The sequence below is a fragment of the Serratia sp. CY40230 genome, assembly GCF_052168835.1.
Taxonomy (GTDB): domain Bacteria; phylum Pseudomonadota; class Gammaproteobacteria; order Enterobacterales; family Enterobacteriaceae; genus Serratia; species Serratia nematodiphila.
Window position 1 is genome coordinate 168,702 of the sequence record NZ_JBJNLX010000004.1, and the last position, 226,457, is coordinate 395,158.

At 59.9% G+C, this 226,457-nt stretch carries 205 protein-coding genes, 4 tRNA genes, 3 pseudogenes and 1 other annotated feature (2 of these 213 cut by a window edge); of the genes and pseudogenes, 115 read left to right on the forward strand and 97 right to left on the reverse strand.

Annotation, left to right across the window (positions count from 1 at the left end; translation table 11 throughout):
- Together ACJ8IJ_RS15455 and ACJ8IJ_RS15460 are read left to right on the forward strand one after the other, a co-directional pair.
- Window positions 1-87 carry the 3' portion of a YhbP family protein gene (locus ACJ8IJ_RS15455; RefSeq protein WP_015376428.1) on the forward strand. 354 nt of this gene lie to the left of the window's left edge, so the window shows 87 of its 441 coding nt (coding positions 355-441); its start codon lies off the left edge, out of view; the stop codon is at window positions 85-87.
- A gap of 30 nt (window positions 88-117) precedes the next feature.
- Window positions 118-750 carry an NAD(P)H-binding protein gene (locus ACJ8IJ_RS15460; protein ID WP_286093765.1) on the forward strand — a complete coding sequence of 211 codons (633 nt, stop codon included), beginning with the start codon at window positions 118-120 and terminating at the stop codon, window positions 748-750.
- On the opposite strand, the gene phnP is transcribed toward ACJ8IJ_RS15460, so the two are convergent.
- From phnP to phnF, 11 genes are read right to left on the reverse strand one after another with little or no spacing between them, the layout of a single operon-like run.
- On the reverse strand, window positions 707-1,489 hold the full coding sequence (phnP, locus tag ACJ8IJ_RS15465) for a phosphonate metabolism protein PhnP (RefSeq protein WP_442518767.1): 783 nt from the start codon (window positions 1,487-1,489) through the stop codon (window positions 707-709). The two genes, ACJ8IJ_RS15460 and phnP, sit on opposite strands and share 44 nt — an antisense overlap.
- A 12-nt stretch (window positions 1,490-1,501) precedes the next feature.
- Window positions 1,502-2,104 carry a DapH/DapD/GlmU-related protein gene (locus tag ACJ8IJ_RS15470; RefSeq protein WP_049186953.1) on the reverse strand — a complete coding sequence of 201 codons (603 nt, stop codon included), beginning with the start codon at window positions 2,102-2,104 and terminating at the stop codon, window positions 1,502-1,504.
- Window positions 2,101-2,670 carry a ribose 1,5-bisphosphokinase gene (phnN, locus tag ACJ8IJ_RS15475; protein ID WP_033631639.1) on the reverse strand — a complete coding sequence of 190 codons (570 nt, stop codon included), beginning with the start codon at window positions 2,668-2,670 and terminating at the stop codon, window positions 2,101-2,103. Before phnN ends, ACJ8IJ_RS15470 begins: the two co-directional genes overlap by 4 nt.
- A complete protein-coding gene (gene phnM, locus ACJ8IJ_RS15480; protein ID WP_004933428.1) occupies window positions 2,670-3,806 on the reverse strand; it encodes an alpha-D-ribose 1-methylphosphonate 5-triphosphate diphosphatase in 1,137 nt (378 codons plus the stop codon). Before phnM ends, phnN begins: the two co-directional genes overlap by 1 nt.
- Window positions 3,806-4,510 carry a phosphonate C-P lyase system protein PhnL gene (gene phnL / locus ACJ8IJ_RS15485; RefSeq protein ID WP_004933423.1) on the reverse strand — a complete coding sequence of 235 codons (705 nt, stop codon included), beginning with the start codon at window positions 4,508-4,510 and terminating at the stop codon, window positions 3,806-3,808. Before phnL ends, phnM begins: the two co-directional genes overlap by 1 nt.
- Window positions 4,511-4,526: 16 nt before the next feature.
- Complete coding sequence (gene phnK, locus ACJ8IJ_RS15490; RefSeq protein WP_016929302.1) at window positions 4,527-5,315, reverse strand: phosphonate C-P lyase system protein PhnK; 789 nt, start codon at window positions 5,313-5,315, stop codon at window positions 4,527-4,529.
- Window positions 5,315-6,175 carry an alpha-D-ribose 1-methylphosphonate 5-phosphate C-P-lyase PhnJ gene (locus ACJ8IJ_RS15495; RefSeq protein WP_004933420.1) on the reverse strand — a complete coding sequence of 287 codons (861 nt, stop codon included), beginning with the start codon at window positions 6,173-6,175 and terminating at the stop codon, window positions 5,315-5,317. The genes phnK and ACJ8IJ_RS15495 overlap by 1 nt, the downstream gene beginning before the upstream one ends.
- Window positions 6,168-7,253 carry a carbon-phosphorus lyase complex subunit PhnI gene (locus tag ACJ8IJ_RS15500; RefSeq protein ID WP_442518768.1) on the reverse strand — a complete coding sequence of 362 codons (1,086 nt, stop codon included), beginning with the start codon at window positions 7,251-7,253 and terminating at the stop codon, window positions 6,168-6,170. Before ACJ8IJ_RS15500 ends, ACJ8IJ_RS15495 begins: the two co-directional genes overlap by 8 nt.
- Window positions 7,253-7,834, reverse strand: coding sequence for a phosphonate C-P lyase system protein PhnH (phnH, locus tag ACJ8IJ_RS15505; protein WP_442518769.1), 582 nt, complete (start codon window positions 7,832-7,834; stop codon window positions 7,253-7,255). Before phnH ends, ACJ8IJ_RS15500 begins: the two co-directional genes overlap by 1 nt.
- A gap of 3 nt (window positions 7,835-7,837) precedes the next feature.
- Window positions 7,838-8,281 carry a phosphonate C-P lyase system protein PhnG gene (gene phnG, locus ACJ8IJ_RS15510; RefSeq protein WP_442518770.1) on the reverse strand — a complete coding sequence of 148 codons (444 nt, stop codon included), beginning with the start codon at window positions 8,279-8,281 and terminating at the stop codon, window positions 7,838-7,840.
- Window positions 8,282-9,010, reverse strand: coding sequence for a phosphonate metabolism transcriptional regulator PhnF (gene phnF, locus ACJ8IJ_RS15515; protein WP_015376439.1), 729 nt, complete (start codon window positions 9,008-9,010; stop codon window positions 8,282-8,284).
- Between the two features lie 227 nt (window positions 9,011-9,237).
- On the opposite strand from phnF, the gene ACJ8IJ_RS15520 reads away from it, so the two are divergent.
- Window positions 9,238-10,296, forward strand: coding sequence for a permease (locus ACJ8IJ_RS15520; protein ID WP_442518771.1), 1,059 nt, complete (start codon window positions 9,238-9,240; stop codon window positions 10,294-10,296).
- A gap of 340 nt (window positions 10,297-10,636) precedes the next feature.
- Window positions 10,637-11,644, forward strand: a complete 1,008-nt coding sequence (locus tag ACJ8IJ_RS15525; protein ID WP_413713993.1) for a hypothetical protein — start codon at window positions 10,637-10,639, stop codon at window positions 11,642-11,644.
- A 174-nt stretch (window positions 11,645-11,818) separates the two neighbouring features.
- Here the strand turns inward: ACJ8IJ_RS15525 and nrdG are convergent, their stop codons facing one another.
- From nrdG to ACJ8IJ_RS15540, 3 genes are all read right to left on the reverse strand, one after another.
- The gene (gene nrdG / locus ACJ8IJ_RS15530; RefSeq protein WP_039567952.1) at window positions 11,819-12,283 is read right to left on the reverse strand and encodes an anaerobic ribonucleoside-triphosphate reductase-activating protein; all 465 of its coding nucleotides are present in this window, start codon (window positions 12,281-12,283) and stop codon (window positions 11,819-11,821) included.
- Window positions 12,284-12,451: 168 nt separating this feature from the next.
- A complete protein-coding gene (nrdD, locus tag ACJ8IJ_RS15535) occupies window positions 12,452-14,590 on the reverse strand; it encodes an anaerobic ribonucleoside-triphosphate reductase (RefSeq protein ID WP_442518772.1) in 2,139 nt (712 codons plus the stop codon).
- Between the two features lie 244 nt (window positions 14,591-14,834).
- Window positions 14,835-15,749 (reverse strand): LysR family transcriptional regulator, encoded by a 915-nt coding sequence (locus tag ACJ8IJ_RS15540; protein WP_131164145.1) that lies wholly within the window; start codon window positions 15,747-15,749, stop codon window positions 14,835-14,837.
- A 105-nt stretch (window positions 15,750-15,854) separates the two neighbouring features.
- Here ACJ8IJ_RS15540 and ACJ8IJ_RS15545 point away from each other — a divergent pair, with 105 nt between their 5' ends.
- The gene (locus ACJ8IJ_RS15545) at window positions 15,855-16,379 is read left to right on the forward strand and encodes an NAD(P)H-dependent oxidoreductase (RefSeq protein ID WP_442518773.1); all 525 of its coding nucleotides are present in this window, start codon (window positions 15,855-15,857) and stop codon (window positions 16,377-16,379) included.
- Between the two features lie 28 nt (window positions 16,380-16,407).
- Here the strand turns inward: ACJ8IJ_RS15545 and treC are convergent, their stop codons facing one another.
- From treC to treR, 3 genes are all read right to left on the reverse strand, one after another.
- Window positions 16,408-18,072, reverse strand: coding sequence for an alpha,alpha-phosphotrehalase (treC, locus tag ACJ8IJ_RS15550; RefSeq protein WP_197753491.1), 1,665 nt, complete (start codon window positions 18,070-18,072; stop codon window positions 16,408-16,410).
- 67 nt (window positions 18,073-18,139) lie between these two features.
- A complete protein-coding gene (gene treB / locus ACJ8IJ_RS15555) occupies window positions 18,140-19,555 on the reverse strand; it encodes a PTS trehalose transporter subunit IIBC (RefSeq protein WP_004933394.1) in 1,416 nt (471 codons plus the stop codon).
- A 137-nt stretch (window positions 19,556-19,692) separates the two neighbouring features.
- Window positions 19,693-20,640 (reverse strand): trehalose operon repressor TreR, encoded by a 948-nt coding sequence (gene treR / locus ACJ8IJ_RS15560; protein ID WP_015376450.1) that lies wholly within the window; start codon window positions 20,638-20,640, stop codon window positions 19,693-19,695.
- A gap of 424 nt (window positions 20,641-21,064) precedes the next feature.
- On the opposite strand from treR, the gene mgtA reads away from it, so the two are divergent.
- Both mgtA and ACJ8IJ_RS15570 read left to right on the forward strand, forming a co-directional pair.
- Window positions 21,065-23,773 carry a magnesium-translocating P-type ATPase gene (gene mgtA / locus ACJ8IJ_RS15565; RefSeq protein WP_442518774.1) on the forward strand — a complete coding sequence of 903 codons (2,709 nt, stop codon included), beginning with the start codon at window positions 21,065-21,067 and terminating at the stop codon, window positions 23,771-23,773.
- 266 nt (window positions 23,774-24,039) lie between these two features.
- Entirely contained in the window at window positions 24,040-26,430 is a 2,391-nt protein-coding gene (locus tag ACJ8IJ_RS15570; RefSeq protein ID WP_442518775.1) for a family 20 glycosylhydrolase, read from the forward strand.
- 29 nt (window positions 26,431-26,459) lie between these two features.
- Here ACJ8IJ_RS15570 and ACJ8IJ_RS15575 read toward each other — a convergent pair whose 3' ends face one another.
- The 9 genes from ACJ8IJ_RS15575 to argF form a co-directional block, all read right to left on the reverse strand.
- Window positions 26,460-27,188, reverse strand: a complete 729-nt coding sequence (locus ACJ8IJ_RS15575; RefSeq protein WP_076740857.1) for a proteasome-type protease — start codon at window positions 27,186-27,188, stop codon at window positions 26,460-26,462.
- A gap of 75 nt (window positions 27,189-27,263) precedes the next feature.
- Entirely contained in the window at window positions 27,264-28,058 is a 795-nt protein-coding gene (locus tag ACJ8IJ_RS15580; protein ID WP_004933384.1) for a transglutaminase family protein, read from the reverse strand.
- Window positions 28,055-28,981, reverse strand: coding sequence for an alpha-E domain-containing protein (locus ACJ8IJ_RS15585; protein ID WP_004933382.1), 927 nt, complete (start codon window positions 28,979-28,981; stop codon window positions 28,055-28,057). The genes ACJ8IJ_RS15580 and ACJ8IJ_RS15585 overlap by 4 nt, the downstream gene beginning before the upstream one ends.
- Window positions 28,975-30,411: a circularly permuted type 2 ATP-grasp protein gene (locus tag ACJ8IJ_RS15590; RefSeq protein WP_442518776.1), complete on the reverse strand. Its 1,437-nt coding sequence runs from the start codon at window positions 30,409-30,411 to the stop codon at window positions 28,975-28,977. Before ACJ8IJ_RS15590 ends, ACJ8IJ_RS15585 begins: the two co-directional genes overlap by 7 nt.
- 260 nt (window positions 30,412-30,671) lie before the next feature.
- Window positions 30,672-31,058 carry a 2-iminobutanoate/2-iminopropanoate deaminase gene (ridA, locus tag ACJ8IJ_RS15595; RefSeq protein ID WP_015376455.1) on the reverse strand — a complete coding sequence of 129 codons (387 nt, stop codon included), beginning with the start codon at window positions 31,056-31,058 and terminating at the stop codon, window positions 30,672-30,674.
- A gap of 98 nt (window positions 31,059-31,156) precedes the next feature.
- Window positions 31,157-31,621: an aspartate carbamoyltransferase regulatory subunit gene (pyrI, locus tag ACJ8IJ_RS15600; protein ID WP_004933377.1), complete on the reverse strand. Its 465-nt coding sequence runs from the start codon at window positions 31,619-31,621 to the stop codon at window positions 31,157-31,159.
- Between the two features lie 12 nt (window positions 31,622-31,633).
- Window positions 31,634-32,569, reverse strand: a complete 936-nt coding sequence (gene pyrB, locus ACJ8IJ_RS15605; protein ID WP_004933375.1) for an aspartate carbamoyltransferase — start codon at window positions 32,567-32,569, stop codon at window positions 31,634-31,636.
- 298 nt (window positions 32,570-32,867) lie between these two features.
- Window positions 32,868-34,436 carry an ABC transporter substrate-binding protein gene (locus tag ACJ8IJ_RS15610; protein ID WP_442518777.1) on the reverse strand — a complete coding sequence of 523 codons (1,569 nt, stop codon included), beginning with the start codon at window positions 34,434-34,436 and terminating at the stop codon, window positions 32,868-32,870.
- Between the two features lie 196 nt (window positions 34,437-34,632).
- Complete coding sequence (gene argF / locus ACJ8IJ_RS15615) at window positions 34,633-35,652, reverse strand: ornithine carbamoyltransferase (RefSeq protein WP_004933372.1); 1,020 nt, start codon at window positions 35,650-35,652, stop codon at window positions 34,633-34,635.
- A gap of 162 nt (window positions 35,653-35,814) precedes the next feature.
- Between argF and rraB the strand changes: the two genes are divergently transcribed.
- Together rraB and miaE are read left to right on the forward strand one after the other, a co-directional pair.
- On the forward strand, window positions 35,815-36,240 hold the full coding sequence (gene rraB / locus ACJ8IJ_RS15620; RefSeq protein ID WP_004933365.1) for a ribonuclease E inhibitor RraB: 426 nt from the start codon (window positions 35,815-35,817) through the stop codon (window positions 36,238-36,240).
- Window positions 36,241-36,292: 52 nt separating this feature from the next.
- Window positions 36,293-37,057 carry a tRNA isopentenyl-2-thiomethyl-A-37 hydroxylase MiaE gene (gene miaE, locus ACJ8IJ_RS15625; protein ID WP_442518778.1) on the forward strand — a complete coding sequence of 255 codons (765 nt, stop codon included), beginning with the start codon at window positions 36,293-36,295 and terminating at the stop codon, window positions 37,055-37,057.
- A gap of 15 nt (window positions 37,058-37,072) precedes the next feature.
- Here the strand turns inward: miaE and ACJ8IJ_RS15630 are convergent, their stop codons facing one another.
- The 5 genes from ACJ8IJ_RS15630 to pepA form a co-directional block, all read right to left on the reverse strand.
- Window positions 37,073-38,680, reverse strand: coding sequence for a GMC family oxidoreductase (locus tag ACJ8IJ_RS15630; protein WP_049187796.1), 1,608 nt, complete (start codon window positions 38,678-38,680; stop codon window positions 37,073-37,075).
- Window positions 38,681-38,907: 227 nt separating this feature from the next.
- The gene (locus tag ACJ8IJ_RS15635) at window positions 38,908-39,411 is read right to left on the reverse strand and encodes a GNAT family N-acetyltransferase (RefSeq protein ID WP_004933360.1); all 504 of its coding nucleotides are present in this window, start codon (window positions 39,409-39,411) and stop codon (window positions 38,908-38,910) included.
- A gap of 199 nt (window positions 39,412-39,610) precedes the next feature.
- Window positions 39,611-42,487 (reverse strand): valine--tRNA ligase, encoded by a 2,877-nt coding sequence (locus ACJ8IJ_RS15640; protein ID WP_049187794.1) that lies wholly within the window; start codon window positions 42,485-42,487, stop codon window positions 39,611-39,613.
- 12 nt (window positions 42,488-42,499) lie between these two features.
- On the reverse strand, window positions 42,500-42,949 hold the full coding sequence (locus ACJ8IJ_RS15645; protein WP_033631663.1) for a DNA polymerase III subunit chi: 450 nt from the start codon (window positions 42,947-42,949) through the stop codon (window positions 42,500-42,502).
- A gap of 231 nt (window positions 42,950-43,180) precedes the next feature.
- Window positions 43,181-44,692, reverse strand: coding sequence for a leucyl aminopeptidase (gene pepA, locus ACJ8IJ_RS15650; RefSeq protein ID WP_004933352.1), 1,512 nt, complete (start codon window positions 44,690-44,692; stop codon window positions 43,181-43,183).
- 282 nt (window positions 44,693-44,974) lie between these two features.
- Here pepA and lptF point away from each other — a divergent pair, with 282 nt between their 5' ends.
- A complete protein-coding gene (gene lptF, locus ACJ8IJ_RS15655; RefSeq protein WP_004933351.1) occupies window positions 44,975-46,069 on the forward strand; it encodes an LPS export ABC transporter permease LptF in 1,095 nt (364 codons plus the stop codon).
- Window positions 46,069-47,139 carry an LPS export ABC transporter permease LptG gene (lptG, locus tag ACJ8IJ_RS15660; RefSeq protein WP_004933350.1) on the forward strand — a complete coding sequence of 357 codons (1,071 nt, stop codon included), beginning with the start codon at window positions 46,069-46,071 and terminating at the stop codon, window positions 47,137-47,139. Before lptF ends, lptG begins: the two co-directional genes overlap by 1 nt.
- A gap of 60 nt (window positions 47,140-47,199) precedes the next feature.
- On the opposite strand, the gene ACJ8IJ_RS15665 is transcribed toward lptG, so the two are convergent.
- On the reverse strand, window positions 47,200-47,958 hold the full coding sequence (locus tag ACJ8IJ_RS15665) for a DeoR/GlpR family DNA-binding transcription regulator (RefSeq protein ID WP_049187792.1): 759 nt from the start codon (window positions 47,956-47,958) through the stop codon (window positions 47,200-47,202).
- Between the two features lie 189 nt (window positions 47,959-48,147).
- Between ACJ8IJ_RS15665 and ACJ8IJ_RS15670 the strand changes: the two genes are divergently transcribed.
- Window positions 48,148-48,864 (forward strand): helix-turn-helix transcriptional regulator, encoded by a 717-nt coding sequence (locus ACJ8IJ_RS15670; RefSeq protein ID WP_160125705.1) that lies wholly within the window; start codon window positions 48,148-48,150, stop codon window positions 48,862-48,864.
- On the opposite strand, the gene ACJ8IJ_RS15675 is transcribed toward ACJ8IJ_RS15670, so the two are convergent.
- The 5 genes from ACJ8IJ_RS15675 to deoC (ACJ8IJ_RS15695) all read right to left on the reverse strand — a co-directional run bounded on the left by ACJ8IJ_RS15675 (window position 48,865) and on the right by deoC (ACJ8IJ_RS15695) (window position 54,801).
- A complete protein-coding gene (locus ACJ8IJ_RS15675) occupies window positions 48,865-49,509 on the reverse strand; it encodes an acyl-homoserine-lactone synthase (protein WP_049187813.1) in 645 nt (214 codons plus the stop codon).
- A gap of 1,261 nt (window positions 49,510-50,770) precedes the next feature.
- Complete coding sequence (locus ACJ8IJ_RS15680) at window positions 50,771-51,163, reverse strand: VOC family protein (protein ID WP_176063748.1); 393 nt, start codon at window positions 51,161-51,163, stop codon at window positions 50,771-50,773.
- Window position 51,164: 1 nt separating this feature from the next.
- The gene (gene fucP / locus ACJ8IJ_RS15685) at window positions 51,165-52,496 is read right to left on the reverse strand and encodes an L-fucose:H+ symporter permease (protein ID WP_115435468.1); all 1,332 of its coding nucleotides are present in this window, start codon (window positions 52,494-52,496) and stop codon (window positions 51,165-51,167) included.
- Window positions 52,496-54,022 (reverse strand): xylulokinase, encoded by a 1,527-nt coding sequence (locus tag ACJ8IJ_RS15690; protein WP_442518779.1) that lies wholly within the window; start codon window positions 54,020-54,022, stop codon window positions 52,496-52,498. The genes fucP (ACJ8IJ_RS15685) and ACJ8IJ_RS15690 overlap by 1 nt, the downstream gene beginning before the upstream one ends.
- A gap of 65 nt (window positions 54,023-54,087) precedes the next feature.
- Complete coding sequence (gene deoC, locus ACJ8IJ_RS15695) at window positions 54,088-54,801, reverse strand: deoxyribose-phosphate aldolase (protein WP_337055618.1); 714 nt, start codon at window positions 54,799-54,801, stop codon at window positions 54,088-54,090.
- 279 nt (window positions 54,802-55,080) lie between these two features.
- On the opposite strand from deoC (ACJ8IJ_RS15695), the gene ACJ8IJ_RS15700 reads away from it, so the two are divergent.
- From ACJ8IJ_RS15700 to dbpB, 4 genes are all read left to right on the forward strand, one after another.
- Window positions 55,081-55,165 (forward strand) — tRNA-Leu (locus ACJ8IJ_RS15700).
- A gap of 766 nt (window positions 55,166-55,931) precedes the next feature.
- On the forward strand, window positions 55,932-56,783 hold the full coding sequence (locus tag ACJ8IJ_RS15705; RefSeq protein ID WP_442518854.1) for a hypothetical protein: 852 nt from the start codon (window positions 55,932-55,934) through the stop codon (window positions 56,781-56,783).
- 73 nt (window positions 56,784-56,856) lie between these two features.
- Window positions 56,857-58,107 (forward strand): tRNA-guanine transglycosylase DpdA, encoded by a 1,251-nt coding sequence (dpdA, locus tag ACJ8IJ_RS15710; RefSeq protein ID WP_442518780.1) that lies wholly within the window; start codon window positions 56,857-56,859, stop codon window positions 58,105-58,107.
- A complete protein-coding gene (gene dbpB / locus ACJ8IJ_RS15715) occupies window positions 58,104-59,231 on the forward strand; it encodes a DGQHR domain-containing protein DpdB (RefSeq protein WP_442518781.1) in 1,128 nt (375 codons plus the stop codon). The genes dpdA and dbpB overlap by 4 nt, the downstream gene beginning before the upstream one ends.
- A gap of 29 nt (window positions 59,232-59,260) precedes the next feature.
- On the opposite strand, the gene dpdD is transcribed toward dbpB, so the two are convergent.
- The 9 genes from dpdD to queD form a co-directional block, all read right to left on the reverse strand.
- A complete protein-coding gene (gene dpdD / locus ACJ8IJ_RS15720; RefSeq protein ID WP_442518782.1) occupies window positions 59,261-61,426 on the reverse strand; it encodes a protein DpdD in 2,166 nt (721 codons plus the stop codon).
- Window positions 61,419-61,949 carry a phospholipase D-like domain-containing protein DpdK gene (gene dpdK, locus ACJ8IJ_RS15725; protein ID WP_442518783.1) on the reverse strand — a complete coding sequence of 177 codons (531 nt, stop codon included), beginning with the start codon at window positions 61,947-61,949 and terminating at the stop codon, window positions 61,419-61,421. The genes dpdD and dpdK overlap by 8 nt, the downstream gene beginning before the upstream one ends.
- 11 nt (window positions 61,950-61,960) lie before the next feature.
- Entirely contained in the window at window positions 61,961-66,397 is a 4,437-nt protein-coding gene (gene dpdJ, locus ACJ8IJ_RS15730; RefSeq protein WP_442518784.1) for a protein DpdJ, read from the reverse strand.
- A 3-nt stretch (window positions 66,398-66,400) separates the two neighbouring features.
- Window positions 66,401-67,249: a hypothetical protein gene (locus tag ACJ8IJ_RS15735; RefSeq protein ID WP_442518785.1), complete on the reverse strand. Its 849-nt coding sequence runs from the start codon at window positions 67,247-67,249 to the stop codon at window positions 66,401-66,403.
- Entirely contained in the window at window positions 67,246-70,443 is a 3,198-nt protein-coding gene (gene dpdH, locus ACJ8IJ_RS15740) for a protein DpdH (RefSeq protein ID WP_442518786.1), read from the reverse strand. The genes ACJ8IJ_RS15735 and dpdH overlap by 4 nt, the downstream gene beginning before the upstream one ends.
- Window positions 70,440-71,354: a protein DpdG gene (gene dpdG, locus ACJ8IJ_RS15745; protein ID WP_442524990.1), complete on the reverse strand. Its 915-nt coding sequence runs from the start codon at window positions 71,352-71,354 to the stop codon at window positions 70,440-70,442. Before dpdG ends, dpdH begins: the two co-directional genes overlap by 4 nt.
- A complete protein-coding gene (gene dpdF / locus ACJ8IJ_RS15750; protein ID WP_442518788.1) occupies window positions 71,302-73,782 on the reverse strand; it encodes a protein DpdF in 2,481 nt (826 codons plus the stop codon). The genes dpdG and dpdF overlap by 53 nt, the downstream gene beginning before the upstream one ends.
- On the reverse strand, window positions 73,782-76,889 hold the full coding sequence (gene dpdE, locus ACJ8IJ_RS15755) for a protein DpdE (protein ID WP_442518789.1): 3,108 nt from the start codon (window positions 76,887-76,889) through the stop codon (window positions 73,782-73,784). The genes dpdF and dpdE overlap by 1 nt, the downstream gene beginning before the upstream one ends.
- 451 nt (window positions 76,890-77,340) lie before the next feature.
- Window positions 77,341-77,706: a 6-carboxytetrahydropterin synthase QueD gene (queD, locus tag ACJ8IJ_RS15760; protein ID WP_023210845.1), complete on the reverse strand. Its 366-nt coding sequence runs from the start codon at window positions 77,704-77,706 to the stop codon at window positions 77,341-77,343.
- A gap of 221 nt (window positions 77,707-77,927) precedes the next feature.
- On the opposite strand from queD, the gene ACJ8IJ_RS15765 reads away from it, so the two are divergent.
- From ACJ8IJ_RS15765 to ACJ8IJ_RS15775, 3 genes and pseudogenes are all read left to right on the forward strand, one after another.
- Window positions 77,928-78,122, forward strand: a complete 195-nt coding sequence (locus ACJ8IJ_RS15765) for a DUF987 family protein (RefSeq protein ID WP_442518790.1) — start codon at window positions 77,928-77,930, stop codon at window positions 78,120-78,122.
- 24 nt (window positions 78,123-78,146) lie between these two features.
- Window positions 78,147-78,469 (forward strand): annotated as a pseudogene (locus ACJ8IJ_RS15770) (type IV toxin-antitoxin system YeeU family antitoxin).
- A gap of 80 nt (window positions 78,470-78,549) precedes the next feature.
- Window positions 78,550-78,920: pseudogene (locus tag ACJ8IJ_RS15775) on the forward strand (TA system toxin CbtA family protein).
- A 609-nt stretch (window positions 78,921-79,529) separates the two neighbouring features.
- On the opposite strand, the gene ACJ8IJ_RS15780 reads toward ACJ8IJ_RS15775, so the two are convergent.
- The 3 genes from ACJ8IJ_RS15780 to ACJ8IJ_RS15790 form a co-directional block, all read right to left on the reverse strand.
- On the reverse strand, window positions 79,530-80,648 hold the full coding sequence (locus ACJ8IJ_RS15780) for an HNH endonuclease (protein ID WP_442518791.1): 1,119 nt from the start codon (window positions 80,646-80,648) through the stop codon (window positions 79,530-79,532).
- A 235-nt stretch (window positions 80,649-80,883) separates the two neighbouring features.
- Window positions 80,884-81,192, reverse strand: a complete 309-nt coding sequence (locus ACJ8IJ_RS15785) for a hypothetical protein (RefSeq protein ID WP_240293846.1) — start codon at window positions 81,190-81,192, stop codon at window positions 80,884-80,886.
- On the reverse strand, window positions 81,087-81,329 hold the full coding sequence (locus tag ACJ8IJ_RS15790; protein WP_442518792.1) for an ash family protein: 243 nt from the start codon (window positions 81,327-81,329) through the stop codon (window positions 81,087-81,089). Before ACJ8IJ_RS15790 ends, ACJ8IJ_RS15785 begins: the two co-directional genes overlap by 106 nt.
- Window positions 81,330-81,747: 418 nt before the next feature.
- On the opposite strand from ACJ8IJ_RS15790, the gene ACJ8IJ_RS15795 reads away from it, so the two are divergent.
- Both ACJ8IJ_RS15795 and ACJ8IJ_RS15800 read left to right on the forward strand, forming a co-directional pair.
- Window positions 81,748-82,305 carry a type IV secretion protein Rhs gene (locus ACJ8IJ_RS15795; protein ID WP_442518793.1) on the forward strand — a complete coding sequence of 186 codons (558 nt, stop codon included), beginning with the start codon at window positions 81,748-81,750 and terminating at the stop codon, window positions 82,303-82,305.
- Window positions 82,306-82,307: 2 nt separating this feature from the next.
- Window positions 82,308-82,727: a putative T6SS immunity periplasmic lipoprotein gene (locus tag ACJ8IJ_RS15800; protein ID WP_442518794.1), complete on the forward strand. Its 420-nt coding sequence runs from the start codon at window positions 82,308-82,310 to the stop codon at window positions 82,725-82,727.
- 14 nt (window positions 82,728-82,741) lie between these two features.
- Here the strand turns inward: ACJ8IJ_RS15800 and ACJ8IJ_RS15805 are convergent, their stop codons facing one another.
- Both ACJ8IJ_RS15805 and ascF read right to left on the reverse strand, forming a co-directional pair.
- Window positions 82,742-84,172 carry a 6-phospho-beta-glucosidase gene (locus ACJ8IJ_RS15805; RefSeq protein ID WP_442518795.1) on the reverse strand — a complete coding sequence of 477 codons (1,431 nt, stop codon included), beginning with the start codon at window positions 84,170-84,172 and terminating at the stop codon, window positions 82,742-82,744.
- 144 nt (window positions 84,173-84,316) lie between these two features.
- Window positions 84,317-85,759: a PTS cellobiose/arbutin/salicin transporter subunit IIBC gene (gene ascF, locus ACJ8IJ_RS15810; RefSeq protein ID WP_442518796.1), complete on the reverse strand. Its 1,443-nt coding sequence runs from the start codon at window positions 85,757-85,759 to the stop codon at window positions 84,317-84,319.
- Between the two features lie 284 nt (window positions 85,760-86,043).
- On the opposite strand from ascF, the gene ACJ8IJ_RS15815 reads away from it, so the two are divergent.
- A complete protein-coding gene (locus ACJ8IJ_RS15815) occupies window positions 86,044-87,066 on the forward strand; it encodes a LacI family DNA-binding transcriptional regulator (RefSeq protein ID WP_123867872.1) in 1,023 nt (340 codons plus the stop codon).
- Window positions 87,067-87,090: 24 nt separating this feature from the next.
- Here the strand turns inward: ACJ8IJ_RS15815 and ACJ8IJ_RS15820 are convergent, their stop codons facing one another.
- The 4 genes from ACJ8IJ_RS15820 to ACJ8IJ_RS15835 form a co-directional block, all read right to left on the reverse strand.
- Window positions 87,091-87,513: a hypothetical protein gene (locus tag ACJ8IJ_RS15820; protein ID WP_048795353.1), complete on the reverse strand. Its 423-nt coding sequence runs from the start codon at window positions 87,511-87,513 to the stop codon at window positions 87,091-87,093.
- Window positions 87,514-87,569: 56 nt separating this feature from the next.
- A complete protein-coding gene (gene yjiA, locus ACJ8IJ_RS15825) occupies window positions 87,570-88,532 on the reverse strand; it encodes a GTPase (RefSeq protein ID WP_442518797.1) in 963 nt (320 codons plus the stop codon).
- A 21-nt stretch (window positions 88,533-88,553) separates the two neighbouring features.
- Window positions 88,554-88,757 carry a YbdD/YjiX family protein gene (locus ACJ8IJ_RS15830; protein WP_004953088.1) on the reverse strand — a complete coding sequence of 68 codons (204 nt, stop codon included), beginning with the start codon at window positions 88,755-88,757 and terminating at the stop codon, window positions 88,554-88,556.
- A gap of 218 nt (window positions 88,758-88,975) precedes the next feature.
- Window positions 88,976-91,156 (reverse strand): carbon starvation CstA family protein, encoded by a 2,181-nt coding sequence (locus ACJ8IJ_RS15835; protein WP_033634224.1) that lies wholly within the window; start codon window positions 91,154-91,156, stop codon window positions 88,976-88,978.
- A 436-nt stretch (window positions 91,157-91,592) separates the two neighbouring features.
- Here ACJ8IJ_RS15835 and sfnG point away from each other — a divergent pair, with 436 nt between their 5' ends.
- Complete coding sequence (gene sfnG, locus ACJ8IJ_RS15840; protein ID WP_049239726.1) at window positions 91,593-92,687, forward strand: dimethylsulfone monooxygenase SfnG; 1,095 nt, start codon at window positions 91,593-91,595, stop codon at window positions 92,685-92,687.
- Window positions 92,688-92,689: 2 nt separating this feature from the next.
- Here the strand turns inward: sfnG and ACJ8IJ_RS15845 are convergent, their stop codons facing one another.
- Genes ACJ8IJ_RS15845 through ACJ8IJ_RS15855 form a run of 3 tightly spaced genes read right to left on the reverse strand, consistent with a single transcriptional unit; the run spans window position 92,690 to window position 95,206 of the window.
- Window positions 92,690-93,379 (reverse strand): trehalose-6-phosphate synthase, encoded by a 690-nt coding sequence (locus ACJ8IJ_RS15845; protein WP_442518798.1) that lies wholly within the window; start codon window positions 93,377-93,379, stop codon window positions 92,690-92,692.
- A 13-nt stretch (window positions 93,380-93,392) separates the two neighbouring features.
- The gene (locus tag ACJ8IJ_RS15850) at window positions 93,393-93,797 is read right to left on the reverse strand and encodes a GNAT family N-acetyltransferase (protein WP_240652908.1); all 405 of its coding nucleotides are present in this window, start codon (window positions 93,795-93,797) and stop codon (window positions 93,393-93,395) included.
- Window positions 93,798-93,835: 38 nt separating this feature from the next.
- On the reverse strand, window positions 93,836-95,206 hold the full coding sequence (locus ACJ8IJ_RS15855) for a glutamine synthetase family protein (protein WP_442518799.1): 1,371 nt from the start codon (window positions 95,204-95,206) through the stop codon (window positions 93,836-93,838).
- A gap of 236 nt (window positions 95,207-95,442) precedes the next feature.
- Between ACJ8IJ_RS15855 and ACJ8IJ_RS15860 the strand changes: the two genes are divergently transcribed.
- Window positions 95,443-95,742 carry a hypothetical protein gene (locus ACJ8IJ_RS15860; protein WP_025305145.1) on the forward strand — a complete coding sequence of 100 codons (300 nt, stop codon included), beginning with the start codon at window positions 95,443-95,445 and terminating at the stop codon, window positions 95,740-95,742.
- Between the two features lie 425 nt (window positions 95,743-96,167).
- Here the strand turns inward: ACJ8IJ_RS15860 and ACJ8IJ_RS15865 are convergent, their stop codons facing one another.
- The 3 genes from ACJ8IJ_RS15865 to ACJ8IJ_RS15875 form a co-directional block, all read right to left on the reverse strand.
- Window positions 96,168-96,563: a hypothetical protein gene (locus tag ACJ8IJ_RS15865; protein WP_197753590.1), complete on the reverse strand. Its 396-nt coding sequence runs from the start codon at window positions 96,561-96,563 to the stop codon at window positions 96,168-96,170.
- On the reverse strand, window positions 96,563-97,567 hold the full coding sequence (locus tag ACJ8IJ_RS15870; RefSeq protein ID WP_197753519.1) for a hypothetical protein: 1,005 nt from the start codon (window positions 97,565-97,567) through the stop codon (window positions 96,563-96,565). The genes ACJ8IJ_RS15865 and ACJ8IJ_RS15870 overlap by 1 nt, the downstream gene beginning before the upstream one ends.
- Before the next feature lie 108 nt (window positions 97,568-97,675).
- Window positions 97,676-98,575: a LysR family transcriptional regulator gene (locus ACJ8IJ_RS15875; protein ID WP_265261816.1), complete on the reverse strand. Its 900-nt coding sequence runs from the start codon at window positions 98,573-98,575 to the stop codon at window positions 97,676-97,678.
- A gap of 168 nt (window positions 98,576-98,743) precedes the next feature.
- Between ACJ8IJ_RS15875 and ACJ8IJ_RS15880 the strand changes: the two genes are divergently transcribed.
- From ACJ8IJ_RS15880 to ACJ8IJ_RS15910, 7 genes are all read left to right on the forward strand, one after another.
- A complete protein-coding gene (locus tag ACJ8IJ_RS15880; protein ID WP_004933280.1) occupies window positions 98,744-99,442 on the forward strand; it encodes a CoA transferase subunit A in 699 nt (232 codons plus the stop codon).
- 11 nt (window positions 99,443-99,453) lie between these two features.
- Window positions 99,454-100,107 (forward strand): CoA transferase subunit B, encoded by a 654-nt coding sequence (locus ACJ8IJ_RS15885; RefSeq protein ID WP_060706976.1) that lies wholly within the window; start codon window positions 99,454-99,456, stop codon window positions 100,105-100,107.
- A gap of 14 nt (window positions 100,108-100,121) precedes the next feature.
- The gene (locus ACJ8IJ_RS15890) at window positions 100,122-101,306 is read left to right on the forward strand and encodes an acetyl-CoA C-acetyltransferase (RefSeq protein ID WP_442518800.1); all 1,185 of its coding nucleotides are present in this window, start codon (window positions 100,122-100,124) and stop codon (window positions 101,304-101,306) included.
- Window positions 101,307-101,324: 18 nt separating this feature from the next.
- Window positions 101,325-102,248, forward strand: coding sequence for a 3-hydroxyacyl-CoA dehydrogenase family protein (locus tag ACJ8IJ_RS15895; RefSeq protein WP_442518801.1), 924 nt, complete (start codon window positions 101,325-101,327; stop codon window positions 102,246-102,248).
- A 45-nt stretch (window positions 102,249-102,293) separates the two neighbouring features.
- On the forward strand, window positions 102,294-103,685 hold the full coding sequence (locus ACJ8IJ_RS15900; RefSeq protein ID WP_025159601.1) for a GntP family permease: 1,392 nt from the start codon (window positions 102,294-102,296) through the stop codon (window positions 103,683-103,685).
- A gap of 12 nt (window positions 103,686-103,697) precedes the next feature.
- Window positions 103,698-104,468 (forward strand): 3-hydroxybutyrate dehydrogenase, encoded by a 771-nt coding sequence (locus ACJ8IJ_RS15905; protein WP_442518802.1) that lies wholly within the window; start codon window positions 103,698-103,700, stop codon window positions 104,466-104,468.
- 369 nt (window positions 104,469-104,837) lie between these two features.
- Window positions 104,838-105,974 carry a porin gene (locus ACJ8IJ_RS15910; protein ID WP_031299792.1) on the forward strand — a complete coding sequence of 379 codons (1,137 nt, stop codon included), beginning with the start codon at window positions 104,838-104,840 and terminating at the stop codon, window positions 105,972-105,974.
- A gap of 38 nt (window positions 105,975-106,012) precedes the next feature.
- On the opposite strand, the gene ACJ8IJ_RS15915 is transcribed toward ACJ8IJ_RS15910, so the two are convergent.
- A complete protein-coding gene (locus ACJ8IJ_RS15915) occupies window positions 106,013-106,834 on the reverse strand; it encodes an AraC family transcriptional regulator (protein WP_004933266.1) in 822 nt (273 codons plus the stop codon).
- 120 nt (window positions 106,835-106,954) lie between these two features.
- Between ACJ8IJ_RS15915 and ACJ8IJ_RS15920 the strand changes: the two genes are divergently transcribed.
- The 3 genes and pseudogenes from ACJ8IJ_RS15920 to ACJ8IJ_RS15930 form a co-directional block, all read left to right on the forward strand.
- Window positions 106,955-107,332: a hypothetical protein gene (locus ACJ8IJ_RS15920; protein ID WP_131165168.1), complete on the forward strand. Its 378-nt coding sequence runs from the start codon at window positions 106,955-106,957 to the stop codon at window positions 107,330-107,332.
- Window positions 107,333-107,342: 10 nt separating this feature from the next.
- Entirely contained in the window at window positions 107,343-108,218 is an 876-nt protein-coding gene (locus ACJ8IJ_RS15925; protein WP_015376503.1) for a helix-turn-helix domain-containing protein, read from the forward strand.
- A gap of 232 nt (window positions 108,219-108,450) precedes the next feature.
- Window positions 108,451-109,368, forward strand: a pseudogene (locus ACJ8IJ_RS15930) (L,D-transpeptidase family protein); the annotation flags it as partial.
- A gap of 89 nt (window positions 109,369-109,457) precedes the next feature.
- On the opposite strand, the gene ACJ8IJ_RS15935 reads toward ACJ8IJ_RS15930, so the two are convergent.
- Window positions 109,458-109,874, reverse strand: a complete 417-nt coding sequence (locus ACJ8IJ_RS15935) for a MarR family winged helix-turn-helix transcriptional regulator (RefSeq protein WP_004933256.1) — start codon at window positions 109,872-109,874, stop codon at window positions 109,458-109,460.
- 181 nt (window positions 109,875-110,055) lie between these two features.
- Here ACJ8IJ_RS15935 and ACJ8IJ_RS15940 point away from each other — a divergent pair, with 181 nt between their 5' ends.
- The 4 genes from ACJ8IJ_RS15940 to idi are packed head-to-tail and all read left to right on the forward strand — an operon-like array spanning window position 110,056 to window position 112,964.
- A complete protein-coding gene (locus ACJ8IJ_RS15940; RefSeq protein WP_131165170.1) occupies window positions 110,056-110,655 on the forward strand; it encodes a non-oxidative hydroxyarylic acid decarboxylases subunit B in 600 nt (199 codons plus the stop codon).
- 2 nt (window positions 110,656-110,657) lie between these two features.
- Window positions 110,658-112,085: a non-oxidative hydroxyarylic acid decarboxylases subunit C gene (locus tag ACJ8IJ_RS15945; protein WP_015376505.1), complete on the forward strand. Its 1,428-nt coding sequence runs from the start codon at window positions 110,658-110,660 to the stop codon at window positions 112,083-112,085.
- Between the two features lie 9 nt (window positions 112,086-112,094).
- Window positions 112,095-112,322, forward strand: coding sequence for a non-oxidative hydroxyarylic acid decarboxylases subunit D (locus ACJ8IJ_RS15950; RefSeq protein ID WP_131165171.1), 228 nt, complete (start codon window positions 112,095-112,097; stop codon window positions 112,320-112,322).
- Between the two features lie 42 nt (window positions 112,323-112,364).
- Window positions 112,365-112,964, forward strand: a complete 600-nt coding sequence (gene idi, locus ACJ8IJ_RS15955; protein WP_131165172.1) for an isopentenyl-diphosphate Delta-isomerase — start codon at window positions 112,365-112,367, stop codon at window positions 112,962-112,964.
- Between the two features lie 37 nt (window positions 112,965-113,001).
- On the opposite strand, the gene ACJ8IJ_RS15960 is transcribed toward idi, so the two are convergent.
- Window positions 113,002-113,304 carry a DUF5862 family protein gene (locus tag ACJ8IJ_RS15960; protein WP_004933246.1) on the reverse strand — a complete coding sequence of 101 codons (303 nt, stop codon included), beginning with the start codon at window positions 113,302-113,304 and terminating at the stop codon, window positions 113,002-113,004.
- Window positions 113,305-113,795: 491 nt separating this feature from the next.
- On the opposite strand from ACJ8IJ_RS15960, the gene ACJ8IJ_RS15965 reads away from it, so the two are divergent.
- From ACJ8IJ_RS15965 to ACJ8IJ_RS15985, 5 genes are read left to right on the forward strand one after another with little or no spacing between them, the layout of a single operon-like run.
- Entirely contained in the window at window positions 113,796-114,203 is a 408-nt protein-coding gene (locus tag ACJ8IJ_RS15965) for an ExbD/TolR family protein (protein WP_131165173.1), read from the forward strand.
- 1 nt (window position 114,204) lies between these two features.
- Window positions 114,205-114,945: an energy transducer TonB family protein gene (locus tag ACJ8IJ_RS15970; RefSeq protein ID WP_121976690.1), complete on the forward strand. Its 741-nt coding sequence runs from the start codon at window positions 114,205-114,207 to the stop codon at window positions 114,943-114,945.
- 39 nt (window positions 114,946-114,984) lie between these two features.
- The gene (locus tag ACJ8IJ_RS15975) at window positions 114,985-117,228 is read left to right on the forward strand and encodes a TonB-dependent receptor family protein (RefSeq protein ID WP_131165174.1); all 2,244 of its coding nucleotides are present in this window, start codon (window positions 114,985-114,987) and stop codon (window positions 117,226-117,228) included.
- A gap of 46 nt (window positions 117,229-117,274) precedes the next feature.
- Window positions 117,275-117,925: a MotA/TolQ/ExbB proton channel family protein gene (locus tag ACJ8IJ_RS15980; RefSeq protein ID WP_016929215.1), complete on the forward strand. Its 651-nt coding sequence runs from the start codon at window positions 117,275-117,277 to the stop codon at window positions 117,923-117,925.
- Window positions 117,918-119,168, forward strand: a complete 1,251-nt coding sequence (locus tag ACJ8IJ_RS15985) for a phospholipase D-like domain-containing protein (protein WP_442518803.1) — start codon at window positions 117,918-117,920, stop codon at window positions 119,166-119,168. Before ACJ8IJ_RS15980 ends, ACJ8IJ_RS15985 begins: the two co-directional genes overlap by 8 nt.
- Window positions 119,169-119,204: 36 nt before the next feature.
- Here the strand turns inward: ACJ8IJ_RS15985 and ACJ8IJ_RS15990 are convergent, their stop codons facing one another.
- From ACJ8IJ_RS15990 to ACJ8IJ_RS16005, 4 genes are all read right to left on the reverse strand, one after another.
- Window positions 119,205-120,314 carry a DmpA family aminopeptidase gene (locus ACJ8IJ_RS15990; protein ID WP_442518804.1) on the reverse strand — a complete coding sequence of 370 codons (1,110 nt, stop codon included), beginning with the start codon at window positions 120,312-120,314 and terminating at the stop codon, window positions 119,205-119,207.
- A gap of 2 nt (window positions 120,315-120,316) precedes the next feature.
- A complete protein-coding gene (locus tag ACJ8IJ_RS15995; protein WP_442518805.1) occupies window positions 120,317-121,693 on the reverse strand; it encodes an APC family permease in 1,377 nt (458 codons plus the stop codon).
- A gap of 125 nt (window positions 121,694-121,818) precedes the next feature.
- Entirely contained in the window at window positions 121,819-123,327 is a 1,509-nt protein-coding gene (locus ACJ8IJ_RS16000; RefSeq protein ID WP_442518806.1) for a CoA-acylating methylmalonate-semialdehyde dehydrogenase, read from the reverse strand.
- A 10-nt stretch (window positions 123,328-123,337) separates the two neighbouring features.
- Window positions 123,338-124,678, reverse strand: coding sequence for an aspartate aminotransferase family protein (locus ACJ8IJ_RS16005; protein WP_442518807.1), 1,341 nt, complete (start codon window positions 124,676-124,678; stop codon window positions 123,338-123,340).
- Window positions 124,679-124,813: 135 nt separating this feature from the next.
- Between ACJ8IJ_RS16005 and ACJ8IJ_RS16010 the strand changes: the two genes are divergently transcribed.
- On the forward strand, window positions 124,814-125,743 hold the full coding sequence (locus tag ACJ8IJ_RS16010) for a LysR family transcriptional regulator (RefSeq protein ID WP_033651382.1): 930 nt from the start codon (window positions 124,814-124,816) through the stop codon (window positions 125,741-125,743).
- 134 nt (window positions 125,744-125,877) lie between these two features.
- Here ACJ8IJ_RS16010 and ACJ8IJ_RS16015 read toward each other — a convergent pair whose 3' ends face one another.
- The gene (locus ACJ8IJ_RS16015) at window positions 125,878-127,005 is read right to left on the reverse strand and encodes an iron-containing alcohol dehydrogenase (protein ID WP_442518808.1); all 1,128 of its coding nucleotides are present in this window, start codon (window positions 127,003-127,005) and stop codon (window positions 125,878-125,880) included.
- Window positions 127,006-127,234: 229 nt separating this feature from the next.
- Between ACJ8IJ_RS16015 and ACJ8IJ_RS16020 the strand changes: the two genes are divergently transcribed.
- From ACJ8IJ_RS16020 to ACJ8IJ_RS16030, 3 genes are all read left to right on the forward strand, one after another.
- Window positions 127,235-127,993, forward strand: a complete 759-nt coding sequence (locus tag ACJ8IJ_RS16020) for a helix-turn-helix transcriptional regulator (protein WP_048325996.1) — start codon at window positions 127,235-127,237, stop codon at window positions 127,991-127,993.
- 101 nt (window positions 127,994-128,094) lie between these two features.
- Window positions 128,095-129,396 (forward strand): NAD(P)/FAD-dependent oxidoreductase, encoded by a 1,302-nt coding sequence (locus ACJ8IJ_RS16025; protein WP_015376516.1) that lies wholly within the window; start codon window positions 128,095-128,097, stop codon window positions 129,394-129,396.
- A gap of 18 nt (window positions 129,397-129,414) precedes the next feature.
- Entirely contained in the window at window positions 129,415-129,780 is a 366-nt protein-coding gene (locus ACJ8IJ_RS16030) for a cupin domain-containing protein (protein WP_004933207.1), read from the forward strand.
- 46 nt (window positions 129,781-129,826) lie between these two features.
- Here ACJ8IJ_RS16030 and ACJ8IJ_RS16035 read toward each other — a convergent pair whose 3' ends face one another.
- The 4 genes from ACJ8IJ_RS16035 to ACJ8IJ_RS16050 form a co-directional block, all read right to left on the reverse strand.
- A complete protein-coding gene (locus ACJ8IJ_RS16035; protein ID WP_369324560.1) occupies window positions 129,827-130,633 on the reverse strand; it encodes an alpha/beta hydrolase in 807 nt (268 codons plus the stop codon).
- A 95-nt stretch (window positions 130,634-130,728) separates the two neighbouring features.
- Window positions 130,729-131,841: a class II histone deacetylase gene (locus tag ACJ8IJ_RS16040; RefSeq protein ID WP_088381217.1), complete on the reverse strand. Its 1,113-nt coding sequence runs from the start codon at window positions 131,839-131,841 to the stop codon at window positions 130,729-130,731.
- Window positions 131,838-133,025, reverse strand: coding sequence for an MFS transporter (locus tag ACJ8IJ_RS16045; RefSeq protein ID WP_015376520.1), 1,188 nt, complete (start codon window positions 133,023-133,025; stop codon window positions 131,838-131,840). The genes ACJ8IJ_RS16040 and ACJ8IJ_RS16045 overlap by 4 nt, the downstream gene beginning before the upstream one ends.
- 139 nt (window positions 133,026-133,164) lie before the next feature.
- A complete protein-coding gene (locus ACJ8IJ_RS16050) occupies window positions 133,165-133,812 on the reverse strand; it encodes a helix-turn-helix transcriptional regulator (protein ID WP_004933198.1) in 648 nt (215 codons plus the stop codon).
- 482 nt (window positions 133,813-134,294) lie between these two features.
- On the opposite strand from ACJ8IJ_RS16050, the gene ACJ8IJ_RS16055 reads away from it, so the two are divergent.
- The 9 genes from ACJ8IJ_RS16055 (at window position 134,295) to ACJ8IJ_RS16095 (ending at window position 143,333) form a co-directional block, all read left to right on the forward strand.
- On the forward strand, window positions 134,295-136,007 hold the full coding sequence (locus ACJ8IJ_RS16055; protein ID WP_442518809.1) for an arylsulfatase: 1,713 nt from the start codon (window positions 134,295-134,297) through the stop codon (window positions 136,005-136,007).
- A complete protein-coding gene (locus ACJ8IJ_RS16060) occupies window positions 136,004-137,188 on the forward strand; it encodes an anaerobic sulfatase maturase (protein WP_442518810.1) in 1,185 nt (394 codons plus the stop codon). The genes ACJ8IJ_RS16055 and ACJ8IJ_RS16060 overlap by 4 nt, the downstream gene beginning before the upstream one ends.
- Window positions 137,189-137,317: 129 nt before the next feature.
- A complete protein-coding gene (locus tag ACJ8IJ_RS16065; RefSeq protein WP_280630958.1) occupies window positions 137,318-138,811 on the forward strand; it encodes an APC family permease in 1,494 nt (497 codons plus the stop codon).
- On the forward strand, window positions 138,786-139,376 hold the full coding sequence (locus ACJ8IJ_RS16070) for a DUF3156 family protein (protein ID WP_154870156.1): 591 nt from the start codon (window positions 138,786-138,788) through the stop codon (window positions 139,374-139,376). Before ACJ8IJ_RS16065 ends, ACJ8IJ_RS16070 begins: the two co-directional genes overlap by 26 nt.
- Window positions 139,369-140,151: an SDR family NAD(P)-dependent oxidoreductase gene (locus ACJ8IJ_RS16075; RefSeq protein WP_031300425.1), complete on the forward strand. Its 783-nt coding sequence runs from the start codon at window positions 139,369-139,371 to the stop codon at window positions 140,149-140,151. The genes ACJ8IJ_RS16070 and ACJ8IJ_RS16075 overlap by 8 nt, the downstream gene beginning before the upstream one ends.
- 11 nt (window positions 140,152-140,162) lie before the next feature.
- Complete coding sequence (locus ACJ8IJ_RS16080) at window positions 140,163-140,960, forward strand: molybdenum cofactor biosynthesis F family protein (protein ID WP_442518811.1); 798 nt, start codon at window positions 140,163-140,165, stop codon at window positions 140,958-140,960.
- Between the two features lie 4 nt (window positions 140,961-140,964).
- Complete coding sequence (locus tag ACJ8IJ_RS16085) at window positions 140,965-141,753, forward strand: SDR family oxidoreductase (RefSeq protein ID WP_442518812.1); 789 nt, start codon at window positions 140,965-140,967, stop codon at window positions 141,751-141,753.
- A 130-nt stretch (window positions 141,754-141,883) separates the two neighbouring features.
- Entirely contained in the window at window positions 141,884-142,417 is a 534-nt protein-coding gene (gene abiEi / locus ACJ8IJ_RS16090; protein ID WP_046898063.1) for a type IV toxin-antitoxin system AbiEi family antitoxin, read from the forward strand.
- Window positions 142,410-143,333, forward strand: coding sequence for a nucleotidyl transferase AbiEii/AbiGii toxin family protein (locus ACJ8IJ_RS16095; RefSeq protein ID WP_442518813.1), 924 nt, complete (start codon window positions 142,410-142,412; stop codon window positions 143,331-143,333). The genes abiEi and ACJ8IJ_RS16095 overlap by 8 nt, the downstream gene beginning before the upstream one ends.
- A 98-nt stretch (window positions 143,334-143,431) precedes the next feature.
- Here ACJ8IJ_RS16095 and hpaR read toward each other — a convergent pair whose 3' ends face one another.
- A complete protein-coding gene (gene hpaR / locus ACJ8IJ_RS16100; protein ID WP_004933183.1) occupies window positions 143,432-143,884 on the reverse strand; it encodes a homoprotocatechuate degradation operon regulator HpaR in 453 nt (150 codons plus the stop codon).
- Between the two features lie 326 nt (window positions 143,885-144,210).
- Here hpaR and ACJ8IJ_RS16105 point away from each other — a divergent pair, with 326 nt between their 5' ends.
- From ACJ8IJ_RS16105 to hpaC, 11 genes are all read left to right on the forward strand, one after another.
- Complete coding sequence (locus ACJ8IJ_RS16105; protein WP_154870154.1) at window positions 144,211-144,843, forward strand: fumarylacetoacetate hydrolase family protein; 633 nt, start codon at window positions 144,211-144,213, stop codon at window positions 144,841-144,843.
- Window positions 144,840-145,604 (forward strand): fumarylacetoacetate hydrolase family protein, encoded by a 765-nt coding sequence (locus ACJ8IJ_RS16110; RefSeq protein ID WP_004933177.1) that lies wholly within the window; start codon window positions 144,840-144,842, stop codon window positions 145,602-145,604. Before ACJ8IJ_RS16105 ends, ACJ8IJ_RS16110 begins: the two co-directional genes overlap by 4 nt.
- Entirely contained in the window at window positions 145,601-147,055 is a 1,455-nt protein-coding gene (gene hpaE / locus ACJ8IJ_RS16115) for a 5-carboxymethyl-2-hydroxymuconate semialdehyde dehydrogenase (RefSeq protein WP_033631722.1), read from the forward strand. The genes ACJ8IJ_RS16110 and hpaE overlap by 4 nt, the downstream gene beginning before the upstream one ends.
- Before the next feature lie 37 nt (window positions 147,056-147,092).
- Window positions 147,093-148,166, forward strand: coding sequence for a 3,4-dihydroxyphenylacetate 2,3-dioxygenase (hpaD, locus tag ACJ8IJ_RS16120; protein WP_004933173.1), 1,074 nt, complete (start codon window positions 147,093-147,095; stop codon window positions 148,164-148,166).
- Between the two features lie 50 nt (window positions 148,167-148,216).
- Entirely contained in the window at window positions 148,217-148,603 is a 387-nt protein-coding gene (locus tag ACJ8IJ_RS16125; RefSeq protein WP_004933172.1) for a 5-carboxymethyl-2-hydroxymuconate Delta-isomerase, read from the forward strand.
- Window positions 148,604-148,617: 14 nt separating this feature from the next.
- Window positions 148,618-149,421 carry a 2-oxo-hept-4-ene-1,7-dioate hydratase gene (gene hpaH / locus ACJ8IJ_RS16130; RefSeq protein WP_004933170.1) on the forward strand — a complete coding sequence of 268 codons (804 nt, stop codon included), beginning with the start codon at window positions 148,618-148,620 and terminating at the stop codon, window positions 149,419-149,421.
- A 77-nt stretch (window positions 149,422-149,498) separates the two neighbouring features.
- The gene (gene hpaI, locus ACJ8IJ_RS16135) at window positions 149,499-150,293 is read left to right on the forward strand and encodes a 4-hydroxy-2-oxoheptanedioate aldolase (RefSeq protein WP_442518814.1); all 795 of its coding nucleotides are present in this window, start codon (window positions 149,499-149,501) and stop codon (window positions 150,291-150,293) included.
- 3 nt (window positions 150,294-150,296) lie between these two features.
- Window positions 150,297-151,667, forward strand: a complete 1,371-nt coding sequence (gene hpaX, locus ACJ8IJ_RS16140; protein WP_074055320.1) for a 4-hydroxyphenylacetate permease — start codon at window positions 150,297-150,299, stop codon at window positions 151,665-151,667.
- Between the two features lie 34 nt (window positions 151,668-151,701).
- The gene (hpaA, locus tag ACJ8IJ_RS16145; protein ID WP_004933161.1) at window positions 151,702-152,598 is read left to right on the forward strand and encodes a 4-hydroxyphenylacetate catabolism regulatory protein HpaA; all 897 of its coding nucleotides are present in this window, start codon (window positions 151,702-151,704) and stop codon (window positions 152,596-152,598) included.
- A 178-nt stretch (window positions 152,599-152,776) separates the two neighbouring features.
- Window positions 152,777-154,339 (forward strand): 4-hydroxyphenylacetate 3-monooxygenase, oxygenase component, encoded by a 1,563-nt coding sequence (gene hpaB, locus ACJ8IJ_RS16150; RefSeq protein ID WP_004933158.1) that lies wholly within the window; start codon window positions 152,777-152,779, stop codon window positions 154,337-154,339.
- Window positions 154,340-154,355: 16 nt separating this feature from the next.
- On the forward strand, window positions 154,356-154,871 hold the full coding sequence (gene hpaC, locus ACJ8IJ_RS16155; RefSeq protein ID WP_004933156.1) for a 4-hydroxyphenylacetate 3-monooxygenase, reductase component: 516 nt from the start codon (window positions 154,356-154,358) through the stop codon (window positions 154,869-154,871).
- Window positions 154,872-154,904: 33 nt separating this feature from the next.
- On the opposite strand, the gene ampH is transcribed toward hpaC, so the two are convergent.
- Together ampH and ACJ8IJ_RS16165 are read right to left on the reverse strand one after the other, a co-directional pair.
- Window positions 154,905-156,047 carry a D-alanyl-D-alanine-carboxypeptidase/endopeptidase AmpH gene (ampH, locus tag ACJ8IJ_RS16160; RefSeq protein WP_015376541.1) on the reverse strand — a complete coding sequence of 381 codons (1,143 nt, stop codon included), beginning with the start codon at window positions 156,045-156,047 and terminating at the stop codon, window positions 154,905-154,907.
- Between the two features lie 126 nt (window positions 156,048-156,173).
- Window positions 156,174-156,932: a FadR/GntR family transcriptional regulator gene (locus ACJ8IJ_RS16165; RefSeq protein ID WP_131165188.1), complete on the reverse strand. Its 759-nt coding sequence runs from the start codon at window positions 156,930-156,932 to the stop codon at window positions 156,174-156,176.
- A gap of 235 nt (window positions 156,933-157,167) precedes the next feature.
- Here ACJ8IJ_RS16165 and ACJ8IJ_RS16170 point away from each other — a divergent pair, with 235 nt between their 5' ends.
- The 7 genes from ACJ8IJ_RS16170 to fucP (ACJ8IJ_RS16200) are packed head-to-tail and all read left to right on the forward strand — an operon-like array spanning window position 157,168 to window position 163,329.
- A complete protein-coding gene (locus ACJ8IJ_RS16170) occupies window positions 157,168-157,908 on the forward strand; it encodes an SDR family oxidoreductase (protein WP_004933147.1) in 741 nt (246 codons plus the stop codon).
- A gap of 25 nt (window positions 157,909-157,933) precedes the next feature.
- Window positions 157,934-158,779 carry a fumarylacetoacetate hydrolase family protein gene (locus tag ACJ8IJ_RS16175; protein ID WP_004933145.1) on the forward strand — a complete coding sequence of 282 codons (846 nt, stop codon included), beginning with the start codon at window positions 157,934-157,936 and terminating at the stop codon, window positions 158,777-158,779.
- Between the two features lie 14 nt (window positions 158,780-158,793).
- Window positions 158,794-160,071, forward strand: coding sequence for an L-fuconate dehydratase (locus ACJ8IJ_RS16180; protein ID WP_265261932.1), 1,278 nt, complete (start codon window positions 158,794-158,796; stop codon window positions 160,069-160,071).
- Window positions 160,072-160,085: 14 nt separating this feature from the next.
- The gene (locus tag ACJ8IJ_RS16185) at window positions 160,086-160,949 is read left to right on the forward strand and encodes an amidohydrolase family protein (protein ID WP_004933141.1); all 864 of its coding nucleotides are present in this window, start codon (window positions 160,086-160,088) and stop codon (window positions 160,947-160,949) included.
- On the forward strand, window positions 160,927-161,703 hold the full coding sequence (locus tag ACJ8IJ_RS16190; RefSeq protein ID WP_004933138.1) for an SDR family oxidoreductase: 777 nt from the start codon (window positions 160,927-160,929) through the stop codon (window positions 161,701-161,703). Before ACJ8IJ_RS16185 ends, ACJ8IJ_RS16190 begins: the two co-directional genes overlap by 23 nt.
- Entirely contained in the window at window positions 161,700-162,059 is a 360-nt protein-coding gene (locus ACJ8IJ_RS16195; protein WP_004933135.1) for an L-rhamnose mutarotase, read from the forward strand. The genes ACJ8IJ_RS16190 and ACJ8IJ_RS16195 overlap by 4 nt, the downstream gene beginning before the upstream one ends.
- A 40-nt stretch (window positions 162,060-162,099) precedes the next feature.
- A complete protein-coding gene (fucP, locus tag ACJ8IJ_RS16200; RefSeq protein WP_004933132.1) occupies window positions 162,100-163,329 on the forward strand; it encodes an L-fucose:H+ symporter permease in 1,230 nt (409 codons plus the stop codon).
- Window position 163,330: 1 nt separating this feature from the next.
- On the opposite strand, the gene ACJ8IJ_RS16205 is transcribed toward fucP (ACJ8IJ_RS16200), so the two are convergent.
- Window positions 163,331-164,533: an MFS transporter gene (locus ACJ8IJ_RS16205; RefSeq protein ID WP_442518815.1), complete on the reverse strand. Its 1,203-nt coding sequence runs from the start codon at window positions 164,531-164,533 to the stop codon at window positions 163,331-163,333.
- Window positions 164,534-164,641: 108 nt separating this feature from the next.
- Between ACJ8IJ_RS16205 and ACJ8IJ_RS16210 the strand changes: the two genes are divergently transcribed.
- Window positions 164,642-165,553: a LysR family transcriptional regulator gene (locus tag ACJ8IJ_RS16210; protein WP_004933126.1), complete on the forward strand. Its 912-nt coding sequence runs from the start codon at window positions 164,642-164,644 to the stop codon at window positions 165,551-165,553.
- A gap of 10 nt (window positions 165,554-165,563) precedes the next feature.
- On the opposite strand, the gene ACJ8IJ_RS16215 is transcribed toward ACJ8IJ_RS16210, so the two are convergent.
- Complete coding sequence (locus ACJ8IJ_RS16215) at window positions 165,564-166,760, reverse strand: MFS transporter (protein ID WP_442518816.1); 1,197 nt, start codon at window positions 166,758-166,760, stop codon at window positions 165,564-165,566.
- Between the two features lie 137 nt (window positions 166,761-166,897).
- On the opposite strand from ACJ8IJ_RS16215, the gene ACJ8IJ_RS16220 reads away from it, so the two are divergent.
- Window positions 166,898-167,494 carry a TetR/AcrR family transcriptional regulator gene (locus ACJ8IJ_RS16220; protein ID WP_015376551.1) on the forward strand — a complete coding sequence of 199 codons (597 nt, stop codon included), beginning with the start codon at window positions 166,898-166,900 and terminating at the stop codon, window positions 167,492-167,494.
- A gap of 37 nt (window positions 167,495-167,531) precedes the next feature.
- Here ACJ8IJ_RS16220 and ACJ8IJ_RS16225 read toward each other — a convergent pair whose 3' ends face one another.
- Entirely contained in the window at window positions 167,532-168,611 is a 1,080-nt protein-coding gene (locus ACJ8IJ_RS16225) for a GGDEF domain-containing protein (RefSeq protein WP_033645665.1), read from the reverse strand.
- Between the two features lie 259 nt (window positions 168,612-168,870).
- On the opposite strand from ACJ8IJ_RS16225, the gene ACJ8IJ_RS16230 reads away from it, so the two are divergent.
- The gene (locus ACJ8IJ_RS16230; protein ID WP_004933115.1) at window positions 168,871-169,155 is read left to right on the forward strand and encodes a DUF1435 domain-containing protein; all 285 of its coding nucleotides are present in this window, start codon (window positions 168,871-168,873) and stop codon (window positions 169,153-169,155) included.
- A gap of 89 nt (window positions 169,156-169,244) precedes the next feature.
- Here ACJ8IJ_RS16230 and ACJ8IJ_RS16235 read toward each other — a convergent pair.
- The 4 genes from ACJ8IJ_RS16235 to ACJ8IJ_RS16250 all read right to left on the reverse strand — a co-directional run bounded on the left by ACJ8IJ_RS16235 (window position 169,245) and on the right by ACJ8IJ_RS16250 (window position 170,600).
- Window positions 169,245-169,331: transfer RNA gene (locus ACJ8IJ_RS16235), tRNA-Leu, on the reverse strand.
- Window positions 169,332-169,373: 42 nt separating this feature from the next.
- Window positions 169,374-169,460 (reverse strand) — tRNA-Leu (locus ACJ8IJ_RS16240).
- A 36-nt stretch (window positions 169,461-169,496) separates the two neighbouring features.
- Window positions 169,497-169,583: transfer RNA gene (locus tag ACJ8IJ_RS16245), tRNA-Leu, on the reverse strand.
- A gap of 72 nt (window positions 169,584-169,655) precedes the next feature.
- The gene (locus tag ACJ8IJ_RS16250) at window positions 169,656-170,600 is read right to left on the reverse strand and encodes a LysR family transcriptional regulator (RefSeq protein WP_131165193.1); all 945 of its coding nucleotides are present in this window, start codon (window positions 170,598-170,600) and stop codon (window positions 169,656-169,658) included.
- 118 nt (window positions 170,601-170,718) lie between these two features.
- Between ACJ8IJ_RS16250 and ACJ8IJ_RS16255 the strand changes: the two genes are divergently transcribed.
- Entirely contained in the window at window positions 170,719-171,711 is a 993-nt protein-coding gene (locus tag ACJ8IJ_RS16255) for an aldo/keto reductase (RefSeq protein ID WP_131165194.1), read from the forward strand.
- Between the two features lie 50 nt (window positions 171,712-171,761).
- On the opposite strand, the gene rsmC is transcribed toward ACJ8IJ_RS16255, so the two are convergent.
- Window positions 171,762-172,802 carry a 16S rRNA (guanine(1207)-N(2))-methyltransferase RsmC gene (rsmC, locus tag ACJ8IJ_RS16260; protein WP_048326064.1) on the reverse strand — a complete coding sequence of 347 codons (1,041 nt, stop codon included), beginning with the start codon at window positions 172,800-172,802 and terminating at the stop codon, window positions 171,762-171,764.
- 146 nt (window positions 172,803-172,948) lie between these two features.
- Here rsmC and ACJ8IJ_RS16265 point away from each other — a divergent pair, with 146 nt between their 5' ends.
- The 14 genes from ACJ8IJ_RS16265 to yjjJ all read left to right on the forward strand — a co-directional run bounded on the left by ACJ8IJ_RS16265 (window position 172,949) and on the right by yjjJ (window position 186,732).
- Complete coding sequence (locus ACJ8IJ_RS16265; protein WP_131165196.1) at window positions 172,949-173,386, forward strand: DNA polymerase III subunit psi; 438 nt, start codon at window positions 172,949-172,951, stop codon at window positions 173,384-173,386.
- Window positions 173,331-173,774, forward strand: a complete 444-nt coding sequence (rimI, locus tag ACJ8IJ_RS16270; RefSeq protein ID WP_131165197.1) for a ribosomal protein S18-alanine N-acetyltransferase — start codon at window positions 173,331-173,333, stop codon at window positions 173,772-173,774. Before ACJ8IJ_RS16265 ends, rimI begins: the two co-directional genes overlap by 56 nt.
- A 151-nt stretch (window positions 173,775-173,925) precedes the next feature.
- A complete protein-coding gene (gene prfC / locus ACJ8IJ_RS16275; RefSeq protein ID WP_286093820.1) occupies window positions 173,926-175,515 on the forward strand; it encodes a peptide chain release factor 3 in 1,590 nt (529 codons plus the stop codon).
- A 515-nt stretch (window positions 175,516-176,030) separates the two neighbouring features.
- A complete protein-coding gene (gene osmY / locus ACJ8IJ_RS16280; protein WP_131165198.1) occupies window positions 176,031-176,645 on the forward strand; it encodes a molecular chaperone OsmY in 615 nt (204 codons plus the stop codon).
- Between the two features lie 160 nt (window positions 176,646-176,805).
- Complete coding sequence (locus tag ACJ8IJ_RS16285; RefSeq protein ID WP_004933089.1) at window positions 176,806-176,967, forward strand: DUF1328 domain-containing protein; 162 nt, start codon at window positions 176,806-176,808, stop codon at window positions 176,965-176,967.
- 68 nt (window positions 176,968-177,035) lie between these two features.
- The gene (locus tag ACJ8IJ_RS16290; protein WP_004933086.1) at window positions 177,036-177,221 is read left to right on the forward strand and encodes a CsbD family protein; all 186 of its coding nucleotides are present in this window, start codon (window positions 177,036-177,038) and stop codon (window positions 177,219-177,221) included.
- 10 nt (window positions 177,222-177,231) lie between these two features.
- Entirely contained in the window at window positions 177,232-178,350 is a 1,119-nt protein-coding gene (locus ACJ8IJ_RS16295) for a patatin-like phospholipase family protein (protein WP_033645664.1), read from the forward strand.
- Entirely contained in the window at window positions 178,347-179,129 is a 783-nt protein-coding gene (locus tag ACJ8IJ_RS16300; RefSeq protein WP_004933080.1) for a metal-dependent hydrolase, read from the forward strand. The genes ACJ8IJ_RS16295 and ACJ8IJ_RS16300 overlap by 4 nt, the downstream gene beginning before the upstream one ends.
- A gap of 183 nt (window positions 179,130-179,312) precedes the next feature.
- Complete coding sequence (locus ACJ8IJ_RS16305) at window positions 179,313-180,590, forward strand: NupC/NupG family nucleoside CNT transporter (protein WP_004933076.1); 1,278 nt, start codon at window positions 179,313-179,315, stop codon at window positions 180,588-180,590.
- Window positions 180,591-180,960: 370 nt separating this feature from the next.
- The gene (deoC, locus tag ACJ8IJ_RS16310; RefSeq protein WP_004933072.1) at window positions 180,961-181,740 is read left to right on the forward strand and encodes a deoxyribose-phosphate aldolase; all 780 of its coding nucleotides are present in this window, start codon (window positions 180,961-180,963) and stop codon (window positions 181,738-181,740) included.
- A gap of 66 nt (window positions 181,741-181,806) precedes the next feature.
- Entirely contained in the window at window positions 181,807-183,129 is a 1,323-nt protein-coding gene (deoA, locus tag ACJ8IJ_RS16315) for a thymidine phosphorylase (protein ID WP_004933068.1), read from the forward strand.
- Between the two features lie 70 nt (window positions 183,130-183,199).
- Window positions 183,200-184,423, forward strand: a complete 1,224-nt coding sequence (gene deoB / locus ACJ8IJ_RS16320; protein WP_442518817.1) for a phosphopentomutase — start codon at window positions 183,200-183,202, stop codon at window positions 184,421-184,423.
- Between the two features lie 96 nt (window positions 184,424-184,519).
- Window positions 184,520-185,251: a purine-nucleoside phosphorylase gene (gene deoD, locus ACJ8IJ_RS16325; protein ID WP_442518818.1), complete on the forward strand. Its 732-nt coding sequence runs from the start codon at window positions 184,520-184,522 to the stop codon at window positions 185,249-185,251.
- A gap of 137 nt (window positions 185,252-185,388) precedes the next feature.
- Window positions 185,389-186,732: a type II toxin-antitoxin system HipA family toxin YjjJ gene (gene yjjJ / locus ACJ8IJ_RS16330; protein WP_033645663.1), complete on the forward strand. Its 1,344-nt coding sequence runs from the start codon at window positions 185,389-185,391 to the stop codon at window positions 186,730-186,732.
- Between the two features lies 1 nt (window position 186,733).
- Here yjjJ and ACJ8IJ_RS16335 read toward each other — a convergent pair whose 3' ends face one another.
- Window positions 186,734-187,417 carry a YtjB family periplasmic protein gene (locus ACJ8IJ_RS16335; protein WP_131165200.1) on the reverse strand — a complete coding sequence of 228 codons (684 nt, stop codon included), beginning with the start codon at window positions 187,415-187,417 and terminating at the stop codon, window positions 186,734-186,736.
- A 110-nt stretch (window positions 187,418-187,527) separates the two neighbouring features.
- Here ACJ8IJ_RS16335 and serB point away from each other — a divergent pair, with 110 nt between their 5' ends.
- The 4 genes from serB (at window position 187,528) to ACJ8IJ_RS16355 (ending at window position 192,810) form a co-directional block, all read left to right on the forward strand.
- A complete protein-coding gene (gene serB, locus ACJ8IJ_RS16340; protein WP_004933052.1) occupies window positions 187,528-188,505 on the forward strand; it encodes a phosphoserine phosphatase in 978 nt (325 codons plus the stop codon).
- Between the two features lie 19 nt (window positions 188,506-188,524).
- Entirely contained in the window at window positions 188,525-189,910 is a 1,386-nt protein-coding gene (radA, locus tag ACJ8IJ_RS16345; protein ID WP_025159617.1) for a DNA repair protein RadA, read from the forward strand.
- Window positions 189,911-189,968: 58 nt separating this feature from the next.
- Complete coding sequence (gene nadR / locus ACJ8IJ_RS16350) at window positions 189,969-191,243, forward strand: multifunctional transcriptional regulator/nicotinamide-nucleotide adenylyltransferase/ribosylnicotinamide kinase NadR (RefSeq protein WP_015376596.1); 1,275 nt, start codon at window positions 189,969-189,971, stop codon at window positions 191,241-191,243.
- Window positions 191,244-191,376: 133 nt separating this feature from the next.
- A complete protein-coding gene (locus ACJ8IJ_RS16355) occupies window positions 191,377-192,810 on the forward strand; it encodes a glycosyltransferase family 39 protein (protein ID WP_442518819.1) in 1,434 nt (477 codons plus the stop codon).
- 31 nt (window positions 192,811-192,841) lie between these two features.
- Here ACJ8IJ_RS16355 and ACJ8IJ_RS16360 read toward each other — a convergent pair whose 3' ends face one another.
- Window positions 192,842-193,843 carry a zinc-binding alcohol dehydrogenase family protein gene (locus ACJ8IJ_RS16360; RefSeq protein WP_442518820.1) on the reverse strand — a complete coding sequence of 334 codons (1,002 nt, stop codon included), beginning with the start codon at window positions 193,841-193,843 and terminating at the stop codon, window positions 192,842-192,844.
- A 97-nt stretch (window positions 193,844-193,940) separates the two neighbouring features.
- Between ACJ8IJ_RS16360 and ACJ8IJ_RS16365 the strand changes: the two genes are divergently transcribed.
- Window positions 193,941-194,852, forward strand: a complete 912-nt coding sequence (locus ACJ8IJ_RS16365) for a LysR family transcriptional regulator (protein ID WP_004933035.1) — start codon at window positions 193,941-193,943, stop codon at window positions 194,850-194,852.
- Between the two features lie 29 nt (window positions 194,853-194,881).
- Here the strand turns inward: ACJ8IJ_RS16365 and ettA are convergent, their stop codons facing one another.
- From ettA to ACJ8IJ_RS16385, 4 genes are all read right to left on the reverse strand, one after another.
- A complete protein-coding gene (gene ettA / locus ACJ8IJ_RS16370; RefSeq protein WP_442518821.1) occupies window positions 194,882-196,549 on the reverse strand; it encodes an energy-dependent translational throttle protein EttA in 1,668 nt (555 codons plus the stop codon).
- A gap of 142 nt (window positions 196,550-196,691) precedes the next feature.
- Window positions 196,692-197,189 (reverse strand): OmpA family protein, encoded by a 498-nt coding sequence (locus ACJ8IJ_RS16375; RefSeq protein ID WP_015376601.1) that lies wholly within the window; start codon window positions 197,187-197,189, stop codon window positions 196,692-196,694.
- Window positions 197,190-197,227: 38 nt separating this feature from the next.
- A complete protein-coding gene (locus ACJ8IJ_RS16380) occupies window positions 197,228-198,475 on the reverse strand; it encodes a diguanylate cyclase domain-containing protein (RefSeq protein WP_004933026.1) in 1,248 nt (415 codons plus the stop codon).
- Complete coding sequence (locus tag ACJ8IJ_RS16385) at window positions 198,472-199,077, reverse strand: YfiR family protein (protein WP_015376603.1); 606 nt, start codon at window positions 199,075-199,077, stop codon at window positions 198,472-198,474. The genes ACJ8IJ_RS16380 and ACJ8IJ_RS16385 overlap by 4 nt, the downstream gene beginning before the upstream one ends.
- A gap of 638 nt (window positions 199,078-199,715) precedes the next feature.
- On the opposite strand from ACJ8IJ_RS16385, the gene sltY reads away from it, so the two are divergent.
- Both sltY and trpR read left to right on the forward strand, forming a co-directional pair.
- Entirely contained in the window at window positions 199,716-201,644 is a 1,929-nt protein-coding gene (sltY, locus tag ACJ8IJ_RS16390) for a murein transglycosylase (protein WP_275095418.1), read from the forward strand.
- A gap of 54 nt (window positions 201,645-201,698) precedes the next feature.
- A complete protein-coding gene (gene trpR / locus ACJ8IJ_RS16395; protein ID WP_004933017.1) occupies window positions 201,699-202,028 on the forward strand; it encodes a trp operon repressor in 330 nt (109 codons plus the stop codon).
- An 11-nt stretch (window positions 202,029-202,039) separates the two neighbouring features.
- On the opposite strand, the gene yjjX is transcribed toward trpR, so the two are convergent.
- Window positions 202,040-202,558 carry an inosine/xanthosine triphosphatase gene (gene yjjX / locus ACJ8IJ_RS16400; RefSeq protein WP_004933015.1) on the reverse strand — a complete coding sequence of 173 codons (519 nt, stop codon included), beginning with the start codon at window positions 202,556-202,558 and terminating at the stop codon, window positions 202,040-202,042.
- A gap of 101 nt (window positions 202,559-202,659) precedes the next feature.
- Here yjjX and gpmB point away from each other — a divergent pair, with 101 nt between their 5' ends.
- A complete protein-coding gene (gene gpmB, locus ACJ8IJ_RS16405) occupies window positions 202,660-203,307 on the forward strand; it encodes a 2,3-diphosphoglycerate-dependent phosphoglycerate mutase GpmB (protein WP_004933012.1) in 648 nt (215 codons plus the stop codon).
- Here the strand turns inward: gpmB and robA are convergent.
- The gene (gene robA / locus ACJ8IJ_RS16410) at window positions 203,304-204,173 is read right to left on the reverse strand and encodes an MDR efflux pump AcrAB transcriptional activator RobA (RefSeq protein ID WP_033641224.1); all 870 of its coding nucleotides are present in this window, start codon (window positions 204,171-204,173) and stop codon (window positions 203,304-203,306) included. The two genes, gpmB and robA, sit on opposite strands and share 4 nt — an antisense overlap.
- A gap of 342 nt (window positions 204,174-204,515) precedes the next feature.
- Here robA and creA point away from each other — a divergent pair, with 342 nt between their 5' ends.
- Window positions 204,516-204,995, forward strand: a complete 480-nt coding sequence (gene creA / locus ACJ8IJ_RS16415) for a protein CreA (RefSeq protein ID WP_004933005.1) — start codon at window positions 204,516-204,518, stop codon at window positions 204,993-204,995.
- 51 nt (window positions 204,996-205,046) lie between these two features.
- Here creA and arcA read toward each other — a convergent pair whose 3' ends face one another.
- On the reverse strand, window positions 205,047-205,763 hold the full coding sequence (gene arcA, locus ACJ8IJ_RS16420; RefSeq protein ID WP_004933003.1) for a two-component system response regulator ArcA: 717 nt from the start codon (window positions 205,761-205,763) through the stop codon (window positions 205,047-205,049).
- Between the two features lie 629 nt (window positions 205,764-206,392).
- Between arcA and ACJ8IJ_RS16425 the strand changes: the two genes are divergently transcribed.
- The 5 genes from ACJ8IJ_RS16425 (at window position 206,393) to thrC (ending at window position 212,125) form a co-directional block, all read left to right on the forward strand.
- Window positions 206,393-207,079: a tRNA/rRNA methyltransferase gene (locus ACJ8IJ_RS16425; protein WP_004933000.1), complete on the forward strand. Its 687-nt coding sequence runs from the start codon at window positions 206,393-206,395 to the stop codon at window positions 207,077-207,079.
- 212 nt (window positions 207,080-207,291) lie between these two features.
- Window positions 207,292-207,360: a thr operon leader peptide gene (gene thrL, locus ACJ8IJ_RS16430; RefSeq protein WP_086581142.1), complete on the forward strand. Its 69-nt coding sequence runs from the start codon at window positions 207,292-207,294 to the stop codon at window positions 207,358-207,360.
- Window positions 207,299-207,416, forward strand: a sequence feature (Thr leader region). (Overlaps the previous gene by 62 nt.)
- Before the next feature lie 25 nt (window positions 207,417-207,441).
- On the forward strand, window positions 207,442-209,901 hold the full coding sequence (thrA, locus tag ACJ8IJ_RS16435) for a bifunctional aspartate kinase/homoserine dehydrogenase I (RefSeq protein WP_004932996.1): 2,460 nt from the start codon (window positions 207,442-207,444) through the stop codon (window positions 209,899-209,901).
- A gap of 1 nt (window position 209,902) precedes the next feature.
- On the forward strand, window positions 209,903-210,832 hold the full coding sequence (gene thrB / locus ACJ8IJ_RS16440; RefSeq protein ID WP_004932993.1) for a homoserine kinase: 930 nt from the start codon (window positions 209,903-209,905) through the stop codon (window positions 210,830-210,832).
- A 3-nt stretch (window positions 210,833-210,835) separates the two neighbouring features.
- Window positions 210,836-212,125, forward strand: coding sequence for a threonine synthase (gene thrC / locus ACJ8IJ_RS16445; protein WP_075684807.1), 1,290 nt, complete (start codon window positions 210,836-210,838; stop codon window positions 212,123-212,125).
- Between the two features lie 46 nt (window positions 212,126-212,171).
- Here thrC and yaaA read toward each other — a convergent pair whose 3' ends face one another.
- The gene (yaaA, locus tag ACJ8IJ_RS16450) at window positions 212,172-212,948 is read right to left on the reverse strand and encodes a peroxide stress protein YaaA (RefSeq protein ID WP_004932988.1); all 777 of its coding nucleotides are present in this window, start codon (window positions 212,946-212,948) and stop codon (window positions 212,172-212,174) included.
- Window positions 212,949-213,053: 105 nt separating this feature from the next.
- Window positions 213,054-214,490, reverse strand: coding sequence for an alanine/glycine:cation symporter family protein (locus ACJ8IJ_RS16455; protein WP_004932985.1), 1,437 nt, complete (start codon window positions 214,488-214,490; stop codon window positions 213,054-213,056).
- Between the two features lie 383 nt (window positions 214,491-214,873).
- Here ACJ8IJ_RS16455 and tal point away from each other — a divergent pair, with 383 nt between their 5' ends.
- From tal to ACJ8IJ_RS16470, 3 genes are all read left to right on the forward strand, one after another.
- A complete protein-coding gene (gene tal, locus ACJ8IJ_RS16460) occupies window positions 214,874-215,827 on the forward strand; it encodes a transaldolase (RefSeq protein WP_004932982.1) in 954 nt (317 codons plus the stop codon).
- 151 nt (window positions 215,828-215,978) lie between these two features.
- Window positions 215,979-216,566, forward strand: coding sequence for a molybdopterin adenylyltransferase (gene mog / locus ACJ8IJ_RS16465; RefSeq protein ID WP_004932980.1), 588 nt, complete (start codon window positions 215,979-215,981; stop codon window positions 216,564-216,566).
- Window positions 216,567-216,690: 124 nt separating this feature from the next.
- Window positions 216,691-217,998 (forward strand): MFS transporter, encoded by a 1,308-nt coding sequence (locus ACJ8IJ_RS16470; RefSeq protein WP_044029718.1) that lies wholly within the window; start codon window positions 216,691-216,693, stop codon window positions 217,996-217,998.
- Between the two features lie 44 nt (window positions 217,999-218,042).
- Here the strand turns inward: ACJ8IJ_RS16470 and satP are convergent, their stop codons facing one another.
- Window positions 218,043-218,642 (reverse strand): acetate uptake transporter, encoded by a 600-nt coding sequence (gene satP, locus ACJ8IJ_RS16475; RefSeq protein WP_015376609.1) that lies wholly within the window; start codon window positions 218,640-218,642, stop codon window positions 218,043-218,045.
- Window positions 218,643-218,967: 325 nt separating this feature from the next.
- Here satP and dnaK point away from each other — a divergent pair, with 325 nt between their 5' ends.
- The 4 genes from dnaK to nhaR all read left to right on the forward strand — a co-directional run bounded on the left by dnaK (window position 218,968) and on the right by nhaR (window position 224,607).
- Window positions 218,968-220,881 (forward strand): molecular chaperone DnaK, encoded by a 1,914-nt coding sequence (gene dnaK, locus ACJ8IJ_RS16480; protein ID WP_004932972.1) that lies wholly within the window; start codon window positions 218,968-218,970, stop codon window positions 220,879-220,881.
- Window positions 220,882-220,987: 106 nt separating this feature from the next.
- Entirely contained in the window at window positions 220,988-222,112 is a 1,125-nt protein-coding gene (gene dnaJ, locus ACJ8IJ_RS16485; RefSeq protein ID WP_004932969.1) for a molecular chaperone DnaJ, read from the forward strand.
- A 236-nt stretch (window positions 222,113-222,348) separates the two neighbouring features.
- The gene (gene nhaA, locus ACJ8IJ_RS16490) at window positions 222,349-223,515 is read left to right on the forward strand and encodes a Na+/H+ antiporter NhaA (protein ID WP_049187973.1); all 1,167 of its coding nucleotides are present in this window, start codon (window positions 222,349-222,351) and stop codon (window positions 223,513-223,515) included.
- Window positions 223,516-223,707: 192 nt separating this feature from the next.
- A complete protein-coding gene (gene nhaR / locus ACJ8IJ_RS16495) occupies window positions 223,708-224,607 on the forward strand; it encodes a transcriptional activator NhaR (RefSeq protein ID WP_004932962.1) in 900 nt (299 codons plus the stop codon).
- A gap of 71 nt (window positions 224,608-224,678) precedes the next feature.
- Here the strand turns inward: nhaR and rpsT are convergent, their stop codons facing one another.
- Window positions 224,679-224,942, reverse strand: coding sequence for a 30S ribosomal protein S20 (gene rpsT, locus ACJ8IJ_RS16500; RefSeq protein ID WP_004932960.1), 264 nt, complete (start codon window positions 224,940-224,942; stop codon window positions 224,679-224,681).
- A 390-nt stretch (window positions 224,943-225,332) separates the two neighbouring features.
- Here rpsT and ribF point away from each other — a divergent pair, with 390 nt between their 5' ends.
- Window positions 225,333-226,271 carry a bifunctional riboflavin kinase/FAD synthetase gene (gene ribF / locus ACJ8IJ_RS16505; RefSeq protein WP_044029716.1) on the forward strand — a complete coding sequence of 313 codons (939 nt, stop codon included), beginning with the start codon at window positions 225,333-225,335 and terminating at the stop codon, window positions 226,269-226,271.
- A 32-nt stretch (window positions 226,272-226,303) separates the two neighbouring features.
- On the forward strand, window positions 226,304-226,457 hold the 5' end (the start) of the coding sequence (gene ileS / locus ACJ8IJ_RS16510) for an isoleucine--tRNA ligase (protein ID WP_131165205.1). The gene runs 2,663 nt beyond the window's last position; only the first 154 of its 2,817 coding nucleotides appear in the window; it begins with the start codon at window positions 226,304-226,306; the stop codon falls past the right edge of the window.

The window sequence follows — 226,457 nt, forward strand, 5'->3', positions numbered from 1 at the left end:
TGGCGGCTGGATCTGCACGAGGTGAAGATGACCGACAACACCCTTGGCTTCGGCAAGAAGCTGCACTGGGCGCGGTCTATACTTTAAGTCGACGTATTGATTACAACGGGAGATCGCATGGCGCGAGCACTGTTAGTCGGCGCAACCGGGCTGGTGGGGCGCGAGTTGCTGCAGCGGTTGCAAAGCGATCCGCAGATAACGGCCATCGTGGCGCCGACGCGCACGCCGCTGCCGCCGCACGGCAAGCTGACCAATCCGGTCGGCGATGCGCTGTTCGAGCTGCTGAGCGGCCTGCAGCAGCCGGTCGATCTGGTGTTCTGCTGCCTGGGCACCACCCGCCGGGCGGCGGGCAGCGCCGATGCCTTCCGCTACGTCGATTACCAACTGGTGGTGGAGAGCGCGCTGACCGGCCGCCGGTTGGGGGCGCAGCACTGTCTGGTGGTGAGCGCGTTGGGCGCCAACGCGGATTCCACCTTCCTGTATAACCGCACCAAAGGCGAGATGGAGCAGGCGCTGCGCGAACAGCGCTGGCCGCGCCTGACGCTGGTGCGGCCTTCCATGCTGGTGGGGGATCGCCCTGCGCCGCGCCTGATGGAGCGCCTCACGCTGCCGCTGTTCAGGTTGCTGCCCGGCAAATGGCGCGCGGTCGCCGCCAAAGACGTGGCGCAAACGCTGCTGCAGCAGGCGTTCACGCCGGGCGAAGGGGTCAGGGTGCTGGAGTCGGATCGGCTGCACTGCTACCGAGACTGACGCTGAGGTGGTCGAACGCCAGCTCCAGCCCGGTGGGCAGCTCGTGGTCCAGCAGCCACAGATCGAGATGATGGCTGATGTGCGTCAGCAGCGTGCGTTTGGGCTGCAGCAACCGCTGCGTCTCCTGCGCGCGGGTCAGATCGTTGTGGTTGCGCGGCGCCTGCGGCTGAGGCGGCAGGCTGCAATCGAGCACCAGCAGATCCAGCGCCACGTTCTGCAGATAGTCGGCGGTGGCCGGCGGCAGGCCGACGGTGTCGGTCAGGTAGGCCAGCGCAGCGCCCCCCGCCTGGATCAGATAGCCGTGGGTCAGTTTGGAGTGTTGCAGCGGCAGCGGGGTGATGCGCATGCCGCCCAGCTCGACGGTGGCGAAGGGCGCCAGCGGCGGCTGAAACGCCAGAATGCCGGGGTGTTTGAACAGATCGTCGCAGCCCTGTTCATCCGGCGGGCCATATACCGGAATGGAATTTCCGCACCCCCAACGCAAAGGAAATAACCCCTGAACGTGATCCATGTGGTAATGTGTCAGTAAAAAACGTTGAATTTGCCCCGCCGAAAATCGCCGCTCCAAAGCCGGTAATCCCGCATCCAATAAGGTCGTTTCCCCCTGATAGTTGAGCATGGCGCTGCACGCACGCCGCCGAAATGCCGGCTCGCGCCGCGCCCGTTGGCAGATAGGGCAGTCGCAGCCGAACACCGGCACCTGCTGCGCGCCGCCGGTGCCGAGAAAGGTCAGTTGCATCGCTCCCCTCCGTTAAAGGTACTTCTGCGCAAAGCGGTTGATGTCGCGAAAATCCGCCAGCCGCGCCTGCAGCGTAGCGTGATCCCAGTGCCACCACTGGCTGTGTTCGATGCGTTCTATCAGCGCGTCGTCAAAGCGCATGCCGATCTTCTTGGCCGCCACGCCGGCGACGATGCTGTAAGGCTCCACGTCCTTGGTGACCACCGCCGCGCTGCCGATCACCGCGCCGTTGCCGACGCTGACGCCCGGCATCAGGATGGCGTTATGGCCGATCCACACGTCGTGACCGACGGTGACGTGGTGCTCGCGCCGCCAGTCGAAGAACGCCGCGTCATCTTCCCCCAGCCCGTATTCGGAAGCGCGGTAGGTGAAGTGGTGCTGCGCGATGCGTTGGTAGGTCGGGTGGTTGCCGGGATTGATGCGCGCATAGGAGGCGATGGAGACGAACTTGCCGATAGTGGCGTAAAAGATCTGGTTGTGCCCGGCGGTGTAGGAGTAGTCCCCCATCTCCACCTCTTCCAGGATCGCATCGTCGGCCAGGTGCACATACTGGCCGAGCCGGGTGCGGTTAAGGGTCACGTTGTCGCCGATTTTCGGCTGGGCGAAGTCGTTCATGGCGTCGCGTCCTGAGTTTGTCGGGTAGAGGTCGGCAGCAGCGCCAGCAGCGCCGCCAGGGTGTCGTCGAGTGGGCCGTCGTTGTGCAGCACCCGGCAGCCGGCGGGCAGGCTCTGCTGATATTCCGCCGCCCGCGCCAGCCGCTGCTCGATCTGTTCGGCGCTTTCCCGCCCGCGATCCTGCAGGCGCCGGCGCAGGATCGCGGCGCTGACCTGCAGGCACACCGGCAGCAGCTGCGCACCATAGCGCTGCTGCGCCTGCGGCAGGTGGGCGCGCGAACCGTTGACCGCCACGTCGATCCCCTGCAGCAGCCAAAGATCCACCTCGATCCCGAACGCGTAGCGCTGCTGGTGAGCCTGCCAGTCGAGCGCAAACAGCCCTTTGGCGCGGCGGCGCAGAAATTCGGGTTCGCTCAGCGCGATGTGATTCTCGCAGCCGGCGTCCGCCGGCCGGGTGATATAGCGGTGCGCCACCAGCGGCGCGCGGTCGGCGTCGGCCCGCAGCGCGGCCAGCAGGCTGTCCTTGCCTGCGCCGGAAGGCCCCATCAGATAGATGAGCCGTGCCATCAGAACACCTGCCTGCCCTGACGCCACACGTTCTGCACATAAACGTGCTCGCCGTGCGGCCGTGCCAGCACCAGATCCGCCCGCAATCCTTCGGCGATGGTGCCGCGATCCTGCAGATCCAGCGCCCGCGCCGGGTTGCGGGTGATCATGCGCACCGCCTGGGGCAGATCGTAGGCGTTGCGCTCGTCCGCCGCGAGGCGAAACGCCGCGTCCAGCAGGCTGGCCGGGTAATAATCGGAAGAGAGAATATCCAGCACCCCCAGCGCCGCCAGGTGGTGCGCCGCCACGTTGCCGGAGTGGGAACCGCCGCGCACGATGTTTGGCGCGCCCATCAGCACCTGCAGGCCCTGCTGGTGCGAAGCGCGGGCGGCCGCCTCGGTGGTGGGGAACTCGGCGATGGCGCTGCCCAGCGCGCAGGATTCGGCCACGTGTGCGGCGGTGGCGTCGTCATGGCTGGCCAGCGAGATGCGGCGCGCGCGGCAGTGGGCGGCGATCGCCTCGCGGTTCGGCGCGGCCCAGCGGGCGGACAGGGCGACCTGCTGCTCCTCGTACTCGCTCATCTGCTGGTCGTTGAGGTGGTATTTGCCCTGATAATATTCGCGATACTTTTCGCGCGAGGCGAACTGGCGCTGGCCCGGCGAGTGGTCCATCAGCGACACCAGCGACACGCCCGGCTTGTCCATCAGCTGTTCGAACAGCGGCAGCGTGCTCTCGTGCGGCAGCTCGCAGCGCAGGTGCAGCCGGTGCTCGGCGCGGTTCACTCCGGCGCGCTGGCTGTGGATCACCGCGTCGATCATCTTCTGCAGGTTTTCCAGCCGGTGGCCGCCGTCGCGCACGTCGCCGATCGCCACCGCGTCCAGCACCGTGGTGATGCCGTTGGCCACCATCAGCGCATCGTGGCTGCTCATCGCCGAATGGGCCGGCCAGTCGACGTTCGGGCGTGGGGTAAAGAACTTGTCCAGGTTGTCGGTATGCAGTTCGATCAGCCCCGGCAGCAGCCAGCCGCCGTCGCCGTCCAGCGCCTGCGGCAGCCGGCTCGGGCCGTCGGCGAAGCTGCGGATCACGCCATCCTGCATCTCCAGCGAGCCTTGCACCACCTGGTCATCCAGCACCAGCTTAACGTTATTGACGATCATCAGAGGGCCTCCAGCGCCTGCGGCGCCTGCATGTCATAAAGCCGGTCGGCGACCTGTTGGCGGACGCCTTCATCGTGAAAAATGCCGACGATCGCCGCGCCGCGCGCCTTGGCGCGTTCGATAAGCTGCACCACCGCCGCGCTGTTGCGGCTGTCGAGTGAGGCGGTCGGTTCGTCCAGCAACAGGATCGGGTAATCGACGATAAAGCCGCGCGCGATGTTTACCCGCTGCTGTTCGCCGCCGGAGAAGGTGGACGGCGCCAGCGGCCACAGGCGCGGCGGCACGTTGAGCGCAGCGAGCAGCGCTTCGGCGCGTTCGCGGCACTCGGCGCGCTCGACGCCCTGTTCCAGCAAGGGTTGCATCACCACCTCCAGCGCGCTGATGCGCGGGATCACCCGCAGGAACTGGCTGACCCACCCCAGCGTATGGCGACGCACCGCCAGAATCTGGCGCGCATCGGCGCTGACCATGTCCAGCCAGTCGCCCTGATGGTTGATCCAGATATGGCCGCTGTCTGGCAGGTAGTTGGCGTACAGCGAGCGCAGCAGGGTGGATTTTCCGCTGCCGGAGTGGCCGTGCAGCACCACGCATTCGCCGCCATGGACCGTCAGGTTGGCGTCGTGCAGCACCGGCAGGCGGGTGCCGTACTGCTGATGCAGCACAAAGGTTTTACTGAGATGTTCAACTCGGATTTGCATAGTCATCTGTTATCGCCTTGGGTTACGACAGCACCGAAGAAACCAGCAGCTGGGTGTAAGGATGGTGCGGATCGTCCAGCACCCGGTCGGTCAGGCCGCTCTCCACCACTTCGCCCTGTTTCATCACCAGCAGGCGGTGGGCCAGCAGCCGCGCCACGCCGAGATCGTGGGTGACGATCACCGCCGCCAGCTGCATCTCCACCACCAGATTGCGCAGCAGATCGAGCAGGCGCGCCTGCACCGACACGTCCAGGCCGCCGGTCGGCTCATCCATAAACACCAGCTTGGGGTGGGTGACCAGATTGCGGGCGATCTGCAGCCGCTGCTGCATGCCGCCGGAGAAGGTGGTCGGCAGATCGTCGAGGCGCGACAGCGGGATTTCGACGTCTTCCAGCCACTGGCCGGCCTGGCGGCGAATGTCGCCATAGTGGCGCTGGCCGATGGCCATCAGCCGCTCGCCGATGTTGCCGCCGGCGGAGACCTGCGGCCGCAGCCCGTCGAGCGGGTGCTGGTGCACCACGCCCCAGTCGGTGCGCAGCAGGCGGCGGCGATCGCTCTCCGCCATGGCGTACAGATCGTGTTCCTGGTCCGCCTGCGGGCGGTAAAGGATCTGCCCGCGCTGCGGCGCCAGCCGCGCCGAGATCGACTTCAGCAGCGTGGTTTTGCCGGAGCCGGATTCGCCGACGATGCCCAGTACTTCACCGGGGTAGATGTCGAACGACACGTCGCTGAAGCCCTTGCCGGGGGCGTACAGGTGGGTGAGCCGGTTCACCGACAGCAGCGGGGTGGTGCTCAAAGGGGTGGAAGTCATCAGTGCTGCGCCTCTTGTGAAGATTGCGCCAGCTGCTGCCGGCAGTAGTCGGTGTCCGAACAGACGAACATGCGGTTGCCCCGATCGTCGAGCACCACCTCGTCCAGGTAGCTGTGGCGCGAACCGCACAGCGCGCAGGGTTCGTCCCACTGCTGCACGCTGAACGGATGGTCGTCGAAGTCCAGGCTCTCCACCTTGGTGAACGGCGGCAGGGCATAGATGCGTTTCTCGCGCCCGGCGCCGAACAGCTGCAGCGCCGGCATCATGTGCATTTTCGGGTTGTCGAATTTCGGGATCGGCGACGGATCCATCACGTAGCGATCGTTGACCTTCACCGGGTAGGCGTAGGTGGTGGCGATATGGCCGTAGCGCGCGATGTCTTCATACAGCTTCACCTGCATCACGCCGTACTCCTCCAGCGCGTGCATCTTGCGGGTCTCGGTTTCGCGCGGTTCGATAAAGCGCAGCGGCTCCGGGATCGGCACCTGATAGATCAGGATCTGATCTTCGCGCAGCGCGGTTTCCGGAATGCGGTGACGGGTCTGGATCAGCGTGGCCTCCGGCGTGCGTTCGGTGGTTTCCACTCCGGCGACGCGCTGGAAGAAGCGGCGGATCGACACCGCGTTGGTGGTGTCGTCGGCCCCCTGGTCGATCACCTTCAGCACGTCGGCGCGGCCGATGACGCTGGCGGTGAGCTGAATGCCGCCGGTGCCCCAGCCGTAGGGCATCGGCATCTCGCGGCCGCCGAACGGCACCTGATAGCCGGGGATCGCCACCGCCTTCAGGATGGCGCGGCGGATCATGCGCTTGGTCTGCTCGTCCAGATAACCGAGGTTATAGCCGGTCAATACTTCACTCATCGCGGGCCTCCTGACGCTCGCTGTATTCCTGTTGCAGCCGCTTGAGCAGCGCCAGTTCGGCCTGGAAGTCGACGTAGTGCGGCAGCTTGAGATGGGAGACGAAGCCGGCGGCCTCGACGTTGTCGGCGTGGGCCAGCACGAACTCTTCGTCCTGCGCCGGGCCGGCGACGCCTTCGCCGTAATCCGGGCTCTGCAATGCGCGGTCCACCAGCGCCATCGCCATCGCCTTGCGTTCGGCGCGGCCGAACACCAGCCCGTAACCGCGGGTGAAGTGCGGCGGATGGTCCTTGGGATCGACGAAGCCATTGACCATTTCGCACTCGGTCAGCAGGATTTCGCCGATATCGATGGCGAAACCCAGCTCTTCAGGCACGATCTCCACCGAAACGTGGCCGGTGCGGATCTCGCCGGCGAACGGGTGGTTGCGGCCGTAGCCGCGCTGGGTGGCGTAGCCGAGCGCCAGCAGAAAACCTTCGTCGCCGCGCACCAGCTGCTGCAGGCGCGCCGAGCGCGAGCAGGGGTAAACCGGCGGGTTGCGGGTGATGTCGTCCGGCGCGCTGCCGTCGTCCTGTTCCTTGCGTGCCAGCTGCTGGCGACACAACAGATCGAACACGTGGCTGCAGTTGTCCGGCAGCGGTTCGTCGGCCTGCGGCGCGCGCGGCGCTTCACCTTCCGCCAGCAGCGCGAAGTCCAGCAGCCGGTGGGTGTAGTCGTAGGTCGGCCCCAGTACCTGCCCGCCGGGCAAGTCCTTGTAAACCGCCGAGATGCGCCGCTCCAGCCGCATGTTTTCGCTGGCCAGCGGCTCGCTGACTGCCAGGCGCGGCAGGGTGGTGCGATAGGCGCGCAGCAGGAAAATCGCCTCTACCAGATCGCCGCTGGCCTGTTTGATGGCCAGCGCCGCCAGCTCGCGATCGTAGATGCCGCCTTCGGTCATCACCCGATCTACCGCCAGCCCCAGCTGCTGTTCGATTTGTTCCGCGCCGATCGCCGGCAGCGCCTCGTCGCCGCGCCGCAGCTGTTCCTGCAGCTGATGGGCGGCCTCAATGGCTTTTTCGCCCCCTTTTACCGCTACGTACATCAGCACACCTCCACGCGGGTGGTCCGCGGGATCGCCAGCAGGCGATCGCCGCAGGTCAGCAAAATATCCAGCCCCAGCGGGAAGCGCTGCGGGCGGTTGACCAGGTAATCCAGCAGCGCCGGCGGCAGGCGCGGCGCGATCAGGCGTTGGCTCTCGATGCCGGGGCCGGTCAGGCGCAGCGCGGCGCCGTTCTCCAGCTCGGCGAGCTGCACGATGACCGTGGCGCCGCATTCCGGCGAGATTTCAGTGCCGTGCGGCAACGCCTGCAGATCGGCAGCCTGCACGTGCTCATCGAACAGGGCAAAACAGACCTCCTGCGCCGTGGCGGCCAGCGGCGCGCCGCTGTGAAAACGAATGTTTGTTAGCACTCGCTCACTTTTAAGCGCCGCGCACAGCTGCAGCGGCGTTTCCTGATCGGCCAGCGTCAGCAGCGCGGCGGTGCTGGCGGCGTTCAGCGGCGCCCAGGCCGGGCCGGCCGGCAGCGTCACCCGGTGGCCCGGTTCGCTCAAGGCTTTAAGAATCAAACGGAAAGCGTGCTGCGATTGGTCTATCGGTTGTTCAAAACCGGTCAATAAACTCATGGCTCAATCCCCTCGCACCAGCGTAAAGAAGTCCACCCGGCTGGCGGCGACCGCCCGGGCGCGCAGCTGGCGCTGTTCGTGCTGCAGCGCGGCCAGCGGCGCGATCAGCTGTTGTTGCAGGCGTTCGCCGTGCTCCGGCTGTTGCAGCAGCGCATCGGCCAGCGCGCACAGCTCGGCGTGCGCCTTGTCGCGCCCGGCGATGTAGCTGTAGCCGTAGCCGCCGTTGTCCAGCTGCACCACCGCGCGGGTGACGGTCATGTCCCCCAGCACGAAGCGGCGGCCGGTGGCGCCCATGCGCCCCTGCAGCTGGGCCAGGCCGATCTCCGGCGCGCGGATGCTGCGGTAACCCGGGCTGAGGTTCAGCGCCTGCCAGTGGCTGCGCAGCTGCTCGGGCCGGCTGTGCGCCAGCACCGACATCCAGCGTTGTCTCGACTCTAAGGCGTGCATTCAGTGCTCCATCGTCAGTTCAATCATGTCGGCGCGGGCCAGGCTGACGGAGTATTCCGCCACGTCTTCGCCGCCGCTGCGGACGTTAAGGGTGCGCACGCACAGCAGCGGCGCGTGGGTGGCGATCTCCAGCAGCCGGCTCTCTTTAGCCTGCGCACGGCGCGCGCTGATGCGCGTCTGGCGGCGGGTCAGCGGCTGCTGGAGGTGCTGTTCGATAAACTGGTGCAGCGAACCGCTGTGGAACTGCTGCAGCGCCGGCCACCAGTCCAGATCGGGCAGATAGTGGTCGATCACGCTCATCGGCACGCCGTTGACCCGGCGCAGAGTGCGCAGGTGGATCACCATTTCGCCTTCTTCACGCGAGAGCGCGCTGGCAACATGCCCATTGCACGGGCGCAAGACAGCGAGTAAGCGCTCACTGGTGGGGTGACTGCCCTGCTCGAACAGGTTCTGGCTGAAGCGGGTGTTGGCGTGCAGCGGGTAGTCATAAGGCCGCATCAGCACCAGAATGCCGACGCCGTGGCGGCGCTGCAGCCAGCCACGTTCTACCAGCTGATCCACCGCGCGGCGCAAGGTGTGGCGATTGACCTGATAACGTTCGGCCAGCTGCTGTTCTGAAGGCAGGTAGTCGCCGCAGCGGTACTGCGTACGCAGCTCCTGTTCCAGCTGCGCGGCGATCTGCTGATAGCGGGTGGGGTAAGTGGTCGGATGTCTAGATAACTCCATCATAATAAAAACCTCGTCATAACGATGGCTGTGCGATGAAGGCGGAAGCGGTGCGTTTCATCGGGCGTCTACCCTGTGGTTTTCAAGTTGGCATCATGGTGACGGGCGCAGATGACAATCGCGTTACGCGTCGGTGGCGAACAGATGAACTATTTAGGACAGCCCGGGCGTGCACGGGCGGCGACGGCGCGCTATGCTGGCGCCACTGTTGACTGACTCTGGCCGCTACCATGCCGCAATCTCTGAACGCCTCTGAACACGCCCCACGCGCCTGGCCGCTGTGGAAACCGATCCTGTTTCTGCTGGTGGTGGCCGTCGGCCTCTACTACGTGAAATGGCAGCCTTACTACGGCAAGGCCTTCGTGGCGGCGGACAGCCACTCGATCGGCAAATCGATCCTGGCCGACGGCGCCGCGAGCCCCTGGCTGGCGGCCTGGCAGTACGCGCTGGTCTACTTCACCGCGGTGTGGAAGGCGGCGCTGCTCGGGGTGCTGTTAGGCTCGCTGGTGCAGGTGCTGATCCCGCGCGACTGGCTGGTGCGCATGCTCGGCCACCGGCGTTTTTCCGGCACCGTGCTGGGGGCGCTGATCGCGCTGCCGGGCATGATGTGCACCTGCTGCGCCGCACCGGTCGCCGCCGGCATGCGCCGCCAGTCGGTATCCAGCGGCGCCGCGCTGGCCTTTTGGCTCGCCAACCCGGTATTGAACCCGGCGACGCTGGTGTTCATGGGGTTTGTGCTCGGTTGGCCGTTCGCCGCCATCCGCCTGGTGGCGGGCGTGGTGATGGTGCTGGGCATCGCCTGGCTGGTGCAGCGCGTGACCGCCAACGACCCGCAGCCCGCCGCGCCGCAGCCGCCGGTGGTGATGATGGCGCAGAACGACGAGCAGCCGTTCCTCGTCCGCTGGGGCAAAGCGCTGTGGGCGCTGTTTTGGTCGACCATCCCGATCTACGTGTTGGCGGTGCTGGCGCTGGGGGCGGCGCGGGTCTGGCTGTTCCCGCACGCCGACGGCGCCGTCGACAATAGCCTGCTGTGGATCATCGGCCTGGCGATCGTCGGCTGCCTGTTTGTTATCCCTACCGCGGCGGAGATCCCGATCGTGCAGACCATGATGCTGGCGGGCATGGGCGCCGGCCCCGCGCTGGCGCTGCTGATGACCCTGCCGGCGGTCAGCCTGCCTTCGCTGCTGATGCTCAACAAGGCCTTCTCCGCCCGGGCGCTGTGCCTGACGGCGGCGCTGGTGGCGCTGTGCGGCGCGGTGACCGGCGTGGTGGGGATGGGATTGGTGTAACGGATTCGTGACTTGATGCTATCTCAACGGAGGAGATGGCATCTTTGAACGTTTAAGAAACGGCACAGCGGTTTATCTAAGCCATTCGGAGGCAGGAAAACGAATGGCTATATTTAAAGCGAAAATCATGGCGCGCTATCGGCGGGAGTGTTGAGGGGGGGGGGCGTTCAGGGCTGGGTTGGCAGCGTCTACAGATAGAATTGCCAGGCGGCTTTGAGCAGGGAGAATACGTGAATTTCTCATTGGTGCACAAGTCACACTAGAGGTATCTTCTTAATAAGAAGAGGTGATATTTGACGGTTTATTTAGTGACATTCAGTTAGATTAAAAAGGAGTTTTTGTGGCATTATATAACATTTCCAACAAAATATTGACACCTTTAGAGAGAACCTCGTTTTCTATTGAGGGGTTGCAAGAACGTTATGATTTGCAAGCGGCAATTAAAAATAACATCACCATATTGGCACCCGATTGTCTTGTCATCGCCGAAGAATTTTCTGATTGGGAAGATAGTCGGAGAAGGATTGATATATTAGCTATTGATAAACAGGCAAACCTTGTAGTAATAGAATTAAAACGTGATGAGTTTGGTGCTCATATGGAACTCCAAGCATTAAGATATGCAGCGATGATATCTACTATGAGTTTTTCTAAAGCATGTGAATATTATCAGGACTACCTTTCTAAAAATAATATTGATGTTGATGCTAAAGAAAAAATACTAGATTTTGTTGAGCTTCAAGATACGGAGCTTGTCGACTTTGGTAAAGATATAAGAGTTATATTGGCATCGGCTGGATTTAGTAAGGAACTTACTACTACGGCGATTTGGTTAAGAGATAAAGGTGTTGATATTAGCTGCGTGAAAATTACACCTTATAATTTCAAAGGTGAGGTTCTAATTAATGCTGAACAGATAATACCGGTCCCCGAGCTGAACGAATACCAAGTTAGATTTAGAGAGAAGCGTATAGAGCAGATTGCCAACTCTAAAAAATCAGAAAAGGATTACTCAAGTTATAGATACAAAGGACTTGTCCTAAATAAAAGGAATCTTGCTTTGGAGATTTTTACTGATTGGATAGAGAAGAATAATCCTGCTAACTTCGATGAACTGAGGGAAAAATTATTTGGAGTCATAAAAAATCGTACGATAGCTTTAGCTGAATGTATTAGTGATGAGAGAAAGAATAGATACCATATGAATGACGATGATCTTATTGAGCTCGAATCGGGTGAAATAATAGTCATATCCAATCAATGGGGTATAGGTAACATTGAACGAGTTTTGGATTTTTTCCGTAAAGATGGCTTTGTTGTCGAAAAAGTTGAGGTTGAACAGAAATAACAACGCTTTTATTTTTGTATAAGGCTCTGGGAGCTGTTCTACCCTACATTATTAACGTACCACAGTGTTAATAACGTCTGCTTTTGGCACAGATCCGCTTGTCAGATTGGCTCTGTGCCCTAGCTGCGCGAAGTCAAGCTAGAGCTAACACATGTTGAAATATGTTCTATCAGCTCAACGCAACCTATGCACCACCTGGTTGCTGCTGCCGCGCCAGATCAGCGCCGGGTCTTTCAAATCCTGCACGAACTTGCCGTCGATCAGCACGTTGATCCTGTCCACCACCTGCATTTGCTGTGCGTCCAGCTCCGCCAGCCGGTAGCCGGTCCACAGCCAGATATCCTTGCCGGGGCACTCGGCGCGCACCCGTTTCACCAGCTTTAAGATGCTCGGCACGTTGGCCGGATGCAGCGGATCGCCGCCGGAGAGCGACAGCCCCTGGCGCGGCACGCGCGTATCGTTCAGATCGGCGATGATGCGGTCTTCCAGCGCCGGGGTAAACGGCTGGCCGGAGTTGAGCCGCCAGGTGCTTTTGTTGTAGCAACCGGGGCACTGGTGCACGCAGCCGGCGACAAACAGCGTGCAGCGGGTGCCGGGGCCGTTAACCACGTCGATTGGATAGTACTGGTGATAATTCATGTGAGGCCTGCCCATCAGGCTATTTTACTGGCCATCTTGCCTCCGGGCAGTGCTGCCAATCCTCACGTACTGCATGTACGCTGCGGTTGGTGCGCGCTGGCCGAAGGCAAACCGGCTGCGACAATCACGCCTGATGAACAGGCTTCTGCATAGGCTGCGCGGCGCTTTTCAGCCGAGCTGCCCGTTGCCGAGGTGTTTCACCCGGCGTTTCACCTCTTCCTGCTTGCCGGCGTTGAACGGCCGGGCATCGGGGCTGCCAAGATAGCCGCACACCCGGCGGGTGACCGAGACCTTGGCCGAGTCGTGGTTGCCGCATTTCGGGCAGGTGAAGCCTTTGCTGGTGCAGGAGAATTCACCGGTGAAGCCGCATTCGTAGCACTCGTCGATCGGCGTGTTGGTGCCGTAGTAAGGCACCCGGCTGTAACTGTAGTCCCACACGTCTTCCAGCGCCTTCAGGTTGTGCTGCAGGTTCGGGTATTCGCCGTAGCAGATGAAGCCGCCGCTGGCTAACGGCGGGTAGGGCGCTTCGAAGTCCAGCTTGTCGTACGGATTGACCTTCTTCTCCACGTCGAGGTGGAAGCTGTTGGTGTAATAGCCCTTGTCGGTGACGCCCGGCACCACGCCGAAATCGGCGGTGTCCAGCCGGCAGAAGCGATCGCACAGGTTCTCGCTCGGCGTGCTGTAGAGGCTGAAGCCGTAGCCGGTCTCGTCTTTCCAGGCGTCGACGGCGGCGCGCAGGCGCGCGACGATCGCCACCGCTTTGGCGCGCAGCGCTTCGTCGTCATACACGTGGTTCTCGCCGCCGAACAGCGCATTGATGGTCTCGTGCAGGCCGATATAGCCCAGCGAAATTGAGGCGCGGCCGTTCTTGAAGATATCGGCGATGTTGTCGTCGGCCTGGAGCCGCACGCCGCAGGCGCCTTCCATGTACAAGATTGGCGCCACCCGCGCCTTGATGCCTTCCAGCCGGGCGATGCGCGTCATCAGGGCCTTTTTCGCCAGCTGCAGGCGCTGATCCAGCAGCGCCCAGAAGCGTGACTCGTCGCCCATCGCCTCCAGCGCGATGCGCGGCAGGTTGAGGCTGATGACGCCGATGTTGTTGCGGCCGTCGTGCACCAGTTCGCCGTCCTGCTCGTAGGTGCCAAGGAAGCTGCGGCAGCCCATCGGCGTTTTGAACGAGCCGGTGACCTTCACCACCTGATCGTAGTTGAGGATGTCGGGGTACATGCGCTTGCTGGCGCACTCCAGCGCCAGCTGCTTGATGTCGTAGTTCGGATCGCCGTACTGGTGGTTGAGGCCGTCGCGAATGGCGAACACCAGTTTGGGGAACACGGCGGTCTTGCGGTTTTTGCCCAGCCCGGCGATGCGGTTTTTCAATATCGAGCGCTGGATCAGGCGCGACTCCCAGCTGGTGCCAAGGCCGAAGCCGAAGGTGACGAACGGCGTCTGGCCGTTGGCGGTGTGTAGGGTGTTAACCTCGTACTCCAGCGACTGGAAGGCGTCGTAACACTCTTTCTCGGTGCGCGCCATGGCATAGCCTTTGGCGTCCGGGATCTGCCATTCTTCCGCCACCTGCAGGTGTTTGCGGAAGCTCTCGTCGACGAACGGTGCCAGAATTTCATCGATGCGGTTGATGGTGGTGCCGCCATAGATATGGCTGGCGACCTGGGCGATGATCTGCGCGGTCACGGCGGTGGCGGTGGAGATCGACTTCGGCGGCTCGATTTCGGCGTTGCCCATCTTGAAGCCGTTGGTCAGCATGCCTTTCAGATCGATCAGCATGCAGTTGAACATCGGGAAGAACGGCGAGTAGTCGAGATCGTGGTAGTGAATTTCGCCGCGTTCATGGGCCAGCACCACGTCGCGCGGCAGGATGTGCTGCTTGGCGTAGTGTTTGGCGACGATGCCCGCCAGCAGGTCGCGCTGGGTGGGGATCACCTTGCTGTCCTTGTTGGCGTTTTCGTTCAGCAGCGCGCGGTTGCTCTGCTCGACCAGGCCGCGAATTTCCTGGTTCAGGCGGCCGCGCAGCTCGCGCGCCACGTCGCGATCGTGGCGGTATTCGATATAGGCGCGCGCCAGCTGTTTGTACTCGCCGGCCATCAGCTGGTTTTCCACCGCCTGCTGGATCTCGTGGATATCGACGCGCGGCTGTTGCTCCATGCGCTGAGCGACCACGCGGGCGACGGTGGCGCAGTAGTCGGCGTCGACCACGCCCACTGCCAGCGCGGCGCGCTCGATGGCCTGCGCGATGCGCGCTTCGTCAAAAGGTACCTGGCAACCGTCCCGCTTAATCACTACTGGTTTCACGTTGTACTCCTTGTTCCCCGAGGGAGCGTTGATACCCGCCTGACGCGGCGAGCAACCGTCAAATTTCGCTTATCCACAGGGCAAAGCCGCAGCGCGCAAGGGCTGTGGCGGCGTGTGGATGATTTTGTGGATAACTACTATATATAGGTGTTCGTAATTCTTAATGCACTATATATAGATATTGGCGAGATTCTTTTGATGTAGAACAAGGAAAACGGAAGAGCGTGCGCAAGCTGAACAGTCGTCAATCGCCTGTTGGCCGATCGCGAAAATGTTCCAGCAGAAAGTCGACCCAGACGCGTACCCGCGGCGGCAGATCCGCCGAGGCGTAATAGAGCCACAGCTGCACCGGGCGCGGCCAGCATTGCGCCAGCACCGGCCGCAGTGTGCCCTGTTCGAAGTGCTTTTCAACGTACCAGCGCGCCAGGTTGACGATACCGAGCCCGGCCAGCGCCGCATCCAGCAACATCTCCGGCCGGCTCACCACCAGCCGGCCGTTCAGATCCAGCGCCAGCGTTTCGCCCTGATGGCGCAGCTGCCATTTGACGTGGCGGCCGTTGGCCGGGTTGCGGTGCAGCAGGCAGTCGTGGCGCAGCAGATCGTGCGGCGTTTGCGGTTCACCGCACCGTGCCAGATAGTCCGGCGAGGCCGCCAGCACCATGTGCATCGGGTAGAGCGGGCGGGCCACCAGCCGGCTGTCGGGATCGACCCGGCTGCCGATGCCGACGTCGAAGCCTTCGCCCACCAGATTCACCACCCGGGCGTCCAGCGACAGATCGAGATCGATCTGCGGATAGCGCGCCAAAAATTGCGGGATCAACGGCATCAGCATCTGGCGGCCGAAGCCGGGGATCATGCTGACGCGCACCACGCCGGCCGGCGCCTGCCGTTCGCCGCCGGCGCTTTCCAGCGTCGCCGCCAATGCCTGCCACAGCGGCGCCACCTGCGCCAGCAGCGCTTTGCCCTCGTCGGTCAGCAGCACGTTGTGGGTGTTGCGCTGAAACAGCCGCAGCGCCAGCTTCTCTTCCAGCGCGCGGATGTTTTTGCTGACCGCCGCCGGCGTCACGCCCAGCTGGCGAGCGGCGGCGGAGAAATTTTGCGCCTGCGCGGCGGCGAGGAAGGCCGGCAACAGGCGGTGTACGTCAAAGGGCAGCGACATAGTGGTTGATACTTTTGGTTGAAATTGAAGTGACCTCTAACAGCCTACACCCGCCGCGGCGGAAATGGAAAAATGCCCTCATCTTCTTATGACCGAGGAATCGTTATGTCGCGCATTTTAGTGTTAACCGCCCACCGCACCCCCGACGAGTCGCGCATCAACAAAGCGCTGATCGCGGCGCTGAGCCCGTTGCCCAACGTTACCGTTCACGAACTGATCCGCGCTTACCCGGATTACCGCATCGACGTGGCGCGCGAGCAGGAACTGCTGCAGAGCCATGATGCGGTAGTGATGTTGTTCCCGTTTTACTGGTACAGCTCGCCGGCGATCCTCAGCGAATGGCAGGATGCGGTATTAACCTACGGTTTTGCCTACGGCAGCGAAGGCACCCAACTGCACGGCAAGCCGCTGCAGCTGGTGGTGAGCACCGGCGGCAACGCGCAGGCTTATACGGCGCAAGGGTATAACCGTTATCCGGTGCAGGATCTGCTGCTGCCGTTCCACGCCATGGCCAACCTGACCGGCATGGATTATCTGCCGCCGCATCTGGTGCAGGGCGTGTTCGACATGAGCGATGAACGCCTGGCGCAAGAGGCCGCCGGGGTGGTAGCGCTGCTGGGGAAATGGTAGGGCGCAGCGCTCGCCGCGCCCTTCGGGGTTAGTCTTCGAGCAGCCACCACACCGCTTCGAACGGCCGCAGCGTCAGCGCCTGCGGCTGGTCTGCCGAGTCGCTGTAGTTGCTCATCAGCGGGCGCCACTGGGCGGAAGGCTCCACGCCCGCCGCCGTCCAGGCCTGCGGCTCGCGGCTCAGGTTGGCCACCACCAGCAGGCGCTGGCCGTTCCAGCTGCGCTGATAGCACCACAGTGCCGGGTGTTCCGGTGCCAGATCCTGATAGTCGCCGTGGGTCAGCAGCGGGTACTGCTTGCGCAGGGTGATCAGCTGGCGGTAGGCGTAAAACACCGAGTCGAGGTCGGCCAGCGCCGCTTCGGCGTTGATCTGCGGGTAGTTCTCGGCGCAGCCGATCCACGGCGTGCCGGTGGTGAAACCGGCGTGCGGCGCGGCGCTCCACTGCATCGGCGTACGGCCGTTGTCGCGCGATTTGTCGGCCAGGATCGCCAGCAGTTCGGCGTCGCTGCGGCCCTGAGCGCGCAGTTCAGCGTACATGTTCAGGCTTTCCACGTCGCGATACTGTTCAATGGCGCGGAAGCCGGGGTTGGTCATGCCAATCTCTTCACCCTGGTAGATATAAGGCGTGCCCTGCATGCCGTGCAGCACCATCGCCAGCATTTTGGCGGCCGGCAGCCGCAGTGCGCCTTCATCGCCGAAGCGTGACACGATGCGCGGCTGATCGTGGTTGCACCAGAACAGCGCGTTCCAGGCGCGGTTATGCATTCCTTGCTGCCAGTGGCGGAAGATCTGCTTCAGCTCCACGTAATCCGGCGCCGCCCGCGTCCATTTTTCGCCGCCGGCGTAGTCCACCTTCAGGTGGTGGAAGTTGAAGGTCATCGACAGCTCTTCGCCGCTCTGCGCCGCGTATTGCTGGCAATGCTCGAGCGTGGTGGAGGACATCTCGCCCACCGTCATCAGGCCGCGTGGCTGGAACACGTCGCGGCTCATCTCCTGCAGGAACTCGTGGATGCGCGGGCCGTCGGTGTAGAAGCGGCGGCCGTCGCCCTGGCTGTCGGACGGGAAATCCTGCTGTTTGGACACCAGGTTGATCACGTCGAGGCGCAGGCCGTCGACGCCTTTGTCCGCCCAAAACTGACACACTTTCTTCAGCTCTTCGCGCACCGGCGGGTGTTCCCAGTTGAGATCCGCCTGCTCGGCGGCGAACAGGTGCAGGTAGTACTGGCCGCTGTCGGCGTGCCACTGCCAGGCGTTGCCGCCGAACTTGGAACGCCAGTTGTTCGGCGGCGTATCGCCTTCGCCGTCGCGCCAGACGTAGAACTGACGATACGGGCTGTGGCGATCCTGTGCGGCCTTGAACCACGGGTGCTCGGTCGAAGTGTGGTTGAACACCATGTCCATCACGATGCGAATACCGCGCTGGTGGGCGGCGGCGACCAGCTGCTCGAAGTCCGCCATCGTGCCGTAAGCCGGATCGATGGCGCAGTAGTCCGCCACGTCATAGCCATTGTCCACCTGTGGCGACACGTAGACCGGCGTCAGCCAGATGGCGTCGACGCCCAGCTCCTGCAGATAGTCCAGCCGCCGCGTCACGCCGGCCAAATCGCCGTAGCCGTTGCCGGTGCTGTCCTGAAAACTCTTCGGATAAATTTGGTAGATGACGCCGTTCTGCCACCAGGGGGTTGGGTTGCTCATAGCTGTATACCTTTGAATCGTGACAACGAGCCTGCGCGAGCAGGCTCCTACATTCATATTGCGTCAATTAAACCGGCAGCTCGCCGCGCGCGGCCTTGCGTTTGTAGACCATGATGGTCAGCACCAGCGGGATGACGATCGCCACCAGAATCGCCAGCGAGTAAATCAGCCAGAACTGCGGTTTGATAGACAGGATGCCCGGCAGGCCACCGACGCCGATGCCGTTGGCCATCACGCCGTCCAGGCCGCAGATAAGGCCCGCGATTGCGGAGCCGATCATCGCGCACAGCATTGGGAAGCGGTATTTGAGGTTGATGCCGTACATCGCCGGTTCGGTTACGCCTAGGTAGGCGGAGATCGCCGCCGGCACCGAAATTTCACGCTCGTTGGCCTTGCGGCTGATGATGATGATGCCGAGCACCGCCGAGGCCTGCGCGATGTTGGACAGCGCAATCAGCGGCCACACCGGGGTGCCGCCCATGCTCTGGATCATCTGCATGTCGATGGCTAACGTGGTCTGGTGCACGCCGGTGATCACCAGCGGCGCATACAGGAAGCCGAACAGCGCGGCGCCCACCGGCGCGAAGCTGCCGGTCATCACCGATTTCACCGCCCAGGCGACGCCGTCGCCGATCATGCGGCCGAACGGCCCGATCAGCGCGTGCGCCAGGAACACCGCCAGCAGCAGCGAAACCACCGGCACCACCACCAGATAGAGATAGTCGGGGACGATCTTTTTCAGCCGGGTTTCGATCCAGCCCAGCGCCATGCCCGCCAGGATCGACGGGATCACCTGCGCCTGATAGCCGACTTTCTGGATCACGAACCAGCCGAAGTTCCACACTTCCGGCGTTTGCTGGCCGAGCAGGTAGGAGTTCATCAGCTGCGGCGACACCAGGGTGACGCCCAGCACGATGCCGAGCACCGGCGTGCCGCCCATCTTTTTCACCGTCGACCAACAGATGGCCACCGGCAGGAACATGAAGATCGCTTCACCCAGCAGCCACAGGAAGTCGTAAACGGTTTTCCACGCCGGGTGCATCTGCGCCAGCGTTTGGCCGCCGGACATCGGGATGTCGCCGATCACGTTGCGGAAGCCGAGGATCAGACCGCCGCTGATCAGCGCCGGCAGCAGCGGGAAGAAGATTTCGGCGAAGTGGGAGATGGTGCGCTCGGTCCAGGTCATGTTCTGGCGCGCCGCCACCTTGGCCTGTTCCTTGTCGGCCTCGTTGACGCCGGTGCTGGCGATCAGCGCCTGATAGTAGTCGCCGACGTCGGTGCCGATCACCACCTGGAACTGCCCGGCGTTGGTGAAGCAGCCTTTGACCATCGGCAGCTCTTCGATTTCTTTGGGGCTGGCCTTGCTGGGGTCATTGAGGACGAAACGCAGCCGGGTAATGCAATGGCTGACGGTGGCGATGTTCTCGCGGCCGCCGACCAAAACAATCAGGCGATCAATATCCTGCTGTTTTACTTTGCTCATTATGGGATACCTGCAGAGGTGTTGACTGAGTAATGATCAAAGCTTAGCCACTCGGCTTTTTGAATGAAATGGGAACGTTCCCGGTTTGGGGCGAGGATCACAAAATGACAAAAAATGGTCAACTTCTAAGCAGATCGTCAGGAAAGTTTGCTGGGCACCACCAGGCGGCGGATCCCCTGTTCGCCGCTGAGCTGCGCCAGCAGCTGCTGTGCGGCCAGCAGGCCGGCGCTGCCGTAGCCGAACTCCACCGACAGAGTGTCGGGGAACAAGAAGCTGAGCAGCGGGGTGTTGCCGATGGCGCATACCTGAATGGCGCGCGCCGGCTGCTGCTGCAGGTACTTGATCGCGCCGAGGGCGATGCTGTCGGAGGCGCAGATCAGCGCGCTGGTGTGCGCATCGATCACTTCGGCGGCGTGCTGGAAACCGCTCTGGTAACTCAGCTCGCCCAGCGTGGCGCGCGGCGTGAGCGTGAGGCGTTCACAGGCGTCGAGATAGGCCTGGTAGCGGCGCTGGCCGGTGGTGGCGTCGCTGAGCTGCACCCCCAGATAGCCGATATGCCGATGCCCCTGCCGGTACAGACGATCCATCAGCAGGTTCACCGCGCCGGCGTCGTCGTAGCAGACGGACGAGAAGCCGTCGTATTCGCGCACCATCACCACCATTTTTTCCTGCCACGGTTTGAGCATCGCTGCGGTCAGGCCGGTGAAGCCGAACAGGATCACGCCGTCGACGTTGCGCTGGCGCAGTACGTGCAGGTGCTCCTGCACCAGGCGGGTTTCGAACTGGCTCTCCATCACGATCGGGTCGAAGCCCTGTTGGTACAGCAGCGGCAGCATGGTGCGCACCGCCTGGTTCTCCGACGGCGAATCGAGACGGGAAACGATGATGCCCACCACCTTGTCGCTCTGGCCGCGCATGGCGCGCGCCGACTTGGAGGGGGTAAACCCTTGCTGACGGATCACCGCTTCCACCCGTTCGCGGGTTTGCGGGCTCACGCTGCCTTCATTGTTCAACACGCGTGAGACGGTGGATTTGCCTACGCCGCTCAGGCGCGCGATGTCCTTGATGGTCAGCCGGTTTTGCATGGTTTACTTTTCGTTGAGGTGGACAGGCGTAACATAATGGCCTGTAAAACAATGCCCGTCAGCATAGCTCATTTTCCCACGCGGATCTTGATGCAAAACGGGATTGTTGCACTGCGCTGAACGGCCGCTCCTGCCGCTCTGTTTTTCCCTTTACCGGAGGTTATACCCCATATGGACCCCGACCCGACTGCTTTAGACACTCACTCGGTTCTCCGGTAAAACCTCTCCGCCTGGCGCTGCTGTTTTACCGGTGAAAAACATCACGGTAACCGGTGGCGCGCGCTTCGTCGTTCGCTCCTGCTGCTGAAAAAAAGAATAAGGATCTGCGTTGGCAGAGGCTTTTTGGCGCATCCGCCATTCGCCCGGCCGATGACGATCCCCGTTTACCCGCTGCCGTGAGGCACCGGGCGACGAGGTGCGAACCATGAAACTGAAAAAACTCCCCCGTCAGCTGCTGGGCCTGTTCGCCCGCGGCCTTCCGCGCCGTTTGGTGCGCCGCGACAGCCTGCTGGACAGCGTCAGCGGCGCTGCGCGCGATATGCCTGCCGGCCTGGCGCAGCAGCGGCTGGAATGCGCCGCCGCAGAGACGATGCAGCTGTTTGAGCGTTTTCACAGCCACCCGGAAGGCATCACCGCCCATGAGGCGGAACAGGTGCGCCAGCGCTGCGGCGAGAACGTCATCGACGATCAGCAAAAAGAGGCCTGGTGGCAACACCTCTGGCACTGCTACCGCAACCCGTTCAACCTGCTGCTGACCGCGCTCGGCATGATCTCTTACGCCACCGAAGATCTCACCGGCGCCTTGGTGATCGCGCTGATGGTGCTGATCTCCACGCTGCTGAACTTCATCCAGGAGGCGCGCTCCAACCGGGCGGCCGACGCGCTGAAAGCGATGGTGAGCAACACCGCCACGGTGATCCGCAGCGATGCGCTCACCGGCAGGAGCGAGCATGTGGAGCTGCCGATCGCGCAGCTGGTACCGGGCGATATCATCAAGCTGGCGGCCGGCGACATGATCCCGGCGGATCTGCGCGTGCTGTCGGCCAAGGATCTGTTCATCAGCCAGGCGGCGCTGACCGGCGAATCGCTGCCGGTGGAAAAATCCGCCGCGCCGCAATTGCCGGCGGCCGATCCGCTCGACTGCCGGAACCTATGCTTCATGGGCACCAACGTGGTCAGCGGTACCGCGCTGGCGATGGTGATCGGCACCGGCGGCGGCACCTATTTCGGCCAGCTGGCGCAGCGCGTCACCAGCCAGGATGAGCAGCCGAACGCCTTCCAGAGCGGCATCAGCAAGGTCAGTTGGCTGCTGATCCGCTTTATGCTGGTGATGACGCCGATCGTGCTGCTGTTCAACGGCTACACCAAGGGCGACTGGTGGGAGGCGGCGCTGTTCGCGCTGTCGGTGGCGGTCGGGCTGACGCCGGAAATGCTGCCGATGATCGTCACCTCGACGCTGGCCAAAGGGGCGGTGAAACTGTCGCGCCAGAAGGTGATCGTCAAACGGCTGGACGCCATCCAGAACTTCGGCGCCATGGACATTCTGTGCACCGACAAGACCGGCACCCTGACCCAGGACAAGATCGTGCTGGAGCGCCATACCGACGTGTTCGGCGCCGGCAGCGAGCGGGTGCTGCGCTACGCCTGGCTGAACAGCTTCTACCAGACCGGGCTGAAAAACCTGCTCGACGTGGCGGTGCTGAGCTGCGCGGAGCAGAATCGTCAGCCGGAGGCGCTGCAAAACTACCGCAAGGTGGATGAGATCCCGTTCGATTTCGTGCGCCGCCGCATGTCGGTGGTGGTGGCCAAAGACAACGAGTATCACGAGCTGGTGTGCAAGGGTGCGCTGGAAGAGATGCTGGCGATTTGCAGCCACGTGCGCCACGAAGACGAGGTGATCCCGCTCAGCGAGGCGTTGCTGGCGCGCATTCGTCGCATCACCGACGATCTCAACCAGCAGGGGTTGCGGGTGGTGGCGGTGGCCAACAAGATCCTGCCGGCGCAAACCCATGAATACGGCGTGGCGGACGAGTCGGATCTGATCCTCGAAGGCTACGTCGCCTTCCTCGATCCGCCGAAGGAAAGCACCGCACCGGCGCTGGCGGCGCTGAAACAGAACGGCGTCACGGTGAAGATCCTCACCGGCGACAACGAGCTGGTGGCGGCCAAAGTGTGCCGTGACGTCGGGCTGGAGGCCGATCATCTGCTGCGCGGCAGCGAGATCGAGCAGATGGACGACGAGCAGCTGGCGCAGGCGGCGGCGCGCACCACGGTGTTCGCCAAGCTGACGCCGCTGCACAAGGAGCGCATCGTCAAACTGCTGCGCCGCCAGGGGCACGTGGTGGGCTTTATGGGCGACGGCATCAATGACGCGCCGGCGCTGCGCGCGGCCGATATCGGTATCTCCGTCGATTCGGCGGTGGACATCGCCAAGGAAGCGGCGGACATCATCCTGCTGGAAAAAAGCCTGATGGTGCTGGAGCAGGGGGTGATCGAAGGGCGCCGCACCTTCGCCAACATGCTGAAATACATCAAGATGACCGCCAGCTCCAACTTCGGTAACGTGTTCAGCGTGCTGATTGCCAGCGCCTTCCTGCCGTTCCTGCCGATGTTGCCGCTGCACCTGTTGATTCAGAACCTGATGTACGACATCTCGCAGATCGCCATCCCGTTCGATAACGTCGACGACGATCAGATCACCCAGCCGCAGCGCTGGAACTCCGCCGATCTGGGGCGGTTTATGGTGTTCTTTGGGCCGATCAGTTCAATCTTCGACGTGCTGACCTTCAGCCTGATGTGGTGGGTATTCAAGGCCAATACGCCAGAAATGCAGACGCTGTTCCAGTCCGGCTGGTTCGTGGAAGGGCTGCTGTCGCAAACGCTGATCGTGCACATGATCCGCACGCGCAAAATTCCGTTTATCCAGAGCCGCCCGTCCTGGCCGCTGTGCATCATGACGCTGGCGGTGATCGCCACCGGCATCGGCCTGGTGTTCTCGCCGCTGGCCAGCTTCCTGCAGCTGCAGGCGCTGCCGCTCGCCTACTTCCCGTGGCTGGTGCTGATCCTCGCCGGTTACATGGTGCTGACCCAGTGCGTGAAAGGCTGGTTCGTGCGCCGCTACGGCTGGCAATAACCCGTTCGCCCCCTCCGGCCGGGAGGGGGCAACTGTGATCCCGTCCGCTTTTTCACCGCAACGGTTGGACATCTGTTCTGTGCTGAGTCTTTATCTACAGCGTTGGCTGTTTTCCCCTGCGCCTTTCAAGCCACCGCGTTGTTGGCTGTACGCCCGCCCCCAGTTACTTAGCAGACCTAAGCGCCTGGGGATGCGGGCGCTTGCCGCCTAGCGGTGGTTTGAAATTCATTGGGGATATTTTGTTTTTTTCCTCTGAGGAATTTCCGATGCACAGACCTTTCCGTTATACGCTACTGGCTTCATCGTTATGGTTTTCTTGCGGCGCGCTGGCGCAGCCGGCGGGTGATTTGCCGCTGATGCCCTGGCCGCAGCAGGTGGACGTGACGCAACCGGCGGGCAAACTGATTTTGGATCACCGGCTGGCGTTAAGCCTCCAGGGCGACGATCTGGGCGACGCGCTGTCGCGTTGGCGCCAGCGCATCGAACTGCAGACCGGCTGGACGCTGGCGCCGAGGGAAGAAGCGAACGGCGCGGCGATCAAGGTGGTGATCAAGGATCGGGTGGCGGCGCAGCCACTGCCGGGCAGCGACGAAAGCTACCGGCTGGCGGTCACGCCGCAGGGAGCCACTCTGACCGCCAACACCCGCTTCGGCGCGCTGCGCGGCATGGAGACCCTGCTGCAACTGCTGCAGACCGATGGGCAAAACACTTTCCTGCCGCTGGTGGATATTCGCGACGTGCCGCGTTTTCCGTGGCGCGGCGTGCTGCTGGATTCGGCGCGCCATTTCCTGCCGCTGCCGGACATTCTGCGCCAGCTTGACGGCATGGCGGCGGCCAAGCTCAACGTATTCCACTGGCACCTGACCGACGATCAGGGCTGGCGCTTCGCCTCCGAGCATTACCCCAAATTGCAGCAGCAGGCCAGCGACGGCCTGTTTTACACCCGCGAGCAGATGCAGCAGGTGGTGGCTTACGCCACGGCGCGCGGCATTCGCGTGGTGCCGGAGATAGACATGCCGGGGCACGCCTCCAGCATCGCGGTGGCCTATCCCGATCTGATGAGCGCGCCGGGGCCGTATCGCATGGAGCGCGAATGGGGCGTGCATAAGCCGACGCTCGATCCGACCCGCGACGAGGTTTATCAGTTTGTCGACACGATCGTCGGCGAGCTGGCGGCGATCTTCCCCGATCCTTATCTGCACATCGGCGGCGACGAAGTGGACGCCAGCCAGTGGCGGGCGTCGCCGTCGATACAGGCGTTTATGCAGCAGAACGGGCTGGCGGATACCCATGCGCTGCAGGCCTACTTCAACCAGAAGCTGGAAAAGATCCTCGAGAAGCACCAGCGGCAGATGGTCGGCTGGGATGAGATCTACCACCCGTCGCTGCCGCGTTCGATCGTCATTCAATCCTGGCAGGGGCAAGACTCGCTGGGCGCCAGCGCGCAGGATGGCTATCAGGGCATTCTCTCCACCGGTTTCTATCTCGATCAGCCGCAAAGCACCGCCTATCACTACCGCAATGAAATTCTGCCGCAGCCGCTGGGGGGCGAAACGGCGGTGCAACCCGGCGAGCAGGCGCAAAGCTGGCGTTTCAGCATGCCGCGCCTGAAGGGCAGCGCGGTGGAAGGCAGCTTCACGCTGATCGAGGGCAAGCAGGGCTGGCGCGGCTTTATCGATTTCAACGGCAAATCGCGCCGCGCGGTGCACGATATCGTCTGGCGCACGCCGCAGCAGGTGACGTTCCGCGTCGATACCTGGATGGGCGACACACGGCCGGTGTTCACGCTGCAACAGGACAAGCTCAGCGGCTATACGCTGGTCGGCAACGTGCGTTACCCCACCCGCGGCGACAAGCTGGCGGCGGTGCCGGCGGGCAAGATGCCGGTGGTGCCGGGCGAGAAGGGGCAGGCCAACATTCTCGGCGGCGAAGCGGCGCTGTGGGCGGAAAACGTGCGCGCGCCGCTGCTCGATCTCAAGCTGTGGCCGCGCGCCTTCGCGGTGGCGGAGCGGCTGTGGTCGGCGCAGGACGTCACCGACGAAAGCAACATGTACCGGCGGCTGGCGGCGATCGACGCCTGGTCGGTGGTGTCGGTCGGCCTGCAGCAGCACGCGGAAACGGCGCGCGAATTCACACGCCTGAGCAACAGCGTGCAGATCGCGCCGCTGCAGATCCTGGCCGAGGCGGTGGAACCGGCGCAGTATTACACCCGCCAGCACCTGAAGTTCCAGGCCGGCAACTATCATCAGTTCGAACCGCTGAACCGCTTTGCCGATGCGCTGCCGCCGGAGAGCGAGGCGGTGCGCGACATGCATGCGCAGGTCGCGGCTTTGCTGAAGGATAAGCGCGATAAGGCGGCGGCGCAGGCGCTGCGCGAACGGCTGCAGCGCTGGCAGGCGAACGGCGCGGCGCTGCAGACGGCGATCGCGGGCAACCGCGCGCTGCGGGAGCTGGCGCCGGTGGCGCAGGACGTCGATGCTTTGGCCATGCTGGGCTTAACGCTGCTGGAGCGGTATCAGCAGGACAAACCGCTGAGCCGGGCCGAAGCAGAACAAGCGCAGCGCCGGCTGGATGCGGCGGCGCAGACGCGCGACGAAGTGGTGATTGCGGCGGTATACCCGCTGGAGGCATTGCTGCGGGGGCTCCAGCCGCAATGAAGCGGACGGGCTCGTATGAGCCCGGATCCCTACAGCTGCAGCGGCGGCAACTGGGTAAAAATGCTGACCAGCCCTTCGCCCCAGCCCTTGCGGATGGCGCTGAAGTACGGATGATCTTCGGTAATGCGGTATTGCCGGGTATGGCTGAAGCTGTCGCGCGGGTAGATCATCACGTCGAGCGGCAGCCCGACGGACAGGTTGCTGCGCAGGGTCGAATCCAGTGAAATCAGCGCGCATTGCATCGCTTGTTCCAGCGGCGTGTCGTAGTGCAGCACCCGGTCGATGATCGGTTTGCCGTATTTGCTTTCGCCTATCTGAAAATAGGGCGTGTCGCGGGTGGCTTCGATAAAGTTGCCTTGCGGGTAGATATGGAACAGCCGCATCTCTTCCCCGCTAATTTGGCCGCCGAGCAGTAGGTTGCAGCTGAAATCGGTGGTGCTGCCGCTTTGCTGCGCCTCGCTGTCGCGCTGGATCACCTCGCGCACCGTTTCCCCCACCAGCGTGGCGGCGTCGTAGAGGCTGGGAGCGTTGAGCAGGTTGGGGCGTTCGGCGTCCTTGCTGCGGTGCAACAGCAAACTGATGATGCTCTGGGTGGTCGCCAGGTTGCCGGCGCTTTGCAGCACCAGCGTGCGATCGCCGTCCTGTTGGAACACGTGCAGTTTGCGGAAGGTGGAAATATGATCCACCCCGGCGTTGGTGCGCGAATCGGACGCAAAGACCAGCCCGGACGACAAACGCATGGCCACACAGTAGGTCATACTACAATCCCTCAAAACAAGACCGGCACGCCGCCAACGCGCAGCGTGCCCGAAACATTTGCCATCGGCAAGCGGCTACTGGCCGGTTGGCATCATTTGTACGGCGGCGATGGCGCTCATGTCTTCGCAGCCGCCGCCCAACCGCATGCCGCGCACCGGGCAGGCGTCCAGATAATCGATGCCGACCGCCAGCTTAAGGTGCTGATTTGGCATGCGCGTATTGTTGGTCACGTCGAAGCTGTGCCAGCGTTCCTCCACCCACACTTCCGCCCAGGCATGGGTGGCGACATGGGTCGAGTCTTCGCTGTACAGGTAGCCGCTGACGTAGCGCGCCGGGATGTTCAGGCTGCGGCAGCAGCTCAGGAAGACATGCGTATGATCCTGACACACGCCGCTGCCGGCGGCGAACGCCTCGGCGGCGCTGTCTGTCACGCGCGTGGAGCCTGGGCTGTAAGGCATCTTCAGCAGCAGCTCGCCCATCAGATGTTCCAGGCCGCTCAGCACCGCCTGCGGTTGATGATAACGCAGGGCGAAGGCCTGAATGGCGTCATCGGGCTGGGTCAGCGGGCTATGGCGCAGAAATACCAGCGGCGACAGGTGCCCGAGCGCCCGATCTTCGACGCCGTCTTCAATTTCCACTTCCCCGAGCACCCGAATGGTGATGGCCTGATGCGGTTCATCGAGCGTCAGCACGTGCAGTACGTTGCCGAAGGCGTCGGTGGTGCGCACCGCGTCATCCGGCAACGACAGTTGCCAGGAGAGGATGCGCTGATGCGGCGAATCCTGCGGCGTCAGCCGCAGATATTGGGTGCTGCGCTGCACCGGCTGGGCGTAGCGATAATGGGTGTTGTGCTCAATATTCAGTTTCATTGCGCCTCCAGATAAGTGTGATGGATGCTTTCGGCGATGCCGTTCACCTGGCCGAGAAAGGCGCTCAACCACTCGCCCAGGCCGATCTTGTTCAGATCCTTCATGCTGCTGAAGCGTAGCTCGGCATGCAGGGTGTGCGCCAGACGTCGCGGTTGGTTGGCGCCGCCGCCGATCAGTTCCAATTGCTGCACCATGTCGCCGACGCAGGCCAGCAGTGAACGCGGGATTTCATTGCGCAGAATCATCAGTTCGGCGATGGTCTCGCGGCTCAACGGCTGCTTGTAGATGCTGTGGTAGGCTTCGCGCGCGCTCACCGCCCGCAGCAGTGTGTCCATGCGGTAATATTCGCGCACCGGGTCGCCGTCGATGTCCATCAGCGTGTTCTTCACCTCCAGCAGACGGGCGGTGCCGTCGGCCCGCTCCAGCAGGGTGCCGAGACGGATAAAGCGCATGGCGTCGCTGCGCAGCAGCGTGCCGAACATGGCGCCGCGAAACAGATGGGCGCGCTCCTTCACCCAGTCGAAGAAGGCATCGGCGCCCACCGAGCCGATGCCCTGGCGGCGGATCAGTTTCATCTCTATCCAGGTGGCGTTGATGCACTCCCAGACTTCGGATGACAGGCTGCCGCGCACCGCGTGGGCGTTGTTCCAGCCCATTTGCAGGCAGCTGAAGATGCTGCTGTGGTTACGGTTGTCGAGCGCGAAGAAACTGACCAGATTCGGCATCGTCAATTCCGGGTAGGCGGCGGCATACAGCTGGCCGGTGCCGGTCAGGTTGAGCGGCACCTGCAGATCCTGATCGCCGCCGTCGCGGATCGGCATCATCGATAGCTTGTTGGTGACGTCCAGCACCCGGGCGATGCTTTCCGCCCGCTCCAGATAGCGGGCCATCCAATAGAGTTCACTGGCGGTGCGGCTCAGCATAGGTCGTCCTCCAATACCCAGGTGTCCTTGGTGCCGCCGCCCTGCGACGAGTTCACCACCAGCGAACCTTCCGCCAACGCCACCCGGGTCAGGCCGCCGGGCACCAGGCGGATCTCCGCGCCGCTGAGGGCGAACGGCCGCAGATCGATATGCCGCGGCGCCAGACCGTCGTTGACGAAGGTCGGGCAGGTGGACAGCGCCAGCGTGTTTTGCGCGATATAATTCTGCGGGCGAGACAGCAGCAGAGCGCGGAAGCGGGCGAGCTCGTCCTTGCTCGCCGTGGGGCCGATCAACATGCCGTAGCCGCCGGCGCCGTGCACCTCTTTCACGACCATTTGTTCGAGGTTGGCCAGCACGTACGACAGTTCGTTTTTATGTCGGCACTGCCAGGTCGGCACGTTGTTGAGGATCGGTTCCTCTTGCAGGTAGAAGCGCACCATATCCGGCACGTAGGGGTAGATCGATTTGTCGTCGGCCACGCCGGTGCCGATGGCGTTGGCCAGTACCACATTGCCGGCGCGATACACCGACAGCAGCCCCGGTACGCCGAGCATCGAGTCCGGCCGAAACGCCAGCGGATCGAGGAAGGCGTCGTCCACCCGACGATAGATCACGTCCACTTTGCACGGCCCGGCGGTGGTGCGCATGAACACCGCGCCGTCCTTGACGAACAGATCGGCGCTTTCGACCAGCTCCACCCCCATCTGCTGCGCCAGGAAACTGTGCTCAAAATAGGCGCTGTTGAAGCGGCCCGGCGTCAGCACCACCACGGTGGGATCGTTGATGGGCGAGCTTTCGCGCAGCGTTTGCAGCAGGTGCGACGGGTAGCGCTCCACCGGCGCGATGCGTTGCCGGGCGAACAGTTCCGGATAGAGACGCATCATCATTTTGCGGTTTTCCAGCATGTAAGAGACGCCGGACGGGGTGCGCAAGTTATCTTCCAGCACATAGTATTGGCCGTCGCTGTTGCGGACCATGTCCACGCCGACGATATGCGCATAGATATCGCGATGCAGATCAACGCCTTGCATACAGGGTTGATACTGATCGTTGGCCAGCACCTGCTCCGCCGGAATGAGGCCGGCCTTCAGAATATGCTGCTGGTGGTAAATGTCATGCAGGAAGGCATTGAGCGCCTGTACGCGCTGGCGAATGCCGCGATCGAGCATCGCCCATTCGGCGGCCGGAATAATGCGCGGCACGCTGTCGAACGGGATCAACCGCTCGGCGCCGTCATCGTCGCCGTAGACGTTGAAGGTGATGCCCACCCGGTGAAACAGCAGCGCAGCCTCTTCCCGCTTGCGTTGCACGGCCTGGTGATCGGCCTGCTGCAGCCATTGCCAGTAGGCGTCGTAGTGGCCACGGTGTTTTCCCTCAGCCAGAAGCATCTCATCAAAAAACGGTGAAGTGGAAAGATTGATATTCAGCATCGTCACCTCGTCGACATTGCAGGCTGTCAATCAATCGAGCATAAAACGTGCCAAGGCGATAACGGGCGAAAATGGCGCAGAGCGAGGCTGCCGCGGCGAAAAACGCCCGTTTGCGGTGCAGATCTGGCGTGACGACGCCTTAATATAGGGCGAAATGGCGGTGGCGGTGAGCGCTGAAGGCGCAGGGACGGCAGGCTGTCGGGGCAGAGCAGAAATAAAAACGGCCAGCCGAAGCTGACCGTCATTCGCGTGCGCGTCGATTAACGACGCACGGCGATGGCTTCGATTTCGATCTTCACGTCTTTCGGCAGACGCGCCACTTCCACGCAGGAACGGGCCGGGAACGGCGCGCTGTGCTCGGTGAAGAAGGCTTCGTACGCGGCGTTGACGGTGGCGAAGTCGTTCAGGTCTTTCACGAACACGGTGGTTTTCACGATGTCGGCAACGCTCAGGCCGGCGGCTTCGACGATCGCTTTGACGTTTTCCAGCGACTGGCGCGCCTGAGCGGCGACGTCGTCGGCGACGGCGCCGGTTTTCGGATCGACCGGGATCTGGCCGGAAGTGATGATCATGCTGCCCAGATCAACGCCCTGCACGTAAGGACCAATGGCTGCCGGGGCGAGTTCAGTGCTGATGTTACGTGACATGTTTTCTCCTGATAAACGAGGATTGTTCTATCCAGAAATCCCATTATAGGGCGTCACCGGGAGAATAACAGCGCCATCTCCCGGCACCCATACCGGGCTTAGTCGGCCTGCAGCACCACCTGGTGCTCGAACTCTTTTTCGCAGTAGCGGCACTTCAGGTGCACTTCGCCGCCGCGCGATTTGACGCTGAAGCTCGACGCCACCGGCTCGCTGCGGCTGATGCAGTTGCCGTTCGGGCAGGTCAGCACCCCGTCGATGTGGTCCGGCAGGCTAAGGGTCAGCTTGCGCACCACTTCATAGTTGTCGATGCGGTTCACCGTGGCCTTCGGCGCGTACATCGCCAGCTGGTTGGCCTGCTGCTCGGTCAGGAAGGTGTTCTCGATCTTGATCAGATCCTTGCGGCCCAGCTCGTTGGAAGGCAGGTTCAGGCCGATGGTGATGCGCTGGTCGGTGGCGGTCAGCTTGAACAGCGTCAGCAGTTTGAAACCGATCTGCGCCGGAATGTGGTCGATCACCGTGCCGCATTTGATCGCTTCGACCTGCAGTTTGTTGTCGTGAGTCATGGCGGTTCCCCCTTAAAGAGCCAAATCAGCGTTGAGCACCAGCGCCAGCAGCGCCTGGCGGGCGAAGATGCCGTTGCCCGCCTGCTGGAAGTAGTAAGCGTGCGGCGTTTTATCCACGTCGGTGGCGATCTCGTCGATGCGCGGCAGCGGGTGCAGCACCTTGAGGTTGGCGCGCGCGCCGGCCAGATCCGCGGCGCGCAGCACGAACTGCGCCTTCACGTTGGCGTACTCGGACGGATCGAGGCGCTCTTTCTGCACCCGGGTCATGTAGAGAATATCCAGCTCCGGCACCACTTCTTCAATGCTGCCGTGCAGGCTGTACTCGATGCCTTTCTCTTCCAGCATTTTCAGGATGTAGGCTGGCATCGCCAGCGCGTCTGGGGCGATGAAGTAGAAGCGGTTGCCTTCGAACTTGGCCAGCGCCTGGGTGAGCGAGTGCACGGTGCGGCCGTACTTCAGATCGCCGACCATGGCGATGCTGAGGTTGCTCAGGCGGCCCTGGGTTTCCTGGATGGTGAACAGATCCAGCAGGGTTTGGGTCGGGTGCTGGTTGGCGCCGTCGCCGGCGTTGAGCACCGGCACGTTGCCGGAGAACTCTGAAGCCATGCGCGCCGCGCCTTCCTGCGGGTGGCGCATCACGATGGCGTCCACGTAGGTGCTGATCACCGAGATGGTGTCGGCCAGGGTTTCGCCTTTCTTGCCGAGCGAGGTGTTGCTGCCGTCGGCGAAACCGACCACCGAGGCGCCGAGGCGGTGCATCGAGGTTTCGAACGACAGGCGGGTACGGGTCGAGGCTTCAAAGAAGCAGCTGGCGATCACCTTGTGTTTCAACAGCTCCGGCTGCGGGTTGGCTTTCAGACCGGCGGCGGTGCGCAGCACCAGCTCCAGATCCTCGCGGCTGAGATCGTTAATAGAGATGATGTGTTTGTGATACAGCGGGTTGGCCATTTTTCACTCCTCCTCGACGCGTGCCCGTGGCGCGGGACTTTGGGATATTCTCAAGGCAAAAAAAAGCCCCTCAATGAGGGGCTTGAAACGATCGGTTTAGCAACAGGAGCAACAACGGCAGCTGGCCGCCGATAGGCAGTCGGTTTTGTCGATTGCGGCTAACAAAACAAACGTCGTTTTTCATGCTTTCTCCTGGCAAATTGTGGCGCATTATACTCGCGCTTTTCGCCACTGCAAGCGTTAAAACGCCGTTTTTTGCCGCCCCGCAATCGATTGGCCGGCGATGGCCGCCCGCTGGCTATTTGCTGACGCGATCGTAGTAGACCATGTCGGCGTTCAGCCCTTGTTGATAGCCTTTGACGTTGTCGCGCAGCACCACTTCGGTTTTGGCCTGATCGATAAACACGTACGGCGAACTGCGCTGCAGCTCCTGCTGCATGGCGGTGTACAGCGCGCGGCGCTTGGCCGGATCGGCTTCGGCCAGCGCCGCCAGCGTCTGCTGGTTCAGCTGCGGGATCTGCCAGCCGTTCAGCCCGGCCACCGTGCTGCTCTTGCCGTCGTTGTAGGCGAAGGCGCTGGCGTTGGAGTGGGCGTCGAAGTAATCCGGGATCCACAGGCGGATCGCCGCCTGATGCTGCCTGGCGCGCACGCGGGAGTAAACCTGGCTGCCCGCGGCCGGCAGCAGCTCGATCTTCACGCCGGCGGCGGCGAAGCTGCCCTGCAGCGCCTGCGCGATGGTGATGAACGGCGGTTTGTTCTCCACGTCCAGCGTAAAGGCGGCGTGGGTAATCCCCGCCTTGGCCAGGATGGCTTTCGCCTTGGCCGGATCGTAGCTGAACGGGTTGGTCTCCAGCGCGCCCGGCAGCCCGACCGGCAGGAAGCTCTGGTGCACGAAGTATTGTCCCTTCAGCAGCTCCTTCGTGATGCCTTGATAATCCACCAGGTAGCGCGCCGCTTCCCAGAAGGCCGGGTTGTTCAGCAGCGGATTGGCGCCGTTGCCGGTGTTGAACACCAGATAGTTTTGCTCGGCGGACGGGATCTCCAGCACCTTGACGCCCGGCAGGTTCTTCAGCGTGTCGGTCTGGTCGGCGCCCAGTTCGCGGGCGATATCGGCGTCGCCCTGCTGGACCAGCAGGCGGCGGGTGGCCGGGTCCGGCACGTTTTTAATGATGATGTTTTTCAGCTGCGGCTTGTCGCCCGGCGTGGTGGGATTGGCGTCCAGCACGATCGCCTGATGCGGCTGATAGACGCGCATCTTGAACGGGCCGCTGCCGGCGGAGTGCATCTTCAGCCAGGCGTTGCCGAAGTCGCCGTCTTTGACGTTGGCCAGCGCCGCTTTGCTGTCGACGATCGAGGCGATTGGCGTCGAGAGGATATTCAGCGCCACCGCCGGGCTGACATCCGCCGTCCAGCGCAGCTGCACGGTATGTTCGTCGATCTTCTTGAGCTGCGCGTCGATGTTGTCCGGCTGCCAACCGAGCACGTTGAGGATGAACGCCGGCGATTTGTTCATCTTGACCGCGCGGTTGTAGGAGAAGACCACGTCGTCGGCGGTCAGCGGGTTGCCGGAGGCGAACGCCGCCTGCGGCCGCAGTTTCACCGTCAGCGTTTTGGCCGCCGCATCGCTCTGCCAGCTTTCCGCCAGCACCGGCGCCACCTTGGCCGGATCGTCGCGATCCGCCTGCACCAGCCGCTGATACAGGCTGGGCACCGTCTGGATGCTGGAGAGTTCGTTGGCTTCCGCCGGATCGAGGCTGACGATGTCATCCAGCGATTGCACCACCACCAGCGTATTCGGCGGTGTGGCGGCTAACGCGGCGGCGGGCAGGGCGGCGAGCAGGAACAGCGGCAAGAGTTTGGCTTTCATCGGTGTATATCCCCTGAAGGCGCCGCAGAGCGGCGCTGAGAACGGTTTGTTATCGTTGGTTTTTACGGCGCGGGCGCCGTCGGCCTGTCACGGTAGAACCTTTACCGGTGGTGGGCAAAGGTCAATGCGCTATTTGATATTCCTGGAATATATTAGCCGCCCTGGCCGGGGGCGCCAGGGCGGTGGAGGAGGATTGTCAGAGGGTTTCGCTCAGCGTGGCGACCAGCACCGCCTTGATGGTATGCAGCCGGTTTTCCGCCTGATCGAACACCACGCTGTGCGCCGACTCGAACACCTCGTCGGTCACTTCCATGCCGCCGTGCAGATCGTACTGCTGCGCCATCTGCTTGCCGAGCGTGGTTTGGTCGTCGTGGAACGCCGGCAGGCAGTGCAGGAACTTCACGTTCGGGTTGCCGGTCAGTTTCAGCATCGCCATGTTGACCTGATACGGCCGCAGCAGCGCAATACGCTCCTGCCAGGTCTCTTTCGGTTCGCCCATCGACACCCACACGTCGGTGTAGAGGAAGTCGGCGTCTTGCACCCCTTCGGCGATGTCTTCGGTCAGGGTGAGTTTCGCGCCGGTTTGTTGCGCCAGCGCCTGGCACTCGGCCACCAGCTCCGGCTGCGGCCAGCAGGCCTTCGGCGCCACCAGCCGCAGATCCATGCCCGCCAGCGCGGCGGCTTCCAGCAGCGTGTTGCCCATGTTGTTGCGCGCGTCGCCGACGTACGCCAGTTTCACCTCGCTCAGCGCCTTGCCCGGCAGGTGTTCCTGCACGGTGAGCAGATCCGCCAGCAATTGGGTGGGGTGGAACTCGTCGGTCAGGCCGTTCCACACCGGCACGCCGGCGTGCTGCGCCAGGGTTTCTACCAGCGCCTGGCCGTAGCCGCGGTACTGAATACCGTCGTACAGGCGGCCCAGCACCCGGGCGGTGTCTTTCATCGACTCTTTATGGCCGATCTGGCTGCCGCTTGGGCCGAGATAGGTCACCTGCGCGCCCTGATCGAATGCGGCAACTTCGAAAGAGCATCGCGTGCGGGTCGAGTCTTTTTCGAAGATGAGCGCAATGTTTTTGCCCTGCAGTCGGCGCTGTTCCTGCCCCAGCTTTTTGGCCTGTTTCAGATCGGCCGCCAGCTTCAGCAGCGCCTGCAGTTCGGCGGGGGTGAAATCCATTAACCTCAGAAAGTGACGTTGGTAGAACGCATTGCCGGTGCTCATAGTCCGATTCCCTGATTGTGTAATTGAATTAAAATTCACTTTATATGTATGAATATTCAATTTCAACCCCGGCGAGGAAATCTTTCACGTTTATCGTGGAAGCAATGTCGGCGGTGTGTGAAAATAGAAGGAATGAAGGCCATTTGACTTGAGGATATAGGCATGGCAAACCGCGAATTGCTGGAAGAACAACGTGAAGAGACCCGCCTGATCATCGAAGAGCTGCTGGAAGACGGCAGCGATCCGGACGCGCTCTACACCATCGAGCACCATCTGTCCGCCGAGAAATTTGAGGTTCTGGAGCAGGCCGCCGTTGAAGCCTTCAAGCTGGGCTACGAAGTGACCGACGCCGAAGAGCTGGAAGTGGAAGACGGTTCGCTGGTGATGTGCTGCGACGTGATCAGCGAAGTCGGCCTGAACGCCGAACTGATCGACGCCCAGGTCGAGCAGCTGGTGGCGCTGGCGGAACGCTGCGGCGTCAACTACGACGGCTGGGGCACCTACTTCGAAGATCCGAACGGTGAAGACGGTGAGGATGACGAAGACGGCGATTACATCGACGAAGACGACGACGGCAAACGCCACTAATTAACCCCGCTTATTCACATGGGCCGGTTCTCGCCGGCCCCTGATAAACGCCATGACATACCAATCTCTGCTAGCCCCGATTTTAAGCTTCCTGCACTGTGAAACCCCCGACGCCTGGATCGACGCCGCGCGCCGTCCGGAAAACCTGCAGCTATTGCTGACCGACCACCTGGTATGCGAGCTGAAAGCCGCGCAGACCGGCATGTGGCTGATCCGCCGTTACGTGGCGGACAAAGAGAGCGGCGACGCGCTGTTGGCGCTACTGCGGCCCTACGAGGCGTTTCTGCACGAAGCGCAGGGCGCGCCCGACACGCTGTTCCGCCAGGGCCAGTTCACCCGCAAGATCCTGCCGAAAAACGGCTCGGCCTACGGCCAGGATCTGGCGGATCGCATGGTGCTGTTGATCAAGGAAGAGCTGCATCACTTCTCGCAGGTGCTGGAGATCATGCAGGCGCGCGGGATCCCGTATCGCAAGATCACCGCCAGCCGCTACGCCAAGGGCATGATCCGCGAGATCCGTACCCACGATCCGGCGACGTTGATCGACAAACTGATCTGTGGCGCCTACATCGAAGCGCGATCCTGCGAACGCTTCGCCAAGCTGGCGCCGCACCTAGACGATGAGCTGAACCGCTTTTACGTCTCGCTGCTGCGATCCGAAGCGCGTCATTATCAGGACTACCTGACATTGGCCGAGCAGATCGCCGGCGGCGACATCAGCGAACGGATGGCGCATTTCGGCCGCCTCGAAGCTGAACTGATCCTGTCGCCGGACAGCGAACTGCGCTTCCACAGCGGCGTGCCCGCTGCCGCCTGAGGTTGAGGCGCGCCCTTACTGCGGCGCGCCCAGCAACAGATCCACCGCCTTTTCCGCCAGCATGATGGTCGGCGCATTGGTGTTGCCGCTGGTGAGCTGTGGCATCACCGAGCCGTCGATCACCCGCAACCGTTCAAAACCGTGCACGCGCAGCTGCGGATCGGTCACCGCGTCCTGCGGCGACGGCCCCATGCGGCAACTGCCCACCGGGTGATACACCGTCTTGCAGAAGTTGCGCACGAACTCCTCCAGCTGCGCCTCATCGCGCGTCCACTCCGGCTGCGGCATCAGCAGATCTTTGATCAGCGGCTTCAGCGCCGCGGTTTGCAGAAAATCCAGGCCGAACTTCACCGCGCGCACGCTGCCGGCCAGATCGTCCGGGTGGCCGAGGTAGTTGGCGTGCAGCTTGACCGGATCGCGTGGGTTGCTGCTGCGCAGCAGCACTTCGCCACGCGCCTTCGGCTGCAGGTAGCCGACCTTGAGCGTAAAGCCGTGAATGTTCGGCAGCGGCTCGCCGGGCACGTCGTCCCAGCTGTCCAGCAGCGGCAGGAAGTGGATCTGCACGTCCGGCCGGCCGTCGCCCTGGCTGTCGGTGAAGGCGGCGCCTTCCAGCACGTTGGACGAGAGTACCCCGCTGCGAAACGCCAGCCACTGCGCGCCGTGGCTCAGCGCCTGCAGGCCGCGATCGGCGCCGAACAGGCTGATCGGCTCGCGGGTGCTGACGTTGATCGACATGTGCAGGTGGTCGTGGAAGTTTTTGCCCACCGGTAGATCCGCCCGCACCTCGATGCCCAACTGCTGCAGGTGGTCGCGCGGGCCGATGCCGGACAGCATCAGCAGCTTCGGCGAACCGACCGCGCCGGCGCTGACGATCACCTCTTTGGTGGCGCGGGCGGTCACTTCCGCGCCGCCGTTCTGGCTGTAGACCACGCCGGTGGCGACGTTGCCCTCGAAGGTCAGTCGGTGCGCCAGGGCGTTCAGTTTCACCACCAGCCGCCGTTCGTCGCGCACCGCCTTCAGGTAGGTGCGGGCGGTGCTGGCGCGCTCGCCGTTGTGGGTAGTGGTTTGGTAAAAGCCGACGCCGTGCTGGCTGTCGCCGTTGAAGTCGTTGCGATAGGGCAGGTTCAACTCCTGGCCAGCGCGGATAAACGCCATGCTCAGCGGATGGCGGTAGCGGTTCTCGCTGACCGGCAGCAGCCCGTCGGCGCCGTGGTAGTCGTCCGACAGGCTTTCATTGGCCTCGGCGCGTTTGAAATAGGGCAGCACCTCGCGGTAGCTCCAGCCGGCGCAGCCATAGCGCTCGGCCCAGTCATCGTAGTCCTGCGGCTGGCCGCGCAGGTAGATCATGCCGTTCACCGAACTGCTGCCGCCCAGCACCTTGCCCTGCGCGATCTGCATGCGGCGGTTATTGGCGTGCGGTTCCGGCTCCGTTTCATAGGGCCAGCTTTTTTTGGCGATGATCTTGGCCACCCCGGCCGGCATCTTGATGAACAGGTTATTGTCGTCGCCGCCGGCTTCCAGCAGCAGCACCCGCGCCTGGGTGCGGCGGATCAGCTGCGCCGCCAGTACGCAGCCGGCGGAACCGGCGCCGACGATGATGTAATCAAAGGTATTTTCCGACATGACAGCTCTCCGTGCGCGATTGAGATACTGGCAGAGTAACGCGGGGGAAAAGGCGGTCAATTTGCGATCGTTAATTTATTAACGAACTTCACATTAAATTTACATCGTGGTTTTTAACGTCAGTTTATCTGCTTGAAAAACGGCGTTATAGCGAGTTTTACTGATTGATTGCGATATTAATAAAAAAGGCGCAGCAAGCTGCGCCCTGATGAAGAGGCGGGGGAGGATTACAGCGTTTTCAGCATGGTGACTTCGCAATCGACGTGGCCGGTGGCGCCCATCGCGTGGTCGATGTGTTCGAAGCCCAGATGTTCGTACAGCGCAACGGCCTGCGTCAGGCTGGCGGTGGTCTCGAGGTAACAACAGCGGAAGCCGTGCTGGCGGGCGAAATCCAGCGCCTGCAGCGCCAGGCGTTTCGCCAATCCCTTGCCGCGCAACACCGGCAGGAAATACATCTTCTGCAATTCGCAAATATCGTCTGCGCCACCCTGCAGCGGCGCGATGCCGCCGCCGCCGGCGACCTGGCCGTCCACCTCGATCACCCAGTAAGCGCTGCGCGGCAGGCTGTAGAGTTGATACAGGGCGTCCAGATTGGGATCGGAGACGGTATAGCCTTTATCCGCCGTCAGGCCGTGCTCGGCGGAGACTTCGCGAATGACGTGAGCAATGGCGGGATTGTCTTCCGCCGTGATGGGGCGCACCAGCAGGCGCGCCGGGGTTGCTGTTGTCATGTTTACACTCGCCATTGAAAGAGACCACGTTCGTTTTTCATTTTTATCGCAGCGCGAAACGCGCCGGGGATTATTTCCCGGCGGCGTCCCTGCAGCAGTAATATCTTGTAATAACATCTAACCCGGCCCGGATGCAACGGCGATAAAAAAACAGCGGGGAAGACCCCGCTGTTTTCAGGCGTTGGCGTGAGCCGGTGGATTACAGCGCGGCGATGGTCGCCTGCTGTTCCTGCAGCTTCACTTTGCCTTCTTTGCAGGCCGCCAGACGATCGCGTTCTTTGGCGACCACTGCTTCCGGCGCGCGCGCCACGAAGCCTTCGTTCGCCAGCTTGCCTTCGATCGAAGCGATTTCCGCATCCAGCTTGCCCATCTCTTTGGCCAGACGCGCGATCTCGGCGTCCTTGTCGATGAAACCGGCCATCGGGATCAGCAGCTCGGCGCCGTCCACCAGCTTGGTGACGGAGACCGGGCCTTTCTCACCGGCCGGCAGCAGCGCGATGGATCCCAGGCGCGCCAGGCGGGCGATAAAGCTTTGGTTCTCCTGCACACGGCGCTGGGCGTCGGCGCTGCAGTTGCGCAGCAGCACGTCGAGCGCTTTGCTTGGCGCGATGTTCATCTCGGCGCGGATGTTGCGCACGGCGATGATGGTTTGCTTGATCCACTCCAGATCGTTCAGCGCCTGCTCGTCTTCCAGCGCGGCGTCGTAGGCCGGGAACGGCTGCAGCATGATGGTGTCTGCGGTCGTGCCGGTCAGCGGCTTCACGCGCTGCCAGATGGTTTCGGTGATGAACGGAATGATCGGGTGCGCCAGGCGCAGCAGCGCTTCCAGCACGGTGATCAGCGTGTGGCGGGTGCCGCGCTGTTCCGCTTCGCTGCCGTTGCTCACGACAGGCTTGGTCAGCTCCAGATACCAGTCGCAGAACTGGTTCCAGGTGAATTCGTACAGGATGTTGGCCGCCAGATCGAAGCGGTAGGTATCCAGCGCTTCGCGGTAGGCTTTCACCGTGCGGTTGAATTCGGCCAGGATCCAGCGATCCGCCAGCGACAGCACTTTCTCGCCGCCGTTGAAGCCGCAGTCGTGCGCTTCGGTGTTCATCAGCACGAAGCGGCTGGCGTTCCACAGCTTGTTACAGAAGTTGCGGTAGCCTTCCAGGCGCTTCATGTCCCAGTTGATGTCGCGGCCGGTCGAGGCCAGCGCCGCCAGGGTGAAGCGCAGGGCGTCGGTGCCGTGCGGCTCGATGCCGTTCGGGAACTGCTTCTCGGTGCGCTTGCGGATCTTCTCCGCCAGCTGCGGCTGCATCATGTTGCCGGTGCGTTTTTCCAGCAGATCTTCCAGCGAGATGCCGTCGACCATGTCCAGCGGATCGATCACGTTGCCTTTCGACTTGGACATCTTCTGGCCTTCGTCGTCGCGGATAAGACCGGTCATGTAGACGGTCTTGAACGGCACCTGCGGCTTGCCGTTTTCATCCTTGATGAAGTGCATGGTCAGCATGATCATGCGCGCGATCCAGAAGAAGATGATGTCGAAGCCGCTGACCATCACGCTGGTCGGGTGGAAGGTTTTCAGCGCGTCGGTCTGCTCCGGCCAGCCCAGGGTGGAGAAGGTCCACAGGCCGGACGAGAACCAGGTGTCCAGCACGTCTTCGTCCTGGGTCAGCACCACGTCGGCGCCCAGGTTGTTCTCGCTGCGCACTTCTTCTTCGCTGCGGCCCACGTAGACTTTGCCGTTCACGTCGTACCAGGCCGGGATGCGGTGGCCCCACCACAGCTGACGCGAGATGCACCAGTCCTGAATGTCGCGCATCCAGCTGAAGTACATGTTTTCGTACTGCTTCGGCACGAACTCGATTTGGCCCTGTTCGACCGCTTCCACCGCCACTTTGGCCAGCGGCGCGGTGCGCACGTACCATTGGTCGGTCAGCATCGGCTCGATCACCACGCCGCCGCGGTCGCCGTAAGGCACCGTCAGGTCGTGCGGTTTGATCTCGTCCAGCAGGCCCAGATTTTCGAAGGCGGCAACCACCGCTTTACGCGCCGCGAAGCGCTCCAGGCCACGGAACTCGGCCGGGATCTCGTTGCAGTAGTCGGTGCAGACTTCGCCCAGGGTGTTGAACACTTCCGCTTCCTGACGGATGTCGCCGTCGAAGGTCAGAATGTTGATCATCGGCAGGCCGTGGCGTTTGCCGACTTCGTAGTCGTTGAAATCGTGCGCCGGGGTGATCTTCACGCAGCCGGTGCCTTTTTCCATATCGGCGTGTTCGTCGCCGACGATGCGGATGCGGCGGCCGACCAGCGGCAGAATAATCTCTTTGCCGATCAGGTCTTTATAGCGCGGATCTTCCGGGTTGACCGCCACGCCGGTATCGCCCAGCACGGTTTCCGGACGGGTGGTGGCGACCACCAGGTAGTCTTTGCCCTCGGCGGTTTTCGCGCCGTCGGCCAGCGGGTAGCGCAGGTGCCACATGGAACCTTTGGATTCGCGGTTTTCCACTTCCAGATCGGAGATGGCGGTGCGCAGCTTCGGATCCCAGTTCACCAGGCGCTTGCCGCGGTAGATCAGATCTTCTTTGTGCAGACGGACAAACACTTCGCGCACCGCGTTCGACAGGCCTTCGTCCATGGTGAAGCGCTCGCGCTCCCAGTCCACGGAGTTGCCCAGACGGCGCATCTGGCGGGTGATGGTGCCGCCGGATTCCGCTTTCCACTGCCAGATCTTGTCGATGAACGCGTCACGGCCGTAGTCGTGGCGGGTTTTGCCTTCTTCTGCGGCGATCTTGCGCTCCACCACCATCTGGGTGGCGATGCCGGCGTGGTCGGTGCCCGCCTGCCACAGGGTGTTTTTACCCTGCATGCGCTGATAGCGAATCATGGTGTCCATGATGGTCTGCTGGAACGCGTGGCCCATGTGCAGGCTGCCGGTGACGTTCGGCGGCGGGATCATGATGCAGAAGCTTTCCTGGCTGGTATCGCCGTTCGGCTTGAAGTAACCCTGATTCTCCCAGTGATCGTACAGCTTCTGTTCGATCTGTTTTGGGTCGTATGCGGTATCGAGCTGACTGTTTGTCTTTTCCATTCTTTATCGTATTCAGTGAGTTGGCGGCGTAGCCGTGGTCAAATGGAAGCCGACGCTGCGATAGGCCTTGTAACGGTCGCGCGCCAACTGTTTCAGAGTGTCTTCGTAAGGAACGAAGTCTACCACTTCATGGAAAGCGGTAGCAAAATCGGCAAACTGCGGCAGCAGGGCGATCAGCAGATCGCGCGGGGCGTTGCCGCGCTTGCCTGGCCAGCACAGTTCCACCGGCGCGCCGTAGTGCGGCCCTTCGCCGGCCAGGTTGTGCGGCACGAATTCATGCGGCTCGCGCTGCCACAGCGCTTCGTCCAGCCGCTGGGCCTGCTCCTGGCTCTCGCAGGCGATCAGCACCCGCTTGCCGGAACGGAAGCCGTTGGCGGCAACGGCGCAGGCCACGGCCTCATGGGCGCTGAGCGCGCCTGACGGTTCCGCGTTGTCGAGCAAATAAAACGTCGCCTGTTTCATTAAGGATCCACCGCTGCCGATAAAAAAACAGGGCACAACATGTAGGTTGCGCCCTTTTTGGGAACGGAGCAGATAACTCTACCCCTTCGCTGCTGAGAGGATTATATACCCAATAGATTTCAAGTTGCAGCTAGGCGGCAAGTTCGTTCATCCCCAGGAGCTGACATCAAGTCAGTGACTGGGGTGAACGAATGCGGCCAACAACGCTGCGGCTTGAAAGATGAAGGGTATTTAATCGTCGCCGTTCAGGCCTGCACGGTTCAGTAAGAACTGCGACAGCAGCGCTACCGGGCGGCCGGTCGCGCCCTTGGCTTTACCGGAGCGCCAGGCGGTGCCGGCGATATCCAGGTGCGCCCAGGTGTACTTGCGGGTGAAGCGCGACAGGAAGCAGGCAGCGGTGATGGCACCGCCAGGGCGACCACCGATGTTCGCCATGTCGGCGAAGTTGGAGTCCAGTTGCTCGTAGTACTCGTCGGCCATCGGCAAACGCCAGGCGCGGTCGCCGGCCTGCTCGGAAGCGCCCAGCAGCTCGTGCGCCAGCGGGTTGTGGTTCGACATCAGGCCGGTGATGTGGTGGCCCAGGGCGATCACGCAGGCGCCGGTCAGGGTGGCGATGTCGATCACCAGCTCCGGCTCGAAGCGCTCGACGTAGGTCAGGGTATCGCACAGCACCAGGCGGCCTTCGGCGTCGGTGTTGAGCACCTCGACGGTCTGGCCGGACATGGTGGTCAGCACGTCGCCCGGACGATACGCCCGGCCGCCCGGCATGTTTTCACAGCCGGCCAGCACGCCGATCACGTTCAGCGGCAGGTTCAGCTCCGCCACCACGCGCATCACGCCGTACACGGTCGCCGCGCCGCACATGTCGTATTTCATCTCGTCCATGCCGTCGGCCGGTTTGATCGAGATGCCGCCGGAGTCGAAGGTCAGCCCTTTGCCTACCAGCACGATCGGCTTAGCGTCCGGATTTGGGTTGCCCTTATATTCCATCACCGACATCAATGATTCGTTCTGCGAACCGGCGCCGACCGCCAGATAGGCGTTCATGCCCAGCTCTTTCATCTGCTGTTCGCCGATGACGCGGGTGGTGATGTTGGTGCTGAAGGCGTCCGCCAGCTGACGGGCCTGCGAGGCCAGGTAGCCGGCGTTACAGATGTTCGGCGGCATGTTGCCGAGATCTTTGGCCGCCTTGATGCCGGAAGCCACCGCCAGGCCGTGCTGGATGGCGCGCTCGCCGCTGGTGAGCTCACGGCGGGTCGGCACGTTGAACACCATTTTGCGCAGCGGACGACGCGGCTCCACCTTGTTGCTTTTCAGCTGATCGAAGGTGTAGAGCGTCTCTTTGGCGGTTTCCACCGCCTGACGCACTTTCCAGTAGGTGTTGCGGCCTTTCACGTGCAGCTCGGTCAGGAAGCAGACCGCTTCCATTGAGCCGGTGTCGTTGAGGGTATTGATGGTTTTCTGGATCACCTGCTTGTATTGGCGCTCATCGAGCTCGCGCTCTTTGCCGCAGCCGATCAGCAGGATGCGCTCGGAGAGAATGTTGGGCACATGGTGCAGTAGCAGCGTCTGCCCGACCTTGCCTTCCAGTTCGCCACGGCGCAGTAATGCGCTGATATAACCATCACTGATTTTGTCGAGTTGTTCTGCGATAGGGGACAGGCGGCGCGGTTCGAAAACGCCGACTACAATACAGGCACTGCGCTGTTTTTCCGGGCTACCGCTTTTTACACTGAACTCCATGCACTCTCCTGAATCTTAAAGACAAAGGCGGACGCTACGGCTAGAATAATCGACTCCGTAACGATCTCCCGCCATTTGAGTTAACGGATTATGTTAACCTGAACGGCGTAAATTGCTCTGTTTTGGCGACTATAAGCAAGTTCCTATAGGACACCCAAACGGCTTGATGTTGTAATACTATTTTAGCTGTGAAGGTTGCCATATGATGAGAATAAATGGCGGATTAGCGATGAAATTATCGATTTTCCTGCAAAAAGACAAGTTTTCACAGGCGTAATAAGCGTGATCATCATAAGATATCTGGTACGGGAAACGCTCAAGAGCCAAATCGCCATCCTGTTCATCCTGCTTCTGATCTTCTTTTGTCAGAACCTGGTCAGGGTGTTGGGCGACGCGGTGGACGGCAATATCCCGACAAACTTAGTACTCTCTCTGCTCGCTCTGGGCGTGCCGAAGATGGCGCAGCTCATCCTGCCTTTGAGCCTGTTTCTCGGCTTGCTGATGACGCTTGGGCGGTTGTATACCGAGAGCGAAATCACCGTCATGCACGCCTGCGGGCTGGGCAAACGCACCCTGATTATCGCCGCCATGATCCTGGCGCTGTTCACCTCTGCGGTCGCGGCGGTGAACGTGTTTTGGGCCGGCCCCTGGGCCTCGCGCTATCAGGACGTGGTGGTGAACGAAGCCAAGGCCAACCCGAGCATCGCCGGGCTGGCGGAAGGGCAGTTCAAACCCTCGCAGGACGGCAACGCGGTGTTGTTTATCGGCAACGTGAAGGGCAGCACCTTTAACGACGTGTTCCTGGCGCAACTGCGGCCGAACGGCAACCAACGCCCGTCGGTGGTGGTGGCCGAGCACGGCAACATCGTGCAGCAGAAAGACGGCTCGCAGGTGGTGACGCTCGACAAGGGCACGCGTTTTGAAGGCACCGCGCTGCTGCGCGACTTCCGCATTACCGACTTCACCGACTACAAGGCGGTGATTGGCCACCGCACCGTGGCGGCGGACAACACCGAATCCGAACAGATGTCGATGCAGACGCTGTGGGAATCCGACGATCCGGACGCGCGCGCCGAGTTCCACTGGCGCCTGACGCTGGTGGTGTCGGTGGCGCTGATGGCGCTGCTGGTGGTGCCGCTCAGCGTGGTGAACCCGCGCCAGGGCCGCGTGCTGAGCATGCTGCCGGCCATCCTGCTGTATCTGATCTTCTTCCTGCTGCAGACCTCGCTGCGCTCCAACGCCGGCAAGGGCAAGCTGGATCCGATGCTGTGGCTGTGGCTGGTTAACGGCGTTTACTTCGCGATCGCGCTGGCGCTGAACCTGTGGGATACCGTGCCGATGCGTAAGCTGCGCGCACGCCTGAGAGGAGCGGCCTGATGTTTGGCGTATTAGACCGGTATATCGGTAAAACGATTTTCAACACCATCATCATGACGCTGTTCATGCTGGTGTCGCTGTCCGGCATCATCAAGTTCGTCGATCAGCTGCGCAAGGTCGGCCAGGGCGAATACACCGCGCTGAGCGCCGGCATGTATACCCTGCTGAGCGTGCCGAAAGACATCGAGATCTTCTTCCCGATGGCGGCGCTGCTCGGCGCGCTGCTCGGCCTGGGCCAACTGGCGACGCGCAGCGAACTGGTGGTGATGCAGGCTTCCGGCTTCACCCGCCTGCAGATCGCCGGCTCGGTGATGAAAACCGCCATTCCGCTGGTGCTGCTGACCATGGCGATCGGCGAGTGGGTGGCGCCGCAGGGCGAGCAGATGGCGCGCAACTACCGCGCCCAGCAGATGTACGGCGGCTCGCTGCTCTCCACCAAGAGCGGGCTGTGGGCGAAGGACGGCAACGACTTCATCTACATCGAGCGCGTCTCCGGCGACAAAGAACTCTCCGGCGTGAACATCTACCACTTCAACGATCAGCGTCGCCTGGAAACGGTGCGCTATGCGGCTACCGCCAGCTTCGAGAACGGCCTGTGGCAGCTTTCGCAGGTGGATACTTCGGATCTAACCAACCCGAAACAGGTGACCGGCACCCAGACGCTGACCGGCGAATGGAAAACCAACCTGACCCCGGACAAGCTGGGCGTGGTGGCGCTGGATCCGGATTCGCTCTCCATCAGCGGGCTGCACAACTATGTGAAGTACCTGAAGCAGAGTGGCCAGGAAGCCAGCCGTTACCAGCTCAACATGTGGAGCAAAATCTTCTCGCCGCTGTCGGTGGCGGTGATGATGCTGATGGCGCTGTCGTTCATCTTCGGCCCGCTGCGCAGCGTGCCGATGGGCATCCGCGTGGTGACCGGCATCAGCTTCGGCTTCCTGTTCTACGTGCTGGATCAGATTTTCGGCCCGCTGAGTCTGGTGTACAGCATGCCGCCGGTGCTGGGCGCGCTGCTGCCGAGCATGCTGTTCCTGCTGATCAGCGTGTATATGCTGCTCAAACGCAAGTAGCGGGGCGAACGGTAGTGAAGAAAGGCGTGGCCGCGGGGCCGCGCCTTTTTTGTTGGGGGATCAGCCGACGCTCAGCAGCGCGATGCCGGCATCCTGATAGGCCTGCGCGTCTTCCGGCAGACGATCCAGCACCAGGGTGTCGATCTGTGCAGGGGAGGCGAACTGTGCCAGCGAGGTGTTGCTCAGCTTGGAGTGATCGCACACCACGATCACCTGATTGGCATGCTCCACCATCGCGCGCTTGGTTTCGGCCAGCATGATATCGGCCACGCAGGCGCCCTGTTTCAACGACAGCGCGTTGGTGCCCATAAACGCCTTGTCGATGTTTAGCGTATCCAGCAGTGAACGGCCGTTGATGGCGACTGCGCAGTGATAGCCCTTTTTGACGATGCCGCCCAGCAAGATGATTTGGATAGACTCGACGTCCTCCAGACTCTTGGCGATCATGAAATCGTTGGTAACCACGGTCAGGTTGCGCTTTTGGCGCAAATGGCGAGCGATCTGCAGGGTGGTGGTGCCGGTGTCCAGCACGATGATATCGCCGTCTTCCACCAGGCCGGCGGCCAGTTGACCGATCTGCTCCTTGGCGTTGAGGTTCACCTCTTCACGCTGATCGGAACCGACCTCAAAGCTGGCGCGGGTGCGCAGAATGGCGCCGCCATGGGTGCGCGTCAGCATACCGGCGTCTTCCAGAATGCGCAGATCGGTGCGGATGGTGGCGCCGGAGACGTTAAAGCGCGAGCTCATTTCCCCTACGGAGAGCTTGCGCTTCTCCTTGAGAATGGCGAGAAGTTTTTCCTGGCGCTCTTCTGCGAACATGCTCACTCATTCACTCCTGACCGGCACAATGGATGTGCGGCTAATATACCTTGCACATCGGCCGCAGGCAAAGCAGCTTGCCGGCTGCCGCAGCCGGACTGCCCGTAGAAGAATGTGAAGGTTACGGCGCGTCGATCCTTTTTGGTATAGTCTACCCAGCAGCGTATTGGGTAGCGGGGCAGGCAGTTAATGGAATATGAAGAGAATATCAGTCACATTATCAGCAAGCATCTGGAAGCGGCATTAGGCGATTTCGGCGAGCTTATCTGGGCCTACGTGGTGTTATCCAAGAAAGATATGTCATGTATCTTTGGCGTCACCAATTATCCCGGTGAATGGGTAAAGCAATATAAAGAGCAAGGGCTACAATATACCGATCCGGTAGTCATTACGGCGCTCAATCGTCTGACGCCTTTTGCCTGGGATGAGAATCTGATGGCCGGTACCGGCTTCCGCTTTTCTGAGTTGTTCGAGCAAGCACGCGAATTCGGCGTAGCCGACGGCTATACCTTCGTGTTGCATGATTTTAATAATAATCTAGTGACCCTTTCCTTTACCCTCGCTGCCGAGCGCAAGGCGGAAACCATGCAGATGCTGAATCAGCATAAAGGCGATATTTCGTTGCTGCTGGCATCGACCCATGAGATGTATTTGACGCTGACTTCGCTGTCCGAAAAAAACACCGCGCGCCAGGAAAAAAACGCCCGTTTTACCGAGAGAGAAAACGAGATCCTCTATTGGGCCAGCGTAGGGAAAACCTACCAGGAAATGGGCATGATCCTGGGGATCAAAACCTGCACCATCAAGTTTCATATGGGGAACATTGTCAAAAAGCTGGGGGTGGCGAATGCCCGGCATGCTATCCGTTTAGGGATGGAACTTCAGCTGATTAAACCGGTGGGGTGATTAGAACGCAGGTTCGTCGCTCAACGGCCAGGCGTTTAGCATGTGCTCGTCTTGCGTATTCAACTTTTTGAATATTCTGTTTTTTAATGCCTCCTGGCTCTGACGATCAACGTGGCCCAACAGCAAATGAACGGGCTCGTTCTTTTCCGATATGCCTGTTTTCAGCAGCGTGACGTTCCAGCCGGAGCTTTTGATGATATGCAACATAGGATGGCTGGAGACGGCCAGTATGCCGTCATAGCCGTGTTGCCGCGCATAGTTGATCAGCGACAAGAACAGCGCCAGAGTTACAGGGAACCGGCGACCCAGCAGTGATTGGGTTCTTTCTTTATCGACGAAAAAGCGTGTGGATTCGATGAAATTCCCTTCTGGAATGACGATGTCATGAAAGAAAGAGGAAAATGCGCTGTTTAGCATATTCTTGTGTTTCATATCAATCATCCTGGTACCACAAACTATCATGTTGTCCTTTACGCCAAATATATAGTTTGTCTTATCATTATCAAACTCATCCAGCTCCTTGCCGTCTGAACAGTTCACGGCCCATTGCAGCCTGTCTTTAAAGACATTTTTCCTTAAAACATAAAGATCTGCTGATTTTTCGGTGCTCATTGATGCGTAGTTGGTGCTGTAAATATTAAACATAATGTTACCTTTGAATAAATTAAGATAAATAACTTTATCCAGTAACATCAGAGAAGTTTCACTACGAGCATGCCGGTGCGTGAGAATGATAAGGCTTTTTAAGCGATCGGCGCTAACCTTATTATGCCGTGCGGCGAGGCAGTTTAAGGGCAATGGAACGGTGAACACAGCAGGCCGGCGAAATTGAACGGCTTGGCCGATTAAATACAGGAGAGGATTCCAGAATTGCTATCATGGGCTGCCCGGCCTCGTCTGCCATGGCGAAATATTAACTGGTGATTTTATAATGAATGGAGTCTTAATTATTTTAATAGTGAATGGGTGATATTTTCCTACTGAAGATTTGCCGATAAGGCATGACTTCCTCGTCCCGCAGAGAAATAAGCGTGAAAATGGCGGCCAGTGTGATTTCTACAGTATGCCTCGGGCCTTTATTCCTGCGTGACCAAGTCCGATCTTAAAAAATATCTGATAGAGATCACATTATTGTAATGACAGGAACGGTGCTATTTCGTGATGGTTCTGCGGGTATGTTGGGCTGCTATGTGAAATGAGCAATGTGTGGTGGTTTTGATAGAACGCCGTGGCGGCTGGGATACAGAGTGAAAAATAGTGCTAGCACCCGATTTCCGCTATGTGAAATAATAACCCAACTGAACTGATGAAGGTCTAGTAGGGTACTATACTTTAGTCTAACTAGCTTCTAACTCCCTAAGGCGATACACTTTTCTAGTCAATTTTTGATGAAAAAACATAAAAAAAAACCTGACCTCGTAGGGTCAGGCTGCCAAGATCGGCCAACACCAGGGAAAATTTTCTTACACCATCTTAAAGCTATCAACTCAGCAGAGGCAAGTGTTCTCTGCTGGTTTTTAGCTTTGGGTTGCTGTTTTGTTACGTATGCACGCTATTTTCTGTTGGTTCTAGATAAAATCCCATCTCAAGAAATAACATCTCTCCCCTGACAACCCCGTTCCCATTGACTTATTCCAGTTATGACTGTCGTAGATGAAAAAATAGTGTTGTCGGAATGTTGTGCAAACATATTTTTTATTGGCTGAATTATTGGGCTGAAATTATTTTCAGCGTTGTTATCCCGGTTCGGGATTATTTGGCATCGTTTACATAGATCGGGGGAGTAACAAGCATAACCCGACAAGCGGCGAGCCATGGCTATAAAGACGCGTGAGCTGACAAAAAAGCGAATGTGGCCTGATGGTTTATAACAGCTATCAGGCCTCATGCTATGTGGTAAGAAACATTACAGCGGCTGGCTGAACTCCACTCGTTCGCCGTCCGGCCCGGCGATCATCAGATAGCGCACGCCGTTGGCGCCGCTGGGTTGTAGCGTCGGTCCTTCAATCACCGGATACCCCAGATCCGCCAGCCAACGCTGCGTGGCCGCCAGATCGGTGACCCGCAAAGCGATGTGGTCGATACCATAGGCGTTGACGGGGAGAATCAGCCCTTCGGCGGGCAGCTGGTATAACTCCAGCGTTAGCTCACCTAACTGCAAAAACTGTACGGTGACGGGGCCGCCGAGCGCCAGCGTTTGCCGGGGTTCGAAACCGAGTGAACGATAGAAGCCGGCGGCTCGTTCGATATCGGCGCAGCGCAGGCCGACGTGCATCAACCCATTAATCCGGTGTGCCATATCAAATCCCCTTGCGCGCGCAGTAGAAGCCATAGAAGGCGACGTAGGCGAAGCAGACCAGCGGCACTGCGAAGGCGATCTGCATATCGCCGCCGTTGAGATCGGAGATGATGCCCATGATTAATGGCACTACCGCGCCACCGATGATCGACATCACCACGATCGAGCCGGCCACCTGAGTTTCTTCGCCCAGCCCTTTGATCGTCAGGCCAAAGTTGGTTGGCCAGCACAACGCCATACAGAAGTTGACGCCCATGATCGCCACCACCGCCAGCAGGCTTTGGATGTTGACGGCCAGCAGCAACAGCAGCACGCATACCGAACAGAACACGCCGAGCAACCGCGCCGGGCTGAACTTTTTCATCAGCGCGGTGGTGACCACCTTGCCGGCCGAGTAGCAGACCAGCGTGGCCAACAGCCAGTAGGTGGCCGAATGCTCGCTTGCCCCCTGTTCAATCATCTGCACAAAACGAATGGTGAAGCTCCAAAGCCCTACCTGCGCGCCGACATACAGGAACTGCGACAGCACCCCCAATCGGAAGCGCGGCAGCGCCAGCAGGATCTTCAGCGATTGCATCAGCGGCTTGCCCGCTCCCTGATGCGAGCGTTGGGTTTTGCAGGCGGGGAATTTCACCGCCACGAAGATCAGCGCCAGCACGATCAGCACGCTGCCGATGATCAGATAAGGTGTGACTACCTGCGACACCATCTGGGTGCGTGCCGCTTCGGCCGCCGCCGGTGGCATCTGCAGCAGCTCGGCGTGGCTGGGATCGTTTTTGCCGAACACCAGCTGCTGGCCGATCAATACGCCAAAAATGATCCCCAGCGAGTTGAAGATCTGCGAAAAGTTGATGCGCTGGGTGGAGGTTTCCAGCGGCCCCAGCAGGCTGGAGTAGGTATTGGCGGAGGTTTCCAGGAACGACAGCCCGGTGGCGATCACTCCCAGGCAGGCCAGGAAGGCGCCGTAGGTCATGATCTGCGCTGCCGGGATAAACAGGAAACAGCCGAGAGCGTACAGGCACAGGCCGATCACGATCGCCACCTTGTACGAGTAGCGTTTGATCACCGCCGCGGCGGGCAGAGCCATCACGAAGTAGCCGAGGAAGAAGATCGATTGCACCAGCGCGGTTTGGGTATCCGACAGATCGAACCCCTTCTTGAACTGGGCGATCAGGATGTCGTTCAGGTTGCCGGCCATGCCCCACAGGGCGAACAGGCAGCAGACCAGCATCAGCTGCAGCCAGGGCGTGGCGGGCAGATAGGCGCTGCGGTCGATGTTTTCGGCCGCGGCGTGTTGCGCCACGTCGCCTTTGTTAATCAGAGAGTCGCTCATTACGGTGTTCCTTCATCCGGAGAAAAAGAGAACGAGCTAATAACGTCAAGCTGTTCGTAGAGGGGTTGCGCCTGGAGGTAGAGCTGTTCGAACAGCTCGAAGCAGCGCAGGTAGTGTTCGTGTTGGCGCAGATCGGGGGTAAATTCGCGCTCGATGCTGACGGTGCGGCTCACCCCCTGGGCGAAACTGCTGAACAACCCGACGCCGACCCCGGCGACTATCGCGCAGCCGGTAGTGCCGTTCTCCTGATTGCGCGTTTGCAGTAGCGGCAGGTTGTAGACGGAGGCCTTGATCTGCAGCCACAGCGGGCTACGTGCGCCACCACCCGAAGCGATCATTGCCTCCGGTTCCTGCGCGTGGCGCCTGAGCTGCTGCAGATTACGCAGGGAGGCCAGCGCTACGCCTTCCAGTACCGCGCGGTAGAGGTGCGCCTGTCTATGCTTGCGCTGCAGGCCGAAGAACTGCGCGCGTGAGTTGGTGTGTTTCGCCAGCCGCTCGCCGGTCAGATAGGGCAGAAACAGTAGCCCTTCGGCGCCCGGCGGCACCTCGGCCGCCATATCGAGCATCTGCTGGTGGCTGAGTTGGCCGGCGCTCAGCGCCGAACGCGCCCAGCGCATGGCGTCGCCACCGGCATCGAGCAGGGTAAAACCGCCCCAGGCCGAGTTGGCCAGGTGCAGGTTGTTGACGTTGGCAGAGAGCAGCGGGTGTTCCGAGACCACGGTGAGCAGCGTGGAGGTGCCGGTGCTGTCGGAAGCGATGCCGGCCTGATAGACGCCGGAACCGAGCAGGGTAGCGGCCATATCCGCCGTGCCCGCTACCACCGGCACCCCCGGTGGCAGACCGGTAACGCTTGCCGCTGCGGGCGTAATGTGGCCAATCACCTCGCTGGAAAGATGGATGGCGGGTAGCTGATCGGCGCGCAGCCCGAACTGCCGCAGCGCCTCTGGCGACCACTGCAGCGTGGCGCTGTCCATCAGGTAATAGCAGGAGGCTTCGCTGTAGTCGGTGGCGCGTACGCCGCAGAGCCGGAAATTGACGTAATCCTTCGGCATCAACACCGTGGCGATGCGCTCCCACTGCGATGGATGATGCTCGCGCAGCCAGGCCAGCTTGAACGCCGGCCAGGCGGCGGTAGGGGGATTGTTCAACAGTTTCAACCAGAGCTGCGGCGGCTGTTGGTTGCTAAAGCGCGCCACCTGCGGCTGCGCTCGTTTGTCGTTCCACAGCATGGCGCGATCGACGACCAGCTCGCCATCGGCATCGAGCAAGACCGTGCCGTGCATCTGCCCGCAGGCACCGACGGCGGCGATACGCGGCCAGTATTCGGCGTAGCGCGCGTGCAGCTCCTGCGTACACTGGCAGACGCACTGCCACCACAGTGAAGGCGGTTGTTCCGACCAACCGGCCTGCGGCGTGATCTGCTCGTACTCGCGCTGCGCGAAGCCAAGGATTTCCCCGGTGTTGGTGACCAGCCCGGCGCGGGTGCTGCCGGTGCCAATATCAAGGGTAAGAAGTAAATCTTTCATTGTTATCACTCCCGTGGCGGATGGCGCGGGCCACCCGCAGAAGCGTGCGCTGGGATCGCGCAAGATTAGTTATCGTTCAGTTCCGGGAACAGGCCTGGATCCTGTTCGAGCTGCTCCAGCACGCGCTGGGTGGCCGCCGCGCTCATGCCAAAGCGGCGTACGCCCAGCCGAAACAACGCGCGCACCGTGTCCAGATCGCGAATACCGCCGGCCCCTTTGATCTGGATGCGGCCACGCAACTGATCGGCGATGATCGCCACTTTCTCTACCGTGGCGCCGGTCGGTGCCCAGCCGGTGGAGGTTTTCACCCAGGCCATGCCGACCTCGACCGCGATGTCGCACACCCGACGGATCTGTTGCTCGTTCAGATAGTGCGTCTCCAGAATGACTTTGGTCGGCACCGGTGCGGCGGCCTCGACTACCCGGCGCAGATCTTCACGCACGTAGCCGTAATCCCCCGACAGCACCTTACCGATGTTCACCACCATATCGACCTCGCGCGCGCCCTCGGCGATCAGCTGGCGCACCTCCTGCACCTTGAGATCGGTGGTCTGCCCACCGCCGGGAAAGCCGACCGGCCCGCCAATCATCACATCTGCCTGGCCGCGCTCCGGCAGCAGGGTGCTGAGGAAACGCGTCCAGCACGGCAGCACGTGCACCGAGATGATGCGATAGCGGCTGGCCAGCGCGGCGCAGTGACGCACGTCTTCCTCGGTATTGGTGGCCTGCACCGCGCTCAGATCGATCAACCTGGCCATGCGTCGTGTTGTTTCATTCATTGCGTTTATCCTTCTTTTATTTTCATTTGATTTTATTTATTTACCTTATTCTCTTTCATATGGCTTTAAAATCATCATTTGGTGAAATTGTGATCTGTTCTGCGGTTTTGGGGTGAGGGGCATGAAAGAGCGGGAGGAAGATGCGGTAAACGCCGCAAGAAGAGGGTAAACGGGGATTGTGACGCTTTTTTCGACATTTAACTCATTGAATGCCTGATAACTCTTGCGCACCGATCGCGGGAAGGTATAATGCACCCGTTTTCCGCATACTACTTCAGTGCCGAAGTGGCGAAATCGGTAGACGCAGTTGATTCAAAATCAACCGTAGAGATACGTGCCGGTTCGAGTCCGGCCTTCGGCACCATTAAGTACCGCGCGAACAAGAAGCCACCGAGAGGTGGTTTTTTGTTTTTGGAATCCAGTATCTATCTATCCCGCTATATTAACTTTCTCAAGGTCAACTGACTCCAACGTACATCTCTTCATAAGGTCGAGCATCCAGATTAAGGCAGACGGATGCTGCAGTAGTGGGCTGATTTCTGGATGCTAAACGGGAGGGGGCATAACCCCCTATGACGTTGGTAAGTAGCTTAGTTCGTTATGCTTACTAAGTGCGAATTGGCAAAGTCATCTTGAACTTCAATCAATACTTTTTTATAACTATATTTATCCTGCCGGCATCAGAGATGCACTATGAAAACTTTCGATACCCAACTTGCGATGAGTATTGTATTGCACTCAACTGGAGGTTTTAGTTCCGATACTCTTGCCAGGGCTTTGATTTCTAAATATAAATATGAAGATTCTGAGGATCTTCTGGAGTCATGTCGAAGATTTTGTCTATCCCTTGAGGAAAAAGGCATTTTGAGACGATGCCAAAGATGTTTACACGCTCAGGATGAGTATTTCGAGTACATTCCTCACTAACATCAGTCCCTGAAATTTTTTCAGGGACTGACAACTCCGTTCTTGTCTTCCCCCCTTTTCTGAGGTAGCTTGTGTAACACGGTTTTGGGGGAGCGATTGTGAGCAACATCAACTTAATAACTACATGCACAAATGGCAAACACTGTGGAAGCGGAGATATATTGAGCCTGAGTCAATTTTCATCAGGCCGAACCCCTTCAAATGTGCTTGTGAATTCTTGGTGCAATGCTCTGAATGAAGCTATATCTACATCCGCAACTGTATGTGTAGAGGATCTCTATAAAGGTGGGCACTGGGCGACAGCTAAAGCGATATTAAATAATTATCCTATTGATTTATGGGTTCTTTCTGCTGGCTTAGGACTCCTTCACCACAAAGACAATGTGGTACCCTATAAAGCGACCTTTGCTGTTGGATATGACGAATCAATACCATTGTATTCTCAAGAATATGTAGGTAAGAGTTTTCATAGAACATGGTGGAGAGAAGTAACCAATAGATCTGTGTTTAAATCTAAACATCCTACATCTATTTTAGATTTAATGAGAAAAAACAAAAAAGACTATTATATAATCTGCGGATCTCCAGATTATATTAATGCAATTGAGTTAGATATCATTAATGGTCTTGGGTATCTGGTTGATGCAAAAAAACAATTGCTCATTATAACCTCAAAAAAAGTCAATGACAGGTTGATTGCATATCTTTTTAAAACAAACCAAAATATGGCTCGGTGGTTGAAATGTAATATGCTCATGCTCAATGTTAGTGTGGCAAAATATATTGTGAAGGAGTTTACATCAAAACAACTAAATGATTTGAATGAGCTTTCTAAAAATCTATTTGAAGAACTCAAAGAATTACCTGAGCGAGAAATAAAAAAAGGAATTCGCCGCAGTCCGGAGGAAGTTAAGTCTTTCATTTTAAAACTTATGCAACAAAAACCAGGTTTGAGTGCTACACATGCGTTGCGTGAATTTCGTGACTCAGGAAATTCATTTGAAGAAAAACGTTTCCGGGCTGAGTTTAAGGCCCTGATGGAGGCTAAACCTTAATGCGACTTGCCTGGGTTTCATGATAGAATTCCCCGTTTTTTGAGGCTTTGCAGTGGCGTCACAGGAGAGTAAGTTGTCGAAGCTAAAGTATTTTTTCCCTGATAGTCAGGATTTTATCGATCCCAGTTTCGACTTCCTCCGCGAAACGCGTAACGAACATCGTGTGCGTCAACGTGACGATCATTATCCGCATGAGGTCTTTCCTCATCCTTACGACGGTATGCTGGTTTCTAAAGCCGTTGTGGATGGTCTTGGTGGTGGTGAGAGCAAATATACCCGTGCCCAACGCTTACGTTACTTTCGTAATGGTATGAAGCATTTTTTCCGGTTGCCGGAAAATATGGAAACTATGGGTGATTGCGGAGCCTTCACCTATGTCAACCAGGATGTCCCGCCATACCGGGTGGAAGAGGTCATTGAATTCTACGAAACTTCTCGCTTTAACTACGGAGTATCACTCGACCATATCGTTTTTGGCTACGAAAAACCTGGTGAGCCGTTCTCGGGAGATATACTGGCAGAATGCCGCCGTCGTCAGGATATTACCCTGACGCTGGCGCAGGAGTTTTTGGTGAAGTCGCAGAAAAACTGCTTCACGCCGTTTGGCGTGGCGCACGGTTGGAGTAAGAAATCTTACCGCCAGTCGGTAGAAGCACTGCTGGCTATGGGCTATAAAAATATCACCATGGGGGGTATGGTGCCGCTGAAAACTGCGCAGATCCTCGAGACTCTGGAAGAGATCAAGCCGCTGTTTAAAAGCGATACCCAGGTGCATCTGCTGGGGATTGCTCGACCGGAAAGCTTCGTCGACTTCATCCGTCTGGGTGTCACCAGTATCGACTCCACAACGCCGCTTCAGCAGGCGTTTAAAGATCGTAAAAACAACTATCATACGCCTGATGGCCCGGCCTACACTGCTGTGCGTGTCCCTCAGTTTGATGCGAATCCAAGTTTGAGTCGCAAAATAAAATCTGGCGCGATTGATCAGGATATTGCACGGCATCTGGAAAAGGATGCCATGAATGCCCTGTTCGAATACGATAAAGGGGCTTTGTCCCTTGAGAAGACTCTTGAGGCAATCCTGGCCTATGAACGCTTGCATTCGGGTGAAAAAGAGGCCGATAAAATCCGTGCGGATTATGAGCGTACGCTGGGAGAACGTCCCTGGAAACAATGCCAGTGCAATATTTGCCAGGCCATCGGTATCAACGTCATCATTTTCCGCGGAGCAGAACGTAACCGTCGCCGCGGTTTCCATAATATTCAGGTGTTGTACAACCGTTTACAGCACACATTGTCATTACGCTCAGAGGAACTGTCATGAGTGAATATCGTGTTCCCGCCCTGCGAATCCGACAGGGTGAGGAGAGGCAACTCTATAGCCTTGCGATAGAAGGTAAACAGATCAGCAAAATTGCAGCGATTTCGCGTATTCGTCGTGGCGAAGAGAATTTGGTTGGCTATCAGCGTCCAGAAGTACGTAACCATATTCGCGAAATTCAGCGCTACATTGAGAGCGCAAATCCGATGATACCAAACCCGGTGATTATCGCTTTTGATAAGCGTGTGCGTTTTGAACCGCTTACAGATAATGGCGACATGGGACATCTGGTAATACCTTTCTCCGAAGATAAGAGTTTTGAGAAGCCAGGCTTTATTGTGGATGGTCAACAACGTACCGCTGCTTTACGAGATGCGGAAATTGACTCGTTTATGATGCCGGTCTCCGCTTTTATCGCTAATGATGCGGAAGAACAGCGCGAACAGTTTATGTTGGTTAACTCTACAAAACCGTTGCCAAAAACGTTGTTATACGAGTTGGCACCGCATACCCACGGTCGTTTGCCATCCGATCTGCAAATGCGTAAGTTTCCTTCACTGCTGACTCAGCGACTGAACTTCGGCGAAGGTCCACTAGCGGGGCGCATCAAGACGGCGACCAATCCTGATGGGGTTATTGCCGACAACTCGATGATCAAAATGATCGATGCCAGTCTTCGTGAGGGAGCATTGTATCGATTCCGTGACCCGGCAACAGGGTTAGGGGATGAAGTCAAGATGGTGAAACTGTTGAATAACTTTTGGTCGGCTGTGGAAACTGTGTTTACTGACGACTGGGATAAAAAGCCTCGCTATTCCCGCTTGTTACATGGCGTTGGGATTCTTGCGCTTGGCAGTTTGATGGATGAAATCGATCAGGTTCATCAGGACTATAAAGGTGAACCTGGCTGGACTGAGATCCCTTCCTACACTCGTTTTGTCGAAGAGCTAAACCGAATTAAGCCGCTTTGTGCATGGAGCAGTGGCGTGTGGAACTTCGGCACAGATATTGATGGTCAGCCTATCGTCCGTAAATGGAACGAACTGCAGAATCTGTCGAAAGATATCTCATTAGTGACGGATTATCTGGTCACGAGTTATATCAAAGCAGCGAACGACAATATATAAAAAAGGGGCATTTGCCCCTTTTAACGCCACTACTTCTGAACATGCGTAATAAATGCGTTCAGCATTGACCCCGCACCTTTACCTGTCGGATAGATTAAATCTCTGCGCTGCGCTGAGACCGCGTAGAAGGCCTGATGAGTTGCGCTGCCTGCTGAAAAGATGAAGTAATCAGCCTGTTTCGCTTGATTAACTAGCTTATCGGTTGCCGTGTGCACATGGCAGATCTCCACTCTGATCCCGGCGAACAGCGTTTCTAGCATCTGTTTCGCGCGTCTCGCTGCACCTTCTGTCAGGCTATAAATCGCTACTCTGGCTCCGGATAAGTCTGGCAACTCATCTTCTGCATCTGCCGTACCGCTATCCTTCTCAGCCGGAAATACGCTCTCTGCACCTTCCCCTAGCACTCCTGTCGCCAAGTTGCGCATAACAGTACGAGTAGTCGGATCCAGTCGTGCCCATATTCCGCCTACAAAAGACTGAACTCTGAGCCAAAGCGAGGTGAGTGTCGCCAGATCCTGCACCGGAGCATCAAGGAAGAGTTCGATTAACTCGCACAACGCAGACAGGTTGCGGAAAGAACTGGCTCGTTCTACGATCAATTCCAGCATGGCTCCGGACTGTTGGTACGCTTCTTGGCTAACGGAGCCTTGTAGGAACCGGTCCGTCGCCATCGCGGCCAGCTTAATGTCCGCCTGACTGACGCTTTGCTCCATCGCAAGAACATCCAACCACTTCAGCCACGTCGTGCTACTCAGACTGAGTTGATGACGTTCAAGCCATTCAATAAAGGCAGGCATCATGTTACGCAGGATTGGGAACGCGTCTGGTGGAACCTGACTTGATAGTAACTGGAGCATCGTCGCTTCATGAAACGAATCAGCGGACCAGTTTTCACTTTCTAGCGCGACCAGTTGCACTAGGTTGTTACTATCGACTTCTGACTGACACAGTCGGGAGAAACAAATATCCCAGCCCACGATTTGCGGATTGCTCAGATGGCGGATTTCCTCAATGAGTGTTTTCAGCAGCGGCACCGCCATCGCCTGCTCCATCAACTGCTGATCCAGCGTGTGGAGTGTTTGCGCGTAGCTGGTAATCTCTTCTTGCGTTGCTGTCAGGGAGGCTTGCAGATATGCGGCAAGCTGTTGCAATGTATCCGGGACCGACACCGTCGCTGTCGTATCTGGCGGACTCACAACGTTGAACGGTCGACTGGCCCAAGTGTGTAATCCACTCAGCCAGTCGGTTTTCAGACGTTCTGGCAACGCGTTGAGCAGGTCGACCTCTCCAATAAGCATCACACCGGTGGCCCAACTTTTCCACGCAACTATGTCAGCGTCATCCTGGGATAAGAAAGGCATCTGCGTAAACAGAGGATGTAGTGCCAGACATTGCGGGCGAAGAGCCGCCGGGGAGGCCTGCGGATACCCGTGGCTGTCGGGCGTAAAATAGACTTGCTGGTATGCTTTCAGCAGCATCCTCATTAGAGTTGTGGGAATGCGTCCCCGCACCAAATCCACAAGCGAATCGTGGTTCAGCAGCGTGTCCCACCTGTCCAACTTACCTGCCTGCTGGAGTTCGAGCAGCATAAGGTTGCGCCGCGAAAGCGCGCCATTGTTCTTCAGTTCCTGTAGTAAAGCGTCGCTTGTGGTTTCGTCTTTTTGGCTATTTGCCAGAATAAAATCACTCAAGATCCGCCCAAAGGGGCGCTTGACAGTACGTACTATTGATGGCCTGTCACGAAACAGTGTTATAACGTCTTTGAGCGCAGCGAAGACCCGCTCTTTTGCCGGTTTATCCTTCTGTTTTGTGGGAAGTAATTCGATTCGTATAAATCCGGCCGGGCAGTGTCTCAGCAGAGCCGTTTCAGATAGCGACGTCGCTCCTTGCGCCGGGACTAAAGTCACCTTTCTGTCGGCAATAACATCGGCAGAGCCCAGCCTAGCATTCAGCACATTGCTGAGTTCCAGTGTGGTGCGTTCCGTTTCTGCTGCGGCAAAAAATACCCAGCGATGAGCATCGCACCAGGGCAGAATAATCGGCCACTGAGCGTCAGTTGCGCTCTCGTAGAGCGGCAGTAAGACGGCTTTTAAGTCCGCAGGGTAGGCGTTTTCAACGTTTTCCAGCAGCCTGTCCAGCTTCAGTAAATTTCCGTCGCCAAAGAAGTCACACAGCCATTGAGAAGTATCAGTCATGGGTGTCTCCAAAGGTGTACTGGCCGCTAAATTCAATCAAGGCATCTGAAATAACCGTATTATTGGTTGAAAACAGCAGATGCTCATCGTTCAGATTTGCGCCGCTCCAGGTGTAATTCATGGAGCCTTTCAGAAAGAAGTTTTTGGTCAGCATCCCTTTGGCGTGCAGGTTCTCGTGATATATATATTGCATGTCGTGGTCGGGTGATAAGCGCGCGAGTAGTCGCTCGATAAAGACCACGCTGCGCGTGTCTTCACGTGTCACGATGCGTAGCGGACAGCCATTGTTGACGGCGGTAGCGAGTAATTCCTGAAAGCTAATCATTCGGGTGCCCCAAGAAGGATCAAGAAAACTCCACTGACCGCCTCGATTATCAATTACATCGAAGTCGCTCATCCACGGCGAGATCAGCCAGATCAGTTCCGGATAGAGGATTAGGCCACTAAACTGTGCGCTCAGAATTTCCCGCAAATGTCGCTGGCCCAGTGGGCCATGCAGGAAAATTTGTCGTTGCTCTTCCATTTCTGCGTTCCTTACAGCAGCGCTTCGGCCAGTTCAATACGTAACACCAGATTGCCATCCTGATAGTCCACGGCGGACTCGCGGGGGTAGAGATGCAAACCGAAGTACTCAATCGGGGTCACCTGTATCAGAGAGATCACTTCGACAATACGATGGCGAGCCTCTCGCGGCACATGCAATTCTGCAAAGCCGTGTTGGGTAATGGCGTGATGTAACTGTGCTAACCAGTCGCTCTCACTGATGCTGATGATACACGCCGTTTGTTGAAACAGTGAGCTTAGCAGCAGTCGTTCAGTCAGGTTGTTACCGGACTTAAAGGGGTTGTAATAGCTGAGAACCGACTGACGGATGGCATTACCTCGCTGCCAGAGCATTCCCTGAATTTTGCAAAAACGCTCAAAAACTTTAGTCACACTGGCGCCAGGCAGTTCTTGCGTCGCCTGGGTATGGGCAAAAATATTCAGAGCAATTTCGTATCCGGCTTTGTTTTCCAGGTCCCGCCATGCGATGAGATATGTCAGCATCTGCGCATCATGTGACGCCCGGCTGCCTGGGCGTAGGATCCGCGTGTGCAGCACTGACATAAAACTGTGACTGAGTGCAAATCCTTGTGCCTTCAGCAGAGTTCTGAGGTGGGCGTTGGCCTCACGGCGCTGCGAATGGTTGCTGGCATTACGTATTGAGTTCAAGGCCTTTTGGAGTTCGTTGGAAGAGGGAAGTCGCGAAAGCATCTCGAACAGGTCGTAGTCGATCTGCTCGTAGTCGCTGGCGGCAAAACTACGAATAAACAGATTAAGTACGGAGACTGGATCCTGATGAAAAACGTCTTCCAGACGGGTAATGATTCCACAACCTCCGGGTTCTGACTCGGTCAGCCAGACGTCCAGTACCTCGTCGTTGAGTTCGGTATCCACCAGCAAACCGCGCTCATCGACATCCGGCAGTAACAGGTGGCTGGTTTGTTTGACCGCTCCGGCAAAGGTCGTTGTCAGCAGGCACTGTAACCAGTTCTGGAAATCGAGATCATCACTGAGATCCTGAGTCAGGATCGCGCTGTGCTTGTCCACCATGTTAAGGATGTCGGTCTCTTTAAACAGGCTGCGCAAATGTTGCTGCAGTTCCTGGCTTTCGGCGTCGTCTTCACCATCCTCGCTATTTTCAAAGATATTCTCTGCCTGGAAGAGAGAGTCCGCGATATCAGCCAGTCTACGTTGGCCGTCCGGGGTTTTTAATTCCGCGATAGCGCCTGCCAGAGACGACTGCGTGACCAATTCCCGCGTAACCGCAGCCAGGTAGCACTCGTAGATCCAGTCAGCGGTGAACGTGTCATATTCGAAACGTGGTTCATGTTTGATTCGATGCTGGAAATAGAGAGTTCGTAGTGCGCGCTGAATGGCCGGGTCATGCCGGAGGCGTTGCAGCAGAGTGGGCGGAAGCGTAAATCTGAGCCGGACTCCATCCACCCACTGCCGTACGCCAACACCGACAGTCTCGCCATGGTCGACCCACCTGAAGTTCACATGCGCCTGTTGCTTTGTTTTATTGCGTAACGAGGCTGTTGCGTGGGTGGCGTAACGCGTGATGTCGAGAGGTGTCATATTCTGATGGGTAAAGAATGTCATGGAGCGGAGGATGTCCATCCACGGGCCAGCAGGAATGGGGAGCGGATCGGCCTGATCGTCAGGGTTAAACAGGGTATGCCAGCACAGTTGCGAGTTGCTTTTCTCGGTGAGATTTTGCTCGAATTGTAGCGCGCGCGTAAGCACCTGCATCGGGCGAATGACCCGAATAGGAGGCTGACCTTCACACTCGATGACACACTCTGGCTGCCAAGTATCGCCGAAAGCTTGTTCAATTTCAAAATCAACATTTGAAACGCAGTTCATTACCGGAACAAAGCTGTCCGGAATCAGCCAGTCAACTTCATTGTCGGAATAAACGGCATAGCGTTTAGAAATGCGTCCTGGCGCAAACTCTTTCAAACCCTGAATAAAGGGCAAATGTTCACGCTTCTTGAACTTCCGCTCGAGATGGATCTCCAGTTCTGGCAGATTGAGTTCGCTGAATAGCGCTGAAGGAATAAAGGCCGGAAGCGGGGAACGTCCCGTCGAACGGTCTGTCTCAGGTTGGCCCATCCGCGACCATTGGGTGGTGAGTTGTCGTTTTAATGTCGGCAGCAACTCCATCATGATCGAACGGGGAGGCGACCACAGTACGCGCTGAAGTTGCTCGTCAGTGATGCGCAGCGCATAGAACAGATACTTCTCCAACTCCTGCTGCCATGCATGTTGTTCGCTCACGGCGGTAATCAGGTGGAGCATACGATCAAGATGGTCGAGAGACTCTGGCTTTGTCTGCGGTTTATTCAGCAATGACCAGATATTACTTCCAGGGATCTTCATGCTCAACCAGTCAAGTGTCGCCATTGCTGCCTGCATTTTCTGGATATGAATGTTGCCCATCGGCAACGACTGCCCTTTTATCTCTGGATTAATGAGTTCTTCATAGCGTTGATAAACGACACGGTCTCGGCCAAATTCGGACAGGACTGCGACCATCCACGGACGCATGGTTCTTGAACGACCGGCACGCCCTTTACGCTGCAAATAGGAGGCAACGTTACGTGGCGCTTTATGCTGAATAACCATGCCAACAGAGGGATCGTTAAAGCCCACCTCCAGAGACGCGGTTGCAATCACTATTTCCGCTCTAGGATCGACCCCGACGTCCTGACTGGACGTTCGGGCGACGATGGCCCGGTCATTTTCGTCAAGTGGGTGACCAATATCCTGCGCGATACGCCAGTTCTGTCCTGCCTGAGTCAGCGCATGGCTGTTTTGCAGTGTTTCCAGACGCTGAGCGGCCAGCGGCAGTTTTGCAACGAATAAGTATTGACCGCGCGACCGCCAACCTTCAGCGTCACATAATTGATGATAAAGTCGGTTATTGACATCCAGATCGTCGGTGAAAACGAAGGTTTTTTGCCCCCATGTACCGCGCGATTTTTTCCTTTTCGTATCCAGAATACGCCGGGCGAGCATGCTGGTCTGGATAGTCGTTGAGAGGAGGGCTGTTTGTGAAACCGGATCGCCGCGTAATGCCAGTAGATATTCAGCCCCTTCATCTTCCATTTCGTGGATCTTCGGTTCGATAAGAGCTACATGTTTTTTATGCGCACCTACCAGGTCAGCGAAGAATCGTTCGGCGTCACTCAGCGTTGCCGACAGTCCGACAAAATGGGGGCGACTGCGTGCAAGTTGCATCCAGCGTCGCAGCAGATAAGCCGTCTGAGCACCAGTATTCCCCACATAGGTGTGTACTTCATCCAGCAGGACTACCGGCGGCGGTGTTACGCCGATGCCAATGCCAAATAGTTGATTCGCTTGGTTGTTCCCGAGGTGCTGATTGAGCATTTCGGTGGTGGTAAACAGGATGTCAGGCGGGTTTTTCATTAACGAGACGCGGGTCAGGATCACTTCGTCACTGTCTACGCTATGATCGCAGTGGCTACAACGAAGAATCTCTCTTTTCAATTTGATATCTTCTGCTTTCCAGTGCATTTGTCCCGGACATTTTGGCGTGGTGCAACGGAGTAAATCAAAGGGCATATCCTTGTCTTTATCTTTTGTTGCGTATTGATGGCTGAACGGGGTGTCACCGAAAAAAGAGCCAATACGAATCTTGCGTCCTGCCAGTGTCAGGGCCTGACTGTCGAGCTCACGACATTTGCCCCAGGTTTCCATGAACTGATCTTTAAGCAGTTCCTTACGTGGATACAGTGCCAGCGTCCTGACTCGCTGTGCGTTGTCGCGCTGAATATCATTAAGGAGCGAAGTGAGCGCCGGGAGATAGAACGCCAGCGTTTTACCACTCCCCGTACCTGCACAGACAATAGTCCCGGTGGCTTCTTTCGCGTGAGCATGATTGCTATGAAAGTGCCAAGCACGCAAAATACGTTCGGTTGAGCGTTCCTGAAAACCGGCAATAGAAAAGTCACCGATCAGTCGGGAAAGCGCTTGGCGTTTAATTTCGTTCATCCACAGAACATCAACCCATTTGTTCAGTACTGTTTGCGCCGGAAGTTCCCGCTTCGGATAGTTGCGCGGGCGACGGACGAAACGGTAGTCGGCGACCAACGTCCGGGCTCGCTGAAGCGGTTGATCACGGAACCATTGACGCTGGTGTCGGAACAAGTGGACCGATTCCGCCATACGCGTGCGGTAGTGCGCCCCCCCTTTGCTGGTCGGGACGCTGAAGAGCATGGCAGCATTCTGCAACTCTGCCAGTAACGACTCGGCATCTTCGTACGGCAGGTTCCGGGTAAAGAGTGAGATGATATCGGCATGGGTAAACGCGCCATCCGTATCACCCCAGACCAGCAGTTCCGCTTCCCGCTCTTCGAGCAGGTCCAGCGCCTGGTGCAGGTGGGACAAATCAGCCGTAGACATAAACTATTTCCTTGTGATCACGAACTCATCCAGCATCTCTTCATCCCCTAACCACTCAAGCACCTCGGGCGTCAGGGCACTTAACGTCGGGCGGAGACTCTGCGGGCCATTAATGCTATTGAAAAATACTTGCACCACGTCAGGCCAATCTGTTTTCATCATGCCGCGCAAGGAATTTAGTTTTTCGGCTAGTGCTTTGATTTGGTCAATCTTTTCACCGCTTACTGGTTGGCACTGCGTTAAGTTTTCGAAATCCTGACGTCGACGCTCATAGTCGGAGGCGATATCGTCAAATTTGTTCGCATTTTTTTGGAAATTCAGTGTCTTGTCATCGACATGAACCTGCTGATGTAACTCTTCCAGCCATACATCCCAGGCATCTTTTAGTTCTTTGCTCAGGGCCTTGTGTAGGGTACCGAGTTGGCTGACACAATGGGGCAAGGAATCATTTTGGATAATGTCATAAGCGGTAGGTTCCTCTGACGCGACTGGCGTCTCATCTAGAGAGTTCTGTGGCGACTCTTTCTGATCTGCAAGGTTTTCTTCCTCGCCGGGATTGTTTACCGACTGGTTTTTCAGCCAGCGTCCCCACTGTAACTTGAGACTTTTGACGCTGTTCGCGGCGGCGATCAGCTTGCTCTGCTGCTCGTCATTCCAGGTAACTGCAATGCCCTGCGGGAGTTGTTGCTGGGCGGGATATTGCTGTTTAAGCAATGCAAACTTATCGGCAATGGTGTTAGTTTTGCTGTATACCAGATTACATTTATCGATGATTTGTGATGCCTTACCAGCCTGAACGCTAAGATCGAGTTCTTTTTGCATTTCAGCCAGTTGTTGGCGCAAGGTAGTCATTGATCGACTCCAGAGGCGATGATATCGCTCGCAAGTGTTTTCAAACGGTCATTCACTCTACTCAGAGCAAGAGTCAGTTGCTGTATATCCCCTTTGGCGTTCATCTGTTGGAGTGCGAACGCAATCTTAGGTTGTACCAGTTGCCATTGAGCAAGTACGCTGCTGATTCTTGAAACGTAGTCACCGTCAAGTTGACAGATCTCCAGCCACAATCTCGCGCTATCTTTCTCTTTTTCAATGGAGAGTAATGAAATTAAAGTCGCCAGACTCTCCTCGGTGTCGGTTCTGAGGGCTTCAATTTCACCCAACAGCCACGAAGATGGCTTGTACTGAGAACCACCGGTGGGGTAGTGTTCGGCCCGCACAGTCTCAATAAACGTCTGCCAGTCGTTCAGTTGGCTGAGGAAATCGTCGCTATCTTTAATGTTGGCAAAGAGCTGAACATTATTTAGTGTGCTGGCAAGTTCCTGTTTAACGGAGAGTGCCGCACGTTCAATTTCTGCTCCAAGTGGCTGTTTTAACACTGTTTTAAGTGCGGAAAATATTACATCAGCATCAATCGCTCGACTGGAGCCCAAGCCTGAGCCTTGCTCAGTGATAGCTACCTGCTCAAGCCACGCTTTTCTGGCATCATCCCATCCTAGGAGCGCCTGCACCCTGGCTTCGGCTACTCTGGCGCTGGCGTGCGGATGCAGGGTCGCCTCAATCCCTCTGAAACAGATCTCGGAAGGTGAGGTCGCCAGCGTTCGACCGATATTTTTCTCTTCGGTTCTTCCGACTCCTTTCTGGGTGAGGCAGAGGGTATTGACGATCTCCGCCGGTTCTTCTTTCCCGGTCACCAGACCAAGCAGCAGAGCTTTTTGCAGATGCTTTTTCAGCGCATCCCGTAAGTTACGCGCCCGGAAGTGATTAATAGCGCTTTCCGTAGCCTGAGGTACCCACCACTGAATGAAGTTTTGATAACGAGTGTAGTCTTCCTGCGCCTCGGGATAATTAAAGCCTTGCTTTAAACCGGTGTAATGCTGGATACGTAACAAGGTTACCGCGGCGTTATACACATCAACCCGTCGGGAAGGGTCGGTCAGGTCTTGCTCAGAGTAAAAATTCGTTATAATGCTTGAAGGATCCGACGCCGCTTTTGGCAGTGAAATCAATGTAAAACGCCCCTCTTTCAGCGGTGGCCGCGAAGACATACCGAACAACTCTGGCTGCGCATGAATTTCATAACAGGCGTTCAGTGCCGCACGCAAATCACGGGCAACATCCTGCGGCAGAATGACGTTGTCATTCACCCATGCTCGGACCGCCCTAATAAACGGCAATTCGGATTTGGTATTAGATTTTGCCTCTTCTTTTGATTTTAACTCCGGATCGTCAAGCTTTTTACCCGCCGCCGTGCTGCCAGTTTTGCCCGCCATTTCGCGTGCGGTCTTTGTTACCGGTTCGGTCGTAGGGTTTTTGCCAGTCAGTTGCGCGGCAAGTTCATCGAGGCCAAAGGCACTCGCTACGCTGCCCGGCAGTTTTCCGCATAGCTCATCAAAGGAATCAATGCCATATCCCCAGATGGCGGCAAGCGTCACCGAACTGCCAACCCGATTGACAACCATCTGTGAAATCTTGTCTTCGATCTCGGGAACGGCATTAATTCCAGCGAGATGTGTTGGCGGGAACTGCGTTTTTTCCGCTTCTGTTCTGCAATCACGCAGAATATCTAACAGGATGCGGTTAATGATTGTGCGCGGGTTAAAAATCAACTCGCCGCTGCTGTCGCGGCAATGCTTATTCGCAAGTGCCAGAATGGCACTGCGGTTATACGGGAAGAGCGGGAATTTCTTATTGGCAGAATAACCAAAATCTTCCAGTGCATTGGGTATATCATCACTGTGCCAGACAGGTGGCCACTGGGGTTTACCTTGCTCTGGACGATTTTTTAACTCCTCAGAGCCAAAGCGTGCGGCGTTCAGATATCGACCGCAGAGCGAGACTATACGATCTTTATTATTGTCTTTATCGACGTTCTCGATGATCCACTCGTAGCCAGCACGCGTGATTAACGTTTCCTGGCGACGTTTATAGCCGGGATAATTGTCGGTGACTGCAATCACTGAGTGGACCGGACAAAGGGTTTGCACGCCGCCAGGCGCCGCTTCTTCGATCAGGCTGTCGATCAGGACATCTTCGATGGCGGAGATCGCCGCCATATCTTCCACCAGAATCACCAAGCGACGATTCAGTCGCAGAAACTCCTTGCGGATTTCCTGGAAAAGCTCCTGAAAAGAACCCCCATTGAAGGTGAACAGGCGTTTGAAGAGTGACTTCAGCGAGGCATGCATGGCTTCATTGAGCACGCGCGCCGCACGAGCACGCGCTTCTACCTGGTCTGACTCGTGCAATTGAGAATGATTCAGGTAGCGACGTGCACGCGCGGATAAATCGTCAGGCTCAAAAACAAAATAGAGGTCTTCCGGTAGAAGTTCATATTTATCATGATTTTCTTCTCCTTCCTCCAGACCATTACTCATCCGACTGGCCAGTTTGAAAATGCAGTGCTCAGGCTTCAGCAGATTCTGTTTGAAGTTAGGGTCTGTGATCAGATCGCAGATACCGTTCTCTACCTCTTCAATGATGGTTTCCATATAGGCGAGTCGGTCTGATGGAATGTCTTTACCTTGTGCCTGCAGTGTTTTACCTTCCTCCATCACTGCTTTTTGCATGTCCTGCAACTGATGGGCCATCATGGTCAACAGCAGGTCTGCCAGATCTTTCGCAGGATATTGTTCCGTCACTTCATTAACGCGCGTGCGTGCGTTGTCGAAAAATTCTCCCGTCAGATTTTTCAGGATGCGTAAAAGTACCTGTCGCAGACTGGAGTTTTTGGGAATACGGACAATTTCCCATTGTGCACGCTGGCCGTTTTCCGTCAGGTACATGTTGAACCTGCAGTCTAACCATCGCACCAGATGCGATTTTCCCATACCCGAACGGCCAATTAAAGGGATGGCACGCTCCGTAATGAGTAACTGCTGGAACAGATCTTCGTCACGCAATGTTTCATGATTTTCATTGACGTCGCGTCGGGTCAGTAGCATCGGTTCATGCACGGCCAGAAGCACATGATCCTCTAATTCTTCCGCTTCATTGCGAATGCATTGAACGATATTTTCCCTGGACGGCCAGTACTCCATCATGCTCATTGTGCATCCTCCCTCAGCGTGATTTGGCTAACCCGTCGAATTTTGCCGTCGGGTAACTGGAGTGAGGAGGCGTCTTCATCATCACTGCCGGTGGTGAGAATAATGCGCTTACTGATTTCAAGTCGTAGTAGCGCAATGGATGTGCTGGTGCAGATATTGTCACCTTCCGGAGAGATCCAGTCTTTTTCCTGCTGCATCACATCATGAACGGAGTTTCTGAACTGCCCGCCGTCCATCATCGGCATGACCTCCGCCATGTTTGCCATGAAGATTTTGGCGGGAAGAGTGCGTGTGTTGCCAAAGATTATTGGCAGAAAACATTGAATGGCCCGGGTGGGGTCGGTGACATAATTTCCGTCCGGCATTAGCTCGAGAAAACCTAGAAAACGGCCAAAGTCTCTTACTAACTTCGCGGTGTTTTCGTTTACCTTTTCACCTGGTAGCCATTTGTGTATTTTCTTTGTGATGATTGGCGGGGAGAGCGGTTCTTGACCTCCTGGCGAATGCTGCTGAAGGCTCAACAGACAACTCAGTACCCGCCATAACGGTTCGCATTCATTGCCATTGGCAACGCCTTTTTCGCGACAAGAATCAATCGCACAGGCAAGCAGGCGATGCGCCAGTGGACGTGCGTTTTCTTCAAGCGGTAACATTATTCCGTCGCGCATCGGCCATAGTCCCTGGTTGCACCAGAAACTCAAGTTCTCTGTGAATTTCCCCCACGCGTTATCGTTAGCTGGCAAGTTATCAGGGCGATAACGGGCGAGTAGAGTGTCCTGAGACAACGGTTCCTGTACGCTTTGTAGAATGCGTTCAATTAGAGGAAGGAGTACCAGGACGCTCCCAGCACCTGCGTTATTAATTATTGACATGTTGAAGTTGCCTGATAAACGTGTCCAGCGACAGCGCATTACCTGCGCTTTCGCACCATGTACGATGTGGGAACTGAGGATCGGCGAGATGCTCAGGTGCAATAATAATTCGCTCAAAACGCGTCACGGGTAGATTCGGGAACGCATCGGCGGTGTTAGGGATGATCACGATCTCTGGTCCATCCGATGCAGGCGCTGTCATTTTCTGTGCGCTCCAGAAGTGCGAAAGCGAGTCCAGGTTGTTCTCTAACTGGAGGAACACTTGCCTGTCTGCACGAATAAACACATATTCGCCAGAGGTGATTAGTGACCGCAACGTTACACGAAGTTCCGTTAACAACGAATGCAACTTCATGTTTTCGTTGTAATACACTTTCTTTTCGGTGCCTACGAAGAGTGCTTTTTTCTTTGGCTCGGAACGTATAATTTGTACATCTGTGCCCACTGTGGGGGAAAATGCCCCTTTCCCTTTGTGGCGACACCCCGGACAACCTCCACAGGTTAACTCGGGAGGATGGTTTTGATATTCATAGAATTTCTTCAGAATTTTACACAGCGATTTGCCGGGATCCTCCAACCACATTTCCATTACCGTAAAGGCTGCCCGGCGGTTATTCAACTCGGACTGACGGATCTTCTCCACATGGGTGTTCCAGTGCGCTTCTGAATAATGTGCATCGTCACAGTGACGGATATGAACGTGGTTGTAGTAGCTTTCGAACCATTCACTTAGTTGCGTGTTGTCGTCATCCAGATTATCTCGAAGGGTGTCAGGAATTATCGGATCATCAAAGACCAGTTTGATGAGTTTGGCCCTTTGCATTAACAGCAATGTCCGACGGTTCCAAGCTTCATTTTTATCGCCCTGGTGATCAATATGAACGGGCTTGATGTTTAGTGAAATCATGTAGTCAGCGATCGGACTTTCTTTGCGATCATCAAACATCGCTTTCCAGCGGGCAAAGCCTTTTTCTACGCCAATCAGCGTCTCAACGGCCAGTGATTTTGCCGTTTTCATTTGCGCCTTATGCCATACAAGGTGCACTTGGCAGGATCTACCGTCACGCCCGGCGCGCCCGCAGTCCTGGTAATAACGGTCGATACTTTCCGGAATGGCAGCATGTATGATGCTGCGAATATCCTTTTTATTCATTCCTACCCCAAAGGCTGAGGTGGCGACCATGATATCAAGTTGGTCATTTTTCCATTTAGAAATCAATTTCTTGCGATTGTTTGTGTCAATTTGTCCGTGGAATATGCCGGTTCGCCAGTAGCCTAGTTCGTGCAGACGGACAGACCACATTTCCGCATCTGTGCGTGTGGTGCAATACAAAATCAGCGGGCGGGGTAAGGTCATCAGCAGTTGTTCGACCCGCTGACGATGCGTGTTTTCATTTGCCTCATGATGCACAAAATATTCCGGCTCTGGGCGTAGGAAATTAGCTGACACTTCAATCAGTTCGCTATTTTCATCATGGAACTGCTCGATCAGAATGTTCTGAGTGCTTTTGCTGTACGTCGCCGAAAGTAGCAGTGTACGAAAACGGCATTTTCCCTGGGCTTTCAGTGAGCGAATCATAGGGGCAATCAGCTGAAAGTCAGGGCGGAACTCCGCGCCCCATTGATCGATCAAATGCGCTTCGTCGATGACGATTGCGCCAATCATATTCAGTCTGGAAAGCTCAAACAGCACAGGAACCAGAGAAGAGCGAACGGCTTCCGGGGAACAGAAGAGCACACGCTGTGTTCCCGCTTTGATTCTTTCCTTAATCGCCTGACGTGCGGGCTGATCTTGTCCTCCGACCCAGGCATAACTCCCACCATGATCTTGGTCGGCACCACGAAGCAGCTTTTGCATGTCGTCAGCCTGCTCAATAGCGAGAGCGACGGTAGGGACGATCACCAGCGTGAGGGTGTTTGTCGGTGCGCTGAGCACCTGGAGTTGGGTGAGAAGGCTTTTACCGCAACTGGTGGGCAGGTTCACCAGCAACGTACAGTTATCATCAGACGTCAGTAGCGTCCGAATAGCGGCCTGTTGACCGAATCCCTGATAATGAGTCAGCCAGGGCTCCTCGGGTAGCAGGCGCTTCAGCGCAGGATCGGTCTCCGGGCGCAGTAAGTTCCTGCGGATCTTACGCAGATAGGTGGCTCTGGTCAGCGCTAGGTCTGCCTCTTCAGCTAGTTGAATTTGTTGTGTTGCAGGCGACTTTGTCATGCCCCACTCAGGTGCTGGAACGTCGGTCAGTTCAGGTGGCAGGGGGAGCAACGGCGCGCTAATACCGCTCGCATGAGCCGCTCGTAATGCATCGGCGTAGCCGGCAAATATATCACCATGTCCTGCCGAGGCATCTGTGATGATCTGAATTAGTCTGTTCAGAAACTGATTTTCGATGCCATCCTTAAATGTGACCCCTTGACTAAAGCAGGTGTTTAGTGCCTGCTGCAGGCGTGACCACTCTTCTTCCATCAGGCGATTTCCTCCAGTAGATTTTTGCTACACACCACCACGGCTTTGACGGCCATTAACTGGAGTCCGGCCTGATCACCGAGGGTGGTTTGTTGTTGTTCCCGATCACTGGCATAGACTCGCTCCACCATCTCTTTCCAGTAGGTCGGTGAAATAAGCTCTTCAATTTCTAGCCAGAGGTTAGGGCGCAGATTCATATCCGCATAGAATTTCTGCGATGTTTCGTGCTTGGCGTATTCGCCATTGAGAAGTTCCAGAACCTGTGGATTAGTCACTGGTTTACCTTCAGAGGAAAGCCAATGTTGCACAATACGCGGGGGGGACAGTTCATCTGCTATGCGGCGTTGTGAGTAGGTATCCTCCATCTGGTGATGAGTGACAAGCCAGGTAGATTGGAAGAAGCAATTGGGTTCCTTTAGTTGCCCGGGGATCACCCGCAGTATCGCCATAGAACTGCCCCTGGCGTCTAAATTTAATAGTTGCCAGATCGTATCGACAAATGGCTGTCCGTACCGCAATGGATAAACGGTTGTCCCGTCGATAGATGGAATGCGTTCAGCACTCATCAGATGCGTTGACGGCGGGTTGCCGCCTTCTTTATCGAAGCTAAGCATGCAGGTGGTGAGAAAGGTTTTAAAATCAACTAGTGTCCCTGTACTGCGGTCAGAGAGTTCAAACTGAAACTTGATGCCTTTTTCTGCGGTACCGGTAGCGCGAAAACGCAGTGCACGCGTGATCCAGTTGGTCAGCGTATTACATTGCGCTACCGCAAGATGATCGTCAGCGCTGATCTGTTGCGCAAAAATCGCTGCCTCGGCAATCTCGTCATCCATCGCCAGCAGTTTTTCCTGCATGTTAATTTTGTTCGTTTCATTGGCCAAAATACCCTGTTCGCCAGGGAATTCGCTGGCAATACGTTCAAGGGTCACCGGCCCTTCTTTGTAGACATTTCGCCACGCATTTTCCAGATAATTGTCGAGGACGAACTGGAGGCTGGCGATAGTGTTATTAAATACGCCAATGCTGTCTTTCAGAATGCTGGCCCATATGTTGCGTACTCCACGGTCGGCGTGGTTTTTCAGGATCAGACTCTGAACGGGTTTTACACCTTTCAGGTTTGCACTGTACCTGTTCAGACGACCAAGGCGCTGTTCAATGCGACTGCAAGAGCGCGGTAAACCGTAATGAACGGCCAATCGCAGACCTCCATGGAGATTCAGACCATCTTCGCCGCTTTTATCACAAATTAGGACCCGAATGGGGCTTCCGTTTTTCAGGTACATCAGGGGGTGACCCGACTGATAACGCTCCTGCGGATACTCCAGCAGTAACTCGAGCTTTATTGCCAGATGTTGGGCTAGATCCGGACGATCGCAGAAGACGATGGCTTTTCCTGTTGGATTCTTTTGCAGCCACTCATTCAGGGTGATGGCTAGCTTGTTATCAATTACCTTAAGTTCATTTTTTGATGTAGAAACAATGTGTTCTAATAGGTCTCGTTCTTCCTGAGTGCGTTCCGATTCACCCAAATGCACTTTAGCGCGTTGCATGACGCAGAGTGGGCTTGACAGGAGATCGTCGATCCATAAGAGGTATGAGTCTTCATTCATTGCCCACTGCGTATTCTGTGGCAGTGAAGATAAGGAACGATACTCATCAATCAACTCGTCTAACGCTAACCCATCGCAATGCCAGTGACACTCTGTGGCTCCGTTGAGCCCGGGAAACAGAAGGTTCAGATTGAGGTTTTTCGTTTCATCGAAGCTGAGTGAAACCTGACGGCGGTTTCGCAACATACGATGATGAATGCGATAGTTTTCCCCTAGGTGCCGGCGAATATCCCGGATCCCTTCTTCGCGCTCCGGGGTATTTGGTGAAAACGTCCCAATAAGCGGGATGAGTTGTTGGCAGAGCGTCATCAGAATCGTATCTTCCGGAAACTGCTGCTGCAGTGTTTCCAAATTACGGCGTAAGCTGACGTTCGAGACGGTAGGCACTAACCCCGAGAAGATCCCGCCGAGGTTTTCACGATTTTTTACCAGTTCGGTAAAGTCTCGCAGATGGGCTTCATCCACTTGGTAGGCTTCGGGATTAATACAGTGCAACATTGACAAGAAGTTCCTTTCGTGCCCATGCAGAGGTGTCCCTGTGAGTAACAGAACGTAGTGGGCCTTCCGGCAACCCTGAGCGATCAGGTTGAAGTAATAACGTTCATCTTTGTCTCCTGACCATGGCCAGGAGGCAATCTGGTGAACCTCATCGACCACGATAAGCGAAGGTGGGAGTCCCTGTTCAATCAAGGTGCAAGCATCAAAATAGCTACAAATTACGATGCCTTCTGTGACCTCATCTTGTCGCAAACCCGCGAGGGCTGACGAGGCATCAATAATAAGTTGTTTCAGTTGAAAGCGTTCACCCAGTTCTTCCCGCCACTGGTTAACAAGCGGTGCTGGAACCGCAATGAGCATGCTGACGTGGCCAGTAGTTTCTAACGCGTGTTCACGGACGATCATACCGGCTTCGATGGTTTTCCCCAGCCCAACCTCATCGGCCAAAATATATTTAGGATTTTTATCCTGAAGCACACGGCGTACCACCGCCAACTGGTGGGGTTCGAGTTCAACGGCACTACTGGAAATGGACGCCATCGCTCGGCAGGTTGCACGTTGCTGGATGTAAGTCTCAATAAAGGCCTGGCGGTGAGGGAAAAAGAACGGTGCATCATTAGCCTGGAAGGCAAGAAAATCAGCAGGGTTCACTGGGGTGTCAGGTGCTTTATTCAGAACAAAAATTTCATCGATTGGCAATGTCGTGCTGTCATCTTCTCGAAAGATGACGAGAAAATCCCCTTTGGGGCGCGAACCGCCAAATCTGGCTCTGACCCATCGCTGGCTTTGGGGTTCAAGGCAATAAATCACCGTCTCTTCATACGGGAGCGTGGGGATGAGTTGTTCTAAAGAAACTTCCGTTTGCCGTGCGTAAGGTTGGGCCGGTGACTCAAAAAAAGCAACCGTGGCGTTATTTGTATCACAATCGACAGTGACAACTTTACCTATGCCTTCAAATTGCTCAGAGACAACCAGTGACCCAATGGGTAATACATTCATCCTCACAGTCCTTGACTCGTTTATTATATAATTGTATTGGCTCAAGCATAGGTTGAGAAGTGTGGCTTTGCTATGCCTGCGCGACATGCCTATAATTGCATTAATTCGAGTATTGTGAACAGGATACTGAGATCACTCCCATACTCAAGGGCAAAAGGGAAAAAGATTGATGAGATGTTGGTTTATATTAGATAAATATAAATAATATCAGTTGGTTAGGTTTATACTGGCACTTTTCAATCTACCAAAATTAGCCAGATATATTCCTAACTTAATTGTTAAGTAATAATGAAATAGTTTACCATTGAAAACTAAATTTGAATATCAGCATTAATATAAGAAAGATATAAACCACACTAGAAGTGTGACATAGGTTGGAAAAAAGAATATTGATTGTTGCCATCGAGCAAAAAGCGTGACTGGTTGAGATAACAACCAGTCAACAGGTTGATTATAATTCACCCCGGTAAATGCAACCTGCCGTGCAGGTTTCTTTCACTATCACTGCGCTTAGGAGTGGCAACTGTGGTTTAATCTGTTGCCAGACCCATTCCGCCAGTACTTCACTAGTCGGGTTTTCCAGACCAGGAATATCGTTGAGGTAGTAGTGATCCAGTCGGTCCAGAGTAGGTTTGAAAATCGCTTTTAACTCGGCAAAGTCGATAATCCAACCGGTGTTAGGATCAACCTCGCCGGTGATTTCAAGACGAACTACAAAAGAGTGACCATGTAAGCGACCACATTTATGACCTTCCGGAACGTTTGGAAGACGGTGTGCGGCTTCGAAGGTGAAATCTTTGTACAATGTTGTTTTCATAGTGACCTCATTTTTTGTTATACAGTAACAACAAGAAGCAAAAATTCCTAGGGGTTCTGAGTCGGTGATTAACACTTATTGTATTGGCTAGATTGTTCCAGTCAGGCCTAAATAGGCCGTTGTAACTGCGACCCCTATGCTACTTAATTGCATGTTATCGCTGGCCTGACTACCTTTGATCAGTCCATTGTCGGTGTGCTCAAACCACGGGGAGCAGGTCAATGACTCTGTACCGGCAACATCCTGGCTCCCGACTGTTTCGCTTTAGTACGGGCAAATATAAATGGTCAGGCAGTATCTGCCATTATGCTGGTCGCGAGGTGGAAGGCATACGCGGCGTTCTGGCCGTCTTCGCTGAGCGCCGTCAGGATCGCAATGGTCCCTATGTCATTCTTCGCAGTGTCACTCTCAATTAACCCTTCCTTTTATCAGGAACAATAATGAACAATTACTCCGAATCCGGTACTAAGCCGGAGAATCCCGCCTGTCAACGGTGGGGACTACAGTGCATGATCACCCCCTGTTTTGGAGCACGTCTGGTGCAGGAAGGCTACCGCCGCATTTTCTCGCTGACCGGGCCGGATTCAACGGTGCTTTCAGCGACGATGACGCGCTGCACCTGGATCAGACCTTTCTGTTGATACTCAAACAACTGGAGTTGATGCTCTCCAGCGGAGAACTCTCTTCCCGTCATCAGCACTGCGTCACGCTATATCACAATGGACTCACTTGCGAAGCAGACACACTCGGCTCCTGCGGCTAGGTCTACATTGCTATCTATCCTGGTCAGATTGAGCCCCGGTAACTCAACGCTTATCCCCTGAGCATAACGGAGTAAACATCATGCAAACCTTATTATCACACCCGACACGGGCGGCTAAGATCTGTCTGTCACCCGTTGAAATCTGGCAACGGTGACTGACTCATCTGTTGTCGCAGCACTATGGTCTGACGCTGAATGACACACCGTTCAGTAATGAAACCACCATACTGGAACACATTGATGCTGGAGTATCGCTCTGCGATGCGGTGAACTTTCTTGTCGAAAAATACGAACTGGTAAGAATTGACCGTAATTATTGCTCTGTCATGGAGAAGTCACCGCTCATCACCAGTATCGATATTCTAAGTGCTCGGAAAGCCTCCGTCTGATGAAACGCAGCGGTCACAAAACTGTTACCAGGGTAACGGCAGACCATCATCAGGAGCTATAAGCAATGGGAAGTCAATTAATGTTGATATATCGATAGCATTAATACAATGCTGTCCAATGTAGGGAAGCTACCAGTAACAAGATGATGGGGAGTTCGCTAAGGCTAAAGCCTGCTCCTCATCTTTATCTGTATCATCTACTCTTAGGGGGATTTTTTTTCACTTGGCTTTGCCTCGATTCGAGTCCCAAATCCAATGAGTTTATGTGTTGGTACACAAACAATGAGTTTGTTTTTATTGATTTTAAATCAATGGGTTAATTTTAATGTGCGAGTCCGGCCTTCGTACCATTAAGTATCGTGCGAACAAAAAGCCACCGAGTGATGGTTTTTCGTGTCTGGAATATGCCCGCCGCCGCTACCTGCCCATTTTACTTTGTATTGACGCATTCCCCATTTCAGCAAAAACCGGATCTTCTTGATGGTTTTCAATGGCTATCTTGTTGATATTAATTAATAAAATTGCTTTCATTGAATTATTTCGAATCAAGGAAATCCAGGACGGAACAACAATGAGGAGGATGCTAGCAGGCGTAAAACTGGGCGAAGTTATTTTAAAAAACTCGCCCACCTTAAAGTAATTAAGATAGGCGAGTTTTTTATTAGACTGAACTATATAAAGTCAGCCTCTTTCAACTCCAACTTCACCATCAACTTCTTATTCACCTCTTTCCCATCCACTCCGCTATGAATCCGCCGGTGGCAAGTAGGGCAGATGGCGCCCACCCACTGCGGGTGATCGGGGCCTTCATCAGCTAAGCGTTTGGTGTGGTGGGGTTCGAGGTAGGGATCGCCGTTCCTTTTCTTGAACGGTGCCGGCTGGTCGCAGGCTTCGCAGATGCCATTGGCGCGCTTGAGCACGTATTTTTTTACGTCTTCGCTACGTTTGAACCAGGATTTTTTGCTGTCGCTCTGTTGGCGCTGGCCTGATTGCTTTGAGGATTGCAGTGCCTTCTTACGCAACTGTTCGAGCGTCTCTGTCTGCGTATCGGCTTCATCGGTTTCTGCTTCTTCTTCAACGGCGTGCAGTGATGAGACTTTAAACAAGTTAAAGGTAATGCCTTGCCGCATGTTATTTTCGAAATCTAAGCACTGAATATGATCCCAAGAGTCGCACTCAAACATGCCAAGATAGCGAACGCCTTTTTCTTTCTTGTTGTCTTCGAACAGGAAGATATCTTTGCCGTCTTTCTTATGATCGCGGATGGATTTATTACCCCGAATAAATTCCATATCGCCTTTTTGGCCTTCCCCCGTATAAGAGAAGCTGCCTTCAGCTGTCCATCCATCTTTATAGCCGTAGGTTTCGCCGCTTTCTCCGGTGAAGATAAAGATTACCGGGAATTCCCGCGGGGTCCAGATACCGCCTTGTAGCTGTCCGCCGTAGAGCTCGATAAGCGCTTTGCGTGTGTACAGCTTGCCTTCGGTTAAATAGTCAAAAGGATGTGGTGTTTCGACGATCTCAAAACCGAGATCTTTGAGAAATTGGATGGCTTTTTCCGTGCCGCTATCGGCATTGATTCCTTTAAACGGATAGCCATGTTGCTCACTGTATGCTCTAGCGGAAATGCCTCGGATATCGTACTTCTCGCCATTATAAATAAGGGTGAATTTTTTAAATCGTTTTATTTTATGTTGTTTTAAGAATTCATCTCGGCCAAGTTTTTTATATTCTTCGATGGCTTTTAAAACGAATTCTTTTGAAGATAACGCCTCTATTGCAGTTGCCAAAACCACTCCCTCACATTGCCGAGCAGACTCTGAGCAATGTGCTTGCTGACGAGAGCAGTATGCATCAATACCCAGCAGTTAACTCATCGATTTACCGAATGCGTTAACTATGCCAGGTAGGGGAGGAAATGCCTACCTTGATGAATGTTTTTGTTGTGATATGTCAGTCAGATCTATTGGAAATCCTGAGTGGGAAGGGCGACGAGTGCAGGCATCGCCCTGATTGCCATTTATGTTAGCCGCAGGCTTCCATCTCCCGCAGTGCCCGCCCATAAAGATTACACAACGCAGGAACCAGATGCGCCGTGGCGTTGAGATAGTGATTCAGCTGTTCCCTGCCTTCAGTGTCCAGCTGTGGGTGCTTTTGCAGTAAATGGCCGAATAGCATCAGGCCGTGGCACAAACCTTCCGCCTGTTCGGCGGAGAGGGCGGCCAGGTCTAAAAGTTCTGAAGGGTTAAAAGCGCTGAGATCGAGGCGGTTAAACAGTTGGCGATAAAGGGTGAGGGTACTTGTGGTATTTTCGGTGATGGCGACATTTTCCATGTGTTTTTATCCTTAGTGTGTAGTATGCGTACTACCACATGAGACGCTAAACCCATGGTGGTAGCCCAAGCGGAGTTAGCGTTACCGGACACGAAGGAAACCGGCGCTTCTTGCGAAGCCCCCACTTGGGCCACCATAATTCTGGATGTTTAAAGCCCCAACATTATATACATAATGCTGCCTTGTGTAAGTGTTCGGAACGCTAACTCCGGCTGCGGATTTTGCCGCAGCGGAAAAACTATAGCGTTATCAGTAAAAGGAACAAATAACCTGTATGGAATTACAGGCTATTTCATCTCTAATATGGAATAAGTATCGCAGTTAATGAGTTGTACAATTTAACTATTGATTCTATGAATGCTCATCTTCTTTATATTCTCTTATTTTGAATATCTTTATTTGAATTATTATTTCAAGGGGGTGAATCAATAAATTCACAAGGTGAATTTGTCATGAGGTTTTTTCATTATTTTATAAATAAGTAAATATAATCTAGACTGGCTGAGAAGTAGTCGCTAAGATTTCGATTTAAAATGGTCATAGGGAATTTGACTCATGCTTACGAAAGAACAGAAAGGCCAACAAGTGAAAGAGGGAGCATTACGGCTTATGACGTTGGGTGAAATAGCCATGGCTCGACGTGTTTTCGGTAAGTCGATCGTCTACAACCGTGTATGGATTCATTGCGATAGTTACTTACCCCTTGGTTTACAAGGTAAGCATGTTGGTATGTCGCCCAACGGCGAGATATATTTCCGAGAGGAGGAATACCTGGCTGATTTCTCTAAGGTAAATAATTACGCAAAACAACATTTCTTTATTCATGAGCTTGCCCATGTTTGGCAGCATCAGCATGGGCAGTGGGTCCGCCTCAGAGGTGCCTTTAGTTGGGCAGCTAATTACACTTATAGGTTGGACGCTAATAAGACGCTCACAAAGTACTCTTTGGAACAACAAGCTTGTATCGTTGCCGATTATTGGTTGTTAATACAATATGGCTATGATGCTTGGGCATATGGTATTGGGCGTTTTGTGAATTACACGGGTCCCCAAAACAATAGAATTCGTCTACAGTACGAGCAGGCTTTAGCCGAGTTTTTACGTCAGAGGTAGTCATGAAACGGATCTTCCCCCTCGCATTCCCTTTCCTGCTCGCCGGCTGTCCGTCGATAGGCGATCGTATCCCCGTAGACTACTCCGCCACCGCCAACCTGCGTGAGGGCAAAGTATGCATCACAGTTCAGCCGCAGGGAGACGAAAAGCTCGCGGGCATCTCGATCTACCGATTGGATGAGGCGCAGAGCCGCACGTTCAAATTCTTCGATCCGCTGCGGGATGTCGCCCCCAATCAGTGCGTCCCTGATGAGGGCTACGTATTTACGCCGGGGCAGCAATACCATTTCTCCGCGAAGCTGGTCTCCCAGAAGAAACAGCAGGCGGGCGAGTTTCCCTCTGCGCGTGAATTCGTCGCCGAATTCGTTGTGCAGCAGGAAGGCAATCAACTTAGGTTGGAAGCCCTCCGTACCCCACGTTAACCCCACCGCCAAACCTACCCCAAATCCCCCCCATTGCTCGCAATCACCTTCTTATACCACCAGAACGATTTCTTGCGGGTGCGGGCGAGGGTGCCGTTGCCCTGGTCGTCGCGGTCGACGTAGACAAAGCCGTAGCGCTTGCTCATTTCGCCGGTCGAGGCGGCTACCAGGTCGATGCAGCCCCAGGTGGTGTAACCCAGCACCGGCACGCCGTCGGCGATGGCGTCGGCCATGGCGCGGATGTGTTCGCGCAGGTAGCTGATGCGGTAGTCGTCCTCAATCTCGCCTGCTGCATTGAACTCGTCGTGCGCGCCCAGGCCGTTTTCCACCAGGAACAGCGGCTTTTGGTAGCGGTCGTACATCATGTTCATGGTGATGCGCAGCCCCAGCGGATCGATGCCCCAGCCCCAGTCGCTGCGCGGCAGGTGCGGGTTCGCCAGCGATTTCACCACGTTGGCGGCGCTGCTGTTGTTGTCGTTCATGTCGGTGGAGGCGCAGCGCGAGGCGTAGTAGCTAAAGGAGACGAAGTCGACGGTGTGCTTCAGGATGTCGGCGTCTTCCGGTTCCATGACGATGCTGACGTCTTTCTCACGGAATACGCGGGCGGCGTAGGAGGGGTAAGCGCCGCGCGCCTGCACGTCGATAAAGAACAGGTTCTCGCGGTCTTTCTCCAGCGCGGCCCACATGTCTTCCGGCTTGCTGGACCACGGGTAGAAGTTGCCGCCGGCCAGCATGCAGCCTACCTGGTTGGCGGGGTTCACTTCATGGGCGATGCGCGTCGCCAGCGCGCTGGCCACCAGTTCGTGGTGCGCGGCCTGGTATTTCACCTGTTCGGGGTTTTCGTCCGCTTCAAACACCAGCCCCGCGCCGGAGAACGGGCTGTGCAGCAGGATGTTGATCTCGTTGAAAGTCAGCCAGTATTTCACCAGCCCGTCGAAGGCTTCGAAGCAGGTGCGGGCGTAGCGGGCGAAGAACTCCACCATCCTGCGGCTGCGCCAGGAGCCGTATTCGGTCACCAGGTGCATCGGCACGTCGAAGTGGCACAGGGTCACCAGCGGCTCGATGCCGTATTGGCGGCACTCTTCGAACAGGCTGCGGTAGAAGGCGATGCCCTCGGTGTTGGGCGTAAGCTCGTCACCGTTGGGGTAAATCCGGCTCCAGGCGATGGAAGTGCGGAACACGGTAAAGCCCATCTCCGCCATCAGCGCGATGTCGTCGCGGTAGCGGTGGTAGAAATCGATGGCGTCGTGGCTGGGATAGAACTCGTCGTCGCACAGGCTAAAGCGCTTCTCCAGCCCGAGTTTGACCGCCATGCGGTTGGCGCCGTGCGGGATCATATCGACGGTGGTCAGCCCTTTGCCGCCCTCGCGATAGCCGCCTTCCGCCTGGTTGGCGGCTAAAGCGCCGCCCCATAAAAATCCTTTAGGGAATGTTGAATCGGACATGCAATCCTCAATACCCGTCATACTTGAAGCTGCATCCGTGTTGGCTGTGTTCACTCACCCGAATCACTTACTTGTGTAAGCTCATCGGGATTCGCTCTCTTGCCGCCTTGATGCCGCTCCAACTATTTAGGGTATAAATATACGTTAATGCGTTGCGCCGGCGGCGTTCGCCGCCGGTGCGGTTTGGCCGGGCGCGGCGGCGTTTTCCGGCAGATCCTCGAAGCCCAGCATCAGCGTGAGCGCGAACGACAGCACCACCGAGAGCGCCATCACCGCCACCACCCACACGATGCTCATCGGGTTGGCCGGATCGAAGAACTGCACGCTGGTGAACAGCCCGGGCGAGGCCATCGAATGGCTGGCCAACCCGCCGATGCCGGCGACCGCGCCACAGACGAAGCCGCTGATCAGGCTGGCGATCAGCGGCCGCTTCAGGCGTACCGCCACGCCGTACAGCGCCGGTTCGGAAATCCCCGCCACGATGGCGGAAGCGGCGGCGGCCAGCGCGGTCTGGCGCAGCTCGCGGTTCTTGGTTTTCAGCGCCACCGCCAGCGAAGCGCCGCCCAGCGACAGGTTGGCGCCGATCTCCGAAGGCATCACCATGCCCTCTTTGCCGGTCTCGGCGATGGTCTGGATGATGGTCGGGGTAAACACCCGGTGCATGCCGGTGATCACCAGCAGCGGCCAAATAGCCCCCATAATGGCCACGGAAAGCCAGCCCAGGTAGCCGTGTACGGTGTAGACCAGCGCAGAGATGCCGCTGCCGATCCAGATGCCGAGCGGCCCGATAAGCAGAATGGCGATCGGCGCGGCGATCAGCACGATCAGCATCGGCTTGAGGAAGTTCTTGGTCACCGCCGGGGTGATGCGATCCACCCCGCGTTCGATGTGCGACAGGATCCAGGTCATCACCAGCGCCGGGATCACCGTGTAGGTGTATTTCACCGCCGTCACCGGGATGAAGGCGAATTCCACCGCCTGGCCCTGCGCCGCCTTGGCCATCAGATCGATAAAGTTGGGATGCACCAGCACCCCGGCGATGGCGATCGCCAATGACATGTTGGTTTTGAACTTCAGCGCCGCCGAGGCGGCGACCATCACCGGCAGGAAGAAGAACGCGCCGTCGCCGATCACGTTGAGGATGACGAGGGTCGAGGAGCCTTTCTCGAATACGCCGGCCATGTCCAGGATCATCGCCAGCAGCTTCACCATCGAGCCGCCGATGATGGCGGGGATCAGGGGCGACATGGTGCCCACCAGCGCGTCTAGAATGCCGGCGCCGATGCCCTTCAGGGTGAGCTGGCGTTTCACCGGGGCGGCGGGGGATGCTGCGCCCGGCATGCCGAGCGCCAGCACCGCCTGATAGGCCTTGGCCACCTCGTTGCCGATGATCACCTGGCACTGTTCGCCGCTGTGCACCACGCCCAGCACGCCGTCGATGGCCTTCAGCGCCGGCGTGTCGATCCGCACTTTGTCTTTCACCACGAATCTCAGGCGGGTCATGCAGTGGGTCACGGCCTCGATATTGCCCGCGCCGCCCAGGGCGGCCACGATAGCGTGCGAGATCTCTGCGTAGTTCTTCGGCATGGCGTGTCGTCTCTCAGATAGCAATTCGGATAGCCCAAAGGCGAATATTTACTGCCTGGGCGATCCGTCGTTCCATCCGTATGAAACGCCCATAAGAAACCGGTTTCACAAAATCATGTATTGGTGTTTTGCTGTTGGCAAGAACTATGGTTTTTGGCGTTGCGTTTTCGGGATCTGGATCGTCAGGGGTAAGCGCATACCGCTGTGCGGGGGCGTGAAAACGTTCCAAACATCGGGCGTCTTGGGTAGACTGCGCTGAACCCATGGATTTTGGCGGCGCACAGATGGCAACGATACTCGAGGTGGCGAAAAAGGCCGGCGTTTCAAAGGCGACGGTGTCGCGCGTTTTGTCCGGCAGCGGCTATGTCAGCGAGGAGAAACGCGCATTGGTGGATAAAGCCATCGCGGAAACCGGCTATCGGCCCAACCTGCTGGCGCGCAGCCTGGCGACCAACACCACCCAAACCCTCGGCCTGGTGGTCACCAACACCCTCTACAGCGGCAACTATTTCAGCGAACTGATGGCGCAGTCGGCGCGTATCATGGAGGCGAACGGCCGCCAACTGATCCTGGCGGACGGCAAGCACACCGCGGAAGAGGAGCGGGCCGCCATTCAGTTTTTGCTGGATCTGCGCTGCGACGGGGTGATCATCTATCCGCGTTTTCTGTCGATCGCGGAAATGGACGAGATCGTCTCCCAACACCGCCAGCCGATTCTGGTGATCAACCGGCGGCTGCGGCTGAACGACAGCTACTGCATCTTCAGCGATCAGCACGCCGCCGGCGCGGCGGCGGTGGCGCACCTGATCGCGCGCGGCCATCGCGACATCGCCTTTATCACTGGCTCGCTCGATTCCCCCACCGGGCTGGAGCGGCTTTCCGGCTACAAATCCGCGCTGGCGCAGCAGGGCATCGCGGTTAACGAGGCGTTGATCGTCGAGGGGAAATGGCACGCGCAAAGCGGCGTGGCGGCGGTCGATGCGCTGCTGGCCGGCGGGCAACCGTTCAGCGCCATCGTCGCGGGCAACGACGAAATGGCCATCGGCGCGATGAAGCGGCTGACGGAGCGCGGCGTGGCGGTGCCGGAGGCGGTATCGGTCATCGGCTTCGACGACATCCCGCTGGCGCCCTATACCGTGCCGTCGCTGTCGAGCATGAAGATGCCGGTCACCGAGATGATCCAGGAGACCATCAACCGCCTGCTGTCGATGCTGGACGGCGGCGAGCTGAGCAAGCGCCCCAGCTTCCCGGCCAGCCTGATCGAGCGCGAATCGGTGGCGGCGGGGCCGTATTGGGGAAAGGCATAAGCGCGTACCCGCCTTTTTCAGGCGCTACAACGCTTGAATCCGCCTCTTCGACAAAGCAAAAATCCCCAGCGCGCTGCCCAATGCCAGGGCGCTGGCAAGTGCCGTGGATAGCGCGAACTCGCGCGTGTAGGGCAGCAGCAGGCCAACCGCAGAGATGCTGCCCAACAGCAGGCTAAAGAACAGCGCTTTTTTACGATAGGGCGCCTTTAGGTTGAGATAGGCGGCGACGGCGCAGACGATAAGCGTGCCACCGACGACGACCAACAGCGGCAGGATGATGAGCGCCCCGGCGAGGAGATTGGACAGCCCAACGTCCTCCACGCCGGCGTAAGAGACAATAAGAAACATGATGCCGATGGCTAACACCGTGCTCAGTTTGATGACGATATAGGCGCTCGCGCACAGGTTAAGCGCCTTTAATCCTACTATCATCACGTTGTTTGCCATCGTTAATCCTTGAGTTTGCTGGATATGGGGCGTGTTGGCCTGGGGAATGATTTATCTTATCCCAACCCCCCAATCCTTCCCCGAATCTCCTCCTCCGGCAGATCCACACCAATAAATACCAAGGCGCTCTTGCGCTCTTCCTCCGGCAGCCATTCCCGATCCCAGTCGGCGTTATACAGCCGCTGCACGCCCTGGAACAGCAGGCGGCGCGGCTCGTCTTCGATAGACAGAATGCCTTTGTAGCGCAGCAGGTTGTCGGCGTATTCCAGCAGCAGGCCTTCCATCACCTCGGAGATTTGCATCAGCGGCAGCGGCCGTTCCAGCGTTACCACGATCGAGCGGATGTCGCTCTGCGGCTGCGGGATGCGGCGGAACAGCGGGGCGGGCGGTGTCAGGTTGAGCTTGTCGTTCAGCGTAAAGCCTTCGATGTCGAACAGCACGCTCAGATCGATATCGCCGTGCGTCACCTGGTAGAGCGGCGCGCGGGCGTTCATCCGCTGCAGCCGCTGGATCAGCGCCTCGCAGTCCGGCGCTACGTCGGTTTTGGTCAGCAGGATGCGGTCGGCGTAGCCCACCTGCGCCTGGGCGATGCTGAACTGGCTCAGCTGCTGCTCGGCATGCGCCGCGTCCACCAGGGTGATGATGCCGTCCAGCAGGAAGCGCTCGCACAGGATCTCGTGCGAGAAAAAGGTCTGGGTAATCGGGCCAGGATCGGCCATGCCAGTGCATTCGATGATCAGCCGGTCGAACGCCAGCTGGCCGCTGTCGACGCCATCCAGCAGATCCAGCAGCGCGTCTGCCAGTTCGTTGGACTTGCTACAGCAGATGCAGCCGTTGCTCAACGTGGTGATGCGGCTGGCGCGATCGCCGATCAGTGCGTCGTCGATCGGCACTTCGCCGAACTCGTTCTCGATGACCGCGATTTTATAGCCGTGTTCGGCGTTCAGGATGTGGCGCAGCAGGGTGGTTTTGCCTGCGCCCAAAAAGCCGGTCAGGATGGTGACTGCAATGGGTTTCATACGGATCCTTGTGACTGCGGGTTAACAGCATCGCATGCCGCCTTTGCCGTCGCCGCCGTAGCGCGCTTGCTGGCGCTCGCGGAAAAATTCTTTATAGGTCATCACCGGCTTGTCCGGGTGGTTGTCTTTCATGTGCTGGACGTAGGTATCGTAGTCAGGCACGCCCACCAACATGCGCGCCGCCTGCCCGAGGTACTTCCCCGCCTGGCCGAGATTTCCGAACATAAGCCTTCTCCAACTCTACCCTGCATCACTACAGCGCTTGCTTTAGCCTGATATTAGGGGAAGCCGGGGGATGGGGTTCCCGCAGGGATACTCCACCTCCGGGTCGCCCCGGGTATCTCGATTGCATCGCGCCGCACGCCTGGCATCTTGCGATACGCAGGCCGTGCGGCTTTGGGTACTACTTAACGTTTATTATGCAGGGTATCCGTTAAATCACATCAATGCTGGGTCGAAACTTTGACCTCCCCCTCAGTTACGCCGTCGGCGGGCGCGGCCTGCGGCACCGGCACGTAAGGCGTTTCCTGGTCGGTGCGTTTCGGGTTCTTGTGCGCCGCCATTGCGGTTTTCACCCCATAGAAGATGATGCTGTACACCACCAGCAGGAACAGAATACTCAGCCCGGCGTTGGTGTAGTTGTTCACCACGATGTGGTTCATGTTGGCGATCTGCTGGGCGCTCAGCTCGGCGCCGCCTTCGGCGATCTTGCGTTTGTACTCGCCGGCCAGGAAGAAGAAACCTTCCAGCTGCGGGTTGTCGCTGAACAGCTTCAGGCCCAGCGCGTAGGTGGTGCAGATCAGCAGCCATACCGCCGGCAGCACGGTCACCCAGATGTATTGCGCGCGCTTCATCTTAATCAGCACCACGGTGCCCAGCACCAGCGCCACGGCGGCCAGCATCTGGTTGGAGATGCCGAACAGCGGCCACAGGCTCTTCACGCCGCCGAGCGGATCCACCACGCCCTGATACAGCAGGTAGCCCCACAGCCCGACGCAGCCGGCGGTGCCGACGATGCCGGCCACCAGCGAGTCGGTTTTCTTCAGGAACGGCACGAAGTTGCCCAGCAGATCCTGCAGCATAAAGCGGCCGGAGCGGGTGCCGGCGTCCAGCGCGGTCAGGATGAACAGCGCCTCGAACAGAATGCCGAAGTGGTACCAGAAGCCCATGTTGGCGCCCGGAATGATCTGGTGGAACACGTGGGCGATGCCCACCGCCAGCGTTGGCGCGCCGCCGGCGCGGTTCAGCACCGAAGGTTCGCCGATGTCGGTGGCGGTCTGCAGGATCTGTTCTGGGCTGATGACGAAGCCCCAGGAGCTGACCGCCGCCGCCGCGTGCACGGTCACGTCCTTCAGCGAAGCCATGATCATCGGCGCGTCTTCGGTGCCCAGGCGGTGCAGATCCGGCATGGTGATGCCCAGCGCCGCCGGCGGGGTGTTCATGGCGAAGTACAGGCCCGGCTCGATGATGGACGCCGCCACCAGCGCCATGATGGCGACGAAGGACTCCATCAGCATCGCGCCGTAGCCGATAAAGCGCGCGTCGGTCTCATTGGCCAGCAGCTTCGGCGTGGTGCCAGAGGCGATCAACGCATGGAAGCCGGAGACCGCGCCGCAGGCGATGGTGATGAACAGGAACGGGAACAGGGTGCCTTTCCACACCGGGCCGGTGCCGTCGACGAACTGGGTGACCGCCGGCATTTTCAGCTCAGGGTTGAGGATCACGATGCCGATCGCCAGCCCGACGATCACGCCGATTTTCAGGAAGGTGGCCAGGTAGTCGCGCGGCGCCAGGATCAGCCACACCGGCAGCAGGGCGGAGACAAAGGCGTAGCCGATCAGCGTGAAGGTGATGGTGGTATCTTTAAAGGTCAGCGCCGGGCCCCAGTACGGGTCGTGCGCCACTACGCCGCCGAACCAGATGGCGGCCACCAGCAGCACGATGCCGATGACTGACACTTCACCCACGCGGCCGGGGCGCAGATAGCGCATGTAGATGCCCATAAACAGCGCGATCGGCACGGTGGAGCAGACGGTGAACACGCCCCACGGGCTTTCCGCCAGCGCTTTCACCACGATCAGCGCCAGCACCGCCAGGATGATGATCATGATCAGGAAGCAGCCGAACAGCGCGATGGTGCCCGGTATCGGCCCCATCTCTTTTTTGATGATCTCACCGAGCGAGGCGCCGTTGCGGCGCGAGGAGATGAACAGCACCATAAAGTCCTGCACCGCCCCCGCCAGTACCACGCCGCCCAGCAGCCACAGCGTGCCGGGCAGGTAGCCGACCTGCGCGGCCAGCACCGGCCCCACCAGCGGCCCAGCGCCGGCGATGGCGGCGAAGTGGTGGCCGAACAGCACGTTCTTGTTGGTCGGCACGTAGTTGAGGCCGTCGTTGTTGACCACCGCCGGGGTGGCGCGGCCGGCGTCCAGCTTCATCACCCTGGTGGCGATGTACAGGCTGTAGTAGCGGTAGGCCACCAGATACACCGCCACCGAAGCGACGACGATCCACAGCGCGCTGATGTGTTCGCCGCGGCGCAGCGCCACCACGCCAAGGCAGGCTGCGCCGAGTATCCCCAGCAGCATCCACGGAATGTGCTTTAAAATCCCCTCTCGTTTCATGAGGTATCCTTAATTCCAGTCTGCAAAATATGAATGAACTCATCCGCTTGTAAGAGATGTCAGAGTGGCGCGGTGAGCCGTAGCGTCTTTCCCGAGGTAAGGCGGGTTTAGGAACAGCTCATCATCGCCGGGGGTAAGGGGGGAAGACAGGCGTATTTCGCTCAGCGGTCAGATCCGCCGGGTGAACGGTTGGATTGGCGGGGTAAGCGGTTTGCTGCATAACCAACAGCCGCCCGCCAGCCGCTGTTGCCAATGCAGCACCCGCTTTAACCCGCCGGCTTTAAACCCTCGGTTTATCAGCCGGATGCCTTAACGCGGCGGTTGGCACGCATTCTGCTATCGGATTTATAACCAAAACAAGGTTTTCAATATTTGTAAATCGATAATGGTTATATGTGTGCCGCATCACGGCGCCAACGAGCAGAGGGAGAGAAGCATGTCAGCAGCAAACCACTCGCAGCAGCCTATTCAGTTCGCCTACTGGGTGCCGAACGTCTCCGGCGGTCTGGTGATCAGCAACATCCCGCAGCGCACCGGTTGGGACATCGGCTACAACCGCAAGCTGGCGCAGATTGCCGAGCGCGCCGGTTTCGACTACGCGCTCACCCAGATCCGTTTCACCGCCGGTTACGGCGCCGACAACCAGCACGAGTCGGTGTCGTTTTCGCAGGCGCTGCTGGATTCCACCGAGAAGCTGAAGGTGATCGCCGCGCTGCTGCCGGGGCCGTGGAATCCCACGCTGGCGGCCAAGCAGATCGCCACCATCAGCCACCTTTCGGAGGCGCGCATCGCGGTCAATATCGTCAGCGGCTGGTTCCGCGGCGAGTTCAAGGCCATCGGCGAGCCGTGGCTGGATCACGAAGAGCGCTACCTGCGCTCGGAAGAGTTTATCCGCTGTTTGCGCGGCATCTGGGCCGAGCCCAGCTTCAGCTTCGCCGGCGATTTTTATCGCTATCGCGACTACTCGCTGAAGCCCAAGCCGCTGGATCCGCTGCCGGAGATCTTCCAGGGCGGCAGCTCGCGGGCGGCGCGCGACATGGCGGCGCGAGTCTCGGACTGGTACTTCACCAACGGCAACAGCGTGGAGGGCATTCGCCAGCAGGTGGACGATCTGCAGACCAAGGCCAGGGCCAACCAGCACCGGGTCAAGGTGGGGGTGAACGGCTTCGTCATTGCCCGCGATACCGAGCAGGAAGCGCAGGCGGTGCTGCAGGAGATTATCGATCACGCCAACCCGGAGGCGGTGCAAGGATTCGGCCACGAGGTGAAGAACGCCGGGGCGGCTTCGCCGGAGGGCGAGGGCAACTGGGCCAAATCCTCGTTTGAGGATCTGGTGCAGTACAACGACGGCTTTAAAACCAACCTGATCGGCACGCCGCAACAGATCGCCGAGCGCATCATCGCGCTGAAAGACGCCGGGGTGGATCTGATGCTGTTGGCGTTCCTGCACTTCCAGGAAGAGGTGGCGTTCTTCGGCCGCGAGGTGATCCCGCTGGTGCGCGAACTGGAGCGCCAGCGGGCGGCGGCCTGAGTTCAGTAAACCTGCCTGGCGTTGATGCCGGTGGGGAAAATGCCAGTGGCGAACAGATGCCCGTTGGCCTGGATCTGGTCGTCGGGCAGCATCTCCAGCGGGAACTCGCCTGACAGGCAGCTGAGAAAGGCGTTGCGATCGTCCGTGGTGGTAAAGCCGATCAGATCGTAGAACAGCAGCGAAGCGATCAGCTGGCGATGTTCCGGGATGCGCCGCAGCAGCGCCGCCGATGGGAACGGCAGGTGGAAGAAGAACGCGCAGTCGTTCAGCAGCCCCTGTTCCTTCAGCGCCTGGGCGCAGGGCAGCAGCTGGTAGTCGTCGATACAGACGATGTCGCCCGGGCACAGGTGCTCGCAGGCGATATCGGCGAAACGGCAGTTCAGCTGCCGGTAAGCGCGGTAGTTTTCCGGCGTGAAGTGCGCCTTCTCCGGCTGGTTGTGGAACACCGGCCACAGGCCGTCGTGGTAGTAGCCCTGATAGTGGCGGCGAAACTCCTCGATCGACAGCGGGAAGGTCACCTGATCGTAACCGGCGCGTTGGCGGCAACTGATCGGGCGCTGCGCGAAATTCTGCACGTCGCCGTTCCAGCCGAGCCACAGCCCCGGTTTGGCGTCGGCCGCCAGCGTCCGGCCGGCACAGGCCAGATCCTTGCCGTCGCACTGTTTGTTGGAAATCAGCACCAAACGAGACATCGGGTTCTCCTTATCAGTGCAGGGCGCGCGGGGCGTGCGCCGCGCAGTCGGCGCGCCAGGGCGCTTGCAGCACGGGCAGCGTGACGCGCAGGCCGCGCAATGCCGGATGCGCCAGGCAGCAGCGCGTCAGCCAGCTTCCCAGCCCGACGCCGCGGTATTCGGCGCTGACGAACAGCTCGCTCACCGAGGCGAAGGTGGCGTAATCGGTCACCATACGGGCGAAGCCGAGCTGGTGGCGTTTGCGGTACAGGCCAAAGCACAGGCCGTGGCGCGCCAGGCGCTCCGCCGCCGCCCGATCCGGCAGGCTGAGGAAACGCTGGATCGCCTCGATATCCAATAACTGCCGATCGGTGCTGATATGAAAAACGCCTTTGCGCCAGCAGAGCAGCGGCTGTACGGGGGCCAATTGCGGTTGCATGTTCATGATTATCCTTAGGTTAACGAATCAGTGGATGGTTACAGCATCCAGCCGAGTTCGGCGGCGGTGACCTGTTCCTCGAAGCGGCGCAGTTCGGCGCTTTTGCAGGTGTGCCACAGGGTGCAGAACGCCGGGCCGAGCAGCTCGCGCAGCGGATCGCTGTGGCGGAACAGCGCCAGCGCCTCCTGCTGGCCGAGCGGCAAGGGGGCGGCGTTGTCGCTTTCGCAGCCGTTGGCGGCGGGCGGCAGCGGCAGCGGGTGTTCCAGCCCGTGCAGCAGGCCGCCGAGCATCACCGCCAGCGCCAGATAGGGGTTGGCGTCGGCGCCGGCCAGGCGGTATTCGATGCGCTGATTGGCGCTGTCGGCGCAGGGCAGGCGCAGCGCCACCGTGCGATTGTTGTGGCCCCAGGAGGCGCGCAGCGGCACGTGCATGCCGGGGTGGAAGCGGCGAAACGCGTTGATGTTGGGCGCCAGGATCGCCATCGACGCCGGCATCAGCGCCAGCATGCCCGCCATCGCCTGTTGCATGTTGTCGCTCAGTTCGCCCGGCGCGCCGGTCAGCAGATTCTCGCCGCGCTCGTTCTGCAGGCTGATGTGAAAATGCAGCCCGCTGCCGGCGGCATGGGCACAGGGCTTGGCCATAAAGCAGGCGTGCTGGTGATGTTGCTCGGCAATCTGCCGCGTCAGGCGCTTCAGCGCCATGATCTGGTCGCAGGCTTCCAGCACGCGCCGGCTGTGATGCAGGTTCAGCTCGTACTGGCCGGAGGCGGCTTCAGCCACCACGCCGGTCAGCGGCAGGCTTTGCAGCCGCGCGTGCCGTTCGATGTCGCTCAGCAGCGCATGGTGGCGCTCGGGCGCATCCACCGCGAAGCTCTGCGTCGGGCAGGCTTCCGCCTCGGCGGGGTGCAGCGGATCCTGCAGGTAGAACTCCAGTTCGGCCGCGACCACCGGGAAGCAGTTGCGCTCGTGCAGGCGCTTCAGCACCCGTTGCAGCACCACGCGCGGCTCCAGCTCGCAGGCGCCGCCGTCGGCGTTTTGCATCGTCAGCAGCAGCTGGGCGTGGCGTTCGGGAGCGCGCGCGCAGGGGCGCAGCGTGCCGGGCACCGGCAGGCACAAGCGGTCCGGCTCGCCCGCCCGCTGCCCCAGCCCGCTCTCTTCAATCACCCGGCCGTGCAGATCCAGGGCGTAGATCGACAGCGGGAAGTAGCAGCCTTTTTCCAGGCCAAAGGCTTCGGCGATCGGCAGGCGCTTGCCGCGCAGCTGGCCGTTCAGATCGTGCAGATAAATATCCAGCTGTTCGGTATCCGGATAGCGCTGCAGGTAGTGTTCCAGCTCTTTGCGGAAGGTGCGCGTCGGCGATGCGGGCAGCTCCGCCAGCAGAGGATTGAACCCGATGATATTAGCATGCATGGCGCGCTCCAGAACGAAGACCGGTCACGGACAGAGGCAGGGATAAACGCATGAGACAACTCTCTTGTGAGGCCATAGCGGCGATGTGAAAAGGGTATCTGCGGCGGCAAAAACTGTCTGTAAAAACGCCGTAACGTTAACGGGGCGCGGAATAAAAATGCCGTAAAGAGCGCGGCGGGTTGGCCGGGGCGGCACGGTCTATACTGGCGAGATGGGCCGTAGAAGGAGAGATAACGATGAAGAGAATAGGGCTGCTTATCGCCGCGCTGGCCGCGTTCCACGCCACCGCGTCTTCCCCACAGGCGTGGGCCGAGAGCGAACGGGCGATGCGCGCCGCCTGCCTGAAAGCCAGCGGGCTAAAAAACGCCAGGGTGGAAGGGGAGATTATTCACTACGGTGATGACGTCGGCTATTCGGCGCTGTTTATCGGCGGGCGCTACCCGCAGCCGTTTATGAAAAACCAGCCGGGCAGGGAGCTGTGCTTATATCAGCGCGCCACGCAGAAGGCGGCGGTGCAGGCGGTGGAGGGGGATTAGACCGACTTCAGGAGATAGCTCAGGAGACACATGATGATTAAGAGTGCTCCTTGTAGCATTAATAGTCTGAAATCATTACGGATCCAACTTTGTAGCCTTGGTGATGAAGCTGCTCGAACGAAATCGTAGGTTTTGGGACTTAGCCAAACGTTGCGAGTCAGTTTTAATTTCCGGTTGTTCAAAATCCAGCGAAACCACTGGGCTTTCAGTGAAACACCGATGAAGTTAAGGTTGTCCGCTATCACGACAAAAAGTGGTACGGGGTGTTTACTCACCACATAGTGTTGATAAAAGAGATCAAACTCTTTTTTATGAAGTCGATAGTAAATAAATTGGATAATAGCGAGAAGAAGACATAGAAAGAATAGTAAGACCACTAAGAGTTTTATCTCTTTTGTGTATGGCTCAATATAATTGATCATTTTTTATATATTGATTTTGATGAGATAAATAAAAATACAGCCCACGATGGTAATCATGGCCTCTACGAGCAAAAGTATAAAATCCATCGCCAGCCACTTTTGTAGCTCAGGAGAGGCGGTTTTTTGCACGAAATCGTAGGTTTTCGCATCGAGCCAAACCTGATCCCTTATTTTTATTTTTTTCCTTTTCAGGATCCAAAGAAACCACTGTGCTTTCAATGAGGTTCCAAGCATGCCGAGGCTATCGGCAAAGGCGACGTAGGGCGGAATAAAATGTCCGCTGCCGGCGTAACGCTGATAGAAAGCATCAAACTCTTTTTTATGGCGACGGTAACCAATGAACTGGATGAAGGCGCTTAAAACCAGCAATATCAAACACGATATGACGATAAATTTCATCATTCACCTATCACTAACGTCGTCAAATAATCGGAACCCATGCCACCCAGTGTGGATCCTGCGGCGCCTCCTATAGCGGCTCCAGCGATACCACAAACGATCACACCTGTTCCTGCTGTTGCTGCACCCAACACAATTGAACAAGCTGCAATCGCAAGACCTGCACCTGCATTCCCTGCCCAAATCCCCGCCGCAGTACTTGCCGCAAAATGACTGTATCCCTTCACCGCGATCTTGGCGCACTCCTGTTCGCGACCGGTGGTGCAGGCGTTGTAGACGTCGTTGGTGGTATTCAGCCCACTCAATCCGATGCCGATCCAGCCGCCGGCTTTCATAAACTTGGCCGCCCGGCTGGCGCTGTCGACGTAGTTCGAATAACCCTTGATGGCGCCGACGCCGGCGGTGCTCCATTCATGCACCAGCGATTTACTGGAGAGCCCTAGCGCGTGTTTGATTTGCGCATACTCTTTCATATTGAGTTGAGCACGAGTAAGGCGATTCAGTAACGGTTTTAATGTACCGAACAGCCGCGCTCGTTCCACCTGAAATTGGGTGCCAATCAACGCGCCACTCGTGCGGAACTGATTTTGGTAGGTTTTTTCAATCTCGACCAGGATATTTTTGATCTGGCTGAAGTAGCGTTCTCCAGCATCCGAAGCCAGCCCGACGATCGTTTCCCCATAGCTGGTGAAGGCGGCGATAGCGGCGTAATTGCGGTGCAAGAAGGTGGAGAAATCGCTGTCACCGGCTTTCACCGCTTTGCTGGTGCGGCTCTTGGCCTGCATCAGGGCGGCGATCTGCGTAGATTGATTATGATTGCGCGGATCGGCGACGATCAGCATTTGCCCCGGTTGAACCAGCGGCGTATCGGCATTGAGCTGCATAAAAAAGCGTGCCGCTTCCGATGGCTTGCCACCGAACAGGTAGTTGGCGTGGAAGGCGAGCGGGCCGGTTTGTTGGGCGATGCAATAGCCCGGTGCGATGCTGCTGGACTTTTGTTCCATGTCGAAAAGCCTCCTTATTTTTAGGAAACTTAACATTTTCTACAGGGTGGTAACAGGTTCTGGCTCACGCTCTCGATCGGAGAATCATCTGAAAATGCTGGTGCCGCCTTACCCGCCACTCTCCGCCATCTCCCGTTCGATTACCGTCGCCAGCGCCTGCGCGGCGGAAGAGAGCTGATGCTGCGCCAGGCGGATCAGGCCCACGCGCCGTTCGATGATCGGGCCGATCAGCGGCACGCAGACCGCCCCCAGCTCATCCATCTGTCGCTCGCACAGCGCCGGCACCGCGCTGGCGCCGAGGCCGTTGGCCACCATGCGCCCGACCGTCACCAGCTGGTGGCTCTCAAACGCCACCTCCAGCGTTCGCCCGCTGCGGGCCAGCTCCTGCTCCAGCAGCAGCCGCACCGCCGATGGCCGCTGCAGGGTGATGAAATCCAGCGTCAACAGCTCCTTCCAGCTCACCTGCGCCTTGCGCGCCAGCGCCGAATCCTTCGGCACCACCGCCAGAAAGCGATCGCGGCACAGCGGGGTGAAGTGCAGGGTGTCGCTCGGCTCCGGCTCGAAGGCGATGCCCATCTCCACCCGGCCTTCGCGGATCATTTCAAACACCTGCTCGTTGATGACGTCGTGCACCGCCACGTTGATGCCGGCGTAACGATCGCGAAACGCCTTGAGGATCGGCGGCAGCGGGTTGCCGGCGAACGACGGCATGGCGGCGATCGCCACCTTGCCCATCTGCAGGGTGAAGCGCTGACGCATCGCCTCTTCCGCGTTGTCCCAATCCGCCAGCAGCTGGCGCGCCATCGGGAAGAAGGTTTCTCCTTCCGGCGTCAGCGTCACCCGGCGGGTGGTGCGCAGCAGCAGCGGCCCGCCCAGCGCGTCTTCCAGCCCTCGGATCGCCAGGCTGAGCGCCGGCTGAGAAATATTCAGCCGCTCGCTGGCCTGGGCGAAATTCAGAGTGTGAGCTACCGCTAAAAACGCGCGTAACTGTTTGATGCTCATTTTCATTTTGGTTGGTGTTAACTCTTTGTTAATTGTCGGTTAACGAGTAATTAATAAAAATTCTAAATGAATACGGCATAAAAACAAAATTAACAAATCATTTTTGTGACCTGAAGATGCCCTCACGCAAGCCAGGGCATTTCGCCCTGCGCCGCAACATGCAGGGGCAACGATATGGCAGGGCTCGACAAACGCGTCGGCAGCTACCAGGAAGCGCTGGCAGGCCTGACGGACAACATGACGGTGCTGGCGGGCGGCTTTGGCCTGTGCGGCATCCCGGAAAACCTGATCGAAGAGATCCGCCGGCGCGGCGTGCGCGGCTTGACGGTGGTTTCCAACAACTGCGGCGTCGACGGGTTCGGCCTCGGGCGGCTGCTGGAAACCCATCAGATCCGCAAGGTGGTGGGATCTTACGTCGGTGAAAACGCGCTGTTCGAACAGCAGGCGCTCAGCGGCGAGCTGGAGGTGGATCTCACGCCGCAGGGCACGCTGGCGGAGAAGATCCGCGCCGGCGGCGCCGGCATCCCGGCGTTCTTCACCGCCACCGGTTACGGCACGCCGATCGCCGAAGGCAAAGAGGTACGCGAGTTCAACGGCCGCCCCTACATCATGGAAACCGCCATCACCGGCGATTTCGCCATCGTGAAAGGCTGGAAGGCCGATCACTTCGGCAACGTCATCTACCGCCACACCGCGCAGAACTTCAATCCGCTGATGGCGACCGCCGGGCGCATCACGGTGGTGGAAGTGGAAGAGATCGTCGCGCCGGGCGAGCTGGATCCGGCGGCGATCCACACTCCCGGCATTTATGTCGATCGGCTGATCCAGGGCACTTTCGAAAAGCGTATCGAACAACGCACCCTGCGGGCATAAGGAGAATTCGCATGCTTACCCGTGAACAAATGGCGCAGCGCGTGGCGCAAGAGCTGAGAGACGGTTACTACGTCAACCTGGGCATCGGCATCCCGACGCTGGTGGCCAACTACGTGCCGGCGGGCATGGACGTGATGCTGCAGTCGGAAAACGGCCTGCTGGGGATGGGCGAGTTCCCGACCGAGCAACAGCTGGACGCCGACATGATCAACGCCGGCAAGCAGACGGTCACCGCGCGCCTCGGCGCGTCGATCTTCGATTCGGCGCAGTCGTTCGCCATGATCCGCGGCGGCCATGTCGATCTGACCGTGCTGGGGGCGTTTGAAGTGGACGTCGAGGGCAACATCGCCTCGTGGATGATCCCCGGCAAGATGGTCAAGGGCATGGGCGGCGCGATGGATCTGGTGGCGGGGGCGGAGAACATCATCGTGGTGATGACCCACGCCTCGAAGGGCGGCGAGTCCAAGCTGCTGCCGCGCTGCACGCTGCCGCTGACCGGCGCCAACTGCATCCGCAAGGTATTGACCGATCTGGCCTACCTGGAAATTGAAGACGGCGCCTTCGTGCTGCGCGAACGCGCGCCGGGCGTCAGCGTGGCGGAGATTGTCGCCAAAACCGCCGGCCGGCTGATCGTGCCGGATCAAGTGCCGGAAATGCGTTTCTGAGACGGGAGGTGAATGTGCAACAACGTGAAGTGGTGATCGTGGCGGCGACGCGCACGCCGGTCGGCAGTTTTCACGGCGCGCTGGCGCCGCTGACGGCGGTGGAACTGGGCACGGCGGCGGTGCAGGGGCTGCTGGCGCAAAGCGGCGTGGCGCCGCAGCAGATCGATGAAGTGATCCTCGGCCAGGTGCTGACCGCCGGCTGCGGGCAGAATCCGGCGCGCCAGACCGCGCTGAATGCCGGGCTGCCCGTGACGACGCCGGCGCTGACCATCAACAAGGTGTGCGGCTCCGGTTTGAAGGCGGTGCATCTGGCGGTGCAGGCGATCCGCAGCGGCGACGCCGATGCGGTGATCGCCGGCGGCCAGGAGAGCATGAGCCAGTCGCCTTACCTGATGGCCGGCGCGCGCGCCGGCCTGCGCCTCGGTCACGCGCAGATGGTGGACAGCGTGATCCACGATGGCCTGTGGGACGCGTTCAACGACTACCACATGGGCATCACCGCCGAGAACCTGGCGGAGAAATACGCTATCAGCAGAGAAGAACAAGACAGGTTCGCGCTGCGCTCGCAGCAGAAGGCGCAGGCGGCGCAGCAGGCCGGGCGTTTCGCGCAGGAGATCACGCCGGTGACGGTGCCGAAGCCGAAGGGGGAAGCGCTGCGGGTAGAGCGCGACGAACAGCCGCGCGACACTAGCCTGGAGGCGCTGGCGCGGCTGCGCCCGGCGTTTCGCAAGGAAGGCACGGTGACCGCCGGCAACGCTTCGTCGCTCAACGACGGCGCCGCCGTGGTGCTGCTGATGAGCGCGGAAAAAGCCGCCGCGCTGCGCTTGCCGGTGCTGGCGCGCATCGCCGGTTACGCGTCGTCGGGCGTCGATCCGGCGATCATGGGCATCGGCCCGGCGCCGGCCGCGCGCCGCTGCCTGGAAAAAGCCGGCTGGCGGCTGGAGGAGGTCGATCTGATCGAAGCCAACGAAGCCTTCGCCGCGCAGGCGCTGGCGGTGGGCAAAGAACTGGGCTGGGAGGCGGAGCGGGTCAACGTCAACGGCGGAGCGATCGCGCTGGGGCATCCGATCGGCGCGTCCGGCTGCCGCATTTTGGTGTCGCTGCTGTTCGAAATGCAGCGCCGCGGGGTGAACAAGGGGCTGGCGATGCTGTGCATCGGCGGCGGGCAGGGCGTGGCGCTGGCGGTAGAGCGCCCGTAAACAACCGAGGAGGGCACCATGCAGTCATCTGACTATGCGGTACTGGGCGCCGGGCTGATGGGGGTGGGTATCGCCACCCACTTTATTCGCCACGGCCATGAGGTGCTGCTGTATGACCCGGATCCGCAGCGGCGGGTGGAAGCGCCGGCGGTGGCGAGCGGCATTCTGGCCGAGCTGAGCGACGTCGGGCAGTTTGATCGCGGTGAGCGCGACGCGGCGCTGGCGCGCCTGCGCGTGACCGGCGATCTGAACGACGTGGCGCGCGCCCGACTGCTTATCGAGGCGATCCCGGAACGGCTCGAGCTGAAGCACGCGCTGTATGAGCAGCTGGAAGGGCTGATCGCCGACGACGCGGTGATCGCCAGCAACACCAGCGGCCTGCCGCCGGACGAGCTGGCGGCGCGCATGACCCATCCGCAGCGGCTGCTGATCGCCCACTTTTGGCATCCGCCGCACCTGATCCCGCTGGTGGAGATCGTGCCTGGCAGCGCCACCGAACCGCGTCATCTGGCGGCGGTGCAGGCGCTGCTCGGCGAGATGGATCTTGAGGCGGTGCTGCTGGAGCGCGCCGCGCCGGGGTTTGTCGGCAACCGGCTGCAGTTTGCGGTGCTGCGCGAGGCGCTGCACATCGTACACAGCGGCATCGCCAGCGCCGAGGTGGTGGATCAGGTGATGCGCGCCTCGCTGGGGCGGCGCTACGCCATGGTCGGCCCGCTCGAAGCCGCCGACATGACCGGGTTGGCGACGGTGGCGGACATCGCCCGCCACCTGTTCCCGGAACTGGCGACCGGCGACGAGATGATGGCGCTGGTGGAACAGCGGCTGCAGCGCGGCGATAGCGGCCAACGCAGCGGCCGGGGATTTTATCAGTGGGATGAAGCACGCAGGGAACGCATTCAACGGCGCCGGGCGCATCAGCTGCGCTTTGCGCTGAAACCGTAATTTCGCACTCCGTACCTGACAATAACAACGATAGCGAGGTGTCCGATGAGCGTTTTGATTGCCCTGGCAGCACTGGGATTACTGATGCTGGCCGCCTACCGCGGCTACAGCGTGATTTTGTTCGCCCCGATCGCTGCGCTGGGCGCGGTGCTGTTGACCGACCCCGGCGCGGTGGCGCCGACCTTCACCGGGCTGTTTATGGAGAAAATGGTCGGCTTCGTGAAGCTCTATTTCCCGGTGTTCCTGCTGGGGGCGGTATTCGGCAAGCTGATTGAACTGTCCGGTTTTTCCCGTTCGATCGTCGCGGCGGCGATCCGCATTCTCGGCCGGCGTCATGCCATTCCGGTGATCGTGCTGGTGTGTGCGCTGCTGACCTACGGCGGGGTGTCGCTGTTCGTGGTGGCGTTCGCGGTCTATCCGTTCGCCGCCGAGCTGTTCCGCCAGAGCGGCATCCCCAAGCGGCTGATCCCGGCCACCGTGGCGCTCGGCGCCTTCTCCTTCACCATGGACGCCTTGCCCGGCACGCCGCAGATCCAAAACATCATCCCGACCAGCTTCTTCGGCACCAATGCCTGGGCCGCGCCCTGGCTGGGGCTGATCGGCTCGCTGTTCATCATCGCGGTCGGTCTGCTGTATCTTGAACGCCAGCGGCGCAAGGCTCAGCTGAAAGGCGAAGGGTACGGCACCGAGCTGCTGAACGAACCGGAAACCCCGGACGATATCAACCTGCCGAATCCCCTGATCGCCATCCTGCCGTTGATTCTGGTCGGGGTATTCAACCTTGCCTTCACCCATTGGATCCCGCAGTGGTACGGCGCCAGCCACGAGCTGACGCTGCCGGGGCTGGCCAAGCCCATCACCACCGATGTGGCGAAGATCACCGCCATCTGGGCGGTGGAAGCGGCGCTGGTGTCGGGTATTCTACTGGTGGTGGTGTTCGGCTTTGGCAATATTCGCGGCCGGCTGGCGGAAGGCAGCAAGACGGCGGTCGGCGGCGCAATTCTGGCGGCGATGAACACCGCCTCCGAATACGGCTTCGGCGCGGTGATCGCCGCGCTGCCGGGCTTTTTGGTGCTGTCGCAGGCGCTGTCGGCGATCCCCAATCCGCTGCTGAACGAAGCGATCAGCGTCACCCTGCTGGCCGGCATCACCGGCTCGGCCTCCGGCGGCATGAGCATCGCGCTGGCGGCGATGGCCGATAACTTCGTGGCCGCCGCCCACGCCGCGCATATCCCGCTGGAAGTGCTGCACCGGGTGGCCTCGATGGCCAGCGGCGGCATGGACACCTTGCCGCACAACGGCGCGGTGATCACCCTGCTGGCGATCACCGGCCTCAGCCACCGGCAGGCCTATGGCGGCATCTTCGCCATCACCCTGATCAAGAGCGCCGCGGTGCTGTTCGTGATTGGCGTGTTCTACCTGACCGGCATTGTTTAAAGGAGCGATACCATGAGTGTACAAGGCAAGACCGCGCTGGTGACCGGCTCGACCAGCGGCATCGGCCTCGGAATAGCGTCCGTGCTGGCCGCCGCCGGCGCGCGCGTGATCCTCAACGGCTTCGGCGAGGTGGAGGCGGCGAAGGCGCAGGTCGCCCGGCTGGGTGCCGCGCCGGGGTATCACGGTGCCGATCTCGGCGATGCGGCCCAGATAGCGGACATGATGCACTATGCCGAACGCGAGTTCGGCGGCGTGGATATTCTGGTGAACAACGCCGGCATTCAGCACGTGGCGCCGCTGGATCAGTTCCCGGTGGATAAATGGAACGCCATCCTCGCCATTAACCTGTCGGCGGTGTTCCATACCTGCCGATTGGCGCTGCCGGGGATGAGCGAGCGCCACTGGGGGCGCATCATCAACGTAGCGTCGGTGCACGGGCTGGTGGCGTCGAAAGACAAGTCGGCCTATGTGGCGGCCAAGCACGGCGTGGTGGGGCTGACCAAGACGCTGGCGCTGGAAACCGCCCGCACGCCCGTCACCTGCAACGCCATCTGCCCCGGCTGGGTGCTGACGCCGCTGGTGCAGCAGCAGATCGACAAACGTATCGCCGCCGGTACCGATCCGCAGCGGGCGCGCGATGAGCTGTTGGCGGAGAAGCAGCCTTCGCAAGAGTTCGTCACGCCAGAGCAGCTCGGTGAGCTGGCGCTGTTCCTGTGCAGCGATGCGGCGGCGCAGGTGCGCGGTGCCGCCTGGAACATGGACGGCGGCTGGCTGGCGCAGTAGTGAGATTTTCCCCGGAGCGCGCAATGCGCTCCGTCGTTATTTCCCGCCTTTAATTAATTCCCTCGCGTGACGGTTTACCTGCGGCAATAATATTTATTTGTTATTTGCTATCATTATTCCCAGATAATCACGCTGGGTTATTTTGGATGAAACGTGCTGATTGGTTTATTTCGTGCTGCGGTTATTACATTGTTTTTCTCCGTGTTACAGGTGAACACGTTTTTGCTGAAATTAAATCCAACCTGAAATAATGGCAGGTTATGGCGTGAATTTTTATATCTTGCGTGCGCTGTTCACATCGGTTAATTATTTCTGCGTGGCTTAAGACCACCGCGTTTATAACAATAATTTTTTCGGGCAGGGGTAATAATGAGAAAAAATACAACGCCAATATTCATTGGCGGCGTCTTGCTGTCGGCGATTTCCGCCGGCGCGCAGGCCGAGATCACCATTCTGGATAAAAACCCGCAGAGCAATGTGTTGCTGGCGCCGCTCAGTTTAAAGGTGGGCGGCAGCATTCGCCCCGAGTGGATCTTCAATAACGGCCCGGAGCCGGGCTATGACAAAAACGGCCACGACGGCGGCACGCGTTTTCGCTTCAGCGGCGATTATGCGCTGACGCAGGACACCTCGATCATCGGCTATTACGAGTGGGGCGTCGATCTGGCGCACGCGCTCAGCTGGGACGGGCACTATAACGAAGACGGCAAGCGCGACTATCAGCGCCAGCTGTACGCTGGCTTCAAAGACGATCGTTATGGCACCCTGACCTATGGCCACCAGTACGGCATCTATTATTCGGTGGTCGGCATCAAAAGCGACGTCTGGGATAACGACGGCCACGCGGGTGGCACCGGCATCGGTATTTCCGGCGACTACGACGGCGGCAATAAACCGAAAAACAGCATCAAGTACACCAATGATTTCGGGCCGGTCACGCTGTACGCCAACTATTTATTGCCGGAAGACGATCTGCACACCGCGGATAACCTGATTTATCGCCGCAAAGGCGGCGGCGGGCTGGGCTTCGATTACAAGGTGACGAAAGACTTCACCTTCAGCGCCGCTTACAGTTATACCGATGCGAAGATCAAAGATAATCTGTACAGCGAAAAAGATTATCACCAGCAGTTGTCCGGCACCGCGTTAACCTGGCAGCCGAACAACTGGTATATCGTCGGTACCGCCAGCTACTACAAAGATTATGTGCCGAGCACCCGCCAGCGCACGCTGTCGCACTTCTTCGCCGGTGACGGCTACGGGCTGGAAGGCTTCGTCGGTTACACCTTCAATATCGACAAGCCGTTCCTCAAATCCGTTCAGCCTTATGTGGCGGCGGACTCGCTGCGGCTGAAGGGAGACGAGGCGTATCACGCCAACCACGTCTATCTTGGCGCGGGCACCACCATCGGCTACGGTCTGTCGGTGTATGTGGAGCGCACGCTGGCCAACAGCAGCGACAACGAGCCGGATTCCACCTGGATTACGGTGTTCTACGACTTCTGATTTTCACCTGCTCCAAGCCGACGCCTGCGCCGGCTTTTTTACATGGTAATTGCGCCGCCCAGGGTCTCTCCAGAGGCGTTGCGCTCCGCCAGGTAGCGCGCCGGCGGTTTGCCCACCGCCTTTCTGAACATGGTGACGAAGCCGCTGGCGCTCTCGTAGCCCAAATCCAGCGCCACCGTCTGTACGCTCTCGCCCTGCGTCAAGCGCTGCAGCGCCAGCATCACGTGCAGCTGGCGCCGCCAGTGGCCGAAGCTCATGCCCATCTGCTGTTGCAGCGTGCGGCTGAGGGAGCGTTCGCTCATGCCGATGCGCTGCGCCCACTGCCCGAGGGTGGATTTATCCGCCGGGCTGCTCAGCATGCCTTCGGTCAACTGCCGGATGCGCGCATCGTCGGACACCGGCAGATGCAGATTCTCGATCGGCGCGGCCGCCAACTGATCCAGCAATACCGCCGTCAGACGCCCCTCGGCACCCTGTTCGTCGTAAAGCGGCTCGAAGGTGCTGGCCTGCAGCAGCAGCTCGCGCAGCAGCGGCGAGACCGACAGCGTGCAGCAGCTTTGCGGCAGGCCGGCGGCGGCATGTTGATCGACGAACAGGCAGTAGGCCTCGGTGGAGCCGGCGCCCTGGGCGTTGTGCAATACGTTGCCCGGCATCCACAGCGCGCACTGCGGCGGCACCAGCCACAGCCCGTTTTCCACTTCGCAGCGGATCATGCCGCGCACGGTGTAGATCAGTTGCGCCTTCCGGTGGCGGTGCGGCTCGACTTCCCAATCCTGCTCGAGGGTCGAACCTTGCAGGGCAAACAGCGGGCGCGGCACCTGATCGATATCCAGACAGTGGCGGGGGATCTGTACTTTCATGAGAATAGTTCTCAATTTGGCGGAATTGAAAAGTATTATGTCCTGATTGCGCAATGCGGTCTAGCGCCGGTGCCGATAAAGTAAGCGCCAGTGCTAAACCCTTTCGCGAGGAAACTGATTATGTCATTGGATACCGCCGATTTTCCGCTGGTGTGGATGCGCCGCAGCGGGCGCGATACCCAGGCCGAACTGGCCGAATTCAGCGCGCTGCTGGCGCGCGCCGAGCCGTTCGTCCTGATGACCGACCGCAGCGTCGGCGATGAAGAACAAGAACATGACCGCGATGCCCGCACCCAGGTGGCGCTGTGGAAGCGCGATAACCGCGAGGCGCTGAAGCGGTGGGTGAAAGGCATGATCATGCTGGAGCCGGACGCTGCCAAACGCGCGGCGGCGGAAGAATTCGCCGAATACGGCGCCAAATTCTGGGGCTATCCGGTACTGGTGGCCGCCGATGAAGCCGCAGGCCGGGTATTGGCGCAGACGTTATTGTTAAAATAAGGGGGATACCATGCACCAGCAACAGGTGATTGAACAGCTGCTGGCCTGGATCGAGCAGAGCCTGGATCAGCCGCTGACGCTGGACGACATCGCCGCCAAGTCCGGCTACTCCAAATGGCATTTGCAGCGGATGTTCAAGCAGCATACCGGCCATATTCTCGGCACCTACGCGCGCCGCAGAAGGCTGACCGCCGCCGCGCGCGAACTGCGCCTGACCGGCACCAGCGTGGCCTGCATCGCCGATACTTACCAGTTCGATTCACAGCAGACCTTCACCCGTTGCTTCCGCAAGCAGTTCGGTCTGCCGCCGGCCAGCTATCGTCGCAGCCAGGATTGGTCGAGCTATGGGCTGCAGCCGCCGCTGCGCCTGACTGAAGCGCCGTTGCCGCAGGCCGATATCGTGACGCTGCCCGCGATGCAGCTGGTGGGGCACACTCAACGCCGCCACTGCACGCTGGGGCAGCTGGCGGCCTCCAAGTGCGAGCTGCGCCGCCACGCCTGGCGGCAGTTGCTGCAGCCGCAGGCGCTGCCGGAGGTGGTATACGGCCTCACCAGTCTGGAAGTTGACCGGCGCCGCCGGGGCAGCCCGCGCATGGCCTACACCGCCGCTCTGCCGGACGAAGGGGCGCCGGGAGAGCGGGTGACTATCGAGCAGGGCGAGTATGCCCGTTTCACCTACCAGGGACAGGCGGAAGGGTTACAAAACTTTATTGTCCGGCTGTATGACACCGCCATGCCGCAGATGAACGCCATTCGCCGGCCAGGGCAGGATATCGAGCGTTTCTACCCGGCGCAGGAGGGCAGTTGCCCGCTCGGCGGCGCGGCGATCCGCTGTGAATACCTGATTCCGATACGGCGGGAGGAAGCGTTGGCCGCCGCCAGCTAGGCGGCGGTTCTCGCAAAAAATCGCCTTCGTGGCGCGTCAGGTTACAAAAAATTGCGATATTACATCGGTAATGGTTCACACTTTGATTGATGTGCACATATAATGCGCATCCGGTCAAATCCCCCTGGTTTTTCAGGCCGCAGCGCCGTTGGCTGCCGGCTGAAATTCAACGGGGCAAAGTGGCCGTAGAAACCAATACCCATAATCGCCAGTGGCCTTGACCAACACGAAGATGAAAATGAGCATTCGCGCGTTATTAACCCTGTTTACGGCACTGGTTGCATTCAGCCAGGCTGCCTTCGCCGTCGTTTACCCGCTGCCGCCAAAAGACAGCCGTTTGGTGGGCGAGAATATCCAAATCACCGTACCGGAAGACAGCAAACTGCCGCTGGAGAGCTTCGCCGCCCAGTATCAGATGGGGCTGAGCAACATGCTGGAGGCCAACCCGGGCGTGGATCCGTTCCTGCCGAAGGCCGGCAGCACCCTGACTATCCCGCAGCAGCTGATCCTGCCGGACGCGCCGCGTGAAGGCATCATCATCAACAGCGCCGAAATGCGTCTGTACTATTACCCGAAAGGCTCCAACACCGTGGTGGTGCTGCCGATCGGCATCGGCCAGCTGGGTAAAGACACCCCGCTGAACTGGACCACCACCGTGCAGCGCAAGAAAGACGGCCCAACTTGGACGCCGACCGCCAAAATGCGCGCCGAATACGCGGCTGACGGCGAGATCCTGCCTGCGGTGTTCCCGGCCGGCCCGGATAACCCGATGGGGCTGTATGCGCTGTATGTCGGCCGTCTGTATGCCATTCACGGCACCAACGCCAACTTCGGCATCGGCCTGCGTGTGAGCCACGGCTGCGTGCGTCTGCGCGCCGACGACATCAAGTACCTGTTCCAGAACGTGCCGGTCGGCACCCGCGTGCAGTTCATCAACGAACCGATGAAGGCCACCGTCGAACCGGACGGCTCGCGCTACGTGGAAGTGCACAACCCGCTGTCGGCCAACGAAGAGCAGCTGCAATCCAAGGATCCGGTGCCGTTGACCATCTCTGCGCCGGTCGGCAAAGTGCTGATGGACGCCGGCGTCAACCAGAGCGAAGTGGACGCGGCGATCAAGGCCCGTTCCGGCATGCCGGTGAAAGTGAACTGATTGCCCAGAGCTTCAGTGAACGATAAAAAAGACGCCTGCGGGCGTCTTTTTTTATGCTTTCAGCTTCCGCTGTTGGCGCGGTGAATTTATTGCTTCCCTATCATCGTCTTTAAAACGAAAAGCGCCGACTCATGTTGGTCTTTATTGACTCGTTCGAGATACATATTATCAATCGCGTCGGCGATGGGGCGGCTGGCTTCGAACAGCGCCTGCCCAGCAGGCGTCAGGTAAATAAATCGGCGGCGCTTATCATGCTCGCCGGCTTCCCGTTTTAATAGACCTTTTCCTTCCATGCGGCCTAGCAATTCGGCCAGCGCGGCTTTACTGCTGATCGCCGCTTCCATTAATTCGATTTGTTCAATGCCCGGCGTTTCTGAAACGGTGGCCAGAATGGAATATTGTTGTTTGCTGAGTTCAGGAAGCGATTTTTGCCATTGAGCACTATGATCCTGAAGCAGTTCGCGAATGAGGTGGAAAAAAGTATTGGCCAGCGTTCTGTTCATACATTATTCCCTGAAAGGAAAAAAGCTAACAATAATATCAATATAACAAAATAAGCCGATAAGGGATACCTGTCCGGAAAGTTGTTCGCTTACGAACGGTTACATATTACCCACTTGTTTTATCGCTATCTCGGGACTAGATTTGATGAATTGTTCGTATGCGAACTTTGTGAGGTATTGCATGAGATTAGTGATCGCGATGACGGGCGCGACCGGGGCGCCGCTGGGTACGGCGCTGCTTCAGGCGCTAAAAGACATGGAGGGCATAGAGACGCATTTGATCTTGAGTAAGTGGGCCAAAACGACCATTGAACTCGAAACAAATTTCACCGTGCATGACGTGATGGCGATGGCTGACGTGACGCACGGTTCTGCCGATCAGGCCGCCACGATCTCTTCAGGTTCTTTTCATACGGACGGCATGATCATTATTCCCTGCAGTATGAAAACGTTGGCGGGTATTCGAGCCGGTTATGCTGAAGGGCTTATTGGCAGAGCGGCGGATGTGATTATCAAAGAAGGGCGGAAGTTGGTGTTGGTTCCCAGAGAAACGCCGTTGAGTACTATTCACTTGGAAAATATGCTCGCGCTCTCGAAATTGGGGGTGTCATTGGTTCCCCCCATGCCTGCTTATTATAACCACCCCACTCATATCGATGACGTTACCGATCATATTGTCGCACGCGTGCTGGATCAATTTGGTCTTGATCATCGCCGGGCAAAGCGCTGGGCAGGACTAAAAGAAAATAGCAAAAAAACCACTGACACCGAGGAAGGTTAAATATGGCTTATGACGATCTGCGAAGTTATTTAGCGGCGCTGGATGAGGCCGGACAATTACTCGATATTACCGAGGAGGTTCAGGCGGAACCGGATATCGCCGCGGCAGCCAACGCCACAGGCAGAATGGGTGAGGGCGCCCCCGCCATTGCATTCAGGAACATTAAAGGCTTTGAACACGCGCATGTGGTCATGAATACCATCGGGTCATGGCAGAATCACGCCATAGCCCTGGGGCTCCCGCCGGCCACGCCGGTGAAGCAGCAAATCGATGAGTATATTCGCCGCTGGGATCATTTTCCCGTCTCTGCGGAACGTCGCGATAATCCGCCCTGGGCCGAGAACGAGGTCAACGGTGAGGAGATTAATCTGTTTGAGATCCTGCCGCTGTTTCGCTTAAACGACGGCGACGGTGGATTCTACCTGGATAAGGCCTGCGTGGTTTCCCGCGATCCTGAAGATCCGACCCACTTCGGCAAGCAAAACGTCGGCATTTATCGCATGGAGGTGAAGGGCAAGCGTAAGCTGGGCCTGCAGCCCGTGCCGATGCACGACATCGCGCTGCATCTGCATAAAGCAGAAGAGCGCGGCGAGGATCTGCCTATCGCCATTACGCTGGGCAATGACCCGATCATTACGCTGATGGGGGCGACGCCGCTCAAATACGATCAGTCGGAGTATGAAATGGCCGGCGCCCTGCGTGAAAGCCCGTACCCGATAGCGACGGCCCCCTTGACCGGCTTTGATGTGCCCTGGGGTTCCGAAGTCATCATTGAAGGGGTGATTGAAGGCCGCAAGCGCGAGATTGAAGGCCCGTTCGGCGAATTTACGGGGCACTATTCCGGCGGCCGCAACATGACGGTGGTGCGCATCGATAAGGTTTCTTACCGCTCGCGGCCGATTTTCGAATCCCTGTATCTGGGCATGCCCTGGACAGAAATCGACTACCTGATGGGGCCGGCCACCTGTGTGCCGCTGTATCAGCAGTTGAAAGCCGAGTTTCCGGAAGTGCAGGCGGTTAATGCGATGTATACCCACGGGTTGCTCGTCATCATTTCCACTAAAAAGCGTTACGGCGGTTTCGCGCGCGCGGTGGGGATGCGGGCGATGACCACGCCGCATGGGCTGGGCTATGTAAAAATGGTGATCATGGTCGATGAGGATGTCGATCCCTTCAACCTGCCGCAGGTTATGTGGGCGCTGTCCGCCAAGGTCAATCCGGCCGGCGATTTGGTACAATTGCCGAATATGTCGGTGCTGGAGTTGGATCCTGGCTCCAGCCCGGCGGGGATCACGGACAAACTCATCATTGACGCGACCACGCCGGTGGCTCCGGATACGCGCGGCCACTACAGCCAGCCGGTCAAGGATTTACCCGAAACTGCCCTGTGGGTGGATAAATTAACCGCCATGCTGGCTAACCGTCATTAAGGAGTTCCTATGATTTGTCCTCGTTGTGCCGATAAACAGATAGACGTCATGGCGCATTCACCGGTCAAGGGCGTGTGGACGGTATACCAGTGTCAACACTGCCTTTATACCTGGCGTAATACCGAACCTGCTCGCAGAACGGAACGGGAGCATTATCCGCCCGAGTTTCGCATGACTCAGCAGGATATCGATAATGCGCCGGAAGTGCCGACCATTCCTCCTCTTCTGAGTAAATGAAACCGCAGGCGGGGAAAGGCCCGCCTTTTCATGGAAATAACAATGATGAAAAATGAAGACGTCGTTCTGCTTGACGCCGCCTGGCAGCCCTGCGGGACGACGCCCAAAGATCAGGTCCACACGCGGCATACGCCGCTGCATCTGGCTTTTTCATGCTACCTGTTTACTGTCGAGGGTGCAGTGTTGGTCACCCGGCGCGCGTTGAGCAAAATCGCCTGGCCGGGGGTCTGGACCAATTCTTTTTGTGGGCATCCCCTGCCGCAAGAGGCGCTGGCGCAGGCCGTTATACGTCGCGCTCAGGTTGAATTGGGCACGGAAGTCGAGCAGATAACGCTGCTGAGCGACGCCTTCAGTTATCAGGCGACCGACGTGTCCGGCATCATGGAGAATGAGGTTTGCCCGGTATTTGCCGCGTATTGTAAAGGCGCTCTCTGCGCTAATCCTGATGAAGTGGCGGATTATGCGTGGGTCGATCTCAATAACTTAATGGCGGCGGTAAAATTAACGCCATTCGCTTTCAGCCCGTGGATGGTTTCTCAATTGAATACCGGTGCGATAACATCAGGTTTGAAAAAATACAGGGATGCCATAACCATAAAGAGCGCTGCGCGCGACATTAGGGACGGTGCTGTAATAAAATAAATAGTCACCGTAAGGGTGACTATTTATTCATTCATGTTTACAGGCTGCCGCCGACCGAGGTCGAGGTGGATCCGATAGTCTCGCGGAAATGTTTCGCGTAGTCGGCCACTTCCTGCTGCGTATGCGTCAGGCCATAAAGACCCAGCCCCACACCGCCTGCAACGCCGCCGATGATGGTGCCGACCAATTGGCCGACCGCACCGGCAATAAAGCCGCCTGCGCCTGCGGATTTACCTGCAATCAGCGCGCCGGTCATGGCGCCGTCCAACAGCCCATCCCAGGCCGCGTTCAGATCGCCACCGCTAACGTACTGTTCTTCATATTGACTAAGTACTTTCATATACAATCCTTATAAATAAAAGGGTGACTTAGTGGGTTTAATTAAATTCTAAAATAACGCCGTAGCGCTATTTCACTTTAAAAATATAACGGCTGCCATTTGATTGGCAATATTCCATTCAACGAAGGGTGTTATTTGGTTAAATATAGTCGCATTTATTTTTGGCGAGTGTTTTAAAGAGGGGGATTGGGAATTTTCTTGGGAAAAATAGCAGATATCGCTGGGAGGTGAGAGGCAAAGCCGCCACCGGTTGGCGCAGCTTGTCACTATTTTCACATTTATTGTCTCGTCATCCGCACGGCGTTAGGCCCACATTGCAATTATTCCATTAAAAACTATCGCTAATTAATGAGTTATATATCCGCATTTATTGCCCGCCATTGAAAAAATTCTCGCAAAAAATCTCCGCTGTGAAAATAAGATCACACAAGCGTAACAAAAGGTAAACAAACCCCTCCTATATTGGCTGCTTCGCTTTTGGAGGGAGTGTCATGCGTAACTGGAACGAACCGAAAAAGAACAAAGCGCACATCGAACTGATCCCGATGATCGACGTGATGATGTTTTTATTGGTGTTTTTCGTCTTGATCAGCCTGAACGTCATTCCGGCGCTCGGGCTGAAAACGCAGTTGCCGTCCGCCGGCAGCGCGCAACAGCTGAAACCGCAGAAGAAAGCGATCATCACGCTGGGGGCCGACGAACAGCTGCAGCTGGATGGCCAGCCGATCGCGCTCGACGCGTTGGTCAACACGCTGAAGCAACAGCAGCAGACCAACCAGACCACCACCATCATCGTCAACAGCGACAAAGGCGTGGCGGTCGAGCGGCTGGTGGCGGTCATGGACAACCTGCGCCAGGGCGGCTTCTTCTCCGTCTCCATCGCGACACGGAAGCTGTGACATGTATCTGCTCTATCGCTCACGTCATCTTTTCAGCTGGTTGCCGGCGCTGATTGTCGCCGGTTGCCTGCTGTTCGCCAGCCAACAGGCGGCGCTGAAGATCCAGCCGCGCTACGACGAAACCGCCATTGAACTGGCGCTGGTGGAACCTGAACCGGCGCCGGAACCCCAACCGGAAACGCCGCCGGAGCCTCAGCCCGAACCGCCGCCGCCCGAGCCGGAGCCGCTCCCCGAACCGGTGGTGCCGGCGCCGGAACCGATCGTGGAAGCCAAGCCGGTGCCGAAGCCACAGCCAAAGCCCAAACCGGTGAAAGAGAAAGCCAAACCGGTAGAGAAACCTAAACCGACGCCGGCGCCCGCCGCACCGCGCGCGCTGGTCAGCAAACCGGCGGCGCAGCCCGCACCGGCCGCCCCCGCAGCGCCGAAGGTGAACGCGCAGGCGATAGAAAACGGCTACCTGCTGGCCTTGCGCCGTGAGCTGGAACAGCGCAAGCGCTACCCGAGCGGGCGGCAGGCCTCGCTCGAGCGCCCGCAGGGCAACGTCGAGGTGTGGCTGGAGGTCGATCGCAGCGGGCGGGTGCTCTCTTCCGGCATCGCCAACAAGGCCGCCAGCATGCTGCTGAATCGCGCGGCGATGAGCAGCCTGCAAAGCATCAGTTCAGTAAAGCCGTTCCCGAGCGAGGCGTTCGCCGGGCAAACAACCAAAAGATTTACCGCGACGTTCAATTATCAGGCGCCTTAGCGCAAGGGTTAATCGTTTGATTTTTATGGGATGCACACAATGAAATCGTTTAATCGTTCTGGGATCTATCTGGCGGTGATGTCGGCGATGCTGCCGGGCGCCGCGCTGGCGGCCGACGCCACCGATGTCGGCACCATCAGCGTCAAGGGGCAGTCGCTCGGCGGCGGCATGATGGTGCAGGACGACAGCGCCAAGGCGCGCTCCACCGTCACCAAAGAGGCGATGGACAAAATGCCGTCGGCGGCTAACGCCATCGATAAACTGAAATACACGCCGGGCCTGAACGTCAACAGCAACGACGCCAGCGGCCTGAGCGGCGTGGACTACACCATGCGCGGCATGAACTCGGATCAGATCGGCCTGTCGATGGACGGCATCCCGATCAACGACTCCGGCAACTACGCGGTCTACCCGAACCTGCTGGGCGACGCGGAAAACCTGGAGGAGGTGTTCGTCACCCAGGGGTCTTCCGAAGCGGACGGCCCGCACATCGGCTCCAGCGGCGGCAACATCGGCCTGGTGACGCGCCGCCCGGCGAAAGACTTCGGCGGTTTCGTCAAGCAGACGCTGGGCAGCAACAGCCTGAGCAAAACCTTCGCCCGCCTGGAGACCGGCGAGTACAACGGCTTCAGCAACTGGCTCTCCTATTCGCACACCGAGGCGAAGAAATGGCGCGGCGAGGGGCGGCTGTACTCCGACAAGTTCGAGATGAATTCGCTGTATGAAGACGGCAACGGCAACAGCAGCAATCTGGTGATGAAGTACAACCGCCAGAACAACACCAACTACAACACCCTGAGCAAGGCGCAGTTCCAAAACGACGGCCGTGACACCGATTATGTCACCTCGCCGGAGTACAACAGCAAAGGGCAGTTGAACAAGTATTACAAGATTGAACGCAACCCGTTCGAGAACTTTACGCTGTCGTTCACCCAGAAACTGCAGCTGCGCGACAACCTGTCGCTGACCCTGCAGCCGTATTACTACTGGGGCAACGGCGGCAGCTTCAACGGCCAGACGGCGTCGGTATTGTCCAGCACGTCGGACAGAGCCGGGCAGTATGACCTCAGCAACCTGCAGTCCAACACCTATTACCGCCCGTCGTGGACCCAAACCTGGCGGCCGGGCATCACCACCAAGCTGAAGTGGGACATTAACGATCAGCACAGCCTGGACGTCGGTTATTGGTACGAGCGCGCGCGCCAACTGCAGACTCAGCCGTTCATCAGCATCAAGGGCGACGGCAACCCGTCACAGATTTGGGGGAAACCCGGCGGTTCCGATCAGGTGAAGGACGCCAACGGCAACACCGTGCAGGGGCGCAACCAGTACACCATCACCCCGGCACAGAAAGTGTGGCTGCAGGACACCTGGTTTGCCACACCGGACTGGACCTTCGTCGGCGGCCTGGCCTATCAGTACGTGGAGCGTAAAGGGGACAACCGCGGCAGCCTGTACAACGTGCCGGAGAAGCGCAAAGCCACCTATCACGAATTCCTGCCGAACTTTAGCGCCAGCTATAAGGTGAACCAGGAAAACCAGGTGTTCTACAACCTGACGCGCAACATGCGCACGCCGCCCAACTACGTGCTGTACAACGTCGGCGACTCGCTCAGCACCAAGCCGGAGCTGAGCTGGAACCACGAACTGGGCTGGCGTTTCCAGCAAGAGGACATGCTGCTGAGCGCCACGCTGTTCTACATGCGCTACAGCGATCGCCAGATCTCCACCACCAACGCGGCCGGCGACTACGAGATGATGAACATCGGCAACGTGGAGAACAAAGGGCTGGAGCTGGAGTGGAGCGGCCAACTGCCGCATAACTTCAACTACTACACCTCTTATACCTATACCCAATCGAAGCAGAAGAACGACATCGTCAGCAATGGCGGGCAGCCGCTGCCGACCTCCGGTAAAGAGGTGCCGAACGTGCCGAAAAACCTGCTGAACATGACGTTGGGTTATGACGACGGGCTGTATTACGGCAGCGTCAGCGGCAAGTACGTCAGCGCATTCTACGGCGACTTGACCAACGACGAGAAGATCGGCGGCCGCACGGTGTTCGATCTGGCGGCGGGGGTGCATCTGCCGGTGGACAAGAAAATCGTCAAAAGCGCCGCGCTGCGCTTTGGCATCAGCAACCTGTTTGACAAGGAATACCTGACCTCGGTGCGCACCACCACCTTCAACGCGGCGCCCTACGGCGGCGTGAAGGCCAGCACCCCGTATTACAACGTCGGCGAAGAACGCACCTTCAGCGTCTCGCTGGAAGCCACCTTTTAACTGAATGCCCCGCTGCCTGCCCGGCGGCGGGGAAGAGGAACCCTGTATGGACGCCAATCTGTTGCACGACATTATTTTCTACGTGATGTACGCCGCGCTGGCGATCGCGCTGGTGATCATCATCGAACGCACGCTGTACTTCGCTTATACCCAGCGCCAGGCGCGCCGGCTGGAGCAGGCGCTGACGCCGGAGGTGCGCCGCGCGGCCGATCTGCCGGACGCGCTGACCCAGCGCAACAGCCTGCCGATGGCGGTGATCGCGCCGGTGCTGGCGCAGAAACACCGCGCCGGCGATCGCGAGGCGATCGGCGATCTGATCGACGCCCAGTATCTGCTGAGCAAGCCGCCGATGGCGCGCGGCCTGTGGCTGCTGGAAACCGTGGTCACCGCCGCGCCGTTGCTGGGGCTGCTGGGCACGGTGATGGGGATCATCGAAACCTTCAAGGCGCTGGCCGCTTCGGGCGTCTCCGAGCCGAGCCTGGTGTCGGCCGGGATGGGCACCGCGCTGTACGCCACTGGTCTCGGCATCGCCATCGCGCTGCTGTGCCTGGTGGCCAACAACTTCCTGCAGAGCCGCATGGAGCGCATCAACGAGCTGCTGAAGGTGCTGCTGATCCGCGCCGGTCAACCGGCCAGCCGCCCGGAGAGCGGCAGCGGCGAACAATGGGTTGACAGCGGGGCGCCGCGCTATGCCTAATGGCCATCCAACACGGCGGCCGTTCGGCCGCCTTTATACGGCATTGTGGGGCGGTTGTTTGTTGATGTTGAGCCAGAGCGCTGCGGCGCGTTTTGCGATTCCCGGTTATGAGCTGGTGTATACCGCACCGGTAGAAACTGCGCTGCAGGCCGACGACCTGCGCAACACCGCCGAGGTGTGGCGCGAGATGTTCGACGCGGCGAAAACCCGCATCGACCTGGGGCAGTTTTACGTGGCGAATCAGGACGGTTCGCTGCTGGACGGCGTGCTGCAGCGCCTGAAGGCGGCCGGTGAGCGCGGGGTGAAAATCCGTTTCCTGATGGAGGAGAAAGGCATCCGCAACTCCACCGCCGAAACGCTGGAACAGCTGAAGGCGATCCCCAATCTGGAGCTGCGCATCATTCCTTACCAGAAGCTGAGCGGCGGCATCCTGCACGCCAAGTATCTGCTGGTGGACGGCGAACAGGCGTTTGTCGGCAGCCAGAACTTCGACTGGCGCGCGCTGGAGCATATTCACGAAACCGGGCTGCGCATCAGCGACGCCAAGGTGGTGGGGCAGATCCAGGCGATCTTCGAACAGGACTGGCGGGCGCAGGCGCTGCTGGCGCAGGATAAGCCGGTGCCGGCGCTGCCCGATTCGCCGCCGACCGCGCCCCCGCAGGGCAACTATCTGGTGGCCAGCCCGCGCGCCTACAATCCGGCGGGCGTGCTCGATTCGCAGGCCGAGCTGCCGCGCCTGCTGGCCGACGCCAAACGGCGGGTGCGGGTGCAGGTCATGGATTACGCGCCGCTGTCGTTTGGCCCGGAGCGCAGCCGCCCCTTCTATGCGGTTATCGACAACGCGCTGCGCAGTGCGGCGGCGCGCGGCGTGCAGATCGAGCTGATGGTGGCCAACTGGAACACCAAAAAGCCGGATATCGCCTGGCTGAAGAGCCTGGCGCTGGTGCCGAACGTGCAGATCAAGGTGGTGACCATTCCGCCGGCCAGCAGCGGCTTCATCCCGTTTGCCCGCGTGATCCACAGCAAGCTGATGACCATCGATGATGAGATTGCCTGGATTGGCACCAGCAACTGGACCGGCGGCTATCTGGACAACTCGCGCAATCTGGAGCTGGTGCTGCACAGCGCGGCGATGAGCGGGCGGTTGGACCAGCTGTACCAACAGCTGTGGAACAGCGTCTATGCCGAACCCTTGAAGCTGGATTACGATTACCCGACGCCCAAGCCGGGCGGCGGATCCTGATTATCAGGGCGTGGCTACCCCCGCGCCCCGCGTTGTTTACCGTCGCCAGCCGGCCTTCTCCAGCGCCGTCACCAGCTGCTCGGCGCTCAACCCTTCCGCCCGATGGCCGTTGCCACTGACGCTATTGGCCGCCAGCAGCGCATTGACGATCGCTTCCTCTACCGCTTCCGCCGCCGCCGCGAACAGCGCCGAAATATAGTCGTTGTTCACCATGCGCAGCGGCGTGGTGAAGGCGCCTTTATTGGCGTAGTCGGCGGGCGGCAGACCGTCGTTGCCGGTGGCGAAGGCGATAAAGATATCGCCGCTTGAATCCTCGGTGCCGCCGCCGGTGCGGGCGATGCCGATGCTGGCGCGCTGCGCCAGGCGCGCGCACTGGTGCGGCAGCAGCGGCGCGTCGGTCGCCAGCGCCACCACGATGGAGCCCATGCCGGGATGCGGCAACTGCGGCGTGAACGGCGAGGGGATATGCCCCAGGTGGCGGCCCACCGGATAACCGCCCACCAGCAGCGACTCGCGCTTGCCGTGGTTGGCCTGCACGATGGCGCCCACCGTCCAGCCGCCCTGATCGGCGGGCAAGCGGCGCGATGCGGTGCCGCTGCCGCCTTTGAATTCATGGCAGATCATGCCGCTGCCGCCGCCGACCGCGCCTTCCTGCGGCAAGCCGCCACGGGCCGCCTGCTGCGCCAGGCGCACGTGCTCGGCCTTGACGTGAAAGCCGTTGATGTCGTTGAGCAGGCCATCGAAGGTTTCCATCACCACCGGCATATTCCAGTACACCGCGTTGTCGCTCGCGGGCAGCGCTTCGCGTTCCAGCGCGATCAGCGCATCGCGCACCACGCCCACGCTGTGGGTGTTGGTGAAGGCGATCGGGCTGGTCAGCAGCCCCGCTTCGCGCACCCATTCCAGGCCGGTGGCGTCGCCGTTGCCGTTCAGCACGTGCACGCCGGCAAAGCAGGGGGCGTGGCGGGCGGAGCCGGGGCGCGGTTCGATCACCGTCACGCCGGTGCGCACGCTGCGCCCGTCCGCCAAATCGGCATGAAGGCTGGCATGGCCGACGCGCACGCCGGGCACGTCGGTGATGGCGTTCAGCGGGCCGGGCGTGCCCTGGCCGATGATTATGCCCAGATCCTGAGCGCGCTGCGTCATGGTTATTCTCCTTCTATTGAGGGGGCGGCGAGGGGCGCCGTCTGGCGGCCGCGCAGATGGTTCAGCGCCAGCCCGAAGCCGATGATGCCGGCAATGATAATAAAGTCTTTCAGGCTGCTGGCGATCAAAATCGTCCACAGCACGTACAGGCAGCACAGCAGCGCCGCCAGCACCGGCAGCGGCCACAGCGGCATCAGGTACGGGTGATGGAAGTGGCGGCGACGGCGGCTGATCAGCGCCGCCACCGCCATGATGATGTACACTAGCAGCAGCAGGATCACGGTGAACGAGGTCAGCGATTCGAGATCGGAGCAAAACGCCAACAGCGCCGAGGGCACGCCGAACAGCAGGGTGGCGATCCAGGGGGTGCCGAAGCGCGGGTGGATGATTTTCAGCGCCCGGTTGAACGCCGGCAGCCAGAAGCCGTCGCGCCCGCTGGCGAACATCATGCGGCTGAACTGCGCCACGATGGCGATAATGGCGTTGAACACCGACAGATAAATCGCGCCGCTCACCACCCGCGCCAGCGTCGGGCCGCCGAGCTGGGTGACCACATAGCTGACCGGGTCGGCCTGTTTGGCCATCTCCGTCAGCGACGGCGAGCCGATCAGCAGGGCGGTGAACGGCACCAGCTCCACCAGCACCACGATGACCAGCGTCAGCATGATCGCGACCGCCATCGGTTTGCCCTGTTCGCGCATGTCTTCCGCCATGTACACCGCTGCGCCGTAGCCGTTGTAGGAGAACAGCGCGACCCCGACCATGGCGACGATCAGCGGCAGCGACACCGGCGCCAGGCTGCCCTGCGCGTCCAGCATCACCGGCGCGGTGAGGATCTCCGCGCTTTGATGCGGATGGCTGAAACCGAGCCAGGCGATCAGCGCCAGCACCGCCACTTCCACCACCAGAAAGGCGCCGGTCAGCAGGGCGTTGGCCTTGATGTTGAAAATGGCGCAGGCGCCGCCGATCAGCACGGTGATCATGCCGGCGGTGGAGGCGTCGAATGAGGTGCCCAGTGCGGTATTCAGATAGGGCACGGCGCCGGTGGCCAGCACCGCCGGCACGAACAGCGCGGCGCTGAGAATAAACAGGTAGGTCTGCAACCCGCACAGGGTGCCGAACAGGCGTTTGATGATGCTGTATTCGCCGCCGGCGCTGGGGTGCGCGGCGCCGAGCTCGGCATAGCACAGCGCGATGGTGGCGGCGACGCAGGCGGCGATCAGAAACGACAGAAAGGCGCCGCTGCCGGCGCTGGCGATCGCCAGCGGCGCGATGACGAAGATCGAACTGGCCGGCGTCACGCCGGACGCGGTAATCATCACCACGTCGAGGACGCTGAGATTGCCTTTGAAAGTGTGTTCAGGGGCGGACTCTTGCATGGTTAACGACTCCATTAACGTGTGAGTGAATTATTGTTTTGCTGCACAGGCTGTACGCAGAAATCAAATGGAGCGCGCGAAATGCCGGGGAGCTGTGCTCCCCGGAAGTTTATTGTTCTTATGTGTTACCCCTGCCCCGACGGGAAGCTGAAACTGGCGCGGCGGGCATCGCCGGAGGCCGGCCAGCGCTGGGTCACGGTCTTGCGTTTGGTGTAGAACCTGACCGCGTCCGGGCCGTAGGCGTGCAGATCGCCAAACAGCGAGCGCTTCCAGCCGCCGAACGAGTGGTAGGCCACCGGCACCGGCAGCGCCACGTTGATCCCCACCATGCCGACCTGAATGCGGCTGGAGAAGTAACGCGCCGCTTCGCCGTCGCGGGTGAACAGGCAGGTGCCGTTGCCGTATTCGTGGGCGTCGATCAAGGCCATCGCCTCTTGCAGCGACGCCGCGCGCACCACGCCAAGCACCGGGCCGAAGATCTCTTCCTGATAGATGTGCATGCCGGGCGTCACGCGGTCGAACAGCGTCGGGCCGAGGAAATACCCCTGGCTGGGGCGGCCGTCGGCGTCCGTCACGCGCAGTTCGCGGCCGTCCACCAGCAGCTCGGCGCCTTCGGCCACGCCCTGATCGATATAGCCTTTCACCTTCTGATAATGCTGTTGGGTCACCAGCGGCCCCATGTCGTTGCGGTTGTCGCTGCCGGGGCCGACGCGCATGGCGGCCATCTGTTGCCGCAGCCCGGCGATCAGCGCGTCGGCGGTGCCGTCGCCCACCGCGACCACCAGCGGGATGGCCATGCAGCGCTGGCCGCAGGAGCCGAACGCCGCGCCCATCAGTGCGCCGACCGCGCCGGGGATATCGGCGTCCGGCAGCACCACCGCGTGGTTCTTGGCGCCGCCCAGCGCCTGTACCCGTTTGTTCTGCGCGCAGCCGGTGTGATAGATGTGCTCCGCCACCGGCGTCGAACCGACGAAGCTGATCGCTTTGATGCGCCCGTCATGCAGCAGCGTCTCCACCGCTTCGCGATCGCCGTTGACCACGTTGAGCACCCCCGGCGGCAGCCCGGCCTCCGCCGCCAGCCGCGCGATATACAGCGCGGCGGAAGGGACGCGCTCGGAAGGCTTCAGCACGAAGGTGTTGCCGCAGGCGACCGCCATTGGCCACATCCACAGCGGCACCATCGCCGGGAAGTTGAACGGTGTGATGCCCGCCACCACCCCCAGCGGTTGAAACTCGCTCCAGCTGTCGATGCCTGGGCCGGCCTCTTTGCTGTGTTCGCCCTTCAGCAGTTCCGGCACATAGCCGGCGTATTCGATATTCTCGATGCCGCGCTGCAGTTCGCCCAGGGCGTCGCTGAGCACTTTGCCGTGCTCGGCGGTGATCAATTGGCAGACGGCGTCAGCATGCTGCTCCAGCAGATCCTTGAGCTTCATCATGATGCGCGCGCGTTTCAGCGGCGGGGTATCGCGCCAGGCGGGATAGGCCTGTTCGGCGGCGGCGATGGCGCGCTCCACCGTGGCGCGGTCGGCCAGCTGCACCTCCTGCGCCGATTGGCCGGTGGCCGGGTCGTAAACCGGCTGGCTGCGTTCGCCGCCGGTGGCAGGCTCGCCGTTGATCCAATGGGTAATGGTCATGATTCTCTCCTTATTCGGTGGCGTTGAGGGCGTCGCCGACGGCGTTGATCAGCGCATCGATCTGCGCCTCGCTGCTGATGAACGGCGGCGCCAACTGCAGGGTGTCGCCGCCGTAGCGCACGTAAAATCCGCTTTCCCAGCAGCGCATCGCCGCCTCGAAGGGGCGCCGCGCCGGTTCACCGGGCCACGCCGCCAGCGTGATGCCGGCCGCCAGGCCGATATTGCGAATGTCGGCGACGTGTTTGGCCCCCTGCAGACTGTGCACCGCGCGTTCGAAATAGGGCGCCAGCGCCTGCACGCGCTCCACCATCTGTTCGCGCTGCAGGATGTCCAGCGTCGCCAGCGCGACCGCGCAGCTGACCGGATGAGCGGAGTAGGTGTAGCCGTGCGGGAATTCGAGCTGGTAGTCCGGCTCGCCGCCGTTCATGAAGGTGCGGTAGATCTCCGGCCGCACCACCACCGCGCCCATCGGCTGCGCGCCGTTGGTCACCTGTTTGGCGATGTTCATGATGTCCGGCGTGACGCCGAACGCCTCGGCGCCGGTCATCGCGCCGCAGCGGCCGAAGGCGGTGATCACTTCGTCGAAGATCAGCAGAATGTCATGCTGGGTGCAGATCTCGCGCAGGCGCTGCAGATAGCCGACCGGCGGCACGATCACCCCGGCGGAGCCAGAGAACGGTTCGACGATCACCGCGGCGATCGTCGAGGCGTCGCGCAGCGCGATGATGCGGCTGAGCTCATCCGCCAGCTCCGCCCCCTGTTGCGGCATGCCGCGCGAAAAGGCGTTGCCGGCCAGCAGGGTGTGCGGCAGGTGATCCGCCTCGGCGCCGGCGCCGAACGTCTTGCGGTTGCCGGCGATGCCGCCGACTGAGATACCGCCGAAGTTAACGCCGTGGTAGCCCTTTTCCCGGCCGATAAAGCAGGTTTTGCCCGCCTGGCCTTTGGCGCGCCAGTAAGCGCGCGCCATTTTCAGCGAGGTGTCCGCCGCTTCCGAGCCGGAGCCGGTGAAGAACACGTAATCCAGCCCCGCCGGCGTCATCGCTTTGATTTTGTTGGCTAGCTCGAACGACAGCGGGTGGCCGAACTGAAACGCCGGCGAGTAATCCAGCGTCGCCAGTTGGCGCTGGGCGGCGTCGGTGATTTCCTGCCGGCCGTGCCCCAATCCGCAGCACCACAATCCGGACAGGCCGTCGAAAATCTTTCTGCCGTCGTGGCTGGTGTAATACGCCCCTGCGGCCTGAGTAATGATGCGCGGCTGCGCTTTAAAATTGCGGTTGCCGGTAAAAGGCATCCAATGGGCTTCTAACCCTGCGGCATCGAGACGATTAAGCGAATAATTTTCAGCGGCCATGTTTTCCTCCGGGCAGGAAAATAAGTGCGATTAATTAAATAAAATGAGTTGTTAACGAATTGTTGTGCGAAATTGACTATGTACCGCTTGTTCTCTACTGTGAATAATCATATGTCGAAACTTACTTAAGGTTTTATGCAAGTAAAAAAGCGCGCGTTGCTGGGACAATTGTCGGATATGGATCTGCGTTTGCTGCGGGTATTCAAGGCCGTGGTCGACTGCGGCGGCATGAGCGCCGCCGAACTGGAGCTGAACATCAGCCTGTCGACCATCAGCAAGCACATCAAGGATCTGGAGCAGCGGCTGGGCCTGACGCTGTGCCAGCGCGGGCGCGAGGGCTTTGCGGTCACCGACGAGGGGCTGATTATCTACCAAGAAACCGTCAACCTGCTGGCGGCCACCGAGGCGTTCCGGCGCGGGGTGGACGAGGTGCACCAGCGCATGGGCGGGCAGCTGCACGTGGCGATATTCGACCATACGGTCAGCAATCCGCAGGCGCAGATCGGCCGGGCTATCGCGTTATTCAGCGAGCGCGCGCCGGAGGTTTCTTTGCAAATGTATGTGGAGCCGATTAATACCATTGAACGCGGCGTTATTGACGGGCAATTTCAGGTTGGGGTTATTCCCATGCACCGCAGCGCAGAAAGTTTATCTTATCATTCGTTATTCAGTGAGAGGATGTTCTTATATTGCGGCGCGCAGCATGAATTATTTTCCGCTCGCCATGAAACATTAAATTGGGATCTGCTGCACAATTATGCCTTCGCCGGATTAGGCTATCATTCGCCGAATATGGAACTGAGCCTGCAGCAACATTTGCATCGCAAGGCGACGGGATTTGCGCAGGAGTCGATAGCGACGTTAATTCTGTCCGGCAAATACGTCGGCTTTCTGCCGGATCACTACGCGGCGTTTTTTGTGGCGCAGAACCTGATGCGGGCGATCAAACCGGCGCTGTTCCGCTATCACTGCGAATACTCCAGCGTGCTGCGCCGCTCGCCGGTACCGCAGCGGGTGGTGAAGCTGTTCCATGAGTGCCTGCTGGCGGCCCACGGAACAGCGTGACGCTTACTGCTCTTTCTTCTTGCCGAAGATTCTGATCAGCGCGCCGACCAGGATGCCGACCGCGATGCCGGCGAAGATCCAGCCGATGATGCCCATTTCCTTACTCCTGCTAGTGCGTTGATCTGATTATATAATCATTCGACGCGAAACGCCTCTTCGATCATCCGTTGCCGCTGCGCCGGCGCATAGTCGATCCAGGAATTCTTGCTGTTGGATTTCTCCAGCGCCACCGCCAATTCCTGGCCGGAAATCGGCAAATCGTCCTGCCAGAACGGCGCGATGGTGTGGCGGGTGATGAAATCGGTCAGGTAGCTCTCCGGGCTGCCCTGCCAGTGCGGGTACAGGCGCGTGGCCAGCTCGGCCATCAGTGCGCGCTGCTGCGGCTGTTCGCTGCTTTCCAGCAGGGTGAGGAACGGCAGCAGCAGGCGGCCGCAGACCTGGCCGTGATGGTAGTCGCGCAGCGCGCCGATCTCGCCGGCGATGCCGTGAATGACCCCCAGCCCGGCGGCGCTCAGCGTCAGCCCCCCGAGGTACGAAGCCTGCATAATCGCTTCGCGCGCCGCGTCGCTGCGGTTGAGCGCCGGCCAGGCGGCGAGGAAGTGGCGGATGCCGCTCAGCGACATATCGCGCGTCATGGCGCCGGCGGTTTTCGACAGATAGGCCTCGAACAGGTGGGTGAAGGCGTCGATGGCGCAGTAGGCCAGCACCTTGTCCGGCGCGCCGGCCAGCAGCTGCGGATCGAGAATGGCGGTGTGCGGCACGAAGTTATTATGGCGCAGCGAGGCTTTCACTTTGCTGACCTGGGTATCGGTGATCACCGCGTTCTGCGTCACCTCGCTGCCGGTGCCGGCGGTGGTGGGAATGGCGATCAGCGGCAGGGTGGCGCCGCTGATTTTGCTGTCGCCCACCTTTTCCATATAGCGCAGCGTTGGCAGCGGGTGCTCCACCAGCGCGGAGAACGCCTTGGCGGCGTCCAGCACGCTGCCGCCGCCGATGGCCACCACGCGCCGCGCCTGGCCGCGCCAGCGCGCCACCCAGGCGTCGATTTCCTGCGGCGACGCCTCGTGGCTGACGATCTCAGTGCCGATGAACAGCGGCGTCAGCGACTCGCGCAGGCCGGCGTACACCGGGCCGTTGAGAAAAGAGCGGCAGCTGAACAGCAGCGTCGGCTGCGGATCGGCCAGCAGCAGCGGCGGCAGCTGTTGGATGCTGCCGTGGCCGAACCAGGTCTGGCGGTTGGCGATGATATGGCTGACGGACATGAGGTCTCCTTGACGGCGTTGCGGGGCGCGATGCCACAGCATAAGCCAGCGGGCGCGGAGCGGCCACCGCTTTCCCCGCCGCGGCAACCTGTGAGTTGTTTAACATGTAAACGATCTCGTTCTTGCATTTCGGCTCGCCGGATGCTTTTTTTAACAGTACCGGCCGTCATGCGGCCAACCCCATCCGAAATCGGTAGATTGTTAATGTATTAATAATGGCGAGGCGGGTATGGATATTCAGGTTGAACGCTTGTCTGCGGTGATCGATGCGGTGGCCAGCCCGCGTTTTTATCCCAGCCTGCTGAACTGGCTGGAAGGGTTTTTCGCCTTCGACAACGCCATCGTCTATGCCTTCGAACGCGGCCGGCCGCCGCGCTGCCTGATCAAAACCGAGCGGGAAAACAGCGACGCGGTCAACCAGATCTACCAGCAGGGCGCCTACCTGCAGGATCCGTTTTACCGCGCGCTGAACGACGGCGGCGAAGGCGAGGTGCTGACGTTGCGTCAGCTGGCACCCTGCGGGTTTTATCACAGCGACTATTACCGTAACTTTTATCGCAAGACCGGCTGGCACGACGAGGCCGGCGTGCTGCTGCAATTGACGCCGGAGCGCGGGCTGGGAGTGTTCTTTGGCTCGGCGCGCCGCACGGTGGCGGTGCGTTACCCGCAGCGGGCGGATCTGCGCAGCGCGCTGACGCTGGTGAAAAGCGTGGCGCGGCTGCACGGCGAAGTGGTGGCGGCACCGGCCGATGCCGACACGGTGAACGACGACGGCGCGCAGGCGCGTTATTTGCTGACGCCGCGCGAGCGCGAGATCGTCGATCTGATCCTCGCCGGCTGCGGTTCGCAGCAGATCGCCGACCGGCTGTTCATCAGCCTCGGCACGGTAAAAAATCACCGCAAGAACATCTACGGCAAGCTGAACATCGGCTCGCAGGCCGAACTGTTCAGCCTGCTGCTGACCGCCCCGCAGCGGCGCAGCGCGTGAATGTTAATTTTTTGTAGCGAATGTCCCTAAGGGGACATAGCGGACAATCCCACGGCTCCCGATAATCCGATGTCATGGCATAGGCAATCGGGAGTGCGGCAGTGAACAACGAAATCGAGTCCTTAACCTACTACGCGGCGACCAAAAAATACGATCTGCGCTTCCCGACGCTGGAAGAGGATCTGGACGTTGACGTGGTGATCATCGGCGGCGGCTTCTCCGGTATCAACACCGCGCTGGAGCTGGCAGAGAAGGGCATCACCAATATCGCCATCCTCGAAGGCCGCTATCTGGGCTACGGCGGCACCGGGCGCAACGGCGGCCAGGTGATGGCCGGCATCGGCCACGATCTGGAGAAGATCAAACGCCACGTCGGCCCGGCCGGGCTGGAAACCATCTTCAAGATCAGCAACCTCGGCGCCGGCATTATCCGCGAGCGCATCAAGAAATATGACATCGACGCCGATTTCTGTTTCGGCTACGGCTATCTCGGCAGCAACGCGCGTCAGGAGAAGACCCTGCGCGGTTGGCTGAAGGAGTTCAGGGCGGTGGCGCCGGAGGAGGAGATCGAGCTTTACACCGGTGCGGAGGTGAAGCAGGTGGTGGGCTCCGACGCCTACACCTGCGCGCTGAAACACATGGGCGGCGGCCACGTGCATTCGCTCAACCTGCTGCTGGGCGAGGCCAAGGCGCTGAGCGGCTACGGGGTGAAAATCTTCGAGAACAGCAGCGTGCTCAACGTGGAATACGGGCCGCGCATCACGGTGCGCACCGCCATGGGCTCGGTGCGCGCCAACAAAATGCTGTGGGCCTGCAACGGCTTCCTCAACGGCATGGAGCCGCAGATCTACCGCAAGACCATCAACACCTACGCCTTCCAGCTGGCCACCGAGCCGCTGTCTGACGATCTGATCCGTCAGATCAGTCCGATCCGCGGCGCCTACAGCGACATTCGCCCGGTGATCGACTATTACCGGGTGACCAACGAAAACCGGCTGCTGTTCGGCAGCGCCACTCGCCTGATCGAATATTTCCCGTCGGATCTCAAGGCCTGGAACCGCAACCTGATGCTGAAGGTGTTCCCGTACCTGAAAGACGTGAAGATCGATCTGGCCTGGGGCGGCCCGCTGTGCTGCAGCGCCAACCTGTTCCCGCAGATCGGCACGCTGCCGGATCGCGACAACGTGTTTTATGTGCAAGGCTACTCCGGCTTCGGCGTGACGCCGAGCCACATCGTGTGCAAGGTGCTGGCGGAGGGCATGAGCGAAGGATCCGATCGCTACGATCTGATGAGCTCGATCCCGCACGTCAACATCTTCGGCAAGGACAAGCTGCGGCGGGTGATGACCACCGCCGGTAAGGTTTGGCACCAGACATCCGGCTACTGGAAAGGCCGCCGTTAACCCTCAGAGGAGAATGACATGAAACCGTTACTGCTTAAACAACCGCTGCCGGAACTGCTGGAGATCGGCAGCGTCAGCAACCTGGGCGCCACGGTGATCGCCGGCACGCCAAACGTCGGCGTGGCCAGCATCTTCGGCGAACCGACCGACAACCTGAACTGCGGCGTGTTCAGCTGCACCCGCGGCAGCTTCGTGATGGAGTACCCGTTCGCCGAGCACGCCACGGTGTGGGAAGGCAGCGCCACCCTGACCAACGAACGCACCGGCGAGTCGGTGCACTATCAGGCCGGCGATTCCTGGTTCGTCGAGAAAGGCACTCCGGTGCGTTGGGACATCACCTCGGATCGCTTCGTCAAACACTACCTCGCCATCGTCGAGGGCTGACGCCGTCATGCCCCCCTCAGCAGGCTGAATGCCGAGGGGGAGCACCTTAACCTAACGCCCGCGCAATAAAGTCGGTTACCCGTTTGAGGATCTGATCCTTATTGGTTTCGTTAAAGCTCTCGTGCCGCCCGCCCGTGTTGATCATCCGTTCGAAATCGTCGCCCTGCAGACGATCGAGCGCGGTTTGCGTTTCGCTCATCAGCACCAGCCGATCGTCGTCGCCGTGGATCCACAGCGTAGGCAGCGCGCCGAACCCCGGCCCGGCGTTGATGGCGGCGAGGATCCGTTGCATGGCGCGCAGAGTGGGGCGCTTAAACGGCCCGTGCCACACCAGCGGATCTTCCTGATAGGCCGCTCCAACCGCCGGATCGCGCGCCAGGGTGGCGGTATCCAGCGGCGCGTCGGGGATCGTCGGCAACTCGGCCAGATCGGAAATCGCCGTTCTGTCGCCGAGCAGCGGGCCGGACAGCACCAATGCGCGCACCTCCTCGCCATAACGCTGCACGTAGCGGGTGGCGATCATGCCGCCCATCGAGTGGCCGATCACCACCAGCGGCAGCGTCGGATACTGTTGGCGAAGATGCTCGACCACGCGCTGAACGTCGTCGACGATGGCGTCATAATCCTCGATCAGCACGCGCTCGCCCTGCGACAGGCCGTGGCCCAGATGATCGGGGCCGAATACCCGCGCCCCCTGCGCCTGCAGCGTGCGCGCCACGTATTGATAGCGGCCGAGATGCTCGCCGTAGCCGTGCACCAGCAGCGCCAGATAGCGCGGCTTGTCGTTTCCCCAGTCGTGCAAGGCGATGTCGCCGTGGCGGCCTTTGATAAAGCTGACGGTTTGTTCGGACATGTTATTGTTCTCATGGTGGTAGGGTTGCCCTTCAGCGTAGCGGCTGGCGGCGAGCTTGTCAGGGGCGCCGGATGCGGCGCCCGCTCGAGAGGACATTACAGACCGAACTGGCGCGCCAGTTCGTCGAGCGCTTCGCGCTGGAAGCGATTGAAGGCGTCGCGCGGCTGCTGTTGCTGGATGAACTCTAGCAGCGGATCCTGCACTTCCGTGCGCACGCCGCTCAGCTGCTCCATCACCGCCAGTCCGCAGAACGGCACGTAGGATTCGGCGTAGCCGCCTTCATGCACCATCACCAGCTTGCCGCCGCACAGCCGGTCGGCGGCGTCTTGCACCAGCGCGGTCATGGCGCGGAAGCTGTCGCTGTGCAGCTGCATGCGCGCCAGCGGATCGAGCGCGTTGGCATCGTAGCCGCAGGCGACGATGATCAGCTCCGGCTCGAATTTTTCCAGCGCCGGGATAATGATGCGCCGCATGGCGTGCAGGTAGCCGTCGTCGCCGGCGCCGGCCAGCATCGGCACGTTGACATTGCAGCCTGCCCCGGCGCCTTCACCGCGATCCTGTTCGCCGGAATAGCCCGCCGGGAAGCAGCCGTCCTGATGCAGCGACAGCGTCAGCACGTCGCCGCGCTGCCAATAGATATGCTGGGTGCCGTTGCCGTGGTGCACGTCCCAGTCGAGCACCGCCACCTTGCCCAGGCCGTAGCGGGCCTTGGCGCGCTCGATGGCGATGGGAATATTGGCCAGGAAGCAGAAGCCCATCGATTGATCCGGCAGGCAGTGGTGGCCCGGCGGGCGCGACAGCGCATAGGCGTTATCCAGCTCGCCCTGCAGCACCGCCTCCACCGCCGCGCAGGCCAGCCCGGCGGAGAGTTTGGCGATTTCATAGCTGCCCGGCCCCAGCGGCGCCTCCTCCCCCAGCAGGCCGCCGCCGCTGTCGCTCACCTGTTTGAAGCGCTGCAGGTAGTGGGCGGGGTGGATGCGCAGCAGGTCTTCTTCCGTCGCCGGTTCGGCGCTCAGCAGGGTGAGTTGGCGCGACAGGCCGGACACGTCCATCAGGTTCTTCATGCGCCGCTTGGTTTCCGGCGATTCGGCGTGGCCGGCGCCGGAAGGCGGTTGCACCCAGCCGCCGACCGGCAGGGTGGTGGCGTGCAGGCCGGTGCTGTGCCAGAAACAGCGTTCATCAAACAAGAAACCGGTTGTTCTTTTCACCTTTCTCCTCCTGTTATACGGCGCGGTGCGCGCGGTGAAGCCAGCGAAATCAACAGCAGCGACAGCAGCGCGCAGCCCAGCGCGCCGAACAGCAAGGCGTTGAAACCGCCGGAATATTCGATTAAGGAGCCGGCCAGCGTCGGGCCGATGGCCATGCCGCCGCCGATCACCAGGTTGATGCCGTTCATCAGCTTGCCGTCGTTATCCAACCCGGCGACCCGCGCCAGAATGAATGGCAGCACAAAGGTCCAGGTGAATTTGAACAGCAGGGCCGCCAGGGCGAAGCGCAGCAGCAGGGGTTGGCCTGTCAGCAGCGCCACGCTGGCCAGCAGCAGGGCGTACCCCAGCACGATCAGGCGCCCGCCGCTGAAGCGCGCGCCGATCAGCGCCGCGGCGCCGGCGCCGACGATGCCGAGCAAGGTGGCGACGGCCAGCACCTGGCCGCTGTGGGCCGGCGACAGCCCGGCGCCGGCGGCGATGCCGCCGATAAAGGTCCAGACCGCGCTCAGGCTGATGTAAAAGGTCAGCACCGCCAGCACGGCGCACAGCTTGCGCGCCAGCGAGGCGGCGGGGCCGCTGCGGGCGGCGCGGGCGGCGGTAAAACCGTTGGGGAACGCCGGGATGAGCGGCAGACAGCACAGCATGATGGCCGCCAAAATCAGGTAGACCGCCATCAGACCGAAGTGCGCGAACAGCGGCGGCAGCACCAGCAGCCCGACCGCGCCCAGCACCAGCTGGCCGAGCACCCAGAAGGCATACACCCGGCTGGGATTGGCGGTGCCGGCGGCGCAGGTGATGCACAGGATCATCAGGGTGCCGCCCGCCAGCGAGGCGATAAAGCGCAGCGGCAGCAGCAGGGTGAAATCCTGCACCAGCGCCGAAGCCAGGTTGCCGGCGATAAACACCAGCGCCGACAGCGTAGCGACCCGCCGCCAGTTGATGCGCCCGATCCACCACCACGCCGGCAGCGTGGCCAGGCTCATGGCGCCGAGTTCGGTGGAGAACAGGTGGCCGATCTGCGCCGGGCCGAGCTGCCACTGAGTCGCGAGCTGGGCGGCCACGGCGGGGGCGGTCATCAGAATGCCCGGCGCGATGGCGGCGAAGACGATAATGGCGGTCAGCAGCCGCGGCGGGCAGGGGAGCGCCGCGCCGACGGCGGGCGCGGAAACCGAATCACTGGACATAAACCTTTTCCCCAAGCGTTGAGTGACGATGAAATATCCCGCCCGGCCCGATTGCGGGCAGGGGGAAGCCGCGCCATAAATGGCGAATATGTTCTGGCGTTATTTTCCGGCCGTCGGCAGCGGCGGCCGTTATCGGGCGTTAACCGTGAGCGAGAAAACCGCCGGCGACCAGTTCGGTGCGGTTCACCACGTCGGTTTTGGCGAAAATATTGCGCATATGGGTTTTCACCGTAGACAGCGAAATGCCCAGCTTCAGGGCGATGCGCTTATTGCTGGCGCCTTCGCGCACCATGTTGACGATCTCTTGCTCTTTGGCGGTCAGCAGCTGCGCCTCGCTGTCGGGCAGCAGATCGCGCGTCGCCAGCTCGATCAGCGGCAGCACCGCGCGCAGGCGGCCGCGCTCCACTTCGGTAAACGGCGTATCGCGGATCAGCGACACCCCGGCAACGATGCGCTTACGCTGGCGAATAAAAATCTCCGTCATGTCGCGCATGTCGTTCGGCAGCATAAAGTCGTGGTAATAGCGGCGGTTGCCGGCGATCGCCGCCGGGCTCATGCCGACCATGGTGATGTCTTGCCGGTGGAAATTGGCCGGCTGCAGCGGGTCAATTTGCTGGAAGTGGTTCAGGTACTGCTGATGCGTTTTATCGGGCATGCCGTGCAGGATGTAGTGATCCGGCCGCAGGTCGCGATCGACCAGATAAAACACCCCGGCGGAGACCGGGATCAGGTGCGTAATGGTCGCCAAACAGCTGTTGATAAAGGCATCGGATGCGGTGCTGTGCATGATTCGTGTTCCTCCCTTTATCGTTCAATCTGGAGAAGGTTGGCGGTCAATATATGAACGATACAAGCATAGTTGTAGCAATTTGGCAACACAATAAAAACATATTAACAACGTGAGGCCGATTGCAATAAAACACATAAATAACAAGATGACACTGCGTTAATCAGGGCTTTTTCGTTCGGATTTATCGCGATTTTCATTAATAGGTTAATGAAATAGTTCACCGCTTTTCCCGCTGAATTTACAGCGCTTTTCAATGCTTGCTCGGGTGAAGCTTTCGCCGCCCCGCGCGTGCTACAGCCGCCGCTGTCGTCGCCGTCCCTCGTTCTTAAGAACGATAGCCAGGCTTTTCCGCCGCTTTCTACACTGCGAATTGAAGATAGCGCCAGGCGGCGCCAAACGTATAAGACGAAAAAATGATGACCTTTCTCGGGCTGAGGCGTCGGGTTGTTCAGTCCGCATGACCATACAGGGGACGGACGATGCAGAAAAAAACGTTGGCGGTGGCGTTGAGCGGCGCCTTATCGGGCCTGGCTCAGGGGGCGGACGCCGATCGTCCCAATGTGCTGATCATTCTGGTGGACGACATGGGCTACTCCGACATCAGCCCATTCGGCGGCGAGATACCGACGCCCAACCTGCAGGCGCTGGCCGAACGGGGCGTGCGCATGAGCCAGTACTACACCTCGCCGATGTCGGCGCCGGCGCGTTCGATGTTGATGACCGGCAACACCAATCAGCAGGCCGGCATGGGCGGCATGTGGTGGTATGAGAGCACCGCCGCGCAGCCGGGGTATGAAATGCGCCTGACCGACCGCGTGACCACGCTGCCGGAGCGTTTTCGCGACGCGGGTTACGCCACCATGATGGCGGGCAAATGGCACCTGGGCTATGTCGACGGCGCCAAACCGACCGATCGCGGCTTTGAGCGCGCCTTCGCCTTTATGGGCGGCGGCACCAGCCATTTCGACGACGCGAAACCGCTGGGTACCGTGGAGGCGTTCCACACGTTTTACACCCTGAACGGCAAACGTGTGTCGTTGCCCAAAGATTTCTATTCCAGCAAGGCCTATGCCGAACAGCTGGAACAGTGGATCCGTGAGACGCCGCAGAATAAGCCCGTCTTCGCCTATCTGGCGTTTACCGCGCCGCACGATCCGCTGCAGGCGCCGGATGACTGGATCGCCAAATTCGACGGCAAATACGACGCCGGTTACCAGCAGGCCTATCAGCGGCGCATTCAGCGCCTGAAGGCGCTGGGGTTGATTTCCGATCGCACGCCGATGCCGACGCTGGCGCTGGATAAGGCCTGGAACGCGCTGACGCCGGAACAGCAAAAATATGAAGCCAAGACCATGCAGGTGTACGCGGCGATGATCGCTTACATGGACGATCAGGTCGGCGCGGTGCTGAATACCCTGAAGCAGACCGGCCGCGACCAAAATACGGTGATCGTGTTCGCCACCGACAACGGCGCCAACCCGGCCAGCGGCTTTTACTACGGCTCGAAGCCGGAGTATTGGCGGCAGTTCGACAACAGCTACGCCAACCTCGGCCGCAAGGGATCGTTCATCTCTTACGGGCCGCACTGGGCCAACGTCAGCAATGCGCCGTACGCCAACTACCACAAGACCACCAGCGCGCAGGGCGGCATCAACACCGATTTCATCATCTCCGCGCCGGGGTTGAAGGGCCGCGGCGGTATCGATCGCACGCCGATGGCGGTGTATGACATCGCACCGACGCTGTACGACTATGCCGGCATCGACGCCAGCAAACCGCTGAAGGCCAAGCCGACGCTGCCGATGGTCGGCGTCAGCTTCAAGCGCTATTTCAGCGGCGAGGCCGACGGTGTGCCGCGCGCGACCTACGGCGTGGAGCTGCATAACCAGGCCGCCTACGTGGACGGCGTCTGGAAGCTGCGGCGGTTGGTGAAGGCCGGGCCGACGGCGCAGATGGCGCCGTGGGGGCTGTTCAACCTGCATGACGATCCGCTGGAGACGCGCGATCTGGCCGCCGCCGACCCGGAACGGGTCAAACGGCTGAGCGAGGCGTATCGCCGCTTTGCGCAGCAGAGCATGGTTATTGAAGCCAAAGGTGCAGCGATCGACTATCTCGGCGTCGACGCCAACACCGGCGACTACATCGGCCTGGATCCGCAGACCCACAAACCGTTGCCGCAGGCGGCGCCATGAACCTGGCCCAGCTGCGCGCGCAGCAGATCCCGGTAGAGAGCGAACCGCGCGCGGCGGCGCCTTTTCACCTGCTGGTGAAGCCGATCGGCGCCGGCTGCAACCTGGGTTGCCGCTACTGCTACTATCCGCAGCGCCAGGAAGAACGGACGCGCAAGATGGACGACGACCTGCTGGCGGAGTTTATCCGCGGCTACATCGCCGCTCAGCCGCGCTACAGCCGCGAGATCAACTTCGTCTGGCAGGGCGGAGAGCCGCTGTTGGCGGGGATCGGTTTTTACAAGCGGGCGCTGGCGTTGCAGCGCCGCTTTGCGCCGCCGGGCGTGCGGATCAGCAACAGCCTGCAGACCAACGGCACCCTGCTGAACGATGCCTGGTGCCGGCTGTTCCGGCAGCATCAATTCATCATCGGCGTCAGCCTGGACGGCGATCGCGAGGTGCAGGACGCTCATCGGCCGGACAAGCGCGGCGGTGCCAGCTATGACGCCGCGCTGCGCGGCATCGCGCTGCTGCAGCGCCATCAGATCGACTTCAACCTGCTGATGGTGGTGCACGACGGCGTCGCGGATCGCGCCGAGGCGATCTACGATCATGCGGTGGCGATCGGGGCGCGCTATCTGCAGTTCCAGCCGCTGATGCTGGAAGGGGATGCGCCCACCGCCGGCTATGGGCTGAGTGCCGCCAACTGGGGGCGCTTCATGCTGGCGGTATACCGCCGCTGGCGCAGCCGCGGGCACGTCGGCCAGGTGTTTGTGATGAACATCGAGCAGGTCTACGCGCAGTATTTTACTCACGTCAGCCCCAGCTGCGTGCACGCCGAACGCTGCGGCGGCAATCTGGTGATGGAGCCGGACGGTCGCCTCTACGCCTGCGATCATCTTATCAACGCGCAGCACCTGCTCGGCCATGCCGATCGCCACACGCCGCTCGCCATCCTGGCGGCAAAGGCGGCGGAGATGCCGTTCGGCAAGAACAAAAGCCTGCGCCGCGAGTGCCAACGCTGCAGCGTGAAAAGCGTCTGTCAGGGCGGCTGCCCGGCGCATGTGGGCGAAGATCGCTACAACCGGTTGTGCGCCGGCTATTACGCCTTCTTTTCCACGCTGTTGGCGCCGCTGCGCGCCTACCCGCGCAGCCCGCAGGGGGCGATGCAGTGGCGCGCCGCCGTGAGCGCTGCCGCAGGTTGAAAGCGTCTCGTCCTTAAGGACGATAGTCAGCATTTTCCTTTCCTCTCTATAGTGAGATGACCGCCGCTGGCGGTGAAAAACCTGCAAGCACCTGCATGCATCAGGCCAAAACTATAAGAGGAAATAACCATGAACCTGTCGTCGCGGTTGCACGCCCACCTGGCTCGAGGCAAGGTCGGCTTTCCCACCACCCTGGCCAGTTCGGTCGGGGTGATCATGGCCAGCCCGGTGATCCTGACGGTCACCAGCGGCTTCGGCATCGGCGGCGACACCTTCGCGCTGGCGATGCTGATCGCCTTCATCATGATGCAGGCGCAGCTCACCACTTTCTCCGAAGCGGCGGCGCTGTTGCCGACCTCCGGTTCGGTTTACGACTACATCTCCTGCGGCATGGGGCGCTTTTTCGCCATCACCGGCGCGCTGTCGGCCTACCTGATCGTGCACATCTTCGCCGGCACCGCCGAGACCATTCTCTCCGGCATCATGGCGCTGGTGAACTTCGAGCATCTCAACACCCTGATGGAAAGCCACAACGCCTCCTGGATGGTCGGCGTCGGGCTGGTCGTCGTGTTCGGCCTGCTCAACGCGTTCGGCATTGAGGCCTTCGGCAAGGCGGAGATCGTGCTGACCTTCGCCATGTGGAGCACGCTGGTGATTTTCGGCATCGTCGGGCTGCTGTCGCCGCATGCGGTGCCGCTCGAGGGCTGGTTCGGCAGCACGCTCGATCTGAACGATCCCTTCGCGGTATTCAGCCTGATCGGCATGGCGATGTTCATGTTCGTCGGCTGTGAGCTGGTGACGCCGATGGCGCCGGAGATCAAACGCTGCGATCGGGTGATCCCGCGCGCGATGGCGCTCGGGCTGTGCGGCGTGGCGGTGTGCATGGCGCTGTATGGCGCGGCGCTCAGCCACCAGGTGGAAAACGTGGTGATCGACGCCGCCAGCGGCACGCGCCTGCTGGAAACGCCGATGGCCATCCCGGCGTTCGCCGGCCAGGTGATGGGCCAGTTCGGCAAATACTGGCTGGGCGTCGGCCTGCTGCTGGCGGGCGCAGCAACCATCAACACGCTGATGGCGGCGGTGCCGCGCATTCTGTACGGCATGGCGCTGGACGGCGCGCTGCCGCGCATGTTCGCCTATCTGCACCCACGCTTTAAGACGCCGGTGGTCGGCATTCTGGTGGCGGTCTTGATCCCCTGCGTACACGCCTTCGCCATTCAGGGCAACCTCGACAGGATCATTCCACTGGTGCTGGCGGCGGTGTGCGCCTGGGGCGTGGCCTACCTGCTGGTGACCTGCTCGGTGGTGATCCTGCGCCTGCGCCGCCCCGATCTGCCGCGCGCCTATAAATCGCCGTGGTTCCCGCTGCCGCAGATCGTCTCCAGCGTCGGCATCGTGCTGGCCATCGTCTACATCACGCCGCCGGGGATGAACCCGCACGACGTCTACATTCCCTTCGGCTGGATGATCGGCCTGACCGCCGCCTATGCGCTGTTCTGGACGCTGTGCGTGCAGAAAGTGAATCCGTTCAAGCCGGTGCCGGTCGAGCAGGTGCTGGAGAACGCGTTCGCCAAGGGTGAAAACGAGGAGGCGCAGTTTGATCGGCTTACTTCCCTCACTTAATCGCGCCTGGCGGCGAGCGCCGTCGGGCTATCGGCCGGGCGCCGCGCTGGATCGTCTGGCGCGCAACCTGGAACCCTACGCGTGCGAACGCCTGGCGCCGGGCCTGCTGCGGCTGACGCTGCCGCAGGGGCCGCAGATCGAGGTCAGCGAACAGGTGCAGGGGCTGTTTATGGCGCATATCGTCAGCCACCGCTTTCGGTTACAGGGCGCGTGCGCGGCGCAGCCCCCGCTGACGCTGGACGTGGTGACCGGCGGTTGGCTGCGGCGGCGCGGCGTGCGCTATCTGCTGCGCCAACGCCATGCGGCCGCGCAGCGGTTGCTGGCCGGCCTGGTGCGCTACCCGCAGATCGGCGAGACGCTGGCGCAGCTGGATTTTCGCCGCGTGCGGCTGACGGTCAAAGACGGGCGCTGGCAGGTGGATATCGAGCATTTCGCCGCGTCGGAGGTGGTCAGCCGTTTGCCGGCCGGCCGCCGCTATCTGCGGCTGGATGCCGAACAGCGGCGGCTGCTGTTGAGCAGCCTGCTGATGATCGGCCAACTGATGGAGAAGCTGAATCATGAATAGAGTGGTTGTGATTACCGGCGGCGGCACCGGCGTCGGCGCCGCCTGCGCCCGTCTGCTGGCGGCGCAGGGCGATCGGGTGTTCATCATCGGCCGCCGCCCGGAACCGCTGGCGGCGCTGGCGCATGAGATCGGCGCGCAGGCGCTGGTGGGCGACGCCGCCAGCGGCGAGAGCTGGGCCCACACGTTGCTGCCGGCCATTCTGCGCGACGCCGGGCGCATCGACTGCCTGATCGGCAGCGCCGGTGGCATGGGCTTCAAGCGTATTACCGAGATGACCGACGAGCAGTGGCAAGGGGCGATGGACAGCAACCTCAACAGCGCTTTCGCCAGCGCGCGCGCCTGCCTGCCGGAGCTGATCAAGAGCGGCGGCAATCTGCTGTTCGTCGCCTCGATCGCCTCGCTGGCCGCCGGGCCGGAGGTCTGCGGCTACGTCACCGCCAAGCACGCGCTGATCGGGCTGATGCGCTCCATCGCCCGCGACTATGGCCCGCTGGGCGTGCGCGCCAACGCGGTGTGCCCGGGCTGGGTAACCACGCCGATGGCGGACGAAGAGATGCAGCTGCTGATGGACGCCCATCAGATCTCGCTGGAGCAGGCTTACCAGATGGTCTGCCGTGACGTGCCGCTGCGCCGGCCGGCCAGCGCCGAGGAGATCGCCCGCGTCTGCCGTTTCCTCTGTTCCAGCGAGGCTTCAATCATTACCGGCGCGGCGCTGGTGGCCGACGGCGGCTCTACCATCGTCGATGTGCCGACATTGGCTTTCACTTCCCTGTAAGGAGCATTTCCATGAGTTCAGAAGCGGTATTCATTCAGGTTGGCGCGCTGGCGGAAGGCTTTGCGCCGCACAGCAACACGCTGGAACGCCAGCACGGGCTGGCGGGCACCACGCTGACGCTGCGTTTCAGCGACGGCGCGACGCAGCGTTGCCGGTTCACCGACGAGCAGACGCTGGAGTGGGGGGAGCGGCGCGGTATCGCCTATCGCGCTACCAGCATTCGCCCCGGCGTGCTGTTCATCGATTTTCTCGATCCCGCCCGCGCCAACGCCAGCATTACGCTGGTGTGCGACCGCAATCAGGGCAACTTCACCGCGGTGTACGGCCAACTGCCGGATGAAGCGCAGGCGCGGCTCGACGCCTTCAGCCGGGTGGAGCAGGGGCTGCCGCTGACCGCGGTCGAGGCCGAATTCCGCTTCGGCACGCTGGATGACGCCGACGTGGCGCCGCCGGGCTTTACCGATGAGCTGATCGGCATGCGCAACATGTACACCTACAGCCCGACCGAGCGCTACGAGCACATCTACCTGAACGACAACTTCTATGCCTGGCAGTGTCTGGACGGGGTGGAGAAAGGACTGGCGGACGTGGATCGCTGCCACTACGTGAAGGTGGCGGAGCAGCTTTATCTGTTTGTCTGGCGCGAGAAGATCATTCCGACGCTGGGCGTGGTGATGATCGATCTGCAGGGCATGCGCACCGACGGCAAGATCCTCGGTTATCAGGGCAGCGATTTCAGCGCGCTGAGCAACTTTGCGGTGGGCGCCCATGCGCAGGTGCTGAACACCACGCGCCACCCGCGAGGATAGGCCGATGAGCGCAACCTATGCGGTCGACGCCTTCGCCGGGCAGGCGGTGCTGGTGACCGGCGGCGCGCAGGGCATCGGGCTGGCGATCGTCAGCGCCTTCGCCCGGCTGGGCGCCGAGGTGACGATCGCGGACGTGCAGCTGCCGCAGGCGCAGGTGGCGGCGCAAATGCTGCGGGACGAAGGGTTGAGCGTGCAGGCGCTGGCCTGCGATCTGGCCGAGCCGGGGCAGATCGCCGAGTTGGTGGCGGCGGTGGGCGAGCGGCACCAACGGCTGGACGTGGTGATCCACAACGCCGCCTATTTTCCGCTGACTCCGTTCGCCGCCATCGACGCGGCCCTGTTGCAACGCACGCTGAGCGTCAATCTGATGGCGCCGTTCTTTCTGGCGCAGGCGGCGCTGCCGTGGATGCGCCGCGCCGGCGGCGGCAGCCTGCTGGTGACCTCGTCGGTGACCGGCCCGCGGGTGGCGTATCCGGGGCTGGCGCATTACGCCGCCTCCAAGGCCGGGGTAAACGGCTTTATTCGCGCGGCGGCGCTGGAGCTGGCGGCGGAGAACATTCGCGTCAACGGCGTGGAGCCGGGGATGATCCGCACGCCGGCGATGGCCAACCTGGGCGACGCGCAGGTGAATCAGGCGATCGCCGCCGCGGTGCCGCTCGGGCGGCTGGGGGAACCGGAAGACATCGCAGCGGCGATGGTGTTTCTCGCCTCGCCGGCGGCGGCCTATATCACCGGCCAGACGCTGGTGGTGGACGGCGGCGCGCTGTTGCCAGAAACGAATGCTCAAGTTTGATTCAGAAACACTCCCGGTGATCTACAAATAAACCCCTTTAGAGGGGTTTATTTGTATAGATATCGTTGTTATCGTATCCATCTATACATAATCCCCCCAAATAAGGGGGAGTATTCGTAGGAATGACGCCGTGGATAAAATGACAGCCATTAATACGCTGGATAAATTCAGCAGGTTGGGAAAGCACATTTTTCTTACTCAGGATCTCGCCACCCTTTTCCCGGCCGAGTCACCGAAAACATTGCAAAAATCAGTCGATCGCTTAGTGGCCGCCGGTATCCTTAAACGAGTGGCGAAGGGGGTTTATGCGAATGCTCGGGCTTCTCTGGGGGGGTACCCTCTGGAGAGCATCGCGATCAATCTTCGGCGGGGAGAATACAATTACATCAGCCTGGAATCTGCGTTATCTCAGTACGGCGTCATCTCACAAATTCCTATCGATAGACTTACTATCATGTCTACCGGCCGTTCGGGAGAGTTCGTCACTCCTTGGGGCGTTATCGAAATCACCCATACCAGCAAGAAACCTATCGATATTCTTCGGGGGAGCCTCGAAGGCAGAGGCCCGTTGCGCATCGCGACGAAAGAAACGGCGATAAAAGATCTGTTTCGGGTAGGGAGAAATACGCATCTCATTCAACAGGGAGAGCTCGCTGATGTCTGACTCCGTCGATTTTAATCAACTGGTCGATGACATCGTCAGGTCAGATAATCTGGCGTCCGTCAGGCCCGTGGTGGAAAAGGAACTGCTGCATTATGACATTTTGTATGCACTCTCGAATGCGGGATTCTTAAAGTCTCTGATATTTCAGGGGGGCACGTCGCTGCGCCTGTGCTACGGCTCTAGCCGTTTCAGCGAGGACTTGGACTTTGCGGGAGGCCGTCTTTTTTGCTCTGCAAACATGAAGGAAATCAAAACGTGCATTGAGCGCTACGTTGGCAGTCGGTATGGCCTGGAGGTGACGGTTAAAGAGCCTGCGGAACTGAGGCGTGAGCCTGACTACGTTGATGTTACCGTGGATAAATGGCAAATATCGGTGACGACGTTCCCGGAGCGTAAAGAATTGCCGAAGCAACGCATCAAAATCGAGATCGCAAATATTCCAGCCTATACGAGCGATCCGCGGATGCTGATAAGGAATTATTCTCAGTTGCCGGACGGTTATTCTGATTTGATTATCCAGGTTGAGACACTGAGTGAAATTATGGCTGACAAACTCGTTTCTCTGCCGGCAACTACGCGCCGCATTCGCTATCGCGACATCTGGGATCTGGCCTGGTTAAGACAGCAGAATGCGGATATTGATGCGGAACTGGTGGCGAGAAAATTGGCTGATTACGGCCTGGAGCGCAAGTTTGAAGCGTTGCTGCAGGCTCGAATCGATACTTTACATGCCGTTGTTACAAGCCGGGAATTTAATGCTGAGATGAGGCGATTCCTGCCCGTTGAAGTTTATGAACGCACCATCAATCAGCCGCAGTTTATGCAATATCTTGAGGCTACGTTAGGTGAGTTGCTGACTACCGTGCAAAAGCAACTCTACGGTAAGCCTGCGGCCGTCCCGCCGTTCAAAATGTAGAGACAGTTTTTCAATTCAAGCCCGACGAGTTCGGGCTTTTTCTTGAGGAAAGGATAGCCGCAAATCCGAGCATCAGTGAAGCATCTCGGCCGGCCCAATCACTGCTTGGCGGGATGCGCGGTGACGTTGGCGGGCAGGCTGTCGCCCAGGGTGATCAGCTCGTCCAGCAACGTCATCAGCTGGTCCATTTTCTGCCGCGAGAAAGCGGCTTCAATCTCGGCGTAGCCCTGTTCCACCTGGTGGCGCGCCACTTCATACAGATCCTGCCCCTGCTGGGTCAGCGACACGTACAGCTTGCGCTGATCGTTGACCGGCTTGAGGCGGAAGATCAGCTTATCACGCTCCATGCGCGACAGAATGCCGGTCAGGCTGGGGCGCAGGATGCAGGTTTCCGCCGCCAGTTCGTGGAATTCGATCGAGCGGCTGTTGGCCAGCACGCGGATGATGCGCCACTGCTGCTCGGTGAGATTGTGGCTTTTCAGGATCGGGCGGAAGAACCCCATGGCGGTTTCACGCGCCTGCAGCAGGGCGATGGTTAACGATTCATGCATAAGTTTGGCCTTAGCTATCAAGGTGTTCGCTGTTACGGCGCTCGTCATGGGGGCGCCTGCCCCGCAAAGCCCGATTTGTTAATAACTTAATAGTAGCCAAAGTTATCCGCAGGGATAAAGCAAAAATGCGTGGCGCAGCGAAAAATGGCAAGAAAAATGATTAATGCGTTGAATAATCACGCCAATGTTTGTTGTTTGTGAATATTTTGTTATCACGATCACAAATCATTCCAAGCGCGTTGCGTAAAAGCTGCACAGCGTATAAAAGTAATCATTAACATATTAATGAATGCCGGTTGTCATGTTTTGCCATTGGAGGAGTTCGCATGAAAGGCACCGTATTTTCCGTTGCGCTGAACCACCGCAGCCAACTGGACGCCTGGGATCAGGCGTTTCACCAGCCGCCGTACCAGACCCCGCCCAAAACCCCGGTGTGGTTTATCAAACCGCGCAATACCCACCTCGCCAACGGCGGGGCGATCCCGTTTCCGGCCGGTGAAACCGTGCAGAGCGGCGGCACGCTGGCGGTGATCATCGGCGACACCGTTCGCAAGGTGCCGGCGGCGCAGGTGAGCCGTTATCTGGCCGGTTACGCGTTGGCCAACGACGTCAGCCTGCCGGAGAGCAGCTTCTATCGCCCGGCGATCAAGGCCAAATGCCGCGACGGGTTCTGCCCGCTGGGAGAGATGGGCCAACTGGAGAATGCCGATCGGCTGGAGATCGTCACCGAGATCAACGGCGTGGAGCAGGATCGCTGGTCCACCGCCGATCTGGTGCGCTCGGTGCCGGAGCTGATCGCCGCCATCAGCGATTTCATCACCCTGCAGCCGGGCGATGCGGTGCTGATCGGCACCCCGCACCAGCGGGTGGAGATCAAACCGGGGGATGAGGTGACGGTGCGCGCCGCCGGCCTGCCCACTTTGAGCAACCGCGTCACCCAGGCAGGAGCCGCATCATGAAACATGCCCGTATTCGCCATCATGGCCAGATCGTCAACGTTCAGGTGGACGACCAGCTGCGCGTCACGCTGCCGAACGGCGAGGTGCTGCAGGAGCGCGAAGTGGAATGGCTGCCGCCGGCGCAGGGCACGGTGTTTGCCCTGGGGCTGAACTATGCCGACCACGCCAGCGAACTGGAATTCAAGGCGCCGGAAGAGCCGCTGGTGTTCCTCAAGGCGCCGAACACCCTGACCGGCCATCGTCAGGTATCGGTGCGTCCGGCCGACGTGGAGTACATGCATTATGAAGCCGAGCTGGTGGCGGTGATCGGCAAGACCGCACGCAACGTCAGCCGCGAGCGCGCCATGGAGTATGTGGCGGGTTACACCCTGTGCAACGACTACGCCATCCGCGACTACCTGGAAAACTACTACCGGCCGAATCTGCGGGTGAAGAGCCGCGATACCCTGACGCCGATCGGGCCGTACATCGTCGATCGCGACGACGTCGCCGATCCGCACCGGCTGGCGCTCAGCACCTACGTCAACGGTGAGCTGCGCCAGCGCGGCAGCACCGCCGACATGATTTTCGATATTCCGTTCCTGATCGCCTACCTGAGCGAATTCATGACGCTGCAGCCGGGCGACATGATCGCCACCGGCACGCCGAAAGGGCTGGCCGACGTGCGGCCGGGCGACGAAGTGGTGGTGGAGATCGAAGGCATCGGCCGTTTGGTTAACCACATTATCAGTGAAAAAGATTACGAGGAGAGCCTGCGATGAAAACCATCAACCACTGGATCAACGGCAAGAACGTCGCCAGCAAAGAGTATTTCACCACCACCAACCCGGCGAACGGCGAGGTGCTGGCGGAGGTGGCATCCGGCGGCCAGCTGGAGATCGACCAGGCGGTGGCGGCCGCGAAAGAGGCGTTTCCCAAGTGGGCGAATACGCCGATGAAAGAGCGTGCGCGCCTGATGCGCCGTTTGGGTGAACTGATCGACCAGAACGTGCCGCAGATCGCCGAAATGGAAACCGCCGACACCGGCCTGCCGATCCATCAGACCAAAAACGTGCTGATCCCGCGCGCCTCGCACAACTTCGAATTCTTCGCCGAGGTATGCCAGCAGATGAACGGCAAGACCTACCCGGTGGACGACAAGATGCTCAACTACACGCTGGTGCAGCCGGTGGGGGTCTGCGCGCTGGTGTCGCCGTGGAACGTGCCGTTCATGACCGCCACCTGGAAAACCGCGCCTTGCCTGGCGCTGGGCAACACGGCGGTGCTGAAAATGTCCGAACTGTCGCCGCTGAGCGCCGATCGCCTGGGCGAGCTGGCGCTGGAAGCCGGCATTCCGGCCGGGGTGCTGAACGTGGTGCAGGGCTACGGCGCCACCGCCGGCGACGCATTGGTGCGCCATAAAGACGTGCGCGCGGTTTCGTTCACCGGCGGCACCGCCACCGGCCGGCGCATCATCGAAAGCGCCGGGCTGAAGAAATTCTCCATGGAGCTCGGCGGCAAGTCGCCGGTGCTGATCTTTGAAGACGCCGACATCGAGCGGGCGCTCGACGCCGCGCTGTTCACCATCTTCTCGATCAACGGCGAACGCTGCACCGCCGGTTCGCGCATCTTCATTCAGGAGAGCATCTACCCGGAATTCGTCAAACGTTTCGCCGAGCGCGCCAACCGTCTGCGCGTCGGCGATCCGCAAGATCCCAACACCCAGGTGGGGGCGCTGATCAGCCCGCAGCACTGGGAAAAAGTCTCCGGCTATATCCGCCTCGGGGTGGAGGAAGGGGCGACCCTGTTGGCCGGTGGCCCGGATAAACCGGCCGGCTTGAGCCACGGCAACTTCCTGCGCCCGACGGTGCTGGCGGATGTCGACAACCGGATGCGCGTAGCGCAGGAGGAGATCTTCGGGCCGGTGGCCTGCCTGCTGCCGTTCAAATCGGAAGAAGACGGCCTGCGCATGGCCAACGACGTGGAGTACGGCCTGGCGTCGTACATCTGGACGCAGGATGTGAGCAAGGTTCTGCGCCTGGCCCGCGGCATCGAAGCGGGCATGGTTTTCGTCAACACCCAAAACGTGCGCGATCTGCGCCAACCGTTCGGCGGCGTGAAAGCCTCCGGTACCGGCCGCGAAGGCGGCGAATACAGCTTCGAAGTGTTCGCCGAAATGAAGAACGTGTGCATTTCCATGGGCGACCACCCGATCCCGAAATGGGGCGTCTGAGCCTCAGGCCACAATAATAACGAAAGAGATGAGAACAATGACGACAAAACTGACCACTAATGCTGTCCCTGCTCCCGACGTCGTGCGCTGTGCCTACATGGAGATTCAGGTCACGAACCTTAAAGCCGCACGCGAATTTTACGTCGATATCCTCGGCCTGGTCGTAACCGCCGAAGATGACAAAACCCTCTACCTGCGTTCGATGGAGGAGTTCATTCACCATAACCTGGTGCTGCGCGAAGGCCCGGTCGCCGCCGTGGCGGCGTTTGCTTTCCGCGTGCGCACGCCGGAAGACGTCGATCGCGCCGAAGCGTATTTCAAGGCGCTTGGCTGCCGCACCGAGCGGCGGGTTAACGGGTTCGCCAAAGGCATCGGCGATGCGGTGCGGGTAGAAGATCCGCTCGGTTTCCCGTATGAGTTTTTCTACGATGTGCAGCACGTCGAGCGTCTGGCCTGGCGTTACGATCTGTATACGCCGGGCGCGCTGGTGCGCCTCGACCACTTTAACCAAATCACCCCTGATGTGCCGCGCGCCGTGGAATATATCCAGGGGCTGGGTTTCCGCGTGACGGAAGACATCCGCGATGAAGACGGCGTGGTTTACGCTGCCTGGATGCGCCGCAAGGCGACGGTGCACGATACCGCGATGACCGGCGGCGCCGGGCCGCGCATGCACCACATCGCCTTCGCCACCCATGAAAAACACAACATTTTGGCCATCTGCGACAAGCTCGGCGCGCTGCGCAAATCCGATTTGATCGAACGCGGCCCTGGCCGTCACGGCGTCTCCAACGCGTTCTATCTCTACCTGCGCGATCCCGATGGCCACCGTGTGGAAATCTACACGCAGGATTACTACACCGGCGATCCGGACAACCCGACCGTGACCTGGGACGTGCATGACAACCAGCGCCGCGACTGGTGGGGCAATCCGGTGGTGCCGAGCTGGTACACCGAAGGATCGCTGGTGCTGGATCTCGATGGGCAGCCGCAGCCAGTCATCGAACGCAGCGCGCCCAGCGAAATGGCCGTCACCATCGGCGCAGACGGTTTTTCCTATACCCGCGAGGGCGATACGGAAAAAGGTTTCAAACTTGGCAATACGCTGTAAATGCCGTTGCGCGGGCCTCGCCCGCGCCTATGCGCCGTCTGGAGAACGCTATGCCCCATTTTTACGCTGAATGTACCGACAACATCCGCCGCGAGGCGGATTTGCCCACCCTGTTCGCCAAGGTCAACGAGGCACTGGCGGCGACCGGCATCTTCCCGCTGGCCGGCGTGCGCAGCCGCGCCATCTGGCTCGATACCTGGCAAATGGCCGACGGCAAGCAGGATTACGCCTTCGTGCACATGACGCTGAAGATCGGCCACGGCCGCAGTCTGGAAAGCCGTCAGCAGGTGGGCGAGATGCTGTTTGCGCTGATCAAGGAACACTTCGCCGCGCTGATGGCGCAGCGTTACCTGGCGCTCTCTTTCACTATGGAAGAGCTGGATCCGGTGCTGAATTACAAACAGAACAATGTCCACGCGCTGTTCAACAAGGCGTGAATAAGGGGTCGTAAATGCTGGATAAAGAGCAGGTTAACCGCGCCGTGCAGCGTCTGCATCAGGCGGAAAAGAGCCGTGAGCAGATCCGCGCGCTGTCGCTCGATCATCCCGAGATCACCATTGAAGACGCCTATGCCATTCAGCGGCAGTGGGTAGAACTGAAGATCGCCGAGGGGCGCACGCTCAAAGGCCACAAGATCGGCCTGACCTCGCGCGCCATGCAGGTGAGCTCGCAGATCACCGAGCCGGATTACGGCGCGCTGCTGGACGACATGTTCTTCAACGACGGCAGCGACATTCCGATCGATCGCTTCATCGTGCCGCGGGTGGAAGTGGAGCTGGCGTTCGTGCTGGCCAAGCCGCTGCGCGGGCCGAACTGCACGCTGTTCGACGTCTACAACGCCACCGACTACGTCATTCCGGCGCTGGAGATCATCGACGCGCGCAGCCACAACGTCGATCCCGAGACGCAGCGGCCGCGCAAGGTGTTCGACACCATCTCCGACAACGCCGCCAACGCCGGGGTGGTGATGGGGGGGCGGCCGATCAAGCCGGATGCGCTGGATCTGCGTTGGATCTCTGCGCTGCTGTACCGCAACGGCGTGATTGAAGAGTCCGGCGTGGCAGCCGCGGTGCTCAACCACCCGGCCAACGGCGTGGCCTGGCTGGCCAACAAGCTGGCGCCGTATGAGGTGGAGCTGGAAGCGGGGCAGGTGATCCTCGGCGGTTCATTCACCCGGCCGGTGCCGGCGCGGCGCGGCGATACCTTCCACGTCGACTACGGCCCGATGGGCTGCATCAGCTGCCGCTTCGTCTAATAAGCAGGCTCGGCGAACCGGGCCGCACTAAACCGGGCGGGGGCCATGCGCCGCGCCCGCTTGTCAGGGAGAATGCGATGTTAACCAACCACTTCAAGCGAGCGCTGCAGGAAAAACGCCCGCAGATCGGGCTGTGGCTCGGGCTGTGCAGCAGCTACAGCGCCGAACTGTTGGCCGGCGCCGGTTTCGACTGGCTGCTGATCGACGGCGAACATGCGCCCAACAACGTGCAGACGGTGCTGTGGCAGTTGCAGGCTGTTGCGCCTTACCCCAGCCAGCCGGTGGTGCGGCCGCCGTGGAACGACGCGGTGATCATCAAGCAACTGCTGGACGTCGGTGCGCAAACCTTATTGATCCCGATGATTCAGAACGCCGAACAGGCGCGCGACGCGGTGCGCGCCACGCGTTATCCGCCGCATGGCGTGCGCGGCGTCGGCAGCGCCCTGGCGCGCGCCTCGCGCTGGAACCGGGTGCCCGATTACCTGCAGCAGGCCGACGAGCAGATGTGCGTGCTGGTGCAGATTGAAACCCGCGAGGCGGTGAAAAACCTCGACGCCATTCTGCAGGTGGAAGGGGTGGACGGCGTGTTTATCGGCCCGGCGGATCTCAGCGCCGATATGGGCTTCGCCGGCAACCCGCAGCACCCGGAGGTGCAGCGCACCATCGACGACGCCATCGCGCGCATCCGCGCCGCCGGCAAGGCGCCGGGCATTCTGATGGCCAACAAGGCGCTGGCGCAGCGCTATCTGGAAGCCGGCGCGCTGTTCGTCGCGGTAGGGGTGGATACCACCCTGCTGGCGCGGGCGGCGGAAGCCCTGGCGGACGAGTTCAAACAGGGCGGGGCGCAAGCGCCTTCATCGGGAGTCTACTGAACCATGAACCACGTCGATTCGCTGCCGCCGGCCAACCCGGCGCAGCAACATAAAGCGTTAACCGCCGCCGAGCAATCGGTGATTAAAAAGTTGTTTCGGCGCCTGATTATTTTCCTGTTCGTGTTGTTTGTTTTCTCTTTCCTCGATCGCATCAACATCGGCTTCGCCGGGCTGACGATGGGCAAAGATCTCGGCCTCAGCTCGACCATGTTCGGGCTGGCGGCGACGTTGTTCTATGTCACCTACGTGATCTTCGGCATTCCCAGCAACATGATGCTGAGCCGGGTCGGCGCGCGGCGCTGGATCGCCACCATCATGGTGCTGTGGGGCATCGCCTCCACCTGCACCATGTTCGCCACCGGGCCGACCAGCCTGTATGTGCTGCGCATGATCGTTGGCATCACCGAGGCCGGCTTCCTGCCGGGCATTCTGGTGTACCTCACCTACTGGTTCCCGGCGTTTTATCGCGCCCGCGCCAACGCCTTGTTCATGATCGCCATGCCGGTGACTATGGCGATCGGTTCGCTGGTCTCCGGCTATATTCTGGCGCTGGACGGAGTGATGAACCTGAAGGGCTGGCAGTGGCTGTTCCTGCTGGAAGGGATCCCGTCGGTGCTGCTGGGCGTGGTGGTGTGGTTCTACCTCGACGACACCCCGGCCAAGGCCAAGTGGCTGACTGACGAGGAAAAAGCCAGCCTGAAGGCGATGATGGAGGCCGACAAGCTGCAGCTGGTGCAACCCAACGGGCCGAGCAGCCACCGCGCGCTGCAGCAGCGTAGCCTGTGGCGCGAGATTTTCACGCCGATTGTGTTGATGTATACGCTGGCCTATTTCTGCCTGACCAACACCCTGAGTGCGATCAACATCTGGACGCCGCAGATCCTGCAGAGCTTCAACCAGGGCAGCAGCAACGTGACGATCGGCATCCTGGCGGCGATCCCGCAGATCTGCACCATCGCCGGCATGGTGTGGTGGAGTAAACGATCCGACAGGCTGCAGGAGCGCAAGCATCACACCGCGCTGCCGTACCTGTTCGCCGCCGCCGGCTGGCTGCTGGCGTCCGCCACCGATCACAGCCTGATCCAGCTGCTGGGGATCGTGATGGCGTCGGTCGGTTCCTTTACCGCCATGGCGATCTTCTGGACCACGCCGGATCAGTCGATCAGCCTGGAAGCGCGGGCGGTGGGGATCGCGGTGATCAACGCCACCGGCAACATCGGATCGGCGCTCAGCCCGCTGTTGATCGGCTGGTTCAAGGACATGACCGGCAGCTTCAACTCCGGGCTGTATTTCGTCTCGGCGCTGTTGATCGTCGGCGCCGTGCTGGTGTGGCGCATCCCGATGAAGGATTCGCGCCCGAGAGCGACGCCTTGATACGCAGACAGGCAGGATTGCAGGAGGTAATGAGGTGCGGAAAAGTACCGGTTTTATCGCCAACATCGATATTTGCAAAGAGTATGACGCGCGCTACGCCGCCGACGAGGTGCACTACGAAACCTTCGCCGGGTTGGCGGCATTCTTTGGCCGCGACATGCAGGTGCACTGGCACGACTGCTTCTTCCAGGTGCATTTTCTGGAGACCGGCAAGATAGAGCTGCAGCTCGACGATCAGCACTATTCGGTGCAGGCGCCGCTGTTCATCCTCACGCCGCCGTCGGTGCCGCATGCGTTCTTCACCGAACCGGACAGCGACGGCCACGTGCTGACGGTGCGTCAGGAGTTGATTTGGCCGCTGCTGGAGCGCCTGTACCCCGGCAGCAACCTGGCGCTGGACATGCCGGGCATCTGCCTGTCGCTGGCCGATGCGCCGCAGGAGCTGACGGCGCTCAGCCACTATTGGGCGCTGATCCGCCGCGAGTTCGCGCAGAATCTGGCCGGGCGCGAACAGACGCTGGCGCTGTTGGCGCAGGCGGTGTTCACGCTGCTGCTGCGTAACACCGCGCTGGAAGACAGCGCCAACAGCGGCGTGCGCGGCGAACTGCAGCTGTTCCAGCGCTTCAACAAGATGGTGGACGAGCGTTTCCGCGAGCATCTGCCGGTGCCGGAGTATGCGCAGGCGTTGGGGGTGACCGAATCGCGGCTCAACGACCTGTGCCGGCGCTTCGCCAACCGGCCGCCCAAGCGGCTGATCTTCGATCGGCTGCTGCGCGAGGCCAAACGCATGCTGTTGTTCAGCGCCTGCACGGTGCATGAAACCGCCTACAGCCTCGGCTTCAAGGATCCGGCCTATTTCGCCCGGTTTTTCAATCGGCTGGAAGGCTGTTCCCCCTCGACCTACCGCGCGGCGCAACACGCCCTTTCGTAACCGCGATCACAGTTTGCCGCGAAAGCGGCAAACTGACCTGAAAAGTACCGGCGATTGCCGCAAAAGTCTCTTCTCGAAACCGGCTTTGGCAGCTTCAATTAAGCAACCAAAAGAAAACATTATTTTAACAAATGGCCAGCTCCACGGCCTGAAAAATGCCGATGACGAGGAAGACCCGATGAAACCAGAAGACTTTCGTGCCGACAGCAAACGCCCGTTCACCGGCGCCGAATACCTGAAAAGTTTGCAGGACAGCCGCGAAATCTACATTTACGGCGAGCGCGTGAAAGACGTCACCACCCATCCGGCGTTCCGCAACGCGGCGGCGTCTGTCGGCCAGCTGTACGACGCGCTGCACGATCCGGCCAGCCAGGATCGCCTGTGCTGGAATACCGACACTGGCAACGGCGGCTACACCCACAAATTCTTCCGCTATGCCCGCAGCCCGGAAGAGATGCGTCAGCAGCGCGACGCCATCGCCGACTGGTCGCGCCAAAGCTATGGCTGGATGGGGCGCACGCCGGACTACAAGGCGGCCTTCGGCTGCGCGCTGGGCGCTTATCCGGAGTTCTACGGCCAGTTCGCCGATAACGCGCGCCACTGGTACAAACGCATTCAGGAAACCGGGCTCTATTTCAACCACGCTATCGTCAACCCGCCGATCGATCGTCATAAGCCGGTCAACGAGGTGAAGGACGTCTACATTCAGGTGGAGAAAGAGACCGACGCCGGCATCATCGTCAGCGGCGCCAAAGTGGTGGCCACCAACTCGGCGTTGACCCACTACAACTTCATCGGCTTCGGTTCGGCGCAGGTGATGGGCGATAATCCGGACTTCGCGCTAATGTTCGTGGCGCCGATGGACGCCGAAGGGGTGAAGCTGATTTCGCGCGCCTCCTACGAGCTGGTGGCCGGCGCCACCGGTTCGCCGTTCGACTACCCGCTGACCAGCCGCTTCGACGAGAACGACGCGATCCTGATCATGGATCATGTGTTGATCCCGTGGGAAAACGTGCTGATCTACCGCGATTTCGACCGCTGCCGCCGCTGGAGTACTCAAGGCGGTTTCGCCCGGCTGTTCCCGCTGCAGGCCTGCGTGCGCCTGGCGGTGAAGATGGACTTCATCACCGCGCTGCTGCAAAAGAGCCTCTCGTGCACCGGCGTGCTGGAGTTCCGCGGCGTGCAGGCCGATCTGGGCGAAGTGGTGGCCTGGCGCAACCTGTTCTGGTCGCTGAGCGACGCGATGTGCGCCGAAGCCACTCAATGGGAAAACGGCGCCTACCTGCCGGATTCCGCCGCGCTGCAGACCTACCGCGTGATGGCGCCGATGGCCTACACCAAGGTGAAACACATCATCGAGAAGAACGTCACCAGCGGCCTGATCTACCTGCCGTCCAGCGTGCGCGACATGAACAACCCGGAGATCGACAAGTACCTGGCGCGCTACGTGCGCGGATCGGACGGTATGGATCACGTCGAGCGCATCAAGATCCTCAAACTGATGTGGGATGCGATCGGCAGCGAGTTCGGCGGGCGCCACGAGCTGTATGAGATCAACTACGCCGGCAGCCAGGATGAGATCCGCCTGCAGTGCCTGCGCCACGCGCAGGGATCCGGCAACATGGATCGCATGATGCAGATGGTCGACAAGTGCCTGGCCGATTACGATCAGCACGGCTGGAAGGTGCCGCACCTGCGGAATAATGACGATATTAATCAGTTGGATAATCTGCTGAAGTAATTCAGGAGGAGGTTGTATGTCTCAGGAAAATGAACAGCGGTTGCGCTTTCGTGACGCCATGGCCAGCCTGTCGGCGGCGGTGAATATCGTCACCACCGACGGCCCGGCGGGGCGCTGCGGCATCACCGCCACGGCGGTGTGCTCGGTGACCGATACGCCGCCGACGCTGCTGGTGTGCATCAACCGCAACAGCGCGATGAACCCGGTGTTTCAGGAAAACCGCAGGCTGTGCGTCAACGTGCTCAACCACGAACAGGAACTGATGGCGCGCCACTTCGCCGGCATGACCGGCGTCAGCATGGAAGATCGTTTCCGGCTGGAAGAGTGGCAGCTTGGCGCGTTGGGGCAGCCTGTATTGCGCAATACCCTGGCCAGCCTGGAAGGGGAGATCGAGCAGATCCAGAGCATCGGCACCCACCAGATGTACCTGGTGCAGATCAAGCAGATCGCGCTGAGCGAAGCCGGCAACGGCCTGATCTACTTCAAGCGCAACTTCCATTCAGTGATCCACCAGATGGCGGTGCCGGCCTGAGGCGTGGGGGCGCAGTTGGCTGCGCCCCTCATCTCAACTCTTGTTGGCCGCCAGATCGCTCACCAGGCGGTTGACCGGATCGCTCATGTTGGTGAACTTGCTCAGCTCCGAGCGGGTCACCACCACGAACACCCCGACGTTTTTCGCCGGGATCATCGCCATGTAGGTAATGAATCCGCCGCCGCCGCCGGTCTTCTGAATGATGCCCGGCAGCCCGTCCTTCGGCGCCATATACACCCAGCCCAATCCCAATGCATCCGCTTGCCCCGGCACGTCCATGCCCTTCAGCGACACCAGATCGTGGCGCTGGAAGTACATGGTTTGCTCGCTGGCGGCGGTGGCTTTGCGCGGGCCGCTGGCGCTGGAGGAGAGGAACTGCTGCATCCAGCGCTGCATGTCGCGCGGGGTGGAGTAGACGCCGCCGCTGCCGGCTGCGGCGGTGGTGTCGCGACAGGCGCTCGGGCCGGCCGCCGCCACCATCAGGCGCGAGCACTGTTCGGGGCTCGGCGTCAACGTGGTGTCGACCATGCCGAGCGGCGCGGTGATTTTCTCTTTCAGCAGCGCGCTGTAAGGCTTGCCCGCGGCGCGCGAGAGCGCGTCGGCCAGCAGATCGTACGCCAGGTTGGAATACGCGGCGCGCACGCCCGGCGGCACCGTGACGTTGGCATGCGCCAGCCACTGCCAGCGCTGGGCCTTGGTCGGCCAGGTGAACACCGGCGTTTTCGGCGGCTTTTTGCCCGGCTGCTCGCGCGGCAGCGCGCTGGTGTGGGTCGCCAGGTTCAATAAGGTGATCGGCTGGCCGGCGTTGTAAGACGGCACATAGGCGCCCTTGGGAGCGTACTTGCGCAGCGGGTCGGTCAGTTTGACCTGGCCTGCCGCCGCCATTTTCACCATCACTTCGCTGGTCATCAGCTTGGTGATCGAAGCGATGCGGATCAGCGAATCCGGGCGCGGGCGCAGGTTGTTGCCGGGCTTGGTGTCGCCGAAGCTGCGGTTAACCACCTGATTGCCGTCGATCACCACCAGCGCCATGCCGGTGGCGCCGCTGTTGTAGAAAATATGTTCGGCATACTGGTCGACGATTTGCGAAGCCAGCTGCGGGGGCGCGGCCTGCACGGCCAGCGGCGCGGCGCACAGGCCCAGCGCCAGCAATAAAGCGGAGACAGAGTTCTTCAACGGTCGTTATCCATTTAACAATGCAGCGGGAAAGGGCGTTATTCGTCGCCCAGTGTAATGCCCCCAGGCCCCTGCTGCATGTAGAAAAAAGAGCGGTGGCGATAAAATTTTTTAACCGCCGGCGGCCTACTGCGCGCGGGCGAAAATGGCGATCACTTCATCCAGGTGCGCCTTCATCGCCTTGCGGGCGCCGCGCACGTCGCGCGCTTCGATCGCCGCCAGGATCGCCCGGTGTTCCAGCTCGGAGCGGTGCGGCATGTCGTCCGGCGTATAGTGGCGCTGCAGCACGCGGAACATGCTGCCGTAGCGGTGGCCGAGCAGGTGCCCGATGATGAACGCATAGGCCGGGTTGCCGCTGGCCTGGGCGATGCGGATGTGGAACAGCCGATCGCCGGGGTGGGTGGCGGAGCCGGCGCGGTTATCGCGGCAGTTCTGCTCATAGGCGGCGCGGATGCCCGCCAGCTCCTCGTCGGTGGCGTGGCGCGCGGCCAGCGCGGCGGTCTCCGGTTCAATCAGCAGGCGGGTTTGCAGCAGTGAAAACGGCGGCAGCTCGGCGTTGAAATCCAGCTCGATATTCAGTTCGTCGTCGATCTCCGCCCACTGGTTGCGGCCGGCCTGAGCCATCACCGATTCCTGCGACGCCGCCGGCGGCGTTGGCGAACGCACGATCACCCCGTTGCCCACCTTGACGTCCACCAAGCCGATCACTTCCAACGCGATCAGCGCCTCGCGTACCGACGCGCGGCTGACCTGCAACTGCTGGGCAAGATCGCGCTCCGAGGGCAGGCGGCTGCCAGGCGGAAATTCGTTATTCTCGATAAGACGTTTGAGCTGGTCGGCTATCTGTCTGTAAATCCTTGGGTTTTCCAGTCGGGTAATCGGCATTTTTGACCTTTGACGATTCGGCGTTCAGTGATTTGGCGCACAATTATGCGACAAGGCGCTTGAGTAATCGTTATTCAAGTGTAAAAAAATGGTTAATTGAAATGTGGTTTCAAGGCTGTTTTATTAACTTCTTCCCCCAACGATAACGCGTAAAGCGTCTTTTGTCATGTTAGAGGCCTGACCTTTAATCGCCCTTAGTGGCCTGACCATTAGACCTTTAGGCCGAGGAGTCAAGATGGATTTAACCGGGAAACGCGTACTGATCACCGCCGCTGGGCAAGGGATCGGTTTTACCACCGCCAGGCTGTTCGCCGCCGCCGGTGCCGAGGTGATCGCCAGCGACATCAACCTCGAGCGCCTGCAGGGCTGCGCCGGGATCCGCGCGCTGGCGCTGAACGTCACCGATCCGGCCGCCATCGCGGCGGCGGCGGAAGCGATCGGCCCGATCGATGTGCTGTTCAACTGCGCCGGCGTGGTGCACAGCGGATCGATCCTCGATTGCAGCGAAGATCAGTGGGCGTTCGCGCTCGATCTCAACGTGACCGCGATGTTCCGCATGATCCGCGCCTTCCTGCCGGGCATGTTGGCGCGCGGCAAAGGCTCGATCATCAACATGTCCTCGGTGGCTTCGAGCGTGAAAGGGGTGCCGAACCGCTTCGCCTACAGCGCCAGCAAGGCGGCGGTGATCGGCCTGACGCGCTCGGTGGCGGCGGATTACGTTACCCAGGGCATCCGCTGCAACGCCATTTGCCCCGGCACGGTGGAATCGCCGTCGCTGCGCCAGCGCATCAATGAGCAGGCGCGCGAACAAGGGCGCAGCGAGCAAGAGGTGTATCAGGCGTTCGTCGCCCGTCAGCCGATCGGGCGCATCGGCACCACCGAGGAAATTGCCCAGTTGGCGCTGTATCTGGCCTCCGACGCCAGTTCGTACACCACCGGCACGGTGCAGATCATCGACGGCGGCTGGAGCAACTGAGCCGCCATTTTTGAGAGAGGAACGCATGAAACTTTTACGTTACGGGGAACCCGGGCAAGAGCGCCCCGGCATGTTGGATGCGCAAGGTCGCCTGCGCGATCTGTCGCAGCATATCGCCGACGTGGGCGGCGCCGCGTTATTGCCGGCGTCGCTCGCCAAACTGCGCGCGCTGGACAGCGCCGCGCTGCCGCTGGTCGAGGGGCAGCCGCGCCTCGGCGCCTGTGTCGGCGGCATCGGCAAGTTCATCTGCATCGGCCTGAACTACGCCGATCACGCGGCGGAAACCGGCGCGGCCATTCCTGAAGAACCGGTGGTGTTCAGCAAATGGACCAGCGCGGTGGTCGGCCCCTACGACCGGGTGGAGATCCCGCGCGGCTCGCAGAAAACCGACTGGGAAGTGGAGCTGGGCGTGGTGATCGGCCTGGGCGGGCGCTACATCAGCGAAGCGGACGCGATGCGCCACGTCGCCGGTTATTGCGTGATCAACGACGTCTCAGAACGCGAATATCAAATTGAGCGCGGCGGCACCTGGGACAAGGGCAAAGGCTGCGACACCTTCGGGCCGATCGGGCCCTGGCTGGTGACCGCCGACGAGATCGCCGATCCGCACAGCCTGAACCTGTGGCTGGAGGTGGACGGCAAGCGCTATCAGGACGGCAACACCAGCACCATGATTTTCCGCATTCCACAGATCGTCAGTTACCTCAGCCGCTTTATGAGTCTGCAGCCGGGCGACGTGATCTCCACCGGCACGCCGCCGGGCGTCGGCATGGGGCAGAAACCGCAGCCCATCTACCTGCGGGCGGGCCAGACGATGCGTCTGGGTATTGAAGGGCTGGGCGAACAGCGCCAGCAAACCGTACAGGCTTAACCGGGAGCGCCGCCATGACCACCATTACCGCACTGCGGGTTGAAGACATTCGTTTCCCCACGTCGCTGGGGCTGGACGGATCCGACGCCATGAATCCGGATCCCGACTATTCCGCCGCCTACGTGATCCTGGAGACCGATCGCGCGGATCTCAGCGGCCACGGGCTGACGTTCACCATCGGGCGCGGCAACGAGATCTGCTGCGCGGCGATCCGCGCGCTGGAGCATCAGATCGTCGGCGAGCGGCTGGAGGATATCGCCGCTGACATGGGCGCCTTCTGGCGGCGCTTCACCAGCGACAGCCAGCTGCGCTGGATCGGGCCGGACAAGGGCGCCATTCACCTGGCGACCGGCGCGGTGGTCAACGCGGTGTGGGATCTGTGGGCCAAATCGGTCGGCAAGCCGGTATGGCGGCTGGTGGCAGAGATGACGCCGGAGGAGCTGGTGCGCTGCATCGATTTCCGTTACATCACCGACTGCATCACGCCGCAAGAAGCGCTGGCGCTGCTCCAGCAGCGGGCCGAGGGCAAAGAACGCCGCCTGGAACGGCTGCTGCAGGAAGGGTATCCCTGCTACACCACCTCGGCAGGGTGGCTGGGTTATCCGGACGACAAGCTTCGCCGCCTGTGCCAGGAGGCGGTCGACGCCGGTTTCTCCTACCTGAAGCTGAAGGTCGGGCGCGATCTGGAAGACGACATCCGCCGGGTGCGCATCGCGCGTGAGGTGATCGGCCCGGATCGCCGGCTGATGATCGACGCCAACCAGGTGTGGGAAGTCGATGAAGCCATTCCGTGGGTGAAGCATCTGGCGTTCGCCAACCCCTGGTTTATCGAAGAGCCGACCAGCCCGGACGACGTGGAAGGGCATCGCCGCATCCGCGAAGGAGTGGCGCCGGTCAAGGTGGCTACCGGCGAGATGTGCCAGAACCGCATCATGTTCAAGCAGTTCATCATGCGCGGCGCGGTGGACGTGGTGCAGATCGACGCCTGTCGCCTCGGTGGCGTCAACGAAGTGTTGGCGGTGATGCTGATGGCGGCCAAATACCAGCTGCCGGTCTGCCCGCACGCCGGCGGCGTCGGGCTGTGCGAATACGTGCAGCACCTGTCGATGATCGACTTCCTGTGCATCGCCGGCACCCACGAGGGCCGGGTGATCGAGTACGTCGATCATTTGCATGAACACTTTGTCGATCCCTGCGTGATCAACGGCGCGGCCTACATGCCGCCGAGCCGTCCCGGTTACTCGATCGAGATGCATTCGTCGTCGATCGAGCAATACCGGTTTCGCGGGTGAAGCGGGAGGATCGCATGCCGCGCATCGACGCTCACCAGCACTACTGGCGCTACCACCCGCAGCATTACCCGTGGATCGACGAGCGGATGCGCGTGCTGCGGCAGGATTTCGATCCGCCCCGGCTGCGGCCGCTGTTGCAGGAACACGGTTTCGACAGCGCGCTGGCGGTGCAGGCGCGCCCCAGCGAGGAAGAGACGCTGGCCCTGCTGGCGCTGGCTGAGCAGAGCGAGGGCGTATGCGGCGTGGTGGGGTGGCTGGATATCGCTTCGCCACAGCTGGCGCAGCGTCTGGAAACTTTGCGGCCTTATCGCGCGCTGCGCGGGGTGCGCCATCAGGTGCAGGACGAAGCGGATCCGGCGGCCTGGCTGGCGCGGCCGGAGGTGGAACGCGGCATGCAAACGCTGCAGCGCGCCGGGTATGTGTACGAGATCCTGGTGACGCACCGGGATCTGGCGGCCGCGGCGGCGTTCGCCGCCCGCCATGACGAGCACTGGCTGGTGCTGGATCATCTCGGCAAGCCGGACATCGCGCGCGGTGCGCGGCACTGGGCGCAGCAAATCCGGCCGCTGGCGGCATTGCCGCACGTGGCCTGCAAGCTCTCGGGGCTGATCACCGAGGCGCCGGGCGGCCGGTGGCAGGCGGAGGAGCTGCTGCCGTTCTTCGACGCCGCGCTGGAGGCTTTCGGCCCGCAGCGGCTGATGTTCGGCTCCGACTGGCCGGTGTGCCTGTTGGCCGGCGACTACCGCCAGGTGGTGCAACTGTGCGAACAGGCGCTGTCGACGCTGGGGGCCGCCGAACAGGCGGCGACTTGGGGCGGCACCGCCTGGCGAATTTACGGTTTAACGGAGTCTGGTTATGGATCTGTATCTGCAAGATAAGGTGGTGTTGGTTACCGGCGGCGGTTCCGGCATCGGCGTGGCGATTTCTCATGTGCTGGCCGAGGAAGGGGCGATCCCGGTGCTGGTCACTAACGCCGCGCCGGAGGCGGCGCTGCTGGCCGATTTGCAGCGGCTGCAGCCGCGCACCGGGGTGATCCTCACCGAATTGTGCGATGAGGCGGCCTGCCGCCGGGCGGTTAGCCAGACGCTGGCGACCTTCGGCCGCATCGACGGGCTGGTGAATAACGCCGGGGTCAATGATGGCGTCGGGCTGGAGGCGGGGCGTGAAGCGTTCGTCGGTTCGCTGGAAAAGAACCTGGTGCACTACTACCTGATGGCGCACCTGTGCCAGGCGGCGCTGCGGGAGAGCCGGGGCGCCATCGTCAACATCGCCTCCAAGACCGCGCTCAGCGGCCAGGGCGGCACCAGCGGCTACACCGCCGCCAAGGGCGCGGTGCTGGCGCTGACGCGCGAATGGGCGGTGTCGCTGCGCCATGACGGGGTGCGGGTGAACGCGGTGGTGCCGGCGGAGGTGATCACCCCGCAGTACCAGCGCTGGCTTAACACCTTCGCCGAGCCGCAGCGGCAGATGGAGAAGATCACCGCGCGCATTCCGCTCGGACAGCGCATGACCACGCCGCAGGAGATCGCCGACACCGTGGCGTTTCTGCTGTCGTCGCGGTCATCGCACACCACCGGGCAGTGGCTGTCGGTGGACGGCGGCTACCTGCATCTCGATCGGGCGCTGACGTGAGCGGCGCGGCGGCAGGGCGGCGCCGTTTCTGCCAGGCGCTCGATCTGATTGACTCACCGGCGCTGATTGCGGAGTACCAGCAGCATCATCAGCGCATTTGGCCGGGCATCGCCGCGCATTTGCGCGAGCACGGCATTCTGGACATGGAAATTTACCGGTTGGGCACCCGGCTGTTCATGATCGTGGAGGTCAGCGCCGATTTCGACGCCGCGCGCTTTGACGCCGCCAGCCTGAACAACCCCGAAGTACAGCGATGGGAAGCGCTGATGTGGCACTACCAGGTCGCCACCCCCTGGACGCCGCAGGGCGAAAAATGGGTGGAAATGGCGCGGATTTTCTCTCTGCAACAGCAATAACGCCAACATCATCATCGCCAGACGATACGAGGGTATCACCATGCTTGCTGAAAAAAGTGCGGCCTCCGCGCAGCCGGGCGTCCCCGTGACCGCCAATCTGCGCTGGGCCTTTATCCTGGTCACCAGCCTGTTCTTCATGTGGGGGCTGTCCTACGGCCTGCTGGACGTATTAAACAAACATTTTCAGGAGACGTTGCACGTTACCAAGGCGCAGTCGGGGCTGCTGCAGGCGGCCTACTTCGGCGCCTATTTCCTGGTGGCGCTGCCCGCCGGGTACTTTATGGATCGCAAGGGCTATAAGGCGGGCATTCTGGTCGGGCTGTGCCTGTACGCGCTGGGGGCGCTGCTGTTCGTGCCGGCGGCGTCGGCCAACAGCTTCGGCGTATTCCTGTTTGCGCTGTTCGTTATCGCCAGCGGCCTGGGCTGCCTGGAAACGGCCGCCAACCCCTACGCCACGGTGCTGGGCGACGCGCAGGGCGCCGAACGGCGGCTCAACCTGGCGCAGTCGTTCAACGGCCTCGGGCAGTTTATCGGCCCGCTGATCGGCGGCACGCTGTTCTTCTCCGCCAGCCAGTCCGCCGGCGACGGCGATCAGAGCGCGGTGAAGATGACCTATGTGGCGATCGCCGCGCTGGTGCTGCTGATCGCGCTGTTGTTCAGCCGCACCCGGCTGCCGGCGATCCGCGAAGAGGAAAAACCGGTGCACGGCGTGATAGCGCAGGGATTGTGGCAGCATCCGCATTTCGTCGGCGGGGTTATCACACAGTTCTTCTACGTGGCGGCGCAGGTGGGCGTGGGAGCGTTCTTCATCAACTACGCCACCGAGCACTGGCGCGAGGTGTCTAACCAGAACGCCTCTTACCTGCTGTCGATCGCCATGATCTGCTTTATGGTCGGGCGCTTCTTCAGCACCTGGCTGATGGGACGGGTCAAACCGGCGACGCTGCTGGCGGCCTATGCGCTGATCAACATCGCGCTGTGCGGCGTGGTAATGCTGAGCGTAGACGGCGTATCGGTGGTGGCGCTGATCGCGGTGTTCTTCTTTATGTCGATCATGTTCCCGACCATTTTCGCCCTGGGGGTGAAAAATCTGGGCAAGCACACCAAGCGCGCCAGCTCGTTTATGATCATGGCGATCGTCGGCGGCGCCATCATGCCGTACTTTATGGGGGCGCTGGCCGACCGTTACAGCACCGCGCTCTCTTATCTGCTGCCGCTGCTGTGCTTCGCGGTGGTGCTGGTTTACGGCCTGCGGCAGCGCCGCGCCTGATTCACCCCGGCGGCGAATCGGCCTTCGCCGCCGCTTTCGGCATCTGCCGCCGGGTTCCCATCAGGATGGCCAACGCCAGCAGCAGCACCAGGCCGGACAGCGCGCCGTTTATCGTCAGGCCGCCGGCATCCACCACCAGCCCGCCCGCCAGCGAACCGCAGGAAATCGCCAGATTAAACAGCGCGATATACAGCGAAGAGGCGACCTCGACTGCATCGGGAGCCGCCTTGAGCATCCACGCCATCAGCGCAACGGAAACGCCGCCGTAGGCGATGCCCCACAGCAGCAGGAAGGCGCCGCCGCTCAGCGGCGCGTGGCCCAGCAGCGGCAGTAGCAGGACGGCGAGCGCCAGCCCGAGGGCGATCAGCGCCAGGGTGCGGCGCAGCCGTTTGGCGGCGGCCTGGCCGGCGATGAAATTCCCGACGAGGCCGGCGACGCCGTAGGCGAACAGCAGCGGCCCCACCCAGCGGCTCTCGATACCGGAGACCGTCTGCAGCAGCGGACGGACAAAGGTGTAAGCCATAAAGTGACCGGCGACCAGCAAAAACGTCAGCAGCAGCCCGGTCAGCAGCCGGCGATTCGCGCGCTGCGCGGTGAACGACCTCCAGCTTATCGCCTGCGTGACCGGCAGCGGCGGCAGCACGCACACCAGCAGCAGCAGGGTCAGCGCCGCCAGAACGGCGACCGCCAGAAACGCCAGGCGCCAGCCCAGCGCTTCGCCGAGGAATACCCCGAGCGGCACGCCGAACACCGAGGCCGCCGCTACGCCGCCGAAGATGACGGACAGCGCCAATCCGACTGAGGCCGGCGGCACCAGGCGCTCCGCCAGCCCGCCGGCGATGGCCCAGATACCGCCGATGCAAAAGCCCAGCAGGATGCGCGCGGCGAACAGCAGGGCCATGGAGGTGGCGGCGGCGGCCAGCAGGTTAGCGGCGATCAGCAGCAGCAGAAAGCCCGCCAACAGGCTGCGGCGATCCGTGCGCCGGGCGCCCAGCACCACCAGCGGGGCGAACAGCGCGGCGAACAGGGCCGGCAGGGAAATCAGCAGCCCGGCGCGGCCGATCGTCGCGTTCAGGCTATTGACGATCGGGGTCAGCAACCCGACGGGCAGCATTTCTGCGGTGACGACGGTAAAGGTGGACAGGCCGACCGTGAAGGTCGCCAGCCACACTTTTGCGCCGCCGTCGGCGTGTAAGGCACTCATAATGACTCTCCCAACAGATGAAGAACCCCAGTGTATCCGCGCCAAAATGGCTGATAAACTGGCCCGAATGCGCAACATTGGGGACAAATCGTGGCTAATTTACCGTCTATGCCGTTGGATAACCTGACCGACCTGCTGGTGTTCATTCGCGTCGCCGACGCCTGCAGCTTCACGCTGGCGGCCGAGAGGCTGGGCATCTCCCGTTCGGCGGCGGGCAAATGCGTGAACCGATTGGAGGCGCGATTGGTGACCCGGCTGCTGCAGCGCACCACGCGCAGCGTCAGCCTGACCGAAGACGGCGCGGTGTTTTACGAGTATGCGCAGCGCATCCTGTCGCAGGCCGAAGAGGCGGAAACGGCGCTCAATACGCGGCGGCAAACCCCGCGCGGGCGGCTGCGGCTGGATGTGCCGGTCTCGCTGGGGCGGTTGCATATTTTGCCGATTCTGCGGGAATTTTTGGCGCAGTGGCCGGAGGTGGACGCCGACGTCAGCTTCTCCGACGATTACAGCGATTTGGTGCGCGACGGTATCGACGTGGCGATCCGCGTCGGCGGCAGCGACGACAGTCGGCTGGTGCGGCGGGTGCTCGCGCCGCACCGCCTGATCACCTGCGCGGCGCCAGACTATCTGGCGCGCTACGGCACGCCTGCGACACCGGAGGCGCTGGGCGATCACGAGACGCTGGTCTTCAGCCACCAGGGATTGCCGGCGCCCTGGCGCTATCGGGTTAACGGTCAACTGCACGAACAGCCGGTGCGCGGCCGGATGCGTTTCAACAACGTTGAGGCATTGCGTGATGCGGCCGTCGCCGGGGCCGGTCTGTGTCAGATAGGAGCGTTTCTGGTCGGCGAGCAGATTGCGGCCGGCACGCTGGTGCCAGTGCTGGAGCGCTATTGTCGCCCGGGGCCGCCGATCTGCGCCGTCTATCCCAGCCGGCGCCACCTCTCCCCCAAGGTGAAACTGTTTCTGGCGGCGATCGAACGGCGCTGGCAGGGCAAGGCGATTTGGGAAAGCGCCTAGCGCGAGCGGTTCATGCCGCTTGCGCGGCCAGCGTTCGCCGCATTAAACGATAGCCGCCGGCCGCCACCAGCAGTACGACCAGGCCGGCCGTGAGCGTGACGCCAAAGCCGGCCTTGATCCCCACCGCATCGATCGCCAGCCCCGCCAGGGCGGCGCCGAGCGCCACGCCAACCCCCAGGCCGGTCACCATCCAGGTCAATCCTTCCGTCAAGCGTGAAGGCGGCACGAGGCGTTCAACCAACCCCATGGCGACGATCATGGTCGGCGCGAAAAACAGTCCGGCGACAAACATCGCCGCCGCCAGCGTTAAGACATTGTGCACCCACAGCAGCGGCAGAGTGGTGAGTGCGGTGGCGAAGGCGGCGTATAAGAACTGCTGAGGCAATGGGGACGGCAGCTTTATTGCGCCGAAAATCAGTCCGGCGAGGCAGGAGCCGCCTGCGTAAACCGACAGCACGATGCTGGCAGCGGCCGGCTGCCCCTGCTGCTCGGCGAAGGCCACGCTGATGACGTCCACGGTGCCGACGATGGTGCCCAGCGCGATCAGCGCCAGGACCAGGATCTGCATCGACGGCATGGCCAGGATGGCGCGCTGCCGCTGGTTATTGCGGGGATAAACCGGGGGCTGAGTGCTTTTTTGCCAGGCGAATGCCGAAACGCCCGCCACCAGAAGCAGCGCGGCCGCCAGAGGGCCGGCTTCAGGGAAGAGCGCAACGCTGAGCCCCACGGCGATCGGCGGGCCGACGATAAAGGCGACCTCATCCAGTACGGACTCGAATGAATACGCCGTGTGCAGCTGCGGCGTGCCGCGATAGATTTCGCTCCAGCGGGCTCTGACCATCGCGGAGATGCTGGGCATGCCGCCCGCGAGCGCGGCGAAGACGAACAGCGTCCAGTCCGGCGTCCGATAGTGGGTGCAGATCAGCAGCAGCAACAGGGCGAGTGCGCTGACCCCGGTGGCGTAGGGCAGCACGCGACTTTGGCCGTAGCGGTCCGCCGCGCGTGCGATTTGCGGCGCGAGCAGCGCCATGGAAAAGGCGAATGTCGCCGCCACCGCACCCGCCAGCCAATAGGAGCCGCGTACCTGCGAAAGCATGGTGATGATGCCGATACCGGTCATTGAGATCGGCAGGCGCGCGATCAACCCGGCAGAGGAAAACGCCTTGCTGCCCGGTGCGCTGAACAGTGTGAAATAAGGATTAGCCATGAATAGGGCTCCTGAATGTTGGCGGCTCGGTATTCGCGCAATGCCCATCATTGACATACGCCACGTATGTTACGTTAATTGACATACATGGCGTATGTCAATTATAACGTCATCGATGGCGAGACGGGAGTGAATCCATGGCACGTAAAGCGCGCACAGAAATGATTGAAGAAACCCGGCGTAAGCTGGTGGCGGCCGCCCGTCAGCAGTTCGGCGGCGTGGGGTATGCCGAGACGGTGATGGATGAGCTTACTGCGCAAGCCGGTATGACGCGCGGTGCGCTCTATCACCATTTTGGCGACAAGAAGGGATTGTTTTTGGCCGTCGTGCAGGAAATCGACGCCGAAATGGATGCGCGCCTCGCCGACATTACCGCGAGCACGCCAGATGACTGGGAGGCCTTCGCGGGGCGTTGCCGCGGTTATCTGATCATGATGACGGAGCCGCAATCGCAGCGCATTCTGTTACGCGATTCGCCCTCGGTGCTGGGAGCCGACTATCTGCAGGCCAGCAAGCTGGGTTGCATCACCTGGATGACGGGGGCCTTACAGGCGTTGATGGCGCAGCGGCGTATCGCTACCGCCGAACCGGAAGCGCTGGCGCATTTAATCAATGGCGGCCTGATGGATGCTGCGCTGTGGGTCGCCCATCAGCCGGAAAAAGACGTGGCGCTGGAGCAGGCCTTGGCCAGTTTGAACCTGTTGTTGAACGGGCTGCGTTCCACCTCTGCTTAAGTTTTACTGGCGGCCGCCGCGCCGTTTCGGCGGCGACTTAAGGGTGAATGACGACGGGCTGGACGTTTTGCGCCAGCTGGATATTGTTGCGGCCGCTGTGTTTCGCCAGATAGAGCGCGGCGTCGGCTGCGCCTATCGCCGATTCGATGTCCAGTTTTTCCAGCGCGGAGATGCCGGCGCTAAGCGTCAGCGTGCCGCTGTGCTGCGGGCTGGCGCCGTGCGGGATGTTCAGTTCCGCCACGCGTTGGCGCACCCGCTCGGCCAGCTGCGCCGCGTAGCCTTCGTGCACGTTGGTCAGCAGCACCAAAAACTCTTCTCCGCCGTAACGCACTACGATATCGCGCGAACGCACCGCATCGCGGATGGCGACCGCCACCTGCACCAAAGCCCGATCGCCCATGGCGTGGCCGTAGCTGTCGTTGTAGACCTTGAAGTGGTCGATATCCAGCAATAGCACGTAATGGTGGCCGGTTTGCGGTTCCAGCAGCATAGTGATCTTATTCTCCAGCCCACGTCGGTTATAAAGGCCGGTCAGGGGATCGAGCATGCTCAAATTATTGAATTTGTCCCGCTCGTTATACAGGTTGGCCACCAGCGCGTGGGTAAAGATTTCACTGCGTTTCAACATCAGGTGATGAATGGAGAAAGCGATAATAGGTAATAGCGTGGTGAATAATATCCGCAGGGTATTATGCATGCCGTCTAAAGCCAGGATCATCATTGCGGAAGGTACGGCGTGTAAACAAAAGGCGGTAAAGTTATCCGTCAGAGAAATAGCGCTGATAAAAAAGATGCTAAACAAACTAATTAATAAAAAATCTTGGTTATTCGGTAGGCAATATTGACTTTTAACGTAAATATGTGCGGCCCAGAGCAGGCCGAGTACGCTGGCGAACAGGTTGAGTTTGCACAAATATTTACGTGGCGTTTGCAGGGAAAATAGCGCCGCTACCAGACAAAATAGCGGTATACATAATAAAGGTAGGGTAAATGCGGGCGTATCCCTAAAAGGGAACAATAATGTAAATACGGAAGAGGCGGCATTCATTATCAGAAAAAGAAATAATGCCAGGCGCTGCTTGCTGTTCAGTAATTCCTGATAAGAACGGGCGTTCATACGGAGGTCACTCTTTGCAAAGTCGTTCTGTCGAATAATTAAGGTTGAGAAGCATTCCTTTGGCGCGAATATCCACTTGAATTGCATGGTTGAGGATTGTGATTATTATCATGCAAACAGGACTAGGAATTTTCTTATGTCAAATTATCATTTTTTCCTGCTGGTGTCATCTGAGTTTGGTCAGCGCAGTGAAAATGATGCAGCGGCCAAAAAAGTGTTATATGATATTGGTTATCATTATCACTTAAGGAGGGGTGTCATGCTCACTGCCATGATTGCCGCGTGCGGGCTGTGGGGCGTCAGTTGGTGCCTCGGGGATCGCCTGGCCAGCGCCTGGGGCGTTTTGCTACCTTGTGCGTTGATGCCGCTGCTGGCCTTGATCAACCTGGATATGCTGCAGTTGCGCACCCTGATCGTGATAGCGATGTTGGCCACGTTGGTGATGCTGTTCAATAGCCGGCTGCGCCACTATCTGCTGCTGCCTTCCTGCATGGCGCTGGCGGGCGGCCTGGCGGCTGTCAGCCTGAACTTCAGCTTCGGGTGAAACGCCGGAAACGGCAAAACCACGCTTAAGCGTGTTTATCATCAATGCGTTGGGATTTTTTCGAAGGAACTACCGGAGAGATCATCAATTGGTGCGAAGAGAGGGACTTGAACCCTCACGTCCGTAAGGACACTAACACCTGAAGCTAGCGCGTCTACCAATTCCGCCACCTTCGCACAGTCGATGTTGTTGCTTTGATTTATATTACGTCGCCAGCTTGGTGCGAAGAGAGGGACTTGAACCCTCACGTCCGTAAGAACACTAACACCTGAAGCTAGCGCGTCTACCAATTCCGCCACCTTCGCATCGATGCTGAGTGCAATATAAATCATGTGGTTATTTGGTGCGAAGAGAGGGACTTGAACCCTCACGTCCGTAAGGACACTAACACCTGAAGCTAGCGCGTCTACCAATTCCGCCACCTTCGCGTACCAGAAACATTACCGGAGTAACGTTACCACGGAGGCGAATTCTAGAGATTTTGGCGGGCACGTCAACAGTTATTTCCCCGCTTTGCGGGCGTTTGCTGGAAAAACAGCCATATCACCGCTTTTCTGCTGGTCAAACAGCCAAATCAGCCAATCAATCAACACCCTGACCCGCGGCGCCAGGAAACGGCCGGGCGGATACATGATGTAAATCGGCATCGGCGGGGGCGGCGTGTCCGCCAACACTTCCACCAGCTCTCCCTGTTTCAGCCAGGGCGCCAGCGAATAGCGTGCCGCCTGAATCAATCCCATGCCGGCGCGCGCGCCGGCGATGTAGGCGTCGGCGCCGCTGACGCTGAGCCGGGCGGGCAGTTCGCGCAGTTCCAGCTTGCCGCCGCGGCAGAATTCCAGCGGGTAATCGCGGTTGCTGGCCAGTGAAAAATACCCCACCGTGCGATGCGGCTCCAGGCTATCGATGTCAAGCGGCGTGCCGTGGGCCTGCAGATAAGCGGGGGAAGCGCAGGTGACCTGCGGCAGCTGGGCGATGCGCCGCGCCGCCAGGCCATCGTCTTCGGTTTCCCAGGCGCGCAGCACGCAGTCCACGCCTTCGCGCAACAGATCGACGTGGGTGTCGTTGGCGCCCAGCGCCAGCGTGATGTCGGGATACCGCCGATAAAAGTCGTCCAGCGCCGGAATCACCACCTCGCGCGCCAGCGAATGGGGCATATCGATGCGCACCTTGCCGGACGGCTGCAGCTTATGCTGGCTGAACAACGTGTCCGCCTCTTCCAGCGCCCCCAGCAGCTGTACGCAGCGCTGGTAATAGAGGCTGCCTTCGCTGGTCACCTGCACCTGGCGGGTGGTGCGGATCAGCAGGCGCACGCCCAGCCGCTGTTCCAGCCGTTTCAGCGCGTTGCTGACCGTGGCGCGCGGCAGCTGCAGGCGTTCGGCCGCCCGGCTGAAACTGCCCAGTTCGACGATGCGGGTAAAAATGCGCATGGCTTGAACCTGATCCATGTCCACTCCGGATTGTTGGTGATTTTTGAACAGTGATGTGCAATCTGCATTATTTATCTTTGTCGCGTAAACAACCAGACTTTGCTGCGTTATCCATTCACCGCATGAGGGCAGCACAATGCAACAACGTAAACTCGGTTCCAACGGTCCCGTCGTCTCCGCCCTGGGGCTGGGGTGCATGGGCATGAGCGACTTCTATTCCACCGGCGCCGATCGGCAGGAAGCCATCGCCACGCTGCACCGGGCGCTGGAGTTGGGCGTCACGCTGCTCGACACCGCCGACATGTACGGGCCGCACACCAACGAAGAGCTGGTGGGGGAGGCGATCAGGGGCAAGCGGCAACAGGTGTTCCTGGCCACCAAGTTCGGCATCCTGCGCGATCCGGCGGATCCTTCGGCGCGCGGCGTCAGCAGCCGGCCCGAGTATATCCGGCGCTCCGTCGAGGGGAGCCTGAGGCGCTTGGGCGTGGAGGAGATCGATCTCTATTATCAGCACCGGGTCGATCCGCAGGTGCCGATCGAAGACGTCGTGGGCACGATGGCGGATCTGATCCGCGAAGGCAAGATCCGCCATATCGGCCTGAGCGAGGCGTCGGTCGCCACGCTGGAGCGGGCGCACAAGGTACATCCGATCACCGCGCTGCAGACCGAATATTCGCTGTGGACGCGCGACGCCGAGCAGGGCGTGCTGGCGGCCTGCGAGCGCCTGGGCATCGGCTTTGTGCCCTACAGCCCGTTAGGGCGCGGTTTCCTCACCGGCGCTATCCGGCGGCCGGAGGATCTGGCCGAGGACGATTTCCGCCGCAGTAACCCGCGCTTCCAGGGGGAAAACTTCGCCCGCAACCTGGCGCTGGTGGAGAAGGTGAGCGAGCTGGCGGCGCAGAAGGGTGTCAAGCCTTCTCAGTTGGCGCTGGCCTGGGTATTGGCGCAGGGCGAACACATTGTGCCGATCCCCGGCACCAAACGCCGTCGCTATCTGGAAGAGAACGTCGCCGCGGCGGAGATCGCGCTGAGCGCGACTGAACTGGCGGCGATAGAAGCGGTGTTCCCGCTGAGCGCGGCGGCCGGCGATCGCTACGGCGCGGAGTCGATGACCTATATCAACGGCTAAAAAAAAGCGCGGCCTCGTGCCGCGCTCTGTCGTTTTCCGCCAACGGAAACTTATTTCTTCTTCGGCGCGCGCGGCGGGCGGCCGACGGTCGCCTGGTACACCTTGAAGCGGCCGTTCTGCGCCAGCACTTCGTGGCTGCCGAAGGTGGCGTCCAGAATGTCCGGGTACGGCAGGAAGGCGTTGGCGACGATGCGCAGTTGACCCCCGATCGGCAGGTGCTTCACCGCGCCGCGGATCAGCGTTTCGGCAGCGGTCAGGCTGGTCTGCAGCCCGTCGTGGAACGGCGGGTTGGAGATGATCATGTCGAAACGGCCGGTGATATCGGAGTAAACGTTGCTGACGATCACTTCGCCTTCGATGCCGTTGGCGGCCAGTGTTGCGCGGCTGGATTCCACCGCGGCGGCATTGACGTCGCTGAGGGTCAGTTTCACCTTCGGCGACAGCTTGGCCATCACCGAGGCCATCACGCCGGCGCCGCAGCCGATGTCCAGCACCTTGCCTTTCATGTGTTTTTCCAGCGTCGACAGCAGCAGCGAGCTGCCGACGTCCAGGCCGTCGCGGCTGAACACGCCCGGCAGCGTTTTCACTTCCAGATCGTGAAGCTGATAGCTGTCCCACCACTCGTTCAGGTCGAACTCGGTCTGCGCGTCCAGGCGGCCGTGATACAGGCCGCAGCGGCGCGCGCTGTCGATTTTCGCCAGCGTGACGTGGCCTTCCAGCGTTGGCTCGGCGCTGCGCACGCCGCTGCGGTTTTCACCGACCACGAACACGTCCGCTCCCACCGGCAGCAGCGCCAGCAGGTTGCACAGCTGGAATTGCGCTTCCTGCTTGCTCTTCGGCCAGTAGTAAACCAGCGTGTCGCAGTCGGCGACGAAAGCGGGATCGACGGTCAAACCGAACTGCACGTTATCGCCCATCGTCCGGTTCAGTAACTGCCAGTGATGGTATTGCTGAGTGTGGACGCGCACGTCCGCGGCCTCGAATTGGGCCGGCAGGCTGTCCTGCAGGTCGCCGGCAAACAGCACGCGGCGTTCGATAAATTCATCACTGTGGCGCAGCATGACTTCACTGGCGGGGGTTAATGCAGACATCAGATATTGGCTCCTGGAAATGAGACCGGGGATTATAGAGCTTTGTGGCGATATGTTCGACGGGTTTGTTGGCGCGGGCTGCGCGGGTTTGTTAGCATAGCGCGGCGCATGGCAGGCATGGCGCACCACAACGGGTAGGAATCGGCATGGCATCAAAACGCGACTGGCTGTTACAACAACTGGGTATTACGCAGTGGACATTGCGCCGCCCGGGCGTGTTGCAGGGCGAAGTGGCGGTCAGTCTGCCACCCGAGGCGCGCCTGCTGGTGGTGGCGCAGACGCTGCCGGCGCCCGACGATCCGCTGTTTTGCGACGTGCTGCGCAGCCTGGGGCTGACGCCGGCGCAAACTTACAGCCTGACGCCGGAACAGGCGGCGATGCTGCCTGAAGAGACCACATGCAACAGTTGGCGGCTGGGCGTGGCGGAACCGCTCGCGGTCGCCGGCGCGCAGCTACACAGCCCGGCGCTGGCCGAGCTTTCCCAAGACGCGGGGGCCAAACGCGCCCTCTGGCAGCAGATTTGTCATCATGAACACGATTTCTACCCTGACGGCGGCCGACCTGGCCACGGCCTTCATCATTGAGCAAGCCAGCCACGCTTTCCCCTGGACGGAAACCACCTTTGCCAGCAATCAGGGCGATCGCTACCTTAACCTGAAGCTGAGCGCCGACGGGGAGATGGCGGGGTTCGCCATCACGCAAATCGTGCTGGACGAAGCCACGCTGTTCAACATCGCCATCCATCCGCAGCACCAGCGCCGGGGCTTTGGCCGCCTGTTGCTCAACGCGTTGATCGAACAGCTGGAGAGCCGCGGCGTGGTCACGCTGTGGCTGGAGGTGCGCGCCTCCAACCAGGCGGCGATCGCGCTGTATGAAGATCTCGGTTTCAACGAAGTCACCGTGCGCCGCAATTATTACCCGAGCGCCCACGGCCGCGAAGACGCGATCGTGATGGCGCTGCCGCTGGGGTAATCAGCCCGGCCGGAAAAAGCATTGATTGTCACCGGTTGGCAAATCGGCGAAAATGCCCGGCTGTTATCTTTTATTCACCGCTTTGCCCGGCGCCGCGATCGGCGCGTTCTGATGATGTCGCAGGGCGGACTAACCGTAGAACCTGAAAACCATGTCTCCTAGTGAATTTGCCCGCGAAGTCTCCAAAAGAAGAACTTTCGCCATCATCTCGCACCCCGATGCCGGTAAAACCACCATTACCGAAAAAGTGCTGCTGTTCGGACAGGCGATCCAGACCGCCGGTACGGTAAAAGGCCGCGGCTCCAGCCAGCACGCCAAATCCGACTGGATGGAAATGGAAAAGCAGCGTGGGATCTCGATCACCACCTCGGTGATGCAGTTCCCGTACCGTGACAGCCTGGTCAACCTGCTGGATACCCCGGGGCACGAAGACTTCTCCGAAGATACGTATCGCACCCTGACCGCGGTCGACTGCTGTCTGATGGTGATCGACGCCGCCAAGGGCGTAGAGGATCGCACCCGCAAGCTGATGGAAGTCACCCGCCTGCGCGACACGCCGATCCTGACCTTCATGAACAAGCTGGACCGCGACATTCGCGATCCGATGGAAGTGATGGACGAAGTTGAGCGCGAACTGAAGATCGCCTGCTCGCCCATCACCTGGCCGATCGGCTGCGGCAAGCTTTTCAAGGGCGTTTACCACCTGTACAAGGATGAAACCTACCTGTACCAGACCGGTAAAGGCCACACCATTCAGGAAGTGCGCATCGTCAAGGGCCTGAACAACCCTGAGCTGGATGCGGCGGTGGGCGAAGATCTGGCGGCGCAGCTGCGCGATGAGCTGGAGCTGGTGCAGGGCGCTTCTCACGAGTTCGATCAGGAAGCTTTCCTGAGCGGCGAACTGACCCCGGTGTTCTTCGGTACCGCACTCGGCAACTTCGGCGTGGATCACATGCTGGACGGCCTGGTGTCCTGGGCGCCGGCGCCGATGCCGCGCAAAACCGACACCCGCGAAGTGACGGCGGCGGAAGAGAAATTCACCGGCTTCGTGTTCAAGATCCAGGCCAACATGGATCCGAAGCACCGCGACCGCGTGGCCTTTATGCGTGTGGTGTCCGGCCGTTATGAGAAGGGCATGAAGCTGCGCCAGGTGCGCACCGGCAAAGACGTGGTGATCTCCGATGCGCTGACCTTTATGGCCGGCGACCGTTCGCACGTGGAAGAAGCCTATCCGGGCGACATCATCGGTCTGCACAACCATGGCACCATTCAGATCGGCGATACCTTCACCCAGGGTGAAGACATGAAGTTCACCGGTATTCCGAACTTCGCGCCGGAACTGTTCCGCCGCATTCGCCTGCGCGATCCGCTGAAGCAGAAACAGCTGCTGAAGGGGCTGGTGCAGCTGTCCGAAGAGGGCGCGGTGCAGGTATTCCGCCCGATCGCCAACAACGATCTGATCGTCGGCGCGGTAGGCGTGCTGCAGTTCGACGTGGTGGTAGCGCGTTTGAAAAGCGAGTACAACGTGGAAGCGCTGTATGAGTCGGTCAACGTGTCGACCGCGCGCTGGGTCGAGTGCGACGACGTGAAGAAGTTCGAAGAGTTCAAGCGCAAGAACGAGATCAACCTGGCGCTGGACGGTGGGGACAACCTGTCCTACATCGCGCCGACCATGGTGAACCTCAACCTGACGCAGGAACGCTATCCTGACGTGACCTTCCGCAAAACCCGCGAACACTGATCAATCGGCAGGGCGCCCGGTGCGCCCTGCCAACCTCCCTCATCCTCACTCCGCTAATTAATAAAACTTCCTCACCTTTTATGCCGCAAACCGATATCGGCAGGCAGCGTTCGTTTGGCCTGCATTTTCCGCCGCATGGTCTATCTTTAACGAGATGTCCGCACATTGTTTGAGAGTAAATCACTGTAATACGCTGATTGTTTGGTGAGTTATTCTGATGTGTTGCCGATAGGAGACAGTCTGTTTCCTTAAATATCAATGAGATGAATGTTTTACCGTTTCGTGTCACTTAGTCTGTCGTCAATAGGCGACAGTTTTTTGATTAAAAATCCGACTCAATGCTTTTTTTGTTTGATTTTTAAGGTGTTTATGGAGTTGGCACGGCGGTTGCAATATTCCTGTCGTGAACGCTTAATCGTATAGCGATGATGAAGTATTTACCGAGAGGCCGCGTGAAGGCGGCTGAAGGGTTCCGGCGCTCTGGCGCTGGGGCCCCCAACAAAAGGAAGAGATCGATGAAAAAGACCAAATTTGCACACTCGCTGATGGCTGTTGTTTTGGGTTCTGCTTTGGTGAGCGGCACTGCGCTGGCCGAAGACAGTCTGCTCAACAAGGCGTCTAACGCCGCGGACAGTGCCGGTGCCAAAATCGATAGCTCCATGAAAAAAGTTGACGGTTACATGGATGACAGCGCGATAACGGCTAAAGTTAAAAGTGCGTTGGTGGACGATAAAACCATCAAAAGCGCTGACATTTCGGTGAAAACCGAAAAAGGCACCGTGATCCTGAGCGGGTTTGTCGGCAGCCAGGCGCAGGCGGAGCATGCGGTTGCGGTTGCCGGTAAGGTGGAAGGCGTCAAAACCGTCAGCGACAAGCTGCACGTGAAAGATGAAGCCAACCAGTCGATCAAATCGTATGCCGGCGACACCGCCACCACTAGCGAGCTGAAAGCCAAGCTGCTGGCCGATGACATCGTGCCGTCGCGCAATGTGAAAGTGGAAACCACCGATGGCGTGGTGCAGCTTTCCGGTGAGGTGAAAACGCAGGCGCAGTCTGAGCGTGCCGAAAGCATCGCCAAGGCTATCGACGGCGTGAAAAGCGTGAAAAACGACCTGGTGGTCAAGCCGTAATCCCGCCAGGCGCCCGTAACAAGTAACAACAAGCCGCATCTGTCGGGCCGTGAAGGCGGCCCGACGTGTACCACCAAAAAAAGAAACTGATTTGCCGTCGACGTCCGTTGTCGGGGCGGTAGACGGCAGCGAATTTTTTCACAATGGTAAGGAGAAGCTTATGTTTCGTTGGGGCATTATCTTTTTAGTCATCGCGCTTATCGCTGCGGCACTGGGGTTCGGTTCGCTGGCGGGCACCGCCGCCTGGGCCGCCAAAGTCGTGTTCGTTGTCGGCATCATCCTGTTCCTGGTCAGCCTGTTCACCGGCCGTCGGCGCCCTTAGCCGGCCGGCATTTTCCTGCAAACTGTAACAAAGCTTAATTCCTTTTCTCACCTCGGGGAGGGCCGGCCATGAACAGCGACATCATCGTCGGGCGCTGGAAACAGCTGAAAGGCCAGGTATGGCAGGCGTGGGCCGAATGGTCCGGCAGCGATGGTGCCTGGTTGGCCGGCAGCAATGATTTCCTCGTCGGCGTGCTGCAAGAGGATTACGGAAGAGAGCGAGACGCGGTATCCTCGGAGAAAACGTCTCACTGAGGATGCCAAGTTGGGATACAGAATACCCATCACGCTCGGCAATATAGAACCGCTGGCGTCTAAACCCTTTCGGCCAGGCAAGATGGCGTTGGTCTGCGAAGGCGGCGGCCAGCGCGGCATTTTCACCGCCGGCGTGCTGGACGAGTTCCAGCGCGCGGGCTTTAACCCTTTCGATCTGCTGATCGGCACATCGGCCGGCGCGCAAAATCTGTCCGCCTATATCTGTGGGCAGATGGGCTACGCGCGCCGGGTGATCACCCGTTACACCACCTCGGCCCAGTTCTTCAATCCGCTGCGCTTTGTGCGCGGCGGGCATCTGATCGATCTCGATTGGCTGGTTGATACGGCGGCGGCGCAGATGCCGCTGGCGATGGACGTGGCGGAACAGCACTTTACCGACGGGCGCGAATTCCTGCTGTGCGCCTGCCGCAGCGACGATTTCGAACCGGCCTATCTGCCGGCGCAGCGCGAACGCTGGCTGCCGGCCATCAAGGCGTCCAGCGCCATTCCCGGCTTTTACCGTCAGGGCGTGGAGTTGGACGGCGTCAGCTATCAGGACGGCGGCATCAGCGATGCGATCCCGGTGGAAGAGGCCTACCGCCGCGGCGCCGACACCATCGTGGTGATCCGCACCGTGCCTTCGCAAATGTACTACACCCCGCAGTGGATGAAGCGCATGGAGCATTGGCTGAGCGACAGCAGCCTGCAGCAGATGGTGCGCATCCTGCAGCATCACGAGCAAAGCTATCACCGCATCCAGCGCTTTATTGAGAAACCGCCGGGCAAGCTGCGCATCTTCGAGATCTTCCCGCCGAAGCCGCTGGCCAGCAATGCGCTCGGCAGCCGACTGGGGGCGCTCAATCAGGATTATCACCTGGGGCGCCGCTGCGGCCGCTACTTCCTGGCCACCGTCGGCCAGTGGATGGCGCAGCAGGAACCGGACGGTATCAAGGTGCAAAAATCGTTGTCGCGCCGCCTTATCCAGCCGGAGAACGTCAGAATGCCTTCGCCGATCGTGACCGACATCGCCATGTCGCCCGATCTCACGGCGCAGCCGGAGGCTGCGGTGGCGGCGCCGAAGCTCATTCTGCCGGGCGATCTGCCGCCGGGTGAAGGGGGCGCGCTGTGAGCTACGCCTTTACCGACACCCACTGCCATTTCGATTTCCCGCCCTTTACCGGACATGAGGCCGAGAGCCTGACGCGGGCGGCAAGCGCCGGCGTGCAGCGCATCATCGTCCCGACGGTCACCGCCGATCGCTTCGCGCGGGTGCTGCGGCTGGCGCAGGATCACGCGCCGCTGTTCGCCGCGCTGGGGCTGCACCCGCTGTATATCGCGCAGCATCATGAGCCGCAGCTGGAACAGCTGGCGGCGCTGTTGGCCGAACGGCCGCGCAAGCTGGTGGCGGTGGGGGAGATCGGGCTCGATCTGTATATGGACAACCCGCAGTTCGAGCGCCAGCAAAGCGTGCTGCTGGCCCAACTGAGGCTGGCGAAACAGCATGACCTGCCGGTGATCCTGCACTCGCGGCGTACCCACGATCAGCTGGCCGCGGCGCTGCGGCGCATGCAGCTGCCGCGTCGCGGCGTGGTGCACGGCTTCGCCGGCAGCCTGTCGCAGGCGCAGGCGTTTATCCGCCTCGGCTATTACATCGGCGTGGGCGGCACCATCACCTATGAGCGGGCGCAGAAAACGCGCGGCGTGATGGCGCAGCTGCCGCTTGAGGCGCTGCTGCTGGAGACGGATGCGCCGGACATGCCGCTGGCCGGTTATCAGGGGCAGCCGAATCGCCCCGAGCGTGCCGCCGAGGTGTTTCACACGCTGTGCGAGCTGCGGCCGGAACCGGCCGACGAGATCGCCGCTCATCTGCAACGCAATACCCAGTCACTGTTTGCCATGCCGGATTGACGAGCTTATAACGTGACTTGCGTCACGTTATAAGATTTTCATTTGCGTCTCGTTGTATACATTTGTGACATAAATCGGTGCGAGGGTGACCTCGCTCAGTATAATCCCCCCGAAACTCTCCAATAGCAGACCTCTCTTCATGAGCAGGGATGTATTTTATTTTTTGCAACAGGGAAACTTTGCATGCAACTCATCATGAGTCTGGTCGGTATGGCGGTGCTGATCGCCATTGCGGTGCTGCTCTCCAGCAACCGTCGGGCCATCAAATTGCGCACCGTGGTGTGGGCGTTCATCATTCAGGTCGGCATCGGCGCGCTGGTGCTGTACGTGCCGCTGGGCCGCAGCATTCTCGGCAGTATGTCTAACGGCGTGGCAAACGTTATCGCCTACGGCAATCAGGGCATTTCGTTCATCTTCGGCGGGCTGGTGTCCGACAAGATGTTCGAGGTGTTCGGCGGCGGCGGCTTCGTGTTCGCGCTGCGCGTCCTGCCGGTGATCGTGTTCTTCTCCTCGCTGATTGCGGTGCTGTACTACCTCGGCATCATGCAGTTGGTGATCCGCGTGTTGGGCGGCGGCCTGCACAAGCTGCTGGGCACCTCGCGCACCGAATCGCTGTCGGCGACCGCCAACATTTTCGTTGGCCAGACCGAAGCGCCGCTGGTGGTGCGCCCCTATATCGCCACCATGAGCCAGTCAGAACTGTTCGCCGTGATGTGCGGCGGCCTGGCCTCGGTAGCCGGTTCGGTGTTGGCGGGGTACGCGCAGATGGGCGTGCCGCTGGAATATCTGATCGCCGCGTCCTTCATGGCCGCGCCGGGCGGGCTGCTGTTCGCCAAGCTGATGGTGCCGGAAACCGAGCAGACCCACGATAAAGACGATGCGATGAAGCTGATCGCCGAAGAGGATCGTCCGGCCAACGTGATCGATGCGGCGGCTTCCGGCGCGGCTTCCGGCATGCAGCTGGCGCTGAACGTCGGTGCGATGCTGCTGGCGTTTATCGCGCTGATCGCCTTGCTTAACGGCATTCTCGGCGGTATCGGCGGCTGGTTCGATTATCCGCAGCTGTCGCTTGAACTGATCCTCGGCTGGGTGTTCTCGCCGATCGCTTTCCTGATCGGCGTGCCGTGGAGCGAGGCGATGACCGCCGGTTCGTTCATCGGCCAGAAGATCATCGTCAACGAATTCGTCGCCTACATGAACTTCGGCGCCTATCTGCGCCCGGATGACGTAGTGGCGGCGGAAGGCCTGCAGGTGCTGTCGACGCACACCAAGGCGATCATTTCCTTTGCGCTGTGCGGCTTCGCCAACCTCTCCTCGGTGGCGATCTTGCTGGGTGGTCTGGGCAGCATGGCGCCCAACCGTCGCCACGACATCGCGCGCTTCGGTCTGAAGGCCGTGGCGGCGGGCACGCTGTCCAACCTGATGAGTGCCACCATCGCTGGCTTCTTCCTGGCGCTGTAAGCCATCACGGAGCCCGCGACGGCGCGACCGATCTCGGGACTCCGCCTATACTCTAAGCAACGCGGGTGTTTGTCGCACCCGCGATCTTCAGCCGCTTCTTTAGCGAATTTGTGAACGATATCGCGTTATTTTGTGATGATCTTCACATATAATTCCGGTCTGTTACAGTGCTATTTCATATAGTGTGACGATGAACGCGAATCGCCTCCGGCATTCGTGTTCAAATAGCTATTACTGGCCGGCCGCAAGGCGGGTGGCCATGTGCGGTGAGAAGGATCTCAGTTGCCGCCGCGGGAACGCCGTTCCCCAGCGCTATCTTCATGGAACCAAGTCCGCTCGCCAACACCCAGGTACTCAGTTGGAGAGTTTTATGACCGAATTAACCGCAGCAGCGCAACGTGCGCTGAACTTGATGGATTTAACCACGCTGAATGATGATGACACTGACGAGAAAGTGATCGCCCTCTGTCGTCAGGCCAACAGCCCGGCCGGCCACACGGCGGCCATCTGCATCTACCCGCGTTTTATCCCGGTGGCGCGTAAGGCGCTGCGCGAGCAAGGCACGCCGGACATCCGTATCGCCACCGTGACCAACTTCCCGCATGGCAATGACGATATCGACATCGCGCTGGCGGAAACCCGCGCGGCGATCGCCTATGGCGCGGATGAAGTGGACGTGGTGTTCCCATACCGTGCGCTGATCGCCGGCAACGAACAGGTCGGCTTCGAGCTGGTGAAACAGTGCAAGCAGGCTTGTCAGGCGGCCAACGTGCTGCTGAAAGTGATCATCGAAACCGGTGAGCTGAAGCAGGCCGATCTGATCCGCAAGGCGTCCGAGATCGCCATCAAGGCCGGGGCTGACTTTATCAAGACCTCCACCGGCAAGGTACCGGTCAACGCCACCCTGGAGAGCGCCGAGCTGATGATGTCGGTGATCCGCGATCTGGGCGTGGCAAAGACGGTGGGCTTCAAGCCGGCCGGCGGCGTGCGCACCGCGGAAGACGCGCTGCATTATCTGCAACTTGCCGATCGTATTCTGGGCGAGGGGTGGGCCGATGCGCGGCATTTCCGCTTTGGCGCTTCCAGCCTGCTGGCCAGCTTGCTGACCGCGCTGGGCCACCAGACCCAGACCGCCGGCGGCGGCTACTGATCGATTTCGTTGGCGGGCGCCAGGCGCGCCCGTCTGCACCGACTCTCGGCGACACAGGGGGATGCCTTGTTCCTGGCTCAAGAAATTATTCGTAAGAAACGCGACGGCCAGCCGTTAAGCGAAGCGGAAATCCGCTTTTTCATCAACGGTATTCGCGACAATGTGGTGTCGGAAGGGCAGATCGCCGCGCTGGCGATGACCATTTATTTCCATGACATGAGCATGCCGGAGCGCGTGGCGCTCACCATGGCGATGCGCGATTCCGGCACCGTGCTGGACTGGAAGAGTTTGGCGCTGAACGGCCCGATCGTCGACAAGCATTCGACCGGCGGCGTGGGTGACGTGACCTCGCTGATGCTCGGCCCGATGGTGGCGGCCTGCGGCGGCTATGTGCCGATGATCTCCGGCCGCGGCCTGGGGCATACCGGCGGCACGCTGGACAAACTGGAAGCCATTCCGGGCTTCAATATTTTCCCGGACGATAACGCCTTCCGTAAAATCATTCAGGACGTCGGCGTGGCGATCATCGGCCAGACCAGCTCGCTGGCGCCGGCGGACAAACGTTTTTACGCCACCCGCGACATCACCGCCACCGTGGATTCTATCCCGCTGATCACTGCCTCCATTCTGGCCAAAAAACTGGCGGAAGGGCTGGATGCGCTGGTGATGGACGTGAAGGTCGGTTCCGGCGCCTTTATGCCGACCTATGCCCTGTCGCAAGATTTGGCGCAGGCGATCGTCGGCGTGGCCAACGGCGCGGGCTGCAAGACCACTGCGCTGCTGACCGACATGAACCAGGTGCTGGCCTCCAGCGCCGGCAATGCGGTGGAAGTGCGCGAAGCGGTGCGTTTCCTGACCGGTGAATACCGCAACCCGCGCCTGCTGGAAGTGACGCTGGCGCTGTGCGTGGAGATGCTGCTGTCCGGCGGCCTGGCGAATGACGAGGCCGATGCGCGCGCCAAACTGCAGGCGGTACTGGACAACGGCAAGGCGGCGGAAGTGTTTGGCCGCATGGTGGCGGCGCAGCAAGGGCCGATAGACTTCGTCGAACGTTATGATAGCTATCTGCCGGCGGCAACGCTGAGCAAGCCGGTGTATGCTGAAAATCCGGGCATCATCAGCGCCATGGATACCCGCGCGCTGGGCATGGCGGTGGTTTCGCTGGGCGGCGGCCGCCGCCGGGCGAGCGACGCCATCGATTACAGCGTCGGTCTGACCGAGGTGGCGCGCCTGGGTGATAAGGTGGATGCCCAGCAGCCGCTGGCGATGATCCACGCCAACGATGAAGAGAGCTGGCAGCAGGCGGCCGATGCGGTGCGTAGCGCAATGACGCTGAGCGACAAGGCGCCGGAAGCGACGCCGGTGGTGTATAAGCGCGTCACGGAATAACCCAAGAATCAGGAACGGTCGCGGCTTTTTCGCGGCCGTCCAAAGCGTGAGAACACGCAGGAGAGCACAGATGAAACGCACATTTATTATGGTATTGGACTCCTTCGGCATCGGTGCCAGCGAAGACGCCGAACGTTTTGGCGACCAGGGTTCCGACACTCTGGGCCACATCGCCGAAGTTTGCGCGCGCGGTGAAGCCAACGCGGGCCGCCAGGGCCCGCTGACGCTGCCTAACCTGAGTCGCCTGGGGCTCGGCAAAGCGGCGGAAGAGTCCACCGGCAACTTCCCGCAGGGGCTGGATCGCAACGCCGACATCATCGGCGCTTACGCTTACGCCAGCGAGCTCTCTTCCGGTAAAGACACGCCGTCGGGCCACTGGGAAATCGCCGGCGTGCCGGTACTGTTCGACTGGGGCTACTTCAAGGACGAGCACAACAGCTTCCCGCAGGCGTTGCTGGATAAGCTGGTGGAGCGCGCCAACCTGCCGGGCTACCTGGGCAACTGTCACTCATCCGGCACCGTGATCCTCGATCAACTGGGCGAAGAGCACATGAAAACCGGCAAGCCGATTTTCTACACCTCCGCCGACTCGGTGTTCCAGATCGCCTGCCATGAAGAAACCTTCGGCCTGGATCGCCTGTACGAGCTGTGCGAAATCGCGCGTGAAGAGCTAACCGAAGGCGGTTACAACATCGGCCGCGTGATCGCGCGTCCGTTCGTCGGCGACAAGCCGGGCCACTTCCAGCGCACCGGCAACCGCCACGATCTGGCGGTAGAGCCGCCGGCGCCGACCGTGCTGAAAAAGCTGGTGGACGAGAAGGGCGGCGAAGTGGTGTCGATCGGTAAAATCGCCGACATCTATGCCAACGTCGGCATCACCAAGAAGGTGAAAGCGACCGGCATCGACGCGCTGTTCGACGCGACCCTGATTGAAATGGAAAAGGCCGGCGACAACACCATCGTGTTCACCAACTTCGTGGACTTCGACTCCTCTTACGGCCACCGCCGCGACGTGGCGGGCTACGCCGCCGCGCTGGAGCTGTTCGACCGCCGCCTGCCGGAGCTGCTGAAGCTGGTGAAAGACGAAGACATCATCATCTTCACCGCCGACCACGGCTGCGACCCGACCTGGCCGGGCACCGACCACACCCGTGAGCACATCCCGGTGCTGGTCTACGGCCCGAAAGTGAAACCGGGCTCGCTGGGCCACCGCGAGACCTTCGCCGACATCGGCCAGACCGTCGCCAATTATTTTGGCCTGTCGCCGATGGATTACGGTAAAACCCTGTTTTAATTCGTGAGTTTAAGGCGGTGGCGCAGTTGGCCGCCGTCTGACATACCACGGCTTATACGTTTAACGCTATTTAATACGATTTAAAGGAAGAGAATTATGGCTACGCCGCACATTAATGCTGAGATGGGTGATTTCGCTGACGTAGTACTGATGCCGGGCGATCCGCTGCGCGCAAAATACATCGCCGAAACCTTCCTGGAAGGCGCGGTGGAAGTGAACAACGTGCGCGGCATGTTGGGCTTCACCGGCACCTACAAAGGCCGCCGCATCTCCGTAATGGGCCACGGCATGGGCATCCCGTCCTGCTCCATCTATGCGCGCGAGCTGATCGCCGAATTCGGCGTGAAGAAGATCATTCGCGTGGGTTCCTGCGGCGCGGTGCGTGACGATATCAAACTGCGCGACGTGGTGATCGGCATGGGCGCGTGCACCGACTCCAAGGTGAACCGTCTGCGCTTCAAGGACAACGACTACGCGGCGATCGCCGACTTCGACATGGTGCGCAATGCGGTCGATGCGGCGGCGGTGCAGGGCATCCCGGCGCGCGTGGGCAACATCTTCTCCGCCGATCTGTTCTATACCCCGGATCCGGACATGTTCCAGGTGATGAAGAAGTACGGCATCCTGGGCGTGGAAATGGAAGCGGCCGGCATCTACGGCGTGGCGGCGGAGCTGTACGAAGAGTTCGGCTGCAAGGCGCTGACCATCTGCACCGTGTCCGACCACATCCTGCGTCACGAAGCGACCACGGCGGCGGAACGCCAGACCACCTTTAACGAAATGATCGTTATCGCGCTGGAATCCGTGCTGCTGGGCGACAAAGCGTAATACCGCGGCGGGCGTCGTCATGGCGCCCGCCCGTCAATCTATTCATTCCGCACGGCCGTTTTTGGCTAACGCTTTACCTTCCTGCCATTTAACGCTATTACTTCCTCTATCAATCTATTCACCAATCTATTCATCCGATGCTCACCGTTGAACAAGTTTTGCGTCATGGGCCGGCCACGGCTCGTCAACTGACAGAAGCGTTGGGCATCAGCCAGCCGACGCTATCGCGCCGTATCCGCGAACTGGCGGGCGCCGTATTGATCCTCGGTAAAGGTAAGGCGACGCGCTATGTATTGCGGCGCGGGATCGGCGGTGAGAGGCAGTTTCCGCTGTATCGGGTTGATGAACGGGGTAAGGCACACCTGTTTGCCACGCTTTGCCCGCTGTATCCTGCCGATAACTGTGCGGTGTGCGATGAGCGCAGCGGAGAGTGGCAGCTCTATGACGGCCTGCCATGGTATCTGAATGACCTGAGGCCGATTGGCTTTCTTGGGCGAGCCTGGGGCAAAGCGGCGGCCCACGAGTTGAATTTGCCGGAGGATGTGCGGCGATGGGATGAGGGCCAACGTCTGTTGGCGCTCTGCCGTTATGGCGAAGACATGACCGGCGATTTGCTGCCTGGCGCCGACAGCTATCAGCGTTGGTTGATGCGGGAGACTGCCGTCGCTATCGCGGCGGAAGATAAAACCGAGCGTTACGCCGCATTGTCTGTCCAAGCGCTGGCTGGGGAACTGGTGGGTTCCTCCGCCGGTGGCGAACAACCCAAATTTGCCGCCTATGCTGAGCTGACGCCTGGGTATCGTGCGCATGTTTTGGTGAAGTTCAGTCTGGCGCCGACGCATGTCATTGCACAGCGCTGGAGCGATTTGCTGATCGCCGAGTCGCTGGCGTTGCAGACGGTCGCCGCTACGGGATTGCCTGCCGCAACGGCGCAAATCCTGTTTGGCGCCGATCGGCAATGCTTTTTAGAGGTAGAGCGCTTTGATCGCATCGGCGAAGAAGGGCGGGTGGCGATGGTGTCACTGGAGGCGCTGGATGCTGAGTTCAGCGGCAGCGGCCATGCCAACTGGGTTGTGGCGGCTAATCGGTTATTGCAGCAAGGCGTGATCGATCGCTCTGCCTGCCAACGGATTGCCCTGTATTGGGCCTTTGGCCGTTTGATCGCCAATAGCGATATGCACCAGGGTAATCTGTCGTTCTTGCGGCCAACGCAGCGGCCGGTCATGTTGGCGCCTTTGTACGATATGCTGCCGATGGCTTTTGCCCCGGCAAGCAGCGGCAATCTGCGCCATGACGCGGTGGAGATCCGTTTGAGCAATGAGGTGAGCGGCGCCGTCTGGCGGCAAGCGGAGCTATTGGCTCTCGAGTTCTGGCGGCGCACGGCGCAACATGACGACATTAGTGAAGCCTTCCGCGCGATTGCCGAGCAAATGCTGGCGCAATTGCAGAAGCTGCACGGACGCATTCAACGCCTGGCCTGAGTTACTCCTTCTTCGGCGCTTCCTGTTTTTTCTCCGGCGCATCCTCTTCGTCGTCTTCCACCGTATTGCCTTCTTCCAGTGGCGTGTTGGCGGTCAACAGGTAGGGCGACTGCTGCCAGCGGCTGCGGCGGTGCTGCAGCAGGGTGCGCGCCAGAATGATGCCGATCGCCAGCGCCAGCAGGATCATCAGGCGCAGCAGGTTGGTGGTGTTGTCCACCTGTTTGGATTCGGTCGCCAGCACGTGGGTGTCGAGGGTGATGCGGATAAAGCCGATCGGGCCGTCTTTGCCCTGAATGGATTCGACCAACTGGTGGTTGAAGTAGCTGCCGGCGCGTTTGCCGTCGAGCGATAGGCGATCGCGTATACTTATCTGCTCCCCGGCGTGGGAGACCAGCGTGCCGTCCAACTGATACACGCTGACGTCGAGAATGCGGCTGTGATCGGTGAGCTGCTTGAGGATGGCGTCGATGCGCGGGTTGTTGCCGTCGTCGTCCAGCAGCGGCGCCAGGCTGTAGGCGACCTGTTTGGTCAGCGTCTGCGCCAGCTCTTCCACCTGCTCGGATCGCGCCATTTGGTGACTCAGGCTAAAATAAGAGGCGCCCTGCATCAGCAGCACCAGCAAAGCCAGGCAAATCAGGATAATAGCGGTGCGGTGCAGGCGAAATTTCAGTTTAGCGCGAGCCATGCAGGTTCCTTGGGCATCGGGGACACTTTATGTTGCCAGAACCGCTGGCGATAGGATAGCTTGATGCGTCGTTTTATCATGCAGCGTTTTTGTCCATTCAGGAGTCAATGATGTCAAACAGTCTGACCTATTGCGATCTTCCGGCGGAGATCTCTCAATGGCCGGGTCTTCCCCTTTCGCTCAGCGGCGACGAAGTGATGCCGCTGGACTACCGGGCGGGCAATACCGGGTGGCTGTTATACGGCAGGAAGCTGGACAAGGCGCGCATTACCCAATTCCAACGCAAGCTGGGCGCGGCGATGGTGATCGTCACCGCCTGGGGCGTGGACGACTATCAGGTGGTGCGCCTGGCGGGCACCTTGACGCCGCGCGCCAAGCTGTTGGCGGCGGAGAGCGGGCTGGACGTGGCGCCGCTCGGCAAGATCCCGCACCTGCGCACGCCGGGGCTGCTGGTGATGGACATGGATTCGACGGCGATCGAGATCGAATGCATCGATGAGATCGCCAAATTGGCGGGCGTCGGCGAACAGGTGGCGGAAGTCACCGAACGCGCGATGCGCGGCGAGCTGGACTTTACTGCCAGCCTGCGCCAGCGCGTCGGCACGCTGAAAGGGGCCGATGCCAACATCCTCAAGCAGGTGCGCGACGAGCTGCCGTTGATGCCGGGGCTGACCAGCCTGGTGGGCAAGCTGCAGGCGATGGGCTGGCATGTGGCGATCGCCTCCGGCGGCTTCACCTACTACGCCGAATACCTGCGCAACCGGCTGCGGCTGGTGGCGGCGGCGGCCAATGAGCTGGAGATCCGCGACGGCAAGCTGACCGGCGAAGTGCTGGGGCCGGTGGTGGACGCGCAGTTCAAAGCCGACACGCTGCTGCGGCTGGCGGAGAAGCTGGAGATCCCGCTGGCGCAAACCGTGGCCATCGGCGACGGCGCCAACGATTTGAAAATGATGCAGGCGGCGGGGTTGGGCATCGCCTACCACGCCAAGCCGAAAGTGTATGAAAAAGCGCAGGTATCGATCCGGCATGCGGATCTGATGGGCGTGCTGTGTATTCTCACCGGCAGCCTGAAACACGAAGTGCGATAACGAAAGATTGAGGTAAGACGTGGCAAAAGCGGCAAAACGGGCATTTGTGTGCAATGAGTGCGGGGCGGACTATCCGCGTTGGCAGGGGCAGTGCAGCGCCTGTCATGCCTGGAACACCATCACGGAAGTGCGTTTGGCCGCGTCGCCCGCAGCGGCGCGCAACGATCGCCTCAGCGGCTATGCCGGCGACGCCGGCGTCAGCAAGGTGCAGAAGCTGTCGGAAATCAGCCTGGAGGCGCTGCCGCGCTTCACCACCGGTTTTCTCGAGTTCGACCGCGTGCTGGGCGGCGGCGTGGTGCCCGGCAGCGCGATTCTGATCGGCGGCAACCCCGGCGCCGGCAAGAGCACCTTGTTGCTGCAGGTGCTGTGCAAACTGTCCGAACAGATGAAAACCCTGTACGTCACCGGTGAGGAGTCGCTGCAGCAGGTGGCGATGCGCGCTCACCGTCTGGGGCTGCCGACCGGCGGCCTGAACATGCTGTCGGAAACCAGCATCGAGCAGATCTGCCTGATCGCCGAGCAGGAACAGCCGAAGCTGATGGTGATCGACTCGATTCAGGTGATGCACATGGCGGACATTCAGTCTTCGCCGGGCAGCGTGGCGCAGGTGCGGGAAACCGCCGCCTACCTGACGCGCTTCGCCAAGACGCGCGGCGTGGCGATCGTGATGGTCGGCCACGTCACCAAAGACGGCTCGCTGGCCGGGCCGAAAGTGCTGGAACACTGTATCGACTGTTCGGTGCTGCTGGACGGCGACGCCGATTCCCGCTTCCGTACCCTGCGCAGCCACAAGAACCGCTTCGGCGCGGTCAACGAGCTGGGGGTGTTCGCTATGACCGAACAGGGGCTGCGCGAAGTCAGCAACCCGTCGGCGATCTTCCTCAGCCGCGGCGATGAAGTCACTTCCGGCAGCTCGGTGATGGTGGTGTGGGAAGGCACCCGTCCGCTGCTGGTGGAGATCCAGGCGCTGGTGGATCACTCGATGATGTCCAACCCGCGCCGCGTGGCGGTGGGCCTGGAGCAGAACCGGTTGGCGATCCTGCTGGCGGTGCTGCACCGGCACGGCGGGCTGCAGATGTCGGATCAGGACGTGTTCGTCAACGTGGTCGGCGGGGTGAAAGTCAGTGAGACCAGCGCCGATCTGGCGTTGCTGATGTCGCTGGTCTCGAGCCTGCGCGATCGGCCGCTGCCGAACGATCTGGTGGTGTTCGGCGAAGTGGGGCTGGCGGGGGAAATTCGCCCGGTGCCGAGCGGCCAGGAGCGGATCTCCGAAGCGGCCAAGCACGGCTTCAAGCGCGCCATCGTGCCGCACGGCAATATGCCGAAGAAGCCGCCGGCCAACATGCAGGTGTTCGGGGTCAAGAAGCTGGCGGACGCGCTGGACGTGCTGGAAGAGTTTTATTAATGTCGCCGACGGCGAGCAAGATATGCTATTTTGTTTAGCATACTAAACGGAGGTGGCCATGCCGCAATTTGATTACCTGAAGACGTCCATCAAGCAAAAAGGCTGCACGTTGCAGCAGGTGGCGGATGCCAGCGGCATGACCAAGGGCTATCTGAGCCAGCTGTTGAACGACAAGATCAAAAGCCCGAGCGCGCAAAAGCTCGAAGCGCTGCACCGTTTTCTCGGGCTGGAGTTCCCGCGTAAAGAGGTTAAAGTCGGCGTGGTGTTTGGTAAATTTTACCCGCTGCACACCGGCCATATCTACCTGATCCAGCGCGCCTGCAGCCAGGTGGATGAGCTGCACGTCATTTTGTGCCACGACGAGCCGCGCGACCGCGAGCTGTTCGAGAACAGTTCGATGTCGCAACAGCCGACGGTCAGCGATCGCCTGCGCTGGCTGCTGCAGACCTTCAAGTACCAGAAAAACATCCATATCCACTCGTTCGACGAGCAGGGCATCGAGCCCTACCCGCACGGCTGGAACGTGTGGAGCGACGGCATGAAGGCCTTTATGGAACAGAAAGGCATCGTGCCGAGCTTTATCTATTCCAGCGAAGCGCAGGATGCGCCGCGTTACCGCGAGCATCTGGGCATCGAAACCATTCTGGTCGACCCCGAGCGTTCGTTCATGAACATCAGCGGCAATCAGATCCGCCAGGATCCGTTCCGCTACTGGGATTACATCCCGACCGAGGTGAAGCCGTTTTTCGTGCGCACCGTGGCGATCCTCGGCGGCGAGTCGAGCGGCAAATCGACGCTGGTCAACAAGCTGGCCAACATCTTCAACACCACCAGCGCCTGGGAATATGGCCGCGATTACGTGTTCTCGCACCTGGGCGGCGACGAGATGGCGCTGCAGTACTCCGACTACGACAAAATTGCCCTCGGGCAGGCGCAATACGTGGATTTCGCGGTCAAGTACGCCAACAAGGTGGCATTTATCGATACCGATTTCGTCACCACCCAGGCGTTTTGCAAAAAGTACGAGGGGCGTGAACACCCCTTCGTGCAGGCGCTGATCGACGAATACCGTTTCGATCTGGTGATCCTGCTGGAAAACAACACGCCGTGGGTGGCGGACGGCCTGCGCAGCCTCGGCAGTACCGCCGATCGGCTGGCGTTCCAGCGCCTGCTGGAGGAGATGCTGCGCGCCAACAACATCGAGTATGTGCACGTTGAGTCCAGCGATTACGAAGAGCGCTTCCTGCGCTGCGTCGAGCTGGTGCAACAGCTGCTGGCGGCGGACGCCGGCCGGTTGGCGAACGCGCCCGCCCAGCATCACGCCGCAGGCTGAGCAAAATTAGCGTAATGTGCGATCGCGCGGCAGAAACGGCCGCCCGGGCGCACATTTAACGGCTTGTTTAAACATGGTTCATTCGACAGCGACTACGTTAAGCTTTTCTTTACAATAACGCTTAGAAGAAGACATGTCTTATCGCTTGCTCGCTCTTTGGTTGGTCTGCTATGCCGCAGCCTGGACGCTGCTGACTGTTCATCTCGATCCTACCCTGCCTTACGACGCCGTCGAGGCGCTCAACTGGGGCCTCAACGGCGAATGGGGCTCACCGAAAAACCCGTGGCTGGTCGGGGCGGCGATGCAGCCAGCGATCGGGTTCTCGTGGCTGCCGCTGAACCTGTACTGGTATGGCGGGCACTTCATCGCCATCGCCATCGGCATGTTGGGCGTCTGGCTGTTGGCGCGTCGGCTGAGCGGCAGCACCTCGCTGGCCTGGATGGCGCTGTTGACGCTCAACCTGTCCGGCATCATCAATTTCGACATCATTCCCTACAACGACAATTACCTGTTGGTGATGCTGTGGCCGTGGATGGCGCTGTTTTTCCACCTGGCTATTTCGCGTTCGGCCAACTGGTGGCCGGCCTTCGCGCTGACGGCCGGTTTGGCGATGATGGCGAAGTACTCGACCTTCGCCTTCGTCTATTTCGCCGCGCTGTCGACGCTGTTCGTACCGCAGATCCGCCGCTGTTATCGCCAGCCGCAGTTCTATCTGGCGGTGGCGATCTGGTTGGCGCTGGTGTTGCCGAACGTGTTCTGGTTGTGGAACCACGATTTCGCCGCCTTCAAGTGGGTGGATTCGCAGATCAAGATGCAGCTCAATCTCGACATGCTGCAGTCGCTGCTGCTGGTGTTCTATCCGTCGCTGGTGCTGTGGGGGATCCTGCGGCGCAGCGGGGCGGTGCTGGCCTGGCCATCGGCGTTGCCGATGCGGGTGTTGCTGTGGGTCTACCTGTTGCCGCTTGGCATCATTACCTTCTGGTTCTCTTTCAACGTCGGCGGCCGGCTGACCGAGTGGCTGCAGCCGTTCTTCATGCTGGCGCCTGCGCTGTTGGTCGGTTGCGTGCGCCAGCCGCCGGTGCGTTCGCTGCGCGCGGCGACCATTGGTCTGATGTGCGCGGCGCTGGCGGTCTATCTGGGGTATGCCGCGGTGATGCTGGGCAACGTGCGCAACGCCGGCCAGAAAATGGTGGGTATCAAGGCGTTCAGCGCCGAGGTGGAGCGGCAGTGGCAGGAGCGGTATGGCGTTGAACTGCGCTACGTCGGCGGCGAATACCTGTCGCAGTGGATGACGGTGTACGCCGGTTCCCGGCCGCGAACCATTACGCGTTGGTCCAATCATACGCGGCCGAATATCTACAACGTCAACATCAGCTATCCGCAGATTGCGCAGCACGGTGTCGCCCTGTTCGGGCGGTTGGGTGAGGACTGCGCGCGCAGCGACTTCGGCGGCGAGTTGGCCCACTGGCCGAAGATGCGCCTCGATTGGCAGCAGTCGCTGATGTTCCGCGCCGATCCGCATAGCGACGAGCAGACGCTGTGCGTCGGCTTCGTTCGTCCGCAGTAACGGCGGCGCGCTGCGCCGCCGCGATTCAGGCTCAGTAAGCGATAACCAGCTTGCCTTGCATATGGCCGCCGAGCAGCTGTTGATGCGCGGCGCTAAGCGTGTCTACCGACAGCCCGTGCAGGGTTTCGCTCAGTGTGGTGCTCAGCTTGCCCTCGTCCAGCAGCTGCGCCACCTGCTGCAGGATCTTGCCCTGCTGCGCGATGTCCGGGGTGGTGAACATGCTGCGGGTGAACATGAATTCCCAGTGCAGCGCGGCGCTTTTCAGCTTCAGCGCGTTTTGATCCAACGGCTGCGCGTTCTCGACGATGGTGCAGATATGGCCGAGCGGCGCGATCAGTTCGGCCATCGCCGGCCAGTGGCCGTCGGTATCGTTCAGACACAGGATGTAATCCACCTGCTCGATGCCCTGCTGCGCCAGGTTGCCCTTCAGATCGCGGTAGTCCACCACCAGATCGGCGCCGCGCTCAAGGCACCAGGCGGCGGATTCCGGTCTTGATGCGGTGGCGATCACTTTCACCTTGCTGCGCAGCGCGGCCAGCGGAATGGCCAGCGAGCCGACCCCGCCGGCGCCGCCGATGATCAGCAGCGTCTTGTGCTCCGGCGCGTCCTGAATGTTCAGGTGTTCGAACAGCGCCTCCCAGGCGGTAAGGGCGGTGAGCGGCATGGCGGCGGATTCGGCCCAGTTCAGGCTGCGCGGCTTATGCGCGGCGATGCGTGAGTCGATCAGTTGATGGCTGCTGTTGCTGCCGGGGCGGGTGATGTCGCCGGCGTACCACACTTCATCGCCGGGCTTGAAGCCGCTGACGCCGTTGCCCACGTCCACCACGACGCCGCTGGCGTCCCAGCCGAGAATGCGCGGCTGCTGCAGGCCGTTTTTCTGCAGACCGGCGTGCACTTTGGTGTCCACCGGGTTGACCGACGCCGCTTTCACTTCCACCAGCAGATCGTACTGGCCGGGCACCGGCATCTCCGGTGAGATTTCGATGAAATCGGCGGGGTTCTGCGGGTCTACGGCAATGGCTTTTATCGACATGATTGTACTCCTTTCAAATGATGTCCCCAGTGTAGACCCGCGACAGTGGGGTGATAAGATGGACAATATCTAACGGAGTGTTCGTTTAAGGTGAACAATGGAATTCAAACAACTGCAGGACATGGCGTTGTTCGCGCTGGTGGCGGAGTGCGGCAGTTTTACCGCCGCCGCGCAGCGCGTTGGGTTGCCGAAATCCAGCGTCAGCCAGCGTATCAGCCAGCTCGAGCAGACGCTGGGGCTACGGCTGCTCAATCGCACCACGCGCCAGCTGAACCTGACCTTCGCCGGTGAGCGTTATCTGGAACATTGTCAGGTCATGATGTCTGCTGCCGAACGTGCAGATCTGGCATTGCAGCGGCTGCGCGATAACCCGAGCGGCCGCCTGCGCATCTCGACGCCCGCCGGGCTGGGCGCGACCCTGGTAGCGCGGCTGGCAGCGGATTTTCAGCGCCAGTACCCGGACGTTTCGCTGGAGGTGTCGGTGTCCGACGCCATGGTGGATCTGGTGCAGGAAGGTTTCGACGCCGCGCTGCGCACCGGCAAGCCGCAGGACTCTTCGCTGATCGGTCGCCGTCTCGGGTATGCGCCGCGCTATCTGTTGGCCGCACCGTCCTATTTGGCGCAGCACCCGCCGATCGAACATCCGCAGCAACTGCAGCAGCACCGCTGCATCGCCCACCGCGCCTGGACGGCCTGGAACCTGCGCTGCGGCGATGACTACTACCGTTGGCAGCTGCCGCTGGCGCACACCACCGACAACCTGCTGTATGCGCGCGAATGCGCCATCGCCGGCGCGGGGATCACGCTGCTGCCGGCGTTTCTCAGCCGCGAGGTGGTGGCGCAGAAACTGTTGGTGGAGGTGCTGCCGGCGTGGCGCGCAGAAGGGAATGAGCTATATCTGGTCTACCCGAGCCGCAAGCTGAATTCCGCGGCGTTGGCCTGCTTCATCGATGTGGTGCTGCAGCATCCGGCGTTCGACGACTACGCGCGCGAGCTGACGCGGGAGTAAAAAAGGCGCCGCATGCGGCGCCTTTCGTATTACTTGGCGATCTTCTTGTACTTGATGCGGTGCGGCTCGAGCGCGTCGGCGCCCAGCGTACGCTTCTTGTACTCTTCGTACTCGGTGAAGTTGCCTTCGAAGAATTCCACCTTGCCCTCGTCCTGGTAGTCCAGGATGTGGGTGGCGATACGGTCGAGGAACCAACGGTCGTGCGAGATCACCATGGCGCAGCCAGGGAATTCCAGCAGGGCGTTTTCCAGCGCGCGCAGGGTTTCGATATCCAGGTCGTTGGTCGGTTCATCGAGCAGCAGTACGTTGCCGCCAACCTGCAGCAGCTTGGCCAGGTGCAGACGGCCACGCTCGCCGCCGGACAGCTCGCCCACGCGTTTGCCCTGATCGATGCCCTTGAAGTTGAAGCGGCCGACATAGGCGCGGCTTGGCATCTCGGTGTTGCCGATGCGCATGATGTCCTGCCCGCCGGAGACTTCTTCCCACACGGTTTTCGAACCGTCCATGCTGTCGCGGAACTGATCGACGGACGCCAGCTTGACGGTATCGCCCAGCACGATGCTGCCGGAATCAGGCTGCTCCTGACCGGACATCATGCGGAACAGCGTGGATTTACCCGCGCCGTTCGGGCCGATGATGCCGACGATCGCGCCTTTCGGCACCGAGAACGACAGGTCGTCGATCAGCAGGCGGTCGCCATAGGACTTACGCAGGTTGCTGACTTCGACCACTTTATCGCCCAGGCGTGCGCCAGGCGGAATGAACAGTTCGTTGGTTTCGTTACGTTTCTGGTATTCGGTGTTGTTCAGCTCTTCAAAGCGGGCCAGGCGGGCCTTGCCTTTGGACTGACGGCCTTTGGCGCCCTGACGCACCCACTCCAGCTCTTTCTCGATCGACTTGCGACGAGCGGCTTCGGCGGACGCTTCCTGTGCCAGACGCGCGTCTTTCTGCTCCAGCCAGGAGGAGTAGTTGCCTTCCCATGGAATGCCTTCACCGCGGTCCAGTTCGAGGATCCAGCCGGCCACGTTATCCAGGAAGTAACGGTCGTGGGTGATCGCTACCACGGTGCCTTCGAAGTCGTGCAGGAAGCGTTCCAGCCAGGCCACGGACTCGGCGTCTAGGTGGTTGGTCGGTTCGTCCAGCAGCAGCATGTCCGGCTTTTCCAGCAGCAAGCGGCACAGCGCCACGCGGCGGCGTTCACCGCCGGACAGGTGAGCGATTTTGGCGTCCCAGTCCGGCAGGCGCAGCGCATCGGCGGCGCGTTCCAGCTGGGCGTTGAGGTTGTGACCGTCGTGCGCCTGAATGATCTCTTCCAGGCGGCCCTGTTCGGCGGCCAGCTTGTCGAAGTCTGCGCCTTCTTCCGCGTACAGCGCGTACACTTCGTCCAGGCGCTTCAGCGCGCCGACCACTTCCGCCAGCGCTTCTTCCACCGACTCACGCACGGTGTGTTCGAGGTTAAGCTGCGGCTCCTGCGGCAGGTAACCGATCTTGATGCCTGGCTGCGGGCGCGCTTCCCCTTCGATATCGGTATCGATGCCGGCCATGATGCGCAGCAGGGTGGACTTACCGGCGCCGTTCAGGCCCAGCACGCCGATTTTGGCCCCAGGGAAGAAGCTCAGGGAGATGTTTTTCAAAATATGACGCTTCGGCGGTACCACCTTGCCGACGCGGTGCATGGTATAGACGTATTGAGCCACGTTGCTCTAAGCCTCTCTATATCAGTATTTATAGGATGTCTGGCGGCATGAGTGTAGCCCGTTTCGATCTCGGATCCCAGACATCGCTCAGCGATCGCTAAGTATAACCGTTTATGCGCCGATAAAGGCGCATATTGGTGGCTTATGGCGTGACGACGATCGCGACGCGGCGGTTTTCCGCACGGCCGCTGGAGGTGCGGTTATCGGCAACGGGATCGCGCTTGCCCATGCCGCGGGTTTCGATATTGGCGCGTGGAATGCCGACGCTGGCCAGCAGATCGGCCACCGCATCGGCGCGGCGCAGGGAGAGCTGATCGTTATAGCTGTCTTCACCGTAGTTGTCGGTATGGCCGTCCAGGCGGAACTTGGTGATGCCGACGCTCAGCAGCGCACGGCCCATCTTCTGTACCGTCTCGGTGCTTTCCGGGTTCAGTTTGCCGATGTTGTTGCCGAACAGCACCTTATCCGACAGGCCGAATTCCCAGCCATTATCGGTCAGTTTGAAGCCCTGCGATTGCAACAGCGCGACCTGCTCGGGTGTCAGGCCCTGCGGTTTGCTCTGGCAGCCGGCGAGCGCCAGCAGAGCGACGAACATCATCGTCAGCAGTGAAAAACGGCCTTTAAAAAGTTGCTGTATCATAGTCAAAATCCCTAGTTCAAGTGTTATAGCCGGGGCTCTTATTTATGTATAGCCAGCCGCCAGCCTCCGTTATAACGATGCTTTGCCTGATACATCGCATCGTCAGCTTCGTGCAAAAGACCCTGAGGCGTCGATGCGTGATCAGGGTACAGCGCAATACCGATACTCAGAGAGGTGATGACCGCCTCGTCGTTCGGCAGAATGACCGGTTGCGTCATGCAGTCGATGATGTTGTCAGCGATCTGCAAGACATCTTCCGTGCTGTGTACCGGCGCCAACAGCACGGCGAATTCATCCCCTCCCAGGCGGGCGACCAGATCGGTCTCGCGCAGCTGCGCGCGAATGCGCCCGGCAATGGTGGTCAGCACCGCATCGCCTGCGGCGTGGCCGTAACTGTCGTTCACCTCCTTGAAGCGATCGCCGTCGATAAACAGCACCGCCAATTTCGCCGGCGGTTCGATATCGCCCAGCGCGCGGCTCAGCCGCCCTTCGAAGAAGGCGCGGTTCGGCAAGCCGGTCAGGCTGTCGTGCGTCGCCCGGTGAGCCAGCGAGTCGTTCTCCTGCTTCAGATGGGCCTGCCAGGCCTCCAGCTCGTCGAGCAAGCCGTTGAAATCGTTGCTGAGCTCATGCAGCTCGGCGATAGGCGCCGACGGCACCCGCAGGCCGAAGGTACGATCGCGGCGCACCGCATGCGCCACGTTGGCGATGTCGTCCAGCGAACTGACGATGCCGACCAGCATGCGGCGCGACAGTACCAGGGCGCACAGGGTACTGAGCACCAGGCAGGCGATCATGCCGACCATGCCGCGCAACAGGAAACGCAGCAGGCTGCCGCCGTTGCCGCTCAGCCAGACCTGGCCGACCTGCTTGCCCTCGTGGGTGATAGGCAGAATGACCGGTTCGGGCAGCGCCCAGTGCGCGACGATCTGCTCCAGGCCGTGCAGCGGCCCATCGGTAGGATGGCGCCAGTTGGCCAGCATCTTGCCGTTGTTGTCGAGGATCCGCGCGTCCGATACCTCTTCGTTGGAGGATATCAGCATCAGCGCCTCGCGCGCGGCGGTGCGGTCTTCAAACACCACGGCGGCCTCGACGGTATAGCTGATGGAGCGCGCGATCAGGTGCAGGTTGTGATTGGCATAGGCGCGCAGCGCAAACAGCGCCACCAGCGTCAAAAAGATGCCGGCGGTGCCGACGGCGATCAGCGCCAGCCCAAGATGCACCCGCTGCAGCACTCGGCCCAGCGTCGGGCGCGCATTGCCGGAACGGTTTTTACGCAACAGCCTCATAGCGGCGGCGCCTGTTTGCGTGCCAGCTGCAACACGTTGGGGTGAACGCGCACGCCGCTGCGCGCCAGAGCGTCCAGGTTGACTTTGAAACTGGCCTGGTCCCCATCAATCTGCAGGCAAAATGCGCTGCCGGCGGAGCATTCGCTATCGTTCTCGCTGATGCTGAGAATGGAGTTGCCGGAAATGCGCTGCATGAAATTTTGTCTCTGCGCGGCGGTGATGTTCCCTAAGTAGATGACATCACAGCCGGTACTCAGCGTTGGGCTATCGAACGGCACGCGCTCGGCTTTAATCGGACGCGGCGCGCTCAGCAGGATCGGATCGAACAGCCCTTCGGCATACTGGGTGGGTGCGGTCACGCACAAGCGGATCGGATTGGGTTCACGCGACCAGCGTGCGTAGCTGATGATGCCTACCACTACGGTCGTCACGGCGTGCGTGCGCTTTTGATAGGGATCAGCGGCGGCGTGCGCAGGCTCGGACAACGTCAGCAGCACCAACAAAACGATCAGCAGCAGGCGGCCGATATTCAGGCGTGCGTCAAGGAAGCCCGGTTCGGGGCTTTTTGCGCAACGCATCGCTATCGCGGTCTTATTCACCATCTTCACCCGCCATTCCGGCCTGATCCACTGCCCGCAGGCCGTGGCCTGACAAGGAAAAATCCGGCCCGCTTGAAGGGACAATCGTTTTGCTGAAAGCTGTCAGTCGCACTGCCTAATGAACACTATCTAACCCATAATTGGCGCGGATTGTATTATAAGATGTCTTCGTTGGGCGCTTTATGTGCTGTTTTCTCGGAATTATCTTACTTATTTTTGATAGTATAAAAATGCCCACCCGGGTTTGCCACCGCTTTTCTGCAAAGTTGGTGCGTTTAGCCCGCTGTCAGGCGATTTGCGCAACGGTGGCGCCATATAACAAATCAAATAATGTGATGACTAATAATTAAAAAGTATTTTACTTCTCCAATAAGCGCCGGGGCAGCTAATAAAAATCCGGTGGCTGGAAATATCCCGCCGGCCTGATTTGTCAGCCAAAGTAAACGTTTTTACCTGGCCCGCGTCATGGCGATACACTTCTTCTTCTACAGTATTGAATGGATAAGCGATTGCGCTGTCTATGGTAGATATCCGCGTCCGGGCCGTGCGCCCGGCTTTATTTTGTCCCGCGGCGCCGTGGTGCGGCGGTCACCGGGGAGCTGGGCGGCTCCTGCGGTATAACCAGTGAGGAAAGAGCGAGGATGGTCAAGGTGGACAAGCGACGGCTGTTGGCAATGGGCCTGTGTCTGACGGCGTTTTCAGGCGCGGCGCTGGCGGATTCTCTGGATGCGCAACGTCAGCGTTACCAGCAGATCAAACAGGCGTGGGATGGCAATCAGATGGACGTGGTGGCGCAGCTGATGCCGACGCTGCGCGATTACCCGCTTTATCCTTACCTGGAATACCGCGAGCTGACACAGGATCTGAGCCAGGCGGGGTTCTCCGAGGTGAACGACTTTATCAAACGCCACCCGACGCTGCCGCCGGCGAAATCACTGGTGCCGCGCTTCGTCAATGAGCTGGCGCGGCGTGAAGACTGGCGCACCCTGTTGGCCTTCAGCGCGCAGCCGCCCAAACCGGTGGCGGCGCGCTGCAACTATTACTACGCCAAATGGGCCACCGGCGATCAGCAGGCGGCCTGGAGCGGCGCTGACGAGCTGTGGCTGAACGGCAAAACGCTGCCGGGCGCCTGCGATCGGCTGTTCAGCGTCTGGCGCGGCGCAGGCAAGCAGACCCCGCTGGATATTCTGGCGCGCATGAAGCTGGCGCTGAAAGAGGGCAACAGCTCGCTGGTCAGCAACCTCTACAGCCAGCTGCCGGCCGATTATCAGACCATGGGCAACGCCCTGGTGCGCTTGCAAAACGATCCGACCACCGTGGAAGCCTTCGCCCGCAGCGTGGGGCCGACCGACTTTACCCGCGCCGCCACCGGCATCGCCTTTGAACGCCTGGCGCGGCAGGATGTGGAAAACGCGCGGGCGATGATCCCGACGCTCGCGCGGCTGCAGAAAATGAGCGACGACGAGCGGCTGGGGCTGGAAGAGGCGGTGGCCTGGCGCCTGATGGGCAGCGACGCTACCTACGAGCAGGCGCAATGGCGCGATCGGGTGATCCTGCACAGCCGTTCGCCTTCGCTGCTGGAGCGCCGGGTGCGCATGGCGCTGGGCAACGGCGATCGGCAGGGCGTCGCGACCTGGCTGGCCCGCCTGCCGGAAGCGTCGCGCAACAAGGATGAGTGGCGCTACTGGCGCGCCAGTCAGCTGATGGACGAAGGCAAACGCGCCGAAGGCGAGGAGATGTTGCGTAACCTGATGACCGAACGCGGCTTTTATCCGATGGTGGCGGCGCAGAAGCTGAACGCCACTTATCCGGTGATGGTGGCGGTGGCGGCCAAGCCGCGTACGTCGCTGGTCGACGGGCCGGAAGTCGCTCGGGTGCGCGAGCTGATGTACTGGAATATGGACAACCTGGCCCGCAGCGAGTGGGGCTCTTACGTCGCCAGCCGCAGCCGGCCTGAACAAGAGGCGCTGGCGCGCTACGCCTTTGAGCAAAAATGGGCCGATCTGAGCGTGCAGGCGACCATCGTCGGCAAGCTGTGGGATCATCTGGAGGAGCGCTTCCCGGTCGCCTGGCCGCAGGAGTTCCGCCGTGCCACCGATGACAAGGGGATCACCACCAGCTACGCGATGGCGATCGCGCGTCAGGAGAGCGCCTGGAATCCGAAAGCGCAGTCGCCGGTTGGCGCTACCGGCCTGATGCAGGTGATGCCGCGCACCGCGCAGCATACGGTGCAGATGTTCAATATTCCCGGTTACGTCGGCCCGAGCCAGCTGTTCGATCCACAGACCAACATCACCATCGGCACCAGCTATCTGGAGTCGGTCTATCAGCAGTTCGGCCGCAACCGCATCCTGTCGAGCGCCGCCTATAACGCCGGCCCGTCGCGGGTGAACACCTGGCTGGGCAACAGTGCGGGGCGTATCGATCCGGTGGCGTTCATCGAAAGCATTCCGTTCTCGGAAACCCGCGGCTACGTCAAGAATGTATTGGCCTATGATGCGTTTTACCGCTATCTGACACACCGGCCGGCCAAGGTGCTGACCGACGCCGAGTGGCAGAGACGTTATTGATTTTGACGGCCCTATGGTATGCTGCTGTACTAGTTAAATAGTATGGTGGCTGCCATGACGCAATTATCGTTAAACGACCCCGCTCTTTCAGAACAAGGCAATGAGGATTGGCTGCGCTTCGTCGCGCTGCTGCAGAATTCGTTTGCGCAAGAACTGCATCAACCGTTGCTGCAGCTGATGCTGACGCCGGACGAGCGCACCGCGCTGGGCACCCGGGTGCGGATCATCCAGGAACTGATGCGCGGCGAGATGAGCCAGCGTGAGCTGAAAAATGAACTGGGCGCGGGGATCGCCACCATCACCCGCGGATCGAACAGCCTGAAAGCGGCTTCACCCGAGCTGAAACAGTGGCTTGAGCAGCAGCTGTTGCACGACGCGCCCTAGCGGGCTCGGTGCTATTGCTGGTAGATGGCGTTGTGAAACGGCACCAGCGCCAGCAGCAGCGCCTGGTGATAAACGCTGGTGCGGCTCAGCCGGCCGTCGGTGAAGACGCCGATGGCGCCGCCCTGGCGCTTCACCTCGGCATTGCCGGTGATCGCCGCCATTTCGCTGCCCAATTCGCGACCGGCGCGAATACCTTGTAAGATGACCTCCGGCAGCATCAGGCTCGCCGAGCGGGATTCGCCGCGGATGTGCGGGTTCTCGATGGTCATCCAGGCGAAGGTCATATTCTCTTCAATCCCGGCTTCCACGCCGACCCAAAAATCGGCCTCGGGCCTGACCTGGCGCGCTTCCATGACGCGTTGACGCGAGCCGGTGCGGGTTTCGTGATTGCCTATCGGCTGCAGCGAGACACCGCTGGCGACGTCAACGGATTCAATGCGGTATTGGCCTGCGCCAAAGACATCATCGAAGGCCAGTTGAATAGCCTTGATCTTTGCCGGGTTGGTAGTTGCAGCGACAACATGGTACATAACGGGTTTGATATCCTTCTGGCCGATACGCCGGGCAGCGGCAAAAGCGCCACCGGGCCGGGGACAAATGCAAATTTCACGCAGTATAACGGAAAACAAAAATGTTACAGGTATACCTCGTTCGCCATGGCGAAACGGAATGGAACGCGGCTCGCCGCATCCAGGGTCAGTCCGACAGCCCGTTAACCGCCATGGGTGAACACCAGGCCCGTCTGGTCGCCAGGCGCGTCAGCAAAGAAGGCATTACGCACATCATTACCAGCGATCTGGGGCGCACGCGCCGCACCGCACAGATCATCGCCGACGCCTGTGGCTGCGAAGTGATTAGCGATCCGCGTTTGCGTGAGCTGCACATGGGGGTTCTGGAAGAACGCCTGATCGACAGTTTGACGCCGCAGGAAGAGCAGTGGCGCAAACAGATGGTCGATGGTACTCCTGACGGCCGTATCCCTCAAGGCGAATCCATGGAGGAGCTGGGCGAGCGCATGCGCGCCGCGCTGGAGAGTTGCCTGATGCTGCCTGAAGGCAGCAAGCCGCTGCTCGTCAGTCATGGTATCGCGTTGGGGTGTTTGATCAGTACGGTGCTGGGGCTGCCGGCCTATGCGGAACGCCGCCTGCGCTTGCGCAACTGCTCACTGTCGCGCGTCGATCACCAGCAGAGCCCGTGGCTGGCTTCCGGCTGGATCGTGGAAACGGCGGGCGATGTCACGCATTTGGACATGCCCGCGTTGGACGAACTGCAGCGTTAACGCCGAATCGGGATCAGGTAATCGCACTTGATCTCGATAGGTGCCTGATGCGGACGGCGCTCGCCTTTCGGATAGAAGCGCTCGATGTCGTGCCCTTTGCGGCGCGTCAGCTGGAGCGCCGGCAGGCAGGTGCCGTAGACCGTCAGAATAAAGTCTTGCAGTCCCTCGGTGGGCCCTTCGTAGCTGAACATTGCAAACTCACCGCCCGGCAACACCAGCGGCTGGCCTTCCTGTACCTTGTCAGGCACCTGATCCGGCTCCAGCGCCGTGGTGTACAGCACTTCCTGTTCGTCGTCCTTCTCCTGGCTCGGTCGCGAGTGATGCAGCCCGTACAACACCGGCGGCAGGGTTTCGACGTCACCGAGGAACTGACGCCAGAACTGTGAGCGCAGTTCGGTGCGCACGGTGGTGATCTGTTCCAGCGTACAGGAGTAGCTTTGGGTCAGGCCGACCAGGTGCTTGTCCGGCAGCGAGACGAATTCCGGCTGCGGCAAGGTGAAGGCTCCCAGACGGATCGGCGGACAGATGCCGAATGCATTCCAGTCTTCGGCGCGGCGGTACAGCGCCGGCGTTTGCGCAAACTGTTTTTTGAAGGCGCGGGTGAAGGTCTGCTGCGAGTCGAAGCGATATTGCAGGGCGATATCCAAAATCGGCCGGCTGGTCAAACGCAGCGCGACGGCGGCTTTGGACAGCCTCCTTGCCCGGATGTAAGCACCGATGGCGTTACCGGTAATATCTTTGAACATCCGTTGCAGATGCCATTTGGAGTAGCCTGCCTTGGCCGCCACGTTATCCAGCGACAAGGGTTGGTCCAAATGGCTTTCCAGCCAGCTAAGCAGATCACGAATGATACCGGCTTGATCCATAGATCTTCCTCGTAAAGCTTGGGGGTAGGAACCCGAACTGTTGATTCGTCACGCTGGTGCTGCGCTATCAGACCGATCCATGAGCCATTATGCGTTGCACTCTTTGCCTCTGCTGCGCATGCCGCGCCAGAGTTGGATTGGGGTACACCGTAGTGGGCGCAAAGAAATAACGACGCCGCATCATAGCAATTTTTTTACTCCGCGACTCTCAAAGATTTTTGTCACGCTCTGTGCTAAAACGGACGGTGCGGACCCGTAAAAAACCGATTCCGTGAGCTTAGACATAAATAATGGCGACCGCCGAACCTATTTTTGCGGCAAGGTTATACCGGAGTTAAGTAAATGAAAAAAAGCTGGATATTTTTATTCGGTTTGGTTTGCGCAACCGTTGGCAGCGCGCAGGCGGAGCAGGTGGGCTCCGTTGATACGGTGTTTAAATTGTTGGGGCCGGACCACAAAATCGTGGTGGAAGCGTTCGACGATCCGGATGTTAAAAATGTAACTTGTTATATCAGCCGCGCCAAAACCGGCGGCATCAAAGGCGGCCTGGGGCTGGCGGAAGACACCGCCGACGCGGCCATTTCCTGCCAGCAGGTGGGGCCTATCGAGCTGAGCGACAAGATCAAAAACGGCAAGGCGGAAGGCGATGTGGTGTTCCAGAAACGCACCTCGCTGGTGTTCAAGAAGTTGCAGGTGGTGCGCTTCTATGACGCCAAGCGCAATTCGTTGATTTACCTGAGCTACTCCGACAAGGTGATCGACGGTTCGCCGAAGAACGCGTTGAGCGCGGTGCCGATCATGCCATGGGCTGAGACGAAATAAAAAAACGGGGTTCAGCATGCTGAACCCCGTTTTCATGACGGCAGACCGGAATTACTCTTCCAGATCGCCGCAGAAGCGGTAGCCTTCGCCGTGAATGGTGGCGATGATTTCCGGCGTATCCGGCGTCGATTCGAAGTGTTTACGAATGCGACGGATGGTGACGTCCACGGTGCGGTCATGCGGCTTCAGCTCGCGGCCGGTCATTTTCTTCAGCAGTTCGCCGCGCGACTGGATCTTGCCCGGGTTTTCGCAGAAGTGCAGCATGGCGCGGAATTCGCTGCGCGGCAGCTTGTACTGTTCGCCGGCCGGGCTGATCAAAGAGCGGCTGTTGATGTCCAGCTCCCACCCGTTGAACTTGTAGCTTTCGACCAGACGGCGCTCTTCGCCGAGGCTGCCCAGGTTCATGGTGCGCGACAGCAGGTTGCGCGCGCGGATGGTCAGCTCACGCGGGTTGAACGGCTTGGTGATGTAATCGTCGGCGCCGATTTCCAGGCCGAGGATTTTGTCCACTTCGTTATCGCGACCGGTCAGGAACATCAAGGCGACGCTGGCCTGTTCACGCAGTTCGCGCGCCAACAGCAGGCCGTTTTTGCCTGGCAGGTTGATGTCCATGATGACCAGATTGATATCATTTTCAGACAGGATATTGTGCATTTCTGCACCATCATTGGCTTCATGAACAATGTAGCCTTCCGCCTCGAAAATGCTCTTCAGGGTGTTACGAGTGACTAACTCGTCTTCGACAATCAGAATGTGCGGGGTCTGCATATTTGCTACCTAAAATTGCCAACAAAATAGAAAATCGGAAGTACAGAAGTCTTTGTTTTCTTAGAGGAGGGCAGAGATAGCGCCACGTTCCCTCTCAGCAAATGACTAAAGTACGTAAACTCGTTCTTGATGCACTTTCCATCTCATGTCAACAAGATCGCTAGCCTGGTGGGGATGCTGTTCCCTACAACCCCTTGGGTGCCGAAACGGCGCATATCCTAACCCCATTAACAGCAATATAACAGCGCGTGCCGAATTCATCACCCAACAAAACTACGCTTTGTTGACATATATCAAATTCAATTGTAGCACGTTAACAGATTTGTGAAAAACACTTACAGAAATGCCAGTTTAAGTCACAGAACCTCAAATTCTGTGAACGATTCAGCATTATCCGGCCCGATAGGATACAATTATTCGCTTATTGATCATCGCGTTGTTTTAACTTATTGATAAATAAACGCAGTAAAACATAAGCGCGAATAATGACTATTACGACGGGTTTATTAGTTCAACGAGCCGTTTAATCTTGTTTGTTGCTATTAACGCGTTTATTGTTGCGTAATTGTAAATATAAGCGGGCGCTGCGCCATCGTCAAAAACGCAGGCCCGCCTTCGGTGGAAGAGTCATGCAGCTTCATATTGTTTTAGTGGCTCCGGCGCGGCCGGAAAATGTCGGCGCGGCGGCGCGCGCGATGAAAACCATGGGCTTCACGTCGTTGCGCATCGTCGACAGCGAAGCGCACCTGCAGCCGGCGGCGCGCTGGGTGGCGCACGGTGCCGGCGAGATCCTCGACGGCGTGCAAACGTTCGCCACGCTGGAACAGGCGCTGGCGGGCGTGGATTTTACCGTCGCCACCACCGCCCGCAGCCGCGCGCGCTTTCACTACTACTGTACGCCGCCCGAACTGCTGGAACAGCTGAGCGAGCGTAAGCAGTGGGTCGGCCAGGCCGCGCTGGTGTTCGGCCGCGAAGATTCCGGCCTGACCAACGAAGAGCTGGCGCTGGCGGACTTGCTGACCGGCGTGCCGATGCAGGCGGACTATCCGTCGCTTAACCTGGGCCAGGCGGTGATGGTTTACTGCTACCAGCTGGCGAGCCTGATGGGTGTCAGTACACCGCAGGAAACGGCGGCGTCGGAAGGGCAGCTCAAGGCGCTGCGCCGCCGCGCCGATGCCTTGTTGAACGCGTTGGAGGTCGGCGATGACCAAAAATTGCGCGACTGGCTGCACCAGCGCCTCGGCGCGCTGCAACAGCGAGATACGGCGATGCTGCATACGCTGCTGCACGACATCGAAAAAAAACTCGCCAAGTGATAGCGGCTCCATCAGACGGTTACCCAGCGTGATCCACTAGTAAATCGGCTTTAAGTTGTTTTTTTGTTCTGTCATTTTGCTTTTCACCTGTTGCATCGCGCATTACCGCCGCTGAACGGAAAATAAGCAAAAAAAAGAAATAGTTTGACTTGGGATAGCGATTGCTTTAACCAATAGAGGGGACAGAGTATTTCATGAGACAGACAGACAACATGCGCAACATCAGCCTGAAAACCACAATTATTACCACCACCGATACCACAGGTAACGGGGCGGGCTGACGCGCACAGGAAACACAGAAAAAAGCCCGCACCTAATCAGTGCGGGCTTTTTTTTTCGGCTTAAATTCGGAGAGATCACACATGCGAGTGCTGAAATTTGGCGGAACCTCGGTGGCGAATGCAGAACGTTTTCTGCGCGTCGCCGACATCATGGAGAGTAATGCGCGTCAGGGACAGGTAGCCACGGTCTTGTCCGCCCCCGCAAAGATCACCAACCATCTGGTGGCAATGATCGACAAAACGGTGGCGGGCCAGGACATTCTGCCGAATATCAGCGACGCCGAGCGGATCTTTGCCGACCTGCTGAGCGGGCTGGCGCAGGCGCTGCCGGGCTTTGAATACGATCGTTTGAAAGGCGTGGTCGATCAGGAGTTCGCGCAGCTCAAACAGGTGTTACACGGGGTCTCGCTGTTGGGTCAGTGCCCGGACAGCGTCAACGCGGCGATCATCTGCCGCGGCGAAAAGCTCTCCATCGCCATCATGGAAGGGGTGTTCCGCGCCAAGGGCTACCCGGTCACGGTGATCAATCCGGTGGAGAAACTGCTGGCGCAGGGCCACTACCTGGAGTCTACCGTGGATATCGCCGAGTCCACGCTGCGCATCGCCGCCGCGGCGATCCCGGCCGACCACATCGTGCTGATGGCCGGCTTCACCGCCGGTAATGACAAGGGCGAGCTGGTGGTGCTGGGCCGCAACGGCTCCGACTATTCCGCCGCGGTGCTGGCCGCCTGCCTGCGAGCCGACTGTTGCGAAATCTGGACCGACGTCGACGGCGTGTATACCTGCGATCCGCGCACCGTGCCGGACGCCAGGCTGCTGAAATCGATGTCGTACCAGGAGGCGATGGAGCTTTCCTATTTCGGCGCCAAAGTGCTGCACCCTCGCACCATCACGCCGATTGCCCAATTCCAAATCCCTTGCCTGATAAAAAACACCTCCAACCCGCAGGCTCCCGGCACGCTGATCGGCAAAGACAGCACCGATGCCGATATGCCGGTGAAAGGCATCACCAACCTGAATAATATGGCGATGATCAACGTCTCCGGCCCGGGCATGAAAGGCATGGTCGGCATGGCTGCGCGGGTGTTCGCCGTGATGTCGCGCGCCGGCATTTCGGTGGTGTTGATCACCCAATCTTCTTCCGAATACAGCATCAGCTTCTGCGTGCCGCAGGGCGAACTGCAGCGCGCCCGCCGCGCGCTGGAGGAGGAGTTCTATCTGGAATTGAAAGACGGCGTTTTGGATCCGCTGGACGTCATGGAGCGCCTGGCGATCATCTCGGTAGTCGGCGACGGCATGCGCACCCTGCGCGGCATTTCAGCGCGCTTCTTCTCCGCGCTGGCGCGCGCCAACATCAATATCGTCGCCATCGCCCAGGGCTCTTCCGAGCGTTCAATCTCGGTGGTGGTCAGCAATGATTCCGCCACCACCGGCGTGCGCGTCAGCCACCAGATGCTGTTCAACACCGATCAGGTGATCGAAGTGTTCGTCATCGGCGTCGGCGGCGTCGGCGGGGCGCTGATCGAGCAGATCTACCGCCAGCAGCCGTGGCTGAAGCAAAAACATATCGATCTGCGGGTGTGCGGCATCGCCAACTCGCGCGTGATGCTGACCAACGTGCACGGCATCGCGCTGGACAGCTGGCGGGACGAGCTGGCCGGCGCGCAGGAGCCGTTCAATCTCGGCCGCCTGATCCGGCTGGTGAAGGAGTATCACCTGCTGAACCCGGTGATCGTCGACTGTACCTCCAGCCAGGCGGTGGCCGATCAGTATGTGGACTTCCTGGCGGACGGCTTCCATGTGGTAACGCCGAACAAAAAGGCCAACACCTCGTCGATGAACTATTATCAGCAACTGCGCGCCGCCGCCGCCGGTTCGCACCGCAAGTTCCTCTACGACACCAACGTTGGCGCCGGTCTGCCGGTGATCGAGAACCTGCAAAACCTGCTGAACGCCGGCGATGAGCTGGTGCGTTTCTCCGGCATCCTGTCCGGTTCGCTGTCCTTTATCTTTGGCAAGCTGGACGAAGGGCTGTCGCTGTCGGCGGCGACTCTGCAGGCCAGAGCCAATGGCTACACCGAGCCGGATCCGCGCGACGATCTGTCCGGTATGGACGTGGCGCGCAAGCTGCTGATCCTGGCGCGCGAAGCCGGTTACAAGCTGGAGCTGAGCGATATCGAGGTCGAGCCGGTGCTGCCGCCGTCCTTCGACGCGTCGGGCGACGTGGAGCATTTCCTGGCGCGGCTGCCGGAACTGGATAAAGAGTTCGCGCGCAACGTGGCCAATGCCGCCGAGCAAGGCAAGGTGCTGCGCTATGTCGGCCTGATTGACGAAGGGCGCTGTAAGGTGCGCATCGAGGCGGTGGACGGCAACGATCCGTTGTATAAAGTGAAGAACGGCGAGAACGCGCTGGCCTTCTACAGCCGTTATTATCAGCCGCTGCCGCTGGTGCTGCGCGGCTACGGCGCCGGTAACGATGTGACCGCAGCGGGCGTGTTCGCCGATCTGCTGCGCACACTGTCATGGAAGTTGGGAGTTTAATATGGTTAAGGTGTATGCACCGGCCTCGATCGGTAACGTCAGCGTCGGTTTTGATGTGCTGGGCGCGGCGGTTTCGCCGATCGACGGCACGCTGCTGGGCGACTGCGTCAGCGTGGAAGCCGCCGAGACGTTCAGTCTGCAAAACGCCGGGCGCTTCGTCAGCAAGCTGCCGGCCGAGCCGAAAGAGAACATCGTTTATCAATGCTGGGAGCGTTTCTGCCAGGAGATCGGCCGCGAAGTGCCGGTGGCGATGCGGCTGGAAAAGAACATGCCGATCGGATCGGGGCTGGGCTCCAGCGCCTGTTCGGTGGTGGCCGGGCTGATGGCGATGAACGAATTTTGCGATCGCCCGTTGGATAAGACGACGCTGCTCGGTCTGATGGGCGAGCTGGAAGGCCGCATTTCCGGCAGCGTGCATTACGACAACGTGGCGCCCTGCTATCTGGGCGGCCTGCAGCTGATGCTGGAAGAAGAAGGCATTATCAGCCAGGAAGTACCGTGCTTTGACGATTGGCTGTGGGTGATGGCCTATCCGGGCATCAAGGTCTCCACCGCCGAAGCGCGCGCCATTTTACCCGCGCAGTACCGCCGTCAGGATTGCATCAGCCACGGCCGTTATCTGGCCGGCTTTATTCACGCCTGCCACACCCGGCAGCCGCAGCTGGCCGCCAAATTAATGCAGGACGTGATCGCCGAGCCGTACCGCACCCGGCTGCTGCCGGGCTTCGCCGAAGCGCGCAAGGCGGCGCAGGAGATCGGCGCGCTGGCCTGCGGCATCTCCGGCTCCGGCCCGACGCTGTTCGCCGTCTGCAACGACGGCGCCACCGCGCAACGCATGGCCGCCTGGCTGCAACAACACTATCTGCAAAACGACGAAGGTTTTGTTCATATTTGCCGTCTGGATACCGCAGGCGCTCGACTACTGGGATAACGCATGAAACTGTACAACCTTAAGGATCACAACGAGCAGGTCAGCTTCGCGCAGGCGATCAAACAAGGTCTGGGCAAGCAGCAGGGGCTGTTCTTCCCGCTGGAGCTGCCGGCGTTCGAACTGACCGAGATCGACCAACTGCTGGAGCTGGACTTTGTCACCCGCAGCAGCCGCATTCTGTCGGCCTTTATCGGCGAAGAAGTGCCGGAGGCGGCGCTGAAGAAACGCGTGCAGGCCGCCTTTGAGTTTCCGGCGCCGGTAGCGAAAGTGACGGAAGACGTCTCCTGCCTGGAGCTGTTCCACGGCCCGACGCTGGCGTTCAAAGACTTCGGCGGCCGCTTTATGGCGCAGATGCTGGCGGAAGTGGCCGGCGATCAGCCGGTGACCATTTTGACCGCCACCTCCGGCGACACCGGCGCCGCCGTGGCGCACGCCTTCTATGGCCTGAAGAACGTTCGGGTGGTGATCCTTTACCCGCAGGGCAAAATCAGCCCGCTGCAGGAAAAGCTGTTCTGCACCCTGGGCGGCAATATTCACACCGTGGCGATCGACGGCGACTTCGACGCCTGTCAGGCGCTGGTGAAACAGGCGTTCGACGATCAGGAATTGAAAGACGCGCTGCACCTGAACTCGGCCAACTCGATCAACATCAGTCGCTTGCTGGCGCAGATTTGCTACTACTTCGAAGCGGTGGCGCAGCTGCCGCAGGAAGCGCGCAATCAGCTGGTGATTTCGGTGCCGAGCGGCAACTTCGGCGATCTGACCGCCGGGCTGCTGGCCAAATCGCTGGGCTTGCCGGTGAAGCGCTTCATCGCCGCCACCAACGCCAACGACACCGTGCCGCGCTTCCTGACCAGCGGCCAGTGGCAGCCGCACGCTACGGTCGCGACGCTGTCCAACGCCATGGACGTGAGCCAGCCGAACAACTGGCCGCGCGTGGAAGAGCTGTTCCGTCGTAAGGTCTGGCAACTGAAAGAGCTGGGGCACGCGGCGGTCAGCGATGAGACCACCAAAGACACCATGCGTGAACTGGCCGAGCTGGGCTATATCTCCGAACCGCATGCGGCCATCGCTTACCGCGCGCTGCGCGATCAGCTGCAGGAAGGGGAGTTCGGTCTGTTCCTCGGCACCGCGCATCCGGCCAAGTTTAAAGAGAGCGTGGAAGCGATCCTCGGCCAGGAACTGCCGTTGCCGAAAGCGCTGGCGCTGCGGGCCGATCTGCCGCTGCTGTCGCACACGCTGCCGGCCGGCTTTGCCGAGCTGCGCAAATTCCTGATGGCGCTGCCGGCCTGAAGTTCGGCAGGCTAGAATGCGAAAAGCCGTCTTGCGACGGCTTTTTTTATGCCTGCTCCGGGCGTTTGAACACCAGCTCGTTGCCCTGCGAGGCGGCTTCGTCGAAGGCGTAGCCTTCCAGGTTGAAGTCCGCCAGCTGCTCGCTGCGCGTCAGGCGGTTTTTGATGATAAAGCGGCTCATCAACCCGCGCGCTTTCTTGGCGTAGAAGCTGATGACCTTGAACTTGCCGTTCTTCTCGTCGAGGAACACCGGTTTGATCAGCGAACCGTGCAGCTTGGCCGGTTTCACCGCTTTGAAATACTCGTCTGACGCCAGGTTGACCACCACGTCGTCGCCCTGTTGCTCCAGCGCTTCGTTGAGCTTTTGGGTGATCTGATCGCCCCAGAAGCTGTACAGATCTTTGCCCTTCGGGTTTTCCAGCTTGATGCCCATCTCCAGCCGGTACGGCATCATCAGATCGAGCGGGCGCAGCACGCCATACAGGCCGGACAGCATGCGCAGATGCTGCTGGGCGAAGTCGAAATCGGCTTCGTTGAAATCCTGCGCCTGCAGGCCGGTGTAAACGTCGCCCTTGAACGCCAGCAACGCCTGGCGGGCATTGTCCGGGGTAAATTTCGGCTGCCATTCGCTAAAGCGCGCGGCGTTGAGCCCGGCCAGCTTGTCGCTGATGCTCATCAGGCTGGCGATTTGCGCCGGCGTCAGCGCGCGGCAAATTTTGATAAGCCGCTGAGACTTGTCCAGCAGTTCGGGCTGCGTGAAGCGTTCTGTCGCCAGCGGGCTGTCGTAATCGAGCGTTTTTGCAGGGGAAATAATAACGAGCATGGCCAGATCCTGTTTATCCAAGTGCGCATACTGTAGCAAAAAGCGCGGAAAAAAGGGGCAATCGGTCCAATAGGCGGGGCGTGCATCGCACACGCCCCGGAATACTCAGCGCGGCGGCTGCTTGTCGTCCCACACGCCCGGCTCCAGCTGCGATTTCAGCTCCGGATAACGGTTGGCGTCGAAGGTCGGCAGCTTGCCCAGGCGGCGCTGGCGATGGTAGTCGTCGGCCAGCTTCAGCGCCACCCGCGACAGCAGCAGGATCGCCGTCAGGTTGGTGATCGCCATCAGCGCCATGGAGGTATCCGCCATTTTCCACACCAGCGGCAGCTCCGCCAGCGCGCCGAACATCACCATGCCCAGCGCCACGCAGCGGAAAATCAGCAGGCCGCCCGGATGATTGTGTTCGAGGAACACCAGGTTGCTTTCGGCATAGGCGTAGTTGGCGATGATCGAGGTAAAGGCGAAGAAGAAGATGGCGATAGCGACGAACGGCGTGCCCCAACTGCCGACGGCGGTCGACAGCGCGCGCTGGGTCAGATCGATGCCGCTGATGCTGTCGGTCGGCTGATCGAGAATGCCGGAGGAGAGGATGATCGCCGCGGTGGCGCTGCAGATGACGATGGTGTCGATAAATACCCCGAGCATCTGCACGTAGCCCTGTGAAGCGGGATGCGGCGGATAAGGCGAGGCGGACGCCGCCGCGTTGGGCGCCGATCCCATGCCGGCTTCATTGGAGAACAGGCCGCGCTGCACGCCCTGGGTCATCGCCTGGGAGATACCGTAACCGACGGCGCCGGCCGCGGCTTCCTGCAGGCCGAAGGCGCTTTTGAAGATCAGCGTCAGGATCGCCGGCATGTGTTCGATGTTATGGCCAATCACCCAGAGAGCCAGCAGCAGGTAGGCGCCGGCCATCAGCGGCACCACCAGTTCGGCCACTTTGGCGATGGAACGGATGCCGCCGAAGATCACCACGCCGCTCAGCAGCACCAGACCGATGCCGACGTGCAGCGGCTGTAAGTGGAAGGCGACGGCGGAAGCTTGCGCGATGGAGTTGGCCTGCACGGCGTTGAACACCAGACCGAATGCGATGATCAGGAAGATCGAAAACAGCACGCCCATCCAGCGCATGCCAAGGCCTTTTTCCATGTAGTAGGCCGGGCCGCCACGGTAGTTGCCGTTATCGTCTTTGGTTTTATAGAGCTGAGCCAGCGAGCTTTCCACAAATGAGGTGGCCATGCCGATAAACGCCACCACCCACATCCAGAAGATGGCGCCGGGGCCGCCGGCGGTCAGGGCGATGGCGACGCCGGTCAGGTTGCCGGTGCCGACGCGCGCTGCCAGCGTGGTGCACAGCGCCTGGAAAGAGGAGATGCCGGCGCTGTCGCTTTTATTGCTGTTTTTTAACACCGAGAACATGTGGCTGAAGTGGCGGAGCTGGATAAAGCGGGTGCGCAGCGTGAAGTAAATGCCGGTGCCGAGCAGCAGATAAATCAGCACCGACCCCCACAAAATGTTGTTTATAAAATTCATCAGGTCCGTCAATGGATCCCTCCTCTTATCGAAATTTAATGCGCACCTTGCAGCATCCACCGCAGGTGAAAAACATTGGCCTATTTTTTACAAGAGCTTAGCTGGAATCTGTCCGGCGTCAGTCGATTAAGATTTTTCGCAGATTAGCGGACGAATTGCATCAATTTTTTCGAATTTAACATAATTTATTCGGACAATAGCACGTTATTGCCTTTCCATCCGCTCGGTAATGGCGAAAGATATCGGCGTAAACGGTTGCTCGCCCAAGGATAAAACAGATGCTTGTGCGCCGCGGTTTTCCAGCCTTGCACCGGGCTTGGCGCATGTTATTATCAGGGTAGGGCATGGTTGAACAATGCCAAAAGTTCATGCACAAACGATGAGATAATGCCAACATGACCGACAAATTAACTTCCCTGCGCCAGCTGACCACGGTGGTTGCAGATACGGGTGATATCGCGGCAATGAAGCTGTATCAACCGCAGGACGCCACAACCAACCCTTCGCTGATCCTCAATGCAGCCCAAATTCCTGAATACCGCAAACTGATTGACGAAGCCATCGCCTGGGCGCGCGGCCAGAGCAGCGATCGCGAGCAGCAAATCGCCGATGCCGCCGACAAGCTGGCGGTCAACATCGGTCTGGAGATCCTCAAACTGGTTCCGGGTCGCATCTCCACCGAAGTGGATGCACGCCTGTCTTACGACACCGTTGCCAGCGTGGCCAAGGCCAAGCGCCTGATCAAGCTGTACAACGAAGCCGGCATCAGCAACGATCGCATTCTGATCAAACTGGCCTCGACCTGGCAGGGCATCCGCGCGGCGGAGCAGCTGGAGAAAGAAGGCATCAACTGTAACCTGACGCTGCTGTTCTCCTTCGCTCAGGCTCGCGCCTGTGCCGAAGCCGGCGTTTACCTGATCTCGCCGTTCGTCGGCCGTATCCTCGACTGGTACAAAGCTAACGGCGACAAGAAAGAGTTCGCCCCGCACGAAGATCCGGGCGTGATCTCCGTGACCGAAATTTACCAGTATTACAAACAGCACGGCTACAACACCGTGGTGATGGGCGCCAGCTTCCGCAACGTCGGCGAAATCATCGAACTGGCCGGCTGCGACCGCCTGACCATCGCGCCTGCGCTGCTGAAAGAGCTGGCGGAGAGCGAAGGCGCGCTGGAGCGCAAACTGTCTTATACCGGTGAAGTGAAGGCGCGTCCTGCCGCACTGACCGAACCTGAGTTCTACTGGCAGCACAACCAGGATCCGATGGCGGTTGAGAAACTGACCGACGGCATCCGCAAGTTCGCCGTAGACCAGGGCAAACTGGAAAAAATGATCGCCGACCTGCTGTAATTCCCGCAGATCGCGCAGTAAAAAGGTGGCTCAGGCCACCTTTTTTTATGCCCGACGCCCCCGCCGGCGGGGGAAGCCCTTATACTCTCGGCAATGACAACAGAACGGGGGACGAGCCCGTTCGGACCCCATCAGGCTGTAGAGGTTACGCATGGATATTTTACGTATTGGTTTGGTTTCCGTTTCCGACCGCGCTTCCGGCGGCGTTTACCAGGATAAAGGCATTCCGGCGCTGGAGGAGTGGCTGAGCGGCGCGCTGGCGACGCCCTTCAAGCTGGAAACACGGCTTATCCCCGATGAGCAGACGCAAATTGAACAGACGCTGTGCGAACTGGTGGACGAAATGGGCTGCCATCTGGTGCTGACCACCGGCGGCACCGGGCCGGCGCGCCGTGATGTCACCCCCGACGCCACGCTGGCGATCGCCGATCGCGTGATGCCCGGCTTCGGCGAGCAAATGCGTCAGATCAGCCTACACTATGTGCCAACGGCAATTCTTTCTCGCCAGGTGGGGGCGATCCGCAAACAGGCGCTGATCATCAACCTGCCCGGCCAACCGAAGTCGATCAAGGAAACGCTGGAAGGGGTAAAGGATGAGCAGGGCAATGCGGTGGTGCACGGCATCTTCGCCAGCGTGCCTTACTGCATTCAGCTGCTCGACGGGCCTTACGTCGAAACGCATGCCGCGGTGGTAGCAGCATTTCGGCCAAAGAGCGCGCGTCGCGAGATAAACCTCTAAATTTCAGCGTTCTGCGACATCAGCCTCAGTCCGTCTGGTGTGAAAATAATTTGCCGCTATAGTAAGGATTCTTTTACAGAAAGCCTGCGGCTTTTATTTTTACAGCCTTTACCGACGGTGCCCTATGCCTCACGACACTAATCGCCGGCTGAACCGGCAAGACTACAAAACGCTGACGTTGGCCGCGTTGGGCGGCGCGCTGGAGTTTTACGACTTCATCATCTTCGTGTTCTTCGCCGCCGTGGTCGGCGATCTGTTCTTCCCGGCGGACATGCCGGAATGGCTGCGGCTGGTGCAAACCTTCGGCATCTTCGCCGCCGGCTATCTGGCCCGCCCGCTGGGCGGCATCGTGATGGCGCACTTCGGCGATCTGGTCGGCCGCAAAAAGATGTTTACCCTGAGCATTCTGCTGATGGCGTTGCCGACGCTGGCGATGGGCCTGCTGCCGACCTACGCCAGCATCGGCATCGCCGCGCCGCTGTTGTTGCTGCTGATGCGCGTGCTGCAGGGGGCGGCGATCGGCGGTGAGGTGCCGGGCGCCTGGGTCTTTGTCGCCGAACACGTGCCGCGCCGGCGCATCGGCTTCGCCTGCGGCACGCTGACCGCCGGGCTGACGGTCGGCATCCTGCTGGGCTCGGTGGTGGCGACGGTGATCAACACCACGCTCAGCCCGCAGAGCATTGCCGGCGGCGGCTGGCGCATTCCATTCCTGCTTGGCGGCATGTTCGGCCTGGTGGCGATGTACCTGCGCCGCTGGCTGCAGGAAACGCCGATCTTTATCGAGATGCAGGCGCGTAAAGCGCTGGCCGAAGAACTGCCGCTGAAATCGGTGGTGCTCAACCACAAACGGGAAGTGGCGGTGTCGATGCTGTTGACCTGGCTGCTCTCCGCCGGCATCGTGGTGGTGATCCTGATGACCCCGACCTATCTGCAAAAGCAGTTCGGCATCGCGCCGGCCTTGACGCTGCAGGCCAACAGCATCGCCACCATCATGTTGATCGCCGGCTGCATCGTCGCCGGTTTGTCGGCCGATCGCTTCGGTGCCAGCAAAACGCTGGTGGTCGGCAGTGTACTGCTGGCCGGCTGCAGCTGGCTGTTCTATCAGACGGTGGGCGTGCGCCCGGAAATGCTGTTCGCCTGTTATGCTCTGGTGGGGTTCAGCGTAGGCGTGGTGGGGGCCGTACCGTACGTGATGGTGCGGGCATTCCCGGCGGAAGTGCGGTTTACCGGTATCTCGTTCTCATATAACGTCTCGTACGCTATTTTTGGCGGTTTAACCCCTATTTTTGTGACGTTGATCATGAAATTAACCCCGTTAGCGCCCGCTTACTATGTGTTGGCGCTGTCGCTCATCGGGCTGCTGCTCGGCTTCTACCTGCATCGTGACCTGAACAGCGAAGCCGGGGAGCGGCGAGCCGACTCCTACAGCTAAAAAAAAGCCCTGCAGTGCAGGGCTTTTTCATCAGGGGCGGGCGATTACGCCGTGACCGGCGATGCCGCGACGCGCGCCGGAGCCGGTTCGCCAATCGGCAGCACGGTGCGGCCGTATTGCTCGTTGAGTACTTCGGCCATCGCCAGGTAAATGGCGCTGGCGCCGCAGATAATCCCTTCATAGCCGGCGAAGGTCAGCAGCGTGTGGTTGCCAGTGATGTTGCCGACGGCCAGCAGGGCGAACAGCAGCGTCAGGCTGGCGAACACGAACTGCAGCACGCGGTTGGCGCCCAGGGTGCCGAAGAACATGAACAGGGTGAAGACGCCCCACAGCGCCAGGTAGATGCCCAGCACGTGGGCCTCGGTGGCCTCTGCCAGGCCCAGGCGCGGCAGCAGCAGCAGGCCGACCAGGCTCAGCCAGAAGCTGCCGTAGGCGGTGAAGGCGGTCATGCCGAAGGTGTTGCCCTTCTTGTACTCCAGCAGTCCGGCCAGGATCTGGGCCAGGCCACCGAAGAAAATCCCCATGCTGATGATGGCGGAGTTCAGTGGGAAAAAGCCCGCGTTGTGCAGGTTCAGCAAGACGGTGGTCATCCCGAAGCCCATCAGGCCGAGAGGGCCGGGATTTGCCAACTTGTTGGTGTGCATAAGTCCTCTGCAATAACAGAAAATTAACGGAAACAGCGAATTAAAATCATAAATGGTCTGAATGGCCAAAAAATCGAAGTTTTCCACCAGAGCGCGCGCATCATAATGATCCCCGCAGCCGGAAACAATGATCTGAATGACGATAAAAAAAGAAATTTTTTTCGCCTTGCCCCTTGATGCCGGGTTGGATGGCCCCATCTTATTTGCAACCGCAGCTGCTAACCGCGGGTCGCACTGAGATATCGGGCAGTTGAAAAGCAAAAAATCGCCCGCATATAGGTTAGCAACCTGACTGATTTATGAATTTTTTAGTGGAGACGTTTAGATGGGCAAAATTATTGGTATCGACCTGGGTACGACCAACTCTTGCGTAGCAATTATGGATGGTGCCAAGGCACGCGTGCTGGAAAACGCCGAGGGCGACCGCACCACTCCTTCTATTATCGCATATACCCAGGACGGTGAAACTCTGGTTGGCCAGCCGGCTAAGCGTCAGGCAGTCACCAACCCTGAAAACACCCTGTTCGCCATCAAGCGCCTGATCGGTCGCCGCTTCCAGGATGAAGAAGCGCAGCGCGACAAAGCGATCATGCCGTACAAAATCGTCGAAGCCGACAACGGCGACGCCTGGCTGGAAGTGAAAGGCCAGAAAATGGCTCCGCCGCAGATCTCTGCGGAAGTGCTGAAAAAAATGAAGAAAACGGCGGAAGATTACCTGGGCGAACCGGTAACTGAAGCGGTTATCACCGTACCGGCTTACTTCAACGACGCCCAGCGTCAGGCGACTAAAGACGCCGGCCGCATCGCGGGTCTGGAAGTCAAGCGCATCATCAACGAACCGACCGCGGCGGCCCTGGCCTATGGCCTGGACAAAGAAGTCGGCAACCGCACCATCGCGGTTTATGACCTGGGCGGCGGTACTTTCGATATCTCCATCATCGAAATCGACGACGTTGACGGCGAAAAAACCTTCGAAGTGCTGGCGACCAACGGTGACACCCACCTGGGTGGCGAAGACTTCGACAGCCGTCTGATCAACTACCTGGTGGAAGAGTTCAAGAAAGATCAGGGCATCGATCTGCGCAACGATCCGCTGGCGATGCAGCGTCTGAAAGAAGCCGCCGAGAAAGCGAAGATCGAACTGTCTTCCGCTCAGCAGACCGACGTTAACCTGCCGTACATCACTGCAGACGCGACCGGTCCAAAACACATGAACATCAAAGTGACTCGCGCCAAACTCGAGTCGCTGGTTGAAGATCTGGTGGCGCGCTCCATCGAGCCGCTGAAAGTGGCGCTGAAAGACGCTGGCCTGTCGGTTTCCGACATTCAGGACGTGATCCTGGTGGGCGGCCAGACCCGTATGCCAATGGTGCAGAAGAAAGTCGCAGACTTCTTCGGCAAAGAGCCGCGTAAAGACGTGAACCCGGACGAAGCGGTTGCCGTGGGCGCTGCGGTACAGGGCGGCGTGTTGGCCGGTGATGTGAAAGACGTTCTGCTGCTGGACGTGACCCCGCTGTCGCTGGGTATCGAAACCATGGGCAGCGTGATGACGCCGCTGATCACCAAAAACACCACTATCCCGACCAAGCACAGCCAGGTGTTCTCTACTGCGGAAGACAACCAGTCTGCGGTAACCATCCACGTGCTGCAGGGTGAGCGTAAGCGCGCCAGCGATAACAAATCTCTGGGCCAGTTCAACCTGGACGGTATCCAGGCGGCGCCGCGCGGCATGGCGCAGATCGAAGTGACCTTCGATATCGATGCCGACGGCATCCTGCACGTGTCTGCCAAAGACAAGAACACCGGCCGTGAGCAGAAGATCACCATCAAGGCATCTTCTGGCCTGAACGAAGACGAAATCCAGAAAATGGTGCGCGACGCCGAGCTGAACGCTGAAGCTGACCGCAAGTTCGAAGAGCTGGTACAGACGCGTAACCAGGCGGATCACCTGATCCACGGTACTCGCAAGCAACTGGAAGAAGCGGGCGACAAACTGCCGGCGGAAGACAAAACGGCGATCGAAGCGGCGCTGAAAGATCTGGAAGCGGCGGTGAAAGGCGAAGACAAAGCCGAGATCGAAGCGAAGACCCAGGCGTTGGTGCAGGTTTCCGGCAAGCTGCTGGAAATGGCTCAGGCGCAGCAGGCTCAGCAGGGTGCTGACGCCGGCGCGGACAACGCGGCGCAGAAAGACGACGACGTGGTTGACGCCGAGTTCGAAGAAGTTAAAGACAAAAAATAATCGCCCTTAAGCGGGCACGGGGCGGCCGAGGTGCCGCTCCCGGAAACCAGCACGGGCGTCGAGGCAACTCTGCGCCCGTGCACGCATGTTAAGGGTAAGCGAAAGAATGGCGAAGAAAGACTATTACGAGATTCTCGGCGTCAGCAAGACGGCGGATGAACGTGAGATCAAAAAGGCGTACAAACGCCTGGCGATGAAATACCATCCTGACCGCAACCAGGAACAAGACGCCGAAACCAAGTTTAAAGAAGTTAAAGAAGCTTACGAAGTTCTGACCGACGACCAGAAACGCGCGGCCTACGACCAGTATGGGCACGCGGCCTTTGAACAGGGCGGTATGGGCGGCGGCGGCTTTGGCGGCGGCGCCGACTTCAGCGATATCTTTGGCGACGTGTTTGGCGACATCTTCGGCGGAGGCCGCCGTCAGCGCGCCAGTCGCGGTTCCGATCTGCGCTATAACATGGAGCTGACCCTCGAGGAAGCGGTACGTGGCGTCACCAAAGAGATCCGCATCCCGACGCTGGAAGAGTGCGACGTCTGCCACGGCAGCGGCGCCAAACCGGGCAGCTCACCGGTTACCTGCCCAACCTGTCACGGCCAGGGTCAGGTGCAGATGCGTCAGGGCTTCTTCACCGTGCAGCAGGCGTGTCCGCACTGCCATGGCCGCGGTCAGATCATCAAAGATCCGTGCAACAAGTGCCACGGCCACGGCCGGGTAGAAAAATCCAAGACGCTGTCGGTGAAAATTCCGGCCGGCGTCGATACCGGCGACCGCATTCGCCTGGCGGGTGAAGGTGAAGCCGGCGAACACGGCGCACCGGCGGGCGATCTGTACGTTCAGGTGCAGGTGAAGGCGCACCCGATCTTCGAGCGTGAAGGCAACAACCTGTACTGTGAAGTGCCGATCAACTTCGCCATGGCGGCGCTGGGCGGCGAGATTGAAGTGCCGACGCTGGACGGCCGGGTGAAACTGAAGGTGCCTTCGGAGACCCAAACCGGCAAGCTGTTCCGCATGCGCGGCAAGGGCGTGAAATCGGTGCGTGGCGGCAGCCAGGGCGACCTGCTGTGCCGCGTGGTGGTGGAAACCCCGGTCAATCTGAACGACAAGCAAAAGCAGCTGCTGCGTGAGCTGGAAGAGAGCCTGGGTGGCCCGTCCGGCGACAAGAACAGCCCGCGTTCGAAGAGCTTCTTTGACGGGGTGAAAAAGTTCTTTGACGATCTGACTCGCTAACCTGCTGTTTCTGTTGGCTTATGTGCGAACCCCGGGCTTCTGTCCCGGGGTTTTTATTTGCGCGCCAAACCGCTAATTCCACAACGTAAATGTGACTTATTCGTGCTTTTTATCGGTTTTTTCGAGCTATTTAGCATTTATAAACTTATTTTTTCGAACTAAAACGCCCTCTATACTCACTTCATGACTGTGGTTCGCAGGGCGCTATGTCCTGCACAGATTTGGAGAGACGTACTGTGACCAACATCATTCGTCAATTTTTACGTCAGGAAGCCGCGGGCGGTATCATTCTGATCGCGGCGGCGATCGTCGCCCTGATCATGGCCAACACCCCGGCGCAGGGGATCTATCAGGCATTCCTTAACCTGCCGGTGATGGTGAAGGTAGCTTCGCTGGAGATCGCCAAGCCGCTGCTGCTGTGGATAAACGACGGCCTGATGGCCATCTTCTTCCTGGTGGTGGGGCTGGAGGTCAAGCGCGAGCTGATGCAAGGCTCGCTGTCCGGGCGCGACAAAGCGGTGTTTCCGGCGATCGCCGCACTGGGCGGCATGTTGGCGCCGGCGCTGATTTACCTACTGTTCAACGGCGCGGATGAAGTCACTCGCCAGGGTTGGGCGATCCCGGCCGCGACCGACATCGCCTTTGCGCTGGGCGTCATGGCCTTGCTGGGCAACCGCGTGCCGACCAGCCTGAAAGTGTTCCTGCTGGCGTTGGCGATCATCGACGACCTGGGCGTGATCATCATCATCGCGCTGTTCTACACCCACGAAGTGTCGATGGTGGCGCTGGGCGTGGCGGCGGCGGCGACGGTGCTGCTGGCGGTGATGAACTGGCGCGGCGTGGGCAAGACCTCGCTGTATATGATGGTCGGCCTGGTGCTGTGGGTGGCGATCCTCAAGTCCGGGGTGCATGCGACGCTGGCCGGGGTGATTGTCGGCTTTATGATCCCGCTGAACGTCAAAAAGGGGCCATCGCCGTCGGAAACGCTGGAGCATGAGCTGCACCCTTGGGTCGCGTTTATGATCCTGCCGCTGTTCGCTTTCGCCAACGCCGGGGTCTCTTTGCAGGGCGTATCGCTGGATGGGTTGACGTCGCTGCTGCCGGTCGGGATTGCGGCTGGCCTGTTTATCGGCAAGCCGCTGGGGATTTTCCTCTTCAGCCTGCTGGCGGTGAAAATGGGCATCGCCCGTTTGCCTGAAGGCATCGGCTTCAAACAGGTGTTTGCCGTTTCGGTGCTTTGCGGCATTGGTTTTACCATGTCGATTTTTATCGCCTCGCTGGCGTTCGGCGATGCGGATGCGGCGCTCAGCACCTATTCCCGCCTGGGGATCCTGTTGGGCTCCACCACTGCGGCGGTGGTAGGGTATGGATTACTGCGTCTGGCGTTGCCGCGCGTGCGTTAATCCTGAATGTGCCCGGTAAGGGCACATAATAAAATGGCTGGTCGGAGCTGTACGGTATAAAATATGTGCAGCTTCGGCCGTTCTTCGTTGGGACTAATGGGGCTATACGTTGTCTGAAGCAGGGAAAGGAAGTTTGTCGCTCGTCACGGCACACCGTTTGCCGCTGCGAAACGTTGTTAAGGAGAGCCGCTCGTGAGGATGTCGCATATCAACTTTAATCACCTTTACTATTTCTGGCAGGTCTGCAAGGCCGGTTCCGTGGTCGGTGCCGCCGAAGCGTTGTTTCTGACGCCGCAGACCATCACCGGCCAGATCAAAGCGCTGGAAGAGCGGTTGGACGGCAAGCTGTTCAAACGCCAGGGGCGCGGGTTGGTGCCTTCGGAGCTGGGGCAGTTGGTGTTCCGCTATGCCGACAAGATGTTTATGCTCAGCCAGGAAATGCTGGATATCGTCAACTACCGCAAAGAGTCCAACCTGTTGTTCGACGTCGGCGTAGCGGACGCGCTGTCGAAGCGGCTGGTCAGCCAGGTATTGGAAACGGCGGTGGTGGTGGACAACGAGCAGATCCACCTGCGTTGCTTTGAATCGACGCACGAGATGCTGCTGGAGCAGCTCAGCCAGCACAAGCTGGATATGATCCTGTCGGATTGCCCGGTGGACTCCAGCCAGCAGGAAGGGCTGTTCTCGCTGAAGCTGGGCGAGTGCGGCATCAGCTTTTTCTGTCGCCAGCCGGCGCCGGAGCTGCCGTTCCCGGCTTGCCTGGAGCAGCGCAAGCTGCTGATCCCCGGCCGTCGTTCGATGCTGGGGCGCAAGCTGCTCAACTGGTTCAATACCCAGGGCATTCAGGTGGAAATTCTGGGCGAGTTCGACGATGCGGCGCTGATGAAGGCCTTCGGCATGTACCACAATGCGATCTTCGTGGCACCGACGCTGTATGCGCAGGATACCTACAACGATGACAATGTGGTGGAGATTGGGCGCATCGACAGTGTGCAGGAGGAGTATTACATCATCTTCGCCGAGCGCATGATCCAGCATCCGGCGGTGCAGCGCGTCTGCAACAAAGACTTCTCGGCGCTGTTTTCCTGCTAGCGGTTCACTGAACGCAGGACGTAAAAAAACCGGCCTGAGCCGGTTTTTTTATCAAGCAGATAACGAAATGCTTATTGCATTGCGTTGATGCGTGCAGTCAGGTTTGACTTATGACGCGCTGCTTTGTTTTTGTGGATCAGGCCTTTAGCTGCCTGACGGTCCACCAGTGGCTGCATTACCAGGAATGCATTTTGTGCTGCTTCTTTGTCGCCAGCTGCGATAGCTGCGTCTACCTTCTTGATGAAGGTACGCACCATTGAGCGACGGCTTGCGTTATGCTTGCGGCGTTTCTCAGACTGTACGGCGCGTTTCTTAGCTGATTTGATATTAGCCAAGGTCCAACTCCCAAATATATTCTATTGAGGACAATTCAAAGGCCGAGGAATATGCCCTTTTAGCCTTCGTTTGTCAATGGATTTGTGCAAATAAGCGCCGTTTGTACAGGCGGCACTCGCTACGTTGTGATGGCGCAGGATTTTACCAGCTTCGCTCTTGGGAATACAGTGTTTCGCGAGAAAATTCGCCAATGATTTGCCGCGGCGGGCGCAAGCCGTTGGCCGCGGTCGAGAATCGCCCCGGCAGCGCCGGATAAACTGCGGCGAAGCCGTTTCACGCGCAGATTATCTCCGGTATGGTATGTCTATTACATAAAGGCACCAATCGCGGGTTAACCTTACCGGCTGTACAAGGTATAATCCGCCGATTTCCACTGTTTTGAGCCAGCTATGGAGCTAATTCGCGGCATTCACAATATCCGGGCGCGCCACCATGGTTGCGTGCTCACCATCGGCAACTTTGACGGCGTGCATCGCGGCCATCAGGCGTTGCTGGAACAGTTGAAGCAACAGGGGAAACGCCTCGGGCTGCCGGTGATGGTCATGATCTTTGAGCCGCAGCCGCTGGAGATGTTCGCCGCAGACAAAGCGCCGGCCCGCTTGACGCGCCTGCGCGACAAGGCCAACTATCTGGCGCAGGCGGGCGTCGATTACCTGCTGTGCGTCAAGTTCGATCCGCGTTTCGCCGCCAACACCGCGCAGGCGTTCGTCGCCGAGCTGCTGGTGGAAAAACTGGGCGTCAAATTCCTGATGGTGGGGGATGATTTTCGCTTTGGCGCCGGGCGTCAGGGCGATTTTCCGCTATTGCAGCAGGCCGGAAAAGAGTACGGCTTCGACGTGGTCAGCACCCCGACCTTCCGCGAAGGCGAGCGGCGCATCAGCAGCACCGCGATCCGCACCGCGCTGAGCGAGGACGATCTGCCGCTGGCGGAGACCCTGCTGGGCCACCCGTACAGCATTTCCGGGCGCGTGGTGCACGGCGACGAGCTGGGGCGCACCATCGGCTTCCCGACCGCCAATTTGCCGCTCAAGCGTCTGGTGGCACCGGTGAAAGGAGTGTATGCGGTGGAAGTGTACGGCCTGGGGCCGAAGCCGCTGCCGGGCGTGGCCAATATCGGCACGCGCCCGACCGTCGCCGGCGTGCGCCAGCAGCTGGAAGTGCATCTGCTGGATGTCACAATGGATCTTTACGGGCGCCATATTGAGGTGGTGCTCCGCGCAAAATTGCGCAATGAACAGCGGTTTGCTTCGCTCGATGCCCTGAAGCAGCAAATCGCCAATGATGTGGTGACGGCCCGGAAGTTCTTCGGGCTACAGACACCGGTTTAATCTCTATAGCCGAAAACGGAACCGAGAATCTAATGAGTGACTACAAGAATACCCTGAACTTGCCGGAAACAGGGTTCCCGATGCGCGGCGATCTCGCCAAGCGCGAACCTGGCATGCTGCAACGTTGGTATGAACAGGATCTGTACGGGATTATTCGTACTGCCAAAAAGGGCAAAAAAACCTTCA

Excerpts from the sequence above, each read along its gene's own strand:
- ACJ8IJ_RS16205 (WP_442518815.1), bottom strand. The coding sequence starts at position 164,533 with ATGAGTGCCTTACACGCCGACGGCGGCGCAAAAGTGTGGCTGGCGACC.
- phnN (WP_033631639.1), bottom strand. The coding sequence starts at position 2,670 with ATGGCACGGCTCATCTATCTGATGGGGCCTTCCGGCGCAGGCAAGGAC.
- dpdG (WP_442524990.1), bottom strand. The coding sequence starts at position 71,354 with ATGCGCTGTCGCTGGACACGTTTATCAGGCAACTTCAACATGTCAATA.
- phnL (WP_004933423.1), bottom strand. The coding sequence starts at position 4,510 with ATGACTATGCAAATCCGAGTTGAACATCTCAGTAAAACCTTTGTGCTG.
- sltY (WP_275095418.1), top strand. The coding sequence starts at position 199,716 with ATGGTCAAGGTGGACAAGCGACGGCTGTTGGCAATGGGCCTGTGTCTG.
- argF (WP_004933372.1), bottom strand. The coding sequence starts at position 35,652 with ATGAGCACCGGCAATGCGTTCTACCAACGTCACTTTCTGAGGTTAATG.
- ACJ8IJ_RS15885 (WP_060706976.1), top strand. The coding sequence starts at position 99,454 with ATGCTTACCCGTGAACAAATGGCGCAGCGCGTGGCGCAAGAGCTGAGA.
- ACJ8IJ_RS15520 (WP_442518771.1), top strand. The coding sequence starts at position 9,238 with ATGCCGCAATCTCTGAACGCCTCTGAACACGCCCCACGCGCCTGGCCG.
- ACJ8IJ_RS16005 (WP_442518807.1), bottom strand. The coding sequence starts at position 124,678 with ATGGCCGCTGAAAATTATTCGCTTAATCGTCTCGATGCCGCAGGGTTA.
- ACJ8IJ_RS16380 (WP_004933026.1), bottom strand. The coding sequence starts at position 198,475 with ATGAGGCTGTTGCGTAAAAACCGTTCCGGCAATGCGCGCCCGACGCTG.
- ACJ8IJ_RS16110 (WP_004933177.1), top strand. The coding sequence starts at position 144,840 with ATGAAACATGCCCGTATTCGCCATCATGGCCAGATCGTCAACGTTCAG.
- ACJ8IJ_RS16285 (WP_004933089.1), top strand. The coding sequence starts at position 176,806 with ATGTTTCGTTGGGGCATTATCTTTTTAGTCATCGCGCTTATCGCTGCG.
- ACJ8IJ_RS15570 (WP_442518775.1), top strand. The coding sequence starts at position 24,040 with ATGCACAGACCTTTCCGTTATACGCTACTGGCTTCATCGTTATGGTTT.
- dnaJ (WP_004932969.1), top strand. The coding sequence starts at position 220,988 with ATGGCGAAGAAAGACTATTACGAGATTCTCGGCGTCAGCAAGACGGCG.
- dpdE (WP_442518789.1), bottom strand. The coding sequence starts at position 76,889 with ATGAATGTATTACCCATTGGGTCACTGGTTGTCTCTGAGCAATTTGAA.
- ACJ8IJ_RS16305 (WP_004933076.1), top strand. The coding sequence starts at position 179,313 with ATGCAACTCATCATGAGTCTGGTCGGTATGGCGGTGCTGATCGCCATT.
- pyrB (WP_004933375.1), bottom strand. The coding sequence starts at position 32,569 with ATGGCCAACCCGCTGTATCACAAACACATCATCTCTATTAACGATCTC.
- satP (WP_015376609.1), bottom strand. The coding sequence starts at position 218,642 with ATGCACACCAACAAGTTGGCAAATCCCGGCCCTCTCGGCCTGATGGGC.
- deoB (WP_442518817.1), top strand. The coding sequence starts at position 183,200 with ATGAAACGCACATTTATTATGGTATTGGACTCCTTCGGCATCGGTGCC.
- treB (WP_004933394.1), bottom strand. The coding sequence starts at position 19,555 with ATGAGCAAAGTAAAACAGCAGGATATTGATCGCCTGATTGTTTTGGTC.
- fucP (WP_115435468.1), bottom strand. The coding sequence starts at position 52,496 with ATGAGCGACTCTCTGATTAACAAAGGCGACGTGGCGCAACACGCCGCG.
- arcA (WP_004933003.1), bottom strand. The coding sequence starts at position 205,763 with ATGCAGACCCCGCACATTCTGATTGTCGAAGACGAGTTAGTCACTCGT.
- deoC (WP_337055618.1), bottom strand. The coding sequence starts at position 54,801 with ATGAATGAAACAACACGACGCATGGCCAGGTTGATCGATCTGAGCGCG.
- thrB (WP_004932993.1), top strand. The coding sequence starts at position 209,903 with ATGGTTAAGGTGTATGCACCGGCCTCGATCGGTAACGTCAGCGTCGGT.
- ACJ8IJ_RS15460 (WP_286093765.1), top strand. The coding sequence starts at position 118 with ATGGCGCGAGCACTGTTAGTCGGCGCAACCGGGCTGGTGGGGCGCGAG.
- ACJ8IJ_RS15675 (WP_049187813.1), bottom strand. The coding sequence starts at position 49,509 with ATGTTTAATATTTACAGCACCAACTACGCATCAATGAGCACCGAAAAA.
- ACJ8IJ_RS16000 (WP_442518806.1), bottom strand. The coding sequence starts at position 123,327 with ATGACCATTACCCATTGGATCAACGGCGAGCCTGCCACCGGCGGCGAA.
- ACJ8IJ_RS15690 (WP_442518779.1), bottom strand. The coding sequence starts at position 54,022 with ATGAAAGATTTACTTCTTACCCTTGATATTGGCACCGGCAGCACCCGC.
- lptG (WP_004933350.1), top strand. The coding sequence starts at position 46,069 with ATGTTTGGCGTATTAGACCGGTATATCGGTAAAACGATTTTCAACACC.
- rsmC (WP_048326064.1), bottom strand. The coding sequence starts at position 172,802 with ATGTCTGCATTAACCCCCGCCAGTGAAGTCATGCTGCGCCACAGTGAT.
- ACJ8IJ_RS16335 (WP_131165200.1), bottom strand. The coding sequence starts at position 187,417 with ATGGCTCGCGCTAAACTGAAATTTCGCCTGCACCGCACCGCTATTATC.
- gpmB (WP_004933012.1), top strand. The coding sequence starts at position 202,660 with ATGTTACAGGTATACCTCGTTCGCCATGGCGAAACGGAATGGAACGCG.
- ACJ8IJ_RS15545 (WP_442518773.1), top strand. The coding sequence starts at position 15,855 with ATGTCGCGCATTTTAGTGTTAACCGCCCACCGCACCCCCGACGAGTCG.
- ACJ8IJ_RS15835 (WP_033634224.1), bottom strand. The coding sequence starts at position 91,156 with ATGAAACGAGAGGGGATTTTAAAGCACATTCCGTGGATGCTGCTGGGG.
- ACJ8IJ_RS15940 (WP_131165170.1), top strand. The coding sequence starts at position 110,056 with ATGAGATTAGTGATCGCGATGACGGGCGCGACCGGGGCGCCGCTGGGT.
- phnG (WP_442518770.1), bottom strand. The coding sequence starts at position 8,281 with ATGCACGCCTTAGAGTCGAGACAACGCTGGATGTCGGTGCTGGCGCAC.
- prfC (WP_286093820.1), top strand. The coding sequence starts at position 173,926 with ATGTCTCCTAGTGAATTTGCCCGCGAAGTCTCCAAAAGAAGAACTTTC.
- ACJ8IJ_RS15470 (WP_049186953.1), bottom strand. The coding sequence starts at position 2,104 with ATGAACGACTTCGCCCAGCCGAAAATCGGCGACAACGTGACCCTTAAC.
- ACJ8IJ_RS15880 (WP_004933280.1), top strand. The coding sequence starts at position 98,744 with ATGGCAGGGCTCGACAAACGCGTCGGCAGCTACCAGGAAGCGCTGGCA.
- ACJ8IJ_RS16065 (WP_280630958.1), top strand. The coding sequence starts at position 137,318 with ATGAACCTGTCGTCGCGGTTGCACGCCCACCTGGCTCGAGGCAAGGTC.
- ACJ8IJ_RS15635 (WP_004933360.1), bottom strand. The coding sequence starts at position 39,411 with ATGACAACAGCAACCCCGGCGCGCCTGCTGGTGCGCCCCATCACGGCG.
- ACJ8IJ_RS16185 (WP_004933141.1), top strand. The coding sequence starts at position 160,086 with ATGCCGCGCATCGACGCTCACCAGCACTACTGGCGCTACCACCCGCAG.
- treC (WP_197753491.1), bottom strand. The coding sequence starts at position 18,072 with ATGAGCAACCCAACCCCCTGGTGGCAGAACGGCGTCATCTACCAAATT.
- ACJ8IJ_RS15500 (WP_442518768.1), bottom strand. The coding sequence starts at position 7,253 with ATGTACGTAGCGGTAAAAGGGGGCGAAAAAGCCATTGAGGCCGCCCAT.
- ACJ8IJ_RS16470 (WP_044029718.1), top strand. The coding sequence starts at position 216,691 with ATGCCTCACGACACTAATCGCCGGCTGAACCGGCAAGACTACAAAACG.
- ACJ8IJ_RS15980 (WP_016929215.1), top strand. The coding sequence starts at position 117,275 with ATGGACGCCAATCTGTTGCACGACATTATTTTCTACGTGATGTACGCC.
- ACJ8IJ_RS15905 (WP_442518802.1), top strand. The coding sequence starts at position 103,698 with ATGAGTGTACAAGGCAAGACCGCGCTGGTGACCGGCTCGACCAGCGGC.
- ACJ8IJ_RS16050 (WP_004933198.1), bottom strand. The coding sequence starts at position 133,812 with ATGCACAGCACCGCATCCGATGCCTTTATCAACAGCTGTTTGGCGACC.
- ribF (WP_044029716.1), top strand. The coding sequence starts at position 225,333 with ATGGAGCTAATTCGCGGCATTCACAATATCCGGGCGCGCCACCATGGT.
- creA (WP_004933005.1), top strand. The coding sequence starts at position 204,516 with ATGAAAAAAAGCTGGATATTTTTATTCGGTTTGGTTTGCGCAACCGTT.
- ACJ8IJ_RS15645 (WP_033631663.1), bottom strand. The coding sequence starts at position 42,949 with ATGAAACAGGCGACGTTTTATTTGCTCGACAACGCGGAACCGTCAGGC.
- pyrI (WP_004933377.1), bottom strand. The coding sequence starts at position 31,621 with ATGACTCACGACAACAAACTGCAGGTCGAAGCGATCAAATGCGGCACG.
- ACJ8IJ_RS15575 (WP_076740857.1), bottom strand. The coding sequence starts at position 27,188 with ATGACCTACTGTGTGGCCATGCGTTTGTCGTCCGGGCTGGTCTTTGCG.
- ACJ8IJ_RS16255 (WP_131165194.1), top strand. The coding sequence starts at position 170,719 with ATGCAACAACGTAAACTCGGTTCCAACGGTCCCGTCGTCTCCGCCCTG.
- sfnG (WP_049239726.1), top strand. The coding sequence starts at position 91,593 with ATGTCAGCAGCAAACCACTCGCAGCAGCCTATTCAGTTCGCCTACTGG.
- ACJ8IJ_RS15915 (WP_004933266.1), bottom strand. The coding sequence starts at position 106,834 with ATGAAAGTACAGATCCCCCGCCACTGTCTGGATATCGATCAGGTGCCG.
- thrA (WP_004932996.1), top strand. The coding sequence starts at position 207,442 with ATGCGAGTGCTGAAATTTGGCGGAACCTCGGTGGCGAATGCAGAACGT.
- ACJ8IJ_RS16055 (WP_442518809.1), top strand. The coding sequence starts at position 134,295 with ATGCAGAAAAAAACGTTGGCGGTGGCGTTGAGCGGCGCCTTATCGGGC.
- ACJ8IJ_RS16175 (WP_004933145.1), top strand. The coding sequence starts at position 157,934 with ATGAAACTTTTACGTTACGGGGAACCCGGGCAAGAGCGCCCCGGCATG.
- ACJ8IJ_RS16010 (WP_033651382.1), top strand. The coding sequence starts at position 124,814 with ATGCAAGTAAAAAAGCGCGCGTTGCTGGGACAATTGTCGGATATGGAT.
- dpdH (WP_442518786.1), bottom strand. The coding sequence starts at position 70,443 with ATGAGCATGATGGAGTACTGGCCGTCCAGGGAAAATATCGTTCAATGC.
- ACJ8IJ_RS16060 (WP_442518810.1), top strand. The coding sequence starts at position 136,004 with ATGAACCTGGCCCAGCTGCGCGCGCAGCAGATCCCGGTAGAGAGCGAA.
- deoC (WP_004933072.1), top strand. The coding sequence starts at position 180,961 with ATGACCGAATTAACCGCAGCAGCGCAACGTGCGCTGAACTTGATGGAT.
- ACJ8IJ_RS15870 (WP_197753519.1), bottom strand. The coding sequence starts at position 97,567 with ATGGAACAAAAGTCCAGCAGCATCGCACCGGGCTATTGCATCGCCCAA.
- ACJ8IJ_RS15630 (WP_049187796.1), bottom strand. The coding sequence starts at position 38,680 with ATGTCGGAAAATACCTTTGATTACATCATCGTCGGCGCCGGTTCCGCC.
- tal (WP_004932982.1), top strand. The coding sequence starts at position 214,874 with ATGACCGACAAATTAACTTCCCTGCGCCAGCTGACCACGGTGGTTGCA.
- ACJ8IJ_RS15910 (WP_031299792.1), top strand. The coding sequence starts at position 104,838 with ATGAGAAAAAATACAACGCCAATATTCATTGGCGGCGTCTTGCTGTCG.
- ACJ8IJ_RS15950 (WP_131165171.1), top strand. The coding sequence starts at position 112,095 with ATGATTTGTCCTCGTTGTGCCGATAAACAGATAGACGTCATGGCGCAT.
- yaaA (WP_004932988.1), bottom strand. The coding sequence starts at position 212,948 with ATGCTCGTTATTATTTCCCCTGCAAAAACGCTCGATTACGACAGCCCG.
- treR (WP_015376450.1), bottom strand. The coding sequence starts at position 20,640 with ATGCAAAACCGGCTGACCATCAAGGACATCGCGCGCCTGAGCGGCGTA.
- rraB (WP_004933365.1), top strand. The coding sequence starts at position 35,815 with ATGGCAAACCGCGAATTGCTGGAAGAACAACGTGAAGAGACCCGCCTG.
- ACJ8IJ_RS16165 (WP_131165188.1), bottom strand. The coding sequence starts at position 156,932 with ATGCCGATTACCCGACTGGAAAACCCAAGGATTTACAGACAGATAGCC.
- ACJ8IJ_RS15610 (WP_442518777.1), bottom strand. The coding sequence starts at position 34,436 with ATGAAAGCCAAACTCTTGCCGCTGTTCCTGCTCGCCGCCCTGCCCGCC.
- yjjX (WP_004933015.1), bottom strand. The coding sequence starts at position 202,558 with ATGTACCATGTTGTCGCTGCAACTACCAACCCGGCAAAGATCAAGGCT.
- hpaR (WP_004933183.1), bottom strand. The coding sequence starts at position 143,884 with ATGCATGAATCGTTAACCATCGCCCTGCTGCAGGCGCGTGAAACCGCC.
- ACJ8IJ_RS16215 (WP_442518816.1), bottom strand. The coding sequence starts at position 166,760 with ATGGCTAATCCTTATTTCACACTGTTCAGCGCACCGGGCAGCAAGGCG.
- phnP (WP_442518767.1), bottom strand. The coding sequence starts at position 1,489 with ATGCAACTGACCTTTCTCGGCACCGGCGGCGCGCAGCAGGTGCCGGTG.
- ACJ8IJ_RS15975 (WP_131165174.1), top strand. The coding sequence starts at position 114,985 with ATGAAATCGTTTAATCGTTCTGGGATCTATCTGGCGGTGATGTCGGCG.
- ACJ8IJ_RS15765 (WP_442518790.1), top strand. The coding sequence starts at position 77,928 with ATGACTCTGTACCGGCAACATCCTGGCTCCCGACTGTTTCGCTTTAGT.
- ACJ8IJ_RS15965 (WP_131165173.1), top strand. The coding sequence starts at position 113,796 with ATGCGTAACTGGAACGAACCGAAAAAGAACAAAGCGCACATCGAACTG.
- ACJ8IJ_RS16075 (WP_031300425.1), top strand. The coding sequence starts at position 139,369 with ATGAATAGAGTGGTTGTGATTACCGGCGGCGGCACCGGCGTCGGCGCC.
- ACJ8IJ_RS16015 (WP_442518808.1), bottom strand. The coding sequence starts at position 127,005 with ATGTCCGTCAGCCATATCATCGCCAACCGCCAGACCTGGTTCGGCCAC.
- dbpB (WP_442518781.1), top strand. The coding sequence starts at position 58,104 with ATGAGTGAATATCGTGTTCCCGCCCTGCGAATCCGACAGGGTGAGGAG.
- ACJ8IJ_RS16230 (WP_004933115.1), top strand. The coding sequence starts at position 168,871 with ATGCTCACTGCCATGATTGCCGCGTGCGGGCTGTGGGGCGTCAGTTGG.
- miaE (WP_442518778.1), top strand. The coding sequence starts at position 36,293 with ATGACATACCAATCTCTGCTAGCCCCGATTTTAAGCTTCCTGCACTGT.
- hpaE (WP_033631722.1), top strand. The coding sequence starts at position 145,601 with ATGAAAACCATCAACCACTGGATCAACGGCAAGAACGTCGCCAGCAAA.
- ACJ8IJ_RS15865 (WP_197753590.1), bottom strand. The coding sequence starts at position 96,563 with ATGAAATTTATCGTCATATCGTGTTTGATATTGCTGGTTTTAAGCGCC.
- ACJ8IJ_RS16170 (WP_004933147.1), top strand. The coding sequence starts at position 157,168 with ATGGATTTAACCGGGAAACGCGTACTGATCACCGCCGCTGGGCAAGGG.
- ACJ8IJ_RS16360 (WP_442518820.1), bottom strand. The coding sequence starts at position 193,843 with ATGTCGATAAAAGCCATTGCCGTAGACCCGCAGAACCCCGCCGATTTC.
- dpdJ (WP_442518784.1), bottom strand. The coding sequence starts at position 66,397 with ATGTCTACGGCTGATTTGTCCCACCTGCACCAGGCGCTGGACCTGCTC.
- ACJ8IJ_RS15495 (WP_004933420.1), bottom strand. The coding sequence starts at position 6,175 with ATGAGTGAAGTATTGACCGGCTATAACCTCGGTTATCTGGACGAGCAG.
- yjiA (WP_442518797.1), bottom strand. The coding sequence starts at position 88,532 with ATGAAACCCATTGCAGTCACCATCCTGACCGGCTTTTTGGGCGCAGGC.
- queD (WP_023210845.1), bottom strand. The coding sequence starts at position 77,706 with ATGAAAACAACATTGTACAAAGATTTCACCTTCGAAGCCGCACACCGT.
- mog (WP_004932980.1), top strand. The coding sequence starts at position 215,979 with ATGGATATTTTACGTATTGGTTTGGTTTCCGTTTCCGACCGCGCTTCC.
- ACJ8IJ_RS15960 (WP_004933246.1), bottom strand. The coding sequence starts at position 113,304 with ATGAAAGTACTTAGTCAATATGAAGAACAGTACGTTAGCGGTGGCGAT.
- deoD (WP_442518818.1), top strand. The coding sequence starts at position 184,520 with ATGGCTACGCCGCACATTAATGCTGAGATGGGTGATTTCGCTGACGTA.
- ACJ8IJ_RS15815 (WP_123867872.1), top strand. The coding sequence starts at position 86,044 with ATGGCAACGATACTCGAGGTGGCGAAAAAGGCCGGCGTTTCAAAGGCG.
- ACJ8IJ_RS16035 (WP_369324560.1), bottom strand. The coding sequence starts at position 130,633 with ATGTCCGAACAAACCGTCAGCTTTATCAAAGGCCGCCACGGCGACATC.
- ACJ8IJ_RS15970 (WP_121976690.1), top strand. The coding sequence starts at position 114,205 with ATGTATCTGCTCTATCGCTCACGTCATCTTTTCAGCTGGTTGCCGGCG.
- ACJ8IJ_RS16365 (WP_004933035.1), top strand. The coding sequence starts at position 193,941 with ATGGAATTCAAACAACTGCAGGACATGGCGTTGTTCGCGCTGGTGGCG.
- ACJ8IJ_RS16210 (WP_004933126.1), top strand. The coding sequence starts at position 164,642 with ATGCCGTTGGATAACCTGACCGACCTGCTGGTGTTCATTCGCGTCGCC.
- osmY (WP_131165198.1), top strand. The coding sequence starts at position 176,031 with ATGAAAAAGACCAAATTTGCACACTCGCTGATGGCTGTTGTTTTGGGT.
- ACJ8IJ_RS16355 (WP_442518819.1), top strand. The coding sequence starts at position 191,377 with ATGTCTTATCGCTTGCTCGCTCTTTGGTTGGTCTGCTATGCCGCAGCC.
- ridA (WP_015376455.1), bottom strand. The coding sequence starts at position 31,058 with ATGTCACGTAACATCAGCACTGAACTCGCCCCGGCAGCCATTGGTCCT.
- phnM (WP_004933428.1), bottom strand. The coding sequence starts at position 3,806 with ATGATCGTCAATAACGTTAAGCTGGTGCTGGATGACCAGGTGGTGCAA.
- rimI (WP_131165197.1), top strand. The coding sequence starts at position 173,331 with ATGAACACGATTTCTACCCTGACGGCGGCCGACCTGGCCACGGCCTTC.
- ACJ8IJ_RS16105 (WP_154870154.1), top strand. The coding sequence starts at position 144,211 with ATGAAAGGCACCGTATTTTCCGTTGCGCTGAACCACCGCAGCCAACTG.
- ACJ8IJ_RS16190 (WP_004933138.1), top strand. The coding sequence starts at position 160,927 with ATGGATCTGTATCTGCAAGATAAGGTGGTGTTGGTTACCGGCGGCGGT.
- fucP (WP_004933132.1), top strand. The coding sequence starts at position 162,100 with ATGCTTGCTGAAAAAAGTGCGGCCTCCGCGCAGCCGGGCGTCCCCGTG.
- ACJ8IJ_RS15800 (WP_442518794.1), top strand. The coding sequence starts at position 82,308 with ATGAAACGGATCTTCCCCCTCGCATTCCCTTTCCTGCTCGCCGGCTGT.
- phnH (WP_442518769.1), bottom strand. The coding sequence starts at position 7,834 with ATGAGTTTATTGACCGGTTTTGAACAACCGATAGACCAATCGCAGCAC.
- ACJ8IJ_RS15985 (WP_442518803.1), top strand. The coding sequence starts at position 117,918 with ATGCCTAATGGCCATCCAACACGGCGGCCGTTCGGCCGCCTTTATACG.
- phnF (WP_015376439.1), bottom strand. The coding sequence starts at position 9,010 with ATGATGGAGTTATCTAGACATCCGACCACTTACCCCACCCGCTATCAG.
- pepA (WP_004933352.1), bottom strand. The coding sequence starts at position 44,692 with ATGGAGTTCAGTGTAAAAAGCGGTAGCCCGGAAAAACAGCGCAGTGCC.
- ACJ8IJ_RS15860 (WP_025305145.1), top strand. The coding sequence starts at position 95,443 with ATGAAGAGAATAGGGCTGCTTATCGCCGCGCTGGCCGCGTTCCACGCC.
- dpdD (WP_442518782.1), bottom strand. The coding sequence starts at position 61,426 with ATGACTGATACTTCTCAATGGCTGTGTGACTTCTTTGGCGACGGAAAT.
- ACJ8IJ_RS16095 (WP_442518813.1), top strand. The coding sequence starts at position 142,410 with ATGTCTGACTCCGTCGATTTTAATCAACTGGTCGATGACATCGTCAGG.
- ACJ8IJ_RS16425 (WP_004933000.1), top strand. The coding sequence starts at position 206,393 with ATGCAGCTTCATATTGTTTTAGTGGCTCCGGCGCGGCCGGAAAATGTC.
- mgtA (WP_442518774.1), top strand. The coding sequence starts at position 21,065 with ATGAAACTGAAAAAACTCCCCCGTCAGCTGCTGGGCCTGTTCGCCCGC.
- dpdF (WP_442518788.1), bottom strand. The coding sequence starts at position 73,782 with ATGGAAGAAGAGTGGTCACGCCTGCAGCAGGCACTAAACACCTGCTTT.
- ACJ8IJ_RS15805 (WP_442518795.1), bottom strand. The coding sequence starts at position 84,172 with ATGTCCGATTCAACATTCCCTAAAGGATTTTTATGGGGCGGCGCTTTA.
- hpaI (WP_442518814.1), top strand. The coding sequence starts at position 149,499 with ATGTTAACCAACCACTTCAAGCGAGCGCTGCAGGAAAAACGCCCGCAG.
- ACJ8IJ_RS15665 (WP_049187792.1), bottom strand. The coding sequence starts at position 47,958 with ATGTTCGCAGAAGAGCGCCAGGAAAAACTTCTCGCCATTCTCAAGGAG.
- ACJ8IJ_RS15845 (WP_442518798.1), bottom strand. The coding sequence starts at position 93,379 with ATGTCTCGTTTGGTGCTGATTTCCAACAAACAGTGCGACGGCAAGGAT.
- ACJ8IJ_RS16180 (WP_265261932.1), top strand. The coding sequence starts at position 158,794 with ATGACCACCATTACCGCACTGCGGGTTGAAGACATTCGTTTCCCCACG.
- ACJ8IJ_RS16225 (WP_033645665.1), bottom strand. The coding sequence starts at position 168,611 with ATGAACGCCCGTTCTTATCAGGAATTACTGAACAGCAAGCAGCGCCTG.
- ACJ8IJ_RS16045 (WP_015376520.1), bottom strand. The coding sequence starts at position 133,025 with ATGTCCAGTGATTCGGTTTCCGCGCCCGCCGTCGGCGCGGCGCTCCCC.
- serB (WP_004933052.1), top strand. The coding sequence starts at position 187,528 with ATGTCAAACAGTCTGACCTATTGCGATCTTCCGGCGGAGATCTCTCAA.
- ACJ8IJ_RS15820 (WP_048795353.1), bottom strand. The coding sequence starts at position 87,513 with ATGGCAAACAACGTGATGATAGTAGGATTAAAGGCGCTTAACCTGTGC.
- hpaD (WP_004933173.1), top strand. The coding sequence starts at position 147,093 with ATGACGACAAAACTGACCACTAATGCTGTCCCTGCTCCCGACGTCGTG.
- ACJ8IJ_RS15925 (WP_015376503.1), top strand. The coding sequence starts at position 107,343 with ATGCACCAGCAACAGGTGATTGAACAGCTGCTGGCCTGGATCGAGCAG.
- ACJ8IJ_RS15900 (WP_025159601.1), top strand. The coding sequence starts at position 102,294 with ATGAGCGTTTTGATTGCCCTGGCAGCACTGGGATTACTGATGCTGGCC.
- ACJ8IJ_RS16220 (WP_015376551.1), top strand. The coding sequence starts at position 166,898 with ATGGCACGTAAAGCGCGCACAGAAATGATTGAAGAAACCCGGCGTAAG.
- ACJ8IJ_RS15920 (WP_131165168.1), top strand. The coding sequence starts at position 106,955 with ATGTCATTGGATACCGCCGATTTTCCGCTGGTGTGGATGCGCCGCAGC.
- ACJ8IJ_RS15850 (WP_240652908.1), bottom strand. The coding sequence starts at position 93,797 with ATGCAACCGCAATTGGCCCCCGTACAGCCGCTGCTCTGCTGGCGCAAA.
- ACJ8IJ_RS15735 (WP_442518785.1), bottom strand. The coding sequence starts at position 67,249 with ATGACTACCTTGCGCCAACAACTGGCTGAAATGCAAAAAGAACTCGAT.
- ACJ8IJ_RS15785 (WP_240293846.1), bottom strand. The coding sequence starts at position 81,192 with ATGGAAAATGTCGCCATCACCGAAAATACCACAAGTACCCTCACCCTT.
- ascF (WP_442518796.1), bottom strand. The coding sequence starts at position 85,759 with ATGCCGAAGAACTACGCAGAGATCTCGCACGCTATCGTGGCCGCCCTG.
- ACJ8IJ_RS15585 (WP_004933382.1), bottom strand. The coding sequence starts at position 28,981 with ATGCTGAGCCGCACCGCCAGTGAACTCTATTGGATGGCCCGCTATCTG.
- ACJ8IJ_RS15895 (WP_442518801.1), top strand. The coding sequence starts at position 101,325 with ATGCAGTCATCTGACTATGCGGTACTGGGCGCCGGGCTGATGGGGGTG.
- ACJ8IJ_RS15590 (WP_442518776.1), bottom strand. The coding sequence starts at position 30,411 with ATGCTGAATATCAATCTTTCCACTTCACCGTTTTTTGATGAGATGCTT.
- ACJ8IJ_RS15935 (WP_004933256.1), bottom strand. The coding sequence starts at position 109,874 with ATGAACAGAACGCTGGCCAATACTTTTTTCCACCTCATTCGCGAACTG.
- ACJ8IJ_RS16385 (WP_015376603.1), bottom strand. The coding sequence starts at position 199,077 with ATGGTGAATAAGACCGCGATAGCGATGCGTTGCGCAAAAAGCCCCGAA.
- ACJ8IJ_RS15580 (WP_004933384.1), bottom strand. The coding sequence starts at position 28,058 with ATGAAACTGAATATTGAGCACAACACCCATTATCGCTACGCCCAGCCG.
- dnaK (WP_004932972.1), top strand. The coding sequence starts at position 218,968 with ATGGGCAAAATTATTGGTATCGACCTGGGTACGACCAACTCTTGCGTA.
- trpR (WP_004933017.1), top strand. The coding sequence starts at position 201,699 with ATGACGCAATTATCGTTAAACGACCCCGCTCTTTCAGAACAAGGCAAT.
- ACJ8IJ_RS16375 (WP_015376601.1), bottom strand. The coding sequence starts at position 197,189 with ATGATACAGCAACTTTTTAAAGGCCGTTTTTCACTGCTGACGATGATG.
- ACJ8IJ_RS16290 (WP_004933086.1), top strand. The coding sequence starts at position 177,036 with ATGAACAGCGACATCATCGTCGGGCGCTGGAAACAGCTGAAAGGCCAG.
- ACJ8IJ_RS15790 (WP_442518792.1), bottom strand. The coding sequence starts at position 81,329 with ATGGTGGCCCAAGTGGGGGCTTCGCAAGAAGCGCCGGTTTCCTTCGTG.
- ACJ8IJ_RS16020 (WP_048325996.1), top strand. The coding sequence starts at position 127,235 with ATGGATATTCAGGTTGAACGCTTGTCTGCGGTGATCGATGCGGTGGCC.
- ACJ8IJ_RS16265 (WP_131165196.1), top strand. The coding sequence starts at position 172,949 with ATGGCATCAAAACGCGACTGGCTGTTACAACAACTGGGTATTACGCAG.
- ACJ8IJ_RS15945 (WP_015376505.1), top strand. The coding sequence starts at position 110,658 with ATGGCTTATGACGATCTGCGAAGTTATTTAGCGGCGCTGGATGAGGCC.
- hpaH (WP_004933170.1), top strand. The coding sequence starts at position 148,618 with ATGCTGGATAAAGAGCAGGTTAACCGCGCCGTGCAGCGTCTGCATCAG.
- dpdK (WP_442518783.1), bottom strand. The coding sequence starts at position 61,949 with ATGGAAGAGCAACGACAAATTTTCCTGCATGGCCCACTGGGCCAGCGA.
- ACJ8IJ_RS15990 (WP_442518804.1), bottom strand. The coding sequence starts at position 120,314 with ATGACGCAGCGCGCTCAGGATCTGGGCATAATCATCGGCCAGGGCACG.
- hpaC (WP_004933156.1), top strand. The coding sequence starts at position 154,356 with ATGTCTCAGGAAAATGAACAGCGGTTGCGCTTTCGTGACGCCATGGCC.
- nadR (WP_015376596.1), top strand. The coding sequence starts at position 189,969 with ATGCCGCAATTTGATTACCTGAAGACGTCCATCAAGCAAAAAGGCTGC.
- ACJ8IJ_RS15855 (WP_442518799.1), bottom strand. The coding sequence starts at position 95,206 with ATGCATGCTAATATCATCGGGTTCAATCCTCTGCTGGCGGAGCTGCCC.
- ACJ8IJ_RS15540 (WP_131164145.1), bottom strand. The coding sequence starts at position 15,749 with ATGTCGCTGCCCTTTGACGTACACCGCCTGTTGCCGGCCTTCCTCGCC.
- ACJ8IJ_RS16250 (WP_131165193.1), bottom strand. The coding sequence starts at position 170,600 with ATGGATCAGGTTCAAGCCATGCGCATTTTTACCCGCATCGTCGAACTG.
- ACJ8IJ_RS15875 (WP_265261816.1), bottom strand. The coding sequence starts at position 98,575 with ATGAAAATGAGCATCAAACAGTTACGCGCGTTTTTAGCGGTAGCTCAC.
- hpaX (WP_074055320.1), top strand. The coding sequence starts at position 150,297 with ATGAACCACGTCGATTCGCTGCCGCCGGCCAACCCGGCGCAGCAACAT.
- ACJ8IJ_RS16125 (WP_004933172.1), top strand. The coding sequence starts at position 148,217 with ATGCCCCATTTTTACGCTGAATGTACCGACAACATCCGCCGCGAGGCG.
- ACJ8IJ_RS15670 (WP_160125705.1), top strand. The coding sequence starts at position 48,148 with ATGGAATATGAAGAGAATATCAGTCACATTATCAGCAAGCATCTGGAA.
- hpaB (WP_004933158.1), top strand. The coding sequence starts at position 152,777 with ATGAAACCAGAAGACTTTCGTGCCGACAGCAAACGCCCGTTCACCGGC.
- ACJ8IJ_RS15640 (WP_049187794.1), bottom strand. The coding sequence starts at position 42,487 with ATGGAAAAGACAAACAGTCAGCTCGATACCGCATACGACCCAAAACAG.
- yjjJ (WP_033645663.1), top strand. The coding sequence starts at position 185,389 with ATGCTCACCGTTGAACAAGTTTTGCGTCATGGGCCGGCCACGGCTCGT.
- ACJ8IJ_RS15680 (WP_176063748.1), bottom strand. The coding sequence starts at position 51,163 with ATGGCACACCGGATTAATGGGTTGATGCACGTCGGCCTGCGCTGCGCC.
- ACJ8IJ_RS15995 (WP_442518805.1), bottom strand. The coding sequence starts at position 121,693 with ATGCAAGAGTCCGCCCCTGAACACACTTTCAAAGGCAATCTCAGCGTC.
- ACJ8IJ_RS15795 (WP_442518793.1), top strand. The coding sequence starts at position 81,748 with ATGCTTACGAAAGAACAGAAAGGCCAACAAGTGAAAGAGGGAGCATTA.
- ACJ8IJ_RS16085 (WP_442518812.1), top strand. The coding sequence starts at position 140,965 with ATGAGCGCAACCTATGCGGTCGACGCCTTCGCCGGGCAGGCGGTGCTG.
- ACJ8IJ_RS15830 (WP_004953088.1), bottom strand. The coding sequence starts at position 88,757 with ATGTTCGGAAATCTCGGCCAGGCGGGGAAGTACCTCGGGCAGGCGGCG.
- thrC (WP_075684807.1), top strand. The coding sequence starts at position 210,836 with ATGAAACTGTACAACCTTAAGGATCACAACGAGCAGGTCAGCTTCGCG.
- phnK (WP_016929302.1), bottom strand. The coding sequence starts at position 5,315 with ATGACTTCCACCCCTTTGAGCACCACCCCGCTGCTGTCGGTGAACCGG.
- ACJ8IJ_RS16080 (WP_442518811.1), top strand. The coding sequence starts at position 140,163 with ATGAGTTCAGAAGCGGTATTCATTCAGGTTGGCGCGCTGGCGGAAGGC.
- idi (WP_131165172.1), top strand. The coding sequence starts at position 112,365 with ATGATGAAAAATGAAGACGTCGTTCTGCTTGACGCCGCCTGGCAGCCC.
- robA (WP_033641224.1), bottom strand. The coding sequence starts at position 204,173 with ATGGATCAAGCCGGTATCATTCGTGATCTGCTTAGCTGGCTGGAAAGC.
- nrdG (WP_039567952.1), bottom strand. The coding sequence starts at position 12,283 with ATGAATTATCACCAGTACTATCCAATCGACGTGGTTAACGGCCCCGGC.
- ACJ8IJ_RS16030 (WP_004933207.1), top strand. The coding sequence starts at position 129,415 with ATGAAACCGTTACTGCTTAAACAACCGCTGCCGGAACTGCTGGAGATC.